204 protein-coding genes, 4 tRNA genes, 3 rRNA genes, 1 other RNA gene and 3 pseudogenes (2 of these 215 only partly in view) are annotated in these 229,589 nt (G+C 62.7%); 92 read left to right on the plus strand and 123 right to left on the minus strand.

What is annotated here, in order from left to right; translation table 11 throughout:
• The 3 genes from clpB to rluD all read right to left on the minus strand — a co-directional run.
• Positions 1 to 524: the beginning of an ATP-dependent chaperone ClpB gene (clpB, locus tag LOY33_RS21650; RefSeq protein ID WP_043860320.1), read on the minus strand. 2,041 nt of this gene lie to the left of the window's left edge; the window shows 524 of its 2,565 coding nt (coding positions 1-524); the start codon lies at positions 522 to 524; the stop codon falls past the left edge of the window.
• Positions 525 to 649: 125 nt separating this feature from the next.
• On the minus strand, positions 650 to 1,390 hold the full coding sequence (gene pgeF / locus LOY33_RS21655) for a peptidoglycan editing factor PgeF (RefSeq protein WP_258660041.1): 741 nt from the start codon (positions 1,388 to 1,390) through the stop codon (positions 650 to 652).
• Positions 1,387 to 2,349, minus strand: coding sequence for a 23S rRNA pseudouridine(1911/1915/1917) synthase RluD (rluD, locus tag LOY33_RS21660; protein ID WP_258660043.1), 963 nt, complete (start codon positions 2,347 to 2,349; stop codon positions 1,387 to 1,389). Before rluD ends, pgeF begins: the two co-directional genes overlap by 4 nt.
• Positions 2,350 to 2,499: 150 nt before the next feature.
• On the opposite strand from rluD, the gene LOY33_RS21665 reads away from it, so the two are divergent.
• Together LOY33_RS21665 and LOY33_RS21670 are read left to right on the plus strand one after the other, a co-directional pair.
• The gene (locus LOY33_RS21665) at positions 2,500 to 3,522 is read left to right on the plus strand and encodes an outer membrane protein assembly factor BamD (RefSeq protein ID WP_043860317.1); all 1,023 of its coding nucleotides are present in this window, start codon (positions 2,500 to 2,502) and stop codon (positions 3,520 to 3,522) included.
• A 98-nt stretch (positions 3,523 to 3,620) separates the two neighbouring features.
• Entirely contained in the window at positions 3,621 to 3,857 is a 237-nt protein-coding gene (locus tag LOY33_RS21670; protein ID WP_043860316.1) for a PP0621 family protein, read from the plus strand.
• Between the two features lie 40 nt (positions 3,858 to 3,897).
• Here the strand turns inward: LOY33_RS21670 and thiO are convergent, their stop codons facing one another.
• The 5 genes from thiO to LOY33_RS21695 are packed head-to-tail and all read right to left on the minus strand — an operon-like array spanning position 3,898 to position 7,004.
• Positions 3,898 to 4,995: a glycine oxidase ThiO gene (gene thiO / locus LOY33_RS21675; protein WP_258660046.1), complete on the minus strand. Its 1,098-nt coding sequence runs from the start codon at positions 4,993 to 4,995 to the stop codon at positions 3,898 to 3,900.
• Positions 4,996 to 5,024: 29 nt separating this feature from the next.
• On the minus strand, positions 5,025 to 5,435 hold the full coding sequence (locus LOY33_RS21680; RefSeq protein ID WP_054914914.1) for a type IV pilin protein: 411 nt from the start codon (positions 5,433 to 5,435) through the stop codon (positions 5,025 to 5,027).
• Positions 5,436 to 5,446: 11 nt separating this feature from the next.
• A complete protein-coding gene (locus LOY33_RS21685) occupies positions 5,447 to 5,959 on the minus strand; it encodes a PilX N-terminal domain-containing pilus assembly protein (RefSeq protein ID WP_258660048.1) in 513 nt (170 codons plus the stop codon).
• A complete protein-coding gene (locus LOY33_RS21690) occupies positions 5,956 to 6,660 on the minus strand; it encodes a PilW family protein (RefSeq protein WP_258660049.1) in 705 nt (234 codons plus the stop codon). Before LOY33_RS21690 ends, LOY33_RS21685 begins: the two co-directional genes overlap by 4 nt.
• Positions 6,657 to 7,004 (minus strand): prepilin-type N-terminal cleavage/methylation domain-containing protein, encoded by a 348-nt coding sequence (locus LOY33_RS21695; protein ID WP_088515584.1) that lies wholly within the window; start codon positions 7,002 to 7,004, stop codon positions 6,657 to 6,659. Before LOY33_RS21695 ends, LOY33_RS21690 begins: the two co-directional genes overlap by 4 nt.
• Before the next feature lie 107 nt (positions 7,005 to 7,111).
• On the opposite strand from LOY33_RS21695, the gene LOY33_RS21700 reads away from it, so the two are divergent.
• Positions 7,112 to 7,618: a GspH/FimT family pseudopilin gene (locus LOY33_RS21700; protein WP_196932535.1), complete on the plus strand. Its 507-nt coding sequence runs from the start codon at positions 7,112 to 7,114 to the stop codon at positions 7,616 to 7,618.
• Here LOY33_RS21700 and ispH read toward each other — a convergent pair.
• The 6 genes from ispH to murJ all read right to left on the minus strand — a co-directional run bounded on the left by ispH (position 7,607) and on the right by murJ (position 14,942).
• Positions 7,607 to 8,554, minus strand: coding sequence for a 4-hydroxy-3-methylbut-2-enyl diphosphate reductase (ispH, locus tag LOY33_RS21705; RefSeq protein ID WP_043860310.1), 948 nt, complete (start codon positions 8,552 to 8,554; stop codon positions 7,607 to 7,609). The genes LOY33_RS21700 and ispH overlap by 12 nt on opposite strands.
• Before the next feature lie 14 nt (positions 8,555 to 8,568).
• Entirely contained in the window at positions 8,569 to 9,006 is a 438-nt protein-coding gene (fkpB, locus tag LOY33_RS21710) for an FKBP-type peptidyl-prolyl cis-trans isomerase (protein WP_054914918.1), read from the minus strand.
• Positions 8,999 to 9,514, minus strand: coding sequence for a signal peptidase II (lspA, locus tag LOY33_RS21715; RefSeq protein WP_258660057.1), 516 nt, complete (start codon positions 9,512 to 9,514; stop codon positions 8,999 to 9,001). The genes fkpB and lspA overlap by 8 nt, the downstream gene beginning before the upstream one ends.
• Positions 9,507 to 12,338, minus strand: coding sequence for an isoleucine--tRNA ligase (gene ileS / locus LOY33_RS21720; protein WP_043860307.1), 2,832 nt, complete (start codon positions 12,336 to 12,338; stop codon positions 9,507 to 9,509). Before ileS ends, lspA begins: the two co-directional genes overlap by 8 nt.
• Positions 12,335 to 13,285: a bifunctional riboflavin kinase/FAD synthetase gene (gene ribF, locus LOY33_RS21725; protein WP_196932533.1), complete on the minus strand. Its 951-nt coding sequence runs from the start codon at positions 13,283 to 13,285 to the stop codon at positions 12,335 to 12,337. The genes ileS and ribF overlap by 4 nt, the downstream gene beginning before the upstream one ends.
• 118 nt (positions 13,286 to 13,403) lie before the next feature.
• A complete protein-coding gene (murJ, locus tag LOY33_RS21730; protein WP_043860305.1) occupies positions 13,404 to 14,942 on the minus strand; it encodes a murein biosynthesis integral membrane protein MurJ in 1,539 nt (512 codons plus the stop codon).
• A gap of 251 nt (positions 14,943 to 15,193) precedes the next feature.
• On the opposite strand from murJ, the gene rpsT reads away from it, so the two are divergent.
• Entirely contained in the window at positions 15,194 to 15,472 is a 279-nt protein-coding gene (gene rpsT / locus LOY33_RS21735) for a 30S ribosomal protein S20 (RefSeq protein ID WP_043860304.1), read from the plus strand.
• Between the two features lie 143 nt (positions 15,473 to 15,615).
• Here rpsT and LOY33_RS21740 read toward each other — a convergent pair whose 3' ends face one another.
• The 17 genes from LOY33_RS21740 to mrcB all read right to left on the minus strand — a co-directional run bounded on the left by LOY33_RS21740 (position 15,616) and on the right by mrcB (position 34,798).
• Positions 15,616 to 17,916 (minus strand): PqiB family protein, encoded by a 2,301-nt coding sequence (locus LOY33_RS21740; RefSeq protein WP_043860303.1) that lies wholly within the window; start codon positions 17,914 to 17,916, stop codon positions 15,616 to 15,618.
• Entirely contained in the window at positions 17,909 to 18,532 is a 624-nt protein-coding gene (locus LOY33_RS21745) for a paraquat-inducible protein A (RefSeq protein WP_043860302.1), read from the minus strand. Before LOY33_RS21745 ends, LOY33_RS21740 begins: the two co-directional genes overlap by 8 nt.
• On the minus strand, positions 18,519 to 19,178 hold the full coding sequence (locus LOY33_RS21750) for a paraquat-inducible protein A (RefSeq protein WP_043860301.1): 660 nt from the start codon (positions 19,176 to 19,178) through the stop codon (positions 18,519 to 18,521). The genes LOY33_RS21745 and LOY33_RS21750 overlap by 14 nt, the downstream gene beginning before the upstream one ends.
• Positions 19,179 to 19,329: 151 nt before the next feature.
• Positions 19,330 to 19,445: ribosomal RNA gene (gene rrf, locus LOY33_RS21755) — 5S ribosomal RNA — on the minus strand.
• Positions 19,446 to 19,583: 138 nt separating this feature from the next.
• Positions 19,584 to 22,474, minus strand: a 23S ribosomal RNA gene (locus LOY33_RS21760).
• Positions 22,475 to 22,698: 224 nt separating this feature from the next.
• Positions 22,699 to 22,774: transfer RNA gene (locus LOY33_RS21765), tRNA-Ala, on the minus strand.
• A 7-nt stretch (positions 22,775 to 22,781) separates the two neighbouring features.
• A tRNA-Ile gene (locus tag LOY33_RS21770) sits at positions 22,782 to 22,858 on the minus strand.
• 84 nt (positions 22,859 to 22,942) lie between these two features.
• Positions 22,943 to 24,479: ribosomal RNA gene (locus LOY33_RS21775) — 16S ribosomal RNA — on the minus strand.
• The 16S, 23S and 5S rRNA genes sit together here with 2 tRNA genes alongside, the layout of an rRNA operon.
• 482 nt (positions 24,480 to 24,961) lie before the next feature.
• Positions 24,962 to 25,588, minus strand: coding sequence for a protein-methionine-sulfoxide reductase heme-binding subunit MsrQ (msrQ, locus tag LOY33_RS21780; protein WP_078481312.1), 627 nt, complete (start codon positions 25,586 to 25,588; stop codon positions 24,962 to 24,964).
• On the minus strand, positions 25,588 to 26,601 hold the full coding sequence (gene msrP / locus LOY33_RS21785) for a protein-methionine-sulfoxide reductase catalytic subunit MsrP (protein WP_078481314.1): 1,014 nt from the start codon (positions 26,599 to 26,601) through the stop codon (positions 25,588 to 25,590). The genes msrQ and msrP overlap by 1 nt, the downstream gene beginning before the upstream one ends.
• Before the next feature lie 63 nt (positions 26,602 to 26,664).
• Positions 26,665 to 27,525: a CDP-diacylglycerol--serine O-phosphatidyltransferase gene (gene pssA / locus LOY33_RS21790; RefSeq protein ID WP_043863786.1), complete on the minus strand. Its 861-nt coding sequence runs from the start codon at positions 27,523 to 27,525 to the stop codon at positions 26,665 to 26,667.
• Positions 27,526 to 27,671: 146 nt separating this feature from the next.
• Complete coding sequence (gene ilvC / locus LOY33_RS21795; protein WP_043863787.1) at positions 27,672 to 28,688, minus strand: ketol-acid reductoisomerase; 1,017 nt, start codon at positions 28,686 to 28,688, stop codon at positions 27,672 to 27,674.
• Positions 28,689 to 28,741: 53 nt separating this feature from the next.
• Positions 28,742 to 29,233, minus strand: coding sequence for an acetolactate synthase small subunit (ilvN, locus tag LOY33_RS21800; RefSeq protein ID WP_043863788.1), 492 nt, complete (start codon positions 29,231 to 29,233; stop codon positions 28,742 to 28,744).
• 2 nt (positions 29,234 to 29,235) lie between these two features.
• Positions 29,236 to 30,960, minus strand: coding sequence for an acetolactate synthase 3 large subunit (locus LOY33_RS21805; protein WP_043863936.1), 1,725 nt, complete (start codon positions 30,958 to 30,960; stop codon positions 29,236 to 29,238).
• A gap of 422 nt (positions 30,961 to 31,382) precedes the next feature.
• Complete coding sequence (locus tag LOY33_RS21810; RefSeq protein ID WP_258660060.1) at positions 31,383 to 31,712, minus strand: YqcC family protein; 330 nt, start codon at positions 31,710 to 31,712, stop codon at positions 31,383 to 31,385.
• Positions 31,712 to 32,449 (minus strand): hypothetical protein, encoded by a 738-nt coding sequence (locus tag LOY33_RS21815; protein WP_258660062.1) that lies wholly within the window; start codon positions 32,447 to 32,449, stop codon positions 31,712 to 31,714. Before LOY33_RS21815 ends, LOY33_RS21810 begins: the two co-directional genes overlap by 1 nt.
• A 27-nt stretch (positions 32,450 to 32,476) precedes the next feature.
• Positions 32,477 to 34,798, minus strand: a complete 2,322-nt coding sequence (mrcB, locus tag LOY33_RS21820) for a penicillin-binding protein 1B (RefSeq protein ID WP_054916525.1) — start codon at positions 34,796 to 34,798, stop codon at positions 32,477 to 32,479.
• Positions 34,799 to 34,916: 118 nt separating this feature from the next.
• On the opposite strand from mrcB, the gene LOY33_RS21825 reads away from it, so the two are divergent.
• The 3 genes from LOY33_RS21825 to LOY33_RS21835 all read left to right on the plus strand — a co-directional run bounded on the left by LOY33_RS21825 (position 34,917) and on the right by LOY33_RS21835 (position 37,368).
• Positions 34,917 to 36,479, plus strand: a complete 1,563-nt coding sequence (locus tag LOY33_RS21825) for a bifunctional aminoglycoside phosphotransferase/ATP-binding protein (RefSeq protein ID WP_043863792.1) — start codon at positions 34,917 to 34,919, stop codon at positions 36,477 to 36,479.
• A gap of 104 nt (positions 36,480 to 36,583) precedes the next feature.
• On the plus strand, positions 36,584 to 36,928 hold the full coding sequence (locus tag LOY33_RS21830) for a pentapeptide repeat-containing protein (protein WP_043863793.1): 345 nt from the start codon (positions 36,584 to 36,586) through the stop codon (positions 36,926 to 36,928).
• 167 nt (positions 36,929 to 37,095) lie between these two features.
• The gene (locus LOY33_RS21835) at positions 37,096 to 37,368 is read left to right on the plus strand and encodes a TfoX/Sxy family protein (protein WP_043863794.1); all 273 of its coding nucleotides are present in this window, start codon (positions 37,096 to 37,098) and stop codon (positions 37,366 to 37,368) included.
• 247 nt (positions 37,369 to 37,615) lie between these two features.
• Here the strand turns inward: LOY33_RS21835 and LOY33_RS21840 are convergent, their stop codons facing one another.
• The 4 genes from LOY33_RS21840 to LOY33_RS21855 are packed head-to-tail and all read right to left on the minus strand — an operon-like array spanning position 37,616 to position 41,208.
• Entirely contained in the window at positions 37,616 to 38,515 is a 900-nt protein-coding gene (locus LOY33_RS21840; protein WP_258660063.1) for a ChaN family lipoprotein, read from the minus strand.
• Between the two features lie 10 nt (positions 38,516 to 38,525).
• Positions 38,526 to 39,293: a heme ABC transporter ATP-binding protein gene (locus LOY33_RS21845; RefSeq protein WP_258660064.1), complete on the minus strand. Its 768-nt coding sequence runs from the start codon at positions 39,291 to 39,293 to the stop codon at positions 38,526 to 38,528.
• Positions 39,293 to 40,276, minus strand: a complete 984-nt coding sequence (locus LOY33_RS21850) for an iron ABC transporter permease (RefSeq protein WP_178075056.1) — start codon at positions 40,274 to 40,276, stop codon at positions 39,293 to 39,295. The genes LOY33_RS21845 and LOY33_RS21850 overlap by 1 nt, the downstream gene beginning before the upstream one ends.
• A 50-nt stretch (positions 40,277 to 40,326) precedes the next feature.
• Complete coding sequence (locus tag LOY33_RS21855; protein WP_054916529.1) at positions 40,327 to 41,208, minus strand: hemin ABC transporter substrate-binding protein; 882 nt, start codon at positions 41,206 to 41,208, stop codon at positions 40,327 to 40,329.
• A 166-nt stretch (positions 41,209 to 41,374) separates the two neighbouring features.
• Here LOY33_RS21855 and LOY33_RS21860 point away from each other — a divergent pair, with 166 nt between their 5' ends.
• On the plus strand, positions 41,375 to 41,695 hold the full coding sequence (locus LOY33_RS21860) for a Rieske (2Fe-2S) protein (RefSeq protein WP_088514005.1): 321 nt from the start codon (positions 41,375 to 41,377) through the stop codon (positions 41,693 to 41,695).
• On the opposite strand, the gene sfsA is transcribed toward LOY33_RS21860, so the two are convergent.
• Positions 41,685 to 42,398, minus strand: coding sequence for a DNA/RNA nuclease SfsA (gene sfsA / locus LOY33_RS21865; protein WP_054916531.1), 714 nt, complete (start codon positions 42,396 to 42,398; stop codon positions 41,685 to 41,687). The genes LOY33_RS21860 and sfsA overlap by 11 nt on opposite strands.
• A complete protein-coding gene (locus tag LOY33_RS21870; protein WP_078481321.1) occupies positions 42,398 to 43,570 on the minus strand; it encodes a pyridoxal phosphate-dependent aminotransferase in 1,173 nt (390 codons plus the stop codon). The genes sfsA and LOY33_RS21870 overlap by 1 nt, the downstream gene beginning before the upstream one ends.
• A 210-nt stretch (positions 43,571 to 43,780) precedes the next feature.
• On the opposite strand from LOY33_RS21870, the gene dksA reads away from it, so the two are divergent.
• The 14 genes from dksA (at position 43,781) to LOY33_RS21940 (ending at position 63,335) form a co-directional block, all read left to right on the plus strand.
• Positions 43,781 to 44,227 carry an RNA polymerase-binding protein DksA gene (dksA, locus tag LOY33_RS21875; RefSeq protein WP_043863802.1) on the plus strand — a complete coding sequence of 149 codons (447 nt, stop codon included), beginning with the start codon at positions 43,781 to 43,783 and terminating at the stop codon, positions 44,225 to 44,227.
• Between the two features lie 66 nt (positions 44,228 to 44,293).
• The gene (gene gluQRS / locus LOY33_RS21880; protein ID WP_043863803.1) at positions 44,294 to 45,181 is read left to right on the plus strand and encodes a tRNA glutamyl-Q(34) synthetase GluQRS; all 888 of its coding nucleotides are present in this window, start codon (positions 44,294 to 44,296) and stop codon (positions 45,179 to 45,181) included.
• Between the two features lie 257 nt (positions 45,182 to 45,438).
• Positions 45,439 to 45,615 (plus strand): hypothetical protein, encoded by a 177-nt coding sequence (locus tag LOY33_RS21885; RefSeq protein ID WP_003250005.1) that lies wholly within the window; start codon positions 45,439 to 45,441, stop codon positions 45,613 to 45,615.
• Complete coding sequence (locus tag LOY33_RS21890) at positions 45,599 to 48,553, plus strand: sensor histidine kinase (RefSeq protein ID WP_162484883.1); 2,955 nt, start codon at positions 45,599 to 45,601, stop codon at positions 48,551 to 48,553. Before LOY33_RS21885 ends, LOY33_RS21890 begins: the two co-directional genes overlap by 17 nt.
• Before the next feature lie 22 nt (positions 48,554 to 48,575).
• A complete protein-coding gene (locus LOY33_RS21895; protein ID WP_043863805.1) occupies positions 48,576 to 50,012 on the plus strand; it encodes a sigma-54 dependent transcriptional regulator in 1,437 nt (478 codons plus the stop codon).
• A 697-nt stretch (positions 50,013 to 50,709) separates the two neighbouring features.
• A complete protein-coding gene (locus LOY33_RS21900; RefSeq protein ID WP_043863806.1) occupies positions 50,710 to 52,095 on the plus strand; it encodes a polynucleotide adenylyltransferase PcnB in 1,386 nt (461 codons plus the stop codon).
• A 6-nt stretch (positions 52,096 to 52,101) separates the two neighbouring features.
• Positions 52,102 to 52,578: a 2-amino-4-hydroxy-6-hydroxymethyldihydropteridine diphosphokinase gene (gene folK, locus LOY33_RS21905; protein WP_258660067.1), complete on the plus strand. Its 477-nt coding sequence runs from the start codon at positions 52,102 to 52,104 to the stop codon at positions 52,576 to 52,578.
• A 250-nt stretch (positions 52,579 to 52,828) separates the two neighbouring features.
• Positions 52,829 to 53,629: a 3-methyl-2-oxobutanoate hydroxymethyltransferase gene (gene panB, locus LOY33_RS21910; RefSeq protein WP_043863808.1), complete on the plus strand. Its 801-nt coding sequence runs from the start codon at positions 52,829 to 52,831 to the stop codon at positions 53,627 to 53,629.
• Entirely contained in the window at positions 53,626 to 54,483 is an 858-nt protein-coding gene (panC, locus tag LOY33_RS21915; protein ID WP_054916534.1) for a pantoate--beta-alanine ligase, read from the plus strand. The genes panB and panC overlap by 4 nt, the downstream gene beginning before the upstream one ends.
• Positions 54,484 to 54,586: 103 nt before the next feature.
• Positions 54,587 to 56,251, plus strand: coding sequence for a glucose-6-phosphate isomerase (gene pgi / locus LOY33_RS21920; RefSeq protein ID WP_088514000.1), 1,665 nt, complete (start codon positions 54,587 to 54,589; stop codon positions 56,249 to 56,251).
• 132 nt (positions 56,252 to 56,383) lie between these two features.
• Positions 56,384 to 58,318, plus strand: coding sequence for an acetate--CoA ligase (gene acs / locus LOY33_RS21925; RefSeq protein ID WP_255001675.1), 1,935 nt, complete (start codon positions 56,384 to 56,386; stop codon positions 58,316 to 58,318).
• 33 nt (positions 58,319 to 58,351) lie between these two features.
• Complete coding sequence (locus LOY33_RS21930) at positions 58,352 to 59,221, plus strand: oxygenase MpaB family protein (RefSeq protein WP_058540550.1); 870 nt, start codon at positions 58,352 to 58,354, stop codon at positions 59,219 to 59,221.
• A 59-nt stretch (positions 59,222 to 59,280) separates the two neighbouring features.
• On the plus strand, positions 59,281 to 60,297 hold the full coding sequence (locus LOY33_RS21935) for a class I SAM-dependent rRNA methyltransferase (RefSeq protein ID WP_258660075.1): 1,017 nt from the start codon (positions 59,281 to 59,283) through the stop codon (positions 60,295 to 60,297).
• A gap of 101 nt (positions 60,298 to 60,398) precedes the next feature.
• Positions 60,399 to 63,335, plus strand: coding sequence for a DUF748 domain-containing protein (locus LOY33_RS21940; RefSeq protein WP_213606326.1), 2,937 nt, complete (start codon positions 60,399 to 60,401; stop codon positions 63,333 to 63,335).
• A gap of 137 nt (positions 63,336 to 63,472) precedes the next feature.
• On the opposite strand, the gene LOY33_RS21945 is transcribed toward LOY33_RS21940, so the two are convergent.
• Entirely contained in the window at positions 63,473 to 63,823 is a 351-nt protein-coding gene (locus LOY33_RS21945) for a BON domain-containing protein (RefSeq protein ID WP_258660078.1), read from the minus strand.
• A gap of 326 nt (positions 63,824 to 64,149) precedes the next feature.
• On the opposite strand from LOY33_RS21945, the gene LOY33_RS21950 reads away from it, so the two are divergent.
• Positions 64,150 to 69,222, plus strand: coding sequence for a hypothetical protein (locus tag LOY33_RS21950; RefSeq protein WP_258660079.1), 5,073 nt, complete (start codon positions 64,150 to 64,152; stop codon positions 69,220 to 69,222).
• A 75-nt stretch (positions 69,223 to 69,297) separates the two neighbouring features.
• On the opposite strand, the gene pnp is transcribed toward LOY33_RS21950, so the two are convergent.
• The 15 genes from pnp to rlmE form a co-directional block, all read right to left on the minus strand.
• On the minus strand, positions 69,298 to 71,403 hold the full coding sequence (gene pnp, locus LOY33_RS21955; RefSeq protein ID WP_043863817.1) for a polyribonucleotide nucleotidyltransferase: 2,106 nt from the start codon (positions 71,401 to 71,403) through the stop codon (positions 69,298 to 69,300).
• A 250-nt stretch (positions 71,404 to 71,653) separates the two neighbouring features.
• Positions 71,654 to 71,923 carry a 30S ribosomal protein S15 gene (gene rpsO / locus LOY33_RS21960; protein WP_010222985.1) on the minus strand — a complete coding sequence of 90 codons (270 nt, stop codon included), beginning with the start codon at positions 71,921 to 71,923 and terminating at the stop codon, positions 71,654 to 71,656.
• A 153-nt stretch (positions 71,924 to 72,076) separates the two neighbouring features.
• A complete protein-coding gene (gene truB / locus LOY33_RS21965) occupies positions 72,077 to 72,994 on the minus strand; it encodes a tRNA pseudouridine(55) synthase TruB (protein WP_043863818.1) in 918 nt (305 codons plus the stop codon).
• 3 nt (positions 72,995 to 72,997) lie between these two features.
• Positions 72,998 to 73,399, minus strand: a complete 402-nt coding sequence (gene rbfA / locus LOY33_RS21970; RefSeq protein ID WP_043863819.1) for a 30S ribosome-binding factor RbfA — start codon at positions 73,397 to 73,399, stop codon at positions 72,998 to 73,000.
• 122 nt (positions 73,400 to 73,521) lie between these two features.
• Positions 73,522 to 76,026: a translation initiation factor IF-2 gene (infB, locus tag LOY33_RS21975; protein ID WP_054916541.1), complete on the minus strand. Its 2,505-nt coding sequence runs from the start codon at positions 76,024 to 76,026 to the stop codon at positions 73,522 to 73,524.
• A gap of 26 nt (positions 76,027 to 76,052) precedes the next feature.
• Entirely contained in the window at positions 76,053 to 77,534 is a 1,482-nt protein-coding gene (gene nusA / locus LOY33_RS21980; RefSeq protein ID WP_043863821.1) for a transcription termination factor NusA, read from the minus strand.
• A gap of 59 nt (positions 77,535 to 77,593) precedes the next feature.
• Complete coding sequence (gene rimP / locus LOY33_RS21985; RefSeq protein ID WP_043863937.1) at positions 77,594 to 78,052, minus strand: ribosome maturation factor RimP; 459 nt, start codon at positions 78,050 to 78,052, stop codon at positions 77,594 to 77,596.
• A gap of 130 nt (positions 78,053 to 78,182) precedes the next feature.
• Positions 78,183 to 78,259, minus strand: a tRNA-Met gene (locus LOY33_RS21990).
• Between the two features lie 98 nt (positions 78,260 to 78,357).
• A tRNA-Leu gene (locus LOY33_RS21995) sits at positions 78,358 to 78,443 on the minus strand.
• A 19-nt stretch (positions 78,444 to 78,462) separates the two neighbouring features.
• A complete protein-coding gene (gene secG, locus LOY33_RS22000; RefSeq protein WP_078481335.1) occupies positions 78,463 to 78,849 on the minus strand; it encodes a preprotein translocase subunit SecG in 387 nt (128 codons plus the stop codon).
• Positions 78,850 to 78,852: 3 nt separating this feature from the next.
• A complete protein-coding gene (gene tpiA, locus LOY33_RS22005) occupies positions 78,853 to 79,608 on the minus strand; it encodes a triose-phosphate isomerase (RefSeq protein WP_058540554.1) in 756 nt (251 codons plus the stop codon).
• Positions 79,609 to 79,674: 66 nt separating this feature from the next.
• The gene (glmM, locus tag LOY33_RS22010; RefSeq protein WP_054916542.1) at positions 79,675 to 81,015 is read right to left on the minus strand and encodes a phosphoglucosamine mutase; all 1,341 of its coding nucleotides are present in this window, start codon (positions 81,013 to 81,015) and stop codon (positions 79,675 to 79,677) included.
• Between the two features lie 20 nt (positions 81,016 to 81,035).
• On the minus strand, positions 81,036 to 81,887 hold the full coding sequence (gene folP / locus LOY33_RS22015) for a dihydropteroate synthase (RefSeq protein WP_258660083.1): 852 nt from the start codon (positions 81,885 to 81,887) through the stop codon (positions 81,036 to 81,038).
• 8 nt (positions 81,888 to 81,895) lie between these two features.
• A complete protein-coding gene (ftsH, locus tag LOY33_RS22020) occupies positions 81,896 to 83,803 on the minus strand; it encodes an ATP-dependent zinc metalloprotease FtsH (protein WP_043863825.1) in 1,908 nt (635 codons plus the stop codon).
• A 212-nt stretch (positions 83,804 to 84,015) separates the two neighbouring features.
• Positions 84,016 to 84,639, minus strand: a complete 624-nt coding sequence (gene rlmE / locus LOY33_RS22025; RefSeq protein ID WP_043863826.1) for a 23S rRNA (uridine(2552)-2'-O)-methyltransferase RlmE — start codon at positions 84,637 to 84,639, stop codon at positions 84,016 to 84,018.
• A 101-nt stretch (positions 84,640 to 84,740) separates the two neighbouring features.
• Between rlmE and yhbY the strand changes: the two genes are divergently transcribed.
• Positions 84,741 to 85,049: a ribosome assembly RNA-binding protein YhbY gene (gene yhbY, locus LOY33_RS22030; protein WP_038606752.1), complete on the plus strand. Its 309-nt coding sequence runs from the start codon at positions 84,741 to 84,743 to the stop codon at positions 85,047 to 85,049.
• 12 nt (positions 85,050 to 85,061) lie between these two features.
• Here the strand turns inward: yhbY and LOY33_RS22035 are convergent, their stop codons facing one another.
• From LOY33_RS22035 to grpE, 8 genes are all read right to left on the minus strand, one after another.
• A complete protein-coding gene (locus LOY33_RS22035) occupies positions 85,062 to 85,457 on the minus strand; it encodes a hypothetical protein (RefSeq protein ID WP_043863827.1) in 396 nt (131 codons plus the stop codon).
• 28 nt (positions 85,458 to 85,485) lie between these two features.
• On the minus strand, positions 85,486 to 85,968 hold the full coding sequence (greA, locus tag LOY33_RS22040; RefSeq protein ID WP_185061966.1) for a transcription elongation factor GreA: 483 nt from the start codon (positions 85,966 to 85,968) through the stop codon (positions 85,486 to 85,488).
• A complete protein-coding gene (carB, locus tag LOY33_RS22045; protein ID WP_043863828.1) occupies positions 85,965 to 89,186 on the minus strand; it encodes a carbamoyl-phosphate synthase large subunit in 3,222 nt (1,073 codons plus the stop codon). Before carB ends, greA begins: the two co-directional genes overlap by 4 nt.
• 107 nt (positions 89,187 to 89,293) lie before the next feature.
• Positions 89,294 to 90,430 carry a glutamine-hydrolyzing carbamoyl-phosphate synthase small subunit gene (carA, locus tag LOY33_RS22050; RefSeq protein WP_043863829.1) on the minus strand — a complete coding sequence of 379 codons (1,137 nt, stop codon included), beginning with the start codon at positions 90,428 to 90,430 and terminating at the stop codon, positions 89,294 to 89,296.
• Between the two features lie 267 nt (positions 90,431 to 90,697).
• Positions 90,698 to 91,501 (minus strand): 4-hydroxy-tetrahydrodipicolinate reductase, encoded by an 804-nt coding sequence (gene dapB, locus LOY33_RS22055; protein WP_043863830.1) that lies wholly within the window; start codon positions 91,499 to 91,501, stop codon positions 90,698 to 90,700.
• Between the two features lie 13 nt (positions 91,502 to 91,514).
• Positions 91,515 to 92,639, minus strand: a complete 1,125-nt coding sequence (gene dnaJ, locus LOY33_RS22060; protein WP_043863831.1) for a molecular chaperone DnaJ — start codon at positions 92,637 to 92,639, stop codon at positions 91,515 to 91,517.
• A gap of 192 nt (positions 92,640 to 92,831) precedes the next feature.
• Positions 92,832 to 94,748: a molecular chaperone DnaK gene (gene dnaK, locus LOY33_RS22065; RefSeq protein WP_043863832.1), complete on the minus strand. Its 1,917-nt coding sequence runs from the start codon at positions 94,746 to 94,748 to the stop codon at positions 92,832 to 92,834.
• Between the two features lie 102 nt (positions 94,749 to 94,850).
• Positions 94,851 to 95,405, minus strand: coding sequence for a nucleotide exchange factor GrpE (gene grpE / locus LOY33_RS22070; protein ID WP_043863833.1), 555 nt, complete (start codon positions 95,403 to 95,405; stop codon positions 94,851 to 94,853).
• A 229-nt stretch (positions 95,406 to 95,634) separates the two neighbouring features.
• Between grpE and recN the strand changes: the two genes are divergently transcribed.
• Positions 95,635 to 97,308 (plus strand): DNA repair protein RecN, encoded by a 1,674-nt coding sequence (recN, locus tag LOY33_RS22075; protein WP_258660090.1) that lies wholly within the window; start codon positions 95,635 to 95,637, stop codon positions 97,306 to 97,308.
• A 108-nt stretch (positions 97,309 to 97,416) separates the two neighbouring features.
• Here the strand turns inward: recN and fur are convergent, their stop codons facing one another.
• Positions 97,417 to 97,821: a ferric iron uptake transcriptional regulator gene (gene fur, locus LOY33_RS22080; protein WP_043863835.1), complete on the minus strand. Its 405-nt coding sequence runs from the start codon at positions 97,819 to 97,821 to the stop codon at positions 97,417 to 97,419.
• Between the two features lie 97 nt (positions 97,822 to 97,918).
• Here fur and LOY33_RS22085 point away from each other — a divergent pair, with 97 nt between their 5' ends.
• Positions 97,919 to 98,443: an outer membrane protein assembly factor BamE gene (locus LOY33_RS22085; protein ID WP_043863836.1), complete on the plus strand. Its 525-nt coding sequence runs from the start codon at positions 97,919 to 97,921 to the stop codon at positions 98,441 to 98,443.
• A gap of 57 nt (positions 98,444 to 98,500) precedes the next feature.
• On the opposite strand, the gene LOY33_RS22090 is transcribed toward LOY33_RS22085, so the two are convergent.
• Both LOY33_RS22090 and LOY33_RS22095 read right to left on the minus strand, forming a co-directional pair.
• Positions 98,501 to 98,812: an RnfH family protein gene (locus LOY33_RS22090; protein WP_100634066.1), complete on the minus strand. Its 312-nt coding sequence runs from the start codon at positions 98,810 to 98,812 to the stop codon at positions 98,501 to 98,503.
• On the minus strand, positions 98,805 to 99,239 hold the full coding sequence (locus LOY33_RS22095; protein WP_043863838.1) for a type II toxin-antitoxin system RatA family toxin: 435 nt from the start codon (positions 99,237 to 99,239) through the stop codon (positions 98,805 to 98,807). The genes LOY33_RS22090 and LOY33_RS22095 overlap by 8 nt, the downstream gene beginning before the upstream one ends.
• 170 nt (positions 99,240 to 99,409) lie before the next feature.
• On the opposite strand from LOY33_RS22095, the gene smpB reads away from it, so the two are divergent.
• On the plus strand, positions 99,410 to 99,892 hold the full coding sequence (gene smpB / locus LOY33_RS22100) for an SsrA-binding protein SmpB (RefSeq protein WP_043863839.1): 483 nt from the start codon (positions 99,410 to 99,412) through the stop codon (positions 99,890 to 99,892).
• Positions 99,893 to 99,991: 99 nt separating this feature from the next.
• On the opposite strand, the gene LOY33_RS22105 is transcribed toward smpB, so the two are convergent.
• Complete coding sequence (locus LOY33_RS22105) at positions 99,992 to 100,759, minus strand: GntR family transcriptional regulator (protein ID WP_043863840.1); 768 nt, start codon at positions 100,757 to 100,759, stop codon at positions 99,992 to 99,994.
• Between the two features lie 253 nt (positions 100,760 to 101,012).
• Between LOY33_RS22105 and LOY33_RS22110 the strand changes: the two genes are divergently transcribed.
• The 9 genes from LOY33_RS22110 (at position 101,013) to LOY33_RS22150 (ending at position 109,860) form a co-directional block, all read left to right on the plus strand.
• A complete protein-coding gene (locus LOY33_RS22110) occupies positions 101,013 to 102,680 on the plus strand; it encodes a lactate permease LctP family transporter (protein ID WP_043863841.1) in 1,668 nt (555 codons plus the stop codon).
• 68 nt (positions 102,681 to 102,748) lie between these two features.
• Positions 102,749 to 103,894, plus strand: a complete 1,146-nt coding sequence (lldD, locus tag LOY33_RS22115; RefSeq protein ID WP_258660096.1) for an FMN-dependent L-lactate dehydrogenase LldD — start codon at positions 102,749 to 102,751, stop codon at positions 103,892 to 103,894.
• 74 nt (positions 103,895 to 103,968) lie between these two features.
• Positions 103,969 to 106,779, plus strand: coding sequence for an FAD-binding and (Fe-S)-binding domain-containing protein (locus tag LOY33_RS22120; protein WP_258660097.1), 2,811 nt, complete (start codon positions 103,969 to 103,971; stop codon positions 106,777 to 106,779).
• Between the two features lie 147 nt (positions 106,780 to 106,926).
• The gene (locus tag LOY33_RS22125) at positions 106,927 to 107,208 is read left to right on the plus strand and encodes a hypothetical protein (RefSeq protein ID WP_043863844.1); all 282 of its coding nucleotides are present in this window, start codon (positions 106,927 to 106,929) and stop codon (positions 107,206 to 107,208) included.
• Between the two features lie 101 nt (positions 107,209 to 107,309).
• Positions 107,310 to 107,700: a transfer-messenger RNA gene (gene ssrA / locus LOY33_RS22130) on the plus strand.
• A gap of 35 nt (positions 107,701 to 107,735) precedes the next feature.
• Positions 107,736 to 108,215, plus strand: a complete 480-nt coding sequence (locus LOY33_RS22135; RefSeq protein WP_258660098.1) for a YfjI family protein — start codon at positions 107,736 to 107,738, stop codon at positions 108,213 to 108,215.
• Positions 108,199 to 108,558: a hypothetical protein gene (locus LOY33_RS22140; protein ID WP_258660099.1), complete on the plus strand. Its 360-nt coding sequence runs from the start codon at positions 108,199 to 108,201 to the stop codon at positions 108,556 to 108,558. The genes LOY33_RS22135 and LOY33_RS22140 overlap by 17 nt, the downstream gene beginning before the upstream one ends.
• Positions 108,536 to 109,516 (plus strand): integrase domain-containing protein, encoded by a 981-nt coding sequence (locus LOY33_RS22145; protein ID WP_258660100.1) that lies wholly within the window; start codon positions 108,536 to 108,538, stop codon positions 109,514 to 109,516. The genes LOY33_RS22140 and LOY33_RS22145 overlap by 23 nt, the downstream gene beginning before the upstream one ends.
• Positions 109,513 to 109,860, plus strand: coding sequence for a hypothetical protein (locus LOY33_RS22150; RefSeq protein WP_258660101.1), 348 nt, complete (start codon positions 109,513 to 109,515; stop codon positions 109,858 to 109,860). Before LOY33_RS22145 ends, LOY33_RS22150 begins: the two co-directional genes overlap by 4 nt.
• A gap of 818 nt (positions 109,861 to 110,678) precedes the next feature.
• On the opposite strand, the gene LOY33_RS22155 is transcribed toward LOY33_RS22150, so the two are convergent.
• The 11 genes from LOY33_RS22155 to LOY33_RS22205 form a co-directional block, all read right to left on the minus strand.
• Positions 110,679 to 113,801, minus strand: a complete 3,123-nt coding sequence (locus tag LOY33_RS22155; protein ID WP_258660102.1) for a type I restriction endonuclease subunit R — start codon at positions 113,799 to 113,801, stop codon at positions 110,679 to 110,681.
• 181 nt (positions 113,802 to 113,982) lie between these two features.
• The gene (locus LOY33_RS22160) at positions 113,983 to 114,921 is read right to left on the minus strand and encodes a COG2958 family protein (protein ID WP_258660104.1); all 939 of its coding nucleotides are present in this window, start codon (positions 114,919 to 114,921) and stop codon (positions 113,983 to 113,985) included.
• Between the two features lies 1 nt (position 114,922).
• Positions 114,923 to 116,170 carry a restriction endonuclease subunit S gene (locus tag LOY33_RS22165; protein WP_258660106.1) on the minus strand — a complete coding sequence of 416 codons (1,248 nt, stop codon included), beginning with the start codon at positions 116,168 to 116,170 and terminating at the stop codon, positions 114,923 to 114,925.
• Positions 116,160 to 117,893, minus strand: coding sequence for a class I SAM-dependent DNA methyltransferase (locus LOY33_RS22170; protein ID WP_258660108.1), 1,734 nt, complete (start codon positions 117,891 to 117,893; stop codon positions 116,160 to 116,162). Before LOY33_RS22170 ends, LOY33_RS22165 begins: the two co-directional genes overlap by 11 nt.
• 400 nt (positions 117,894 to 118,293) lie before the next feature.
• Complete coding sequence (zorD, locus tag LOY33_RS22175; RefSeq protein ID WP_258660109.1) at positions 118,294 to 121,542, minus strand: type I Zorya anti-phage system protein ZorD; 3,249 nt, start codon at positions 121,540 to 121,542, stop codon at positions 118,294 to 118,296.
• Complete coding sequence (gene zorC, locus LOY33_RS22180) at positions 121,542 to 123,167, minus strand: type I Zorya anti-phage system protein ZorC (protein WP_258660110.1); 1,626 nt, start codon at positions 123,165 to 123,167, stop codon at positions 121,542 to 121,544. Before zorC ends, zorD begins: the two co-directional genes overlap by 1 nt.
• A complete protein-coding gene (zorB1, locus tag LOY33_RS22185; protein ID WP_258660111.1) occupies positions 123,164 to 123,907 on the minus strand; it encodes a type I Zorya anti-phage system protein ZorB1 in 744 nt (247 codons plus the stop codon). Before zorB1 ends, zorC begins: the two co-directional genes overlap by 4 nt.
• 13 nt (positions 123,908 to 123,920) lie before the next feature.
• Entirely contained in the window at positions 123,921 to 126,113 is a 2,193-nt protein-coding gene (gene zorA1, locus LOY33_RS22190; RefSeq protein ID WP_258660112.1) for a type I Zorya anti-phage system protein ZorA1, read from the minus strand.
• Positions 126,114 to 126,523: 410 nt separating this feature from the next.
• The gene (locus tag LOY33_RS22195; RefSeq protein WP_258660114.1) at positions 126,524 to 126,916 is read right to left on the minus strand and encodes an HNH endonuclease family protein; all 393 of its coding nucleotides are present in this window, start codon (positions 126,914 to 126,916) and stop codon (positions 126,524 to 126,526) included.
• Positions 126,917 to 127,222: 306 nt separating this feature from the next.
• The gene (locus LOY33_RS22200; protein ID WP_258660115.1) at positions 127,223 to 127,777 is read right to left on the minus strand and encodes a DUF262 domain-containing protein; all 555 of its coding nucleotides are present in this window, start codon (positions 127,775 to 127,777) and stop codon (positions 127,223 to 127,225) included.
• 88 nt (positions 127,778 to 127,865) lie between these two features.
• Positions 127,866 to 128,492, minus strand: a complete 627-nt coding sequence (locus tag LOY33_RS22205) for a hypothetical protein (protein ID WP_258660118.1) — start codon at positions 128,490 to 128,492, stop codon at positions 127,866 to 127,868.
• Positions 128,493 to 129,082: 590 nt separating this feature from the next.
• On the opposite strand from LOY33_RS22205, the gene LOY33_RS22210 reads away from it, so the two are divergent.
• From LOY33_RS22210 to LOY33_RS22235, 7 genes are read left to right on the plus strand one after another with little or no spacing between them, the layout of a single operon-like run.
• The gene (locus LOY33_RS22210) at positions 129,083 to 129,952 is read left to right on the plus strand and encodes a GTPase (RefSeq protein WP_258660119.1); all 870 of its coding nucleotides are present in this window, start codon (positions 129,083 to 129,085) and stop codon (positions 129,950 to 129,952) included.
• An 11-nt stretch (positions 129,953 to 129,963) separates the two neighbouring features.
• Positions 129,964 to 130,557, plus strand: coding sequence for a hypothetical protein (locus tag LOY33_RS22215; protein WP_258660121.1), 594 nt, complete (start codon positions 129,964 to 129,966; stop codon positions 130,555 to 130,557).
• Between the two features lie 7 nt (positions 130,558 to 130,564).
• The gene (locus LOY33_RS22220) at positions 130,565 to 132,328 is read left to right on the plus strand and encodes a dynamin family protein (protein WP_258660124.1); all 1,764 of its coding nucleotides are present in this window, start codon (positions 130,565 to 130,567) and stop codon (positions 132,326 to 132,328) included.
• On the plus strand, positions 132,325 to 133,959 hold the full coding sequence (locus LOY33_RS22225; RefSeq protein ID WP_258660126.1) for a dynamin family protein: 1,635 nt from the start codon (positions 132,325 to 132,327) through the stop codon (positions 133,957 to 133,959). The genes LOY33_RS22220 and LOY33_RS22225 overlap by 4 nt, the downstream gene beginning before the upstream one ends.
• A complete protein-coding gene (locus tag LOY33_RS26150; RefSeq protein WP_339560065.1) occupies positions 133,952 to 134,281 on the plus strand; it encodes a YkgJ family cysteine cluster protein in 330 nt (109 codons plus the stop codon). Before LOY33_RS22225 ends, LOY33_RS26150 begins: the two co-directional genes overlap by 8 nt.
• Positions 134,282 to 134,291: 10 nt before the next feature.
• Positions 134,292 to 135,032, plus strand: coding sequence for a DUF3944 domain-containing protein (locus LOY33_RS22230; RefSeq protein ID WP_258660127.1), 741 nt, complete (start codon positions 134,292 to 134,294; stop codon positions 135,030 to 135,032).
• The gene (locus LOY33_RS22235; RefSeq protein WP_258660128.1) at positions 135,032 to 135,928 is read left to right on the plus strand and encodes a hypothetical protein; all 897 of its coding nucleotides are present in this window, start codon (positions 135,032 to 135,034) and stop codon (positions 135,926 to 135,928) included. The genes LOY33_RS22230 and LOY33_RS22235 overlap by 1 nt, the downstream gene beginning before the upstream one ends.
• A gap of 105 nt (positions 135,929 to 136,033) precedes the next feature.
• Here the strand turns inward: LOY33_RS22235 and LOY33_RS22240 are convergent, their stop codons facing one another.
• From LOY33_RS22240 to LOY33_RS22255, 4 genes and pseudogenes are all read right to left on the minus strand, one after another.
• Positions 136,034 to 136,513, minus strand: coding sequence for a hypothetical protein (locus LOY33_RS22240; RefSeq protein ID WP_258660129.1), 480 nt, complete (start codon positions 136,511 to 136,513; stop codon positions 136,034 to 136,036).
• Positions 136,514 to 136,641: 128 nt separating this feature from the next.
• Entirely contained in the window at positions 136,642 to 136,767 is a 126-nt protein-coding gene (locus LOY33_RS22245; protein WP_256678437.1) for a hypothetical protein, read from the minus strand.
• 287 nt (positions 136,768 to 137,054) lie between these two features.
• Positions 137,055 to 138,038 (minus strand): annotated as a pseudogene (locus LOY33_RS22250) (ADP-ribosylglycohydrolase family protein).
• A 76-nt stretch (positions 138,039 to 138,114) separates the two neighbouring features.
• Positions 138,115 to 138,375, minus strand: a complete 261-nt coding sequence (locus tag LOY33_RS22255; protein WP_258660132.1) for a hypothetical protein — start codon at positions 138,373 to 138,375, stop codon at positions 138,115 to 138,117.
• A 119-nt stretch (positions 138,376 to 138,494) separates the two neighbouring features.
• Here LOY33_RS22255 and LOY33_RS22260 point away from each other — a divergent pair, with 119 nt between their 5' ends.
• Both LOY33_RS22260 and LOY33_RS22265 read left to right on the plus strand, forming a co-directional pair.
• The gene (locus tag LOY33_RS22260) at positions 138,495 to 139,370 is read left to right on the plus strand and encodes a WYL domain-containing protein (protein ID WP_258660135.1); all 876 of its coding nucleotides are present in this window, start codon (positions 138,495 to 138,497) and stop codon (positions 139,368 to 139,370) included.
• Between the two features lie 553 nt (positions 139,371 to 139,923).
• Positions 139,924 to 140,961 carry an ABC transporter substrate-binding protein gene (locus tag LOY33_RS22265; protein WP_043863846.1) on the plus strand — a complete coding sequence of 346 codons (1,038 nt, stop codon included), beginning with the start codon at positions 139,924 to 139,926 and terminating at the stop codon, positions 140,959 to 140,961.
• 63 nt (positions 140,962 to 141,024) lie between these two features.
• On the opposite strand, the gene LOY33_RS22270 is transcribed toward LOY33_RS22265, so the two are convergent.
• Complete coding sequence (locus tag LOY33_RS22270; protein ID WP_258660136.1) at positions 141,025 to 141,639, minus strand: helix-turn-helix domain-containing protein; 615 nt, start codon at positions 141,637 to 141,639, stop codon at positions 141,025 to 141,027.
• A gap of 180 nt (positions 141,640 to 141,819) precedes the next feature.
• Between LOY33_RS22270 and LOY33_RS22275 the strand changes: the two genes are divergently transcribed.
• The 5 genes from LOY33_RS22275 (at position 141,820) to LOY33_RS22295 (ending at position 147,997) form a co-directional block, all read left to right on the plus strand.
• A complete protein-coding gene (locus tag LOY33_RS22275) occupies positions 141,820 to 142,956 on the plus strand; it encodes an FAD-binding oxidoreductase (protein ID WP_043863848.1) in 1,137 nt (378 codons plus the stop codon).
• 28 nt (positions 142,957 to 142,984) lie between these two features.
• Complete coding sequence (locus LOY33_RS22280; RefSeq protein WP_058540570.1) at positions 142,985 to 143,365, plus strand: RidA family protein; 381 nt, start codon at positions 142,985 to 142,987, stop codon at positions 143,363 to 143,365.
• A gap of 96 nt (positions 143,366 to 143,461) precedes the next feature.
• Positions 143,462 to 144,517 carry a membrane protein gene (locus tag LOY33_RS22285; RefSeq protein WP_043863850.1) on the plus strand — a complete coding sequence of 352 codons (1,056 nt, stop codon included), beginning with the start codon at positions 143,462 to 143,464 and terminating at the stop codon, positions 144,515 to 144,517.
• A 118-nt stretch (positions 144,518 to 144,635) separates the two neighbouring features.
• The gene (locus tag LOY33_RS22290; protein WP_043863851.1) at positions 144,636 to 145,415 is read left to right on the plus strand and encodes a class I SAM-dependent methyltransferase; all 780 of its coding nucleotides are present in this window, start codon (positions 144,636 to 144,638) and stop codon (positions 145,413 to 145,415) included.
• Between the two features lie 290 nt (positions 145,416 to 145,705).
• A complete protein-coding gene (locus tag LOY33_RS22295; RefSeq protein WP_258660137.1) occupies positions 145,706 to 147,997 on the plus strand; it encodes an autotransporter domain-containing protein in 2,292 nt (763 codons plus the stop codon).
• A gap of 82 nt (positions 147,998 to 148,079) precedes the next feature.
• Here the strand turns inward: LOY33_RS22295 and LOY33_RS22300 are convergent, their stop codons facing one another.
• The 3 genes and pseudogenes from LOY33_RS22300 to LOY33_RS22310 form a co-directional block, all read right to left on the minus strand.
• On the minus strand, positions 148,080 to 148,406 hold the full coding sequence (locus LOY33_RS22300; RefSeq protein ID WP_258662922.1) for a type II toxin-antitoxin system HicB family antitoxin: 327 nt from the start codon (positions 148,404 to 148,406) through the stop codon (positions 148,080 to 148,082).
• Between the two features lie 15 nt (positions 148,407 to 148,421).
• Positions 148,422 to 148,568 (minus strand): annotated as a pseudogene (locus tag LOY33_RS22305) (type II toxin-antitoxin system HicA family toxin); the annotation flags it as partial.
• A gap of 171 nt (positions 148,569 to 148,739) precedes the next feature.
• Positions 148,740 to 149,750, minus strand: coding sequence for an NAD(P)-dependent alcohol dehydrogenase (locus tag LOY33_RS22310; RefSeq protein WP_043863855.1), 1,011 nt, complete (start codon positions 149,748 to 149,750; stop codon positions 148,740 to 148,742).
• Positions 149,751 to 149,891: 141 nt separating this feature from the next.
• Between LOY33_RS22310 and LOY33_RS22315 the strand changes: the two genes are divergently transcribed.
• The 3 genes from LOY33_RS22315 to LOY33_RS22325 all read left to right on the plus strand — a co-directional run bounded on the left by LOY33_RS22315 (position 149,892) and on the right by LOY33_RS22325 (position 153,918).
• Positions 149,892 to 150,392, plus strand: a complete 501-nt coding sequence (locus tag LOY33_RS22315) for a sigma-70 family RNA polymerase sigma factor (RefSeq protein WP_043863856.1) — start codon at positions 149,892 to 149,894, stop codon at positions 150,390 to 150,392.
• Position 150,393: 1 nt separating this feature from the next.
• Positions 150,394 to 151,341 carry a FecR domain-containing protein gene (locus tag LOY33_RS22320; RefSeq protein ID WP_100634092.1) on the plus strand — a complete coding sequence of 316 codons (948 nt, stop codon included), beginning with the start codon at positions 150,394 to 150,396 and terminating at the stop codon, positions 151,339 to 151,341.
• A gap of 105 nt (positions 151,342 to 151,446) precedes the next feature.
• Positions 151,447 to 153,918, plus strand: a complete 2,472-nt coding sequence (locus LOY33_RS22325; RefSeq protein WP_258660140.1) for a TonB-dependent receptor — start codon at positions 151,447 to 151,449, stop codon at positions 153,916 to 153,918.
• 66 nt (positions 153,919 to 153,984) lie between these two features.
• Here LOY33_RS22325 and LOY33_RS22330 read toward each other — a convergent pair whose 3' ends face one another.
• The 4 genes from LOY33_RS22330 to LOY33_RS22345 form a co-directional block, all read right to left on the minus strand.
• A complete protein-coding gene (locus LOY33_RS22330; protein ID WP_054916361.1) occupies positions 153,985 to 154,575 on the minus strand; it encodes an HAD family hydrolase in 591 nt (196 codons plus the stop codon).
• On the minus strand, positions 154,572 to 155,441 hold the full coding sequence (gene tesB, locus LOY33_RS22335) for an acyl-CoA thioesterase II (protein ID WP_043863859.1): 870 nt from the start codon (positions 155,439 to 155,441) through the stop codon (positions 154,572 to 154,574). Before tesB ends, LOY33_RS22330 begins: the two co-directional genes overlap by 4 nt.
• A 75-nt stretch (positions 155,442 to 155,516) precedes the next feature.
• Positions 155,517 to 156,086 (minus strand): GNAT family N-acetyltransferase, encoded by a 570-nt coding sequence (locus LOY33_RS22340; RefSeq protein WP_043863860.1) that lies wholly within the window; start codon positions 156,084 to 156,086, stop codon positions 155,517 to 155,519.
• 14 nt (positions 156,087 to 156,100) lie between these two features.
• Positions 156,101 to 156,418, minus strand: coding sequence for a TonB-dependent receptor (locus tag LOY33_RS22345; RefSeq protein ID WP_258660142.1), 318 nt, complete (start codon positions 156,416 to 156,418; stop codon positions 156,101 to 156,103).
• A gap of 106 nt (positions 156,419 to 156,524) precedes the next feature.
• On the opposite strand from LOY33_RS22345, the gene LOY33_RS22350 reads away from it, so the two are divergent.
• Positions 156,525 to 157,217, plus strand: coding sequence for a histidine phosphatase family protein (locus LOY33_RS22350; RefSeq protein ID WP_081315119.1), 693 nt, complete (start codon positions 156,525 to 156,527; stop codon positions 157,215 to 157,217).
• 2 nt (positions 157,218 to 157,219) lie between these two features.
• Positions 157,220 to 158,053, plus strand: coding sequence for a phosphatase PAP2 family protein (locus LOY33_RS22355; RefSeq protein ID WP_258660143.1), 834 nt, complete (start codon positions 157,220 to 157,222; stop codon positions 158,051 to 158,053).
• Here the strand turns inward: LOY33_RS22355 and LOY33_RS22360 are convergent.
• Positions 158,019 to 158,444, minus strand: a complete 426-nt coding sequence (locus LOY33_RS22360) for an EamA family transporter (RefSeq protein ID WP_043863863.1) — start codon at positions 158,442 to 158,444, stop codon at positions 158,019 to 158,021. The genes LOY33_RS22355 and LOY33_RS22360 overlap by 35 nt on opposite strands.
• Before the next feature lie 98 nt (positions 158,445 to 158,542).
• On the opposite strand from LOY33_RS22360, the gene LOY33_RS22365 reads away from it, so the two are divergent.
• The gene (locus LOY33_RS22365) at positions 158,543 to 159,457 is read left to right on the plus strand and encodes a histone deacetylase (RefSeq protein ID WP_054916358.1); all 915 of its coding nucleotides are present in this window, start codon (positions 158,543 to 158,545) and stop codon (positions 159,455 to 159,457) included.
• Positions 159,458 to 159,608: 151 nt separating this feature from the next.
• Complete coding sequence (locus LOY33_RS22370; RefSeq protein ID WP_258660144.1) at positions 159,609 to 160,844, plus strand: TIGR03862 family flavoprotein; 1,236 nt, start codon at positions 159,609 to 159,611, stop codon at positions 160,842 to 160,844.
• A gap of 81 nt (positions 160,845 to 160,925) precedes the next feature.
• Here the strand turns inward: LOY33_RS22370 and LOY33_RS22375 are convergent, their stop codons facing one another.
• From LOY33_RS22375 to yedA, 3 genes and pseudogenes are all read right to left on the minus strand, one after another.
• Positions 160,926 to 162,257 (minus strand): DEAD/DEAH box helicase, encoded by a 1,332-nt coding sequence (locus tag LOY33_RS22375; RefSeq protein WP_054916356.1) that lies wholly within the window; start codon positions 162,255 to 162,257, stop codon positions 160,926 to 160,928.
• Positions 162,258 to 162,323: 66 nt separating this feature from the next.
• The gene (locus tag LOY33_RS22380; RefSeq protein WP_258660145.1) at positions 162,324 to 163,178 is read right to left on the minus strand and encodes a hypothetical protein; all 855 of its coding nucleotides are present in this window, start codon (positions 163,176 to 163,178) and stop codon (positions 162,324 to 162,326) included.
• Positions 163,175 to 164,106: pseudogene (yedA, locus tag LOY33_RS22385) on the minus strand (drug/metabolite exporter YedA). The gene LOY33_RS22380 and the pseudogene yedA overlap by 4 nt, the downstream one beginning before the upstream one ends.
• Before the next feature lie 152 nt (positions 164,107 to 164,258).
• On the opposite strand from yedA, the gene LOY33_RS22390 reads away from it, so the two are divergent.
• A complete protein-coding gene (locus LOY33_RS22390) occupies positions 164,259 to 164,717 on the plus strand; it encodes an Lrp/AsnC family transcriptional regulator (RefSeq protein ID WP_043863869.1) in 459 nt (152 codons plus the stop codon).
• Here the strand turns inward: LOY33_RS22390 and LOY33_RS22395 are convergent.
• The 3 genes from LOY33_RS22395 to LOY33_RS22405 form a co-directional block, all read right to left on the minus strand.
• The gene (locus LOY33_RS22395) at positions 164,714 to 165,319 is read right to left on the minus strand and encodes a PolC-type DNA polymerase III (protein ID WP_253086433.1); all 606 of its coding nucleotides are present in this window, start codon (positions 165,317 to 165,319) and stop codon (positions 164,714 to 164,716) included. The genes LOY33_RS22390 and LOY33_RS22395 overlap by 4 nt on opposite strands.
• Before the next feature lie 18 nt (positions 165,320 to 165,337).
• Positions 165,338 to 165,817, minus strand: coding sequence for an NYN domain-containing protein (locus LOY33_RS22400; protein ID WP_258660146.1), 480 nt, complete (start codon positions 165,815 to 165,817; stop codon positions 165,338 to 165,340).
• Between the two features lie 96 nt (positions 165,818 to 165,913).
• Positions 165,914 to 166,669, minus strand: coding sequence for a DUF2076 domain-containing protein (locus tag LOY33_RS22405; protein ID WP_054916353.1), 756 nt, complete (start codon positions 166,667 to 166,669; stop codon positions 165,914 to 165,916).
• 152 nt (positions 166,670 to 166,821) lie between these two features.
• Between LOY33_RS22405 and LOY33_RS22410 the strand changes: the two genes are divergently transcribed.
• Positions 166,822 to 167,496 carry a hypothetical protein gene (locus LOY33_RS22410; RefSeq protein ID WP_043863873.1) on the plus strand — a complete coding sequence of 225 codons (675 nt, stop codon included), beginning with the start codon at positions 166,822 to 166,824 and terminating at the stop codon, positions 167,494 to 167,496.
• Between the two features lie 63 nt (positions 167,497 to 167,559).
• Positions 167,560 to 168,639, plus strand: coding sequence for an endonuclease/exonuclease/phosphatase family protein (locus tag LOY33_RS22415; protein WP_258660148.1), 1,080 nt, complete (start codon positions 167,560 to 167,562; stop codon positions 168,637 to 168,639).
• 3 nt (positions 168,640 to 168,642) lie between these two features.
• Here the strand turns inward: LOY33_RS22415 and hrpB are convergent, their stop codons facing one another.
• The gene (hrpB, locus tag LOY33_RS22420) at positions 168,643 to 171,168 is read right to left on the minus strand and encodes an ATP-dependent helicase HrpB (protein ID WP_258660149.1); all 2,526 of its coding nucleotides are present in this window, start codon (positions 171,166 to 171,168) and stop codon (positions 168,643 to 168,645) included.
• 118 nt (positions 171,169 to 171,286) lie between these two features.
• Between hrpB and LOY33_RS22425 the strand changes: the two genes are divergently transcribed.
• Together LOY33_RS22425 and LOY33_RS22430 are read left to right on the plus strand one after the other, a co-directional pair.
• Positions 171,287 to 171,706, plus strand: a complete 420-nt coding sequence (locus LOY33_RS22425) for a hypothetical protein (RefSeq protein WP_043863875.1) — start codon at positions 171,287 to 171,289, stop codon at positions 171,704 to 171,706.
• A 21-nt stretch (positions 171,707 to 171,727) separates the two neighbouring features.
• Positions 171,728 to 172,600 carry a cation diffusion facilitator family transporter gene (locus LOY33_RS22430; protein WP_054916351.1) on the plus strand — a complete coding sequence of 291 codons (873 nt, stop codon included), beginning with the start codon at positions 171,728 to 171,730 and terminating at the stop codon, positions 172,598 to 172,600.
• Positions 172,601 to 172,689: 89 nt separating this feature from the next.
• On the opposite strand, the gene LOY33_RS22435 is transcribed toward LOY33_RS22430, so the two are convergent.
• Positions 172,690 to 173,487, minus strand: a complete 798-nt coding sequence (locus tag LOY33_RS22435; RefSeq protein WP_078481375.1) for a DUF6515 family protein — start codon at positions 173,485 to 173,487, stop codon at positions 172,690 to 172,692.
• 400 nt (positions 173,488 to 173,887) lie between these two features.
• Here LOY33_RS22435 and LOY33_RS22440 point away from each other — a divergent pair, with 400 nt between their 5' ends.
• Both LOY33_RS22440 and LOY33_RS22445 read left to right on the plus strand, forming a co-directional pair.
• A complete protein-coding gene (locus tag LOY33_RS22440) occupies positions 173,888 to 174,364 on the plus strand; it encodes an Lrp/AsnC family transcriptional regulator (RefSeq protein WP_043863878.1) in 477 nt (158 codons plus the stop codon).
• 55 nt (positions 174,365 to 174,419) lie between these two features.
• Positions 174,420 to 174,623 (plus strand): DUF2788 domain-containing protein, encoded by a 204-nt coding sequence (locus LOY33_RS22445; RefSeq protein ID WP_043863879.1) that lies wholly within the window; start codon positions 174,420 to 174,422, stop codon positions 174,621 to 174,623.
• Here LOY33_RS22445 and LOY33_RS22450 read toward each other — a convergent pair.
• The 4 genes from LOY33_RS22450 to LOY33_RS22465 form a co-directional block, all read right to left on the minus strand.
• Positions 174,620 to 175,249 (minus strand): pseudouridine synthase, encoded by a 630-nt coding sequence (locus LOY33_RS22450; protein ID WP_043863880.1) that lies wholly within the window; start codon positions 175,247 to 175,249, stop codon positions 174,620 to 174,622. The genes LOY33_RS22445 and LOY33_RS22450 overlap by 4 nt on opposite strands.
• A 6-nt stretch (positions 175,250 to 175,255) precedes the next feature.
• A complete protein-coding gene (amn, locus tag LOY33_RS22455; RefSeq protein ID WP_043863881.1) occupies positions 175,256 to 176,728 on the minus strand; it encodes an AMP nucleosidase in 1,473 nt (490 codons plus the stop codon).
• 69 nt (positions 176,729 to 176,797) lie between these two features.
• Positions 176,798 to 178,450 carry an acyl-CoA dehydrogenase family protein gene (locus LOY33_RS22460; protein ID WP_043863882.1) on the minus strand — a complete coding sequence of 551 codons (1,653 nt, stop codon included), beginning with the start codon at positions 178,448 to 178,450 and terminating at the stop codon, positions 176,798 to 176,800.
• A 74-nt stretch (positions 178,451 to 178,524) separates the two neighbouring features.
• Positions 178,525 to 180,513, minus strand: coding sequence for a sensor histidine kinase (locus LOY33_RS22465; protein ID WP_116055243.1), 1,989 nt, complete (start codon positions 180,511 to 180,513; stop codon positions 178,525 to 178,527).
• A gap of 261 nt (positions 180,514 to 180,774) precedes the next feature.
• Between LOY33_RS22465 and LOY33_RS22470 the strand changes: the two genes are divergently transcribed.
• The 4 genes from LOY33_RS22470 to LOY33_RS22485 all read left to right on the plus strand — a co-directional run bounded on the left by LOY33_RS22470 (position 180,775) and on the right by LOY33_RS22485 (position 184,287).
• Positions 180,775 to 181,572, plus strand: a complete 798-nt coding sequence (locus tag LOY33_RS22470) for a hydroxymethylpyrimidine/phosphomethylpyrimidine kinase (protein ID WP_054916370.1) — start codon at positions 180,775 to 180,777, stop codon at positions 181,570 to 181,572.
• A 23-nt stretch (positions 181,573 to 181,595) separates the two neighbouring features.
• Positions 181,596 to 182,222 carry a thiamine phosphate synthase gene (thiE, locus tag LOY33_RS22475; RefSeq protein WP_058540588.1) on the plus strand — a complete coding sequence of 209 codons (627 nt, stop codon included), beginning with the start codon at positions 181,596 to 181,598 and terminating at the stop codon, positions 182,220 to 182,222.
• 11 nt (positions 182,223 to 182,233) lie between these two features.
• Positions 182,234 to 183,514, plus strand: a complete 1,281-nt coding sequence (gene hemL / locus LOY33_RS22480; protein WP_054916347.1) for a glutamate-1-semialdehyde 2,1-aminomutase — start codon at positions 182,234 to 182,236, stop codon at positions 183,512 to 183,514.
• A 224-nt stretch (positions 183,515 to 183,738) separates the two neighbouring features.
• Positions 183,739 to 184,287 (plus strand): tetratricopeptide repeat protein, encoded by a 549-nt coding sequence (locus tag LOY33_RS22485; RefSeq protein ID WP_058540589.1) that lies wholly within the window; start codon positions 183,739 to 183,741, stop codon positions 184,285 to 184,287.
• An 8-nt stretch (positions 184,288 to 184,295) separates the two neighbouring features.
• Here LOY33_RS22485 and LOY33_RS22490 read toward each other — a convergent pair whose 3' ends face one another.
• Positions 184,296 to 184,622 carry a DUF1820 family protein gene (locus LOY33_RS22490; RefSeq protein WP_043863886.1) on the minus strand — a complete coding sequence of 109 codons (327 nt, stop codon included), beginning with the start codon at positions 184,620 to 184,622 and terminating at the stop codon, positions 184,296 to 184,298.
• A gap of 129 nt (positions 184,623 to 184,751) precedes the next feature.
• Here LOY33_RS22490 and miaB point away from each other — a divergent pair, with 129 nt between their 5' ends.
• The 5 genes from miaB (at position 184,752) to lnt (ending at position 190,062) form a co-directional block, all read left to right on the plus strand.
• Positions 184,752 to 186,080, plus strand: a complete 1,329-nt coding sequence (gene miaB / locus LOY33_RS22495; protein ID WP_258660150.1) for a tRNA (N6-isopentenyl adenosine(37)-C2)-methylthiotransferase MiaB — start codon at positions 184,752 to 184,754, stop codon at positions 186,078 to 186,080.
• A gap of 122 nt (positions 186,081 to 186,202) precedes the next feature.
• Positions 186,203 to 187,204, plus strand: coding sequence for a PhoH family protein (locus LOY33_RS22500; protein ID WP_043863888.1), 1,002 nt, complete (start codon positions 186,203 to 186,205; stop codon positions 187,202 to 187,204).
• Positions 187,197 to 187,691 (plus strand): rRNA maturation RNase YbeY, encoded by a 495-nt coding sequence (gene ybeY / locus LOY33_RS22505; RefSeq protein WP_043863889.1) that lies wholly within the window; start codon positions 187,197 to 187,199, stop codon positions 187,689 to 187,691. Before LOY33_RS22500 ends, ybeY begins: the two co-directional genes overlap by 8 nt.
• Positions 187,692 to 187,696: 5 nt before the next feature.
• Positions 187,697 to 188,536 carry an HlyC/CorC family transporter gene (locus LOY33_RS22510; RefSeq protein WP_043863890.1) on the plus strand — a complete coding sequence of 280 codons (840 nt, stop codon included), beginning with the start codon at positions 187,697 to 187,699 and terminating at the stop codon, positions 188,534 to 188,536.
• A gap of 8 nt (positions 188,537 to 188,544) precedes the next feature.
• Positions 188,545 to 190,062: an apolipoprotein N-acyltransferase gene (gene lnt, locus LOY33_RS22515; protein ID WP_043863891.1), complete on the plus strand. Its 1,518-nt coding sequence runs from the start codon at positions 188,545 to 188,547 to the stop codon at positions 190,060 to 190,062.
• Here the strand turns inward: lnt and LOY33_RS22520 are convergent.
• Together LOY33_RS22520 and LOY33_RS22525 are read right to left on the minus strand one after the other, a co-directional pair.
• Complete coding sequence (locus LOY33_RS22520; protein WP_116052302.1) at positions 190,059 to 190,820, minus strand: YdcF family protein; 762 nt, start codon at positions 190,818 to 190,820, stop codon at positions 190,059 to 190,061. The two genes, lnt and LOY33_RS22520, sit on opposite strands and share 4 nt — an antisense overlap.
• A gap of 134 nt (positions 190,821 to 190,954) precedes the next feature.
• Positions 190,955 to 191,272, minus strand: a complete 318-nt coding sequence (locus LOY33_RS22525) for a hypothetical protein (protein WP_043863893.1) — start codon at positions 191,270 to 191,272, stop codon at positions 190,955 to 190,957.
• Positions 191,273 to 191,509: 237 nt separating this feature from the next.
• On the opposite strand from LOY33_RS22525, the gene leuS reads away from it, so the two are divergent.
• From leuS to LOY33_RS22550, 5 genes are all read left to right on the plus strand, one after another.
• The gene (gene leuS, locus LOY33_RS22530) at positions 191,510 to 194,116 is read left to right on the plus strand and encodes a leucine--tRNA ligase (RefSeq protein ID WP_258660153.1); all 2,607 of its coding nucleotides are present in this window, start codon (positions 191,510 to 191,512) and stop codon (positions 194,114 to 194,116) included.
• 58 nt (positions 194,117 to 194,174) lie between these two features.
• A complete protein-coding gene (gene lptE / locus LOY33_RS22535; protein WP_258660154.1) occupies positions 194,175 to 194,780 on the plus strand; it encodes an LPS assembly lipoprotein LptE in 606 nt (201 codons plus the stop codon).
• A gap of 39 nt (positions 194,781 to 194,819) precedes the next feature.
• Entirely contained in the window at positions 194,820 to 195,857 is a 1,038-nt protein-coding gene (gene holA, locus LOY33_RS22540) for a DNA polymerase III subunit delta (protein WP_058540594.1), read from the plus strand.
• 140 nt (positions 195,858 to 195,997) lie between these two features.
• Entirely contained in the window at positions 195,998 to 196,162 is a 165-nt protein-coding gene (arfA, locus tag LOY33_RS22545) for an alternative ribosome rescue factor ArfA (protein ID WP_054916343.1), read from the plus strand.
• A gap of 61 nt (positions 196,163 to 196,223) precedes the next feature.
• Positions 196,224 to 197,540, plus strand: coding sequence for a lytic murein transglycosylase (locus LOY33_RS22550; protein WP_043863897.1), 1,317 nt, complete (start codon positions 196,224 to 196,226; stop codon positions 197,538 to 197,540).
• A gap of 136 nt (positions 197,541 to 197,676) precedes the next feature.
• Here the strand turns inward: LOY33_RS22550 and lipA are convergent, their stop codons facing one another.
• The 12 genes from lipA to LOY33_RS22610 form a co-directional block, all read right to left on the minus strand.
• Positions 197,677 to 198,699 (minus strand): lipoyl synthase, encoded by a 1,023-nt coding sequence (gene lipA, locus LOY33_RS22555; RefSeq protein WP_043863898.1) that lies wholly within the window; start codon positions 198,697 to 198,699, stop codon positions 197,677 to 197,679.
• A 2-nt stretch (positions 198,700 to 198,701) separates the two neighbouring features.
• Positions 198,702 to 199,349: a lipoyl(octanoyl) transferase LipB gene (lipB, locus tag LOY33_RS22560; protein ID WP_043863899.1), complete on the minus strand. Its 648-nt coding sequence runs from the start codon at positions 199,347 to 199,349 to the stop codon at positions 198,702 to 198,704.
• Positions 199,349 to 199,624 carry a DUF493 domain-containing protein gene (locus tag LOY33_RS22565; RefSeq protein ID WP_043863900.1) on the minus strand — a complete coding sequence of 92 codons (276 nt, stop codon included), beginning with the start codon at positions 199,622 to 199,624 and terminating at the stop codon, positions 199,349 to 199,351. Before LOY33_RS22565 ends, lipB begins: the two co-directional genes overlap by 1 nt.
• Positions 199,625 to 199,700: 76 nt before the next feature.
• Complete coding sequence (locus LOY33_RS22570; RefSeq protein WP_043863901.1) at positions 199,701 to 200,861, minus strand: D-alanyl-D-alanine carboxypeptidase family protein; 1,161 nt, start codon at positions 200,859 to 200,861, stop codon at positions 199,701 to 199,703.
• Between the two features lie 135 nt (positions 200,862 to 200,996).
• Complete coding sequence (locus LOY33_RS22575; RefSeq protein ID WP_043863902.1) at positions 200,997 to 201,998, minus strand: septal ring lytic transglycosylase RlpA family protein; 1,002 nt, start codon at positions 201,996 to 201,998, stop codon at positions 200,997 to 200,999.
• Positions 201,998 to 203,008 (minus strand): lytic murein transglycosylase B, encoded by a 1,011-nt coding sequence (gene mltB, locus LOY33_RS22580; protein ID WP_043863903.1) that lies wholly within the window; start codon positions 203,006 to 203,008, stop codon positions 201,998 to 202,000. Before mltB ends, LOY33_RS22575 begins: the two co-directional genes overlap by 1 nt.
• 17 nt (positions 203,009 to 203,025) lie before the next feature.
• The gene (rodA, locus tag LOY33_RS22585) at positions 203,026 to 204,129 is read right to left on the minus strand and encodes a rod shape-determining protein RodA (protein WP_043863944.1); all 1,104 of its coding nucleotides are present in this window, start codon (positions 204,127 to 204,129) and stop codon (positions 203,026 to 203,028) included.
• A gap of 31 nt (positions 204,130 to 204,160) precedes the next feature.
• The gene (mrdA, locus tag LOY33_RS22590) at positions 204,161 to 206,113 is read right to left on the minus strand and encodes a penicillin-binding protein 2 (protein WP_258660164.1); all 1,953 of its coding nucleotides are present in this window, start codon (positions 206,111 to 206,113) and stop codon (positions 204,161 to 204,163) included.
• A gap of 15 nt (positions 206,114 to 206,128) precedes the next feature.
• Positions 206,129 to 206,596, minus strand: coding sequence for a 23S rRNA (pseudouridine(1915)-N(3))-methyltransferase RlmH (gene rlmH, locus LOY33_RS22595; protein WP_010222895.1), 468 nt, complete (start codon positions 206,594 to 206,596; stop codon positions 206,129 to 206,131).
• A 9-nt stretch (positions 206,597 to 206,605) separates the two neighbouring features.
• On the minus strand, positions 206,606 to 207,031 hold the full coding sequence (gene rsfS, locus LOY33_RS22600) for a ribosome silencing factor (protein ID WP_258660167.1): 426 nt from the start codon (positions 207,029 to 207,031) through the stop codon (positions 206,606 to 206,608).
• 44 nt (positions 207,032 to 207,075) lie between these two features.
• Positions 207,076 to 207,762, minus strand: coding sequence for a nicotinate-nucleotide adenylyltransferase (nadD, locus tag LOY33_RS22605; protein WP_043863906.1), 687 nt, complete (start codon positions 207,760 to 207,762; stop codon positions 207,076 to 207,078).
• A 2-nt stretch (positions 207,763 to 207,764) separates the two neighbouring features.
• Positions 207,765 to 209,036 (minus strand): glutamate-5-semialdehyde dehydrogenase, encoded by a 1,272-nt coding sequence (locus LOY33_RS22610; RefSeq protein WP_258660170.1) that lies wholly within the window; start codon positions 209,034 to 209,036, stop codon positions 207,765 to 207,767.
• A 190-nt stretch (positions 209,037 to 209,226) separates the two neighbouring features.
• Between LOY33_RS22610 and LOY33_RS22615 the strand changes: the two genes are divergently transcribed.
• Both LOY33_RS22615 and LOY33_RS22620 read left to right on the plus strand, forming a co-directional pair.
• Complete coding sequence (locus tag LOY33_RS22615; RefSeq protein ID WP_043863908.1) at positions 209,227 to 209,919, plus strand: DNA-3-methyladenine glycosylase; 693 nt, start codon at positions 209,227 to 209,229, stop codon at positions 209,917 to 209,919.
• A 4-nt stretch (positions 209,920 to 209,923) separates the two neighbouring features.
• Entirely contained in the window at positions 209,924 to 211,240 is a 1,317-nt protein-coding gene (locus tag LOY33_RS22620) for a bifunctional DedA family/phosphatase PAP2 family protein (protein WP_054916340.1), read from the plus strand.
• Between the two features lie 3 nt (positions 211,241 to 211,243).
• On the opposite strand, the gene LOY33_RS22625 is transcribed toward LOY33_RS22620, so the two are convergent.
• The 3 genes from LOY33_RS22625 to LOY33_RS22635 are packed head-to-tail and all read right to left on the minus strand — an operon-like array spanning position 211,244 to position 212,919.
• A complete protein-coding gene (locus LOY33_RS22625; RefSeq protein ID WP_043863910.1) occupies positions 211,244 to 211,834 on the minus strand; it encodes an LON peptidase substrate-binding domain-containing protein in 591 nt (196 codons plus the stop codon).
• A gap of 9 nt (positions 211,835 to 211,843) precedes the next feature.
• Entirely contained in the window at positions 211,844 to 212,554 is a 711-nt protein-coding gene (locus LOY33_RS22630) for an LrgB family protein (RefSeq protein ID WP_173925073.1), read from the minus strand.
• A 2-nt stretch (positions 212,555 to 212,556) separates the two neighbouring features.
• Positions 212,557 to 212,919 (minus strand): CidA/LrgA family protein, encoded by a 363-nt coding sequence (locus LOY33_RS22635; RefSeq protein ID WP_043863912.1) that lies wholly within the window; start codon positions 212,917 to 212,919, stop codon positions 212,557 to 212,559.
• 170 nt (positions 212,920 to 213,089) lie between these two features.
• Here LOY33_RS22635 and LOY33_RS22640 point away from each other — a divergent pair, with 170 nt between their 5' ends.
• The 3 genes from LOY33_RS22640 to LOY33_RS22650 all read left to right on the plus strand — a co-directional run bounded on the left by LOY33_RS22640 (position 213,090) and on the right by LOY33_RS22650 (position 216,022).
• Complete coding sequence (locus LOY33_RS22640; protein WP_043863913.1) at positions 213,090 to 213,545, plus strand: MaoC family dehydratase; 456 nt, start codon at positions 213,090 to 213,092, stop codon at positions 213,543 to 213,545.
• An 87-nt stretch (positions 213,546 to 213,632) separates the two neighbouring features.
• A complete protein-coding gene (locus tag LOY33_RS22645) occupies positions 213,633 to 215,354 on the plus strand; it encodes a C13 family peptidase (RefSeq protein ID WP_258660172.1) in 1,722 nt (573 codons plus the stop codon).
• Positions 215,355 to 215,380: 26 nt separating this feature from the next.
• Positions 215,381 to 216,022 (plus strand): oxidoreductase, encoded by a 642-nt coding sequence (locus tag LOY33_RS22650; protein ID WP_043863915.1) that lies wholly within the window; start codon positions 215,381 to 215,383, stop codon positions 216,020 to 216,022.
• 90 nt (positions 216,023 to 216,112) lie between these two features.
• On the opposite strand, the gene LOY33_RS22655 is transcribed toward LOY33_RS22650, so the two are convergent.
• From LOY33_RS22655 to LOY33_RS22670, 4 genes are all read right to left on the minus strand, one after another.
• On the minus strand, positions 216,113 to 216,403 hold the full coding sequence (locus LOY33_RS22655; RefSeq protein ID WP_088514348.1) for a YceK/YidQ family lipoprotein: 291 nt from the start codon (positions 216,401 to 216,403) through the stop codon (positions 216,113 to 216,115).
• Positions 216,400 to 217,029, minus strand: coding sequence for a flavin prenyltransferase UbiX (gene ubiX / locus LOY33_RS22660; protein WP_043863917.1), 630 nt, complete (start codon positions 217,027 to 217,029; stop codon positions 216,400 to 216,402). Before ubiX ends, LOY33_RS22655 begins: the two co-directional genes overlap by 4 nt.
• Complete coding sequence (gene mpl, locus LOY33_RS22665) at positions 217,026 to 218,375, minus strand: UDP-N-acetylmuramate:L-alanyl-gamma-D-glutamyl-meso-diaminopimelate ligase (protein ID WP_043863918.1); 1,350 nt, start codon at positions 218,373 to 218,375, stop codon at positions 217,026 to 217,028. Before mpl ends, ubiX begins: the two co-directional genes overlap by 4 nt.
• 65 nt (positions 218,376 to 218,440) lie before the next feature.
• Positions 218,441 to 220,360 (minus strand): sigma-54-dependent Fis family transcriptional regulator, encoded by a 1,920-nt coding sequence (locus LOY33_RS22670; RefSeq protein ID WP_258660173.1) that lies wholly within the window; start codon positions 220,358 to 220,360, stop codon positions 218,441 to 218,443.
• A gap of 265 nt (positions 220,361 to 220,625) precedes the next feature.
• Between LOY33_RS22670 and LOY33_RS22675 the strand changes: the two genes are divergently transcribed.
• The 9 genes from LOY33_RS22675 to LOY33_RS22715 all read left to right on the plus strand — a co-directional run.
• A complete protein-coding gene (locus LOY33_RS22675; protein ID WP_043863920.1) occupies positions 220,626 to 222,146 on the plus strand; it encodes an aldehyde dehydrogenase family protein in 1,521 nt (506 codons plus the stop codon).
• A gap of 182 nt (positions 222,147 to 222,328) precedes the next feature.
• Positions 222,329 to 223,771: an ethanolamine permease gene (gene eat, locus LOY33_RS22680; protein ID WP_123753497.1), complete on the plus strand. Its 1,443-nt coding sequence runs from the start codon at positions 222,329 to 222,331 to the stop codon at positions 223,769 to 223,771.
• A 46-nt stretch (positions 223,772 to 223,817) separates the two neighbouring features.
• The gene (locus LOY33_RS22685) at positions 223,818 to 225,212 is read left to right on the plus strand and encodes an ethanolamine ammonia-lyase subunit EutB (RefSeq protein ID WP_054916335.1); all 1,395 of its coding nucleotides are present in this window, start codon (positions 223,818 to 223,820) and stop codon (positions 225,210 to 225,212) included.
• Between the two features lie 7 nt (positions 225,213 to 225,219).
• The gene (gene eutC / locus LOY33_RS22690) at positions 225,220 to 226,047 is read left to right on the plus strand and encodes an ethanolamine ammonia-lyase subunit EutC (protein ID WP_054916334.1); all 828 of its coding nucleotides are present in this window, start codon (positions 225,220 to 225,222) and stop codon (positions 226,045 to 226,047) included.
• Between the two features lie 108 nt (positions 226,048 to 226,155).
• A complete protein-coding gene (locus tag LOY33_RS22695) occupies positions 226,156 to 226,614 on the plus strand; it encodes a GNAT family N-acetyltransferase (protein ID WP_043863924.1) in 459 nt (152 codons plus the stop codon).
• A gap of 274 nt (positions 226,615 to 226,888) precedes the next feature.
• Positions 226,889 to 227,539 (plus strand): DedA family protein, encoded by a 651-nt coding sequence (locus LOY33_RS22700; RefSeq protein WP_043863945.1) that lies wholly within the window; start codon positions 226,889 to 226,891, stop codon positions 227,537 to 227,539.
• A 9-nt stretch (positions 227,540 to 227,548) separates the two neighbouring features.
• Positions 227,549 to 228,364: a zinc-dependent peptidase gene (locus LOY33_RS22705; protein WP_043863925.1), complete on the plus strand. Its 816-nt coding sequence runs from the start codon at positions 227,549 to 227,551 to the stop codon at positions 228,362 to 228,364.
• A 91-nt stretch (positions 228,365 to 228,455) separates the two neighbouring features.
• Positions 228,456 to 228,983, plus strand: a complete 528-nt coding sequence (ppa, locus tag LOY33_RS22710; protein WP_043863926.1) for an inorganic diphosphatase — start codon at positions 228,456 to 228,458, stop codon at positions 228,981 to 228,983.
• Positions 228,984 to 229,174: 191 nt separating this feature from the next.
• On the plus strand, positions 229,175 to 229,589 hold the 5' portion of the coding sequence (locus LOY33_RS22715; RefSeq protein WP_054916333.1) for an XRE family transcriptional regulator. The gene runs 296 nt beyond the window's last position; the window shows 415 of its 711 coding nt (coding positions 1-415); the start codon lies at positions 229,175 to 229,177; its stop codon lies beyond the right edge, outside the window.

Consider the following 229,589-nt stretch of genomic DNA (forward strand, 5'->3'; position numbering starts at 1 on the left):
CCGTCTTCGGCACGCTTGGTCAGGTCGACGGTGTACTTGTCCAGGGCCTGGCGCGATTCCTCGGCGTTGGGGTCGTTCACCGCTTCGCCGCCGCGCAGGTTGCTGATGGCGTTTTCAAGCGCCTTCTTGCTCACGCCCTGGCCGAGCAGCAACTTGCCGAGCTTGCTGTTCTCGTCCATGGCCGCCAGCAGCACGAGCTCGCTGGAGATGAACTGGTCGCCCTTCTGCTGGGCCAGGCGGTCGGCCTGGTTGAGCAGGCGTGCCAGGTCCTGCGACATGTTGACGTCGCCGGTAGGGTTCTGGATTTTTGGCAACTGGTCGAGTTCTTTGCCCAGTTCCTTGCGCAGGCTGTTGACATCGAAGCCCACCTGCATCAACAGGGGCTTGATCGAACCACCCTGCTGGTCGATCAGCGCCTGCAACAGGTGCGCAGGCTCGATCGCGGGGTGATCCATGCCAACCGCCAGGGACTGGGAGTCGGATAACGCCAGTTGCAGCTTGCTGGTCAAACGGTCTATTCGCATAACTTACCTTCCTTTAATGGGCAGGCCGGAGCGATGGACACACCTGATGAAGAAAAACCTGCCTGAGATACCCCTATAGATAAGGGTGATTGTGGAAGATTCAAGCGTAGCGGGCTTGATCCAGGTCAGCGAGGCGCCAGCCAGATCAGCGAAGCGAAGCGCCCGGTAACGGGGCTGCGACGGTAGGAATAGAAGCGTGGGTCGCTCACGGTGCACAGGCCGCCGCCATACACGGCAGTGATGCCACGGGCCGCCAGGCGAATGCGCGCCAGTGCATAGATGTCGGCCATGAACTTGCCGGGCTGCGCCCCCGCCACGAAGGCGCTGGCACTTTCCGGATGAACGGTCATGAAGGCTTCGCGCACTTCGCCGCCCACCTCGAACGCCTGGGGCCCGATGGCCGGGCCCAGCCATACCAGCACCTCGCTGGCCGGGACGCCCAGCGCATCGAGCGTGGCCTCCAGCACACCGCCCACCAGCCCGCGCCAGCCGGCATGGGCAGCGCCCACGCGGGTGCCGGCGCGGTCGCAGAACAGTACCGGCAGGCAGTCGGCGGTCATGGACGTGCAGGCGACGCCGGGGGTGCTGGTGCAGCTGGCGTCGGCTTCGGCAACCCGCGCCGGGTCGGCCTCGACCACGTCGATGCCGTGCACCTGCTTGAGCCAGGCGGGCTGGATGCCGAACTGCGCGGTCAGCCGCCGACGGTTTTCGGCCACTGCGGCCTGGGCGTCACCGACGTGGTCGCCCAGGTTCAACGAATCGTAGGGCGCCAGGCTCACGCCGCCGCCCCGGGTGGTGACGCACGCCTTGACCCAGGCTGGCGCAGGCCAGTCGGGGGTCAGCAGGTGGTGCGTCAGCGGGCTCATCCGACGAAGGCCTCGCGGTCCTGCTTGAGCAGCGACAGCAGCCATACGAAGTCGTCCGGCAGGGACGACTCCCAGCCCATGCGCTCACCGGTCACCGGGTGATCCAGCTCCAGGAAGCGTGCGTGCAGGGCCTGGCGCGGGAAGGTCTTGAGCGCCTCGACCATGGTCACGCTGGCCGCCGGCGGGATGCGGAAGCGCCCGCCGTACACCGGGTCGCCGACCAACGGGAAGTTGACGTGGGCCATGTGCACGCGGATCTGGTGGGTACGCCCGGTTTCCAGCTTGACCCGTACGTGGGTGTGCGAGCGGAAGCGTTCGAGCACGCGGTAGTGGCTGACGGCCTGCTTGCCGCCCTCCATCACCGCCATGCGCTGGCGCTGCTGGCCGTGACGACCGATCGGGGCGTTGATCTTGCCGCCTGCGGTAACCACGCCGATCACGATGCATTCATAGATGCGGCTGACGCTGCGACTTTGCAACTGGGCTACCAGCTGGGCCTGCGCCTGAATGGTCTTGGCCACCACCATCAGACCGGTGGTGTCCTTGTCGAGGCGGTGCACGATGCCGGCGCGCGGCACGTTGATGATGTCCGGCACGTGGTGCAGCAGGGCATTGAGCAGGGTGCCGTCGGCATGACCGGCAGCCGGGTGCACCACAAGCCCGGCCGGCTTGTTGATGACCAGGATGTGCTCGTCTTCGTAGACGATGTCCAGTTCGATGTCCTGCGCCACCCACTCGCCCTGGGCTTCCTGCTCGGCGTCAAGCGCCAGCAGGGCGCCGCCATGGACGATGTCGCGCGGACGCACGACGTTGCCATCGACGGTCAGTAGGCCTTCTTTGATCCAGGCGGAAAGGCGCGAGCGCGAGTGCTCGGCAAACAGTTGGGCGGCGACTTGGTCGAGGCGTTGCCCGCCCAATTCGGACGGTACCTCTGCGCGAAGTTCAATTTTCTCGGACATGCTCGAATCAGGCGGAGGCACAGCCTTTGGTTTCAGCTGCACGCTTGTGGTTAAATACGGCGTCTTTTGCCCCGAGGGTTCCAACGGGGTGCTCATCATAACAGGACGGCCTCGCCCAAGACAGCAGCCGTCATAGGGACGCAAGCCGCCATGCAAGTGAAACACCTGCTGCTGATCGCCATCCTCGGACTCACCGCTGCTTGTTCTTCGAAGGAAGTCGTCGACGAAAACCTCAGCGAAACCGAGCTGTACCAGCAGGCGCAGGCCGACCTGGACAACCACAGCTATACCAGCGCCACCTCCAAGCTCAAGGCCCTGGAGTCGCGGTACCCGTTCGGCCGCTATGCCGACCAGGCGCAGCTGGAGCTGATCTACGCGAACTACAAGAACGCCGAGCCCGAGGCTGCCAAGTCGGCTGCCGAGCGCTTTATCCGCCTGCATCCGCAGCATCCGAACGTCGACTACGCCTATTACCTCAAGGGCCTGACCTCGTTCGACCAGGACCGCGGCCTGCTGGCGCGCTTCCTGCCGCTGGACATGACCAAGCGTGACCCGGGCGCAGCGCGTGACTCGTACAACGAGTTCGCCCAGCTCACCAGCCGCTTCCCCAACAGCCGCTACGCACCGGACGCCAAGCAGCGCATGATCTACCTGCGCAACCTGCTGGCCTCCTACGAGATCCACGTGGCCGACTACTACCTGACCCGTCAGGCGTATGTCGCCGCCGCCAACCGTGGCCGCTACGTGGTGGAAAACTTCCAGGAAACCCCATCGGTCGGTGACGGCCTGGCGGTGATGACCGAAGCCTACATGCGTCTGCACCTGGACGAACTGGCAGCCACCAGCCTGGAAACCCTGAAACTCAACTACCCCGATCACCCGAGCCTGAAAGACGGCCAGTTCGTGCCGCAGCAGGACGAGGCGGACAACCGCTCGTGGCTGTCCAAGGCCACCCTGGGCCTGATCTCCAGCGCGCCGCCGCTGCCGCCAGGCCAGACCCGCGCCAACCAGGACGTGCAGAAGCAGTACCAGGACGCCAAAGACGCGATCCCGCAGGAACTGCTGCCCAAGGACGAAAATGGCGACGTGATCGAAGAAGAAAACCACGAAGCCGAAGGCAACAACGAAGACCGCTCGTGGTTCAGCTACATGACCTTTGGCGTATTCGACTGACACGCCATACGGTGAATGAAAAAGGGAGGCCTGATGGCCTCCCTTTTTTGTTGCCAGGCCCTAAACTGGGGGCTCTTCATTCGACAAAGCTGGACACCATGGTTCGCCTAATTCTCTGGATTGCCCTGATTGCTGCTGCGTTCTGGTTGTGGCGCAAGTTCAAGGCCGGCACTGCTGCCGATACTCGCCCTACCCTCGATGACCCGCTGAAGATGGTGCGCTGTGCCCATTGCGGCGTGCACCTGCCCACCGACCGTGCCTTGCACCGGGGCCAGCTGTGGTATTGCAGCCCGGCGCATCTGGAGCAGGGGCCCAACGATACCCGCCAGGGCTGAGGGCCCTTCGCCGGCCAGGCCGGCTTCCACATGCCTGCTGTTACAGCAGGCGCGGCCCCGGCGCGTACGGCGCCGGGTCGATGATCGGCGCACGCCCCAGCAGCAGGTCGGCGAACAACCGGCAGGACGCCGGCGCCAGCACCAGCCCGTTGCGGTAATGCCCGCAGTTCAACCACAAGCCTTCATGCCCGGGCACCTGGCCGATGTACGGCACACCTTCCGGTGAGCCTGGCCGCAACCCCGCCCAATGCCCGACCGGCGTGGCATCGGCCAGCGCCGGCAGCAATTCGATGGCCGAGGCCTTCAGGCTCGCCAGCGCCGCTTCGGTGGGCGTCTTGTCATAGCCTGCATGCTCCAGTGTGCTGCCGACCAGAATGTGCCCGTCACGCCGTGGGATCGCGTAGCGTCCCTTGGCCAGCACCATGCTCGGCAGGAAATCCTCCGCGCACTTGAACAGGATCATCTGCCCTTTCACCGGCTCCACCGGCAGTTCCAGGCCCAGCGGGCGCAGCAGGTCGCCACTCCAGGCCCCCGCCGTAAGCACCACCTGGTCGGCGCGGATCGGGCCATCGACGGTTTCAACGCCGCAAATACGCTCGCCCTCGCGGCTGAACCCGGTGATTTCACAATGCTCGCGAAGGGTCACGTTCGGCAGGGCCTGCAACGCCGCCTTGAGCGACTTGACCAGGCGCGGGTTGCGCACGTTCGCCACACCCGCCATGTAGATGGCCCGGTCGAAACCCGGCCCCAGCACGGGCACCGCCGCATAGGCGCGGGCCACATCCACTGCACTCAACGGGCGCCCCTCGCGGGCCGCCCAGGCCAGCGCCTCGGCTTCATCGTCCAGGTCCAGCCAGTACAGGCCGGTGGTATGCACCTCGGGGTCTACACCGGTGCTGGCGAACAGACGCTCGCCCAGTTGCGGATAGAAGTCCTGCGACCAATGCGCCAGTGCGGTAACCGCCGGGCTGTAGCGCCACGGGTACAACGGCGACACGATCCCGCCCCCGGCCCAGGAAGACTCCTGGCCGAGCGCGCCCTTGTCGCACACCACCACCTGCTCGACATCGGCCGCCAGGTTGAACGCAGTCAGCAGGCCGATCACCCCACCGCCGACAATCACTACTTGCTTGGTCATCTATTGGTCCAGTACCCGTATGAAAGACGTCAGTTACCCCAGCAACCCCCGTCCGCCTCGTTGCTGGCACCGGGGTTGCCGCGCACCCCCTGGTGATCGAGCTCGAAGTCGCCACAGGCGTCGCCGGCCATCAGCCCGCCAGCGTGACGCCGGGCCAGCAGGCTGAAACCCTCGGCCTCGCGGCTGGCGTGCAGGCTGTAATGGCCTGTGCCGGGGGGCAACGGGGTGATCACGGCGTCGGTATCGGCATACTGGCCCGTGCGGGCGCGGTGGCGCTCCAGGTGCTGCGCACTGTCGAACAGCAGCCCCACGACCTCGCTGCGCGCGGCTCTTTTCACCGTGTCGCGGTAGCTGGGGTAGGCAATGCCCGCCAGAATGCCGACCACGGCGACGACAATCAACAGTTCGATCAGGCTCAGGCCCTGATGAGTTCGCGGCATGTTGTGCGCCCCTAGTGGATCTGCCGCCACAAGATACGTTGCGCCGGCCATTCAGCCGACACCACTGGCTGCGCCAGCACGCTCTCCAGCACCACCCGCGCCTGCTGCTGACGCCCCACGGCAGTCACCCGAAGCAGCTGCACCTCAAGGCCGTCGGGCAGCCGCGCGGGGCGCGAGCTGCGGCCCAGGTTCTGTACCAGGAAGAAGCCAGGCCCTTGCGCCTGCCAGCCCAGCCCGGAGCTTGGCCCCGCCCCGCCCTGCACACCGGCGGCGCGTACCCTGGGTGCCTCCGGCGGCGGCAGGCAGTACACGCACGGGCCCGGTGGCTCAAGCCTCGCCAGCACACGGGCCTCGGCGAGCCGCAACGTGGCTTCCGCCGCCTCGAACGCCTGCAATGCCATCACCAGGTTGCCGGCCATGCGTGCCTGCAAGGCGGCACTGTGCAGCACCGAAACACCCAGCAGGCCGCACAGCAGCATCAGCACCAGGCACACCAGCAGCGCCATGCCCCGTTGCAGCTTCATGGCAGGCGGTTACGTACGGCGGCGACCATCTGATAGGTTTGCGCGCGCACCCGTTCAGCGGGGTCGTCCAGGGTCAGGCGCAGGCGGATGCTGCGAATGCGCGAAGGGTCGGGCACCGCCGTCATCCAGGCCAGCTCACCGCCCTCGCCCGCCACGCCCAGGTCAATCTGCAGCCGGCTGACATGTTCTATCAGCACCGCGTGGCTGCCACCACTGGTGAGCAGCAGTTGCCCGTCCACCAGGCGGTACACCTGCTGACGAACCGGCAAGGCGAATTGTTGTGGCCCGGGCAAGCGCTCGCCTGCCTGCACCTGGGCGGTGCTCAGGCAGTCGGTGAGCAGCGTCCAGTTGGGCGGGCCACCGGCCTCCCCACCCTGCACGCCAACCAGGCTCAGGCTGCGCAGGGTGCCGTCAGGCTCGAGGCTGACACTGATCGGCAGGGCAAATGCCGCGGCAATGGCAGGGTCGGCAAAGCTGATCGCCTCGCGCCGCAGGCAGCCGAATGCACCGGCCATGCGGATGTCGCGGGCCATGCGCTGCAGGGCGAAGCGCGCATCCTCCTGCAACTGCGCAAGTGCGCCCTGCGCCTGCCAACCCTGCAGCGCACCGATGAACAGACGGCTGCCGGCCAGCACCAGCAGCACGCCCAGGCTCAACGCCAGCAGCGCCTCGACCAGGCCGAAACCGGTGTCGCGCCTCATGGCCCCACCTGCCCCTGCACAGCAAGGCCACCGCCCTGCCAGTGCAGGTCGAGTGCGAGCCCATTGCCCGCCTGGCGCACCTGTGCCTGCGCGGACGCGCCGGCCACCTTCACCAGCTCGCGTTGCAAGGCACTGGCCTCCCCCGCCCTCAGCCCGCCCGCAGCGCGCGCGCCTTCGAGCAGGGCCTGGGCCAGGTACAGCGCCTGGGTGGTACGCAGCGCGCCGTCGGTGCCGTGCAACGCCCGCCCTTGCAGCGCAGCCGCCGCCATTACTCCCAGTGACAGCACCAGCAGCGCCACCATCACTTCGATCAGGGTCATGCCCTGCTGCAGCCTCCTGGCCATGTTCGCCTCCTGCGAAATTTCCCCATGTGATTGCCTACCCGGCCGACTGAACGCCCAACCGAGCGGCACCGAATCTACAGAGAAGCACTTCCAGGGAGGGATGCACGATGGGGCAACAGGGCGTAACACTGATACAAATGATGTATGCGCTGGGGCTGATCGCGGCGCTGACGCAGTTAGGGCTGCCGGCCTACAGCGCCATGAGCGTGAGCCTACAGCGCGAGGCCAGCGCTCAGAACCTTGCCCAGGCCTTGCGCAGCGCCCGCAGCGAAGCCCTGCTGCGCAATCAGCGAGTCAGCCTGACGGCCCTGGAGGGCGACTGGAGCAAGGGATGGCGAATGAGCGCCGACGATGAAGGCTTGCTGCACGAGTACCGTGCCAGCGGGAAGGTTCGGGTGGTGGGCAATCAGCCGCTGGCGCGGCAGGTGCATTTCAGCGGGCTGGGGGTACCGCTGCAGGCGGGCGGTGCGTTCCAGGCCGGGACCCTGCACGTGTGCGAAAGTCCCGGAACCCGAAGCCTGCATCAAGTGGTGCTGTCACGCACCGGGCGGGTCAGCCTGCGCCAGCTCGCCACCGATCAGCCGCTGTGCGCGGCTGCCGGGTCAGATCAGTGAACGCACCCGCAGCTCCTTGGGCATCGAGAACGTTACATTCTCTTCGCGACCATCGAGCTCGTCGGCACCTGTGGCGCCCCACTCCTGCAACTGCGCGATCACGCCACGCACCAGCACTTCGGGGGCGGAGGCGCCGGCGGTGATGCCGATACGCTCGACACCGTCGAACCAGCTGCGCTGCATGTCTTCTGCACCGTCGATCAGGTAGGCCGGGGTGGCCATGCGCTCGGCCAGCTCACGCAGGCGGTTGGAGTTGGAGCTGTTCGGGCTGCCCACCACCAGTACCACGTCGCACTCGTCAGCCAGTTGCTTGACCGCATCCTGGCGGTTCTGGGTGGCGTAGCAGATGTCGTCCTTGCGCGGCCCGCCAATGCTGGGGAAGCGCGTGCGCAGCGCATCGATGACGCGGCTGGTGTCGTCCATCGACAGGGTGGTCTGGGTCACGAAGGCCAGGCGTTCGGGGTCACGAACCTGCAGGTTGGCGACATCCTCTTCATCTTCGACCAGGTAGATCGAACCGCCATTGCTGGCGTCGTACTGGCCCATGGTGCCTTCGACCTCGGGGTGCCCTTCGTGGCCGATCAGGATGCATTCCTTGCCATCGCGACTGTACTTGGCCACCTCGATGTGCACCTTGGTCACCAGCGGGCAGGTCGCGTCGAAGACCTTGAGGCCGCGCCCCGCCGCTTCCTGGCGCACGGCCTGGGAAACACCGTGGGCACTGAAGATGACGATGACGTCATTGGGCACCTGGTCGAGCTCTTCGACGAAGATTGCCCCGCGCGCGCGCAGGTCTTCGACCACGAACTTGTTGTGCACCACTTCGTGACGCACATAGATCGGCGGACCGAACACCTCGAGGGCGCGATTGACGATTTCGATCGCCCGGTCCACGCCGGCGCAGAAGCCGCGTGGGTTGGCGAGTTTGATCTGCATGGCTGACTCCTGGCTCAAAGGGCCTTGACTGCGAGGATTTCCACCTCGAAGTTCAGGGTCTTGCCGGCCAGCGGGTGGTTGAAGTCGATGGTCACCTGCGCGTCATCGAACGCCTTCACCACGCCGGGCAACTCGGCGTTGGCCGCGTCGTTGAAAATCACCAGCAGGCCTTCGGACAACTCCATGTCCTGGAACTGCGAGCGGGGAATGATCTGCACGTTCTGCGGGTTCGGCTGACCGAAGGCGTTCTCCGGTGCCACGCTGACGGTGCGCTTGTCGCCGGCCTTGAAGCCGAAGATCGCGGCTTCGAAGCCCGGCAGCAGGTTGCCGTCGCCGACCTTGAACACCGCCGGAGCTTTCTCGAAGGTGCTGTCGACAGTATCACCGTTTTCCAGGTGCAGCGCGAAGTGCAGGGTGACTTCGGTGTTCTGGCCGATACGGGTATCAGTCATGGACGGGTTCTCCGGACTTTTTGCTCTTGAACATATCCAGCGCCAGCATCACGGCGCCCACGCTGATGGCGCTGTCGGCCAGGTTGAAGGCCGGGAAGTACCAGCGGTTCTGCCAGTGCACGAGGATGAAGTCGACCACGTGGCCGAGCACGATGCGGTCGTACAGGTTGCCCAGCGCACCGCCCAGCACCAGAGCCAATGCAACGGCCAGCCAGGTGTCGTCGCGGCCCAGGCGCTTGAGCCACACCACCAGCACCGCACTGACCACCAGGGCGATCAGGGCGAACAGCCAGCGCTGCCAGCCGGAGCTGTCGGCCAGGAAGCTGAAGGCCGCACCGGTGTTGTAGGCCAAAGTCCAGCTGAAGTAGTCGGGGATGACCACGATCTGCTGGTACAGGCTCAGCGCACCTTCGAAGTAGTGCTTGCTGGCCTGGTCCAGGACCAGTACCAGCAGGCTCAGCCACAGCCAGGCGAGGCGCCCGAAGCGCCCCACGTTGAGGTTAGGCATAGTGACGCACCTCACCTTTGCCGCTGATGTTGTCGACGCAACGACCGCAGATTTCCGGATGCTCCGGGTTCACGCCCACGTCGGCGCGGAAGTGCCAGCAACGGCCGCACTTGGCGTGACCCGACTTGACCACCTTGAGCTTGAGGCCGGCCACTTCGGTAACCACGGCATCGGCCGGGGCTTCGACGAACGGCGCCACGCTGGCTGCCGAGGTGATCAGCACGAACCGCAGTTCGTTGCCCAGCTTGTTCAGGTCGGTGCTCAGGGCCTCGTCGGCGAACAGGGTGACTTCGGCTTGCAGGTTGCCGCCGATGGCCTTGGCCGCACGCTGGTTCTCCAGCTCCTTGTTGACCGCAGCCTTGACGGCCATCACGCGGTCCCAGTAGGCGCGGTCCAGCTCGATGCCTTCTGGCAGCTCGGTCAGGCCCTGGTACCAGGTGTTGAGCATGACCGACTCGTTGCGCTCGCCCGGCAGGTACTGCCACAGCTCGTCGGCGGTGAACGCCAGGATCGGTGCGATCCAGCGCACCAGCGCTTCGCTGATGTGGTACAGCGCGGTCTGGCACGAGCGGCGCGCGACACTGTTGGCGCCGGTGGTGTACTGGCGGTCCTTGATGATGTCGAGGTAGAAGCCGCCCAGCTCCTGCACGCAGAAGTTGTGGATCTTGGAGTAGACGTTCCAGAAACGGTACTCGCCGTAGTGCTCTTCCAGCTCGCGCTGCAGCAGCAGGGTGCGGTCGACCGCCCAGCGGTCCAGCGCCAGCATGTCGTCGGCCGGCAGCAGGTCGCGGGCCGGGTCGAAGCCGGACAGGTTGGAGAGCAGGAAGCGCGCGGTGTTGCGGATGCGCCGGTAGGCGTCGGCGCTGCGCTGCAGGATCTGGTCGGAAACCGCCATCTCGCCGGAGTAGTCGGTGGCCGATACCCACAGGCGCATGATGTCGGCACCCAGGGTGTCGTTGACCTTCTGCGGCTCGATGGTGTTGCCCAGCGACTTGGACATCTTGCGGCCGTTCTCGTCCACGGTGAAGCCGTGGGTCAGCAGCTCGCGGTACGGCGCATGGCCGTCGATGGCGCAGCCGGTGAGCAGCGAGGAGTGGAACCAGCCGCGGTGCTGGTCGGAACCTTCCAGGTACAGGTCGGCACGCGGGCCGCTTTCGTGGCCGATGTTGTGCGAGCCACGCAGCACGTGCCAGTGGGTGGTACCGGAGTCGAACCACACGTCCAGGGTGTCGGCGATCTTGTCGTACTGGCCGGCTTCGTCACCGAGCAGTTCGGCGGCGTCCATCTTGAACCAGGCTTCGATGCCCTCGAGCTCGACGCGCTGGGCCACCTGCTCCATCAGTTCGACGGTGCGCGGGTGCAGTTCGCCGGTCTGCTTGTGCAGGAAGAACGGGATCGGCACACCCCAGTTGCGCTGACGCGAGATGCACCAGTCCGGGCGGTTGGCGATCATCGAATGCAGGCGCGCCTGGCCCCAGGCCGGCACGAACTTGGTTTCTTCGATGGCGTTGAGGGCGCGCTTGCGCAGGGTTTCGCCGCTGTCAGGCTGCTTGTCCATGCCCACGAACCACTGCGCGGTGGCGCGGTAGATCAGCGGAGTCTTGTGGCGCCAGCAGTGCATGTAGCTGTGGCTGATGGTGTCGGTGAACATCAGCGCGCCGACTTCGGCGAGCTTGTCGACGATGTGCGGGTTGGCCTTCCAGATGAACTGGCCACCGAAGAATTCCAGCGAGTCGACGTACACGCCGTTGCTCTGCACCGGGGTGAGGATGTCGTCGTTGACCATGCCGTAGCGCTTGCAGGTCACGAAGTCGTCTTCACCGTAGGCCGGGGCCGAGTGGACCACGCCGGTACCGGCGCCCAGCTCGACGTACTCGGCCAGGTAGACCGGCGACAGGCGATCGTACAGAGGGTGACGGAAGTTGATCAGCTCCAGTGCAGAGCCCGGCGCGGTGGCGATCACCGAACCTTCCAGCGAGTAGCGCTTGAGGCAGGCTTCGACCAGCTCTTCGGCCAGCACCAGCAGCTTGTCGCCGACGTCCACCAGGGCATAGCTGAACTCGGGGTGCACGTTCAGCGCCTGGTTGGCGGGGATGGTCCACGGGGTGGTGGTCCAGATCACGATGGCGGCGGGCTTGGCCAGCGACGACAGGCCGAAGGCCTGGGCCAGCCGCGCTTCGTCGGCCACGTTGAAGGCCACGTCGATGGTCTGGGACTTCTTATCGGCGTATTCGACCTCGGCTTCGGCCAGGGCCGAACCGCAATCGAAGCACCAGTTCACGGGCTTGAGGCCCTTGAACACGAAACCGTGCTTGACCATTTCGGCCAGGGCGCGGATTTCGCCGGCTTCGTTGGCGAAGTCCATGGTCTTGTAGGGGTTGTCCCAGTCACCCAGCACGCCCAGGCGGATGAATTCCTTCTTCTGCCCTTCGATCTGCTCGGCCGCGTAGGCACGGCACAGCTCGCGGGTCTTGTCCGCGGTGAGGTGCTTGCCGTGGGTCACTTCGACCTTGTGCTCGATCGGCAGGCCATGGCAGTCCCAACCCGGCACGTACGGCGCATCGTAGCCGGCCAGGGTCTTGGACCGCGAGATCATGTCCTTGAGAATCTTGTTGAGCGCGTGACCGATGTGGATCTTGCCGTTGGCGTAGGGCGGGCCGTCGTGCAGCACGAACTTCGGACGATCCTTGCCAATTTCGCGCAGCTTCTGGTACAGGCCAATGCTGTCCCAGCGCTGCAGGATCTGCGGTTCGCGCTGTGGCAGGCCGGCCTTCATCGGGAAGGCGGTGTCCGGAAGGTTTAGCGTGGCTTTATAGTCGGTCATTTCAGGCTCTTCGTTAGCGGTTGACCGTGCCAATGGGCACGTGCGGCGGCGATATCCGCATCGATCGCCGACTTCAGCGCCTCCAGGGAGGCGAATCGCTGCTCATCGCGCAGCTTGTGGTGGAATTCCACCGTGAGACGCCGGCCATACAGATCGCCGGCAAAATCCAGGAGATGCACTTCCAGGTGGGCGCGGCCATCACCTGCAACGCTGGGGCGCACGCCGATGTTGGCGACACCCGGCCACACCTGGCCATCGAGTTCGACGCTGACCAGGTACACCCCGGTGAGCGGTACGCGATGACGCTTGAGTTGTATGTTGGCCGTGGGCCAACCCAGCTGGCGCGCCAGCTTCTGCCCATGCAGCACCCGGCCGCGGATGCGGAACGGGCGGCCCAGCAGACGCTCGGCCACGGCAAAGTCGGCACGCGCCAGTGCTTCGCGCACCTGCGTGCTGCTGACCCGCAGGCCCTCGAGCTCCACGGTTTGCGCCGCTTCCACGGTGAAGCCGTGGCGCAGGCCGGCCTGCTGCAGGAACGTGAAGTCACCCACCCGGTCGCAACCGAACCGGAAGTCGTCACCGACCTCCAGGTGCTGCACGCCCAGGCCGTCGACCAGGATGGTGTCGACGAATTCGGCGGCGCTGAGCTTGCACAGGCGCTGGTTGAACGCCAGGCACAGCACCCGGTCGATGCCTTCGGCGGCCAACAGGGCGACCTTGTCGTGCAGGCGGGCCAGGCGCGCGGGCGCGGTGTCCGGTGCAAAGTACTCACGCGGCTGTGGCTCGAAAATCACCACGCAGCTGGGTACGCCCAGCGCTACCGCGCGCTCACGCAAACGCGCCAGGATAGCCTGGTGACCGCGGTGAACACCGTCGAAGTTGCCGATAGTGGCAACACAGCCCCGATGCTCGGGGCGAAGGTTGTGAAGGCCTCGAACCAGCTGCATAACGCGCTTCTTGCTCATAAAGTGGTCGATTATAACCACACCCGGGCGCCGACGACAGGCAGCAGCGCGATGCCAGGGCGTCTAAAACACAAAACCGACGCCTGACCCGCGCCGGCCATCAGTGCAGCGCCTTGCGGGCGAAGTCCCGTGGACGAAAACCAAACAGGTAAAGGCAACCGAAATAGGTCACCACGCCTGCGCCAATCAGTACGCCCAGGCGCAAGAACCGCTCGAGCATGTGCCCCTGCTCCCAGGCAGGCATGTACCACATGCCGGCCACCAGCACACCGGCCATCAGCAGTACGGCCACCAGCAGCTTGAGCAGGTAGGCGGTCCAGCCCGGCTGCGGCTCGAACAGGTTCTGCTGGCGCAGCTTCCAGTACAGCAGGCCGGCATTGAGGCAGGCGCCGACACTGATCGCCAGGGCCAGCCCGGCATGCTGCAGGTAGCCGATGAACACCAGGTTGAGCAGTTGCGTGGCCACCAGGGTGAAGATGGCGATCTTTACCGGTGTACGGATGTTCTGCTGGGCATAGAAGCCAGGGGCGAGCACCTTGACCAGAATGATGCCGAGCAGGCCGACCGAGTAGGCGATCAGCGCGCGCTGGGTCATGGCGGCATCGAAGGCGGTGAACTTGCCGTACTGGAACAGGGCCACCGTCAGTGGCTCGGACAAAATTGCCAGGGCAAAGGTGCAAGGCAACACCAGCAAGAAGCACAGGCGCAGGCCCCAGTCGAGGATGCGCGAATACTCGTGGCGATCCTTGCTGGCGTAGGTCTTGGCCAGGGTCGGCAGCAGGATGGTGCCCAGCGCCACGCCCAGCACCCCGGAGGGCAGCTCCATCAGGCGGTCGGCGTAGTACATCCACGACACCGAGCCGGCCACCAGAAACGAGGCGAAGATGGTGTTGATGATCAGCGAGATCTGGCTTACCGACACCCCGAGGATGGCTGGCAGCATCTGCTTGAGCACGCGCCATACCCCGGTATCGCGCAGGTTCAGGCGGGGCAGCACGAGCATGCCGATCTTTTTGAGGTGCGGCAGCTGGTACAGCAGCTGCAACAGGCCGCCGGCCAGTACCGCCCAGCCCAGGGCCATCACCGGCGGATCGAAGTACGGGGTGAGGAACAGCGCGAAGAAGATCATCGCGACGTTGAGCAGGGTCGGCACGAAGGCCGGTACCGAGAAGCGGTTCCAGGTGTTGAGGATGGCGCCCGCCAGGGACGACAGCGAGATCAGCAATATATAAGGAAAGGTCACACGCAGCAGGTCGGTGGTCAGCTCGAACTTCTCGGCGCTGTCGACGAAGCCCGGCGCGGTGACCCACACCACCCAGGGCGCGGCCAGGATCCCCAGCGCCGTGACCACTGCCAGCACCAGGGTCAGCAGCCCGGCGACATAGGCCACGAAGGTGCGGGTCGCCTCCTCGCCCTGCTGGCTTTTGTATTCGGCCAGGATCGGCACAAACGCCTGGGAAAACGCCCCCTCGGCAAAGATTCGCCGCAATAGGTTGGGCAGCTTGAAGGCAATGAAAAAGGCGTCGGTGGCAACACCGGCGCCGAAGATGCGCGCCAGGATGGTATCGCGGACAAAGCCCAGCACGCGCGACACCATGGTGATGGAACTGACTGCAGCCAGGGACTTGAGGAGATTCATCGAAAGATTTTCATGCCATATGGATGAAGGAGAGGCCTAAACGGCATCCAAGTATGCGATACTCCGCCGCGCAAAGCAGACAGAGCAAAACTCCCGAGTTTACAGGTCATGCGCCAGAAGGGAATCATCCCCTCCAGCGAATCGACCGCTCAGCGGAACCTAACAAGCGCCCTTGACAACCGATCAACTCATCGGCATGATTCGCGGCCTATTTTGTTTGCTATTTACCAAGTCTTTCGAGGAGCTCGACGGTGGCCAACTCACCTTCCGCCAAAAAACGTGCAAAACAGGCTGAGAAGCGTCGCAGCCACAACGCCAGCCTGCGTTCCATGGTTCGCACCTACATCAAGAATGTAGTCAAGGCCATCGACGCAAAAGACGCCGAAAAAGCGCAAGCTGCTTACATCCTGGCTGTTCCAGTTATCGACCGCATGGCCGATAAAGGCATCATCCACAAGAACAAGGCTGCTCGCCATAAAGGCCGTCTGAATGGCCACATCAAGGCACTGAAGATTGCTGCAGCTGCCTAAGCGACGCTTGTTAAAAAACCGACCCTAGGGTCGGTTTTTTATTGCCTGCGATTTAATGATGCCGGGAAGACAGGGCCGCTCCCTTTGCCGACCAGGCTGACTCCTGCAGGAGACGGCCTGGTCGGCGAAGGGCTATACCTTGCCTACTTGCCGAGCGGGATCTTCGGCGCCCATTGCAGCCATTCGTCCTCGGCCTTGTCGAACAGGGCAAAGGTCTGCTGCGGCAACGCTGCGTTGCCCATCTTGTCGCCGTCTGGTGTGGCGAAGGCAATGCCACCCTCGATCAGGGTCTCCAGCGACTCGGTACGCACCGTAGCGCCCTTGAACAGGCCGATATCGAAGCCGAAGCCACTGCTGTTCCAGAAACGGCTGCCACCGCGCACGAGCGAGGCGTAGCGTGGCTCGATCAGGATATGGATCAGCACGCGATCCGCTGTCTGCCCCAGCTCGTACCCCGTGACCTTGCCCACCGGCACTTCACGGTAGGTGACCGGCACACCGACCTTGATCGACCCGCGTCGAGCAGCGCTGAGCACCACCGGCAGGCCAGCCTCGCGAGCGGTCAGGTCCGGTGGCTCGGGCAAGGCCACGAAGTTGCGCTGCGGGCCCTGATTCTTCGCCGCCGGTTGCACTTCAAGGTACTGACCGGTGACCAGCGTCTCCAGGTTGGCCGTCTTGACGATACCCAGCGCCGGCTTGACTACCCAGAACTGCGTGCCCACACGCGCAATACGCTCGGGCACCTCGGTGATCTGCGCCTTGAGCGTCACCGATTGCAGGTCCTCCGCCAGGTCCACCGCTTCGACCTTGCCGACATCCAGCCCCTTGAAGCGTATGGGGGTGCCGACCTTGAGGCCGTCCGCACGGTCCACCTTGATGGTGATGCTGGTGCCCTTGCGATCCGCCGCTTCCTGGTTGGCCAGCAGGCGGAAGGTGGGGATACGACGCTTGAGCGGTACATTCTGTTTCGGCGTATCGAAGGCGATGCCACCGGCCATCAGGCTCTGCAGCGACTCGCTCTTGATCTGGATGCCCGACAGGCCGCCAGTCAGGGTAATGCCGCTGGCGTTCCAGAAACGCGTCGAACCATTGACCAGGTTGGCGTACTCGGGCTCGATGTGCACGCCAATCAGCAGGCGTTGCTGCTTCCTGGAGAACTGGTAGCTTTGCACACTACCCACCTTTACCTGCCGATACAGGATCGGGCTGCCAACCTCGAGCGAGCCCAGGTTGTCGCTGAACAGCACAAGGTGCAGGCCGGGCGCCTTCAGATCGAGGGGCGGGGCCTTGGCCCGGGCTTCGAATTCACGCTGAGGCGAGGCGCCCTTGTCGCCGGGACGGATAGCAATGTAGTTGCCCTTTACCAACGCCTCCAGGCCGGTGATACCCGCCAGGGAGATCGACGGCTTGACCACCCAGAACTGGGTGCCTTCGACCAGGTAGTCCTCGGCCAGCGGGTCCAGGGTCAGCTCGGCCATGGCACTGGAGAGGTCGGCATCGACCTTCAGGGCTTTCAGCGAACCTACCTGTATACCTTTGTACATGACCGGCGTACGGCCCGCCTGCAGGCCCTCGAAGTCGCTCAGCTTGACCTTGACCCGGATACCCGCCTGGGCGGCGTCGAAGTCTTCGAAAAGACGGAACGGCAGGTTCGGGTCGGTGGGCGGGCTGTCCTTGCGGTGCTCGGGGGTAGCGAATGCGATACCGCCGGCAACGATGCTGGCCAGGGACTCGCTGCGCACCTTCACGCCCGACAGGTTGGCATCGATGCTCACGCCGCTGGCGTTCCAGAAACGCGTGTGCTTGCGCACCAGGTCGGCATAGCCCGGCTCGATGAACACCTTGATCTCGACCGTACCCTGGTCGTCGGAGAGCCTGTAGCTCTTCACCCGGCCAACCTGGATCTGCTTGTAGAACACGGGGCTGTCACGGTTGAGCGACCCCAGGCGATCGGCCTTGAGGGTCAGATGCAGGCCGGGCACGCTGTCGGACATCGGCGGTGCTTCGCTCAACGCATTGAAACGCTTGCTCGGCTCGCCATCGCCCGGGCTCACGGCAATGTAGTTGCCTGATACCAGCGTCTCCAGCCCGGTGATCCCGGCCAGGCTCACGTTTGGCTTGACCAGCCAGAAGCGAGTGTTCTTGCGCAGGTGCTCCTCGGCCACCTGGTTCATCTCGATGGTGGCGATGACACCTTTGTTGCGGCCTTTGTCGTCAAGTACCAGGCTCTTGACCTTACCCACCGACATGCCCTTGTAGACCACCTCGGTCTTGTTGGCGACGATACCCTCGCCGCTCTCGAAGCGAACCTCGATGTTCACCCCCGCTTCACGGTAGGCCTGCCAGCCGAGCCACCCACCGATCACCAATGCGATCAGGGGCAGAATCCAGATGGCCGACCAGTTCGAAGCTGGGCGGGTTTTAGCCGTAGGCAAATCACTCATGGTCGTCATCCGACTCCGTGTTATCCCAAATCAGTCGGGGATCGAAAGTTACTGCAGCAAGCATTGTCAGAATCACCACACTGGCAAAGGCGACCGCCCCCAGGTTGGCTTCGACACTGGCAATCCGGCCGAAATTCACCACCGCCACCAGGATCGCGATGACGAAGATATCCAGCATCGACCAGCGGCCGATGAATTCGATGAAGCGATACATCACGATGCGCTGGCGTGCCGACAGCGGCTGGTGGCGCTGCACCGAGTACAACAGCAGGGCGATGCCCACCAGCTTGAAGGTGGGTACCAGAATACTGGCGATGAACACCACGGCCGCGATCGGCAGCATGCCGTGCTGCATCAGGGTGATGACGCCGGACATGATGGTGTCGGGGCTGCCCTGCCCCAGGGTGCTGACCGTCATGATCGGCAGCACGTTGGCCGGTATGTACAGGATGGCCGCGGTAATCAGCAGCGCCCAGGTGCGGGCCAGGCTGTTGGGCCGGCGTGCATGCACCAGCGCCCCGCAGCGTGTGCAGGTCTGGCTGCTGGCGTCCGCCTCCTGGCGGTTGAGCTCATGACACTCGGTACAGATCAGTATTCCTGCGTCAATCGCCCGCATGCACATCTTCTCCCGACAAGGCTACCCAGATCTGGTGGGGGGACATCACCACTTCCAGCCAGACCTGAACCAGCAACAAACTGACAAAGCACAGCAAGCCAAGCCCTAGGCTGAGTTCGGCCATATCCACCAGCTTGACGATGGCGACCAGTACGCCCATGAGGTAGACCTCAAGCATGCCCCAGTCGCGCATGTGGTGATAAAAACGGTAAAGAAGAAGGCCGTAGCTGCGGCCCCTGTTCAAGCGGATGGTCAGCAACACCACCAGCTGACACAGCAGCTTGAGCAGTGGAATGGCCATGCTGCACAGGAACACCACCACCGCCACGCCACCCATGCCGCTGTTGTACAGGCCGATCACACCGCTCCACACCGTGTCATCGGAGTTCTGGCCCAACAGATGGAGTTGCATGATCGGCAGAAAGTTCGCCGGCACGTAGAGCAGCAAGGCCGCCAGTACCAGGGCCAGGCTGCGCTCGACCACATTGTGCCGATGGGCGTACAACTCATAGCCGCAGCGCGGGCATTGCGCTTTTTCATCCGTCTTGAGCTCGGGCTTGCGCAGCAGCAGGTCGCATTCGTGGCACGCCACCAATTGATCCAGCGGCAAGCCTGCGAGTGAATCGCGATCGTCAGGGTCGGGCATAGAAGGGTTCTGAGTAAAAACGTCGGGGCCTATTCTAGTGTCGTTGCCCCAATTGTGGGAGCACAACCGCGCAGGAGCCAGCCTTGGCGCAGAACAGGCCACAAAGACAAAACCCCTACCTGCAGATGCAGATAGGGGTTTCGGAATTTAATCTTGACGATGACCTACTCTCACATGGGGAAACCCCACACTACCATCGGCGATGCATCGTTTCACTACTGAGTTCGGGATGGGATCAGGTGGTTCCAATGCTCTATGGTCGTCAAGAAATTCTGTTGCCAGAAGGTCTTGTTCAGACACTCCAGCGAATCGGGTATGTGATGTTCGTGAGTTACAAATCTTCGGCTTACTGTGTCTTCACAACACCGCAATCTGGCCTTTCGACGCAAATTGCTTGGGTGTTATATGGTCAAGCCTCACGGGCAATTAGTATTGGTTAGCTCAACGCCTCACAGCGCTTACACACCCAACCTATCAACGTCGTAGTCTTCGACGGCCCTTCAGGGAGCTCAAGGCTCCAGTGAGATCTCATCTTGAGGCAAGTTTCCCGCTTAGATGCTTTCAGCGGTTATCTCTTCCGAACATAGCTACCCGGCAATGCCACTGGCGTGACAACCGGAACACCAGAGGTTCGTCCACTCCGGTCCTCTCGTACTAGGAGCAGCCCCTCTCAAATCTCAAACGTCCACGGCAGATAGGGACCGAACTGTCTCACGACGTTCTAAACCCAGCTCGCGTACCACTTTAAATGGCGAACAGCCATACCCTTGGGACCGGCTTCAGCCCCAGGATGTGATGAGCCGACATCGAGGTGCCAAACACCGCCGTCGATATGAACTCTTGGGCGGTATCAGCCTGTTATCCCCGGAGTACCTTTTATCCGTTGAGCGATGGCCCTTCCATACAGAACCACCGGATCACTAAGACCTACTTTCGTACCTGCTCGACGTGTCTGTCTCGCAGTCAAGCGCGCTTTTGCCTTTATACTCTACGACCGATTTCCGACCGGTCTGAGCGCACCTTCGTACTCCTCCGTTACTCTTTAGGAGGAGACCGCCCCAGTCAAACTACCCACCATACACTGTCCTCGATCCGGATAACGGACCTGAGTTAGAACCTCAAAGTTGCCAGGGTGGTATTTCAAGGATGGCTCCACGCAGACTGGCGTCCACGCTTCAAAGCCTCCCACCTATCCTACACAAGCAAATTCAAAGTCCAGTGCAAAGCTATAGTAAAGGTTCACGGGGTCTTTCCGTCTAGCCGCGGATACACTGCATCTTCACAGCGATTTCAATTTCACTGAGTCTCGGGTGGAGACAGCGCCGCCATCGTTACGCCATTCGTGCAGGTCGGAACTTACCCGACAAGGAATTTCGCTACCTTAGGACCGTTATAGTTACGGCCGCCGTTTACCGGGGCTTCGATCAAGAGCTTCGCGTTAGCTAACCCCATCAATTAACCTTCCGGCACCGGGCAGGCGTCACACCCTATACGTCCACTTTCGTGTTTGCAGAGTGCTGTGTTTTTAATAAACAGTCGCAGCGGCCTGGTATCTTCGACCGGCATGAGCTTACGGAGCAAGTCCTTCACCCTCACCGGCGCACCTTCTCCCGAAGTTACGGTGCCATTTTGCCTAGTTCCTTCACCCGAGTTCTCTCAAGCGCCTTGGTATTCTCTACCCAACCACCTGTGTCGGTTTGGGGTACGGTTCCTGGTTACCTGAAGCTTAGAAGCTTTTCTTGGAAGCATGGCATCAACCACTTCGTCGCCTAATGGCAACTCGTCATCAGCTCTCGGCCTTAAGATCCCGGATTTACCTAAGATCTCAGCCTACCACCTTAAACTTGGACAACCAACGCCAAGCTGGCCTAGCCTTCTCCGTCCCTCCATCGCAATAACCAGAAGTACAGGAATATTAACCTGTTTTCCATCGACTACGCTTTTCAGCCTCGCCTTAGGGACCGACTAACCCTGCGTCGATTAACGTTGCGCAGGAAACCTTGGTCTTTCGGCGTGGGAGTTTTTCACTCCCATTGTCGTTACTCATGTCAGCATTCGCACTTCTGATACCTCCAGCAAGCTTCTCAACTCACCTTCACAGGCTTACAGAACGCTCCTCTACCGCATCACCTAAGTGATACCCGTAGCTTCGGTGTATGGTTTGAGCCCCGTTACATCTTCCGCGCAGGCCGACTCGACTAGTGAGCTATTACGCTTTCTTTAAAGGGTGGCTGCTTCTAAGCCAACCTCCTAGCTGTCTAAGCCTTCCCACATCGTTTCCCACTTAACCATAACTTTGGGACCTTAGCTGACGGTCTGGGTTGTTTCCCTTTTCACGACGGACGTTAGCACCCGCCGTGTGTCTCCCATGCTCGGCACTTGTAGGTATTCGGAGTTTGCATCGGTTTGGTAAGTCGGGATGACCCCCTAGCCGAAACAGTGCTCTACCCCCTACAGTGATACATGAGGCGCTACCTAAATAGCTTTCGAGGAGAACCAGCTATCTCCGAGCTTGATTAGCCTTTCACTCCGATCCACAGGTCATCCGCTAACTTTTCAACGGTAGTCGGTTCGGTCCTCCAGTCAGTGTTACCTAACCTTCAACCTGCCCATGGATAGATCGCCCGGTTTCGGGTCTATACCCAGCGACTAAACGCCCTATTAAGACTCGCTTTCGCTACGCCTCCCCTATTCGGTTAAGCTCGCCACTGAATATAAGTCGCTGACCCATTATACAAAAGGTACGCAGTCACCTAACAAAGTAGGCTCCCACTGCTTGTACGCATACGGTTTCAGGATCTATTTCACTCCCCTCTCCGGGGTTCTTTTCGCCTTTCCCTCACGGTACTGGTTCACTATCGGTCAGTCAGTAGTATTTAGCCTTGGAGGATGGTCCCCCCATATTCAGACAAAGTTTCTCGTGCTCCGTCCTACTCGATTTCATGACTAAGAGATTTTCGCGTACAGGGCTATCACCCACTATGGCCGCACTTTCCAGAGCGTTCCGCTAATCTCAAAGCCACTTAAGGGCTAGTCCCCGTTCGCTCGCCACTACTAAGGGAATCTCGGTTGATTTCTTTTCCTCAGGGTACTTAGATGTTTCAGTTCCCCTGGTTCGCCTCTTGCACCTATGTATTCAGTACAAGATACCTGACTTATGCCAGGTGGGTTCCCCCATTCAGAGATCTCCGGATCAAAGTCTGTTTGCCGACTCCCCGAAGCTTATCGCAGGCTACCACGTCTTTCATCGCCTCTGACTGCCAAGGCATCCACCGTATGCGCTTCTTCACTTGACCATATAACCCCAAGCAATCTGGTTATACTGTGAAGACAACATTCGCCGAAAACTTGTAATTACTCACAAATTTTACCTTAGCCTGAACACACACCAGTGAAAGTGCTGTCCAGTCTATCTTTCTATCACATACCCAAATTTTTAAAGAACGATTCTGATAAAGTTCAGAAATCAATATTCGATGCGAATATTCATTTCTAAGCTTTGACAAACTAGCAAGCGGGGTGGTGGAGCCAAGCGGGATCGAACCGCTGACCTCCTGCGTGCAAGGCAGGCGCTCTCCCAGCTGAGCTATGGCCCCAGCAAATTGGTGGGTCTGGGCAGATTCGAACTGCCGACCTCACCCTTATCAGGGGTGCGCTCTAACCAACTGAGCTACAGACCCAATCGAAGGTTGCTAACCTAATCGTCTTCTTCAATGAATCAAGCAATTCGTGTGGGAGCTTATGAGACAGCTGATGTCGTCGATTAAGGAGGTGATCCAGCCGCAGGTTCCCCTACGGCTACCTTGTTACGACTTCACCCCAGTCATGAATCACACCGTGGTAACCGTCCTCCCGAAGGTTAGACTAGCTACTTCTGGTGCAACCCACTCCCATGGTGTGACGGGCGGTGTGTACAAGGCCCGGGAACGTATTCACCGCGACATTCTGATTCGCGATTACTAGCGATTCCGACTTCACGCAGTCGAGTTGCAGACTGCGATCCGGACTACGATCGGTTTTGTGAGATTAGCTCCACCTCGCGGCTTGGCGACCCTCTGTACCGACCATTGTAGCACGTGTGTAGCCCAGGCCGTAAGGGCCATGATGACTTGACGTCATCCCCACCTTCCTCCGGTTTGTCACCGGCAGTCTCCTTAGAGTGCCCACCATAACGTGCTGGTAACTAAGGACAAGGGTTGCGCTCGTTACGGGACTTAACCCAACATCTCACGACACGAGCTGACGACAGCCATGCAGCACCTGTCTCAATGTTCCCGAAGGCACCAATCCATCTCTGGAAAGTTCATTGGATGTCAAGGCCTGGTAAGGTTCTTCGCGTTGCTTCGAATTAAACCACATGCTCCACCGCTTGTGCGGGCCCCCGTCAATTCATTTGAGTTTTAACCTTGCGGCCGTACTCCCCAGGCGGTCAACTTAATGCGTTAGCTGCGCCACTAAAATCTCAAGGATTCCAACGGCTAGTTGACATCGTTTACGGCGTGGACTACCAGGGTATCTAATCCTGTTTGCTCCCCACGCTTTCGCACCTCAGTGTCAGTATGAGCCCAGGTGGTCGCCTTCGCCACTGGTGTTCCTTCCTATATCTACGCATTTCACCGCTACACAGGAAATTCCACCACCCTCTGCCCTACTCTAGCTCGCCAGTTTTGGATGCAGTTCCCAGGTTGAGCCCGGGGATTTCACATCCAACTTAACGAACCACCTACGCGCGCTTTACGCCCAGTAATTCCGATTAACGCTTGCACCCTCTGTATTACCGCGGCTGCTGGCACAGAGTTAGCCGGTGCTTATTCTGTCGGTAACGTCAAAACAGCAAGGTATTCGCTTACTGCCCTTCCTCCCAACTTAAAGTGCTTTACAATCCGAAGACCTTCTTCACACACGCGGCATGGCTGGATCAGGCTTTCGCCCATTGTCCAATATTCCCCACTGCTGCCTCCCGTAGGAGTCTGGACCGTGTCTCAGTTCCAGTGTGACTGATCATCCTCTCAGACCAGTTACGGATCGTAGCCTTGGTGAGCCATTACCTCACCAACTAGCTAATCCGACCTAGGCTCATCTGATAGCGCAAGGCCCGAAGGTCCCCTGCTTTCTCCCGTAGGACGTATGCGGTATTAGCGTTCCTTTCGAAACGTTGTCCCCCACTACCAGGCAGATTCCTAGGTATTACTCACCCGTCCGCCGCTGAATCGAAGAGCAAGCTCCTCTCATCCGCTCGACTTGCATGTGTTAGGCCTGCCGCCAGCGTTCAATCTGAGCCATGATCAAACTCTTCAGTTCAATACTGCTTGGGTTTTGAGAAAACCCTAAACTTGGCTCAGCATTCTCAAATGACTTACTTTCAAATCTTTCGATTTTCGTGCAGTCACTTGTGATGCTGATAATCTTTCTGACTATCAGTCTGAGCTCACAAGCACCCACACGAATTGCTTGATTCAATTGTTAAAGAGCGGTTGGTCAAGAACTTTTCGTCTCAACCGAGGCGCGCATTCTACGCTTTCCTCAGAGTCTGTCAAGCGTTTATTTTGAAGTTTTTCGTTTCACTTCAAACACTTGACTCGCCTCGATCTCTCGTAGCGGGATGCGAATTCTACAGCGTTACAACCTGCTGTCAACCACCTTTTTCACCGCTGCCGATCTTTCGATCGAAGCACCTCCAGCCTGACCTGAAACGTCCAACTCGTTGATATTCAAGGAGTTTTTCGTTCCGACTGCGTCGGAAGTGGGGCGAATTATAGAGAGATTAAATCGTGCGTCAAGGGCTAATTTGAAACTTTCGTCACCGATACACGCTTGCGCCCTCCCAGACGGGGAATGCGCTTCTCTATAGAAGGCACTCTCAGCAGCATCAACAACCCACCGATGACCGCGTACACCGTCCATTCCTTGAGGTCTGCCCGCACTATCCACAGAAAATGCAGCAGCCCCAGACCCAGGATCACGTAAACAAGCCGGTGCAGCTTCTTCCACCGCGCGCCCAAGCGGCGCTGGCTGTAGCGGTTGGAGGTCACCGCCAGTGCCAGCAGCCCGACAAGCGCCAAACTCCCAACAATGATGTAAGGGCGCTTGCGCAACTCGACGCCCAACTGCCCCCAGTCCAACCCGAGGATAAAGAACAGGTAGGCACACAAGTGCATCAGCACATAGGCAAAGCACCACAGGCCGAGCTGCCGGCGCACCACGATCCAGCCAGACCAGCCTGTCAGCTTCTGCAACGGCGTCATGCAAAGCGTTACCAGCAGCATGACCAGAGCACCCTGCCCCATCCTGTCCACCAGCACCTTGCCCGGATCGGGGCCCAGCGCATCGAGCACAGCCTGGGCCAGCCAGTACAGCGGCCAGACACAAGCCAACAGAAAGGCCGCGAAACGAAACAGTGGATAGCGCATCAGTAGTTCTTCCGCAGGTCCAGGCCGCTATATAAAGAAGCCACTTCGTCCGCATAGCCGTTGAACATCTGCGTATCGCGAACGTTGGGGCTGAACAGGCCGCTGGGCAGCCTGCGCTCACGGGCCTGGGTCCAGCGCGGGTGGTCCACCGTGGGGTTCACGTTGGCATAGAACCCGTACTCTTCAGGCGCGATGTTCTGCCAGGTGGTGCGCGGCTGCTGCTCGACCAGGCTGATACGCACGATGGACTTGATGCTCTTGAACCCATACTTCCACGGCACCACAAGGCGCAGCGGCGCACCGTTCTGGTTGGGCAGTTCGCGGCCATACATGCCCACCGCCAGGATGGCCAGCGGGTTCATCGCCTCATCCAGTCGCAGCCCTTCCACATAGGGCCAGTCGATCAAGGCGAAGCCCGAACGCTGCCCGGGCATGTGCTTTGGATCCTGCAGGGTTTCGAAGCGGATGTACCGGGCCTTGGAGGTCGGCTCCACCTGCTTGAGCAATGCCGAAATCGGAAACCCCAACCAGGGGATCACCATCGACCAAGCCTCCACACAACGCAGCCGGTAGATGCGCTCTTGCAACTGATAAGGCTTCATGAAGTCTTCGAGCGCATAGCGGCCCGGCTTACCGACCTCGCCATCCACCACCACCGTCCATGGCGAAGTCGGCAGCGCACCCGCATTGGCAGCAGGGTCGCCCTTGTCGGTTCCGAACTCGTAGAAGTTGTTGTAGTGCGTGGCATCCTTGAACGGCGTGATCGCTTCACCCTTGACCGTTACCGCCTGCCATTGGGTGCCCGGCAGTTTTTCGGCAAACCAGTTGGGGGCAGCACCGGCGTCGACGTCCGCATACTGCGAAACCTCGGCGGCAGCGGCCCAGCGCGGCAAGCTGCCGACCGCCAATGCAGCCGCAGTGCCACCCAGCAGAGCGCGTCGGGAGAGATAGAGGGACTCAGGCGTGATTTCCGATTCTTTGCAGTCGGAAGGCCGGGACAGCTTGATAAGCATAAAGACTCCGTAGAACCGGTGAGCTGATGCACCAGTAGACTACGGAGCCTTGGGGAAATTACATCACTGCTCGGTGGTTTTCTTGCGACGCGAACGCAACAGGTACTGGATAGGACCCGACGCGGCATACGCGAGGAAAATCAGCAGCAGAATGCGTGGCGGATCGCTGAACACCACCGCGAACACCAGCACCACCACAAGGATCGCCACAAACGGCACCCGCCCCTTGAGGTCCAGCTCCTTGAAGCTGTTGTACTTGATGTTGCTGACCATCAGCATGCCGGCAGCCGCCACCAGCAGCGCCACCAGGAACGAGAGCTTGGAACCCTGGATGCCATAGTCGCTGAACGCCCAGACCGTACCCGCAACCACGCCGGCTGCCGCCGGGCTGGCCAGGCCGATGAAGTAGCGCTTGTCGGCCTTGCCGACCTGGGTATTGAAGCGTGCCAGGCGCAATGCCGCACCCGCCACATAGATGAAGGCAACCATCCAGCCGACCTTGCCCATGTCACCCAGTGCCCAGCCGAAGGCCAGCAACGCCGGGGCCACGCCAAAGGCGACCATGTCGGACAACGAGTCGTACTCGGCGCCGAAGGCGCTCTGGGTGTTGGTCATGCGGGCAACACGCCCGTCCAGACCATCGAGCACCATGGCGACGAAGATCGCGATGGCGGCGAAAGCGAAGTACTTGCTCGCTTCGCGCGGATCACCGGCACTCAGGGCGCTCTGCGCACTCATGGAGTTGATGATCGAATAGAAACCGGCGAACAGGTTCGCAGTGGTGAACAGGTTGGGCAGCAGATAGATGCCGCGATGCCGTACCTTGCGTCCTTCGGCGTCATGCCCTTCTTCAACATGCTCATCGATCGGTAGCAGGCTTTCGGCGTCAGAGGCCTTGTTCGGCTCTTCGGGACGTTCGCTCATGGACATTACCTTGCAACGGTTTGGAAAGTTTCGACAGACGTCTGCGACGAGGGTTCGCCGGCAAACGATGAAGCTTTATACCAGAAGCTGACTGCCTAAACGAAAAAACGCGGCCGAAGCCGCGTTTTCATCGCATCAGATCAAGATCAGTTCTTGGCCTTGTCGACGATTTTGTTCGCTGCGATCCAAGGCATCATCGAACGCAGTTGCTCGCCGATGACTTCGATACCGTGGGCAGCGTTGTTGCGACGCTTGGCGGTCATCGAAGGATAGCCGGTAGCGCCTTCGCTGATGAACATCTTGGCGTATTCGCCGTCCTGAATGCGTTTCAGGGCATTGCGCATGGCCTGACGGGATTCGGCGTTGATGACTTCAGGGCCGGTCACGTACTCGCCATATTCGGCGTTGTTGGAGATCGAGTAGTTCATGTTGGCGATACCGCCTTCGTACATGAGGTCAACGATCAGCTTCAGTTCGTGCAGGCACTCGAAGTAGGCCATTTCTGGCGCGTAGCCCGCTTCAACCAGGGTTTCGAAGCCGGCCTTGACCAGCTCGACGGTACCGCCGCACAGAACGGCCTGCTCGCCGAACAGGTCGGTTTCGGTCTCGTCCTTGAAGGTGGTTTCGATGATGCCGGTACGGCCGCCACCAACGCCTGCGGCGTAGGACAGGGCAACGTTCTTGGCATTGCCGGAAGCGTCCTGGTAGATGGCGATCAGGTCAGGGATACCGCCGCCTTTCACGAACTCGGAACGTACGGTGTGACCAGGCGCTTTTGGCGCGATCATGATCACGTCCAGGTCAGCACGTGGAACGACCTGGTTGTAGTGGATAGCGAAACCGTGGGAGAAGGCCAGGGTGGCGCCCTTCTTGATGTTCGGCTCGACTTCGTTCTTGTACAGCTGCGACTGGAACTCGTCCGGGGTCAGGATCATGACCAGGTCGGCACCGGCAACAGCGCTTGCCACGTCAGCCACTTTCAGGCCGTGGGCTTCGGCTTTGGCAACGGTGGCCGAACCTTTACGCAGACCGACAGTGACATCCACACCGGAGTCTTTCAGGTTGCACGCTTGAGCGTGGCCCTGGGAACCGTAACCGATGATGGCAACTTTCTTGCCCTGGATGATCGAAAGGTCGCAGTCTTTGTCGTAGAAAACTTTCATGAAAATACCCCTGGTTATCTCGGCCCTTTCAGGCCATTCGCTAATTTTTTGAGTTAGATGCTGAGCACTTTGTCGCCACGGGCAATGCCGGTGACACCACTGCGTACTGTTTCGAGAATGGACGCGGTACCAATCGACTGGATGAAGCTGTCCAGCTTGTCGCTGGTGCCCGACAGCTGCACGGTATAGACCGTGCTGCTGACGTCGACGATCTGTCCACGATAGATATCGGTGGTGCGCTTGATCTCGGCACGCTGCGCACCCGTGGCCTTGATCTTGACCAGCATCAGTTCACGCTCGATGTGCGCGCTTTCCGACAGGTCGACCAGCTTGACCACTTCAACCAGCTTGTTCAGGTTCTTGGTGATCTGCTCGATCACCTCGTCATGACCAACCGTGGTCAACGTCAGGCGCGACAGGGTCGGGTCTTCGGTCGGGGCGACGGTCAGGCTTTCGATGTTGTAGTTGCGCTGCGAGAACAGGCCGACCACACGGGACAAGGCACCTGGTTCGTTTTCCAACAGCAGGGAAATAATGTGCCGCATGATTAGGTCCGCTCCGTCTTGCTCAGCCACATATCGCGCATCGAGCCGTCTTTGATCTGCATCGGGTAGACGTGCTCGCTGTTGTCGACCTGGATATCGATGAACACCAACCGGTCTTTCATGGCGAAGGCTTCCTCGAGCTTGGGCTTGAGGTCCTTCAGGTCGGTGATGCGGATACCCACGTGACCATAGGCTTCGGCCAGCTTGACGAAGTCAGGCAGCGATTCCATGTAGGAGTGCGAGTGACGGCTGTTGTAGGCCATGTCCTGCCATTGGCGAACCATGCCCAACACGCCATTGTTCAGGTTGACGATCTTTACCGGCAGGTCGTACTGCAGGCAGGTAGAGAGCTCCTGAATGTTCATCTGGATGCTGCCCTCGCCGGTGACACAGGCAACGTCCTGGTCCGGGAAGTTCAGCTTGACGCCCATGGCCGCCGGGAAACCGAAGCCCATGGTGCCCAGGCCACCGGAGTTGATCCAGCGGTTCGGCTTGTTGAAGCGGTAGTACTGCGCCGCGAACATCTGGTGCTGACCCACGTCGGAGGTGACGAACGCATCCCCCTTGGTGACTTCGCACAGGGTTTCGATCACGGTCTGCGGCTTGATGACGCTGCCATCGCCCTTGTTGTACGGGAACATGATGCCGTCGCCACGCCATTCGGCAATCTGCTTCCACCAGGCATCCATCGCCGCCTGATCAGGCTTCTCGCCGATTTCGCGCAAGGTGGCGAGCATTTCGCTCAACACGCTCTCGACCGGGCCGACGATAGGCACATCGGCCTTGATGGTCTTGGAGATCGATGCCGGGTCGATGTCGATGTGGATGACCTTGGCATTCGGGCAGAACCGCGCCGGGCCGTTGACCACACGGTCGTCGAAACGCGCACCGACGGCCAGGATCACGTCGGCATGGTGCATCGCCAGGTTGGCCGTGTAGCTGCCGTGCATGCCGAGCATGCCCAGGAACTGACGGTCGGTGCCCGGATAGCCACCCAGCCCCATGAGGGTATTGGTGACCGGCAGGTTGAGCAGTTGCGCGACCTCGGTCAACGCAGCCGAGCCACCACCGAGGATCACGCCACCGCCGGAGTAGACGATCGGACGCTTGGCGGCCAGCAGCATCTCGGCGGCCTTGCGGATCTGACCCGAGTGCCCGCGAACGGCCGGGCTGTAGGAGCGCAGCTTGACCTTTTTCGGGTAGACGTACTCGAACTTCTCGGCCGGGTTGGTCATGTCTTTCGGAATATCGACGACAACCGGGCCAGGACGACCGGATTCAGCCAGGTAGAAGGCTTTTTTCAGGATTTCAGGAATTTCCGAGGCATGTTTGATCATGAAGCTGTGCTTCACGATCGGCCGCGAGATACCGATCATGTCGGTTTCCTGGAAGGCATCGGTACCGACCATGGTGCTGGGCACCTGACCGGAGAGGATGACCATCGGGATGGAGTCCATGTACGCCGTGGCAATACCGGTGATGGCATTGGTGGCACCCGGACCGGAAGTCACCAGTACCACGCCGGCCTTGCCGGTGGCACGGGCATAGCCGTCGGCCATGTGGGTTGCCGCCTGCTCGTGGCGAACCAGGATGTGGCTTACTTCCGGTTCCTTGAACAGGGCATCGTATACATGCAGGAGAGCACCGCCAGGGTACCCGTAGATGTGCTTAACGCCTTCGTCACGCAAAAAGCGGACGACCATTTCAGCGCCAGATAAAAGCTCCACGTTGTTCACCTCTAAAACGCCAGAATACCGTCCAGGCAGGACGGGTCTTAATAGGTTTACTGCCAAGCAGAGCATGAGCGACGAAATCGCCGACTACGTCAGCACTGACTGAGCAAGTATTGGGAGCGCCCCAAAGTGTTGCGGGGTTTTCCCACCCAGCGCGAGGTAACGCGTTGCGGGGTGTAACAGGTCGGCGCGGGTGTGCGCCTCATGATCTGCTTAGCGGGTCTGCTTCTGGCAGTCCCTCTACAGCGGAAACTGGATTCTTCTGATTCTGCGCCTGCAAGTCAAGAAAAATTATTGCCAATTTTTCCAAATGACGATCCGCAGCCACCACGAATTACAAAGACAGCAGCAGAAAAACAAACTTCAGAAACAAAAAGAGCCACAATCTGCGGCTCTTAGGGTGAAAATAGGGAAATTCAGGCAGAAGCACTGATCAATTGGTCAAACTCTGCTAATAGACGACGCAACTCGCGACTTTCTTGCGGCCGATCCACGTACACCGTTTCAGCCATCACCAGGATGCCCGAGGCACTGGGCAGCGGCGCACCGCTTTCGAGTATCTGTTTCATCTTCGGCAGAAAGATCCACTGCAGCCACTGATCGAAGTTCATGGCGTCGACGGCGAACGGCGTGGTGCTGGCCAGGGCTTGCGCACTGGGCGCCTCGGCGGCCCACCAGCCCTGCCTGTGCAGCTCGTGCTCTATCAGCAGCAGGTGGTCTGCAATCGCCAGAATGCGCGCCTCCATTACAGGCTGACCTTGGCTTTCTGGCGAGCCAGCGCGGCGCCGGCGGCGTCACCCTGCTTGTCGCGCGCCTGGGCGATGATGTCCCACAGGCCGGCCTGCAGATCGGGGCGACCGTTGGCGTAGGTCAGGGCACGGCGCGCCAGCTGTTCGGACTGCGCCGCATCGCCCTGGGCCAGTCGCACCTGGGCCAGACGGTAGAGTACCTGCGGTTCACGCGGGGCAATGCGCTGGGCACGCTCAAGGCTGGACGAGGCGCCGTTGAGATCGCCGCCGGCCTGCTGCGTCTGCGCCGTGGTCAACAGCGCCAGCACCGGGCCATCGAGCTGTTCGTCAGCCGAGAGGCCGCCGCTGCCGGTGTTCGAACTGGGGATGCCGGTGGGTGCGCTCGGTGCGCTGTAGCCACCGCTGCTGGTGCTCGGGAACGGCGCCGAATTCTGCGGGCCTGGGGTAATCGGCCCGGTGTCGATCGACGCTGGCCCGGTAGGCGCCGCAAAGGTCTGGATCGGCTCGGAGCCGGCGCCCTGGGGCACCATCACCGTCACCCCGGAATCCTGCGGCATCGCCTGCGCCTGGCGAGTACCGGTGTTCACGGCAGCGCCGGCACGGTTGGCCGACACTCGCTCGCTGTTGGAAACCCGCGTCCCTGAATCCACTACGGGGATCGAGCCACGCTGCACGCTGGCGCAACCTGTAAGCAAAGCCAGTGCCGTCAAGGCAGGAAACAACCACTTGTTCACGTCACACCCTCTTTGCTGTGCTTTGGCTTAATTCATCCAGCCCTTGACCCAGTCCATCACGGACTCGGCAGGTGCCTGCTCGCCGCCACAGGCGGCGCCGGCCACTGGCTCACTGCCGCGAATATACGGCATCTGTACCGCGCCCGGGCAGCTGGCATCGGAACCTTGGCCGGTATGCGGATCGACCCAGGCCTGCACCACGTTGTCAGGCTGTGGCATGTCCAGCGGCAGCGGGTCGGCCTTGCGCATGAAGCTGGTCCAGACCTGCAACGCGCCGGTGGCGCCGGTGAACGGTGTCTTGCCGTTGTCATCGCGACCCAGCCACACCACTGCCAGCAGGTCCTGGCTGAACCCTGCGAACCAGCTGTCACGCGAATCGTTGCTGGTACCGGTCTTGCCGGCCAGGTTCAACGAACTGGGCAATACACTGTAAACCGAGCGCCCGGTACCTTCACGCATCACCCGCTGCATGGCGTTCTGCACCAGATAGATGGAGCCCGGGTCGAAGGTCTGCTGGATCTGGAACGGGTAGCGCTTGAGCGGCTCGCCCTCGGCGGTCAGCACGCTGCGGATGCCTCGCATCGGCGTGTTGAAGCCGCCATTGGCCAGGGTCTGGTACATGGTCGCAACCTGCACCGGCGACATGCCCCCGGCACCCAGCAGCATCGACGGGAAGGCCGGCCAGTCGACGTTGACACCCAGGCGGCCAATGGTCTTGAGCACGTTGGGCACGCCCACTTCCAGGCCAAGCTTGGCGGTCGACAGGTTGTAGGAATTGGCCAGCCCCTGGTACAGGAAGATCGTGCCATGGGCGCGCCGGTCGTAGTTCTGCGGCTTCCACACCTGGCCGTCGGCGCCCTTCACCGAGAAGGGTTCATCCTGCACCCAGCTGGTGAGGGTGAACTGGCTCGGTTTTTCCAGCGCGGTCAGGTACACCGCCGGCTTGACCAGCGAGCCGATGGGACGCACGGCGTCGATTGCACGGTTGAAACCGGCAAACCCGGCCTGGCGGCTGCCGATCAGTGCCTGCACCTCCCCGGTTTCCGGGTTGGTCACCACCATCGCCGCCTCGACTTCGTCCGCCCCCTTGCGCCCGCTGAGGCGCTTGAAGGTTTCGTTCATCGCCGCTTCGGACTTCATCTGCAGGATCGGGTCGAAGCTGGTGAAGATACGCAGCCCCTCCTCGGTCAAGTCTTCGTCACGGTAGTCCTGGCGCAACTGGCGCTTGACCAGGTCGAGGAAGCCGGGGAACGAGCTGTCCGCCAGGCTGCCGCGCTTGGTCACACCCAGTGGCATTTTCTTCGCAGCTTCGACCGCCTCGGGGGTCGCCACGCCCTGCTCGGCCAGCAGGTCGAGCACCAGGTTGCGACGCGTCAGCGCGCGTTCCGGGGAACGACGCGGATTGTAGTAGGACGGCCCCTTGACCATGCCCACCAGCAGCGCCACCTGGTGCAGCTTGAGCTCGGACAGCGGCTGGCTGAAGAAGAACTGGCTGGCCAGGCCGAAACCGTGCACCGCACGCTGGCCATCCTGGCCCACGAACACCTCGTTGAGGTACGCCTCGAGGATGTCGCGCTTGCTGTAGTGGGCTTCGAGCAGCAGCGCCATCATCGCTTCGTTGAGCTTGCGGCTGAGGCTGCGCTCGTTGGTCAGGTAGAAGTTCTTGACCAACTGCTGGGTCAGGGTACTGCCGCCCTGGCGCATGGCGCCGGACGAGGTGTTGACCCAGATGGCCCGCGCAATCGACTTGGGCGACACTCCGAAGTGGTGGTAGAAGTCACGGTCTTCCACCGCCACCAGGGTTTCGAGCAGATAGGGCGGCGCCTGATCGAGCTTGATCAGGATGCGGTCTTCAAGGTTCTTCGGGTAGATGCCGCCGATCAGCAGCGGCTCCAGGCGCACCACGTCGAGCTTCGAGCCATTGGTACCGCTCAGGCCGGCAACGTAGTCGCCAGAGAAGCGCACGCGCACGCCCTGGGCTTTTTCCATGCCTTCATAGAACTGGAAGCCGCGGGTATTGAGGTCGATGGTGTTGCCGTTGACCGAGGCCGCGCCCGGGCCGTTGGCCACGCTTTCGCGGCGATAGCCCAGGGCATCGAGCTCGATCAGGAAGTCGTTCTTGCTCAGCTTCTGCCCGACGAACAGCTCGAGCGGGCGCGCGTAGACCTTGGCCGGGATGGTCCAGCGTTTGCCGGAGAATTTCTCCTGGACCACGGCATCAAGGTAAACCGCAAAGCCGGCCAGCACCACAAGGCCGACCAGGCTGAGCTTGAGGGCCCAGCCCAACCAGGCGCGCGCGCGGCCAGAAGGGCGTTTTTTAGAGGTACGGGAAGATCGGGTACGAGTCATGGCGGCGGATTATACGCACTTTATGGCTTGTCGACAGACGCCCTCCGGCGGTTTGCAGCGGCCCCGCTTGCCGCCATAATGGTCGATTCGAATCTCCCACGACCCAGAAGGATCGACCGTGAGCCAAGCCTTGATCGCCGCCCTGCAAAACCCGGCCCTGTTTGCGCACCCTGTAAAGGAATTCCAGGTCATCGAGACGCACATTTCCTGGGTGCTGCTCACGGGCGAATACGCCTACAAGATCAAGAAACCGATGAACTTCGGCTTCCTGGACTTCACCGAGCTGTCGGGTCGCGCGCATTTCTGCGCCGAAGAACTGCGCCTCAACCAGCGCCTGACCGACGACCTGTACCTGGAAGTACTGCCCATCACCGGCAGCGTCGAGGCCCCGCAGCTGGGAGGTGACGGCGCGCCAATCGAGTACGCGCTGAAAATGCGCCAGTTCCCCCAGAACCAGATGCTCAGCACGCTGCAGGCCAATGGCGAACTGACCGCTGCGCATATCGACCAGATGGCCCGCCAGATCGCCCAGTTCCACCTGGCCGCACCGAAAGTGGCTGTCGAACACCCGCTGGGCACGCCCGACAGCGTGATGGCTCCGGTTGAACAGAACTTCGAACAGATTCGCCCGTTCCTCAGCGACAAGGCCGACCTGGTGCAGCTCGATGCGCTGCAGGCCTGGGCGCGCAGCAGCTTCGATCGACTGCACGGCCTGTTCGAAACGCGCAAGGCCGAAGGTTTCATACGCGAGTGCCATGGCGATATCCACCTGGGCAACGCCACACTGATCGACGGCAAGGTGGTGATTTTCGACTGCATCGAATTCAACGAACCCTTCCGCCTGACCGATGTGTACGCCGATACGGCGTTCCTGGCCATGGACCTGGAAGACCGCGGTCTCAAGTCGCTGGCGCGCCGCTTCATCAGCCAGTACCTGGAAATCACCGGCGATTACGCCGGCCTCGAACTGCTGAACTTCTACAAGGCCTACCGTGCGCTGGTGCGGGCCAAGGTCGCGCTGTTCAGCATGCCGGCCGACGCCGATGGCGTACAACGGGCCACCACCCTGCGTCAGTACCGCAACTACGCCAACCTGGCCGAGAGCTACAGCGCCATCCCGTCGCGCCTGCTGGCCATCACCCACGGTGTGTCGGCCGTTGGCAAAAGCCATGTCGCCATGCGCATGGTCGAAGCACTGGGTGCCATTCGCCTGCGCTCGGACGTTGAACGCAAGCGCCTGTTCGGCGAGCAGGCCGAGCAGGCCGCCGGTCAGCTGCAACAAGGCATCTACGCCGATGACGCCAGCCAGAAGACCTACCAGCACCTGCATCAGCTGGCCGGAACAATCCTGCGCGCGGGGTTCCCGGTGGTGATCGATGCCACCTACCTCAAGCAGGCACAGCGCCAGGCCGCCGCCGACGTTGCCAGCGAAACCGGCGTTCCCTTCCTGATCCTCGACTGCAATGCACCGGACGCCGTGATCGCCAGCTGGCTGGCACAGCGCCAGGCCGACCAGAACGACCCGTCCGACGCCACCCTGGAAGTGGTCGCCGCCCAGCAAGCCAGTCGCGACCCGCTGACAGGCGAAGAGCTGCTCAAGGCCAAGCGCGTGGAAACCAACGAAAGCGGCAGCCTGGATGAACTGGTCAAGCAGATTCGCCAGCGCCTGCCCGGCCTTTAAAACGGCGAGGGCGTGAAGCAGTCCACACTTCACGCCTCTATCTCGGGCGCCTCCGCACAGTGGCACTATAATGCCATCATCAGGCCACACAAGGAGGCGCCCTCATGAACCAGCCACGCCAGCTCGACAGCGCGCTATACGCTCTGGTGCACAAGGAACACATCGCGGAATTCAATCGTGAGAAACCCAGGAACGCCATTGTCGACTTCAAGGACGGTGACTTTCGAGGGCTGGACCTGCGCAAGCTGGACACCGAGGGCATCGATTTCAGTGGCGCCTACTTTCGCGCCTCCGACCTGCGTGGGCTGGACCTGCGCGAGAACTGCCTCGAAGGTGCCAGCCTGGCCCATGCGCAGATCTCCGGCACCTACTTCCCCGCAGAACTGAGTGCCGACGAGATTCTGATGTCGGTCAATTTCGGCACCCGCCTGCGTTACCGCACCCGCTGAAAGCATCTGCCGACAGCCACCGCCTGGTAATGCCGGCGGTGGCTGCAGGCCCCGCCGTGCACCGCCCATGGCAAAACGCCGCGTATTTTCCAACTGCCGCTACACTCCTTCTTGACCTGCCCACGAATCAATCTCCAGGACCCGTTCAGCCGTCGCAAGGAGGCTTGATGAACGATGAACTTCAGCATCTGAAAAATCTTGGCAAGACGTCGGCGCAGTGGCTGCATGCGGTGGGCATCCACAGTCTCTCGGACCTTCGTCGGCTGGGCGCGGTGAACGCCTACCACGCGGTACGCAGCCGCGGCTTTCGTGCCTCGAAGGTGCTGCTCTACGCGATAGAAGGCGCGCTGCTGGATGTGCACTGGAACGACATCCCCGTTGAACGCAAGGATGCACTGAACAAACAGCTGGATGCCAAGGCGCCCTGCAAAAATAATTGAAATAAGCAGAATGAAAGGATTGACTTCGAAATGAGAATCGTTATGATTATCACAACTGGTCGCGAGACTGGTTGGATATTCTGAAAGACCTTGGTTCGGACTCTCAGATTATCTCCTCATCAGGCTAATCACGGTTATTGACCCGGCACTTTGCCGGGTCTTTTTTTTGCCTGGGATTTGAGTTGCCTGTCATGGCCTATGCACTGGCAAGCCAGCGAAAAGGGCCACCACACATTCACAGCCTGTATCACCCGCCCTTGCGCAGGCTCGCGCAGTAATCCTGCTCGGCCACGCCAGCGGTAAACCACACGTAATCGGCCATGCCTGCGTCCACCTTTTCCCCCACCTGCGCCAGCATCAGCACGCTGGTGCCCTGCTCTACCCCCAGGTCCAGCAGATGCAAGGGCACGCCCAGGTCGTTGCGCACGTGATAGGCCCCCGCCAACAGCAGGGCCGGCGTCGGCGCCTGCATCAGGCGCTGGGCGATTCGCCGGTCACGCTGCTGCTGTACCGCCAGCATGGCCGGCATCTGCGATTCAGGCAGCAGCCCGCAATGCCCTTCACGTACCTGGTCGAGCAAGGCCTGGGTAACCGTAGCGGTCGTAGCGTGCTGCCCCTCCAACTTCGGTACCTGGCGGTAGATATCCCGCACCTCGGCGCGATCAAGGTTCGCCGCCAGCAACGGATAGGGCTGCCCCAGCGCATGGCGCACGATCGGGCCATACAGGGCCCAATCCCAACCTGATTGCCAGTGCAGCGCCGACACCAGGTCGACCGGTAGCGTGGGCTGCTGCTTGAGTGCATCCACCCGCGCCTGCTGCGCCGGCTCCAGCATCTCCAACAGCAGGCTGCCCTGCGGCCGTTGCTGCTCCAGCGCGCGTAACAACCACAACTGCAAGGCATGGTGATCGGGGTTGTCGTGCTGCTCCCCCACCAGCACCCGCGGTGCCGCAGCCAGGCGCCGGACCAGTTGCTCCGGTGTCAGTAACCGGCCTGTGCTCAACTCGCGGATCTGCCCCAGCTCGGCATGCTCGCGCCCCTGCGGGCCTTGCCACTGCGGCAGTGGCGCCAACGCTGCGCCGGACTGGCAAGCGCTCAGTCCCAACGCCAGCAGCAACAGGGTGCCAAACAGCAACGTGCGAGGCATGGGCGAGCTCCTAGCGGGCGATGATGAGCGGGTGCCCCCGCTCGGGGTGAGGTTGAACCAGTACTTCAAGGCCGAACACGGCGCGCAGCGCTTCGGGCCGAAGCACCTGTTCAGGGGTATCCAGCGCATGCGGGCAGCCACGTTCGAGCAGCAGGATGCGGTCACAATAGCGCGCCGCCAAGTTCAGGTCATGCAGGATCACCAGTACCGCCGCACCACGGTCGGCAAAGGCTCTGACCGCCTGCAACGTGGTGTGCTGATGCAGGGGGTCGAGCATGGACGTCGGCTCGTCGAGCAACAGCGTGCAGCCGTCGCCCCCTGGCCAGAGCTGCGCCAGCACCCGCGCCAGGTGCACTCGCTGACGCTCGCCCCCCGACAGCGCCAGGTAACTGCGCCCCACCAGGTGCCCGGCATCCGCCGCCTCCAGTGCCTCGACCACGATTGCCTGGTCGCGCACCTGACCGGTGCGGTGGGGCAGTCGCCCCATGGCCACCACCTCCTCGACACGAAACGCAAAGCCCAGGCTTGAAGTCTGCGGCAGTACCGCCAGGCGTTGTGCCCGCTCATGCCCGCTCCAGTCGCCCAACGCACGCTCATCCAGCAGCACACGGCCATGATGGGCAGGCAATTCGCCGCACAACGCTGCGAGCAAGGTGCTCTTGCCAGCACCATTGGGGCCCAGCACACCCAGCACCTGCCCCGGCTCGATGTCCAGGGTGATGCCATCAAGCACGCAGGTCTGCCCGCGCACCACCTGCAGGTTCTCCACCCGTAGCATCAGGCACGCCCCCGTAGCAGCAGAAAAAGGAAGAAGGGGGCGCCGATAAATGCAGTGACGATGCCAATCGGCAGTTCTGCCGGCGCCAGTGCCAGCCGCGCGATCAGGTCGGCGAACAGCAGCAGCGACGCTCCGGCCAGCAGCGACGCCGGCAGCAACACGCGATGGTCGGGGCCGGACAACAGTCGCACCATGTGCGGCACCACCAGCCCGACAAAACCGATCAACCCCGCCGCCGCTACCGCCGCCCCCACGCCCAGCGCGGTGCAGAACACCAGTTCGCGCTTGAGTGTTTCGACCTCGATACCCAGGTGGCGCGCCTCCGACTCACCCAGCAGCAGGGCATTGAGCGCCTCGGCCCGGCGTGGCAGCCACCAGGTCACCACCACCGCCACCAGCAACAACGGCCACAGGCGCGTGTAGCTTGCGCCATTGAGACTGCCCAGGTTCCAGAACGTCAGCGTACGCAGCGTGGCGTCATCGGCAAGATAAGTGAACAGCCCCACCACTGAGGCGGCCAGGGCGGTCAGGGCGATGCCCGCCAGCAGCATGGTGGCGACACTGGTCTGACCGTCACGCCGGCCCAACCGGTAGACCAGCGCCGTCACGCCCAGCCCGCCGAGAAAGGCGAAGATCGACAACAGATAGGGCGCGAACACCTCGGGCACGCCCCCCAGCCAGTTGCCGCCCACAATCGCCACCGCCGCCCCGAGTGCAGCACCGCTGGACACCCCGACCAGGCCGGGGTCGGCCAGCGGGTTGCGAAACAGGCCCTGCATCGCCACCCCGGAAATCGCCAGCACCGCGCCGACCACCAGCCCGAGCAAGGTGCGCGGCAGACGAATCTGGCCCAGGATCAGTTCGGCCTGCTCCAGCCCCTGGGCCTGAATCGGCACGCCTATCAGGCGCAGCCCGGCTCGCAGGGTGTCGAGCAACGGCAGGCTGACCGGCCCCAGTGCCAATGACAGCCACACCGCCAACAGGCACAGCAGGCTCAGGCCGATGAACAGAGCACGCGGTGGTACCAGTCGATTCATGGGGCCAGTTGCGCCTTGGCCGCCGGGTAGAAGGCTTGCGCCAGCGCTTGCAGGCTGGCCGGCTGACGCGGCCCGAGGCCGCCCACCAGCAAGGTCGGGTCAAGTTCGACCAGACGCTTGTCCCGTGCTGCGCGAGAGGCCGCCAGCGCCGGGTTTTCCTTGAGCAGGGCCTGCAGCGCCGCCTCGCCCGACAGGCTGCGATCGGCAAACACCAGCACCTGGGGGTTCAGCGCCGCCAGCGCCTCGACCGAGAAGTTCTTGTAGCCGTCATTGTCGGCCAGGTTGCGCCCGCCGGCCTGGCGAATCATCCAGTCGCCTGCGGTCCCCTTGCCCGCGATCATCGGCTTGGCACCGCCATGCCCCACCAGCAGAATCACGCCAGGGGCCGCCTGACTGCCCTGCACTGCCTTGATTCGTGCCGCCAGCCCGTCAAGCTGCTGCCGGTACTCGCCGAACAGGCGCTCTGCCTGCGCCTCGTCGCCCATCAGGCGGCCCAATTGCCGGAGGTTGCCATGTACGGCCTGCAGCTCGGGCGTGCTCGAAAACAACTCCACCTTAACCCCGGCCCCCCGGAGCTGCTTGAGCACCTCTGGCGGGCCCATTTCCTCGGTGCCCACCAGCAGGTCCGGGCGCAAGCTGAGCACCCCTTCGGCCGACAGCTGACGCTGATAGCCGATGCTGGGCAGCGCCTTGAGGCTCGCCGGGTGCTGGCTGGTGGTGTCGACGCCCACCAGCCGCGACTCGCCGCCCAGCGCCACCACCCACTCGCTCAGCGCACCGCCGGCACTGACCCAGCGGGCGGCCAGGGGTTCGGCCTGGGCCGCCGAGTTGAAAACAAGCCCGATACACAGGGCGATCAGGCTGGCACGTCGGCGCATAGCAAGGCTTCCTTAGATGAAGTCGGACCGTTGTCCAGGTGGATAACGGTTGGGCAGTGCCCGTACTCGCGGTATAAAGACGCCGGGCACGGCCATTGCGGGCAATTTGATAATTATTTGCATTTGGACGTCAAGCCGACTCTCGTTTCTTCAAGTGAACCTACCCATGCACCTTCTTTGCCGCCCGTCCGATCTGGGCGAGGGCCAGAGCCGTGGCTTCAAGGCCGCAGGCATCGACCTGTTCGGCGTACGTCGCCAGGGCCGCGTCTACCTGTACCGCAACCGCTGCCCGCATCGTGGCATCGGCCTGAACTGGGAGGCAGACCAATTCCTGGACCCCAGCGCCCAACTGATCGCCTGCGTTCATCACGGCGCACTGTTCGTGCCGGAGTCCGGCGAATGCGTGGCCGGCCCCTGTACCGGGGATGCATTACAGGCCCTGGACTGCCGTGAAGACAGCCAGGGCATCTGGCTCATTACGACGTGAGCATCACCGGCAATGCGCGGTCGATGCTGATCTGCTCGCCGTCCAGGTGCACGCCGTAGGCCAGCACCTCGACACCTTCGGCTGCCGCTGCACGCAAGGCCGCCGCATAGGCGCTGTCGATTTCCTCGGCCGGGCGCACCGCATCGATGCCGCTCAGGTTCACGCAATACAGTTGCACCGCCCGCACGCCCTGGCGGACCAGTGCCGACAGTTCGCGCAGGTGCTTGGCGCCACGTTGGGTCACCGCGTCGGGAAACGCCGCCACCCGCGAACCGTCGAAGCCCAGGGTCACGCTCTTGACCTCGACATAGGCCGGCCCTGTGGGGTACTCCAGGCGAAAATCGATGCGGCTGCGTTCCTCGCCATAGGCCACCTCCCGCCGGAGCGCCGTGAAGCCGGCCAGCTCGGTGATGCGCCCAGCGTGCAGCGCCTCTTCGACGATAGCATTGGCCCGCCCGGTGTTCACACAGGCCAGCCGGCCTTGCGGGGTCTCGGCGATTTCCCAGGTGCCCGGCAATTTGCGCTTGGGGTCGCTGGACCGACTGAACCAGACCTTGCCGCCCTCCAGCATGCAGTTGAGCATCGACCCGGTGTTGGGGCAGTGGATGGTCATCTGTTCGCCGTTGGCCAGTTCGATGTCGGCCAGAAAACGCTTGTAGCGCCGCAGCAGGCGCGCCTGCTCAAGTTCGGGGAAAAAACGCATCAGCCTTGCCAACTCCGCAAACCGCGGGCGATCCGCTCGACCGCCTGCTGCAGGCGCGGCAGGCTCTGGGTGTAGGCAAACCGCACATGGTGCCCGGCCTGGTGACGACCGAAGTCCAGGCCCGGGGTGAAGGCTACGTGCTCGGTTTCGAGGAAGTGCTGACAGAACGCGAAGGCATCACCGCCGAACGCGCTGATATCGGCGTACAGGTAGAACGCCCCTTGCGGTTCCACCGCGATACCGAAACCCAGCTCGCGCAGGGCCGGCAACAAGAAGTCGCGACGCCGCGCGAACTCGGCGCGACGCTCCTCGAAAATCGCCAGCGTGCGCGGTTCGAAACAGGCCAGCGCAGCATGTTGGGCCATGCTCGGCGCACTGATGTAGAGGTTTTGCGCCAGCTTCTCCAGGTCGGCGACCGCTGCAGGCGGCGCTACCAGCCAACCGAGGCGCCAGCCGGTCATGCCGAAATATTTTGAGAAACTATTCAGCACGAAGGCTTCGTCATCGACTTCCAGCACGCTGGGGGCGTCGATGCCGTAGGTCAGGCCGTGATAGATCTCGTCGACCACCAGGTGGCCATTGTGCGCACGGGTGGCCTGCGACAGGCTGGCCAGTTGCTCGCGGTCGAGCACCGTGCCGGTGGGGTTGGCAGGCGAGGCCACCAGTGCACCGACGGTCTCGTTGTCCCAGTAACGCTCGACCAGGTCGGCATTGAGCTGGTAGTTGGCCTCGGGGCCGACCGGCACCAGTTGCGCACCGCCCTCGACCAGGCGCAGAAAGTGCCGGTTGCACGGGTAGCCCGGGTCGGCCAGCAGCCAGTGCTTGCCTGGGTCGACCAGCAGGCTGGCCGCCAGCAGCAATGCGCCCGAGCCGCCCGGGGTGATCAGGATGCGTTGCGGGTCGATGTTCACCCCGTAACGCTGGGCATAGAACCCGGCAATCGCCTCGCGTAGCGCAGGCAGGCCGCGTGCCGCGGTGTAGCGCGTGTGGCCTGCGGCCAGGGCAGCCTGGCCGGCTTCGACGATGGGCGCGGCAGTGGTGAAGTCCGGCTCGCCGATCTCCAGGTGGATCACGTCATGCCCGGCTGCCTGCAGTTCGTTGGCCCGCGCCAGCAGCGCCATGACATGAAAGGGTTCGATGGCGCGACTGCGCGCACTGTAGGGCTGGGCCATGGCCTTCTCTCAAATGGGTCTAAAATGATGATTCTACCCATGCATGGGAACGAACGTGTGGGTAAAGCCGTGGTCAACCGGGGAGACAACCGGGAGTAGCGCGCCCCGATTCGATCTGGTAAGTTCGGCGGCTCGCAGTCGCAGGGCCGGCGGGCGCCGGAGATGGAGAAGCCTGCGCAATGGATTAGAAGAGTGAGAGGCGGTCTATTCATGTCCACCCAAGAAAAGAAACAAACCGTTCAAGCCGTTGGCGACTTCACCCCCTATGAAGCTGGTAAGGGTGAGGAGTACATGAGCGATGACATGCGGGCCCACTTTGTCTCCATCCTGAACAAGTGGAAGCAGGACCTGATGAAGGAAGTGGATCGGACTGTAGACCACATGAAGGAAGAGGCAGCCAACTTTGCCGACCCGGCAGACCGTGCCAGCCAGGAAGAAGAGTTTGCGCTGGAACTGCGCAATCGTGACCGCGAGCGCAAGTTGATCAAGAAGATCGACAAGACGCTGCAACTGATCCAGGACAAGGACTACGGCTGGTGCGAAGACTGCGGTGTTGAAATCGGTGTGCGCCGCCTGGAGGCCCGCCCTACCGCTGACAAGTGCTTCGACTGCAAGAACCTTGCGGAAATCAAGGAAAAACAGGTCGGCAAGGCCTGACCTGAACAGAACGGGGCGCTCAAGGCGCCCCGTTTCATTTATGGCTGTCGGATCTACCCGCCTGTGATGAACACCCCGCGCTACATCGGGCGCTTCGCCCCCACCCCCAGTGGTTTTCTGCATTTCGGCTCGCTGGTCGCCGCCCTCGCCTCGTGGCTGGACGCACGCGCGGTGGGCGGGCAATGGCTGCTGCGCATGGAAGACATCGACCCGCCGCGCGAAGCCCCCGGCGCCCAGGCCGCCATCCTGCACACCCTGGAAAACTACGGCCTGCACTGGGACGGCGCAGTGGTGTACCAGAGCCAGCGTCACGACGCCTATGCCGCTGTGGTGCAGCGCCTGTTCCAGCAGGGCCTGGCGTACGCCTGTACCTGTTCGCGCAAGCAGCTGGAAGGGTACAACGGCATCTATCCGGGCCTGTGTCGCAACCTGGGCCACGCCCAGGAGGACGCGGCCATTCGCCTGCGCGTGCCCGAGCTGAGCTATCACTTCACCGACCGTCTGCAGGGCCGCTTCGAGCAGCACCTGGGACGCGAGGTGGGCGACTTCGTGATCCGGCGCCGCGATGGCCTGTACGCTTACCAGCTGGCAGTGGTGCTGGACGATGCCTGGCAAGGCGTGACCGATATCGTGCGCGGCGCCGACCTGCTCGACAACACTCCGCGCCAGCTGTACCTGCAGGAGCTGCTGGGCCTGTCGCAGCCGCGCTACCTGCATGTGCCGCTGATCACCCAGCCCGACGGGCACAAACTGGGCAAGTCGTATCGCTCGGCACCGTTGCCGGCGGACCAGGCCACACCCTTGCTGTTGCGGGCCTTGCGTGCGCTCGGCCAACCGGTCGAGGCGGGCATGGCGCTGGGTACGCCGAGCGAGGTACTCGCGCACGCCGCCCAGCACTGGAATACCGACGCCCTGCCCCGGCGCCTGAGCGTGCCGGAAGCCGACCTTCATTGATCGTTGCTCACTGCTGACACAGGCGCTGAGCCCTTCGCTGGCAGGCCAGCGCCCATCGGTGCACCGTTGCCCTCGAGGCCAATGCACAACCTGGGCAGCGAAGAGGCCGGAACAGCTTGCACAAAGCCCAACAAATTCAATTCGTTGGGCATTCTGGCGAAGGTCGTTTGCAGGCACCGGCCCTTCCGTTACCATCGACGCCGATTTGCGCCAATAATAAGCCCAGGCACGCAGCGTCCACAGCCAACGAGGCCCGCATGTACATCTATCGCTTGGTCCTGCTTCTGGTAGTGGGGATCTACCTGTTCTCCCCGGCCATCATGGACTGGTGGATCGAACCCACCGGCGCCTGGTATCGCCCCTACCTGCTGTGGCTGATCCTGATCGTCGTGACCTTTATCCTGCAGAGCCAACGTGATGCCGATGAGCTTTAGCCTGACCCAGATGATCCTGATCAGCGCCGCCTACCTGCTGGTGCTGTTCGGCGTGGCCTGGATCAGCGAGCGCGGCATGATCCCGCGCTCGATCATCCGCCACCCACTGACCTACACCCTGTCGCTGGGCGTGTACGCCAGCGCATGGGCCTTCTACGGTACAGTCGGCCTGGCCTACCAGTACGGCTACGGTTTCCTGGCCTGCTACCTGGGAGTATCCGGTGCATTCCTGCTCGCCCCGGTGCTGCTCTATCCGATCCTGAAGATCACCCGCACCTACCAGCTCTCGTCGCTGGCCGACCTCATCGCGTTTCGCTTTCGCAGTACCTGGGCCGGCGCCCTCACCACGATCTTCATGCTGATCGGCGTGCTGCCGCTGCTGGCCCTGCAGATCCAGGCCGTGGCCGACTCCATCAGCATCCTCACCGGCGAGCCGGTCAAGAGTCGCGTGGCCCTAGCCTTCTGCGCCATGATCACGCTGTTCACCATCTTCTTTGGCTCACGCCATATCGCCACTCGCGAGAAACACGAGGGGTTGGTGTTCGCCATCGCCTTCGAGTCGGTGGTCAAGCTGCTGGCGTTGGGCGGCATCGGCCTGTATGCGCTGTACGGGGTGTTCGGCGGCCCGCACGAGCTGGAGGTGTGGCTGCTGCAGAACCAGACCGCACTCGCCGCGCTGCACACACCCTTGCAGGAAGGCCCGTGGCGCACCCTGCTGCTGGTGTTCTTCGCCTCGGCCATCGTGATGCCGCACATGTACCACATGGCCTTTACCGAGAACCTCAACCCGCGCTCGCTGGTCAGCGCCAGCTGGGGCCTGCCGCTGTTCCTGCTGCTGATGAGCCTGGCGGTACCGCTGATCCTGTGGGCCGGGCTCAAGCTGGGCGCCAGCACCAGCCCGGAATACTTCACCCTGGGCCTGGGCATCGCCGCCAACAATCAGGCCCTGGCGCTACTGGCCTACATCGGCGGGCTATCCGCCGCCAGCGGGCTGATCATCGTCACCACGCTGGCGCTGTCGGGCATGGCGCTGAACCACCTGGTGCTGCCGCTGTACCAGCCGCCGGCCGAAGGCAACATCTATCGCTGGCTGAAATGGACGCGCCGCGCGCTGATCGTGGCGATCATCGCCGCCGGTTTCGGCTTCTATCTGCTGCTCGGCGCCCAGCAGGACCTGGCCAACCTGGGCATCGTCGCCTTCGTTGCCACCCTGCAGTTCCTGCCCGGCGTGCTGTCGGTGCTGTACTGGCCCACCGCCAACCGGCGCGGCTTCATCGCCGGACTGCTGGCGGGGATCCTGGTGTGGATGGTGACCATGCTGCTGCCGCTGGTGGGCAACCTGCAGGGCTTCTACATTCCGCTGCTGAACATGATCTATGTGCTCGACGACACCAGCTGGCACATGGCGGCGATCGCCTCGCTGGCGGCCAACGTGCTGCTGTTCACCCTGATCTCGCTGTTCAGCAACGCCAGCGCCGAGGAAGTCGCCGCCGCCGAGGCCTGCGCCGTGGATAACGTGCGCCGTCCGCAACGGCGCGAACTGCACGCCGCCTCGCCGCAGGAATTCGCCACCCAGCTGGCCAAGCCGCTGGGCGCCAAGGCCGCGCAGAAAGAAGTCGAGCAAGCCCTGCGCGACCTGTACCTGCCCTTCGACGAACGCCGCCCGTACGCCCTGCGACGTCTGCGCGACCGCATCGAGGCCAACCTGTCGGGCCTGATGGGCCCCAGCGTGGCACAGGACATGGTCGAGACCTTCCTGCCGTACAAGTCGGGCAGCGAGAACTACGTGACCGAAGACATCCATTTCATCGAGAGCCGCCTGGAAGACTATCACTCGCGCCTCACCGGCCTGGCCGCCGAGCTCGATGCCCTGCGCCGCTACCACCGCCAGACCCTGCAGGAGCTGCCCATGGGCGTCTGCTCGCTGGCCAAGGATCAGGAGATCCTGATGTGGAACAGGGCCATGGAAGAGCTGACCGGCATCCCCGCCAAGCGTGTGGTCGGCTCGCGCCTGACCACCATCGGCGAACCCTGGCGCGGCCTGTTGCTGGGGTTCATCAACGTGCCCGACGAGCACCTGCACAAACAGCGCCTGGGCCTGGACGGGCAGACCCGCTGGCTCAACCTGCACAAGGCGGCCATCGACGAGCCCCTGGCACCGGGCAACAGCGGCCTGGTGCTGTTGGTGGAAGACCTCACCGAAACCCAGATGCTCGAAGACAAGCTGGTGCACTCCGAGCGCCTGGCCAGCATCGGCCGCCTGGCCGCCGGGGTCGCCCACGAAATCGGCAACCCGGTCACCGGCATCGCCTGCCTGGCGCAGAACCTGCGTGAAGAGCGCGAGGACGACGGCGAGATCACCGAGCTGAGCAGCCAGATCCTGGAGCAGACCAAACGCATCTCGCGCATTGTCCAGTCGCTGATGAGCTTCGCCCACGCCGGCAGCCACCAGCACAGTGACGAACCGGTGTGCCTGGCCGAAGTGGCGCAGGATGCCATCGGTCTGCTGGCCTTGAACCGGCGCAATTTCGAAGTACAGTTCTTCAACCTGTGCGACCCAGAGCACTGGGTCGACGGCGATCCGCAGCGCCTGGCGCAGGTACTCATCAACCTGCTGTCCAACGCCCGCGATGCATCGCCGGCCGGCACGGCGGTACGGGTCAAGAGCGAAGCCAGCGAGCACACCGTCGACCTGATCGTCGAGGACGAAGGCAGCGGCATTCCGAAGAGCATCATGGACCGGCTGTTCGAACCCTTCTTCACCACCAAGGATCCGGGCGAAGGCACCGGGCTGGGGCTCGCTCTGGTCTATTCCATCGTGGAAGAGCATTATGGACAAATCACCATCGACAGCCCGGCCGATACTCAAAGCCAGCGTGGCACCCGGATCCGTGTGACCCTGCCGCGTCATGTCGTAGCGACGTCCGCTGTGAACTGAGACCGTCGAGAGAATTGAATCAATGCCGCATATTCTGATCGTCGAAGACGAAACCATCATCCGCTCGGCCTTGCGTCGCCTGCTCGAACGCAACCAGTACCAGGTCAGCGAAGCCGGCTCGGTACAGGAGGCCCAGGAACGCTTCAGCATTCCGAGCTTCGACCTGATTGTCAGCGACCTGCGCCTGCCCGGCGCACCGGGTACCGAGCTGATCAAGCTGGGCGAAGGCAAGCCGGTGCTGATCATGACCAGCTACGCCAGCCTGCGCTCGGCCGTCGACTCGATGAAGATGGGCGCAGTGGACTACATCGCCAAGCCCTTCGATCACGACGAGATGCTCCAGGCCGTCGCCCGCATCCTGCGTGACCGCCAGAACGCCCCCGCCGCCCCTGCCGAGCGCAGCAGCGCCGGCGCCAAGGCGGCCCCGGCGGACAAGCCGGGCAATGCCAATGGCGAAATCGGCATCATCGGCTCGTGCCCGCCGATGCAGGACCTGTACGGCAAGATCCGCAAGGTCGCGCCCACCGACTCCAATGTACTGATCCAGGGTGAATCGGGTACCGGCAAGGAGCTGGTGGCGCGCGCGCTGCACAACCTGTCACGCCGGGCCAAGGCGCCGATGATTTCGGTCAACTGCGCGGCGATTCCCGAAAGCCTGATCGAGTCCGAGCTGTTCGGTCACGAAAAGGGCGCGTTCACCGGCGCCAGCGCCGGCCGTGCCGGCCTGGTCGAAGCGGCCGACGGGGGTACGCTGTTTCTCGACGAGATCGGCGAACTGCCGCTCGAAGCCCAGGCCCGCCTGCTGCGCGTACTGCAGGAAGGCGAGATCCGACGGGTGGGCTCGGTGCAATCGCAAAAGGTCGATGTGCGCCTGATTGCCGCCACCCACCGCGACCTGAAGAACCTGGCCAAGGTCGGCCAGTTCCGCGAAGACCTTTACTATCGCCTGCACGTGATCGCCCTCAAGCTGCCCGCCCTGCGCGAGCGTGGCGCCGACGTCAACGAGATCGCCAATGCGTTCCTCGCCCGCCAGAGCGCACGCATCGGGCGCAACGACCTGAAGTTCGCCCATGACGCCGAACAGGCCATTCGTCATTACTCCTGGCCGGGCAACGTGCGAGAGCTGGAAAACGCTGTGGAGCGCGCGGTGATCCTGTGCGAAAGCCCGGAAATCTCTGCTGACCTGCTGGGCATCGACATCGAGCTGGCCGACCTGGAAGACGATGACGTGTTCGCCGGCCTGCCGTCTGCCGGCGGCGCCGCCAGCAACACCAGCCACGAACCGACCGAAGACCTGTCACTGGAAGACTACTTCCAGCACTTTGTACTCGAACACCAGGACCACATGACCGAGACCGAGCTGGCCCGCAAGCTCGGTGTCAGCCGCAAATGCCTGTGGGAACGTCGTCAGCGCCTGGGTATCCCGCGGCGCAAGAGCGGGGCCACCAGCGAAAGCTGAGCCAGCACGCGCACCGGTGTTACCGGCAGGTAACACCAGGGCGTGTGAAAAAAATGTTACCTCACGCTGATCACGTAACAGAAACCGGGGCATACGGTAACGAATCCCCGGTTTTTTTATGCCCGCCAAACGCCCCCAAAACCGCCTAACCCCTTGTTTTACTGGGGTTTGCAAAAGTTGGCACGGCACCTGCTATATGTTCGGTACAAGAACAATAACAAGCACTGCAAAAGACAATAAAAATAAGACGAATCGGCTCACGCACAATAAGAACAAGACGGCGGAGGCGCAGCTAACTGATTCTTTTGGAGAGGAGTTGTATTTGGGGCTTGCCCCACAACCAGGCAGAGAACAACAAAAACTGCACTCAAGCAGGGCCTGAACTGGTTGGATCGCATGATCACTGCAACCTCAGCGACCAAAGCAATCCGTTTGCTCTTGACTCCCGGTTAGGGAGAACACCCACAAGCCTTGCGGTTTTGTGGGTAGGGCACTCAACAAAAACAAGAAGCCCGGCAAAAGAACAATAAGAGCATGCAACTACTTCTTGGGGAGCTTCGGCTCCCCTTGTAGTTTCCGGCTTTCAGCCCGCCCGATGCACCCGCCTACACCATCCTTCGAGTAAATGCTAGAATCCCCGCCCATCATGCGGCCATTCTTCGTTTTTGGCCGAACATTCCTTCAAACAGTGCATCCCATGCTGAAGAAGTTGTTCCAGTCATTCCGTCCTACCGTGCGTGGCCAGCACCACATTCGCACCACGCCCGAAGTGATCAATAGCGGCCAGCATTCACTGCAACGTGGCCAGTTCAGCCGCCACGCGGTGAACATCGTCGAGCGCCTGCAGAACGCAGGCTACCAGGCCTACCTGGTCGGCGGTTGCGTTCGCGATCAACTCCTGGGCATTACCCCCAAGGACTTCGACGTCGCCACCAGTGCCACCCCCGAACAGGTCCGTGCAGAGTTTCGCAACGCCCGGATCATCGGCCGGCGGTTCAAGCTGGTGCATATCCATTTCGGTCGCGAAATCATCGAAGTCGCCACCTTCCGCGCCAACCATCCCGAGGTCGAGGAAGAGAACAGCCACACCTCTTCACGCAACGAGAGCGGGCGCATCCTGCGTGACAATGTATACGGCACCCTGGAAGAAGACGCGCAGCGCCGCGACTTCACCATCAATGCCCTGTACTACGATCCGGTCAGCGAGCGCATTCTCGATTACGCCAACGGCGTACACGATATCCGCAACCGTCTGATCCGCCTGATCGGCGACCCTGTGCAGCGCTACCAGGAAGACCCGGTACGTATGCTGCGGGCCGTGCGCTTCGCGGCCAAGCTCAACTTCGGTATCGAAAAGCACACCGTGCAGCCGATCCGCGAGCTGGCCCCGATGCTGCGCGAAATCCCTGCCGCACGCCTGTTCGAAGAAACCCTGAAGCTGTTCCTGTCCGGCTATGCGGCCGACACCTTCGAGATGCTGGTCGACCTGCAACTGTTCGACCCGCTGTTCCCGGCCAGTGCCCAGGCGCTGGAAGACCAGCCGACCTACACCCACACCCTGATCAGCCAGGCGCTGATCAACACCGACCTGCGCATCAAGCAAGGCAAGCCGGTCACCCCGGCCTTCCTGTTCGCCGCCATGCTCTGGCCGGCGCTGCCAGGGCGTGCCCTGCGCCTGCAGAGCCGTGGCATGCCGCCGATCCCGGCCTTGCAGGAAGCCGCCCACGAGCTGATCGCCGAACAGTGCCAGCGCATTGCGATCCCCAAGCGCTTCACGATGCCGATCCGCGAGATCTGGGACATGCAGGAGCGCCTGCCACGGCGCAGCGGCAAACGTGCCGACCTGCTGCTGGACAACCCGCGCTTTCGCGCCGGCTACGACTTCCTGCTGCTGCGCGAAAGCGCGGGCGAGGAAACCGACGGCCTGGGCCAATGGTGGACCGACTACCAGGACTGCAACGACAGCGAGCGCCGCGACATGATCCGTGACCTGGGCAGCCGCGACGACGGCGCCGGCGCGGGCCCGCGCAAACGCAAGCGCAGCCCGAGCAAGCGCAAGCGCGCCGACGGCGCAGGCGAGTAACGCCGCATGGTGCGTGCCTACATCGGCCTGGGCAGCAACCTGGCCGACCCGCAACAGCAACTGCGCAGCGCCCTCGAGGCGCTGGGCCGGTTGCCGGGTTCGCAACTGGCCGGTGTGTCGTCGTTCTACGCCAGCGACTCGCTGTCGCCTGGCCAGCCGCGCTACACCAACGCGGTTGCGGCGCTCGATACTTCGCTGGCGCCGCTGGCGCTGCTCGATGCCCTGCAGGCCATCGAGGCCGACCAGGGCCGCGAACGCAAGGAACGCTGGGGGCCTCGCACCCTGGACCTGGATATCCTGCTGTATGCCGATCAGGTGCTCGACGAGCCGCGCCTGAAGGTTCCCCACTACCACATGCACGCACGCCCGTTCGTGCTGTACCCCCTGGCAGAGCTGGTGCCCGGCAACTTCTGCCTGCCCGACCAGCGCCCCCTCGCGCGATTGCTGGCAGAATGCCCGTTCGTTGGCCTCGAGCGCCTGTAACCGGGCGCTCCCCCACGCGGTAACGCCCGTAACAGCGCCTTCGTAACAATGCGGTAACAGGGTAATTGACTTCAGTCTTCGTGCTCACGACTATAGGCGTCCCGCAGCGCCCCGGCGCCGCATAAGGCGTATATAGGCCTGGAACAGGGTTGTACTCCAAACACCACAATCGATGATGTGCTGTTCCAGTAGATGAATACACGCGTTGTACGCAGTCGTTTTTCACAGCGCCTGAACGAGGATTCCTTTCATGCCAGAAGTAACCCTGACCACCCTGCAAGGCCTCAAGGCCAAGGGCGAGAAAATAACCATGCTGACCTGCTATGACGCGACCTTTGCCAAGGTGGCGAGTCAGGCCGGCGTGGAAATATTGCTGGTGGGTGACTCCCTGGGCATGGTCCTGCAGGGCCATGACAGCACCTTGCCGGTGACCAACGCCGAAATGGCCTACCACACCGCCTGCGTCAAGCGCGGCAACCAGGGTGCGCTGATTCTGGCCGACCTGCCCTTCATGGCCTGCGCCACCACCGAGCAGGCCTTCGCCAATGCCGGCGCACTGATGCAGGCCGGCGCGCACATGGTCAAGGTCGAGGGCGCCGCCTGGCTGGCCGAGACCATTCGCCTGCTGGCCGAACGCGGCGTGCCGGTGTGTGCGCACATGGGCCTCACACCACAGACCGTGAACATCCTGGGCGGCTACAAGGTCCAGGGCCGCCAGGAGAACCAGGCACGGCAGATGCGCGCCGACGCCATCGCCCTGGAGCAGGCCGGCGCAGCCATGCTGCTGCTCGAATGTGTGCCCAGCGAGCTGGCGGCGGAAATCACCCAGGCCGTGACCATCCCGGTCATCGGTATCGGTGCCGGCAGCGCCACCGATGGCCAGGTACTGGTGATGCACGACATGCTCGGCCTGTCGCTCAGCGGCCGCGTGCCCAAGTTCGTGAAGAACTTCATGCTCGGCCAGCCCGACATTGCCGGTGCTTTCGGTGCCTACGTGCAAGCCGTCAAGGGCGTGACCTTCCCCGGCACCGAACATGGGTTCAGCGCATGAATACCGTCAAGACCATCCTTGAACTGCGCGCTGCGGTCGCCCGCGCACGCAGCGAGGGCAAGCGCATCGGCTTCGTGCCCACCATGGGCAACCTGCACAGCGGGCATGCCGCGCTGGTGACCAAGGCCGCGCAGCGGGCCGATTTCGTGGTGGCGAGCATCTTCGTCAACCCGCTGCAGTTCGGCGCCAACGAAGACCTCGACAAGTACCCGCGCACCCTCGCCGCCGACCAGGAAAAACTCCTGCAGGCCGGCTGCCACCTGCTGTTCACCCCCAACGTCGAAGAAATGTACCCCGATGGCATGGCGGCCCAGACCCTGGTCAGCGTGCCGCACCTGTCCGAAGGGCTGTGTGGCGCCAGCCGTCCCGGGCACTTCGAGGGTGTTGCCACGGTGGTCAGCAAGCTGTTCAACATGGTCCAGCCCGACCTGGCCGTGTTCGGCCAGAAGGACTTCCAGCAACTGGCGGTGATCCGCGCGCTGGTGCGCGACCTCAACCTGCCCATCCAGATCATCGGCGAGCCGACCGTGCGCGCCGAGGACGGCCTGGCCCTGTCGTCGCGCAACGGTTACCTGACCGACGCACAACGTGCCACTGCGCCCACGATCTACCGCACCCTGAGCCGGATCGCCCAGGCAATCGGCCAGGGCCGCCGTGACTTCGAGGTGCTGATCGCCGAAGGTCGGCAACAACTGGTGGAGGCCGGCTTCAAGCCCGACTACCTGGAAATCCGTCAGGCGCTGAACCTGCGCCCGGCAGCGGCGCACGACCGCGACCTGGTGATTCTGGTGGCAGCGGTACTGGGCGCCACGCGCCTGATCGACAACCTGCACCTGAACCTCGACGAACAGTGACAACGCACCCGGCCGGGCTGCCGGGCAATTAACCTGCCACACTGGAAACGGGCCCGTCTTTCCAGTGTCAAAGGCAGTTCACGTACCAAGGAAACCTGCAGCGATGGCGTACTACCGCACCCCCCACGATGTCACTACGCTGCCCGCGTGGCAGGCGCTCCAGCAACACCGCAGCGCCATGCAGGGCTTCAGCATGCGCGATGCGTTCAACGCCAACCCGCAGCGCTTCGAGCAGTTCAGCCTGAGCAGCTGCGGGCTGTTTCTGGACTATTCGAAAAACCTCATCGACCACCAGACCCGCGACCTGCTGGTGGGGCTGGCCAACGAAGTGGGCCTGCAGGACGCGATCAAGTCGCTGTTCGCCGGCGAAATCGTCAACGCCTCCGAAGGCCGCCCGGCACTGCATACCGCGCTGCGGCGCCCGGTGGGCGACAAGCTGAGCGTCAATGGCGTGAACATCATGCCCGACGTGCACAAGGTGCTGAATCAGGTCACCGAGCTGGTGGGGCGCATCCACGACGGCCTGTGGCGCGGCTATAGCGAAAAGCCGATCACCGACGTGGTCAACATCGGCATCGGCGGCTCGTTCCTCGGCCCGGAGCTGGTCTCCGAGGCCCTGCTGCCCTACGCCCAGCGCGGCGTGCGCTGCCACTACCTGGCCAATATCGACGGCAGCGAATTCCACGAGCTGTCGGCCAAGCTGCGTGCCGAGACCACGCTGTTCATCGTGTCGTCCAAATCCTTCAATACCCTGGAAACCCTGAAGAACGCCCAGGCGGCTCGGGTCTGGTACCTGGCCCAGGGTGGTTCGGAAGCCGAGCTGTACAAGCACTTCATCGCCGTATCGAGCAACAAGGCCGCTGCGGTGGCCTTCGGTATCCGTGAAGAGAACATCTTCCCGATGTGGGACTGGGTAGGCGGACGCTATTCGCTGTGGTCGGCCATCGGCCTGCCGATCGCCCTGGCCATCGGCACCGCCAACTTCAAGGAGCTGCTGTCGGGTGCCCACACCATGGACCAGCACTTCCAGACCGCACCGTTCGAGCAGAACATGCCGGTGCTGCTGGCCTTGCTGGGCGTGTGGTATGGCAACTTCTGGGGCGCCCAGAGCCACGCGATCCTGCCGTACGACCATTACCTGCGCAACATCACCAAGCACCTGCAGCAACTGGACATGGAGTCCAACGGCAAGAGCGTGCGCCAGGACGGCACCCCGGTCGACCACGACACCGGGCCGGTGATCTGGGGCGGCGTGGGCTGCAACGGCCAGCATGCCTATCACCAGTTGCTGCACCAGGGCACCCAGCTGATCCCGGCCGACTTCATCGTGCCGGTGGTGAGCTTCAACCCGGTGGCCGACCACCACCAGTGGCTGTACGCCAACTGCCTGTCCCAGAGCCAGGCGTTGATGCTCGGCAAGACCCGCGCCGAGGCCGAGGCCGAGCTGCGCGACAAGGGCATGGCCGAAGCCGAGGTACAGCGCCTGGCGCCGCACAAGGTGATCCCGGGCAACCGTCCGAGCAACACCCTGGTGGTCGAGCGTATCAGCCCGCGGCGCCTGGGCGCGCTGGTGGCGATGTACGAGCACAAGGTGTTCGTGCAGAGCGTGGTGTGGGGCATCAATGCCTTCGACCAGTGGGGTGTGGAGCTGGGCAAGGAACTGGGCAAGGGCGTGTACCAGCGCCTGACCGGCGGTATCGAAGAGCCGGCCGAAGATGCCTCGACCCAGGGCCTGATCAACTACTTCCGCGGGCGTCACCGGGGCTAAGGGCTACACTGTCGGGATGTTGTTATCCCCATCGCGGGCCAAGCCCGCTCCCACAGGTACGATGTACACCTCGTGGGAGCGGGCTTGGCCCGCGATGGGAGCGACACCTATCCAACAGGAAAGGGCCCCCCAATGTTCGATATCAGCGACTACCCCGAAGCCGATGCCGTCAGCAAGGCGGCACAACTCTCCCAGGCCGACTACCAGCGCCTGTATCGCCAGTCCGTAGACGATCCCGACACCTTCTGGGCCGAACAAGCCAGGCGCCTGGACTGGATCAGCCCCTGGTCGGCTGTTCAGCAGAGCGATCTGCGCACGGGCCAGGCAACCTGGTTCAAGGATGCCAAGCTCAACGTCAGCTACAACTGCCTGGACCGCCACCTGGCTCAGCGCGGCGACCAGCCGGCGATCATCTGGGAAGGCGACGACCCGCAGCAGTCCACCACCCTCACCTACCGCCAGGTTCATCAGCAGGTGTGCCGCCTGGCCAACGTGCTCAAGCAGCGCGGGGTGAAAAAGGGCGACCGGGTGTGCATCTACATGCCGATGATTCCCGAAGCTGCCTTCGCCATGCTGGCCTGTACCCGCATCGGCGCGATTCACTCGGTGGTGTTCGGCGGCTTTTCCCCCGACGCCCTGCGCGACCGCATCCTCGACGCCGACTGCCGCACGGTGATTACCGCCGACGAAGGCGTGCGCGGCGCCAGGAGCATTGGCCTGAAGAACAACGTCGACAAGGCCCTGCAAAGCTGCCCGGACGTCAGCAGCGTGGTGGTGGTACGCCGCACCGGCGGCCCGGTGGACTGGAACGAAGCCCGCGACCTCTGGTACCACGAGGCAATCAGCCAGGTGGGCGACGACTGCCCGCCCGAGCCGATGGATGCGGAAGACCCGCTGTTCATCCTCTACACCTCCGGCAGCACCGGCAAGCCCAAGGGCGTGCTGCACACCACCGCCGGCTACCTGCTGCAGGCCGCCCTGACGTTCAAGGTGGTGTTCGACTACCGCGACGGCGAGGTGTTCTGGTGCACCGCCGATGTCGGCTGGGTAACCGGCCACAGCTACATCGTCTACGGCCCGCTCGCCAACGGCGCCACCACCCTGATGTTCGAAGGCGTGCCCAACTACCCCGATGCCTCGCGCTTCTGGCAGGTGGTCGACAAGCACCAGGTGAACATCTTCTATACCGCCCCCACCGCTCTGCGGGCACTGATGCGCGAAGGTTCGGCGCCGCTCGACGGTACCTCGCGCAAGAGCCTGCGCCTGCTGGGCAGCGTGGGCGAGCCGATCAACCCGGAAGCCTGGGAATGGTACTTCGAGAAGGTCGGTGAGAAGCGCTGCCCGATCGTCGACACCTGGTGGCAGACCGAGACCGGCGGCATCATGCTCAGCCCGCTGGTCAGCGCCCGCCACATCAAGCCCGGTTGTGCCACCCGTCCGCTGTTCGGCGTGCAGCCGGTGCTGCTGGACGACAAGGGCGCGCTGATCGAGGGCCCCGGCAGCGGGCTGCTGGCGATCAAGGCCAGTTGGCCGGGGCAGATCCGCAGCGTATACGGCGATCATCAGCGCATGATCGACACCTACTTCAAACCCCTGCCGGGCTACTACTTCACCGGCGACGGCGCGCGCCGCGATGCCGATGGCGACCTGTGGATAACCGGGCGCATCGACGACGTGATCAACGTGTCCGGGCACCGCATCGGCACTGCCGAGGTGGAAAGTGCCCTGGTGCTGCACGACAGCATCGCCGAAGCCGCCGTGGTCGGGTACCCTCACGACCTGAAGGGCCAGGGCATCTATGCCTTCGTCACGCCCATGAACGGCGTGACCCCGGACGACCACCTCAAGCAGGCACTGCTGGCGCTGGTCAGCAAGGAGATCGGCAGCTTTGCCAAACCCGAGCTGATCCAGTGGGCGCCAGCACTGCCCAAGACCCGCTCGGGCAAGATCATGCGCCGCATCCTGCGCAAGATCGCCTGCAACGAGCTGGACAACCTGGGCGACACCTCGACCCTGGCCGACCCGAGCGTGGTCCAAGGCCTGATCGACAAACGCCTGAATCAATGAACGGCACCGCGGCGACGGTGCCTCAAGGTACCCATGGAAGCGCTACGCCGCCGTATCGAAACACAGTTGCTGAGCCTCACGGGCCTGGCCCTGGGCCAACTCGACCTCGAACAGCCCAAGGGCGACCCCGGGCTGTTCGGTCCGCGCAGCATCAGCTGGCAGGTGCACGGGGATTTCCCCAGCATGCTCATCGGCGGTATCAGCGCCTTGCTGCTGCAGGTGCTGCACCCGCTGGCCCTGGCCGGGGTGTGGGACCACTCCAGCTTTCGCCAGGACATCATCGGCCGCCTGCGCCGCACCAGCCAGTTCATCTCCGGCACCACCTTCGGCTCCACCCGCGACGCCGAATGGCTGATCGACAAGGTACGCACCATTCACCTGCAGGTGGTGGGGACCGCGGCCGATGGCCGCCCGTATGCCGCCAGTGACCCGGACCTGCTGACCTGGGTGCACGTGGCCGAAGTCAGCAGCTTCATGGCCGCGCACCTGCGCTACCGCAACCCGCACCTCTCGCTGGCCGACCAGGACGCCTACTACGCCGAGATCGCCCTGGTGGCCGAACGCCTGGGGGCTCGCAACGTGCCGCGTTCGCGCCAGGCGGTGGCGCACTACCTGCAAGCCATGCGCCCGCAACTGGTATGCGACGAGCGCAGCCGCGAAGTGGTGCGTGTGTTGCTGGAGGCCCCGGCGCCGAGCCGCCTGGCCAAACCGGTGGCCAACCTGATGATGCAGGCGGGGATCAACCTGCTGCCCGATTGGGCCGGCGAACTGCTCGAGCGCACGCCGCACCCGCTCAAGCGGCGGCTGGTAGGCCTGGGCATCGACAGCACGGCGCCGGTGCTGCGCTGGGCCATGCGTGACAGTTCGCTGCACCGGGCCAGGCGGCGAGTGGGCTGCGCCTGAACAGGTGCAAGGCACCCGCCTGCTGTTAAACTGCACGCCCGCAAACCAAGGCTACGTGCATGTCCTCCTTGAATCAGGCGCTGCGCGCCGCCCTCGACGCCCGCCAGCAGCTTCTCAGTGAGCTGCACGCCCAGGGCACCGACTGTTACCGGTTGTTCCACGGCAGCCAGGAAGGCGCGGGCGGACTGACCGTCGACCGCTATGGCCCGCAGTTGCTGGTACAGAGCTTTCACCACACCCTCGAGCGCGATGCCCTGCTGGACCTGCATGCGCACATCGAGCGCGAACTGGGCCTGCCACTGCTGCTGGTGTACAACGACCGCTCCCAGGGCAACAGCCGCATCGACCGGCGCGACCCGGTCTACCAGCCCAGCGAGGCCGCGCTGGCCGACCTGGTCGGTCACGAGTGGGGCCTGAACTACCGCGTGCGCGGTCGCCATGCCGGCCAGGACCCGCTGTTGTTTCTGGACCTGCGCAATGCCCGTGGCTGGGTCAAGCAACACAGTGCCGGCAAACGCGTGCTCAACCTGTTCGCCTATACCTGCGGGGTAGGCCTGAGCGCTGCCGCCGGTGGTGCCAGCGCGGTGTGCAACCTGGATTTCGCCGAAGGCAACCTGGCCGTTGGCCGCGAGAACGGCGCACTCAACCCGCAACTGGCGCCCATGGAGTTCATCCAGTCCGACTATTTTCCGGCCATTCGCCAGCTGGCAGGCCTGCCGGTCAGCCAGCGTCGCGGGCACAAGCTGCCGGCCTACCCGCGCCTGGAGCCGCGCGAGTTCGACCTGGTACTGCTCGACCCGCCTGCCTGGGCCAAGAGCGCGTTCGGCACCGTCGACCTGCTGCGTGATTACCAGAGCCTGCTCAAGCCCGCCCTGCTGAGCACGGCCGAAGGCGGCGTGCTGATCTGCTGCAACAACCTGGCCAAGGTCGGCCTCAACGACTGGCGCGAGCAGGTGCTGCGTTGCGCACAGAAGATCGGCCGCCCGGTGCGGGAATGGCAGGTTCTCAAGCCGGCAGACGACTTCCCGTCACTGGACGGACAGCCGCCCCTGAAGTGCTTGATCCTGCAGCTGTAAGTGGAAAAAACCGCAGGTGGTCCGGTATTTCGGACTACCTTCGGAACCGAATTAACGTGCCATACTCCAAGCACTCCCGCTCTAGACAGACGACGCCGCACATGCCCAAAGGATTGAAACGCGCCCTCGGCGCCTTGTTGGCCGGCCTGGCCCTGTACAGCCTCCTCGGTTTCCTGATCCTGCCTGGCGTAGCCTTGCGCATCGCCAATCAGCAGTTGGCCAGTTACGCCACCGTGCCGGCGCACATCCAGCGTATCGAGCTCAATCCGTTCAGCCTCGAGCTGACGCTATGGGGCTTGCAGATCGGCGAGACCGGCAAGGAGCAGGTCGGCTTCGAACGCCTCTACGCCAACCTGCAGCTCGACAGCCTGTGGTCCGGTGCCCTGCACCTGGCAGCCGTCGAGCTGGACAAGCCGCGCACCGAGCTGCTGTTCGCCAAGGACGGCAGCCTGAACCTGACCCAGCTGTTCAAGCTGCCGCCCAGCGAGCCCAAGCCCGAGACGCCGGCAAGCGAACCGTTCCCGCTGCGCATCGGCAGCATCAAGCTGAGCGAGGGCTACCTGCACTTCCAGGACCTGCGCCCGAGCGAGCCGATCGAGTTCCTCTACGACTCGATGAACCTGGAGCTGAAGAACCTCAGCACCCTGCCCGACGACAATGCCGACATGACCCTGGTGGCCGCCGGGCCAGAGGGCGGGCGCATCGACTGGGCCGGCACCATCAGCCTGGTACCGATCGCCTCCGAAGGCACCCTCAAGGTCACCGACGGCAAGATGAAGGTGTGGTGGCCGTACGTGCGCGACGCCCTGCCGCTGGTGCTTGAAGACGGCGTGCTCAACCTGGACACCCATTACAAGCTCAACCTGTCGAAGGAAACCGAGCTGCTGCTGGACAACGCCTCGCTCAGCATCGCCCCCTTCGCGATCAAGGCCCCGGACGGTCGCCCGCTGGCCCGCCTGGCCCGACTGGACGTGAGTGAAACCACGGTCGACCTGGCCAAACAGCTGGTCACGGTCGGCAAGATCCGCAGTGAAAAGCTGGAAACCTGGGCTGCCCTGGAAGCCGACGGCCAGCTCGACTGGCAAAAACTCTTCGCCAGCCAGCCTGCCAAGGCCACCCCCAAGGAAAAGGCCGAGCCGGCCACTGCCGGGGCCGCGCCGCAGGAAGCCAGCGCCAAGGCCGCGCCCGGCAAGCCGTGGCAGGTGCTGCTGCGCGACGTGCAACTGCGCAACTACCAGGTTCATCTGGCCGATCGCTCGCAGAAAGAAGCGGTGGCGCTGGATGTCGGACCGCTCAACCTCGACCTGCAGAACTTCGACAGCCTCAACAAGAGCCCCTTCACCCTCAAGCTCGACAGCGGCGTCGGCCGCCAGGGCAAGCTGCAGGCATCGGGTGAGGTCAACCTGGCACCGGTCAGCGCCCGGCTCAAGGTCAGCACACAGGACATCGACCTGCGGGTCGCCCAGGCCTACATCAGCCCGTTCATTCGCCTGGAGCTGCGCAGCGGCATGCTCGGCAGCGACCTGAACGTGGACCTGAAGAACACCGCCCCGCTGGCGTTCAGCGTCACCGGCAAGGCGCAGGTCAATCAGTTGCATACCCTGGACACCATCAAGGGCCGTGACTTCGTCAAATGGCAGCAACTGAACGTGGACGGCCTGGACTATCGCCACGGCGATGCGTTGAGCATTGCCAAGGTGACCCTGCAGCAGCCCTATGCCCGCTTCATGATCAACGAAGACCGCACCACCAGCGTGGATGACCTGCTGATTCCGCAGCCGACCAACGGCGCCGCCAAGCCCCAGGGCAAGCCCCCGGCCAGCAATGAAAAGCCCTTGGGTATCCGTATCGGTGGCATCGACATCAACGATGGCTCGGCCAACTTCGCCGACTTCAGCCTGACGCCCAACTTCGCCACCGCCATCCAGCAGCTCAACGGCCAGATCGGCACCATCGACAACCGCCAGCCACACCCGGCCAAGGTCGATATCAAGGGCAAGGTGGACCGTTATGCGCCCGTCACCATCAAGGGCGCGCTCAACCCGTTCGACCCGATGGCCAGCCTGGACATCGCCACCAGCTTCAAGCGTGTCGAGCTGACGACCCTGACGCCGTACTCGGGCAAGTTCGCCGGCTACCGGATTCGCAAGGGCCGCCTGAACCTGGACCTGCACTACCTGATCACCAAGGGCCAGCTCAAGGCCGAGAACAAGGTGGTGGTCGAGCAGTTGCAACTGGGTGAGAAGGTCGACAGCCCCGACGCCGTCAACCTGCCGATTCGCCTGGCGATCGCGCTGCTCAAGGACACCGAGGGCAAGATCTCCATCGAGCTGCCGGTGTCGGGCGACCTCAACAACCCGCAGTTCAGCGTAATGCCGATCGTGTGGCAGACCCTGCGCAACCTGGTGCTGCGCGCCGCCCAGGCGCCGTTCAAGTTCATCGGCGGGCTGGTCAGTGGTGGCGGTTCCGAAGACCTGGGCACCGTGTCCTTCGCCCCCGGCTCAAGCGAGCTGAGCAGCGATGCCCAGGGCTCGCTGGACAAGCTGGCGGCAGCACTCAAGGAACGCCCTGCCCTGCGCCTGGAAATCGAAGGCACCAGCGCCCAGAGCAGCGACGGGCCACTGATTGCCGCACAGCGTCTGGATCGTGAGTACCAGAGCACCTACTACAAGATCCTTCAGCGTCGCGGCGACAAGGTGCCGGCACAGGCCTCGCAACTGCAGGTGCCCGATGGCGACAAGCCGGCCATGCTCGAGGGCATCTACCGTACCCGTCTCAAGCAGCAGCCACCGGCCGAGTGGGAGCAGCTGGACCGTGCACAGCGTACTGCCAAGCTGCAGGAAGCGGTGATCAAGTCGTGGGCCGAGAGCACCGTGCTGCTGCGTCAGCTCGGTCAGGCACGCGCCAGCAGCATCAAGGACTACCTGGTCGACAAGGGTCAGTTGCAAGACGACCGGGTGTACTTCATCGACGCCACGCTGGGCCAGGCCGAAGCGGATGGCCGGGTGATCTCGCCCCTGCACCTGGACGCCGAGTAGGGCTGGCGGGGAGCACTGGCGCCAGGCCGGTGTTCCAGCGCTCAAAGAAAAGCCCCGGCTGACTGCGCCGGGGCTTTAGGGTTGGCCACCTCCGTGTGGCCTTTCGCATGAACCGTCAGGATCAGCGAGCGAAACGCTTACTCAGCTTTCAGGCCATCAGCCGAAACGGCTTTCACGCCCTTGATTTTCTTGGCGATGTTCACCGCAGTGGTTTTCTGCGCTTCGGTGATCGCGGTGGTCGAGGACAGGGAAACCACACCTTTGTTGGTTTCGACCTTGATGTCGGTACCCGGAATGCCTTTCTCGGTGACCAGGTCGGCTTTGACCTTGGTGGTGATCCAGGTATCGGAAGTTTCTTCTTTGGCCTTGGTCATTTCACCAGCAGCCAGCATCATCGGTGCTTGCGATGCAGGTTGGGCTGCAAAGGCGGCGTTAGCCATGGTCAGGGTCAGCGCGGTGGCAGTAGCAGCAATAGCGAACTTCTTCATACGAGACACTCCTGTTTTTCGAAAGGTCTGCGCCGTCATTCCTGGCAGCAGGTAACAGGGATAGTGCAGAAGCTGTGCCAACCCGAATAAAAAATAAAACCTTTAAAAATCAACAGCTTAAAAATCACCAAAAAATAGCCCATCGTGCACATTGCATGCTTTGCGATGGATGCGCGTGCAAGTTGCATGTTCACAAAATACCGCCGCACCCATGCCCGGGAATCCAACGGGCGTTGCAATATGTACCACTGCCTGCAACAGGGCACCCTCTAACGTGGCAGGCGTCGTGAGCCGGATGAACCGGGTCCCCCGCTGCAGGAAACGCCATGATCGTGATGCCCTACTTTGAGCCCGGCACCTTGCGCGCAGGCTTCAACACCGCGCTGGAGACCGCACAGCGCGACCTGAGCCTGAGCATCATCGAAGCGCGGTGGCTGCGCCGCCTGGCCGATCAAACGTCCCTGCCGGCGAGCATGCGGGTGGAGGTGACAGGCAACCTGCAGCCACTGTCTGCCAATTGCCTGGTCATTCATCAGCGCGACCCACTGCTTGAGGCGACCTACCTGTACAGCCCATTGCATGGCGTACAAGGCTTCAACACGCTGCAACAACTTGAAAGTGCCCTGCAGGCCCAGCTGACTCACCTGGGCGTGCCGAGCGAACCGCTGCAGTTCGTGAACCTGAGCGATGCCGTGTTCACCCGGTGGTCACACCACCTGATGCAACAGCAAATCGATCTGCTGCGGGGGCAATCCAGCGGGCTGGCCAAACTGCCCACCCTGGCCGGTGTTCTCGACAGTTGCTTGAGCACAGCCTTCTCGACGCTGCTGGAGGGCGTCGACGACATCGCGCAGCAACGGGTCCAGGTCATTGCCAGTAACGCCAGCGTGGTGCGCACGCAGGCCCTGGCCGATGTTGCACTGGACGCGTTCAGCGGCCAGCCACTGGGCATCGACCTGAAGCGCCGCTTCGTACGCGATGGCACCGCAACGCACGACACGCCCGACCCGCTCGCCTGCGAGCAGGCCCTTGCCAGCACTGCCAAGGCCGTTCCGGGGGCCTTTGCACAGGCCCTGCAAAGCTATTGGAGCAGTGTCGACAACGACGTGGGCAGCGATAACCGCGAAGCCCTGGCTCTTGGCCTTGCCGACAACTACTGTCGTACGCTGTTGCGAGCGGCCAATGAACAACGCATCGACACCCCTCAGCTGCAATGGCTGCGTGAAGCGCTGATCCCCGACCTGGGCGCCTTGCGGGTGTGTAGCCTGGCGTTGGTGCCAGCGGCTCAGGACATGGGTAGGACGGTGCTGCTGGCCGACAGCCTGGCCCTGCAGCAACCGACCGATACCAGCAAGGGTGTGTTCCTGTTCAGCACACGAACCGGGTTTCAACACTTCGCCGATCAGGCCGCCCTTGAACGGCATTGCCAGGCCCTGCTCACACAACCTGCTTGCCCCGCCTCGATCAGCCGCGATGACTGGGAGCAGTTGCAAACCAGCGCGACGCCTGTGGTCAGGCTGGTCGAGGTCGGCCAACCGATGTTCCTCGCACTTGCTGATGCGCTGATCGCACTGGTCAACCGGCGTCTTGCCCACGCACTACGCTTCCCCGGTGCCCAGAGCAGCACGGCCATGGCCGGGGTCGAAGATGCACTGGACATGCGCGCGCTGGTGGACAGGCGCCTGACCCACCTCGGGGTCAACGGTCGATGGCTGCCCGATGCACAGCCAGCAGTCGCCATGAGGCTGCCCGTGCCACCCAGCCAGAGCGTTACGCTGGTGGAGCGCCTCACCCGTGCCAGGGCACTGCATCAGCTGTTTCAATCCCTGGCCACCGCCCAGCCGAAGGTGCAGTCCTGTGTTCTGGACATGCTTGCCCCCAGCCTCGACGCCATCAGCGACGGCCAGTTGCACCCCTTGGACATCCAGCTCAAATGGGCAGAAAAAACTGGCACGGTGGTCGACAGGTTTCTCGAACAGCTGGGCGAAACAGGCAACCAGCACGCGCCGCAGGATCAGGTGCAGGTGCAGGTGCAGGACCGGCAAGGCTTGCCACTGTCGTGGCCGTCGGCACCCGTGATCCGGCAACAGATCGACACCCTTAAAGCGGGCTTTGCCTCGACCTACCTTGAACAACTCGAGGCGTTCGACACGGGTCGGTTGCGCCTGAAGGACAGTGTGGTGTCCCCGCTCACGAGCATGCGCAGCTTGTACGAAGCGCTGCTGCGCATCGAACTGGAGCAAGCCCGCGAGAACGGCGTGATCGATGACGCGCTGCTCGACCTGCTGCAGCAAGCATTGGACCGGCCGGGGCACAGTGCCATTCGCCTGCACAGCCTGAGCTTGTCGGTACCCGGCAAGGCCGGGCTGCTGCCACTGGCCGATGCATTCGTGCTGCAGCGGGCAACGGCCGACAATGACAGCCTGTTGCTCTGGTCACCGCTGGAGCCACTGAGTCAATTCAGCAGCGAAGCAGCCTTGCGCTCTGAAATGACCGGCGCATTCGACGATCCGGAGAAGCTTCATCAGTGGCTGAGCCTGGTGAACGCCGAAGACCTGCGCAACTGGCACACCCTGGCGCAGCTTCCAGGTGCCAGTCAGCCCAGCGTACGCCTCATCGAACAAAGCGAGCTGTTCGCGTTTGTTGAACACAGTGCGGCACGCTTTCGTGCTGCAACCCGGCGTTACTACCTGGGTTATGCCCTGCGCAGCAGGCTCGGCACATCATTGCTGCAACGCTTCATCGATAACCAGGCCGCCAGGCACCCGTTCGAAGGGGCCTTGCAGCGGGTACGCGACAGTCTCGAGGGTCAGTATTTGCGCACCCTTCTACCGGCATGGCTATGCAACGCGACACCGCAGCAAATGAAAAACTACGCGCAACTGGTGCAGGCCTGCGCCCGTGTCAGCAACCCCAAGTTCAACTACCTGTTCTCGATCCCAACGCTCAACGACTTCGCCAATCAGCAGCTCAAGGCAGGGCTCGCCCAGGATTACCCGAGCGCACCGGACGATCCCGACCTGATTACCGTCACCTTCACGCACTTCACCCCCAACCCGGTAATGCCCGGCCAGACGCCCTCGCCGATTTCCTCGGACCTGGCCACCACCACCAAGACACTGAGCGAGTACGCCCTGACCCACAGCCGGTTGACCGGCACAGCGACAAGCATGAAGGTCAGCGTCACGCGACCAGGCATGGCACCTGAAGCGCTGGAAGCGGCCACCATCCGCAACATGATCGACCGGCTCGACGTGGCCAGTGCATACCGTGCCCTGCTCGAGAAGAAGTTCACCCCGCAGGATCCCGACTACCTCGAACGCCGTCATCGCTACACGCTGGTATCCACCGCCTACCTGATGGAAGAGGGGTATCAGCATTTTCTGGACAACAAACTATCGGCCAAGGCGCTTTACTACTTTTCCCATGTGCTGGCCAAGCCGGATGCCCTCGCCCGCGACCTGGTCGAGGGCAGGAAGATCACCCTGTGCCAATTGCAGCTACGGGCCGAGCAAGGGTTCGCCCCCGATACCGTGAGGGGCATGTATGTGATCGGACCGCAGGGCGAAAAGGACGGGCCCCTGGTGTTGTACTGCGCCTACCGGCCACACAAGATGTTGCTCGAGTTCAAGGACCAGGGCGCACTGCGCAGTGCCATCCTCTCGGACCCAGAGCTGCAACGAGATATTCTGAACCGGCTTCCCGACACGGTGCAGTCGCGATACGACCACAACGGCTTTCTTCACCCCCACCTGTTCTGGTCCTCATCGGACCTGTTCGATTTCTCGCCCACCCCCGGTGCGGTTCAACTGGTGCGCAGCGAGATCGAAGGCAATGCCCTTGACTACCTGTTCACCGAGAACGTGGCATTCCTGCGGGCACTGACCAAGGCACGCACGGTAACTACCGCCGAGGAATACTGGAATGTGCTGCGCTATGTAATGGGCCTTGCCATCGAGCAGAGTTCGTTTTTCCTGCCTGGAAAGCTGGCAGCCATGCTCAGCTCGCTACAGAGTGTCCAGTGGTTGCAGGCATCCGGTAACGCCGCTTTGCAGCACAACTGGGGCGAATCGCTTGCGGAGTTCGTCACCGCCCTGAGTGGCCTGGTCATGATGCGCCCAGGTGGCTCGAGCGTGAGCAGGAAGACCCCTGACGAGCCTTCACCCGTCACGCCTGCACTGGAACTGGACCCTGCCTGGAACGAGGTACTGCTCAACCCCCTGGTACCCAACCGGCTGAGTGACCTGCAGGCGCAGAACGTGCAACTCAAGGACATGGTCCGCAACACCACCCTGGGGCTTTATTTCGCCCCGGGTACCGAGCGTTTCTACTGCGTGATCGCGGGCCACGTCTATGAAGTGGCCAAGCCAGCACAGCAGTGGCAGATCATCAAGCAGGGCCGACTCGGGCCCACGCTGCAAAGAACGGGAAATCAGTGGCAGGTTGATCTGCAGGAAGGCTTGCGTGGCGGCGGTGCGGCCTACAGCAGTTTCGAAACGGCCCTGGCCGACGAAGACATATCCCTGCGCTACACCACGCTGGCTTCGGGAATGAAGAACATTGCCGCGCTCCAGCCGACCAAGTACCAGATGCTACTGCGTGCCCATGCCTTGAGCCGCCACTATCTGGACACCTGCCTGAAGAACCTCAACCTGTCTTCGCCCCAGGCGCCCCTGCCGCCCGAAACACTGAGCATCTTGCAAAACGTGTTCGACCACCCTCCCTCAGACCAGACAGTACGCCTGCTGCGTGACTATACCCAGCGGATACTGGACGAGCTGTTGTCGGCCTCGATGGACACGGTCACCTCCAAACGCCTCGTGGTGGGCATGAACATGCCCGATCAGCGCGATACCTACGGTTTCACCTACCACAACGACCCCGGCAAGCGGATCTTTCTCACCGAGCGCGTGTTCACCCTGCCATGGGACGTTTCGATTTACGCAACGCCACCGGCCATCGAGCTGCTCGCCCACCAGCAAGCAACGACGCTGATGCACGAGCTGTCACACCAGGTACTTCGAACCGTGGATATCGCCTACGTGGAAGCCGCGGCCCCCTTCCCGGACCAGATCAGCCAGCACACGCGGGGCGGGCGTATCGCCTATCAGACGATCCTTGGCTACAAACAGAACGGGCTCTCGATCAACACCCCCGCCCAGGCGCTGTTCAGAACCTTCGACACCTCGAGCCAGACCTGGAGAGATATCAGGAAAAAGGATGGACGAGCCCTGCCCGCGATCTTTCGGCTAAGCAAGACAAACACCCTGGCAGCTGCACGCACTGCGTTCTACAGCGATCCGCAGGTACGCACCGACCTGATCCTGGCCAACGCCGACTCGCTGAGCCTGATCATCACCAACCTGGGGCGCAGGCGCTTTGCCGGCGCTGCCGGCTGAAAGCAAAAAAAATGCCCCGTATCCTGCGATACGGGGCATTGGCACTACCGGGCAGTTACCTGCCCTGCTGCTGCATCAGACGCCCGACGCCTTGGCGGCGGCAACGTCCTTGATCGACAGCTTGATACGGCCGCGGTTGTCCACGTCCAGTACCAGTACTTCGACTTCCTGGCCTTCTTTCAGGATGTCGGTCACTTTCTCGACGCGAGCATCGCTCAGCATGGAGATGTGAACCAGACCGTCCTTGCCCGGCAGGATGTTGACGAATGCACCGAAGTCGACGATGCGCTCGACCTTGCCGACGTAGATCTTGCCGATCTCGGCTTCGGCAGTGATGCTCAGAACGCGCTGGCGCGCAGCTTCTGCAGCATCCTTGGTTTCGCCGAAGATCTTGATCGAACCGTCGTCTTCGATATCGATCGACGCCTTGGTTTCTTCGCAGATGGCACGGATGGTTGCGCCGCCCTTGCCGATGACGTCGCGAATCTTGTCGGTGTCGATCTTCATCGCGATCATGGTCGGTGCGTTTTCCGACAGCTCGGTACGCGACTGGCCAATGATCTGGTTCATCTGGCCGAGGATGTTCAGGCGCGCTTCCAGGGCCTGGCCCAGGGCGATTTCCATGATCTCTTCGGTGATGCCGTTGATCTTGATGTCCATCTGCAGCGCGGTCACACCCTTGGCGGTACCGGCTACCTTGAAGTCCATGTCGCCCAGGTGGTCTTCATCACCCAGGATGTCGGTCAGGATGGCGAACTTCTCGCCCTCTTTGACCAGACCCATGGCGATACCGGCTACCGGCGCCTTCATCGGTACACCAGCGTCCATCAGGGCCAGGGAAGCGCCACAGACCGAAGCCATCGAGCTCGAACCGTTGGATTCGGTGATCTCCGACACCACGCGGATGGTGTACGGGAACACGTCGGCGGCCGGCAGCATGGCCTGGACCGAACGACGGGCCAGACGGCCGTGACCGATTTCGCGACGACCAGCACCGCCCATGCGGCCACACTCGCCCACCGAGAACGGCGGGAAGTTGTAGTGCAGCATGAAGGGGTCTTTGCGCTCGCCTTCCAGGGTGTCCAGCAGCTGTGCGTCACGCGCAGTACCCAGGGTCGCAACGACCAGGGCCTGGGTTTCGCCACGGGTGAACAGGGCCGAACCGTGGGTTTTCGGCAGCACGCCGACTTCGATGTTCAGCGGGCGCACGGTCTTGGTGTCGCGACCATCGATACGTGGCTTGCCGTTGACGATGTTTTCGCGAACGGTGCGGTATTCGATTTCACCGAAGATCTCTTTGACTTCAGCGGCAGTCGGCTGGCCTTCTTCGCCGGAGAACTTGGCGATGACCTGCTCGCGCAGCTCGCCCAGGCGAGCGTAACGGTCGGCCTTGACGGTGATGGTGTAGGCATCGGACACCGCGGCACCGAATTCGCCACGAATGGCGCTCAGCAGCGGGGTGTTCTCGGCCTTGGCAGTCCAGTCCCAGGTAGGCTTGGCGGCTTCGGCAGCCAGCTCCTTGACAGCCTGGATCACGGCCTGGAATTCGTCGTGGGCGAACAGCACGGCGCCCAGCATCTGGTCTTCGGTCAGCTCCTTGGCTTCCGATTCGACCATCAGCACGGCGTCGGAGGTACCGGCAACGACCATGTCCAGGCTCGAGGCAGCCAGTTGCTCGTAGGTCGGGTTCAGCAGGTAGCCGGTGCTTTCGTGGAAAGCGACACGGGCGGCGCCGATAGGGCCTTCGAACGGAATGCCGGAGATGGCCAGCGCAGCCGAGGTACCGATCATGGCAGCGATGTCCGGATCGGTTTTCTTGCTGGTGGAAACGACGGTGCAGACAACCTGCACTTCGTTCATGAAGCCTTCAGGGAACAGCGGACGGATCGGACGGTCGATCAGACGCGAGGTCAGGGTCTCTTTCTCGGAAGGACGACCTTCACGCTTGAAGAAACCACCAGGGATCTTGCCGGCGGCGTAGGTCTTTTCCTGATAGTGAACGGACAGGGGGAAGAAGCCTTTGCCTGGATCGGCCTGTTTGGCACCGACCACGGTCACCAGCACGGTGACATCGTTGTCGACGGTGACCAATACGGCGCCGGACGCTTGACGAGCAATACGGCCCGTCTCGAGGGTAACGGTCGATTGACCGAACTGGAATTTCTTGATTACCGGGTTCACGGTTTCCTACCTTCTTCAGTGGCTCTGGGGGAACTGGTTCTTGCGAATTCTTGGGCAGCACAGGGAATCGGCCCTGTTGGCAGTCCAGATAAAACTAGAGGTTGGGAGCCTGCCCTGCCCTTGCGGTAAACCGCGCGGGCGAGGCAGACAGCCAACCTCATAGATACGCGCGGCGTGCTCACCCGCGCGGGGGCCGAAGCCCTCGGCGGATGACAGCAGCACGCCGTGCACACCACTGACCAGGCCGCTATTAGCGACGCAGGCCCAGACGACCGATCAGGGCGCTGTAACGAGTGGTGTCTTTACCTTTCAGGTAGTCCAGCAGCTTGCGACGCTGGTTTACCATGCGGATCAGACCACGACGGGAGTGGTGGTCTTTACCGTTGGCCTTGAAGTGGCCTTGCAGCTTGTTGATGTTGGCGGTCAGCAGGGCAACCTGCACTTCCGGGCTACCGGTGTCACCGGCTGCTTGCTGGTATTCGCCAACGATCTTTGCTTTTTCTTCAACGCTGAGTGCCATCTGGCTTCTCCAATATCAAGGGAAACCGTACGCACGGTTTCCAATAGGCCAGGGACAGATCCCTGTATTTAAAAGTGAGGCGTGACCGTGCCTATTGACAGCCATCCTCTTGCCCGCCAGTGCCGGGCCTGAACCCGACACTGAAGGTTTCGATCATTCCGACCGAATCAGTCGACGTGGCGCAATGCGCCCGTCTTCGCTCACTTCACCGATACCGATGAAACGACCGTTGTGATCCTGCACGCGGACCATGCCAAACTTCGGCGCATCCGGTGCACGTACCGGCTGACCATGCAGCCAGTAGAACGCGCTGTGCTCGGAGAAGTGCAGCAACGGCCAGTCCTGCAACCCGCTGTCCGATGGCATCAGGAAGCGGTCGACCGCTTCGTTGCCACCTTCGGCGTGCACCTGCTCGAGCTCTTCGAGGGTGACGGTCTGGGCCAGCTCGAAGGGGCCTGCATGCGTACGGCGCAGTTCTGCAACATAGGCGCCGCAGCCCAGCTGCTCACCGATGTCCTCTACCAGCGTACGGATGTAGGTGCCCTTGCTGCAGCCTACCGAGAGGCGTACCCGGGTGCCTTCGCACTCGAGCAGCTCCAAGCGGTTAATAGTAACAGAACGCGCTTCACGCTCCACTACTTCGCCTGCACGTGCCAGCTTGTACAGCGGCTGGCCATCGCGCTTGAGCGCCGAGTACATCGGCGGTATCTGGCTGATTGGACCACGAAACTGTGGCAGTACGGCTTCAACGTCGCTGCGACCAACGGTCACTTCGCGGGTTTGCAGAATTTCGCCTTCGGCGTCGCCCGTGTTGGTGGTCTGCCCCAGTTGCATCACCGTCTCGTAGCCCTTGTCGGACTCGAGCAGGTATTGCGAGAACTTGGTCGCCTCGCCGAAGCACAGCGGCAGCACGCCACTGGCCAGCGGGTCGAGGCTGCCGGTATGTCCGGCCTTCTCGGCGTTGAGCAGCCAGCGCACCTTCTGCAGGGCAGCATTGGAGGTGAACCCCAACGGCTTGTCGAGCAGGATGATGCCGCTGACGTTACGACGGATACGCTTGACCTGAGCCACCGCTTACTCCTTGGTGTCCAGGGGGGTATCGTCGGACTTGTGCTGGCTGTCCTCGGCGACCGCGCGCTCGATCAGTGCCGACAGATGGGCACCGCGGGTCACGCTCTCGTCGTAGTGGAAGTGCAGTTGCGGCACGCTGCGCAGCTTCATTTCCTTGCCCAGTTGCATGCGCAGGAAACCGGCGGCGCTGTTGAGCACCTTGAGGCTTTGCTTGATGTCTTCTGCGCTGTCCTCGCCCATCACGGTGATGAACACCTTGGCGTGGCCGACATCGCGGCTGACGTCGACGGCGGTGATGGTCACCAGGCCGACGCGCGGATCTTTGACTTCGCGACGGATCAGTTGCGCCAGTTCGCGCTGCATCTGATCGCCGATACGTTGGGTACGGCTGTATTCTTTTGCCATGTTTTGCTACCTGTAACTAAAGCGGCAAACGCCCGGCCAGGCTTGGGCCTGACCGGGCGTTGCGTTCAGAGCCGCCGACCTGCGCCTTGCGGCGGGCGGTCTGCGGCTCCCAAGCTCGCGGCTTAGAGCGTGCGAGCCACTTGGACTTTCTCGAAGACTTCGATCTTGTCGCCGACCTTGACGTCGTTGTAGCTCTTGACGCCAATACCGCACTCCATGCCGGCACGTACTTCGGACGCATCGTCCTTGAAGCGACGCAGCGACTCCAGTTCGCCTTCGAAGATCACCACGTCGTCGCGCAGTACGCGAATCGGACGGTTGCGGTAAACCACACCCTCGGTGACCATGCAGCCGGCGATGGCGCCGAACTTCGGCGAACGGAACACGTCACGCACTTCGGCGATACCCAGGATGTTCTCGCGAACATCGCTGCCGAGCATGCCGGTCAGGGCTTTCTTGACGTCTTCAATGATGTCGTAGATCACGTTGTAGTAACGCATATCCAGACCTTCCTGCTCGACGATCTTGCGCGCGCCGGCATCGGCACGCACGTTGAAGCCGAACAGTACTGCATTGGAAGCCAGGGCCAGGTTGGCGTCGCTCTCGGTGATACCACCGACACCGCCGCCGATCACGCGAACCTGTACTTCGTCGTTGCCAAGACCGCTGAGGGAGCCCTGCAGGGCCTCCAGAGAACCACGCACATCGGACTTGAGTACGATGTTGAGGGTTTTCTTCTCTTCCTGGCCCATGTTCTCGAAGATGTTCTCGAGCTTGCCAGCGTGGGCACGTGCCAGTTTGACTTCGCGGAACTTGCCTTGACGGAACAGAGCCACTTCACGGGCTTTCTTCTCGTCGGCAACCACGCTCAGTTCGTCACCGGCATCCGGGGTGCCATCCAGGCCAAGAATCTCGACCGGGATCGACGGGCCGGCTTCCTTAACAGGCTTGCCGTTCTCGTCGAGCATGGCCCGTACACGGCCGTAGTTCGAACCGCACAGCACCATGTCGCCCTGACGCAGGGTACCGTCCTGAACCAGCACGGTAGCCACCGGGCCACGGCCCTTGTCCAGGCGCGACTCGACCACGACACCACGGCCAGGGGCCGATGGGGTGGCCTTGAGCTCGAGGATCTCGGCTTGCAGCAGAACGGCTTCGAGCAGTTCGTCGACGCCGGTACCCATCTTGGCCGAAACCTTGACGAATGGCGTGTCGCCACCCCAGTCCTCGGAGGTCACGCCTTCGACGGCCAGTTCGTTGCGGATGCGGTCCAGGTCTGCACCTGGCTTGTCGATCTTGTTCACTGCAACGACCAGTGGAACACCTGCCGCCTTGGCGTGCTGTACCGCTTCACGGGTTTGCGGCATCACGCCGTCGTCCGCCGCGACCACCAGGATCACGATGTCGGTCGCCTTGGCACCACGGGCACGCATTGCGGTAAACGCGGCGTGACCCGGGGTGTCGAGGAAGGTGACCATGCCACGGTCGGTTTCCACGTGGTACGCACCGATGTGCTGGGTGATACCACCGGCTTCGCCGGCAGCTACCTTGGCACGACGGATGTAGTCGAGCAGGGAAGTCTTACCGTGGTCAACGTGGCCCATTACGGTCACGACCGGCGCACGGGAGAACGACTCGCCTTCGAACTTCAGGGACTCGGCCAGGGAATCTTCCAGCGCGTTGTCGCTGACCAGCGTGACCTTGTGGCCCAGCTCTTCGGCGATCAGCTGAGCAGTTTCCTGATCGAGCACCTGGTTGATGGTGACCGGAGTACCCATCTTGAACATGAACTTGACGACTTCAGCGGCCTTGACCGACATCTGCTGTGCCAGCTCGGAAACAGTGATGGTCTCGCCAATGGCCACGTCGCGGATAACCGGACCGGTCGGGCTCTGGAAGCCGTGGGCATTGCGCTTCTTCATCTTGCCCTTGCCACGGCCACCACGGCGGAAGCTGTCGCTTTCCTCTTCGGTGGTACGTGGGGCGGCACGTGGAGCTGGCGCCTTTTCCTTTTCCTTGACCTTGACCGATACGCGCGGGGCCTCGTTGCGGCGCTCGCCACCACGGCGGTCGTCGTCACGCGACTTGTCGTTGCGACGGGCGTCTTCGGCTTTCTTGCGCTCGACACCCGGGGCCGGAGCTGCAACCGGCTCGGCAGCTGCAGGCGCAGCTGTCACGGCCGGTGCTGCAGCGGCTGGCGCAGGTGCGCTGGCCGGCTGACGGCTGGCGGATTCTTCGGCACGTTTACGCGCTTCAGCTTCAGACTTTTCGCGTGCTGCGTTTTCGGCGGCACGACGTTCTTCCAGCTCGCGATTCTGCTCAGCCTGGATTTCTTCGGGGCTGCGCTGTACGAAAACTTTCTTCTTGCGTACTTCTACGCTGATGCTCTTGCTACCAGCAACACGCAGGGTGCTGGTGGTCTTGCGCTGCAAGGTAATCTTGCGCGGCTCTTCCACCTTCGCCTTGTGGCTGCTTTTCAAGTGGGTCAGCAGAGCCTGCTTCTCACTGTCGGTCACTACCTGACCGGCGTCGGTGTGCGGCAGACCTGCCTCACGCATCTGCTGCAGCAGGCGCTCTACCGGTGCAGCGACCTCTTGGGCCAATTCTTTCACCGTGACTTGCGTCATGCACTTCTCTCCTCAGGCCAGCCTACTTACTCGAACCAGTGGGCTCGGGCGGCCATGATCAACTTGCCGGCACGTTCTTCGTCGATGCCGTCGATGTCGAGCAGGTCATCAATCGACTGCTCGGCCAGGTCTTCGCGGGTAACCACGCCGCGCACCGCCAGTTCCGCCGCCAGATCCTTGTCCATACCCTCAAGCGAGAGCAGGTCTTCGGCCGGATGGGCGTCTGCCAGTTTTTCCTCAGTAGCGATGGCTTTGGTCAACAGGCGGTCCTTGGCACGCGCGCGGAGTTCGTTGACGATCTCCTCGTCGAAGCCATCGATGTTGAGCATTTCTTCCAGCGGTACGTAGGCAATTTCTTCCAGGCTGGTGAAACCTTCGTCAACGAGAACCTGCGCCAGCTCTTCGTCGACTTCCAGCTCTTCGATGAAGTTACGCAGAATGTCGCCGGTTTCAGCTTGTTGCTTGGCCTGGATGTCCGACTCGGTCATCACGTTCAGGGTCCAGCCGGTCAACTGGCTGGCCAGACGTACGTTCTGACCACCACGGCCAATGGCTTGCGCCAGGTTGTCCGCGGCTACAGCGATGTCCATCGCGTGGGCATCTTCATCAACGATGATCGCCGCGACTTCTGCCGGCGACATGGCGTTGATGACAAACTGGGCCGGGTTGTCGTCCCACAGGACGATATCCACTCGCTCGCCGCCCAACTCGCCAGACACTGCCTGTACGCGCGAACCGCGCATACCGATGCAGGCGCCTTGCGGGTCGATGCGCTTGTCCTTGGAGCGGACAGCGATCTTGGCGCGAGAACCCGGGTCACGGGAAGCCGCCATGACCTCGATAAGGCCCTCGGCGATTTCCGGCACTTCGATGCGGAACAGTTCGATCAGCATCTGGGGCGCGGTACGCGACAGGATCAGCTGCGGGCCGCGGTTTTCGGTGCGGATTTCCTTGAGCAGTGCACGTACACGCACACCGACACGGAAAGTCTCGCGGGAGATGATGTCTTCACGGGCCAGCAGCGCTTCGGCGTTGTTGCCCAGGTCGACGATCACGTTGTCACGGGTAACCTTCTTGACGGTACCCGAGATGATTTCGCCCAGACGCTCGCGATAGGCATCGACCACCTGTGCGCGCTCGGCTTCGCGGACCTTCTGCACGATGACCTGCTTGGCGGTCTGTGCAGCGATGCGGCCGAACTCGATGGACTCGATCTTCTCTTCGATGACATCGCCAACCTTGGCTTCAGGATGGGTTTCCTGAATCTTGCTTGGCCAGGTTTCGATCGCAGGATCGTCAAGATCCTCTTCCTCGACCACCGTCCAGCGACGGAAGGTCTCGTAGTTACCGGTGTGGCGGTTGATCTCCACACGCAGGTCGACTTCATCTTCGAAGCGCTTCTTGGTAGCAGTGGCCAGGGCCACTTCCAATGCTTCGAAAATCACGTCTGCCGGTACACCCTTTTCATTGGATACCGACTCAACAACCAGCAGTACTTCTTTGCTCATCGTACGCCTCGCCTTTCGCAAGCCATTGGGTCCGCACGAACTATCGGACCCGGCATGTCTCAGTCAAAACTGGGAATAATGTTGGCCTTGTCGATCATGTCGATCGGCAGAAGGAATTCGTGGTCATCTACCTGCACCACGACATCCTGCTCTTCCACACCGCGCAGAAGGCCCTGAAAATTACGTCGACCTTCGAAAGGCGAGCGCAGTTTAATCTTCACCTGCTCACCGACATACTTTGCAAACTGTTCCAGTGTGAACAGCGGGCGTTCCATGCCAGGAGAGGAAACTTCAAGGGTGTATTCAACGGAAATGGGATCTTCGACATCCAGAATGCCGCTGATCTGACGGCTGACGATGGCGCAGTCATCCACCAGCACACCGCCTTCTTTGTCGATATAAACGCGCAACATTGAGTGGCGGCCTTGAGCCGAAAACTCGATACCCCAGCATTCATAGCCTAGGGCCACGACCACCGGGGCCAACAAGGCCTGCAACTCTTCTAGCTTGCTCGACACCTGAACCCCCTTGTGCATGCTATGCAAATAAAAAATGGGCGAAGCGCCCATCCCTGATACGCCGGGTGAATACCGGCGCTGAGAACTGATCAGCTAACAAAAAGCCCCTGAAAAGGGGCTCTGCTGAAACTGGTTGCGGGGGCTGGATTTGAACCAACGACCTTCGGGTTATGAGCCCGACGAGCTACCAGACTGCTCCACCCCGCGTCAAAGCTGGGGCGAAAGTATACGACCGAACCCCGCGAGGGGTCAATCTAACCTCCACCTACAAGAAAGCCCGCTGTAGCGGGCTGTCTTGTTTCAATTGGTACCGAGAAGGGGACTCGAACCCCTACACCCTATGGGCACAACCACCTCAAGGTTGCGTGTCTACCAATTCCACCACCTCGGCAATACTACTTTGAAACCCGTTACTTCTGCTCTTGAGCTGGAGGTACATCGCCGGTGTTGCTGGCGGGTGCCTGTTGCTCCTGGAGCACCGGTACATCATCTGTTGCCGGTTTTTGCTGCTTCACTTCAAGTACCGCTGGATCTGGAAGCCCTACCTGAGTCAGCTGATGAGCTTTCTCTTTAGCAAAGTAACCTAACCCTAGGGCGGTTATGAAGAAACTGGCGGCAAGTATAGCAGTAAACTTACTAAGAAAGGTAGCAGAACCTTGGCTTCCGAACACAGTATTTGAAGCCCCTGCGCCGAAAGATGCACCTGCTTCCGCACCTTTACCCTGTTGCAGCAACACCAGCACTACCAAACCCAGTGCGCCCAACAGATGAAAAACTACTACGACTGTTTCCAGCATTTTTCAGTTTCCTGCGGCGCGACAAATTGCACCGAATTCGTCTGCGTTCAGGGAAGCTCCACCAATGAGCCCCCCATCGATATCCGGCATGCCGAACAGCTCAGCCGCATTGGCCGCCTTCACGCTGCCGCCGTATAGAAGCCGCACATTCATCGCGACCTCTGAATTCTTTGCCGCCAGTTGCTCGCGAATGGCCTTGTGCACATCCTGAGCCTGTTGCGGGCTGGCCGTGAGGCCGGTGCCGATGGCCCATACAGGCTCATAGGCAATGATTGCACTGGCGAAGGCCTCAACACCGAATGCTTCGATGATGCTGCTCAACTGACGCCCTACAACCTCAAGCGTCTTGCCAGCTTCGCGCTCCTCCAGGGTTTCCCCCACACAGAGCACAGGCTTCAATCCGCAAGCCTGAGCCGCAGCGAACTTGCGATTCAGTACTTCGTCGCTTTCGCCCAGTATCTGGCGACGCTCCGAGTGCCCGATCAGCACCAGCTCACATCCCGCATCGACCAGCTGACTCGGAGCAACCTCACCGGTCAGCGCGCCTTGCTGGGGCTCTACCGCAGAATCCTGAGCACCCACGGCTATCGACTTGCCCTGCAACCCTTCAATCGCTTGATTGATGTACAGGCAGGGCGGGAACACCGCGACTTCAACACCGCTCGGCAGGGCTAGATTGCTCAAGCCCTTGATCAGCTCAGCGACGCTGGCGCGGGTACCGTGCATCTTCCAGTTACCAGCTACCATAGGGCGACGCATGCTGTACCTCGTCGGTCAAAGTGGGCGCAGATGTTACCCAACCCGATCACCACTGGCAAGCGCTAATCAGGCGCAAACTTCAGTTACCAGCTTTGCCAGTTCCTCGGCATAGCCGCGCACCTGACTTTCGTCATCACCTTCGACCATCACACGCACCAGTGGCTCTGTGCCGGACTTGCGTAGCAGCACGCGACCACGACCCGCCATGGCCTCGGTGACCCGCTCGCAGGCCTGCTTGACCGCCGGGTGCTCGACAGGGTCTACCTTGCTCTCGCCAAAGCGAACATTGATCAGCACCTGCGGGCATTTGCGCAGCGCCTGACGGGCCTGAGCCAGGGTTTCACCGCGACGCTTGAGCGCCATCAGCACCTGCAGGGCAGCGATGATCGCATCCCCTGTGGTGGTATGACTGAAGCACACCACGTGCCCGGAGTTCTCGCCGCCGATGTTCCAGTCGCGCTCCAGCAGTTCGGCCATCACATAGCGGTCACCCACCTTGGCACGCACAAACGGTATCGAGAGCTCCTGCAAGGCCAGTTCGAGGCCCAGGTTGCTCATCAGCGTACCCACAACGCCACCATTGAGCTTGCCACGCTCCTGGAGGTCACGGGCAATGATGAACAGCAATTCGTCACCATCGACGATCGCGCCGGTATGGTCGACCATCAGCACCCGGTCACCGTCACCGTCGAACGCGATCCCCAGGTCGGCATGCCCTACCAGCACCGCCGCCTGAAGCGACTCGATATGGGTCGAACCGCAGTTCTCGTTGATGTTGAGGCCATCCGGCTGCGCAGCCAGCACCGTGACATCGGCGCCGAGCTCGCGAAACACGCTGGGGGCCACCTTGTACGTGGCGCCGTGGGCGCAGTCGACCACCAGCTTGAGGCCGGCGAAATCGGTACTGGTCGGCACGCTGCTTTTGCAGAATTCGATGTAGCGGCCGGCCGCGTCGTTGATGCGCGACACCTTGCCCAGCTTGCTCGACTCGACCACGGTCATGGGCTTGTCGAGCAACTCCTCGATCATCTGCTCTACATCGTCGGGCAGCTTGGTGCCCTGACCGGAGAAGAACTTGATGCCGTTGTCGTCATGCGGATTGTGCGACGCACTGATGACGATCCCGGCTTCGGCATGGAAGGTGCGGGTCAGGTAGGCGATGGCCGGCGTCGGCATCGGGCCGAGCAGCAGCACATCTGCGCCCGCCGCCGACAGACCGGCCTCAAGGGCCGACTCGAACATGTAGCCGGAGATACGCGTGTCCTTGCCTACGAGCACCCGGCAGGCGCCGAGCTTGCGAAAGGCCATGCCAGCGGCCCAACCGAGCTTGAGCATGAAATCCGGCGTGATCGGGTATTCGCCGACACGGCCACGAATGCCGTCGGTACCAAAATATTTTCTGCTCATCGTGAAATGCTCCGTCACTCTTATTCGGCGGCTTCAACCGCTGCAATCATCCGTACCACGTCGACGGTCTCGGCAACATCATGAACCCGCAGGATGCTCGCACCCCGGGTCATCGCCAGCGCAGCAAGCGCCAGGCTGCCATAAAGCCGCTCACCGACCGGACGCTCCAGCGCCAGGCCGATCATGCTCTTGCGCGAAACGCCCACCAGGAGGGGACGGCCCAGGCGATAAAGGTCCTGCATATGCTTGAACAGGCTGAGGTTGTGCGCAAGCGTCTTGGCAAAACCAAAGCCCGGATCGAGCACAATCTTTTCGGCGCCGATACCCACCGAAGCACAGGCTGCCATGCGCTGCTCGAGAAACATCGCCACCTCGACGGTTACATCGTCGTAGTGCGGGTTGTTCTGCATGTCGCCGGGCTCGCCGCGCATGTGCATAAGGCAGACCGGCAAACCGGTGGCTGCAGCGGCATCCAGGGCGCCATCGCGGGTCAGCGAGCGCACATCGTTGATCAGCCCCGCGCCCAGGCGGGCAGTCTCGCGGATCACCGACGGCGTCGAGGTATCGACCGAGATGATGACATCCAGCTCGCGACTGATCGCTTCGACAATGGGTGCAACCCGCTCGAGCTCTTCGAGAGCAGTGACCACGCGTGCACCTGGCCGGGTGGACTCCCCGCCGACATCGACAAGCGTAGCACCGGCCGCCACCATCGCTTCGGCATGGCGCAAGGCCGCATCACGCTGGGTGAAACGACCGCCGTCCGAGAAGGAATCAGGGGTTATGTTGAGGATACCCATCACATGGGTACGGGAAAGGTCGAGAACCCGGTTGCCGCAAGGCAACCGGGTTGGGTACTGCTTTGAAGTCATGTCAACCCTTAGAGCTGCGCCGCCGGACCACCGATCGGGGACTCGGGGCGATCACCTTGCGTGGCAGAGGTGCCCGAAGTGCCCGAACCACCTTCCCAGTCACGTGGCTCACGCGGCTCGCGACCGGCCATGATGTCGTCGATCTGGTCGGCATCGATGGTCTCGTACTTCATCAGCGCATCGGCCATGGCATCGAGCTTGTCACGGTTTTCGGTGAGAATCTGCTTGGCAGTGGCATAGCACTGGTCGATGATGCTGCGCACCTCGGAGTCGATCAACTTGGCCGTCTCGCCCGAAACGCTGGCGTGCTGGGAACCGGCACTGCGGCCCAGGAACACCTCGCCTTCTTCTTCGGCGTACATCAGCGGACCGAGTTTTTCCGACAAGCCCCACTTGGTGACCATGTTGCGAGCGATCTGGCTGGCTCGCATGATGTCGTTGGAGGCACCCGTGGTAACGCCATCGAAGCCAAGGGTCATTTCCTCAGCGATACGACCACCGTACAACGAGCAGATCTGACTGATCAGCGCACGCTTGGACAGGCTGTAGCGGTCCTCTTCCGGCAGGAACATCGTGACGCCCAAGGCGCGACCGCGCGGAATGATCGAGACCTTGTACACCGGGTCGTGCTCGGGCACCACGCGACCGACGATGGCATGACCCGCCTCGTGGTAAGCGGTGTTCTGCTTCTCTTTCTCGGACATGACCATCGACTTGCGCTCGGCGCCCATCATGATCTTGTCCTTGGCCAGCTCGAACTCCTTCATCTCGACCACACGCTTGCCGCCGCGCGCAGCGAACAGCGACGCCTCGTTGACCAGGTTGGCCAGGTCGGCACCGGAGAAGCCGGGCGTACCACGGGCGATCACGGCAGGGTTCACGTTGTCGCCGATCGGCGTCTTGCGCATGTGCACCTTGAGAATCTGCTCGCGACCACGGATGTCGGGCAGGCCCACGACCACTTGGCGGTCGAAACGGCCTGGACGCAGCAACGCAGGGTCAAGCACGTCCGGACGGTTGGTAGCGGCGATCACGATGATGCCGTCGTTCATTTCGAAGCCATCCATCTCCACCAGCAACTGGTTGAGGGTCTGCTCGCGCTCGTCATGACCACCGCCCATGCCGGCGCCACGGTGGCGACCGACGGCGTCGATTTCGTCGATGAAGATGATGCACGGTGCGTGCTTCTTGGCCTGCTCGAACATGTCACGTACACGGCTGGCACCGACACCCACGAACATTTCAACGAAGTCGGAACCGGAAATGGTGAAGAACGGCACCTTGGCCTCACCCGCAATGGCCTTGGCCAGCAGGGTCTTACCGGTACCGGGCGGGCCGACCATCAGCACGCCGCGCGGAATACGACCGCCCAGGCGCTGGAACTTGCCTGGATCACGCAGGAACTCGACCAGCTCGCCAACCTCTTCCTTGGCTTCATCGCAACCTGCGACGTCGGCCAGGGTGGTCTTGACCTGGTCTTCGGAGAGCAGGCGCGCCTTGCTCTTGCCGAAACTCATCGGCCCACCCTTGCCACCGGCACCGCCCTGCATCTGGCGCATGAAGAACATGAACACGGCGATGATGACCAGGATCGGGAAGCTGGCGACCAGCAACTGGGTCCAGATGCTTTGTTGTTCAGGCTGCTTGCCTTCGACCACGACGTGGTTGTCGACCAGGTCGCCGATCAGGCCGTTGTCGGCGATCGCGGGACGCACGGTCTTGAAGCTGTCGCCGTCGGTACGCTTACCAATGATGACTGCACCGTCGACCGTCACACGCTCGACCTTGCCATCCTTGACCTGCTGAATGAAGTCGGAATAGTTGAGGGTCTGCGGCTCGTTCGGGCTGGAGAAGTTGTTCATCACGGTCACCAGGACCGCGGCGATGATCAACCACAGGATCAGATTCTTTGCCATGTCGTTCAATTAGCTACCCTCTGAGGCAGGCCTTAGGCGCAGCCGTGCCTCGCATGATAATCACCGGCTTAACTTACTACATTACCTACATGTCTGCAGGCGCCGTCTGTAACCCTTTGTGAAACCTAGACTACACGATGTTCATCCAGGTCAGGCAGGACATCCGATTGGAAATAGCTATCGGATACCCTGGAAGCTGCCGGCCTGAAGCCCTACTCGCCCTTGTAGCCACGCCCCAGCATGTATTGCTCGCGGGAGCGATCGCGTGAAGAATCGGGCTTGAGCATCTGCACCTTGTCGAATTTCTTGCGGGCGTCCTTGAGGTAGACGTCAAACCCCTCGCCCTGAAAGATCTTGATCAGAAAATCGCCACCCGGCTTGAGTACCCGGGTCGCCAGATCAAGGGCCAGCTCGCACAGGAACATGGCCTTGGGCATATCCACAGCGGGCGTACCACTCATATTGGGGGCCATATCGGAAATCACAAGGTCTACGTGCGAATTACCGACCGCCTCGAGAATCTGCGCCAGCACTTCATCCTGGGTAAAGTCGCCCTGGATGAAGGTAACGTCGGGAATACTGTCCATTTCGAGGATGTCGGAGGCGATCAGACGCCCCTGACCGCCAATCAGACGACTGGTCACCTGCGACCAGCCACCGGGCGCCGCGCCCAGATCGATCACGCTCATGCCCGGGCGGATCAAACGGTACTTTTCCTGGATTTCGAGCAATTTGTAGCTCGCGCGCGAGCGATATCCGTCCTTTTGCGCCTTTTTGACGTAAGGATCGTTGAAGTGTTCTTTCAGCCAGCCAAGGCTTGTCTTGGAACGCGCCACTGGGCACCTCGATGATAAGGGTCGTGATTAACTGGGCGGATCCACGGGCCCTCGGGTAAAATGGCCGCCATTTTTACAAAATCTAGACAAAGGGTCAGATTATGCCGCTCAATAACGAGCAGAAGAAACAGTACAAATCCATTGGCCACGATCTGAAACCAGTTCTGATTGTGGCAGGCAACGGCCTGACTGAAGGGGTTATCGCCGAACTCGAGCGCGCCCTGGCCGATCACGAACTGATCAAGGTAGAGATCCGCTCGGAAGACCGCGAAGAACGTGCCGCCGCCATTGCCGCACTGTGCAAGGCCGGTCGCGCCGAACTGGTGCAGACCATCGGCAAGAAGGCACTGATCTATCGCCGCAACCCGCAGCCCAACAAGCAACTGTCGAACATCCACCGCTACAAGTGATGTTCGCGCCGTTCAGTGGCGCGCCTTGCGCGCCCTGCCCGGCGGCGGCTGCAGCACCAGCAGCAAACCGCTGAGGCCCAGCACCAGGTAGCAGAACAGCTGCCAACGCAACTGCCCCGCCCCGCCAACCCGCAAGACGAAATACATCACGCACGCCGCCACTGCCATCAGCAGCAGTTGCCCACGCATGTCTCGCCACAGGCTGGCCATCCCTTCGGCCTGAATCAGCACCAGCACCTGCACGCCGCAGCCCACCGCCGCAAAGGCGACCAGCAGCGACGCGGCCAGCACGCCAAAATCTTCGATCAATAGCGGCGCCAGGCCAATCTGGCCCAGCACCGGCAGTACCGCAAAATGCAGCATCCACACGCCGCCGACCCAGAGCACCTGGGCCAGCTGCCAGATCACTGCCGACGCGGCAAAGCCGCGCGGGCGATCAAATGTGACGGACTTCGACAATCTCGTACTCGACTGTGCCGCTCGGCGTCTTGATCACCACAGTGTCACCCTCTTCCTTGCCGATGATGGCGCGGGCGATCGGAGCACCGACCGAGAGCTTGCCGTTCTTGACGTCAGCTTCATCCTCACCAACGATCTGATAGGTCACCTGATCGCCGGTTTCGGTGTTTTCAAGGTCCACGGTGGTGCCGAAGATCACCTTGCCCGTGTGGGCAATGGTGGTAACGTCGATCACTACCGCGTTCTGCAGGCGGCCTTCGATATCGCGGATACGCGCCTCGACCATGCCCTGCTCTTCACGGGCAGCGTGGTACTCGGCGTTTTCCTTGAGATCGCCCAGCTCGCGGGCTTCGCCAATCGCCTGGCTCAGGCGCGGGCGCTCGGTCTTGCTCAAAAAGAGATGCTCTTCCTCCAGGGCGCGAGCGCCCTGAACGGTCATCGGGTATTTGGTAATACTCATGCTTTGAGTCCTGCATGCAGATCCTGCAAGCGACGTACGGTTTTTTCCGGACCGAACTTCAGCGCTTCGCAGATGGCTTCACCGGCCGCAATAGTCGTGGTGCAGTAGATCTTGTGCTGCAACGCATTGCGACGAATCGAGTAGGAGTCGGCAATCGACTGGCGACCTTCGGTGGTGTTGATGATCAGCGACACTTCGTCGTTCTTGATCATGTCGACCACGTGCGGACGACCTTCGGTCACCTTGTTCACGCGACGCACTTTCAGGCCTGCCGCCTCGATGATCTTGGCGGTACCGGCCGTGGCAACCACTTCGAAGCCCAGGTTGATCAGGTCGCGGGCAACGCCAGCCACCTGCGGCTTGTCGTCGTCACGCACGCTGATGAACGCGGTGCCGCCGGTCGGCAGCACTTCGCTGGCGCCCATCTGGGCCTTGGCGAAGGCTTCGCCGAAGGTGTCGCCGACACCCATGACTTCACCGGTGGACTTCATTTCAGGGCCGAGGATCGGATCGACGCCCGGGAACTTAGCGAACGGGAACACCGCTTCCTTCACGCTGTAGAAGTTCGGAATGATTTCCTGGGTGAAACCGATCTCTTTCAGGGTCTTGCCGGCCATGACGCGAGCCGCAATCATCGCCAGCGAGGTGCCGATGCACTTGGACACGAACGGCACGGTACGCGAAGCACGCGGGTTGACCTCGATCACGTAGATCTTGTCGCCCTGCAGCGCCAGCTGCACGTTCATCAGGCCGACAACGCCCAGCTCCAGTGCCATCTTCTTGACCTGGTCGCGCACTTCGTCCTGCACGTGGGCAGGCAGCGAGTACGGCGGCAGCGAGCATGCCGAGTCACCGGAGTGAACACCGGCCTGCTCGATGTGCTGCATGATCGCGCCGATCACAACGTCGGTGCCGTCGCAGACCGCATCCACGTCCATCTCGATGGCGCAGTTGAGGAAGTGGTCCAGCAGCACAGGGCTGTCGTTGGACACTTGCACCGCTTCACGCAGGTAGCGCTTGAGTTCGTCCAGTTCGTAGACAATCTCCATCGCACGGCCGCCCAGTACGTAGGACGGGCGCACCACCAGCGGGTAACCAATGACGCCGGCAGCACGAATCGCTTCGTCTTCGCTGCGCACGGTGGCGTTTGGCGGCTGCAGCAGGTTCAGGCGCTGAACCATCTGCTGGAAGCGCTCACGGTCTTCGGCGCGGTCGATGGAGTCCGGGCTGGTACCGATGATCGGTACGCCGGCTTCTTCCAGGGCACGGGCCAGTTTCAGCGGAGTCTGGCCGCCGTAGTGCACGATGACGCCCTTCGGCTTCTCGACACGCACCACTTCCAGCACGTCTTCCAGGGTCAGCGGCTCGAAGTACAGGCGGTCGGAGGTATCGTAGTCGGTGGAGACGGTCTCCGGGTTGCAGTTGACCATGATGGTCTCGTAGCCGTCTTCACGCAGGGCCAGTGCCGCATGGACGCAGCAGTAGTCGAACTCGATGCCCTGGCCGATACGGTTGGGGCCGCCACCCAGGATCATGATCTTGTCGCGGGTCGACGGGTTGGCCTCGCACTCTTCCTCGTAGGTGGAGTACAGATAGGCGGTGTCGGTGGCGAACTCGGCTGCGCAGGTATCGACGCGCTTGTAGACCGGGAAGATCTCGAGCTTGTGGCGGTGACGACGCAGGTTCTTGTCGGTGATGCCCAGCAGCTTGGCCAGGCGCTGGTCAGAGAAGCCCTTGCGCTTGAGGCGCAGCATCAGTGCCTTGTCGATATCGGCCAGGCCCAGGGTCTTGACCTTCTCTTCTTCCTTGATCAGGTCTTCCATCTGCACCAGGAACCAGCGGTCGATCATGGTCAGGGCGAAGATTTCATCCACGCTCATGCCCGAACGCATGGCGTCGGCCACGTACCAGATACGCTCGGCGCCCGGCACGGTCAGCTCGCGCTTGAGGATGCTGGCAGCTTCCGGGCTGGCCAGGTCGACTTTCGGGTCCAGGCCGCATACGCCGACTTCCAGGCCGCGCAGGGCTTTCTGCAGCGACTCCTGGAAGGTGCGGCCGATGGCCATGACTTCACCCACGGATTTCATCTGGGTGGTCAGGCGGGCATCGGCTTTCGGGAATTTTTCGAAGGCAAAGCGTGGCAGCTTGGTGACGACGTAGTCGATCGACGGCTCGAACGAGGCCGGCGTACGACCACCGGTGATGTCGTTCTGCAGTTCATCGAGGGTGTAGCCAACAGCCAGCTTGGCGGCGATCTTGGCGATCGGGAAGCCGGTGGCTTTCGAGGCCAGGGCCGAGGAACGCGAAACCCGCGGGTTCATCTCGATCACGACCATGCGGCCAGTGTCCGGGCAGATACCGAACTGCACGTTGGAGCCGCCGGTTTCGACACCGATTTCACGCAGCACCGCCAGCGAGGCGTTGCGCATGATCTGGTATTCCTTGTCGGTCAGGGTCTGTGCCGGTGCGACGGTGATCGAGTCACCGGTGTGCACGCCCATCGGGTCGAAGTTCTCGATGGAGCAGACGATGATGCAGTTGTCCTTTTTGTCGCGGACCACTTCCATCTCGTACTCTTTCCAGCCGATCAGCGATTCGTCGATCAGCAGTTCCTTGGTTGGCGACAGGTCCAAACCACGGGCGCAGATTTCTTCGAATTCTTCACGGTTGTAGGCGATGCCGCCACCGGTGCCGCCCATGGTGAAGGACGGACGGATGATGCACGGGAAGCCCAGCTTCTCGAGCACCGCATTGGCCTCTTCCATGCTGTGGGCGATACCCGAGCGCGGGCATTCCAGGCCGATGGCCTTCATGGCCTTGTCGAAACGCGAGCGGTCTTCGGCCTTGTCGATGGTGTCGGCGTTGGCACCGATCATTTCCACGCCGAATTTTTCCAGGACGCCTTCGCGCTCCAGGTCCAGCGCGCAGTTCAGCGCGGTCTGGCCGCCCATGGTCGGCAGCAGCGCGTCAGGGCGCTCCTTCTCGATGATCTTGGCCACCGACTGCCACTTGATCGGCTCGATGTAGGTGGCGTCGGCCATGGCCGGGTCGGTCATGATGGTGGCCGGGTTGGAGTTCACCAGGATGACGCGAAAACCCTCCTCGCGCAGGGCCTTGCAGGCCTGGGCGCCGGAGTAGTCGAATTCGCAGGCCTGGCCGATCACGATCGGGCCGGCGCCGAGAATCAGGATGCTTTTGATGTCTGTACGTTTTGGCATGGGTTGTCACTCAAATCCGCGGGTCAGTGGGCAAGCTGTGTCGAACAATCCACTCGAGGAGCGCCTGAACGCGGCCTGTGCCGGTTCAGGGCTGCCTCCGGGGGTGCTCAGCGGCGCTTGGCCATGGCATCGATGAAACGATCAAAGAGTGGCGCGACGTCGGTCGGGCCCGGGCTCGCCTCAGGGTGACCCTGGAAGCTGAAGGCGCTCTTGTCGGTGCGCTCGATGCCCTGCAGGGTACCGTCGAACAGCGACTTGTGGATGGCGCGCACGTTACCTGGCAGGGTCGCTTCATCTACCGCGAAACCGTGGTTCTGGCTGGTGATCATCACCACGCCGGTGTCCAGGTCCTGGACCGGGTGGTTGGCACCGTGGTGACCATGACCCATCTTGACGGTCTTGGCACCGGAGGCCAGGGCCAGCAGCTGGTGGCCCAGGCAGATACCGAACACCGGCACTTCGGTTTCGAGGATTTCGCGGATCGCCTGGATCGCGTAGTCGCAAGGCTCGGGGTCGCCCGGGCCGTTGGACAGGAACACGCCATCGGGGTTGAGCGCGAGCACTTCGCTGGCCGGGGTTTGCGCCGGCACCACGGTGACGCGGCAGCCGCGCTCTACCAGCATGCGCAGGATGTTCAGCTTGACGCCATAGTCGTAGGCCACGACGTGGTACGGCAGCTCGGCGGCGTCGATGGTCGGGTGGCTGTCGGTCTTCAGGTTCCACACGCTGGAGCGCCACTCGTAGCGGCTCTTGGTGCTGACGACCTTGGCCAGGTCCATGCCCTTCAGGCCTGGGAAGCCGCGCGCGGCTGCGATGGCCGCCTCTTCAGAAATGTTGTCGCCAGCCAGGATGCAGCCGTTCTGCGCGCCCTTCTCACGCAGGATGCGGGTCAGGCGACGGGTGTCGATACCGGCAATGGCCACCACATTGTTGGCCTTGAGGTAATCGGACAGCGACATCGTGTTGCGCCAGTTGCTGGCGATCAGCGGCAGGTCACGGATGACCAGGCCGGCCGACCAGACCCGATCGGACTCGGCGTCTTCCGGCGTGGTGCCGGTGTTGCCGATGTGCGGGTAGGTCAGGGTAACGATCTGCTGCGAGTAAGAAGGGTCAGTCAGGATTTCCTGATAGCCGGTCATTGCGGTGTTGAACACCACCTCACCAACGGTCTGACCGTCGGCTCCAATGGCCTCACCGCGAAAAATGCTGCCATCGGCAAGGGCGAGTATGGCTGGCTTAGTCAAGAAGACCTCCCAAAAATAAAGCCTGAAGGGGCGATCGCAGGTTGCAAAAAAGCGGAATGACGTATAGACACGTCACCCCGCTTTCTTCGTCGAATTATCTGCGCGCTTTTAGTGGACACACTAAAGCTGTAGCTTACAGAAAAAGGCTTTTTCGGTCTACCACTGATGTGCCTGAAAGGCATGGGAATGCGACAGAAAGTCGCTTGTTTCAAACGCTCGGCCAGGGAGGCCGGCGAAGGGGCCGCATGGCAGCCCCTGATGCAGCGATCAACGCAGGTCGAGCACGTCCTGCATGTCGTACAGGCCCGGCGCACGCCCATCCAGCCACAGCGCGGCACGTACCGCACCCTTGGCGAAGGTCATGCGGCTGGATGCCTTGTGGGTGATCTCCAGGCGCTCGCCGTCAGCGGCGAACAGCACGGTATGGTCACCCACCACGTCGCCGGCACGCACGGTGGCAAAGCCGATGGTCTTGCGGTCCCGCGCGCCGGTCTGGCCTTCCCGGCCATACACGGCCACTTCCTGCAGGTCACGACCAAGTGCATTGGCCACCACCTCGCCCATGCGCAGCGCGGTACCCGACGGCGCATCCACCTTGTGACGGTGATGGGCCTCGATGATCTCGATGTCCACATCGTCGCCCAGCACGCGCGCCGCCATGTCCAGCAGCTTCAGGCTGAGGTTGACGCCAACGCTGAAGTTGGCGGCAAACACGATAGGGATGTCCTTGCCCGCCTCGGCCAGCAGTTGCTTCTCTTCAACACTGAAACCGGTGGTGCCGATGACCATCGCCTTGCCCGCCTTGCGGCAGAACGCCAGGTTCTTCAAAGTCACCGAAGGATGGGTGAAGTCGATCAGCACATCGAACTCGTCGACCACCCGATCCAGATCACCCGACAGCGGCACACCAATACGCCCCAGCGCCGCCAGCTCGCCGGCGTCAGCCCCGACCAGCGTGCTGTCCGGACGATCCACGGCGGCGGTCAGGCCCGCCCCCGGCGTCTGCTGCACCGCCTCGATCAGGGTCTTGCCCATCCGCCCTGCCGCGCCCATTACCGCTATACGTCGCATGCCCTGTTCCTTCTTACAGATCGCCGAAGAAGCGCTTCACGCCTTCGAACCAGCCATTGGCCTTGGGAGAATGGCAGCTGTCGCCATCCAGCGAAACACGCAACTCTTCGAGCAGCTCACGCTGACGACGGCTCAGGTTGACCGGCGTTTCTACCGCCACCCGGCACATCAGGTCGCCCGCACCACCGCCACGCACCGGCGCAACGCCCTTGCCGCGCAGACGGAACTGCTTGCCGGTCTGGGTCCCCTCGGGGATCTTCAGCTTGACCCGGCCATCGAGGGTCGGCACTTCCAACTCGCCACCCAGCGCCGCATCGGTGTAGCTGATCGGCACTTCGCAGTACAGGTGCTTGCCGTCGCGCTGGAAGATCGGGTGCTCGCGCACATTGATCACCACGTACAGGTCGCCGGTCGGGCCACCCTGGGAACCTGCCTCGCCTTCGCCCGACAGGCGAATGCGGTCACCGGTATCGACGCCGGCCGGCACCTTGACCGAGAGGGTCTTGTACTCTTCGACACGGCCTTCGCCATGGCACGAATCGCACGGGTCGGTGATGATCTTGCCCTGGCCGTGACAGCGCGGGCAGGTCTGCTGCACCGAGAAGAAGCCCTGCTGCATGCGCACCTGGCCAATACCGCCGCAGGTCGGGCAGGTCGAAGGCGACGAGCCCTTCTTGGCACCCGAGCCATCGCACGGCGCACAGTTGACCAGCGTCGGCACACGGATGTTGACCGTGGTGCCGCGCACGGCCTCCTCCAGGTTCAGCTCGAGGGTGTAGCGCAGGTCGCTGCCACGCTGAGCGCCACCGCGACCACCGCCCCGGCCACCGCCGAAGAAGTCGCTGAACACATCACCGAAGATGTCGGAGAAGTTGGCGCCACCGAAACCGGCACCGCCGCCACCCATGCTCGGATCGACACCGGCATGACCATACTGATCATACGCAGCACGCTTGCTGGCATCGGAGAGCACTTCGTAAGCCTCGTTGGCTTCCTTGAACAGCTCTTCCGAGGCCTTGTCATCAGGATTACGGTCTGGGTGGTGCTTCATCGCCAGGCGACGATAGGCCTTCTTCAGGTCGGCCTCGCTCGAGCCGCGCTCGACTCCCAGAACCTCGTAATAGTCACGCTTTGCCATAATTCTTTGCACTCTTGAGGACGTTCGGCATACCTCGGCGCATACCGCGCTGTGCCGCCAGCATTCGAGCACGCTCGAATGCTGTAAAAATTCGGGTATTCCAGACACGCCAACGCGGGAGCAAGCCCCCGCGCGGCGACATCCTACCAGTCACTGCCGAACAGCAGTCAACCGGGCGACAACCTGTAGCTATTACTTGTTGTCTTTTACTTCTTCGAACTCAGCGTCGACCACGTCGTCGTGCTTGGGCTCTTCAGCTTCTGGCTGAGCACCGCCCTGAGGCTGTTCGGCCTGCTCGGCGTACATCTTCTGAGCCACTGGCGCGGAGACCTTCGACAGCTCTTCGACCTTGGCTTCGATGGCAGCCTTGTCGTCGCCTTTGACAGCGGCTTCCAGGGCGACAACGGCAGCTTCGATAGCAGCCTTCTCGTCCGCGGTTACCTTGTCACCGGCGTCGGCGACCATCTTGCGGGTCGAGTGAACCAGCGCGTCACCCTGGTTGCGGGCAGCGGCCAGCTCTTCGAACTTGCGGTCTTCCTCGGCGTTGACTTCAGCGTCACGCACCATCTGCTGAATTTCTTCCTCGGACAGACCCGAGTTGGCCTTGATCACGATCGACTGCTGCTTGCCGGTCGCCTTGTCCTTGGCACCTACGTGCAGGATGCCGTTGGCGTCGATATCGAAGGTCACTTCGATTTGCGGTACGCCACGTGGTGCTGGCGGAATCTCGGCCAGGTCGAATTTACCCAGCGACTTGTTCTGCGCGGCTTGCTTGCGCTCGCCCTGCAGCACGTGAATGGTCACGGCGCCCTGGTTGTCGTCGGCCGTCGAGAACACCTGCGACTTCTTGGTCGGGATGGTGGTGTTCTTCTCGATCAGCGCAGTCATCACGCCACCCATGGTTTCGATACCCAGGGTCAGCGGGCTGACGTCCAGCAGCAGCACGTCTTTCACGTCACCAGCCAGTACGGCGCCCTGAATGGCAGCACCCATGGCGACAGCTTCGTCAGGGTTCACGTCCTTACGTGCTTCCTTGCCGAAGAAGTCGGTCACCAGCTTCTGCACCAGTGGCATGCGGGTCTGACCGCCGACCAGGATCACGTCGTTGATCTTGCTCACGTCGATACCGGCGTCTTTCAGCGCGATGCGGCATGGCTCGATGGTGCGCTGAACCAGGTCTTCGACCAGCGATTCCAGCTTGGCGCGGGAAATCTTCACGTTCAGGTGCTTAGGACCGGTGGCGTCTGCAGTGATGTACGGCAGGTTCACGTCGGTCTGCTGGCTCGAGGACAGCTCGATCTTGGCTTTTTCGGCAGCTTCTTTCAGGCGCTGCATGGCCAGCGGGTCACCCTTGAGGTTCATGCCGCTTTCTTTCTTGAATTCGTCGACGAGGTAGTCGATCAGACGAATGTCGAAGTCTTCACCACCCAGGAAGGTGTCGCCGTTGGTAGCCAGTACTTCGAACTGGTGCTCGCCGTCGACTTCAGCGATCTCGATCACCGACACGTCGAAGGTACCGCCACCCAGGTCGTAGACGATCACGGTGTGATCACCCTTGGCCTTGTCCATACCGTAGGCCAGTGCGGCTGCGGTCGGTTCGTTGATGATGCGCTTGACGTCCAGACCGGCAATGCGACCGGCGTCCTTGGTAGCCTGACGCTGGCTGTCGTTGAAGTAGGCAGGTACGGTGATGACCGCTTCGGTCACTGCCTCGCCGAGATAGTCTTCGGCGGTTTTCTTCATCTTTTTCAGAATTTCAGCCGAGATCTGAGGCGGAGCCATCTTCTGGCCGTTCACTTCCACCCAGGCGTCGTTGTTGTCAGCCTTGACGATCTTGTAAGGGACCATCTGAATGTCTTTCTGAACGACTTCTTCGTCAAAACGACGGCCGATCAGACGCTTTACCGCGTACAGGGTGTTGTGCGGGTTGGTCACCGCCTGACGCTTGGCCGACTGGCCGACCAGGATCTCGCCGTCATTGGCGTAGGCAATGATCGAAGGGGTGGTACGAGCGCCTTCGGCGTTCTCGATGACCTTGACGTTGCCGTTTTCCAGAATGGAGACACAGGAGTTGGTGGTCCCCAGGTCGATACCGATAATTTTGCCCATGTTAACTCTCCCGAAACTTTGGATTTGGTTGCCGCAGCGGTGGTTGCCAACTGCGGTAGCACTTAAACGCTTGACACTTAAATGGGGGCCGCCAGGCTAATTTCAAGCCTTCTCGTCAATCGAGGGCGAAACCGGAGCCGGAGCCTTGCTGACCACGACCATGGCCGGGCGCAGCAGACGCCCATTGAGCTGGTAGCCCTTCTGGAACACCTTGAGCACGCTGTTGGGCTCGACGTCCGCACTCTCCTGCATGGCCATGGCCTGGTGCAGTTCGGCGTTGAACGGTTCGCCGTGCGGGTCGATCGCCTCGAGGTTGTAGCGCTTGAGGGTGTCGTGGAACATCTTCAGGGTCAGCTCGATGCCTTCACGCATCGGGCGGATGCTCTCGTCTTCGGCGCTGGACAGCTCCAGGCCGCGCTCAAGGCTGTCGATCACCGGCAACAGGTCACCAGCGAACTTCTCAAGGGCGAACTTGTGCGCCTTCTCGACATCCTGCTCGGCGCGACGGCGCACGTTCTGAAGGTCTGCGGCGGTGCGCAGGGATTGATCCTGGGCCGCCGCCAGTTGCTCTTCGAGCACCTGCACGCGCGTGCTCAGCTCATCGCCGGCCGCCTCGGCGTTCAGATTCTGTTCATCCAGCGTCTGTTCGTCAGCCATAAAATCTCTCCTTTGCAATTTCGTCAGCGAACTTACTCGCACGTCTGCCGGCTATATGGGGTCTGAAAATGCAGCTTCAAGGGCTGATGAACAGTCAGCAGCATTACCCTCATAACCCCTTGCGATCAAAACCCTCACCGAGCAACCGAATCAAACTAAGCACAAGCATTGTCAGGCGATTTCAAAACACTGTATAAATAACCAGACCTTACGCCTGGGAGCCGCCCCAATGCTGGTGCATCTTTCCGTACACAACTACGCCATCGTCGAACACCTGGACCTCGAACTCGCCCGCGGGATGAGCGTCATCACCGGTGAAACCGGGGCCGGCAAATCGATCATGCTCGACGCCCTCGGCCTCACCCTGGGTGATCGCGCCGACAGCGGCGTGGTGCGCCCCGGGGCAGACAAGGCCGACATCCTGGCCACCTTCGACCTGGGCGACATTCCCGAGGCCCGCACCTGGCTGGCCGAGCGCGACCTGGACACCGACGGCCCGTGCATACTGCGCCGGGTGATCACCGCCGAAGGCCGCAGCCGCGGCTATATAAACGGCACGCCTTGCCCGCTGGGCGACCTCAAGGCCCTGGGCGAGCTGCTGATCGACATCCACAGCCAGCACGAACACCAGTCGCTGCTGAAGACCGACACCCATCGCCGCCTGCTCGACGAATACGCCGGCGCCACCGACCTTGCACGCCAGGTGCAGCTGGCGGCGCAGCGCTGGCGGCAGACCCGCCAGGAGCTCGAGCGGCTGAGCAACTCCGGGGACGAACAGCGCGCGCAGCACCAGTTGCTCAGCTATCAGCTCGAAGAGCTGGAAAACCTCAACCTGGGCGAAAACGAACTTGAGCTACTGGAACAGGAACACAAGAACCTGACCAATGCAGAGGCCCTGTTCGGTATCTGCCGCCAGGTCATCGACCATTGCAGCGAGAGCGACTCGGGCAATGTGCTCAGTGCGCTGACCGTCAGCCTCAATCGCCTGACCGCCGTACAGAATGCCCCCAAGGCGCTGGCCGAGGCGGCCAACATGATCGCCAGTGCGCAGATTCAGGTGGAAGAAGCAGTGGGCGAGCTCAACCGCTTTCTCGACCATTTCGACGCCGACCCCGCGCGGCTGCAGCAGCTGGAAGAACGTCTCGACGCCCTGTACACCCTGGCGCGCAAACACCGCGTGCACCCCAGCGAGCTGGCCGACCTGCAGCAACGACTGATGGAGGAGCTCGAAGGCCTCAACGCCAACGACGAGTCCATTGCCCGACTGGGTGACGAACTTGTCGCCTATGCCCGCCACTACCAGGAAAAGGCCTCGGAGCTGAGCCGCCTGCGCCAGCAGGCCGCGACCCAGCTGGCTGGCGCGGTGGAGCTTGAGATTCAGCGCCTGGGCATGCCTGGCGGACGCTTCAGCATCGAACTTCGCCCCAACAGTGGCGAAGACTTGTTGCCCCAGGGCCTGGAGCAGGTCGAACTGCTGGTCAGCGCCAACCCCGGCCAGCCGCTCAAGGCACTGGCCAAGGTGGCTTCCGGGGGTGAATTGTCACGGATCAGCCTGGCGATCCAGGTCATTACCGCTCAGACCTCGCGCATTCCGACCCTGGTGTTCGACGAAGTCGACGTGGGTATCGGCGGCCCGACTGCTGAAATCGTGGGGCAGCTGTTGCGTCGCCTGGGCGAGCGTGGGCAGGTATTGACGGTCACCCACCTGCCGCAGGTAGCCGCGCAGGGCCACCATCACCTGTTCGTGCACAAGGTGCGCAATAGCGATGCGACCCATACGGCGGTGGCGAGCCTGGGCAAACGCGAGCGGGTCGAAGAGGTGGCGCGCATGCTGGGCGGCATCGACCTGACCAAGGAATCGCTGGCGCATGCCAGAAAGATGGTCGTCACCAGCAAAGCCTGACTGCCCCCGCAGGAGCCGGCTTTGCCGGCGTACAACATTACAGCCCCCACAAAGCACGAAGGCGACCCCAGGGTCGCCTTCAATGCCGTGCAATTCAAAGCAAAGTGCTTACTTTTTCTTGCGCACGTACAGCACGAGATTGTGGTCTACCAACTCGTAGCCGTGCTCCAGCACGATTTCCTTCTGGCGCTTTTCAATTTCGGCATCGAAGAACTCGATGACTTCGCCAGACTCCACGTTGACCATATGGTCGTGGTGGCCGCCGTCGGCCAGTTCAAACACTGCATGACCGCCGTCGAAGTTGTGACGAACGACAAGACCTGCCGCCTCGAACTGGGTCAGAACACGGTAAACCGTGGCCAGACCGACGTCCTCGCCTGCCTCCATCAACGCCTTGTAGACGTCTTCAGCACTCATGTGGCGCTGCTCGGTGGAGTCGAGCATCTGTAGAATCTTGACTCGAGGCAGGGTCACCTTGAGACCGGCTTTGCGTAATTCGCTATTTTCAACCATGGTCAGCTTTCTCGCCGATGCTGCTTCGCAGCTTCTCTGAATACGGGTATGATCGGGGTTTACGTTGTCCAGCCAAGATAGTGGAAGTCGCCCACCGATGCAAAACACCAAGCTCTTGCTAACCAGCCTCACCTTTGTGGGACTGCTCGCACTCGCCGGTTGCTCGTTCCCCGGGGTTTACAAAATCGACATCCAGCAGGGCAATGTCGTCACGCAGGACATGATAGACCAATTGCGGCCGGGAATGACCCGCCGGCAAGTACGGTTTATCATGGGCAACCCTCTGATCCAGGACACCTTCCACACCAACCGTTGGGACTACCTGTACAGTCTGCAACCAGGTGGGGGCGAGCGCCAGCAGGAACGGATGAGCGTGTTCTTCAACGAGAACGACCAGCTCGCCAGCCTGTCGGGTGACTTCATGCCGGGTGTGAGCCGCGATCAGGAAATCCTTGGCGGCGCAGCGGGCACCACTGTCAGCCCTGCCGAAGGCGAGACACCTGCCAAGCAGGAAGCGCCCGCCAAGCCTGGCTCGCTGGAAGACACGATCCAGCGCGACGTCGATACCATCGAAGTCATCCCGGTTCCAGTGCCGGAACCGCTGGACACCTCGCCGCAGTAAGCAAGGCGCAGGTAATAAAAAGCCCGGATCATTCCGGGCTTTTTCATGCGCGGCGTTTCACCGCTTGGCCTTCTTGAACACCCTGGCCACCTTGGCCGCGCGCTGTTTGCGCACCTCCTTGGGGTCGATCAGCAGCGGCCGATACAGCTCGATCCGATCACCCGCCTCGACCGGATGCTGCGACGCAACCACCTTGCCAAAGATACCCATCGGGCAATCCCCGACCGACACGCCCGGCAACTGCCCGGCGATGCCCGACAAGCGAACTGCCTCGCTCACCGACGTACCCGCCGGCACCTCCAGCGCCAGCAACAGCTGCTGCTCGGCGGTGGCGTAGACCACTTCGATGGGCAGCATCGGCTCAGCCATTGAGTTGCTTGGCCCGCTGGCAGAACGCATCCACCAGGGTGTTGGCCGCCTGGTTGAAGATCGGCCCCAGGGTGGCGCGCACCAGCGGCCCGGCGTAATCGAACGACAGGTCCAGGCTGATCTTGCAGGCCTTGTCGCCGAGTGCCTTGAACGTCCAGAGCCCGTGCAGCTGATTGAACGGCCCCTCCTCAAGGTTCATCTCGATGGACTGCCCTGGCACCAACTCATTTCGCGTTACAAAACTCTGGCTCATGCCGCCCTTGGCCGCCTCGACTCGCGCACGCATCAGGGTCTCGCTCTGCTCCAGCACCGTGCTGGAGGAACACCACGGCAGAAATTCCGAATAGCGGGCGACGTCATTCACCAGGTCATACAGCGCCTGAGCGGGGTACGGCAACAGTGCCGAACGTTGAATATGGGTAGTCATCCAGGCGTCACTTCCAAAGCTGAGCGGTAAACACGATGCGAATGCCGAGGGGCGCCACATAGCGCATCAAGAGGAAAAACAGCGCGTATTGTCCGGGATTCACTCCAACGGCTCAAGCGTACCGCTACCCCGTAGCCGACAGCGCGACGACTGCCTATAATGCCGCCCCTATGGCTAAACAAAAGAAGCATCCGACAGGGACCATCGCGCAGAATAAAAAGGCGCGTCACGATTACTTCATCGAGCACAAGTTCGAGGCCGGATTGGTCCTGTCCGGTTGGGAAGTAAAAAGTCTGCGTGCCGGCAAGGCGCATCTTGTGGACAGCTACGTGCTGCTCAAGGACGGTGAAGCATGGCTGATGGGCTGCCATATCACCCCCCTGACCGCGGCCAGCACCCACGTGATCGCCGACCCGACCCGTACCCGTAAACTGCTGCTCAATCGCCGCGAGCTGGAGCGCCTGTTCGTGGGCGTACAGCAGAAGGGCTATACCTGCGTGGCCTTGTCGATGTACTGGAGCAAGCACTTGATCAAGTGCGAGATTGCCCTGGGCAAGGGCAAGAAGGAATACGACAAGCGCGATACCCAGCGCGAGCGTGATTCCGATCGCGAGTTGCAGCGCGCCGTGCGCAGCAAGGGCCGCGACGAGTAGGCACGCCTGCTCTAGCCACTTTGCCAGCAAGGCCGGCTCCTACAGGCCAAGCGAAACCCTGTAGGAGCCGGCCTTGCCGGCGAAAGCCGCAACGCTTGTCTAGCGCCCGTTGCGCCGCTCTGCCCGCGCGACCCGCTGCACTTCCTGACGCACCTCTTCGAGCACCTCCTGCACATACAGAATGTGCTGGCTCGACACCTCCCGTGCATCCTGCGCACGCCCTTCGACAATCGCCAGGTACAGGTCCCGGTGCTGCGCAATCAGCATGTCGCGGGTCTCGCTGCGCTGCTTGTACATACCGCCGATGTTGGTCACCACGTTGCGCTTGAGCAGGTCGAACAACCCGCGAATGGTATGCAGCAGCACCGCGTTATGGCTGGCCTCGGCAATCGCCAGGTGGAACGACGCATCCGCCGCCCCTTCCTCGGCTCGGCTCACCTCATCGGCACGCGCATAACAGTCCTGCAGCGCATCGAACGCCACCTTCAACCGCTCGCGATCCACCGCGGTGGCACGCAATGCGGCGTAATAGGCACACGACGCCTCCAGCGTATGACGAAACTCCAGCAGGTCGCGTTCGACCTCCGGATTGTTCTCCAGCAATTGCAACAAGGGGTCGCTGAACGTCGAACCCATCGACTGGGCAACATAATTGCCGCCGCCCTGTCGGCTCACCAGCATGCCCTTGGCTACCAGCTTCTGGATCGCCTCGCGCAACGACGGGCGTGACACCCCGAACTGCTCGGCCAGTTGCCGCTCGGCCGGCAACCGCTCACCGGCGGTCAAGGTGCCTTCAAGAATCATCCCCTCAAGCCGCTCGACGATATCGTCGGACAAACGGCGTTGGCGGACCTGGTTGAAAACCATCACATGCTCTCCACAATCCCGAGTTCGTTCGGGGCCGCCTATTTTGGCCTATCGGTGCCCACGCCACACCCACCAGTTGGCGAATTTCGAAGCCGCTCAGCCGACCTTTTTTCAACCGTCCGACGAAAGTTTTAGCGGGGCAAATTGACACACCCACCACAGGGCTCTTAACCTAGCGGCTCGACATTGTAAATTGGTATGACCAATTAGCCAATGCCACTGCATGACCAACAACAATTAGGGGCCACCCCATATGCAAACCTGGCAACAACTCTATAGTCCGCTTGGTAGTCTCGGCCTGTCCGCCCTGGCGGCAGTCATCCCTATCGTGTTCTTCTTCCTGGCGCTGGCCGTGTTCCGCCTCAAGGGTCATGTGGCAGGCAGCATCACGCTGGCGCTGTCGATCCTGGTCGCCATCTTCGCCTTCCAGATGCCCGCCGACATGGCACTGGCTGCTGCCGGGTACGGTTTTGCCTATGGCCTGTGGCCCATCGCCTGGATCATCGTCGCGGCGGTGTTCCTGTACAAACTGACGGTCAAGAGTGGCCAGTTCGAAGTGATCCGCAGCTCGGTGCTGTCGATCACCGACGACCAGCGCCTGCAGGTTCTGCTGATCGGCTTCTGCTTCGGCGCCTTCCTGGAAGGCGCGGCAGGCTTCGGCGCACCCGTGGCCATTACCGCTGCACTGCTGGTGGGCCTGGGTTTCAACCCGCTGTACGCCGCCGGCCTGTGCCTGATCGCCAACACCGCCCCGGTGGCCTTCGGCGCCCTGGGTATCCCGATCATCGTGGCCGGCCAGGTCACCGGTATCGACGCCTTCAAGATCGGCGCCATGACCGGTCGTCAATTGCCGTTGCTGTCGCTGTTCGTGCCGTTCTGGCTGGTGTTCATGATGGACGGCCTGCGCGGCGTCAAGGAGACCTGGCCTGCAGCCCTGGTGGCCGGCCTGAGCTTCGCCGTCACCCAGTACTTCACCTCCAACTTCATCGGCCCGGAACTGCCGGACATCACCTCGGCACTGGCCAGCCTGATCTCCCTGACCCTGTTCCTCAAGGTCTGGCAGCCCAAGCGCTCGATGACCACCGCCACCGGCAGCGTTGGTGCAGCCGTGGTCAACGGTGGCGGCAGCCAGCCTTCGCCATACAGCTTCGGCGAGATCTTCAAGGCCTGGTCGCCGTTCCTGATCCTCACCGTGCTGGTCACCATCTGGACCCTCAAGCCATTCAAAGCGGCCTTTGCCGCCGGTGGTTCGATGTACAGCTGGGTGTTCAACTTCGCCATCCCGCACCTTGACCAGCTGGTGATCAAGACCGCGCCGATCGTCGCCGCCCCGACCGCCATGCCGGCGGTGTTCAAGCTCGACCCGATCTCGGCCACCGGTACCGCGATCTTCTTCTCCGCGCTGCTGTCGATGCTGGTGCTGAAGATCAACTTCAAGACCGGCCTGACCACGCTGAAGGAAACCTTCTTCGAACTGCGTTGGCCGATCCTGTCGATCGGCATGGTGCTGGCCTTTGCCTTCGTCACCAACTACTCGGGCATGTCGTCGACCATGGCCCTGGTTCTGGCCGGCACCGGCGCAGCGTTCCCGTTCTTCTCGCCGTTCCTTGGCTGGCTGGGCGTGTTCCTGACCGGTTCGGACACTTCGTCCAACGCTCTGTTCAGCTCGCTGCAAGCCACCACCGCGCACCAGATCGGGGTCAACGACACCCTGCTGGTGGCCGCCAACACCAGCGGCGGCGTTACCGGCAAGATGATCTCGCCACAGTCCATCGCCGTGGCATGCGCGGCCACCGGGCTGGTTGGCAAAGAGTCGGACCTGTTCCGCTTCACCCTCAAGCACAGCTTGTTCTTCGCCACCATCGTCGGCCTGATCACCTTGATCCAGGCGTACTGGCTGACCGGCATGCTGGTTCACTAAAGTGAAAGAGGCCGGGCGCCCCAAGGGCGCCCGGCAGCTGCCCCTTTCAACCGACGCTGCGAGACACCATGATCATTTCAGCCTCTACCGACTACCGCGCCGCAGCCCAACGCAAGCTGCCGCCCTTCCTGTTCCACTACGCCGACGGCGGCGCCTACGCCGAGTACACCCTGCGCCACAACGTCGAAGACCTGGCCAACATCGCCCTGCGCCAGCGCGTTCTGAAGAACATGTCCGAGCTCAGCCTCGAGACCCGCCTGTTCGATGAAACCCTGAGCATGCCCGTGGCCCTGGCACCGGTCGGCCTGACCGGCATGTACGCCCGGCGCGGCGAGGTGCAGGCGGCACGTGCCGCGGCGGCCAAGGGCATCCCCTTCACCCTGTCGACCGTATCCGTGTGCCCGATCGAGGAAGTGGCCCCGGCCATCGACCGGCCCATGTGGTTCCAGCTCTATGTGCTCAAGGACCGCGGCTTCATGCGCAATGCCCTGGAGCGTGCCAAGGCCGCCGGCGTGACCACCCTGGTGTTCACCGTGGACATGCCCGTACCCGGCGCACGCTACCGTGACGCCCACTCCGGCATGAGCGGCCCTAACGCACCGCTGCGGCGCATGTGGCAGGCCATGACCCACCCCCAGTGGGCGCTGGATGTAGGCCTGCTGGGCAAGCCCCACGACCTGGGCAACATCTCCAAATACCGCGGCAGCCCCACCGGCCTGGCCGACTACATCGGCTGGCTGGGCGCCAACTTCGACCCGTCGATTTCCTGGAAGGACCTGGAATGGATCCGCGAGTTCTGGGATGGCCCGATGGTGATCAAGGGTATTCTCGACCCGGACGACGCGCGCGACGCCGTGAAGTTCGGTGCCGACGGCATCGTGGTGTCCAACCACGGCGGTCGCCAGCTCGACGGCGTGCTGTCCAGCGCCCGTGCCCTGCCGGCCATCGCCGATGCGGTCAAGGGCGACCTGAAGATCCTCGCCGATTCCGGTATCCGCAGCGGCCTGGACGTGGTGCGCATGATCGCCCTGGGCGCAGACACCGTACTGATCGGCCGTGCCTTCCTCTATGCCCTCGCCACCGCAGGCGAAGCCGGCGTGAAGAACCTGCTCGACCTGTTCGAAAAGGAAATGCGCGTGGCCATGGTGCTGACCGGCGCCAAGTCCATCAGCGAGATCACTCGCGATTCGCTGGTACGCGAATTCGGCGCCTGACCGCCTGCCCCATCACCGCCTGATTGTCCGGGGCACGCGGCGCGATAGACGCCGTGGCCCCGCGAGGAGTTTGCATGAGCCTGCCCACCGCGTTTCTCGACTCGGTTGAACGCCTGATCCCCCGTGAGCGCCGCTTCGACGACCCCACGTCTACCCTGGCCTTCGGTACCGACGCCAGCTTCTACCGGCTGATCCCCAAGCTGGTGGTGCGCGTGGAAAGCGAAGACGAAGTGGTGGGCCTGCTCCAGCTGGCCCAGCGCGACCGCGTGCCGGTGACCTTCCGCGCCGCCGGCACCAGCCTGTCGGGCCAGGCCATCAGCGACTCGGTGCTGATCGTGCTGGGCGACAACTGGAACGGTCGCGAGATTCGCGAGCAAGGCCGGCAGATCCGCCTGCAACCCGGCGTGATCGGCGCCCAGGCCAACGCCTGGCTGGCTCCGTTCGGACGCAAGATCGGCCCCGACCCGGCGTCCATCAACGCCTGCAAGATCGGCGGCATCGTTGCCAACAACGCCAGTGGCATGTGCTGCGGCACCGCCCAGAACACCTACCACACCCTGGCCGGCCTGCGCCTGGTGCTGGCCGACGGCACCCGCCTGGACAGCGAAGACCCGGCCAGCGTCGCGGCCTTCCAGAGCAGCCATGCCGACCTGCTCGAATCGCTCGCGCGCCTGGGCCGCGAGACCCGCGCCAACACCGAACTGGCTGCGAAAATCCGCCACAAGTACCGGCTCAAGAACACCACCGGCCTGTCGCTCAACGCGCTGGTCGACTACGACCAGCCATTGGACATCCTCAACCACCTGCTGGTGGGCTCCGAGGGCACCCTGGGCTTCATCAGCGCGGTTACCTACGACACCGTGATCGATCACCCGCACAAGGCGTCGGCGCTGATCGTGTTCCCGGACGTGGAAACCTGCTGCACCGCCGTCACCGTGCTGAAAAGCCAGCCGGTATCGGCCGTGGAACTGCTCGACCGGCGCAGCCTGCGCTCGGTGCAGGACAAGCCCGGCATGCCGGCCTTCGTGCAGCAGCTGTCCGAGGGTGCGTGCGCCCTGCTGATCGAGTCCCGCGCTGCCACCCAGACACTGCTGCACGAGCAGCTGGGCCTGATCATGGCCTCGCTGGCGCAATTTCCGGTCGAGAAACAGGTCGACTTCACCGAAGACGCCAAGGAAAACGCCAAGCTCTGGGCCATCCGCAAGGACACCTTCCCGGCCGTCGGCGCCGTGCGCAAGACCGGCACCACGGTCATCATCGAAGACGTGACCTTCCCGGTCGAGCAACTGGCCATCGGCGTCAACCGCCTGATCGAGCTGTTCGAGCGGCACCACTATGACGAAGCCATCCTGTTCGGCCATGCGCTGGAGGGCAACCTGCACTTCGTGTTCACCCAGGGTTTCAACAGTGCCGAAGAGGTCGCCCGCTACCAGGCGTTCATGGACGACGTGGCGGACCTGGTGGCGGTCGAATTCGGCGGTTCGCTCAAGGCCGAGCATGGCACCGGGCGCAACATGGCGCCGTTCGTCGAACTGGAATGGGGACACGATGCCTACCAGCTGATGTGGACACTCAAGCGCCTGCTCGACCCCAACGGTATCCTCAACCCGGATGTGGTACTCAGCAACGACCCGCAGATCCACCTTAAGAACCTCAAGCCGTTGCCGGCCGCCGACGAGATCGTCGACAAGTGCATCGAGTGCGGCTTCTGCGAACCGGTGTGCCCGTCCAAGGGGCTGACCCTGAGCCCGCGCCAGCGCATCGTGATGTGGCGCGACATCCAGGCCAAGAAGCGCGCCGGGGTCGATACCACCGCGCTTGAACGCGACTACCAGTACCAGGGCATCGACACCTGCGCCGCCACCGGCTTGTGCGCCCAGCGCTGCCCGGTAGGCATCAACACCGGCGAACTGGTGAAGAAACTGCGCGCCCAGGCTGCCAGCCACGTGAAGACAGCCGACTGGCTGGCGGAGCATTTCCACACCGCGCTAAGCGGCGCCCGCCTCACCCTGCGCGCAGCCAACGGTGCCCGCCGCCTGTTGGGCGCGCCACGGCTGGCCCGCATCAGCCAGTCGTTGAGCAAAGCCAGCAACAGCCGCCTGCCGCTCTGGACGCCGGCCATGCCGCAGCCCCTGCAGCCCATCCAGTTCAGCCCCGCGAGCAACGATGCGCGGCCCCGCGTGGTGTACCTGGCGGCCTGCGTATCGCGCGTCATGGGCCCCGCCGCTGGCGATCGCGAACAGACCTCGCTGCTGGACAAGACCCGCGGCCTGCTGGAAAAGGCCGGCTACCAGGTGGTGTTCCCCGAGAACCAGGACAGCCTGTGCTGCGGTCAGCCGTTCGCCTCCAAGGGCTATGCCGAACAGGCCGAGCACAAGCGCCAGGAACTGATTGGCGCGCTGCTGCATGCCAGCCGCGGCGGGCTCGACCCGATCTACTGCGACACCAGCCCGTGCACCTTGCGCCTGGTGCAGGACCTCAAGGACTCGCGCCTGGACCTGTATGACCCGGTGCGCTTCATCCGCACCCACCTGGTGGACAAGCTGGAATTCACCCCGCAGGACGCACCGATTGCCGTGCACGTGACCTGCAGTACCCAGCACCTGGGCGAGAGCCAGGCCCTGATCGACCTGGCGCGGCGTTGCAGCAAAGAGGTGGTGATACCCGAGGGCATCCACTGCTGCGGGTTCGCCGGCGACAAAGGCTTCACCACCCCCGAACTGAACGCACATTCACTGCGCAGCCTAAAGGACGCCGTGCAGTACTGCAGCGAAGGCATCTCCACCAGCCGCACCTGTGAAATCGGCTTGAGCGAGCATGGCGGCATCGACTATCACGGCCTGGTGTACCTGGTGGACCGGGTGACCAGAGCCAGGGCGCTGTGAGCCAAGGCGGCTCCTGCACACCGGCAGGAGCTGGCCTTGCCGGCGAACAGGCCATCTGCCACAACATCCGTCTGAACCCCTGGCATCGGCCGCAGTCCATGCAAATAGGCCCCTTATCCTGAGGCCTTCCCAGCCAAGGAGATTCACATGAAGCGTACTGCGATTACCGGACTGTTCCTCAGCGCCGCACTGCTAGCCTCGCCTGTGTTCGCGGCGGATAAAGACCTGTGTACCAGCAACCTGCAGAAGATCGACGACCAGATGGCAACCATGGGCGCGACCTCCGAAGGGCTGGACGATGCGCTGAAGCAGCACGTGGCTGACGCCAAGGCCGCGCAGGCGGCGGGCAACGACAAGGATTGCATCACCATTAGCGCCAAGGTGCTGTCGCGCCTCGAGAAGACCGACAAGGGCGGCAACGGTCAGTAACCTCGGTGGGCGACCGGACCGGTAGTCGACGTCGCCCGACCGATGGCGTATACTCCATCACATGCACCCGAAACGGTGCTAGCGCTAGAGCAGTAAAAAATGGGGCCGATTAGGATTCGACGCCGGTGATGAAACTCTAGGTGCATGCCGAGTTGGTAACAGAACTCGTAAATCCACTGTTGCAACTTTCTATAGTTGCCAATGACGAAAACTACGAGGGTTACGCTCTCGCTGCGTAAGCAGCCGAGCCCGCTCTCCTGGTAGCTTCGGCTCCAGCAATCACTAGGGGATGCCTGTAAACCCGAAGTGATTGTCATACAGAACAGGATCGTCGTGTAGCACGTTGGGGGCAAAGCGACTAAAACTTACCCAACTCGTCCAAAGCACCCTGCCCGTCGGGCGGCTGCGGATTAACTCAATAGACACGGCTAAGCATGTAGTACCGACAGCGGAGTACTGGCGGACGGGGGTTCAAATCCCCCGGCTCCACCACTTCAACATCTAAAGACGTCCACGGACGTCTTTTTTTGTGCCTGAAATCCATTGAAATCAAGGGCTTCCAGCGCTTCCGAGGTTCACAATGGACCATTGAATTCGAGTCAGGGGAGTTCGGCGAGCTGGTCAACGTGCAAGCTGCTGCGAGTAAAGCCGCCGCGAACGTTCTACGCATGGCTGGTGTGATGGCGGTGGTTGAGGAATCGACTGCCTTGGAAGAAGTGCACATTCAGCGCGCCTCTACGCTGATGGATTACTACCTGGCCGAGAACCAGCGCCTGACCGAACAGGAGCCACTGAATAAGCTTCGCGCGGAGGCGGATTGCCTTCTGCGCTGGTTGATTAAGAAGAACTGGCCACCGTTTCGCCTCCGCGATCTCACGCGCAACGGCCCTCGCTTTGCCCGTAAAAGCACACGGTACACCTTCGAGTTGTTGCTGCAGCTGGTTACCCATAACTGGCTGAACAATGCCGGGGACATATTCGAGATGCGCCATGTTCCGCCTCAATGACGCCGTGCGCCGCTACCAGGCGCAACATCGCTCGCCGACCGAGTTGCGGTGTGTCGCCGCCACCGTCACCACTTTGTCACCACGTGCCAAGCCAGATGTAGCGCGGGCTGTCGCCAGTGTCGCCGCTGTCGCCAGTATCACCCCTGAACCCATCGACCTCGCTCAGCTCATCGAGAAGTTGCAAGAAGAAGGGGCTCTGCTGCAACACAGCGAAAATGCCCTTTCCATTCGTCCAACACACTGGGAGCAGCTGGACAGCATTAGCCCCCATTGGAAAGCCCTGCTGCTGCACCTACTGACCAACGATCAAGGTGAAGACAATGGCGCTGGTCGGTCGGCGTGACGGTCGCAACTTTGGATACGGCCGCCAACTCAGCTACGCCGGTCGGCAGGCTTTGGAAGATCTGTTTGCCGGCGGCCACTTCGCTACCGTCAAGGCGCATGGCGATCGCTGGCAAGCCTTCGTACGCTTGTGCCGGTCAGAGGACGGGCCCGGGTACAACGATGCGCGCCAGATTGATCGACAAACGCTGGAGTACTACGTCACATATCTGCGTCAGCAGATCCAGCAAGGCGAACTGTGCATCGCCACCGCGCAAAACCGTCTGAGCAGCGTTAACCGCACCCTCGCTGCGCTGCGCGGTGATCAGGACGTGAGAGTCATCAGCCCGAGCCTGGCGTTGGGTCTGCAGCGCTCCACAGTCCGCACGCGTGCGCCGGATGGCAGAGATATCCAAGATGTGCTGAGAGTGGTTAAAGCGCTTGGAGAACAACAACACGACCGGGTCGCCGCGATTGTCATCTTGGCCCGGACTACCGGTATGCGCCTACGCGAAGCGATCCTAGCTGACCTGCCACGCTTGCACCGAGAAGCCAAACACTTGGGCCGGATCAATATCCAGGGCGGTACCAAAGGCGGCCGATCAGGGGCATCAGCGCCACGTTGGATTATCGTCACTGAACAAGTTAACGCGGCGCTCCAATTTGCGCGTGATGCGTCGCCGCCCCGAAGCCGCAACTTGCTGGCCGGCGACGAAAGCTACGCCGCATTCCTGCAACAGACCGTGCTCCCAGCCCGCGAAACTCTGCATGAACACGGGCTGAAAGGATTCCATGAACTGCGCGCTGCTTACGCCTGCGATCGCTATGAGCAACTCACAGGCCACGCCGCACCAGTCAATGGTGGTCACTGCTATCGCATTGACAGCGGCCTTGATCAACAGGCGCGCCAACAGATCAGCCTTGAGCTCGGACATAACCGGATTGATGTGGTCTCGACCTACATTGGAGGTCGAACGTGACCAAGCCCTTCAATATGGCGCTGTTCCTGAGCGGCGCATTAATTGGCTCGAAGGCCACTCAGCAACGCCACCTAAGGCAAGCACGAGTCATGCAAGTGGCCATCCAACAGCGATGGCAACGAGACAACCCCTGGACTTGGCAGCTCAAGCACGTGCATTGGTTTCTAGTCCATCATTTAGCTATACACTCGCCCGCTTCGAAGTACTACTACCGGCTGACCGTGCTCTTGATTTTAAAGAAAATGGGGAGGGACTGGTCTTCAATTGCACTTGGGCAAGCAAAATCGAAAGACATCGTTTTAAACGTCGCCAAATCAATCGTTAAGCTCGAACAGAAATCCTGATCATTAAAGACCGTCAAGCATTATGCATGAAGACCGCATCTCCCTCTTATCCGCCAGCATACTGAATACCTAATGAGCCCTGCGTTAAACCCACAAGTTCTCCAGAATATTTCTGGTATACGCCGAACGTTGACGAGAGTTTCATCGGATGCACAGCCCTACGAAAAAGATGCTACAGCCAGTCACAACAGCGATGCTAATTCATCGGCCAGGCCAAAAATTTGATTAACCTGCCGAACTCTCGCTAAAGTTTTAAATAGCGTTACACTTTAGAATTCAATAGCTGCCTTGCCGATCAATTGGAAATCCGTCTCCATTACCTTCTTCCGCCCTAGCTTTTGGGTGCTTGCAACACAAGTTGAGTACGTCTTTACGAGCAAGTGGCGTACCGCTATCATTCGCACTGCGAAGCTCAACTTATTTGGAAAAGGAAAACCTATGACTGTAACGAGACCAGGCAAGACTCTTCGATGTGCCGGCTGCGGCAAAACTGGGGCTGAAAAGCAAGGAGCAAATAATTGGAAAATGTGTGATGAATGCTATACGCCTTACTGCACTCAGTGTTTCCAATCAGTTCGTAGGAGCTCAACTCATTGCACGGACCATAGCCCTTGGGGTAAGTGGCTAACCGGTAGCGGAACTTTTGCGACGATGACTTTCAAATAAGTCGAGACAGGGCAGGGCTCGATCCAATCGAGTCCTGCCCTGTCAATATTTAGAACGCTTTAGGCACAGCTTTTATATCTTTGCCAAAACTGGAACGTAAGCTACTGCAGAATTGCGCAAAAAATCTTCACTGAAGCCCACCGAGCTAAAGTTTACAACCATGCCTCGCAAAGCGTTTCCGCCTGGTTGAGGATCAGCTGGGCAGCTTCCTCGGCCTGATCCGGCGGGTACTTGTACTTGCGCAAAATCCGCCGCACCAGGATGCGCAGTTTGGCCCTTACGCTTTCACGACTGTTCCAATCGACACTGACATTAGCCCGCAGACTGGCAGTCAACTCGTGGGCGATTTTGGCCAAGATCTCATCGCCCAGCTCGCGCACCGATGCCTCATTGTTGGCCAAGGCATCGTAGAACGCCAGTTCGTCATCGTTGAGCCCCAAGGCATCGCCACGCTGACTAGCAGCGGCGAACTTCTTGGCCATTTCGATTAGTTCTTCAATGACCTGAGCGGTTTCGATTGAGCGGTTCTGGTAGCGCTTGATCACATTGGCCAGTAACTCAGAGAATTTCTTCTCCTGGGCCAGGTTGGTGCTGTAACGGCTTTTGATCTCACCTTCGAGCAAGCGCTCCAATAGCTCAACCGCAAGGTTCTTCTCCGGCAGGTTGCGCACCTCGGCGAGAAACGCATCATCGAGCAGGCCGATATTAGGCTTGTCCAAGCCTACAGCGTCAAAGATGTCCACCACCTCACCGGAGACCACTGCATTGCCGATGATCTGGCGGATGGCCAACTCCCGTTCTTCGTCAGTCTTTTTCTGCTGACTGACTTCACGCTTGATCAGGATCACCTTGATTGCCTGGAAGAACGCCACTTCCTCGCGGACGGCCTTGGCTTCATCCAGGGTGCAGCACAGGGTAAAAGCCTTGCTCATGGCCAGTGCGTTGTCGGCAAAACGCTTCTTGCCATCTTCGAGGCCCAACACATGGTTGGCGGCGCCAGCCAGCAGCTTGTGCCCGCCGGTGAGGAAATCGCTGTAGTCGAAGCCATGCAGCAGGCTACGCAGGACGTCCATCTTTTCTTCCAGCACCGAGTAGGCCTCATGGGCATCCACGGTAGGTCGGCCCTTACCCTTGCTACCGGTGTACTCCTTGAGTGCAGCTTTCAGTTCATTGGCGATGCCGATGTAATCCACCACCAAGCCGCCTTGCTTGTCCTTGAATACCCGGTTTACCCGGGCTATAGCCTGCATCAGGTTGTGACCCTTCATCGGTTTGTCCACGTAAAGGGTGTGAACGCACGGCGCATCGAAGCCGGTCAGCCACATGTCACGAACGATCACCAACTTGAGCGGGTCGAGTGGATCCTTGAAGCGTTTTTCCAAGCGCTTTTTGACCTGGCCGGAATAGATGTGCGGCCGTAGCAAAGCCTTATCCGAGGCGCTGCCGGTCATAATGATTTTGATCGCACCTTTCTCAGGATCTTCGTCGTGCCAGTCCGGACGCAAGGCGACAATCTCGTTGTACAGGTGCACACAGATATCGCGGCTCATGGCAACCACCATGGCTTTGCCGGGCATCTGCCCCACACTCACCATGCCATGGTTACGTTCCTCGAAATGGTTGACCAGGTCAGCGGCCACGCTATGAACACGTGGTTCTGCACCAACCACTCGCTCAAGGGCGGCCCAACGGCTTCTCAGCCTGGCCTGCTGGTCGTCCTCCTCATCTTCGGCCAGTTCATCGACCTGCTCGTCAATCGCTGGCAGCTCACTCTCTTTCAAGGACAGCTTGGCCAGACGCGACTCGTAATAGATGGCAACGGTCGCACCGTCTTCAGTGGCCTGCTGCATGTCGTAGACGTGGATGTATTCACCGAAAACCGAGCGGGTGTCGCGGTCTTCGCTGGATACCGGGGTTCCAGTAAAGGCCACGAAAGTGGCGTTCGGCAGCGCATCGCGCAGGTGCTGGGCATAGCCCACTTGGTAACGGGTTCGGCTTTCGGCGGCCTGCAGTACCTCCGAGGTTTTCAGCTCGGCGCCAAATCCGTACTGGGTGCGGTGTGCTTCGTCGGCAATGACCACGATATTCGGGCGATCGGACAGCACCGGGAAGGTGTCTTCATCCGCACCTGGCATGAATTTCTGGATGGTGGCGAAGACAATGCCGCCGCTCGGCCTATTGTTCAGTTTGCGGCGCAAGTCACCGCGTGACTCCACTTGGACGGGCTGTTCACGCAGCAGATCCTGGGACAGCGAGAACACTCCGAACAACTGGCCGTCCAGGTCGTTCCGGTCGGTAATCACCACAATGGTCGGGTTTTCCATTGCCGCTTCCTGCATCACCCGGGCGGCGAAGCAGGTCATTGTGATGCTCTTACCTGAACCCTGGGTGTGCCAGACCACCCCGCCCTTGTGGCTGCCGCCGGGGCGCGAGGCACTGACCACTTGCCCAATGGCGGCGCGCACCGCATGGAACTGGTGGTAGCCGGCAATCTTCTTCACCAGCCGGCCGTCATCCTCGAACAGCACGAAGTAGCGCAGGTAATCGAGCAGCATCGGCGGGGCCAAAGCACCGCGCACTAGGGTCTCCAGTTCGTTGAACTGACCCAACGGATCAAGAGTCTGGCCGTCGATGGTGCGCCAGTTCATGAAACGCTCGACATCGGCGGACAGCGAGCCCATCCGCGCTTCGCTACCGTCAGAAATCACCAGGATTTCGTTGTACTGGAACAGATCCGGGATCTGCTCTTTGTAGGTCTGGATCTGATCGAAGGCTTTGCCCAGGTCGGCCTTCACATCCGCCGGATTCTTAAGTTCCAGCAGCACCAATGGCAGGCCGTTGACGAACAGGATGATGTCCGGACGCCGGGTATGTTTCGGCCCCTGGATGCTGAACTGGTTGACGGCCAACCAATCGTTGGCCTTCACCTCGACCCAGTCGATCAGGCGCACGAAGTCGCCACGGGTTTCACCGTCTTTCTGATACTGCACCGGCACGCCACTGACCAACAGGCGGTGGAACAAGCGGTTGGCCGACAGCTGAACCGGCAGGCCCAACTCCTGCACCTGCTTGAGGGCATCCTCCCGTGCGGCCAGCGGGACCGTGGGGTTGAGCCTGGCAATCGCGCTGCGCAAGCGCTCGATCAGGAGCACCTGGCGGTAGTTGTCACGTTCCGGGTTCTCGCCGTCATAGGCGATAGTTGGGCCGTACACGTGGCGGTAGCCCACCTCTGCCAGCCAGCCGAGTGTTTCCTGTTCCAATTGATCTTCGGTCATTCCACTTCACTTCCTGTGTCCGCTCCCCGGCCACCTCCGCCCCGATCTCGACAATGTTCGGCAGGTTGCGGCCCAAAGGTGCGGGCAAAACGTGTAAGAGTTGGTATTTGGCGGCACCGACGGGTTTGTCGATACCAGATAACGCGTATTCGGCCACCACCCTTCTAGTAATAACGCGGCGTCACTCGTTAGCCCCCCACTCCCTGGTCGCTATTTCGCCAGTCTGATGGAAACGCCTTACCCGCCCTAGAAACTCGGCGAAGTCAGCATTTTCTGCCGTCAGACGGTTGCACATGTCCCAGTCGACTTCACTGCGTTCGCGGGCCGGGATCAGAATCTGGCTTTCAGTAGGACTCTGAACGTCAAGCTGAATTACCCCAATGCCATGCGCAGCGGCGAGCATGCGCAACTCTTTGAGTGTCCCGTCGCCTTCGACCGTGGCGGCTACCAGATAGCCAAAATGCGCCCAGGATGAGTTGGACACGGCCTGGAAGAAACTCTTGCGCGCATTGGAACGGTTGAGCAGCAGCTTGACTTCGAATGACCACAATCGAGCACGGCGATCGCCCAACACACGGACGCAGTCACGTAAATCTGGCGTCCAGTCCGCCGTCAGGTCCTCCAGACCGACCAGATCCGGATGCAACCATTCATTGCCCCCGATACCCGCACGGTTGGACGAACGTTTTTCGTTGATCCGCATGGCGTACACACGCTGCTCGTCGGTCAGCAGGTACTCCGCCAGAAGCGGATAGAGCGCATGCTCACGCAACGGCGTGGGTTCAGGCTGGTCGGATGCGACGACTGCGACTCCTTCCGCCGCCGCCACCTCAGCGTTGGCATCCATGTCCGACCAATAGTAATGACGGGGGCGTCCCTCGGTCGTTTTCAGCTGAGGGAACTTGTTCTGCCAGAGTGGACGGGAACTCGAAATCTCCGCTACTAGTTGCTGTACCAGATCTTTGTCAGTCTGGATGTAGCTGGCACTGCTGGCTTTCTTGGCCGCACATTCAGCTGGAAACTGCTCGAAAATCCATTGCGCCAGTTCGCGTGCGGTCTGCTGGGTATTCGGCAAGCTTTGCAGTCGTTCGATGACCCGTTGACGCAAATTCAGCGCCATATCAGACAGCTTCCGACAACACGGCTTTGACTGAAGCTTCCACTTCCGGTAGACGCAGTTGACCGGAGATCAGGCGAGGGAGCAGGGTATCGCGGAGCTGGGTGAGGGTTTTAGCTTTTTGCTCATTACCAAAGATCATCTGATGAATCTTTTCAACTAAACTATTGAACTGCTCAATCACCATCCCCGGTGGATTAACAACACAGAGCCGTTTAAGGTCGGCGACCGTTACATGACCGAGCCCTGTTGTCTGTTTGTTTCGCGCTAGCTCAGCGAATACTGGCTTTAAATTCCTGAGTGCTTGAAGAACAAATGATCGCTCAGATTGAACATGTGGCAAAACACGAAAAATGTGCTGATTAAGTAAGGCCGGATCATGCCCCCACACGAAAGTGTCGATAGATGTATCTGGATTCCCAGACCATGAGAAAAGTATATCACCTGTCCTTATTAGATACTTCTCCGGCATGGTAACGTCCGAAAAGGCCGTTTGCAGGGTAACTCCGGCCTTAAGCTCCGCAATCTTGATTATTGGAAGCCCGCGACGCTCCGCATTTGGCTCAAATGTTTTGTAAGCTGCTCCATTTATGTAAGACGCCATATCGTAGATAGGTCGTGTAGCCCACCCCCTCGGTATCAATCCCAGCTCGGAGTCTACAAAACTGTCGGGAAAAAGCGCGGCGGTGGCGGCATCCATACCATCTGGGTCAAGCCCTTCCGACTTGGCGCGAACCGGATCGAAGTCCACAAACCAGGATTTGAAAAGCGCCCGGGCTATGGCCTCCAGGGTGGCATTGGTTTCGCGGAGCAGGATAATACGGTCGTCGAGGGCTCCCAGCAAACCTGCGATTTCTTTTTGCTCACAAACACCTGGAATATGTACTGCAGCCTCATGTAGGTGATTTCGGTTAACCCCCGGAACAGCCGCCTTATCTGAATAGGCAAAAAAATCCACAGACCTCAAAAAATAATGGATGAACTTCGGGTCGTTTCCCTTGAAGTCACGTACATAGAGGGTAGTGTTGAGAGGCCAAAAATCATCCTCTACATAAAAAACCTTGCCAATCGTTCCATATCGTCCGGTCACTACCCCTGGCCCTTTGACCATCGCAGTGTTGTGAAAATCGCTCACGCCAGAAGACGACACGAGCGGCACACTTCCCTTCGTTCGCTGCGCTTGAGGCAGGTCGTATCCACGCTTTAGCTCTACGACGTCTCCTAACTTCCCGCGATACCACTCAGAACTCATAGCCCAGCCCCCCCAGTTTCTGGCGGATCAACTGATCGAGCTCGGCGCCTTTAGCCAGTTGCTCGCCCAACAGGGCGGTGAGGTGCTGCATCTTGTCGGCAAAGGCTTCCTCGTCATCCTCAACGGCCTCGGCTCCGACATAACGGCCCGGGGTCAATACATGGCCATGCTCGGCGATTTCCGCGAGGGGAACGCTGCGGCAAAAACCAGCCACATCAACGTAATCGCCAATCTCACTCCCCTCATCCAACGGCACACCGCGCCAGTTCGCCACGGTCTGGGCGATGCGCTCGATGTCGCTGTCGAGCAACTCGATCTGCACTCGGCTGATATTGGTGCCAAGCTTGCGCGCGTCGATAAACAACACCTCGCCAGGGCGTTTTGTTTTTTGCTTGGCCAAAAACCACAGGCAAGCCGGGATCTGCGTGTTGAAGAACAGTTGGCCCGGTAGCGCGACCATGACTTCGACCACATCGGCCTCGATCATGTCCCGGCGGATGTCACCCTCAGTGTTCTGGCTGGAGCTCATCGAGCCGTTGGCCAGGACGATGCCGGCTCGACCGCTAGGCTTGAGATGGAACAGCATGTGCTGTAACCAGGCGAAGTTGGCGTTACCTTGCGGTGGTGTGCCGTAGATCCAGCGCGGATCGCCATCGAGGCTGCCGTGCCACCAGTCGCTGACGTTGAACGGCGGGTTGGCCAGGACGAAATCGGCGCGCAGGTCGCTGTGCTGGTTGCGCACAAAGCTGTCGCCTGGCTCCTTGCCGAGGTTGAAGTCGATGCTGCGGATGGCCAGGTTCATGGCCGCCAGGCGCCATGTGGTCGGGTTGGACTCCTGGCCGTAGATCGACACGTCGCCCAGCTTGCCACCGTGGGCCTCGATAAATTTTTCCGATTGCACAAACATACCGCCGGAGCCACAGCACGGGTCGTAGACCTTACCATGGTGCGGGTTGAGCACAGCGACCAGGGTCTTGACGATGCTCGCCGGAGTGTAGAACTGGCCGCCTTTTTTGCCTTCGGCACTGGCGAACTGGCCAAGGAAGTATTCGTAGACCTGGCCGAGCAGGTCGCGGGCGACACTGGCATCTCCGCCGAAACCAATGGTCGAGATCAGGTCGACCAACTCGCCGAGCTTGCCATCCGGCAGCTGGACGCGGGCATAGCGCTTGTCGAGGATGTTCTTCAGCGACGGGTTTTCCGCTTCGATGGCGGCCAGCGCCTCGTCGATGCGCTTGCCGATGTCGACCTGCTTGGCGGCAGCCCGCAGCGATTCCCAGCGGGCCGCCTCCGGCACCCAGAACACGTTGACTTCCTTGTAGTAGTCGCGCTCTTCCAGTTCCTCAGCCAAGTATTCGGGATCGTCGCTGTTCAGGTAGTATTCATTCGTGGCGTCGGCAAAGCGGCGCTCCAGCTCGGCACGGCGACCGGCGAAGCTGTCGGAGATGTACTTGAGGAAGATCAGACCGAGGACGATGTGCTTGTACTCGGCGGCGTCCATATTGGCACGCAGCTTATCGGCGGTGGCCCACAGGGTCTTTTCCAGATCCTGCAGCGTGCTGCTGGTGGCGCTGACAGCGGCCTTGCGCCCGCGCTTCTTCTTCGCCGGCTCCGATTCTGGCTCGGCCCCGGCTGCGCTCGGCGCCAAGCGGATGCGGGCCTGCTTGAGTGCCTTTTCAGCGAGACTGCTGGCGGCCTGTTCGGTACTCTTTTGATCCGACATGGACTGTTCCCTACATTCGACGCAGATGAATTGCGCAGTAAAAAATGAAATTCCGACCACAGAGGCCCTGATGAAAATAGCGGCATGATACCGGGGCAGAGAGTTTCCAGTTCAACTTCCTCGGCATCAACATCATCGCTGCTTCAGCATGCGCGACCGACTATGCCAATTTCCGCGCACAATAGGCCGTTAAGCTGTTAGCGCCAAGACTGGACGTGCCCACAGGTAAACAATCCAAGCAGACTCCGCTGGCGACACTGCGCTAGACGTGTCTCAGCTGGCTGAACCGCCCCCATTTGCAAATGCTGCCAGGATCAACCTGTACACATAATTGACATGTCGCTGAGCATAAACCCCGCCGACCTAGAAACCCTGAATTAATGCACTTTCGATTGCAGCCTCACTGTGCCCCTAGTAAGGTCTCAAAATCCGAAGCCTGAAGCTCCGAAGCCCCGCTCAACATATCTCGCGCCAACGCCCGCCGCTTACTCAGCAGCTCATCCAGCGTCGCCTCAAACGTAGGCATAGCCACATCTCGAACCGTCGGGTAGTACACATACACATCCTTCTGCTGGCCAATCCGATAGGCCCGATCGGTCGCCTGATCTTCCTTGGCTGGGTTCCAGCAACGCGTGAAGTGAATGACGTGGTTGGCGGCCTGCACGTTCACTCCGAATCCGACGGCGATGGTGGACAGAATGATGACGGCGAAACCTGGCAGCTCCTGGAATTGATCGATCAGCCTCTGCCGGCTATTGGCGCTCTTACTGCTGGTACTGGTATCGCCATTGATGACCGTCGCCCGAAACCCGAAATGCTGCTGAATTGCATGCTGCAACTCCCGCTGAATATCACGCAACTCGGTAAAAACGATGACCTTGTCGCCGTTGCCAGCCCTTTTGATCGACTCGAGCGTCTGCATCAACCACTGCAGTTTCGGCGAGTTGTCACGCAACCGCGTGTCTGGCTGAACGCTGTAAGGATGGGCACAAATCAGCTTGAGCTTGTGCAGCAACCCCAGCATGCCGGAGGTCTTCTGATCGAGCTGTTCTTCTATCTGCTGCCTCTGGCTGTATGCAGATATTTCGGACAGATACAGGTTACGCTGCAGCGTATGCATGCCAAGTGAACGGCATGCTGCGTCTTCGATTTTGGCCGGTAGGTCCTTGGCGATGTCTTGCTTGGTCCGCCGCAAAGTCTGCGGTTCTATAAGCCCACGCAGGCGCTCCAGCGCATCCGTATCACGTTCCAGTGCGGCTTCAATTGGGCGCTGATAGTCGCGACCAAACTGGTTCAAACCGCCCAAAAATCCTGGCTGAATGAAGTCGAACAGGCACCAGAGATCGATCAGGGTGTTCTCTACCGGCGTACCGGTACACGCCACTCGAAACCGTGCCGGAATGGCTTTGATCGCCTGAGTCACCAGTGCCGCCGGGTTCTTCAGTTTCTGAGCTTCGTCACACACAACGATGGACCATTGCTGGCGCGCCAGGGAAAACTCCTGATCGCGCAATGTCTCGTACGTCGTCAAGACGATACGGGCATCGCCCATCCAACCTGGGCGCAGCAGGTTCTTGATGCCTTTGGCTTTCAAGTCCGCTGGGATTTCATCTTTCTTGAACTTCACTGCACTCAAGGCTGAGCCATACAGCTTCAATACAGGCAGCGCGTCAGCAAATAAGAAACGGTGAAGCTCTCGCTCCCAGTTATCGAGCAACGAAACCGGAGCGACGATCAGTGTTGGCTGATCTTTTGGGTACTGTTCCAGGTACCAGACCAGGAAGGTGAGCAACTGGATCGTTTTCCCAAGTCCCATGTCATCAGCGAGCAAGCACCCCGATACGTCCGTGGGGGACAAGCGGAACAAATGCTGTAACCACGCCACGCCTTGAAGCTGATGGTCGCGCAGGACGACTTCAGGCTTGAGCAGGCCAGGCAACTCTGGCGTTGCATCCAAAGCGGCGCGTAACGCTGCTTGACGCACCTGAACGTAAGTCGGCTCGTCAATGTTGTGGCCGATTTGCAGTACGGCGCGACCAACTTTGTCCCGTTGCTCAACCGGGTCTGTCTCTACAGGCGCAATCTTCTTCGACCAGGCATCAAACAGTTGCTCGGCAGCGGCAATGGACAGTGGTGTTTCACACTCTGGCAAACACACCGTGTCATCGCCGGCAGCACGCGCTTCATCCAACCGCTGCCCAAACGCTTCAAATTGAGCGCGATCGGAAGGGTCCCACCGACCGAGGATTCCTGCGTCGATGCCCAGCGCTGCCACATCCTTCGGCAACCAGTTCTCGGTCGCCTCTTTGACCAGGAAAGGCGAAGTAATTCTTTCCGCTTCCCCAATGCCCGTCACACGGTCGCCGTAGAGGGAAAGGTCCAGGACCGAGTCAAACTCGATACCGGCCGCCTCGTTTTGCCAACGTTTAAGCAGGTCATTGATGCCTGCCAACTGGCGCAAATCAAAATCGCTGAGCTCCAGCTCATAGCCCTGCCAGAAGCCCGCAGGCATGCCGGCGGCCAATTTCAGCTGCAGTTCATGCACGAGCGGCGCGAATTCATGGGCCGCTTTAAACTCAATTTCGATGGGCGCTTGCGGGGTTGGAGAAATCGGTTCGAGCGTCAGTGTTACCTGCTCGATACGCTGGCCCGCTTCATCCAGTTTGGGTTCCAGATGGAAGCGATGAAAGAAAATGCCGGCCTCGGCGAGCTCGTCTTCATAGGCTTCGGCATCCAGCACGTGTGCGGCACTTTCGCCAAGTGTGCTGTAAGGGTTACGGACGAATGAAAGGGCATCGTCACCAGCAACCCGACGCCCGGGCAACGAACGTACGTAGTCCAGTACCGATTTGACTTCAGGCTCAATCAGAACATGAGTCAGCGAGCCATCGTCACCCGTCACCCGATATCGATCCTGAACCTGCTTGGCACCGTCAAAGCTCTCAAGCCAGTTGGCCGGTTGGCCTTCGAAGCTCGGTTGCAACTCGATGACCGGCGTGTCGCCTAGCGTCGACTTTCGTGGGTTGAGCCGCAGTTTCTCAGGCTTGATAACGACGGTCTTGTCCAGGAAGCCATCCATACCAGCGCCAGCCTTGCGCGCCAGCTTTCTGATGCTGGCCCAGCCGATCTGGTTGGTTACTTCACCGGGCTCATTCTGTTGTGCCAGATAAAGCTGTCGTACAGCACCGATCAGTTTCCAAGACGCCTCAGGCAGAATTTCTGTGGCTCCCTGATATTGAACGATGGCCCCCGTTCGCTGCACCTGCACATTGGCATTGGACTGCGGGTCACGCCAGCCACTGATAGAGACTTTGAAATCGTCGGAGGCAAGGCTGCCCTGACTGCTCAATTGAGGGACGAGGGCTGTCTGCGGCGGTAACCCCAATAGCGGTAGGCTTGTTATGTGCTCGGGCTCATCCAGCAGCCGGTAGAGCTCATCCCACGTCAGCAGCCAGCGATCGCTCAGCTGGGAGACGTACTCCTCTTCTTCCAGCTGATCAAGGTAACTTGCAAGTGACCAGGACTCAGTATTCTCCGCCAAGCTCAGGGAATAACAGATACCCTGCTCCTCAATGGAAAAAACTGGCCCAGTATTTTCTACTGCCGAGTTTGGCTGCAGGCCAATGCCTTTGAGGAAGCGCTTGAGCATCACTCTCTCCAGAACCTTAGTGGCTTATTGTTCTCGGGCTTAAAGCCCAATCGCCGGAGGGCGATGGTTGCAGCCTGATCGTTTTCTTCTAGTTGAATATGGATTGCACCGCCCTGCGCACGTCGATCATGGAGCGTGTGTTTTACTGACCTCATGGACTCACGAAGCTGATAGTCAAACGACAGCAGCCTTGACGTGACAGGCTCACCCCCCTGGCTTTGAATACGAATGCCCAGTCTCTCTAGGGTGTCATCGAACTTAACCAGCCATCCCTCAACGCGATCTGAGCGGCTAGGTGCCGGGAAGTGACGCATCCACTCCACCACACGATGGCGCTGCTTAATTTCGGTAGCGAGCTCAAGCTGGGGCTTTTCTGGATCAAACGGAGATTTGTCTGCCTGATACACATAGCAGGCGCCCATTCCCGAGAACTCCACGAAAAAGTAGTTCCCGATCTGCATGACGACAGCATTGTTATGACCAGTTGCGCCGATCAGCCGGCCAAGACGCCCTTTGTTCTTCTCGCGGAAATGAGCAAAGTCTCGACCTTCGTTACTCCATGCATCCGAGCCCATGATGATTCTGGTGTAGCTCATCTGGTTGGCAAACCGCAGCCAGTAGAAAAGGCGTGACTGGTCTACATCATCATCGCCCTTCAGCAGGTTGAAGAAGTGCTCCAGATCTTCCTTTGCAAACCACGCCACAACCATCGCACAGACATCATTATCGACATACTGCAGCCAGCTGTTTTGTCTGGAGCGGATCTGCGGACTGCCCCAATTGTCGAGCGCGAGCTGTTTGAGCAGCGACGATGGCTTCTCCCGATAAGCTGCCAAGTGGTAACGCGACAGGCATGCACTCAGAATGTCGTTCATGTACCGCGGGTGCTGTCGGCCGATGTCGACCAGATCGGCCAAGCGCTGAGAAAATTCGGCGTCATCCAACATGAAAATGCGAGAAATCAGTACGGTAAAAATCCTGCGCCACAGCCAGCTGTTATCCGGGATCTGCGCAATCGTCTGCAATGCCGAAAGGTCGCTGATCTCGCCCTTGAACATCTGGTCACCCAGCGTGGCACCTGCCTGCTCGGAAAAGAGCTCCTGATGTTGCTGAACGATCTGCACCCATTCCTTCACACGTTTCTGCTGGTCTCTGACGCATTCGAAACCGAGCTGAACATCTTCGCGCAACATGCACCAATTGGCGTTCTGCGCGGGCGTAGCGGCGTCGTAGCCAAAGTAGCTGAAGCACAGCGCCAACCAATCCCGGCGGCTCAGACTTCGCTTTTCGATACGCTGATGCACTTCATCGTGCACCCGGGCGTAAAGCTGGTCATCGTCCAGTATCGGCCCGACGCGCTCACTCTTGTCTGAAAGGCCAGCGAACACCAAGCGCCATTCCGAGGCGTTGAGAGGCAGTACATTGCGAAACTTGCTTATCGCAGCACGGCGCTTTTCTTCGGGAGGCGGCAAGGCCTTTTCAGCGCGCTCGAATCGCTCGTAAAGATCGACTCCCGCAGCAGCCAGACGAGGGAAACGCTCCAAGGGTTCTGGGGCCTGCACCGTTCGATGAGCTGACAGACTTTGGTTAATGGCAGCGGAAAGCCTCGCGATCGAGCTGGTCATCGGTTCATCGCCAACTGACATTTTTCCACGTCAGTGTTAGTGAACACCGGCACATCAGGCTTGAGACTGCTCTCCTTCTCCTTCAAGCCAAAGAACTGCATGCGCAACTCGACTCGCCGGCTTTCTTCCTTGGTGTCCTTTGCATTGTTGAACGACACACCACCCGCCAGAAACATCGATCTAATCTGCTGTTGATGCTCCGGCGACAATCCGACCTGAAGCGGGCTGCGACTATCGAGCAGGCTGCACATCACCCACTCCGAGCGCTGCAATGACAGGTGCAAGTTATAGAGGTAAGAACCGTCAGTGTCGGTCGATCCCTCGATCACGACCTGTTTGAACCACTTGCGCCCCTCTTCACTGTTGGCCGCGTCCAGAATCATCGGCACGACCTCCTGAAGTGCCGATTGGCCGTCGTTGCTCAGTGCATACTGGTTATGCCCAAAACGGCCAGCATCGCCGAAGCTGATCCGGTTGTCCTTGCAGTCCACGACGATGGTCTTGCTAGCAGTCTTTGCCTTGAGGCTCAGGTGCTCGCAAATCTGACTGATGTCCTTGCTACGCTGCTTCTCTCCCTGTTCCGCCTGGTTGATCCGCTGCGTCACAGAACTCAAAGCCGCCACCATGACCACGAGAAACAGAATCATCATCGCGGTCATCAAATCAGCAAAGGAAATCCAGAACGGTTTTTCTCCCTCGTCCTTTGAACGGACAGCCGAAGGCATTTGCTTACCAAACATCGACTAGCCTCCGTTACCGCCTGATGCGTTCCATGATGTCGCCGAAGTCTTCGAGACTTTCCTTAACCCCTTCCACACCGCCAGCAAGGCTCTTAACGGCTTTATCGAGCTCGGTGTCGAGGCTACCCAGGGTTTGTCTCAAAGCCCGGTCCATGCCTTCACCGAACTCCTTGAAGCCGTTACCCAGCACACCACTGATGTTTTCGAGGTATTCATATACTTCACGGTTGAGCGCCTGCATCCGTTCGCTCTGAACTTTCAAGTCCTGGAGATACTGACTGCGACCGCTGGCTTCCCCTTGAGCACTGGCAACTACCCCTTCGATGACAGCGAGGGTTTTCGCGAGCGCTTCACGATTGTTCCGGTAGTCCGCGACAACGGTATTCAACTCACGCGACGCCTGTGCAAGCTCGGACCCTGCGCCCTGGACTGTACCCATCAGCCCCGCCGTCGACTCACTGGCTCGCGCAACGCTTTGTCCGGCAGCTTCAAATCGCTCAGCCGCCGCCCGCATCTTGTCCGCACCTACCTGCATGCTGTGCAGATGCTGCTCTGTCTGGGCGCTCAATGCATTGACAGTGTCCTGAGCTGATTTTTGTTGCTCGGAAACCGTCTGCAGCAATGCCTTGACCTGCTCATCGAGGCCGCCCACCAGGTCGCGGGTACCTTGATGCAGGTCAGCCTGGGCGGCGCGGGTGGATTGATCCATCTGCTGCTGGCCATGTTCAAGTTGCTTGAAGACTGCCGAGAGCTGCTCACCCAGTACCTCTACGGAGCCCGCAATCTTGGCCATGGTTTCCTGTTGGCCTTGGCCGATGCTCTGCTTGATCGACTCGACAAAAGCCTGGAGATTCTCAGCCATCGCCTGTTGGCGAGCCTCGCTTTGAGCAAACAGCTTCTCCAGTTGCTCGGCCATTCGAGCCCCTGCCCCCTCCCCTTCGTTGCCGATACGGGCAACCGAAGCCTGAAGATTGGCGAGCATCTCGTTCATCCCCGCTTGCATGGCGTTTTGTCCGGCCTGCATATCGGCCAGTAGCTGGGCAATCATGCTCGAACTGCTTTGATTCGAAGACTCGCTAGCCGAACGCATATCCTGGAGCAGCGTCGAGAAGCCCTGTTGCATCGACTGCATGGCAGCAACTGACTGGCCCATCAACTCGTGCAGGCCATTGAACTGCTGGCCAAACGTACCTTCCAGCTTGTTCATGAAGGCAACCATAACATCCTGAAGCAGGTTCTGTACCTGCCCGGACTGATCGCCACTGGCGGCCTGCACTGCACCCGCGATGGCTTCAAGCGGCGACTTGAGGCTATTTTCAATTGCGCCGCTCACCTGGTCGGCCAACAGCTGCCCTGAGTCACGGTACGTAGTCGACAAGGTGTCTGCCAATTTGAGGCTTTCACGGACCTGGGTATCAACAAGGTTCTGTAACATTTCCCTCAGATCAGTAACCAGGCTGTCCTTCAGCTGACGGGTTTGCACCGAGCTTTCAGCACTGGAGCGCACCAGCTCAGCCAGGTATTCCTCACCAACACCGCTGTCAAAAAGCCCGTCGATTGTTTCGTTGAGTGCCTCAAGCAGTTTGTAGCATTGCCCCAGGCGCCACTTTTCAGTGAGCGTGACGGCGATGGAGGCCATGATTGAAATGAAGGAGCCGATGAAAGCGAACAGCACGTCTTTCAACAGCTTATCAACGCTGGCGTTAACCTGTTCAGGCGTGCTCGGGTCAAAGTGCTGAAGACCTAACATCAGGCCGAAGAAGGTTCCGACGATCCCGATACCGGTCAAGATACCCGGTAGGTGCTTATAAAACTCGGTCCCCAGCGGGGTATCAACCACACTTTGCGGTGAGAAGAAGTGTGCAGCACCGGCAGTGGCTCGCGATCGGACAAGAACCTGTTCGCCCTCCTTGAGCTCGAACTGATCGTGCAGAGTTTCAGCATACTCGCGCCAGGAATGCTCCAATCTGCCGCCACTGAACAGACGTTCAAGCTCAGAACGCCGGAGGGGTGGATCGAGAGTTTTCACATTCTGCAAGCTAACAGTCAAACGTTTCAGCTGGGCGCTAAGCTTGAATGACCTACAGAAGTAACGGACGAAGTACCAAGCGCAAAGAATGAAAACGAGACCAACAACCATTTTGGGTGCGATCAGCTGCTCAGAGCTTGCTGCACCCCATAGGTGCAACAACGTCGAAAAATCCATACCTTCCGCCTTCAATTAAGCATTTTTTGATATTCAGCAAAGACCGCATCACCCACACGGATGCGCCAATCGCCTGTCCCGCTGGGGACAGCGACAGCACCTTGCCAAGCACGTTTTGGGGCACTACAAGCTCGGAGTGGCATGGGCGCATCAATGCGCCCCCGAACCTTCCTTGGAAAAAATGCCGGAGAATAATATCCTTATGCCATCACCTTAGCCTGAGCGGTAACCGTCGTAAAGCCGGGAACCACTAATGGCCCCCTGACTTGGGAGACCGAAAAAGCTTGTCGAGGGCGCTCCATGCTTTAACAAGCAGGCGGCTGAATGAAGGCATGGGATTCGCTGAAATCCCAAGCCTTCGCTACCCGCTAGTCTTTGCAGAAATCCCTTTGGTAATGGCGTCGCATTGCCTACCGAATTGCAGTTTGATGCGCTTCTGCCTTCGCATCACCCCATTCGCTATTCGAATATATCAAGTCCATTTTCAAAGAGTCTGGCCGCTTCTCAAGAACTCGCTTGTTGAGGAATCGCTGGCGCTTTTCGTTGTATGGCAGATTACTGTACTCGGAGTTGATGCTGCGCGAGACCAGCGCCAAATTGCCAAAGCGGTTCAGCCAGGCGCTGGTGACCTTATTGGTACCGGTCGCCTGTGGATTCTGCGGCGAAATATGTTCCACCGAGTTCTTGGCCGTGAAGCGAAAGTTGCCCCATGCGTCATGTTCACGATGCTGCTCATGCCAGAGCACCCGGGTAAATCGCTGTGGCTCGAAACGTACTTGAAGACTTGCCAGGAAGGTCGCCATGAGTATTTATTCCCGTCTCCATAGGCAGGCTTGCAGGATTTTGCCCGACTCGCAGCTGGCTACCCTGCAGCACATAATCAACATCTCCCGCCAGCGTCATGCAGGACACTAGCCGATTGTGCCGGGTCGCATAGAGCGGCACGCTGTCAATACGGCTACGGCTGTCGGCGGCATGGGGCCAAGTGTCGCGCTGGAACTCTGCCAGGAGCGGTTCGTGCTTCCCCGCCGGCGTGTGCGATCCGCACCAACGCCGTGCACGCCAGAGAAAACGATTGAATAAGTTAGGGGCGAAGTCCTGACCTGGGCTTAGCACCGCAGGGTGGCGTTGCAAGCTCTCCCAACGCTCTGCACAGTGTCGCTGAAGTGCTGCCTTGAGTTCGGTCTTCCCTTGCGCATAGTCGATCGCACGCAGTGATAGGCCTTGAGCAGGTCAGTGGCCTCCAAGCGCACCCCGCGGTTGTTCTGGGTGTCGAAGAAGGTGAAAGCGAGGTCAGTGCTGTCCACTTCGATCACTGTCAGTCGCAGCCTTTGGATGATCTGCGGCGCAATCGCCTCCATTTGCTTCAATGCCTGCAACCCTTCAGCAATATGTCGCGCGAATTGTCCCGAATAGCTGAGTGCCTGCCCCACTGGCAGCTTGCCAGTAGAGCGGTGGTACAGCAGCGAAAGCGCGGTGATGCGCTGCTGACCATCGATGATGAACCGCTTCGACTGGCTTGCGTCGCGATGCAGTAGTACACCACCCATGTAGTAAGGCAGGGTGGTATCCGCCTGTGCTGCATATGTTGCTAGGTCATTGACCAGTTGCGTCAGCTTGTCTGGCCCCCAGACGAAACCACGCTGATAGCTGTCCAATGCCAACGGCAATCGCTTGCATTGAGTAATTCTGCGAAAAACAGAGTACTGACCCGTACAAGCGAACTCGGCTTGACGGGTAGAATTTCCCGGATCAATTTTCGTCCCAACGGTTACGCAGCGTCCTGACCAGCGCGTTTCCTCGCAAGGCGCGGCCGTCTGGGCCACAGAGTGCGACAGAACCTTCCGGCAACCCGAATACTTCTTCGATCCTTGCCCGGATTGTGCTCACTTTCGCATCCGAGCGCGCGGCCCGATAGCGAGCCGCCTTCCGGTTTCCGATAACGACCGTCGAGTCTTCTTCCTGGTCATCCGAAGCCTCCAGGTCCTCGGTATCCCAGGCCTCTTCCGCTTCCTCCTCCTCGATCAGCTCGCCATCGTCGTCGGCCTCTTCAGCCTCGTCGACTTCAGCGGTCAGGTCAGCCAGCGCCTGGGCATAGGAGTACCATGTGCTGGCATCCTCTTGTTCCCACACTAAGCCATCCTGGACATGGAAGGTGCGCAGGGCTGCGGAAGACGGAACGTAATCACTGAATCGCGACTTCACGGCCGGCAGATGTTCAAAGCCAGCCCCCAAGGCACGCAGCACTTTCTCTGGGCCTGCGACCAGCAAAAACTCAGACCAGCACGGCTCGCGGAAATTGACGCTGACAGTACCGTACATATAGAGAGTCGCCCGCAGTGAGGCGTCCTGCTCAGCCAATTGGGTGAGTACCTGCATAACCGTGCGGTAGATGCTGAAACCTGCGTCCTCGATGGACTACGAATCGACCTCGACTGTGGGTAAGGGCGATTTACTGTTGACGAACGCGAGCTCCGTCACCGATTTCTTGATCATTGCCTTCATTCCTTGAGCGGGACTTTGGGTGGGTGTAACGAGCTGGTTTGCCACGATTGCAAACGTTGGAGATGAGCTCACAGTGCAACCACAGCCTTCCCCTGCAAAAACCGCATGATTGAGAGGGCATAATGCCACCATGACATGTTAAAACTCTACCATCCCTCCTCGAACCCGGTGTCATGGGGTCGCCACCTGGTACAGCAGCGTCATGCCAGAACAACTGGGTGACAGCGCCAACCTACTAGGCAAGCGGATCCTGGTCATTAATCCGATGATGCTGGATAGCCCGAACCCATTGTGAGCTTGCCCAAGGCTTAACATCTCAAGGCCTGCCAATGTCTACTGATCGCACTCGGCAATAAAGTCAAAATGCATATTTAATAGCCGTATGACATCATACTCAGCACCCTGAGCCTGGCAGTGGGCTGATGCACTGCAAACAACAGTGACGCGACAGGAGACGCTGACTGATGGACCGAACCAAACGACTTGAGGCGCTGGAGGCGGAGTACCAGCTGTTTGTTAGCCAGCGCGACAATGCCTCCCCGACCAAGCCCCGCATTGCGGCCTGGGGCCTGGTCAAGGCAGGGAAAAGCTCCTTGCTCAATATGCTCAGCGGCCATGCCAGCGACGAGCATTTCCAAACCGGCGATGTGCGTACCACCCGTACCAACCAAGTGCTGGAACTCGATAACTACGTACTGGTGGACACCCCAGGTCTGGGCTATGACCAGAATGACACTCAACAAGCGAACCAGGGCCTCGATGCTGCTGATGTTGTGCTGTTTGTTCATGCCCCGCCTGGTGAACTGGACCAGGAAGAAGTGGCCCTACTCGACCAGCTACGCAGCGCTTTTGGCCAGGATGTTGGCGAGCGGGTGGTGCTAGTGATCAGCCAGCTGGACAAGCTGCAGGACGCCGACCTCGCCGCAGTCAACGACACCATCCAACGCCAGGCCTTGATTCATCTGGGTACGGCGCCTGAATGCTTCGTCATCTCCAACACGCGCTTCAAAAGCGGTGTAGAGAAGAACAAGCAAGGGCTCTGCGAGAAAAGCGGCATTCCACAGTTGGCGCAGCATCTGCAAACACTTTCGAAAAGCCTCACACAGTCTCTGACAGAGGCCCGGCATAAGCGCCTGGCACGGCGTGCTTTGGAGCTGGGCGAGCGGATCGACGCTGAGATCGAACGGGACCTCAAGCTGATCGAGCAGATCACCGAGCCGTATGTGGTCAAGGCCAAAGCCTTCGTAGAGCACATCGACGGCGCTCGGCGCGCCTTCAAAGCTCATACGTCCGAAATGCAAAAAGCACGCACCAAACTCGACAGCCTCAAGTAAGGAGACTTGCAATGCCTCTACCCTGGTTGATCGGCGTTGCGGCAGTCGCTGCAGCCGCCGCCATTGCCAAAGCGGTCAGTGACGACAGTCCGTCATCTTCGAGCAGCACCACGCACCACGACGATAGCGAACGACGTCAGCAGGAGCAGGAAGCCAAGCGCCAGCGAGAACGCGAAAACCTGAAAGCCCGAGTGCAGTCACTTGCAGGCGACCGACGGGAACAACTCAAGGCCCAGCTCAGGGGAGCGGCATCTACGCTGGCCGCCTCGTCAGACAAACACAATCCGGTCACTGAAAGTGTCAACAAGATGACCCGTTTGACGCTCGAAGGGGTGCCAGGGGATCAGCTCGAACAACGCATCCGTAGCACCGCATCGTCGACATCGAGTTACGGCAAAACGGTCAAAGCCATTCTTCAGGCATCGCCCGCCATCGAAGGCGGCCACATCGTTCATTTCATGCAAGGCGTGAATCTGCTCGAGTCCGTGACCGCGCCTGCCGAGGCATCTGCCTCCGACCAGGCAGCGCTCGCCCAGGCGCAAGCGACCCTGGCACGTATCGAGCGGCTGCAGCAGCTGAAACGTCAACTTCTCCTTCAGGCGTAATTGATCCATGAGCACTGTTACTCGCGATGAGTTGATGCAGGTATTTCAACAACTGCAGGGTCAGTTTTCCAGTAAGAAGCAAAACTTAGCGCAGGCCCAACAACGCTTCGATACGCTGCGCACGGGCTTTGTCACGCTGTTGCGACAGCAAACCGAAACCATGGCTAGCGCGGTCAGCGACAAAAACCCGCTCAAGGAAGGCGCGTCCCAGATGGCGCGACGCCTGAGGGATCAGTTCAGTGTTTGGGAAGAACGCGCCGAGATACGTGCGAGAGGCGCGGAGTTTCGTGAAAACTACAACGATTCCCTATTGGTGTTCGTGTACGGCAAGGTCAAGTCGGGCAAGAGCTCACTAGGCAACTACGTGGCCTGGGGGCACAGTGAGCCAACCGCGCAACTCAAAGACCACGCCACTCTGAAACCCACGTATTTCTCCCATGACCGAACCGACGTCGCCAGCGGCGACAAAGAAGGCGAGGCGTACAGTTCCAAGCAATTCAGGGTCGGCGCCACCGAGGCCACCAGTTCGATTCAAGGCTTCAAGCTGCCCGGGTTCACCTGGGTCGACTCTCCAGGGTTGCATTCGACCAATTCGGCCAATGGCGACTTGGCGCGCAAGTATGTCGACCAGGCGGACCTGATTCTCTACACCATGAACTCGCAAGCTCCGGGCCGCCAATCCGACATGAGCGAGGTCAGCAGCCTGCTCGATGGTAAGCGCACGTTGATGATTCTACTGACCGGCAGCGACATCACCGATGAAGACGAGGACGACGATGGGCAACTCGTCACCGAAGTATTGATGAAGTCAAAGGAAACCCAGCAGCGGCAAATCCTGGAGGTCACCGGCAACTTGGTGGAGATGCAACATGACGCTGCCAACCATGTCACCATCCTGCCTATCTCGACCCGTTTTGCCGAGCGCCACCCCTCGAACCTGCAAGAAAGTGGCCTGGGTACCCTGTACCAAACTCTCAAGGCATTGGCGCAAGGCCCCGGTGTCGATCTCAAGCTGACTACCCCTCTGAACAACCTGCGCAAGGCTATAGCTGATACCTGCGACGACCTGAGCCTAATCAAGGAGCTGACCGAGACGTTCGACCAGCAGATCCAAAAGCAGGATCAGGCGGTAGTGCGCGAGCTGCGAACTCTGAGCCAGAAGGGCGTCACCGAAATGCGCAGTTTCGTCAACCAGCTGTTCAACGGGCCCCGCACCGACGACGCGCAGCTACAGCTGCGCGAGCGCCTGGCCACGGTGCTAGGCAAGCTGACTGGCGAGGCCATAAAAGGCATCGGTGAAAGCCAGCAAAATACGCTGCAGCGTGCGTTCGACACCAGCCGTCTCGGCGCCATCCCTGCTTACCGGGAAGTTACGATCGAGAAGGAATACACCAGCGGCACCCGCAGCAGCACCAAAACTGCCTGGGGCGCTGGCGGGGCGGTCCTCGGTGGCGTCATTGGCTTCTTCGTTGGCGGCCCCGCGGGCGCAGCTGCGGGGGCCTCGCTGGGGAGTGCCGCGAGTATGATCGGCCGCGGCGCCGAGGCCATCCGCGCCAAACACAACGTGGTCGTCGGCGATAACCTGGAAGAACAACGTCAGATGGCCATCGAGCAGTACGCCAATGCCCTACCAGACTATCTGACCGAGCAGGTACGGGGCATCTACGAGCCGCTGAGGGACTCAATGCTCGAGTACTGCCAAACCCTGACCATCGAAATGGAGCGCCTGCGTCAGGCACTCATTACCCTCGAAACGAGCACTGCACAATGACCCAACCAGGCCCGATGACCCAACTGCTGGCCCTCTACGAGGAAGTGGATGGACTGTGTGAAACCTACAACCCGCAGGCTGTCGCCAGCATTCGCGAACTGAGCCGCGCGAAGAAGGCCCAGGCCGGCGCGAGCATCATGGTGTATGGCGTCTATAACGCCGGTAAAAGCACACTGATCAACGCCCTGCTGGGCCAAGAGTTGGCCGCGGTAGCCGATGTGCCGGAAACCGCCCGTGTGCAAGGCTATCGCTGGGGCGATTTCGAAGTGCTCGATACGCCCGGCATCGACGCGCCGCTCGAGCATGAGGCCATCACCCGAGAGCAGCTGGTGCAGTCGGATGTGGTGATCTTCGTGGTCAACCCGCTGGGCGTGGTCGAGGAAGAGAAAACCCTCGATGTGCTGCTTGAGCTGGTACTTGCCGGCAAGATGATCTTCCTGGTACTCAACTGCAAGAGCCGTTTCGACCCGATCGACCTGGCCCACATCAAAGACGAACTCAGCGAACGCATTCAGCAGAAGGCCGGTAACCAGAAAGTGCTTGGGCATATCCCGATCGTCGAGGTCAACGCCCGCTCCGCGCTCAAGGCGAAACTGGAGAACAAGCAGAACCTGCTGAACAGCTCGGGCTTTCCGAAGTTCGAAAGCGATCTGGCCGGGTTCTTTGCATCCGTAGAGCAGAAGGCCATCGTCGCACGTGTCGCCACCGAACTGCGCAGCTTCCTCGATGCGACGGTTGCCGAGCTGGACAAACACCAGGACCAAGCCTCGATCAAACGCCTGGACGCTTTCTATGGCGAAATCGCGCGTCGCGAGATCGATATTCGCCACGGTTTGAAATCGTTGATCGAAGCCAAGGCCGCCTACGTTGGCAAGAGCACGATCACTGCACTGAACCAGAACATCGATTGCGCTCAGGGCAAGATCGAGCAGCTTATCGGGCAGGCCAACGAACAGATCTGCAACGAGCTTGAAGACGCACTCACTCGCCTGGGCCTAGACGCTTCCGAGATGCTCGACGAAGTCATTCGAGAGGTGCAGGTACAGCCACAGGCCTACAATTCCCAGGCTGCACCTGACTTCGATACGCCTGAAGCTCCCGCCGACCAGGCGCTCGCATCGCAAGGCATCGACCTGAGCCTGCTCGAATCCGGCGTCCGCCAGGCCAGCAGCATGCTCAAGGCCGAGCATGTCGTCAGCGTGCTGAAAGTTGGCAAGCAGTGGCTGCCGACACTGTTCAAAGGCATCGGCCCGGTCACCATGGGCAAGGTTGCCGAGCAGATCGTCGGCAAGGTCATCCCGGTCATAGGTATTGCTTTCCAAGTAGGCAGCACGCTGTACTCCGCCTTCGCTGACGACCCTGACCAGCAGCGCCTGGAGCAACAGGCCAAACGCGAGGCCCAGGAGCGCGAGCGTCGCGACCAGGCGATCCAGGCATTCGCCGATGAGACTGCCTGGGAATTCTCGCGGTCGCTGAATACCATGGTCGATACCCACCTGAAGACCAACTTCGCCGAGATCAAGGACAAACTGCAGAGCCTGCGTGGCAGCCTCGGCCAGGACCAGCGTCGCCTCAGCGAGGACCGCGAACGCCTTGTCCAGTGCCAGGCCGCAATGGGTGAGTATGCCTGACACTCGCCTGCCCTTTGCCTGCAGCCGCTGCATGGAATGCTGTCGACGCGTGCATCTGCTTGCTGATACCGCCGCGATGGACCGCGGCGACGGTGTCTGCCGGCACCTGGATGAAAACGACGCCGGTTGCCGCATCTATGACCAGCGGCCAGACGCCTGCCGCGTCGATCGGCAGTACGAATTGCATTATCGCCAGGCAATGAGTTGGGAAACGTTCGTCAGAATGAATGAAGCCGGATGCAGACAATTGCAATCTCTCGGAGCTAGCGAGGCTACCCGAACAATCCCGGCGTCTACAGACAACCACTACACACAACCATAGGGACTTCAGAATGGGTATTAGCTACCGCGCGGATGATGATCTGGCCTTTCTGCAATATTGCCGGGAAGACGATATCCGCAACCTGGCGGCCTATCTCATGTTCGACAAGGACGGAGAAAAGCGCAGGGCAAGCGAAATCGCTGATGATCCACAATTCAAGCAGCTGCAGGGCCAGCCAGATCAATGGCGGCGCTGCTGGCAACTGGTTGCTGGTGAGCTACAACATTTCGCTGGTGACTCAATCGTTAACCTGTTCCGCCGTCAGGGTGTGCTTTACAAGGAAATGCTCTGCGACGTCTGCGACAATACCGATGTGAAATACGACAGCAAAGCCAGCGCCTACGCTATCGAAAACCAGCTTATCGAGAAGTTGGTGACAAAGAGCTGGGAACAAATGTCGCCAGACCAGCGGCGTAGCACAGTCGAAGAAATGAACCTGAACGGCTCGCTCGGGGCGGTGCCTCTGGTCGCGATCCTCAATGCAATTCGTGCAGGTGGCCTGGGCTCATTGCAGTGGTCATCCTGGCTTGCCAGGGGCGCCACTGCTTCATTCAGTAATGCAGTCGGGGTAACCCTGGGTGGCGCTGCGGCTCTGGTAGGTGGGCGCGCGGTAGCGGCCATAGCCGGGCCCTTGGCAGCGATCGCCGTCACCGTTCCTCTACTCAGCGGTACGGCGTACCGGGTCACTATCCCAGCTGTCATTCAAATCGCGTTCATGCGGCGACAGTATGAAAAAGAGGATCACTTCTAATGCAGGCAGCAGCAGAACTTCTGGAAAAAATCTGGGTGCTCGACGAGGAGGCTTTTTCGAAAGCCCTTATCGATGCGCTGGCAGCAGGCAAGGCAGTCATTCATGACGGCGTGGCTTATTACGCGGCGGGCAGTGGTAAGACGGGGGTCATCCAGCATCTACCGTTCAAGGAGACCGTGTTCAAGTCCGCCGAAGAAGCACTCAAGGCCGCGCAGATGACCACCGTGATGGCGACCGCCGCGTCCACCTGCGTGATTCTCGGTGCGCTGATTATCCAGACCAAATACCTGGCGGCAAAACTCGACAGGATCCAGAACACCGTCGACGAAATCGCCAAAGAGTTGCATACCCAAAACATCCTCTATTACATGGACAAGGTCACCGACTACATCGGTAGTATCGAAGTAGCCCGCACCTTGTTAAAGGACCGCAGCCTGGCTAGCGAAATCAAGGAGATAGCCCTCCCCTTGCTGGCATCAGCCGCAGCGAAGCGCAATCATGCAATGTCGTTCATCGACAACATTCTGGCGTTGGCGCAGAACAGCAACGATTTGAGCAGCAAGCACTACGAGCTGGTAGTGAACTTCGCGCACATGATGCTGGAGATCATGCCGCTCGGCATCCATACGGAATATTTGCTGGCGGCCCGGGTAGGCAAACCGATGCTCGCCCAACTAATACTGGAAGATGGCGCAGAGCGTTATCAGGGCGCAATGCAACAATACAAGGCATTCCTCAATGCCCAACATCGTGAACTGGTACGGGGTAACATGGGTGACAAAACCGTGGTCCTGCAGCGCATCGAAGACAAGGCTCGCCACCTGATTCGATCGCAAGAGAATCAGCTACTGCTCACGTTGCCCTACGGCCGTATGGCAATGCTCGAGGCTGCATAGGCTCACTAGCCAGCACAGTCGAAAATGAGCCCCAACTCGGCTGGATCAGACGAGGCTCGCTCGCCAGCCAGCCGCAGGTGTTTTCTCAGCATGAACAGCTTACGTTCACTTGCGCAGTAGATGATGCCGGAAGCGCGCCTCCAGCGACGGTATTTCCAACAGTACATCTTCATCCTCATAGACATCGTAGGAACGCTCCAACTCGATTTCTCCCGCCATGAATGCCTCATCAAATGGCGCGTCTTCGTCGATCTCTTCGTGCAGCGCGGATGTGTAACCCTTGATCCACAGCTTGCGCTTGTCCGCGCTGACAACATAACCCGAGGTGTATTCAGTGCCCGCCAGACGATCTGGTTCGGCAGTACCCTTACGTGCCCACCCAGTGATTGCAATCACCAGATGCGCCAATTCATCCATATCCGGGCAAACGAACTCGTGAAAGGCCGGCCAAAACGCCATGTCCGCCTCCGAAGCGCGCCACCCCTTGGTGTCACTGACCTCACTCAGATCTTCGTAGGGGTGCGAATGGAACGTACCAATCAGCTCAAGCTGCGGCCAGTATTCGCCGAAGAAATCCCGCTTCATCGCGATGGACTCGAAATCAGGCCGCACCCAGTCGGTGTGCCTCAGTGCCGAAGTCTCGACAGTGGCGACCACCGCAACTAGGCGCGCCGGCCCTCGGACAGGTCGTCAATGCCACAACTCGGCGCGCGTCAAACCGAACCGGCAGCCGCCTCCCGCGCCGCTTTCTCACGCTTCATCTCGCTGTATTCGCGGTACAGCTCATAACCCTTGGTAGCGATCACGATAAAACCGACAACGGCAAAGATATTCTTCATGGCTGAATGCTCCTGATTGATCGACTTGTCCGCCTGTACCCTAAAACCGCCGCCGCGCCAGCAACTCCGCCACCGCCCAGGCAAGCCACCCGGCAGTACGCACCTTCAACGCCTTGCCCCCACACTTAGGACACTGATCAATCCATTCCCCCGGCGCCAACGCATCACTGCGCGGCGCCACTATTTTCGTCCAACCACAACCTTCACATTCAAAAGTGAAGGGTCTGGGTTTTACCGGCATTTTCAATCTCCTTGGTCGCTACGCAAATTTACTGTCTTCAATGGGTTCAACTCGCGGGATAAGCCAGTTCAATCTGCTCATCAAACTCACCGCCAACCCCGCAATACTCCCGCGGAACACGCTCGATATCTTCAGCGACCTGCGCAATCACCTGCCGCAGTTCCAGGCGCTCAAGCCACCGTTCAGGAATAGCGGCAACACCATAATGCGCCCCCAGTAAGTGCCCGACGACCAGCCCTGTACTGCTGCTGTCGCCACTGTGATTAACCGCCGCAATCACCCCCTCTTCAAACGAACGCGCAGTCAACGCACACCACAGCCCAATCGCCAGTACCTGTTCAGCGCTCCAACCACCGGCAAAATCGTCCATCCGTTGAGGGCTAGGTGTGTACCCCTCGTAAAAGAAGAACATCACGCGCTCGACAAGGCTGCGCGTTTCCTCGATACCAGGTACTTGCCCATACCTGGCCAAACTCTGCGTCACAGCGTGCTCCAAGCTATCTTGTCGACCGACAACACACTGCAGAATGTCGGCGAACAGCCCAGCCGCCAGGTAACCTGTCGGGTGCCCGTGCGTCAGGCGCCCGGACTGCGAGGCGTAGTCAAATGCATGGGCGAAGAATGCACAGGGTGCAACACGTACCAAGGCACCGCAGCCCTTGCTGTTGTTTTCGGCAACCATACCCAACCGTCCACTGACCTTGAGCGCATTCATGCAGGTTACGTCTGGCGCACGACGCGACCAGTGCTACATTTGCCTGATCAGCCAGCAATCTGTGGCGACCGGTATCACCGAAGGGTAATCCTGGGTCGTCAGCCAACGTAGCAGCGCATGATGAATAATGCTGGGCACATCACATGCCTGCCGCGAACTCCCTAGCACATAAGCCCGCAGCAAGCCTTCTGCGGTAAATAGCATCATCTGAATAGCGTCGCTGATCGCACCGGTGATGCCAAACGCCGGGGCAAAATCAATGGTGCCCTGCGGCCCGAACCTGGCCTCGATCACAGGCCACTCAAGCAACTCCACGGGAGAGCCCAGCGCATCTCCAACAGCCCCCCCAGCAGGCGGCCGCTGATCCGTTCAATTCTGTCCATATCGTCCCTTAACACCCTTCTCCAGTAGCCAGATCCTGCAAAATCACCAGCTTGCGCTGCAGCTGCGCAACATGCTCCCGCTCTGCGCGCAACGCCGACCGCAGCTCGCGGTTTTCCATTTCCCAAATCTGTAGCCAGCGCAGGTCCCTCTGGCAGTGTTCGACCTTTTTCCCAAGCTCGCCGATCTTCAAAGCCTGCTGAATCAGCACCAAGAGGATGATCCCCATCGCCACCAAGGCCCCTGTCGCAACCATTTCCGGCATAGTCATGCTCATGTCCTTTGCTGCCCACGATGTATTCCGAAGACAAAGCGAAGATATGTAATGCAAAGCTACACGTCTAGAATGTAGACTTATACAGGTAAAGTAATCGCGCACATGGAGAGGGTATGAAACGCAAGCAATCCATCGAGCAGGTACGCTGGGACCTGGCACTTCGCTATCGCCTGATTGAAACTGTTGCCTGGTGGGAGGGCCGGCTAACCACGGGCCACCTGATGCAGAGCTTTGGCATTAGCCGTCAGCAGGCGTCGAAGGACATCAATACCTACATAACCGACCATGCGCCTGAAAACTTGACGTATGACAAGCAGATCAAGGGCTATGTACCAAGCGAGCAGTTCGAGCCGCTGTTCATCGACAACAGCGCCAGCGCCTATTTGCACTTGCTTTACCAGAACAATGAACGCGCCCCGCACATCGACGGTCTGGCACTGGCTTATGCGCACACCAAGGTGCTGGAAGTGCCTGATCGGCCCATTCGGCCCGAGGTACTACGTCCGCTGCTCAAGGCCTGCCGTGAAGGCCTGCGCCTGGAAACCGAATACGTCTCCTTCAACACCCCCAACGTCGAGGTGCGCCTGATCGCGCCGCACACGCTGGTCTACACCGGAATGCGCTGGCACGTGCGGGCCTACTGCGAAAAGAACGGTCAGTACCGGGACTTTGTCCTAAGCCGCCTGCGCGGGCAGCCAGACTTGCTCGACGCGTCGCCAAACACCCGCGAGGAGGACGAAGACTGGAATATAGAGGTGCCAATCATCTTTGAGCCTGATTGGCGGTTGAACGCGGCGCAGAAGGCAATTATAGAAACCGACTTCGGCATGACGCAGGGACAGCTGGTGGTCTCCAGCCGTCGGGCACTGGTGAAGTATGTGCTGCAGCGGTATCAGATCGACCACCGCAACATGGCAATACTGCCTGAGGCCCAGCAATTGGTGGTGAGCAACCTCCAGGACCTGCAGCCGTGGTTGATGAAGTACTAAAACTTAGCTCTTCGCAGCGTCAACCGAGATAAACTGCGAGACTGCCTCAACCCGCTCGGCACGTTCAGTGCCTCAGCTCATTGGCTGTGCTTGGAACAGGGGTCGCCCGACAGCTGGCGACCGATCTGGCCATCGATAGGCCAAGAATACCTTTCGCAGTATTCCAATCGATATTCCAGCTCAAAATACAAATCAGAATTCCCACCACTAATCAATATGCTAACAACCTAATTCAAATTACCCCGGCCCACCAAACTCAGAAAGACGTTCTCGGACTTCTTCTCTGACCCCCCTCATCCATTCATTGTTTAGTAAACCCCAATCCAAGAATCGAAAAAGTCAGCTGTTACCCTCCTTACCCCCATGAAACCTTAGGGCACCACAAAACCACCTTAGGAGAACACTGCGCTGCGTGGCGAGCCTTGCTGTTGGCTGTGCGGTTTGCCCTGCAGCGCATGGAACGAGAACCGGATGTCTCTCGTCTGGGAGGACCGATTGATCCCGGTGTCTCGAGTGATGTGCAATCACCCTTGAACAGTAGGAGATAACAATAATGATCAAAGCTCTGAAATTCGCAGCACTCGCAACGGGGATAGTCACTGCCAGTCACGGCCTCGCGGCCGACCTCACCATCGTCTCCTTCGGTGGCGCCAACAAGGAGGCCCAGGTAAAGGCCTTCTACAAGCCCTGGCAACAAGCCCGGGGCAGCAAGATCATTTCCGGCGAGTACAACGGCGAAATGGCCAAGGTCAAGGCCATGGTCGATACCCGCAGCGTGTCCTGGGATGCCGTGGAGGTGGAGTCCGCCGAGCTTGCCCGGGGCTGTGAAGAGGGCATGTTCGAGACGCTGGACCCAGCTCAGATCGGCCTCGATACCAAGCATTTCGTTCCCGGCGCCATCCAGCCCTGCGGCATAGGGTTCCTGGTGTACTCGACGGTGCTGGCCTACAACACCAGCAAGCTGAAGCAAGCCCCCACCGGCTGGAAGGATTTCTGGGATGTGGAGAAATTCCCGGGCAAGCGCGGCTTGCGCAAGCTGGCCAAGTCGACTCTGGAGTTCGCCCTGATCGCCGACGGGGTAGCGCACGCTGACGTCTACACGCTGCTGGCCACCAAGGCAGGCCAGGACCGCGCCTTCGCCAAGCTGGATGAGATCAAGCCGCATATCCAGTGGTGGGAAGCCGGTGCCCAGCCACCTCAGTATCTCGCCGCGGGGGATGTGGTGATGAGCTCGGTGTACAACGGCCGCCTCTCGGCCAAGCAGAAGAAAAAGTACGACCTGGACATCGTCTGGTCCGGCGGCCTCTACGAGTTCGATTCCTGGGCTATCCCGCGGGGCGCTTCACGCCAGGAGAAAACCCGCGAGTTCATTGCCTTCACACTCGACCCCGCGCAACAGAAAAGCTTCGCCGAACATATCGACTACGGCGCCGCCAACCTGCAGGCCATGCAACTGCTCGACAAGGACCGCATCGCCGAACTGCCCACCGCGCCAGCGAACCTTTCCCAGCAGGTGCCGGTAGACCCCTTGTTCTGGGCCGACCATGGCGAACAACTGGAGCAACGCTTCAACGCCTGGGCGTCGCGCTGACCCCCTGAACGGCCAGCCATGGGGCACTCACCCCATGGCTTTCGGAATCTGCCGAGCACAAGGTCAGACCTCCGTCATCACCACCATCACCTCGGCGTCACTCCCCGCATCGCCCTCAGCCAGGTAGATGTGCCCGATCGCGCTGTTGAAATACACCGTCTCCCGGCAACCAACGCTGACGGATTCACCCGTTTCGAACTGAATGCGCACGCGGCCCGAAAGCACCACGGCAAACTCCTGCCCGGGGTGGCGAATGTAGTCTTCGAACTGGCTCATCTCACGCGCGCAGATGCGGGCATACATCGGCGTCATGTTGCGCCCGGGAAAATCCCCCGCCATCGGGTGGTACTCGTAGTTACCCGTGCTGTAACCCGCCGCCGTATCGATGGCCGTGCTCACCACCGTGGGCTGTACCGCCCCCACGCTCACCTTGGCCGGGCTGAACAGCTGGGCGATGTCCACACCCAATGCCCGCGCTGCCGCCGCCAGCTTCTCGTAACTCACCGATACCTGCGCCAGCTCCATCTTCGACAGGGTCGACAACGCCACGCCTGAACGCTCGGACAATTGCTTGAGCGTGAGCTTCTGGTTCTTGCGTATGACACGAAGACGGGCACCCACCTGGGCGCGATCTATCAAGGGGTGGGCCTGGGAACGCGAGACTGGATCGGAGCTCATGCAAACTTCTCTGCCATACGGAAACGATGCCTGGGCCAAGCCGGGCAAGGGCCAAAAATAATACCTCAAGGTAATAGGTTGACTGGAAAATTCTCATATCTTACATTTCTCGTATCTGAGAATTACAAGAACAGCGGCGAAGACATTGCTTCTCCCACTCGGAACAGGAGGCACCTCGGTATGCACGACAGCGAATGTTTCGATTTCGCCATCATTGGCGGCGGTATTGCGGGGGCCTCTCTGGCCTATCGCCTGGCTGGGCAAGCCAGGGTCGTGGTGCTCGAGCGCGAGAGCCAGCCGGGCTATCACGCCACCGGCCGCTCCGCAGCCATGTTCATGGAAAGTTACGGAACACCGCAGATCCAGGCCTTGACCCGCGCCAGCCGCACTTTCTATGAGCAACCGCCCGCTGATTTCACCGAGCATGCGCTGCTGGAGCCTCGCGGTTGCCTGTATGTCGCAGGCCAGGGGCAACAGGCTCTGCTGGAACAGACCTTCGCTGTCGGTGCAGCACAGGCTGGCAATGTGTCGTTGATCGATACCGAGCATGCGCTCGCGTTGGTGCCGTGCCTGAACCCGGAAGCAATGGTTGGCGCGATGCTCGAAACCGACGCCCGCGATCTGGACGTGCATGCACTGCACCAGGGCTTCTTGCGCGCCATGCGCCGTGCCGGTGGTGTGCTGCAATGCGATGCGCAACTGAGCGTCGCCACGCGCGAAGGCGGTCACTGGCACCTGACCCTGGCCGACGGTCGCCAGTTGCGCGCGCGCACGCTGGTGAATGCCGCAGGCGCCTGGGCTGATGAGGTTGCGCAGCAGTGCGGCGTGAAGCCCATCGGCTTGCAGCCGTGCCGACGCACAGCCTTTACCTTCGACGGCCCCCAGGGCATGGATTTCTCGCGCTGGCCCACGGTGATCGGCATCGACGAAAGCTTCTACTTCAAGCCCGATGCCGGCCAGTTGCTGGGCTCCCCGGCCAACGCCGACCCCGTGCCGCCCCATGACGTGATGCCCGAAGAGCTGGACATCGCCACCGGCATCTACCACATCGAGGCCGCCACCTCCCTGACCATCCGCCGCCCGCGTCACAGTTGGGCCGGCCTGCGCTCGTTCGTCGCCGATGGCGACCTGGTGGTCGGCTGGGACAATCACCGCGAAGGCTTCTTCTGGCTCGCGGCACAGGGCGGCTATGGCATCCAGTCTGCGGCCGGCGTGTCGCAACTGGCCTGCGCCCAGTTGCTCGATCAGCCGCTGCCCCAAACACTGCTTCATCAAGGTGTCGAGCCACAGCGCCTGGCACCTGCCCGCTTGCGTTAATCATTCATCACCCACGAGGTTCAATGCCATGTCCGAACAACTGCAGCGTTACCCCAGCCATCTGCCCTACCCGTTCTCCAAGGCCATCCGTGTCGGCGATTTCCTGTTTCTCTCGGGGCAGGTACCAATGGACCCACAGGGCAACGTGGTGCTCGGGGATATCCGCGAGCAAACCGAGGCGGTCATGAGCCGTATCGGCGAAACCCTGACCGAGTGCGGTGTGGGGTTCGATCAGGTGGTCAAGGCCACGGTCTGGCTGACCGACATGCAACATTTCGCCGGTTTCAACGAGGTGTACAAGCGCTACTTCGACAATGGTTTTCCGGTGCGCTCCACGGTCGGCGGCAGCCAGCTGGCACTGGGGGTCGACGTAGAGATCGAAGTCCAGGCCTGGGTCGGCGCCCGCTAGCACACCCTTGCCGCCTGCCACTGCGATGCCCCGGCATGGCCACGGAAAGTGGCCCGCCCCATAAGCCCTAACAACAATAATTCGAGGGAAATCGTCATGAAAGAGAGCCTGAAAATAGCCGGCGCGTTCGTCGGTGTGATTGTCGGCGCCGGGTTCGCTTCCGGTCGGGAACTGCTGCTGATGTTCGTCGATTTCGGCGTATGGGGATTGCTCGGGGCAGTGGTCAGCGCCTCACTGTTCATCTTTCTCGGCATGGCATTGGCAGGCATGGGCAGCCGCCTGCGGGCCAGCTCCCATAAAGACGTCGTGAACGCCCTGTGCGGGCGCTACCTGGGCGCCTTCGTCGACCTGATGATCACCTTTTTCATGTTTGCGGTGACCGTGGTCATGCTGGCCGGTGGCGGTGCCCTGCTGGAGCAGCAGTTCGGCATCCCTGCCCTGTTCGGCAGCCTGGCGGTGACCGTGATCGTGGTCGCCATCGTGTGCCTGGATGTGCAGAAGGTGATTGGCATGATCGGCGCCGCCACCCCGCTGTTGATTCTCACGGCAGTAGCGGTGGCCCTGTATGGCGTGGCCACCCGAGGCCTGAGTTTCGGCGAGCTCGATCAACTGGCCAGCCAGCAGGACGCCGGCGCCAGCCATTGGCTGCTGGGGGCGCTGTTGTACGTGTCCTACAACATCGTGGCCGGGGTGCCCTTTCTGTCGATCATGGGCGGCACCGCAAAGACCGAGAAGCACGCCATCTGGGGTGGCATCTTCGGCGGCGCGTTGCTGGGGGTGCTGATGCTGGTGATGAGCCTGGGGCTGTTGTCGCGCCTGGACAGCGTGGCCGACCTGCCCATGCCCATGCTGTCCATCGCCACCGAGATTTCACCGGTGCTTGGCCTGGTGATGGCCGTGGTCATTTTCCTGATGATCCTCAACACCGCCGTTGGCACCCTGTACTCCTTTTCGGCGCGATTGCTGCCAGCGGGCACCCGCACGTTCCGCATCGGCTCGGCGGCCGCTGGCGCCCTTGCGTTCGTTGGCAGCCTGGTCGGGTTCGTCAGCCTGGTGGGGCAGGTCTACCCGCTGTTCGGCTACCTCGGCTTCCTGCTGATTGGCGCGGTCGTGCTTGGCTGGCTACGCGTCGGCCGCCTGGCCCAGGCTTGAGCAATGCACAGTGACGTGCTGATCGGGCGCGTCACAAATTGCATCGAACCGGCCCTCTCGAAATCGATTGCCAGGCCGATATGCTTGGCAACCGAACTAGCAGCAGAGCAGGTCACCGATGAAAGTCTGCACAACCTACCGTGAAACCTTCTATCACGTACTCAACGCGGTGTTTACCGCCTATGGCAAGCAGCCGGTGGTAGCGGAACTGGGAGTGCTGCGCGGCGAAAACGCGATGAAGCTCTACCAGGCCCTGACCCCGGAAAAGATGGTGCTGATCGACAGCTGGAGCCCTGCCTCCAATGACGACTACAGCCCATTCGACCAGTTGCCGCCATGGGTCGAGCCGCCAGAGAAATACGCCTACTACTACGGCGGCCCGATGCATGAGCAGGCCACCTTCGACAACCTCTACCAGCAATGCCTGGACCGCTTCGCCGACAAGGACAACGTCACCGTCATCCGCGCCGACACCATCAGCGCCATCGATGCGATCCAGCCGCGTACCGGCATCGAGACCTTCGACGTGGTGTACATCGATGCCAGCCACCAGTACGAATTCATCCTGCGCGACCTGATGTACTACCAGGAACTGGTCGGCCCGGATGGCTTCATCCTGCTCAACGACTGCTGCCACAGCCCCAACGGCACCAAGCAGAACCTGGGCGTGCTCGAAGCCTTGAGCAGCTTCATGAAGCGCTCCGACTTCATCCCGCTGGCCATGACCAACACCGACTGGTCGGACGTGATCCTGGTGCGCAAGAACTCGATCATGGTGCAACTGGTGGACATCGCCCTGACCAACTCCGACATTCCGTTCGTGGAGATCCCGCATCAACTGATCTCTGCCGCCAAAGTCGTTTACGGCCAGCAGCGCATCAACATCAGCTTCGCCTGATTGCGGTTGCAAGACGTCCTGGCCTTCGCCAGGACGACACCGGTCGACCCCACACGACCCATTAAATTCCCGCCAATCTGCCTGTTTTCCCTACAGATGCAGGCTGATTCACATTTTTTCCGTGAAAAGCAGCCTGACCGGCTTTTGCTGCTGAATTGTCCTACAACCATCCTGTACAGTACCCAGCGCTTGATTCAGCACTCACTGACAAGCCGGCAGGGATGGCCGATACAGACGCAGCATGCGCTGGTTGTCCCGCGTCGGTTTCCGACCCTGGAAGGGACACCCTCTTGAATACTGCATCGCTGCGCCGCTCACTGCTGGCGCTTTCCATTGCCGCTGCTACAGCCACGGCCAATGCCTCGCCCGCTATCGACTTGAATCACGACCTCAGCTCCGGTGCCTACAGCAATACCGGCGATACCTTCAGCAGCGCTACCTTCAGCGGCACATCGCAGAACGCCGGCGTCGAGCTGATCGATGTCACTGTGCTGGGCAACCTGACCAACAGCGGCGCGATCAACCTCAGCGCGGCGAGTGCCACCGATATTCCCTCGGCCATTTCCCTCACCCTCGATTCCAGCATCGGCGGCAACCTGGTCAACCAGGGCAGCATCAACGTGACCGGCGAAGGCGCCATGGGCCTGGACCTGTACCTGGCCAATATTGCCGGTGATGTGATCAACAGCGGCAGCATTGCCGTGACGGGCCAGAACGCCAACGGCATGATGATCACCTCCACCCAGTCGAGCATCATCAACAGCGGCACCATCACCGCGCGTGGCGCCGACTCGGCCGGTATCGAAGTCGAGAATGCCGTCTTCAGCGGGTCCATCACCCCGCCCTACAAAAGCAACATCAACAACAGCGGCACCATTTCGGCAGATGGCATCGGCATCCATCTGGTCAACCTGAGCGGCAGCAATCTGTTTTCGATCACCCAGACCGCCGGCCTGCTCGAAGGCGGCACTGCGGCGATTCTGGCCGAAGACAGCAACGCGCAGTCGTACTTCTACTGGTCCGGCGGCCAGGTAAAAGGTGATCTGCTGGGGCTGAGTGGCGTGCTGGTCAAAGGCGACGTGGCTTTCGACGGTTCGACCATCCGTGCCGGCTACGTGGACATCGACGGTGGCACCCTCACCCTGCTGGCGCCGCACACCACGCTGGACGGCGATCTCGACCTCGACAGCGACACCGCACGCCTGCGTCTGCTGCTGGACAACACGACCCTGCCCGATTCACCGATCCTCAAGGTGACCGGCAACACCTACTTCTCCGCAGGTAGCCAGATCGAGCTGCAAGCCCGCTCCGACGACTTCCGCACCCCGGCCCAGGGCACCCGCTACACCCTGCTGAACTCCGGCACCTGGGAAGAAGCGCAGAACCTGTCGGTGGTCTCGTCCTCGGCGCTGCTCGAAGTGAAAAACTTCGGCATCGAGGGCCAGGATGTGAAGGCGCTGGTCGCAACCCGCAGCGATGAAGCGATCGAGCAGAACCTGCTCGGCGCCCGTGCTTCGCGCAATGCAGTCAATGCAATACAACCGTTCAAGAACGCCGTGATGGGCCAGCTCAGCGAAAGCGATCCGGTATTCCAGGCCTTCGCCAACGCCAGCAGCGATGCGCAGCTGGCCAGTCTCGCCGAAACCCTGACCCCGGATGTCAGCCGCGGCGTGATCAATGCCGCCACCAGCAGCCAGACCCTGGTGGGCAACGCCGTCACCCGCCGCTCCAGCAATGCCCGCAACGGCCTGTCGTCCGGTGAAGGCCTGTCGGGCACTGGCGTATGGGTGCAGGCACTGTCCAGCGATGCCGATCAGGATCGTCGCCACGGTATCGACGGTTACGATGCCAACACCAACGGCATCGCCGTGGGCGCCGACGGCAAGCTCGACCCCGACACCACCGTGGGCCTGGCGTACAGCTACCTGACCAGCGACGTCAAATCCGACCGGGGCAACAAGACCGATGTCAGCGGCCATGCCCTGACCCTGTACGGCAACTGGACCCTCGACAACTACTTCGTCGACGCTTCGGTGATGTACGGCTGGAACGACAACGAGTCCAAACGCTACATCGCCGGCAGCCGCGCCAAGGCCGACTACGACAGCGAGATCTTCGGCGTCAACGCGCTGGCCGGCTACACCTTCCAGCTCGACCGCCAGGTAGTGCTCGAGCCGCAGATCGGCGCGCGCTACGCCAATGTCTCGATCGACTCGTACCGTGAAAAAGGCAGCTCGGCGGCGCTCAACGTCGGCAGCCAGCGTTACGAAATCGGCGAGATGGGCCTGGGCGCACGCCTGGCAGCCGCCTTCGACCTGGGCGTGGGCAGCCTGGAGCCGGAAGCCAAGCTGATGGCCTGGCATGACTTCATCGGCGACAAGGCCGGCACCACCTCCACCTTCGTGCTGGGTGGCACGCCATTCACCACCCGCGGCGCCACCCCGGCGCGCGACAGCTACGAGCTGGGCCTGGGCGCAACCTACCGCGTCGGTGCCTGGAGCGTGGGTGGGTCGTACAACTACCTGACCAGCAGCGGCTTCGATGCCGACACCTTTACCGCCAACGTGCGCTACGACTTCTGACCTCAACCGCCAGACACGACAAAGCCCGCCAGAAGCGGGCTTTGTCGTGGCGCGTATTCAGGCGCGCTGCAAGCGTATCGTACTACTCATGGTGACTCAGGTAGGCGGTCAATGCCCGGCGCGTCAGGTCGTTGAGCGAAATACTCTGCCGGTTGGCAACCACACTGGCGGCCAAATGCAGGTCATGGCCAACCCTCACATTGAATGAGCCTTTACATGGGGTTTCGGGAGCCTGATGCAAGGTTGCACATGTGTGTAGATAGTCATCCACGGCCTCGCGAAATGCCGCGTCCAACTGTGCCACAGTCTCTCCTTCATAGCTCACCAGAGCCCGGATGAACTGCACCTTGCCGTATAGACAGTTGTCTTCTGGGCTGGCTTCAATGGAGCCGTGATACCCCCCTGTAATGCAACAGTATGCCCATCAAATCAACCCTCCGGCTTTCAAGTGTTCAATAACCTGGCATCTGATGTAAGCCTTCAGCTCGTTGCCGGGATGTGGCTTATGCAAGTTGATCATCGCCAGCGGATTCCCGTTATCGAACTTCACTCGGCTTCCGTTACCGTTGATCACTCAGGCGCGCCAGGAAACCCCAGATGAACCGCTGTGAACAGCAGCCCCACAGTGGTCAAGACACCTCTCATCCCAATTGAGGAAACTGCCTACCCGCCTTACCTGATTTCCTCGTATCAGACACGACAAAGCCCGCCAGAAGCGGGCTTTGTCGTGTCGGGGCGTGCCTCAGATATCCAGCACGATCTTGCCGAAATGCTGGTTGGTTTCCTGATAGCGGAACGCATCGGCGATCTGCTCCAGGCCAAAGTGCTTGTCGATCACCGGGCGAAGGCCGTTGGCGTCGATGGCACGCACCATGGCCTGCTGCTGGGCACGGCTACCTACCAGTACCCCCTGCAGGCGCAACTGGCGCACCAGCGCCTGCACCAGCGGCAACTGCCCCGCTACGCCGGTGAGGATACCGATCAACGAGATGTGCCCGCCAATGCGCGCGGCAATCATCGATTGCTCCAGCGTGGCCGGGCCGCCCACCTCGATCACATGGTCCACACCACGATTGTGGGTCAGGCTGCGCACCTGCTCGCCCCAGGCCGGGGTGGTGCGGTAGTTGATCAGGTGGTCGGCGCCCAGGGCCTTGAGGCGTTCGAGCTTGGCGTCGCTGGAGGAGGTGGCGATCACCGTGGCGCCCGCCAGCTTGGCGAACTGCAAGGCGAAGATCGACACCCCGCCGGTGCCCTGCACCAGCACCGTGTCGCCTGGCTTGAGTGCGTCGTCGGCCATCAGCGCACGCCAGGCGGTCAAGCCCGCAGTGGTCAGCGTGGCCGCTTCGGCATGGCTCCAACCTTTGGGCGCATGGGTAAACGAAGTGGCACGGGCCGTCACCTGCTCGCGGGCATAGCCGTCGATGCCATCGCCCGGCACCGTGGCAAAGCCTTCGATCAGCGGCGCGCCATCCAGCCAGTCGGGGAAGAAGGTGCTGACCACCGCATCACCGACAGCGAACTCGCTCACCCCGGCGCCCACGGCCACCACTTCACCGGCACCATCGGCCATCGGAATGCGCGGCTCGGCAGGCCCCCACATGCCGCTGACCACGGCAAAGTCGTGGTAGTTGAGCGAGTTGGCACGCAGGCGCACGGTGATCTCGCCCGCCTGCGGCGCCGGCGCTTCGCACGTGCCCACCTGCACCTTGTCATATCCGCCGCCGGGTTGAACGTAAATGGCCTTGTGGCTCATGGGAAGCGCCTCGCTCGTGTCTGTAAAGGGTCAACCAGTCTTCGCCCGTGCCTGACGCAGGTCAAGCACCAGCACTTGCACAATCCGCCGGCAAACCACAATAATGCGACTAATTATCAATTACTCAGTATCCTCCGCGCCATGCCCGCACCCGATCACGCTGCCCTGCACGCGCTCTACAGCGAACACAACGGTTGGTTGAAAAGCTGGCTGCGCGCGCGCCTGGGCAACGCCAGCGATGCCGCAGACCTTGCCCAGGACACCTTCATCCGGGTGCTGACCGCACGCAATGCCCAGACCATTCGTGAACCGCGCAGCTACCTGGGCGCCATCGCCCATGCGCTGATGGTCGACAAGTTTCGCCGCAAGGCCCTGGAACAGGCCTACCTCGCCGAACTGGCCACCCGCCCGGAGCGCGTCGTCGAGTCGCCCGAAACGCGCCTGCTGATTCTCGAAACCCTGGTGGCCGTCGATACCCTGCTCGACGGCATGGGCGAACGCACCCGGCAGATCTTCCTGGCGGTGCAGCTCGAGGGCCTGAGCTACGTGGCCACCGCCGAGCGCATGGGCGTGTCGGTGACCACGGTGAAAAAACACATGATCCGCGCCATGACCCACTGCCTGCTGCTGACGGACGACTGACATGGCCCAGCCCCTGGACTATTCAACCCTGGAGGCGGCGGCCAGCTGGTACGTCAAGCTCAATGCCGCGCCGCCCAGCGAGGCCCAGGTGCAGGCCTGGCGGGACTGGCTGGGCAAGAGCCAGGCCCATGCCCAGGCCTGGGCGCGGGTGGAAAAACTGCAGCGCCAGCTTGGCCGCCTGCCCGCCGACGTGGCCCTGCCGACCCTGGCCGGCGTACGCGCGCGACGCCGCGCCGTGCTCAAGACCCTGGCCTTGCTGATGGGCGTGGGCATCACCGGCTGGGCCGTGCGCGAAAGCGACACGGGCCGCGAGCTGATGGCCGGGCTGCGTACCGGCAAGGGCCAGCGCCGCCACGTGACACTGGCCGATGGCAGTCAACTGGAACTCAACACCGACACCGCGCTGGATATCGAATTCGACGGCCAGCAGCGCCTGCTGCGCCTGTACAGCGGCGAAATCATGGTGCAAACCGCCGCCGACGCCGCTGGCCGGCCCTTCCTGGTGCAAACCCCGGAAGGCCGCATCCGCGCCCTGGGCACCCGTTTCAGCGTGCACAGCGAGGGCGGCCTGAGCCGGGTCAGCGTACTGGAGCACGCCGTGGAGATCCGCCCCGCCGATCAGCCCGGGCAAGTGCTGCGCCTGGACAGCGGGCAAAGCGTGAGCTTCGACGCGCATCAGCTCGGAGCGGTCGGTAGCGCTGCCCCCGGCACCGGTGCCTGGACCGACGGCATGCTGACCGTGATCGAGTGGCGCCTGGCCGACTTCATCAGCGAGCTGCGCCGCTACCGTCCCGGCCTGCTGCGCTGCGATGAGCGTATTGCCGACCTGCGCCTGTCCGGCGCCTTTCGCATTGACGATACCGACACCGTCCTGCAGAACCTGGGCACCTCGCTGCCGGTCAAGGTGCGCTACCTCACGCGGTACTGGGTGAGCGTCGAGCCGGTCTGAAAAAACATCGAAAACCGGGTTGCCGATTTTCATTCTCATTCGGCTACGCAGTTAAAGCGGAAAAAAAAGCCGCGACCCTGCCCAGCCAATCGAAGGAAAACCTGCATGTCCGCCCCTTGCCCGCGAGCGCCTCGCCCTCTGCTACGCGCCGTCCACCTGGCCCTGTTCAGCCTGCCGCTGGCACCGTTGCCGTTGCTGGCGGTGCTGCCGTCAAACGCCCTGGCACAAAGCGCAAGCACCCACTTCCAGATCGCCGCAGGCCCGCTGGGCACCGCGCTGAGCCTGTTCGCCACCCGCGCCAGCATCACCCTGTCGTTCGATGCGCGGCAAACCCAGGGCCTGCAATCGGCGGGCCTGCAGGGCAGCTACAGCATCGATGAAGGCCTGGCGCGACTGCTGGCGGGCAGCGGCCTGCAGGCCCAGCGCCAGTCCAATGGCGGCTACGTGCTGGTGCCAGCCGGCAACGGCGGCGCCGTCGAGCTGGGGGCCACCAGCATCGAAAGCAATAACCTTGGCGAGACCACCGAAAACACCGGCGCCTACACCACCGCCGCCACCCGCACCGCCACCAAGCTGCCGCTGTCGATCCGCGAAACCCCGCAATCGGTCACCGTGGTCACCCGCCAGCAGATGGATGACCAGGGCGCGCAGAGCATCACCGACGTGCTGCGCAACACCCCCGGCGTCTCCGCCCAGGCCTACGACAGCGACCGTACCGAATTCTCCAGCCGTGGCCTGGCCATCACCAACTTCCAGTACGACGGCGTCAACACCATCTACGACGGCGTGTACGATGAAGGCACCGCGCATGTCGACATGGCGATCTACGACCACGTCGAAGTGCTCAAGGGGGCCACCGGCCTGATGACCGGCTCCGGCGACCCTTCGGCCACCGTCAACCTGATCCGCAAGAAACCCACCGCGCAGTTCCAGGCCTCGCTGTCGGGCAGCGCCGGCAGCTGGGACGACTATCGTGGCGAAGGCGATGTTTCCGGCCCGTTGAACGACAGCGGCAGCGTGCGCGGGCGCTTCGTCGGCGCGCAGCAGGACAGGAAGGGCTACCAGGACCACTACCAGCAGAAGAAAGAGGTGTACTACGGCATCCTCGAAGTCGACGTCACCCCCGGCACCCTGCTGACCGTGGGTATCGACCAGCAGACCACCACCCCGCGCGGCACCTCCTGGACCGGCAACCCGGTGTACTTCGCCGATGGCGGACGCACCGACTTTTCGCGCCGGTTCAACCCGGGGGCCGACTGGAGCCGTCGCGACTTCCAGAACCGTACCTACTTCGCCTCGCTGGAGCAGGCGCTGGCCAACGACTGGAGCCTGAAGCTCAGCGTCAACCAGCTGCAGAGCGACCACGACACGCGCCTGGCCTCGGCCAGCGGCGGCAATCCCGACCGTGCCACGGGCGAAGGCATGTTCATGTTCTGGGGCCGCTGGGAAGGTCACCGGGTGCAGAACACGGCCGACATCAACCTGTCCGGCCCCTTCACCCTGCTGGGCCGCCAGCACGACCTGGTGATGGGTTTCAACGCGGCCAACTCGCGCCAGACCGGTGCCACCTGGGACACCAGCCTGGGCGGCACACCGGGCAACATCTACGAATGGAACGGCAAGATCGGCGTGCCGGACTTCCCGAAAAACGGCAAGTACGAGCAGACCAAGCGCCAGAACGGCGCGTACATCGCTACCCGCCTGCGCCCCACCGACGACCTGTCGCTGATCCTCGGCACCCGCGTCAGCACCTTCAAGTACAACGACAACTACGATTACGACGGCCTCAACCCGGTGTACTTCAGCGACAACCAGGCCGGCTACAAGCAGCATGGCGTGGTGACCCCGTATGCCGGCGTGGTGTATGACCTGGACGACACCTACTCGGTGTATGCCAGCTACACCTCGATCTACCAGCCACAGACCTACAAGGACGCAAACCGCACCCCGCTGGATCCGGTGGAGGGCGACAGCTACGAGACAGGGCTGAAGGCGGCCTACTTCGAGGGGCGGCTCAATGCCAGCCTGGCGCTGTTCCGCATCGAGCAGGACAACGTGGCGGTGCAGACCGGCACCACCAACACCAACGAGGGGATCTACAAGGCTACCCGCGGCGCAACCACCGAGGGCGTGGAGCTGGAGATTGCCGGCGAACTGCAGGAGGGCTGGAACCTGTCGGCCGGCTATACCTATGCGCGCTCTCGCGACAAGGACCACCAGCGCATCTTCGGCTCGCCGATGAGCACCACCAAGCCTGAGCAACTGCTGCGGCTGTTCACCACCTACCGCCTGCAGGGAGCGCTGGACAAGGTCACGGTGGGTGGCGGGGTGAACTGGCAGAGCGCGTTCTACGGCCAGATCTACAGCCCTACGGTGAAGGATTACACCTTCATCAAGCAGGGTGGCTACACCCTGGTCGACCTGATGGGCCGCTACCAGTACAACGACCACCTGAGCTTCACGCTCAACGCCAACAACGTGTTCGACAAACGCTACCTGGCCGGGCTGGGCAACTTCGACACCACCTACTATGGCGAAGCGCGCAACCTGATGCTGACTACGCGCTGGGCGTTCTGATCGAAGGCCTGGGTCGATGATCCGGGCCTCTTCGCCGGCAAGGCCGGCGAAGAGGCCCGCACGGACCTACTCCAGCATCCCGTGCAACACCCCACAATCAGCCGCATGCCAATCCACCAGCTGCGGCCACGGGTTCTGCGGCACATTCACCAGCACCGTGCGCGCACCCGCCGCCCGCCCGCAGTCCAGATCGAAGCGATAGTCACCGACCATCACCATCTGCGCCGGTGCCACGTCCCACGCCTGGGCCAGTTGCAGCAGCCCGCCCGGGTGCGGCTTGGGCGGAGCCTCGTCGCGGCCGATGATGTCCTGCACCGGGAAGCAGTCGGCCAGGCCGATCGCCTCCAGCGTCACATGCGCCAGCTCGCGCGCATTACGCGTCAGGATCCCCAGCCGGCAGCCCCGCGCCGCCAGCTCGCGCACCAGCGCCACCGCCCCCGGCGCCGCCTGCGAGGCCACTGCCAGTTCGCGCTCGTGCTCCAGCAGCCAGGCATGCTTGGCCGCCGCCTCTGCCGCAGGCAGGGCCGCCAGATGGGTAAGAATGTCGTCCTGCGCTGGGATGTCCAGCGCCACGCGAATGGCCGCAAAGTCATGCACGGCAACGGTCAGGGTGCCGTCCATGTCGAACACCCAGTGACGAATCGAGCGCAGGCTCATGCCCAGTCCTTGCGATGGCGAATCAGGCCTTCCTGGCACGACGAGGCCACCAACTGCCCGGCGCGATTGAAGATGCTGCCACGGGCAAAGCCGCGCGCATTGCCCGCCCACGGGCTGTCCATGGCATACAGCAGCCAGTCATCGGCGCGCAGGTTGCCGTGAAACCACAGCGCATGGTCGAGGCTGGCCAGCTGCATGTCGCGGTGCCACACCGACTTGCCATGGGGCATCAGCGAAGTGGTCAGCAGGCCGAAGTCCGAGGCGTATGCCAGCATGTACTTGTGCAGCGCCTGGGAGTCGGGCAGGTTGCCGTCGGCACGAAACCACGCGTACTTCACCGGGTCGCCGGGCTTGGGGTTGAAGGGGTCCTTCTCGGTCACCGGGCGCACTTCGATGGGCTTGGCGCACAGCAGCTTGTCGCGAATATGCTCGGGCAACTGATCGGCCATGCGCTCGGCCAGTTCCACTTCCGACGGCAGGTTCTCGGGGCCGACCACCTGGGGCATCTGGCCCTGGTGCTCGAAGCCTTCCTCGTCGTACTGGAACGAGGCGCTGCAGGTGAAGATCGGCTGGCCCTTCTGGATCGCCGTCACCCGGCGGGTGCTGAAGCTGCCGCCGTCACGCACGCGGTCCACCGAATACACCACCGGCATCGACGCATCGCCCGGACGCAGAAAATAGCCGTGCAACGAATGCACGTGGCGCGCCTCTTCGACCGTCTGGCTGGCCGCCGACAGCGACTGGCCCAGTACCTGGCCCCCGTACAGCTGACGAAAGCCCAGGTCCTGGCTGCGTCCGCGGAACAGGTTTTCCTCGATCGCCTCCAGACTCAACAGGTCGACCAGATCGTCCAACACGTGGCTCATTCGAGATTCTCCAAAGCAAGGCCCAGGGCGCAAATAATACAGGGTTTGTCATTGGCGGCCTGTATGTTCTGCGATTCAGCCATGCAAGGTGGCCTGCCACTGGGCGCGGTTGATCCGGTACAGCACGTGGGGGCGCAAGGGGTGGCCGGGCTCGAGGCGCGGGTGCTCGAAGTCGCCCAGCGGATCGGGCTGCATGCCGATGGCCTGCATCACCTTCTGCGACGGCAGATTGCCCTGGGTAGTGAACGACACCACTTCGTCCAGGCCCAGCTGGGCGAACGCACAGCGCAGGCAGGTCCAGGCCGCCTCGCTGGCGAAGCCCTGGCCCCAGTGGCGCCGCGCCAGGCGCCAGCCGATCTCCACCGCCGGGGTGAACGGCGCATCGAAGCTCACATTGAGCAAGCCGGTCATGCCGATGAACGCCCCGCTGTCCTGGCGCTCCAGGGCCCACAGGCCGAACCCGTACTCGGCGAAATGGCCGCGGATGCGGCCAATCAGTGCGGCGCTTTCGACCCGGCTCAGCGGCGCCGGGAAGTACTGCATCACCAGTGGGTCGGCACACAGGGCGGCGAACTCGGCGAGGTCGTCGTCCTGCCACTGGCGCAGCCGCAGCCGCGCGCTCTCCAGTTCAAGTATCGGGGTCATTGCCTGCTCCGTGATCACTGCCTTGCAGTGTACAGCGTAGGCAGGCCCATGTAGTTGGCGCCAGCCCCGACTGCCCCTGCGTGCATCGATGTCGTAGGAGGTCCACAGGCTGAAGCTGTCGGGCGCGATGAACGTGGGCTGGTGCCGTCGTTGACGCCGTTGCCACCGGCCTTCACCACTTCGGCATCCAGGTAGGTGTAGCCGGCCCACACCGCCCAGGCATCGGTGATGCGCCCGGTGGCGCCCAGCTCCAGGCCGCTGACACGCCGATCGCCGTCCAGTGCCACCAGGCCCGAGATTGGGCTTGTTACTTCATGGAATTGAAACTGCAACGTGCTGTTGGCCCCTTGCCCCACAAGGCTTTCACATCGCCTTCACCGATTCACCACAGGCCGTTGCTTACCGTGCAGACATTCTCGCGGTAGCCGGAGCGGCCCCATGTTGCACGATGCAGTACTCGACCAGACCTTGATCCCAGCCCGTCCGGGGCGACGACGACGCCTGCCTTCGGCGACGTTCCTGCTGGGCCTGTGCACCTTGCTTGCACTGGCCGTTTCAAGCCTGTGGCTGGTCAGAGGGTTGGCGATCGTGGACCTGGGTAGCGAAAGACAGATGCGCAACAGCGGTGTGTATGCCGACTGGGCCAAAGGTGAAGTCATCGTGCTGGTGCGGCATGCCGAGCGTTGCGACCGCTCGCGCAACCCGTGCCTGGATGATCCGCAAGGTATCACCCAGGCGGGCAGCCAGGCTGCGGCGCAGGTGGGCGAAGGGCTGCAGCGCCTGGGCCTGGAGCATGCCGACATACTGGCCAGCCCCCTGACCCGCACCCAGCAAACCGCACACTTCATGTTCGGCAAGCTGGCAGCCAGTGAGGACTGGCTGCAGCAATGCAACAAGGGGTTCGCCGACAACGCCCTGGCGCGCAAGGCCGCCGAGCGCAACCTGGTGCTGGTGACCCACAGCGGCTGCATCGACCAGCTCGAACGCCAGTTGAACGTGCCCGGTGGCGAACGCTCCAGCGCCTACGCCGAAGCCGTATTCGTCTCGGTGGGCGCCAGCGGCAAACCGAGAATCCTCGGCCGCATGAACGCCCCCGAATGGCGCAAGCTGCTGGCCAGGGCGGAGCAATGAGCATGTCGCCACGCCAGTCGTTCTACCTCACCCACCTGGGCCTGCCCCTGCTGCTGGCACTGGTCGTGTTCGTGGCCTTCGACCTCACCGGCCTCGACCGCTGGTTCAGCCAGTTGTTCATCGACCCGGCCAGCGGCCAGTTCACCCTGCTGCACGACGCCTGGTTCGAGAAAGTGACCCACAAGTGGCCCCGCGTCCTGCCCAACTGGACAGGCGAAGCCGCACTGATCGGCGCCCTGTTGTCCTTCGTGTGGCCGCTTTTCGCCCGCCATCCGCAGGCCGCCGCCACCCGGCTGCTGCAACGCAGCCGTATTGCCGGCGTGCTGCGCTTCACCACCCGGCACCGGCGCGACCTGCTGTTCGTGGTGGTGGCATTCGCACTGTGCACCGCCATCATTCACTACCTCAAGAGCCACACCGGGGTGTACTGCCCGGTAGAGACCACATTCTACGGCGGTACCCATCCGCGCCTGGAGTGGTACCAACAGTTCGACCTGCTGCACAAGGCCGGTGACGGGCGCTGCTGGCCCGGCGGGCATGCCTCCAGCGGCTTCACCCTGATGGCGCTGTACTTCGTGGCCCGCCGCTGGCGCTGGGTGCACGCACGCAAGCTGCTGGGGTTCATCGTGCTGCTGGGCATGGTGTACGGCACCACCCGCGTGATGCAGGGCTGGCACTACATGTCGCACACCTTCTGGGCGGGGATCTTCGTCTGGCTGACCTGCCTGCCGACCGCGCTGTGCTTCTATGGCCGCACCGCGCTGCAGGCACCGCTGGAGTTACCGGCAACACCTCTGCGCGCTAACGCCATGCCAGCATCACTACGCCCAGAGTGATCAGGCTGATGCCGCCCCACTGGCGCAGGTCGAGCCGCTCGCCCAGCAGGGTAACGCCGAGCACCGCCACCAGCACCACGCTGAGTTTGTCCACAGGCGCTACCTGCGAGGCTTGCCCCAGCTGCAGGGCGCGGAAGTAGCAGATCCACGAGGCGCCGGTGGCCAGCCCCGACAGCAGCAGGAACAGGTAGCTGCGCGGCGAGATCGACCCCAGTGACTGGTACTGGCCGGTGGCGAACAGAATCAGCGCCAGGCTCACCAGCACCACCACCGTGCGCAGCAGGGTGGCGAAGTCCGAATTGATGCCGGTCACGCCAACCTTGGCAAATATGGCGGTCAAGGCGGCGAATATCGCCGACAGAATCGCCCAGAACGTCCAGGAAGCCAGCATGGGTGCACCCCTGTCGAGAACCTGCGCGCAGTGTAGATCGCTGGCGCTGGCTGTACAGCAACTGGCAAGATCGAGGCCTGCCCCGGTTAGAAGCTGCCATGCCCCTGCCCCTGATCTACCACGACGACTACAGCCCGGAGTTTCCTGCCGGGCACCGCTTCCCGATGGACAAGTTCCGCCTGTTGCGCGACCACCTGGTCGACAGCGGCCTGACCACCGATGCGGCCTTGCTGCGCCCCGAGCTCTGCCCCAGCGACATCCTCGCCCTGGCCCACGAGCGGGGCTACATCGAGCGCTACATGAATGGCGACCTGAGCCGCGAAGACCAGCGTCGCCTGGGCCTGCCCTGGAGCGAAGCGCTGGCACGGCGCACCGTGCGCGCGGTCGGCGGCTCGCTGCTGGCCGCCGAACAGGCCCTGCAGCATGGCATCGCCTGCCACCTGGCCGGCGGCACGCACCACGCCCACTACGATCACCCGGCCGGCTTCTGCATCTTCAACGACCTGGCGGTGATCAGCCGCTACCTGCTCGAAGCCGGGCGCGTGCACCGGGTGCTGATCTTCGACTGCGACGTGCACCAGGGCGATGGCACCGCGCGCATCCTGCACGACACCCCGGACGCGATCACCGTGTCGCTGCACTGCGAACAGAACTTTCCGGCACGCAAGGCCCAGAGCGACTGGGACATCCCGTTGCCGCGCGGCATGGGCGACGCCGACTACCTGAAGGTGGTGCACGACGCGCTGAACTACCTGTTGCCGCTGTACCAGCCCGACCTGGTGCTGTACGACGCCGGCGTGGACGTGCACAAGGACGATGCGCTGGGCTACCTGCAACTGACCGACGCAGGCGTCGCTGCCCGCGACGAAGCCGTGCTGCGCCACTGCCTGGGGCGCGATATCCCGGTGGTTGGCCTGATCGGCGGCGGCTACAGCAAGGACCGCCACGCCCTGGCCCGACGCCACGGCATCCTGCACCACAGCGCACAACGGGTACTCGATTACCCACAATGACTGTGGAGCTGCCTGTGGATAACCTGAGCGCAAGCCCATCCGGCCCTTGTGGCACGGGGCCTGCACCGTACTGATCGTTTTTTGTACAGTGCCTGGGCGGGGCCGTGTCGGGTAGAATGCCCGCTCTTTTATCCCCAGCCTGCAGCCGCCCATGACCGATACTCCCCCAACCACCGCCCCCCACGTTGCCATTATCGGAGGCGGGCCGGCCGGGCTGATGGCCGCCGAGGTCCTCAGCCAGGCCGGTGTGCGGGTAGACCTGTACGACGCCATGCCCTCGGTGGGGCGCAAGTTCCTGCTGGCGGGCGTGGGCGGCATGAACATCACCCATTCCGAAGCCTACCCCGCGTTCATCTCACGCTATGCAGAACGCGAACACGACATCGCGCGCCTGCTCGACGGCTTCGATGCCGACGCACTGCGGGCATGGATACACGGCCTGGGCATCGACACTTTCGTCGGGACATCCGGCCGGGTGTTTCCGCGCGACATGAAGGCCGCCCCGCTGCTGCGCGCCTGGCTCAAGCGCCTGCGCGATGCCGGGGTAGTTATCCACACCCGGCATCGCTGGCACGGCTGGGATGCCGACGGCGCCCTGCGGATCACTTGTCCACAGGGCGAGGTGAGCGTGCAGGCCGATGCCGTGGTGCTGGCGCTGGGCGGCGGCAGCTGGGCGCGGCTAGGCTCGGACGCTGCCTGGCTGCCCTGGCTGCAGGCGCGGGGTGTGGAAATCTCGCCGCTGCAGGCAGCCAACAGCGGCTTCGAGGTAACGGGTTGGAGCGACGTGCTCAAGGGCAGGTTCGCCGGTGCACCGCTGAAGAACATCGCCCTGAGCCTGGCCGGCCAGGCGCCGCGCCTGGGCGAGTTCGTGCTGACCGAGGGCGGCGTCGAGGGCAGCCTGGTGTATGCCTGGTCGGCGCAGATTCGTGAAGCGATCAACCGCGAAGGTAGCGCGACGGTGCTGCTCGACCTGCTGCCGAACCGGCCTGTGGACAAGATCGAGGCGGCGCTGCGCAAACCCCGTGGTTCGCGCTCGATGGCCAGGCACCTGCACGGTCAGCTGGGCCTGGACGGGGTGAAGGCGGCGCTGCTGCGCGAGCTGACCGGGCCCGGGGTGTTTGCCGACCCGGCGCGCCTGGCGGCAGCGCTCAAGGCGTTGCCGATCACGCTGGTACGACCGCGCCCGCTGGACGAGGCGATCAGCAGCGCCGGCGGCGTGAAGTTCGAGGCGATGGATCGGCACCTGATGCTGACCCGGTTGCCGGGGGTGTTCTGTGCGGGCGAGATGCTCGACTGGGAGGCACCGACCGGCGGCTACCTGCTGACGGCGTGCTTTGCCAGTGGGCGAAGGGCGGGGTTGGGGGTGCTGGAGTGGCTGCGCCGGTGAGGCCGGCGCCTATAGGGTACGCACAGCCCTTGTAGGAGCCGGCCTTGCCGGCGAAAGGGCTGCAGCGCAGCCCGTGCCCAATCAAGGCTTGCGCTTGCGCGGCCCGGTATTGAACGTCGGCACCTTGCGCACCGGCTTGACCTGCGGCGCGGCTGCGGGGGTATCCCCGCTGTCGGTCCAGCGCCCCAGGCTGCCCTTGCCGCTGCCCTGCTTGGGCTTCTTCGGTTTCTTCGGCTTCTTCACCACCTGCCCGCTGGCGTCGGTTTCCGGCACCCGGTGCTCCGGCACGAAATCCGGCTCTTCATGGCGCGGCAAGGTCTTGCGCGTGAGCATCTCGATGGCCGACAGCATGTTCACCTCGTCGGCACACACCAGCGAAATGGCTTCGCCGGTATTGCCCGCACGCCCGGTACGCCCGATACGGTGAATGTAGTCCTCGGCCACGATCGGCAAATCGAAGTTGACCACCAGCGGCAAGTCGTCGATATCCAGCCCGCGCGCCGCCACATCGGTGGCCACCAGGATCTGGATCTCGCGCGCCTTGAAGCTGTCCAGCGCACGCTGGCGCGTGGCCTGGGGGCGATCGCCATGGATGCCGTCGGCGTTCACGCCCTGCGCCTGCAGGCGCTCCACCAGCGCATCCACACCGTTGCGGGTCTTGGCGAACACCAGCACCTGCTTCCAGCGCTGCTTGCGCAGCAGGTGCATGAACAGCTCGGGCTTGCGCTTCTTGTCCACAGGCACGACCCACTGCTTGACGCTGCTGGCCGCCACGTTGCGCGGGCTGACCTCGACGCTGAGCGGGTCATCGAGCATCTGCCCGGCCATCAGGCGGATCTCGTCGGAGAAGGTTGCGGAAAACAGCAGCGTCTGACGCTTGACCGGCAACGCCGCGTAGATCGAGCGCAGCTCTTCGGCAAAGCCCAGGTCGAGCATGCGGTCGGCCTCGTCGAGCACCAGCGCCTGCAACTGGTTGAACTTGACCGCGTTCTGGCGGAACAGGTCGAGCAGGCGCCCGGGCGTGGCCACCAGCAGGTCGATGCCCTTGCGCAGTTTCATCATCTGCGGGTTGATGCTCACCCCGCCGTACACCGCGTAGGTGCGCAGCGGCAGGTGTTCGGCGTACTCGACGATATTGGCGTGCACCTGTTCGGCCAGCTCGCGGGTCGGCACCAGCACCAGCGCTCGTACCGAGTTGCTGGCGACCTTCTCGCCTTCCATCACCAGGCGCTGCAGCAGTGGCAGGGCGAAGCCGGCAGTCTTGCCGGTGCCGGTCTGCGCCGCCGCCATCAGGTCGCGGCCGGCCAGCACGGCCGGGATGGCCGCCGCCTGCACCGGTGTCGGGGTGGTGTACTTGAGGTGCTCGAGCGCGCGCAGCAAGGGTTCAATCAGGCCAAGTTTGGCGAATGTCATGGCAATACCGTCTGGGGAATTCAGCAATGGCGCAAGTTTACCCTGTTCGCGCGGGTTCACCGAGCTTCAATCCACAGGCGGCAGGTACACGTACGTCAGGCGATCCAGGCCATTGCCGACAAACAGCGACAGCGGCCTGCCCAGCTGGCTGGCGCGCGAACGGCACAGGCCGTAGATCTCGTTCAGGCTCGAATCGCGCGCCGACATCGGCGTCCAGCTGTGCATGCCCAGCGACCCCAGTTCGAAGATCATGTGGTCGCGGTCCTTCTCGCGGCTGAAGCTGACGGCTACCTGGCCGCGCGCTACCTGACTACGCAACCCGCCATCAGCGAATTCCAGGCGAACCGGCGTGCGCCTGAGCTTCTGGTCCGGGGTGCGCAGCGTCATCACGCCCTGACTGTAGTCGAGCACCTCGAAGGGCAGGTTGGCCCTGAGCCTCACCGGGACCCGGCAATCGACCTCGCCGCGCGCCGTGTTCTCGATCAGCGAGCGCATCGCTTCGCTGAGCGTAGGATGGCTCTTGATCGCGACATCGTTGGGGAAGGCCAACCGCAACGCGATCGGCTGGTCAGGTTGATCCGCGAGGGTCAGGGTGACGTTGCCGGTGACTGCCTGGCGCGCAGCCAGCACGGCGTCGACCGTTGCCTGCAGAGCCTCACGCCGCGCCGGGGTCAATACGTCGCCTGGCATGCGCAGGTTCACCACCCAATGGGTCTCGTCGTCGGCCCACATTTCCACTCGGGCCAGGTCGATCTGCTGTTCGGCCAGCAGGTTACGGACCGCTTCGGCGTAATACCGGTCTGCATGGCCGTGGGCGTAATTGTCGATAACCGATACCTGAAACTCCAGGCCGACTTCCTGTTCATCACAACCGGACAGCATCCCAACCAACAAGCCTGCCATGGCAATACGACGCTTCACTTGGACAACTCACCCCTCAAGGCGTCAGCCGGGGTGGCCACGCTGGCCGGCACCTTGCGCCATTGCGGAACGCCGATCAACACCACCGCGCCGATGATCACCGCCATCGCCACGCACTCCTCCACGCCGATCTGCTCGCCAGCGAACAGGATGCCCAGCAGCACCGCCACCGCCGGGTTGACGTAGGCATAGCTGGTGGCCGCCGCCGGGCGCACATGCTTGAGCAGGTACATGTAGGCACTGAAGGCCAGGATCGAACCGAAGAACACCAGATAGAGTAACGCCCCCAGCCGGCAGCGGTCGGCATCTGGGTCATGCGTTCACCGCTGAGCACGCTGCCCAGCAGCAGCGCCGCGCCGCCCACCAGCATTTCGGCGGCACTGGCCATCGGCCCGGCCGGCAGCGGCAGGCTCTTGCTCCACACCGAACCGAAGGCCCAGGACGCTGCAGCAAACAGGATCAGCGCCGCGCCCAGCGGGCTGGCCTGCAGGTTGGAGCCCAGGTTGAGCAGGCCGATGCCGGCCAGGCCAAGGCCGATACCGGCCCATTCCAGACGCGTGTTGCGGTGCCCAAAAAATCGCCCGAACACCAGGGTGAACAGCGGCACGGTCGCCACCGCCAGGGCTGCGACCCCGGACGCCACGCCCGCATGTTCGGCCAGGGTCACGCCGCCGTTGCCGCAGCTGAGCAGCAATATGCCGATGGCCCCGGCGGCCTTCCATTGCGCCCAGCTGGGCGCCGGCACCCCGCGCCAGCGCAGAAAGCCATACAGCAGGCTGCCGGCAATCAGAAAGCGCACCCCGGCCATCAGCAGCGGTGGCCACGACTCGATACCGATACGGATCACCAGATAGGTCGACCCCCACACCAGGTACAAGGCCAGGAAGGCACCGATCAGCACCAGCGGAAAGCGACGGGAGGCAGGCATGGGAGGCTCGAAATCAGGGTTTTGGAGCTGTAGTTTAGAAAGCCAAACGGGTAATTTTAAGTTACAAACCCTGTTTATACGGCCACCATACTTTCGAAAAAACGGATGTTTGCCCGTTTCGCCATCGTTTCAACACCTGGTACCCACGCCCCATGGACAAGTACGATCGCATGCTCCTCGCCGCCTTGCTCGACAACGGCCGCGCCTCCTTCGCCGAACTGGCGCGCAAGGTCAACCTGTCGGCCCCGGCGGTGGCCGAACGGGTGGCCAAGCTCGAGGCCAGCGGGGTCATCACCGGCTACCAGGCCAAGGTCGACATGAGCCGGATCGGCTTGCCGATCCAGTGCGTGATCGAGCTGCGCCTGGCCAGCCACGGCAACCAGCAGACCTATGAGGACCTGGCGCGTATCCCGCAGATCACCGAGTGCCACCGGGTCACCGGCGATCCGTGCGTGATCATGCAGGCGGCGGTCGGCTCGATGCCGGAACTCGAAGAGCTGATCAACCACGTGGCGCAGTTCGGGTTCAGCAAGACCTCGATCATCCTGTCCAGCGCGGTAGAGCGACGGGTGCCGCTCGGCCAGCTCGACAGCAACGGCAAGAAAGCCTAGCGGTAGCGCTTGAGGGTTTCGGCAACCTTGGCTGCCGGGACCTTCTGCAGGCTGCAGAACAGCGGGTGCGACACCTCGCTGATACCGTGGCGCTGGCGCAGTTCGCCGGCCAGGTGCTGGGCCAGGTTGGCGGCCATCTCGGCATCGGCCATGGCCCGGTGAGCGGTGCCGGTGTCGGGCAGCCCGGCCCAGCGCGTCAGGGTGCCGAGCTTGTGGTTCGGCGCAGCCGGCAGCAGGCGCCGCGAGAGCAGCATCGAACAAGCGAACGACTGCACCCGCGAGCGTCCGATCAGGCTCAGTTCGTAGTCCCAGAACTTCTGGTCGAACGAGGCGTTGTGCGCCAGCAAGGGCGTGCTGCCGACGAACTCGGCCACCTCGTTCATCACCTGCGCATTGGCCGGCGCACCGCGCAGCATGGCGGTAGTGATGCCGGTCAGCCCGGCGACAAAGGCCGGTACCGGCACGCCGGCATTCATCAGGCTCTGGTAGCGATCGACGATGCGCCCGCGTTCGAGCATCACCACCGCCACTTCGGTGGCGCGGCAGTAGGCACCCGGCGAGATGCCGGTGGTTTCAAAGTCGATGACCGCAATACGTTCCACAAAAACCTCGGGTAGCTCTCAGTGCTTGAGCAGGAGTGCGCCTTCGATGGGCACATAGCGGGTGGCGGCGCGAATCAGCGAGTTGGCGGTGAGCCCCGGTACGCCATAGGCCACCGCTTCGGCGCCATGACGGTTGATCACCCGTTCCAGCAGCAGGTCGAAATCGCCATCGCCGGAGGCCAGCACCACTTCGTCGACCCGCGAGGCGGCGTCGATCACGTCCAGGGTGATGCCCACGTCCCAGTCGCCCTTGGCCGAGCCGTCGCTGCGCTGGATATAGGGTTTGAGTTTGACCGTGAAACCGAGGTTGCGCAGGATCTGCTGAAACTGCTGCTGCTTGCTGTCGCCGCGGTCGATGGCATAGGCCACCGCCTCGACGATCTCGCCGTCCTGGCTGACGCGCGCCCAGAAGGCGGCGTAGTTGAAATGACAACCATAGGCCTGGCGCACGGTGTAGTAGAGGTTCTGGACATCGGCGAACACCGCAATCTTCTTCACCGCACTTCCTCGTCACGCCAGGGGCCGGCCCCGCATACCGGGGCCGTTTCGGCGCCCAGTATGCCAGCCTGACGGCAGTACGGGTATGTGCGCGGCTCAGACGAAGGAATCGTCGTCCGAAAAAAAGCCGCCGCCATCGTCACCGTAGTCGGTGTCCATGAAGCCGCCCTGATCATTGCCGTAGCCACCGTTGTCGGCGGTCAGGCGCTGCTCGTCGTTGCCGCCCCAGCCGCTGTCGCTGGCCGGTGCCGGGGCTTCGTTGATGATCTCGGTGACTTCCTGGGGCTGCGACGAATGATGGCCGAACAGGCTGCTGATGCCCTGCGCCAGCATCACCCCGCCTGCCACGCCGGCGGCGGTCTGCAGTGCACCGCCCAGAAAGCTGCTGGCGCCGCCGCGGGCCGGTGCGGCCTGGGGCGCGGCGTTGAAACCCTGCTGCTGAGGGGCCACGCCGGGCCCGCCAAAGCCGCTGGCCGGTTCACGCCAGCCGCCACCACTGGTGGCAGGTGCCGGGGCCGGCTGGGCCGCGCGCTGCGGCTGCGGCTCGGGTTGCCGTGCCCCCCCGCCGAAGATGCTCGACAGGAAGCCGCCGCTGCTCGGCGCAGTGGCCGCCACCTGTGCGCGGGCCTGGTTCAGATCGGCCTGCAATTGCCTGTTCTGTTCATCGAGGCGCTTGAGCGCGGCCTCCTGCACCAGAATCGCCTGGGCCATGTAGTAAGGGGCCGACGGCTGTTGCTGCAGGTGCTCGGCAATGCGCGCCTGGGCCTGGGCATCACGCGGTGCGCCTTCGCTCTCGGCTTGCTTGAGGCGGCCGAACAGGCCGTCGATCAAGGTTTGTTCTTCGTGGTTCATGGGGCGACCTCACTGGATAGCCGGGGGATTACAGGTGAGCACTAGATGGGGTTCCAGCATGGGCGATTCAATCGGCCCGCGGCATGAAACTTTGTTCAGGTTCGACCGCTGGGCTAAAGTAGCGGCCTGCTCTGTCACTGCGATATCGACTGATGAATCCGCTTAGCGTTCTGCAAGACTCCTTGTATTTCTTCCGCCGCCACCTGCTGAGCATCGCCAAGCTGTGCCTGCCGCTGATCGTCATCGAAACGCTGCTGGCCCAGGCGATCTATGCACAGTTCGGCAGCCAGACCCGTACCCTGGCCTACGGCATGCTGCTGGGCCTGGTGTTCTACCCGCTCTACAGCGGCGCACTGATCCTCTACCTGGACGCCCGCAGCCAGGGTGAAGAGCCGCGCAAGCGCGACCTGCTGGCCATGTCGCTGCGCCTGTGGCCCTCGTTCGCGCTGCTGATGATCGTCTGCCTGCTGCTGATCGTGGCCGGCTGCGCGCTGTTCATCCTTCCGGGCATCTGGGTGATGGTCAACCTGGTGTTCGCCGAGTACCTGCTTGTGCTGCGCGGCCTGCAACCGCTGCCGGCCATGCGTCAGAGCTTCGAGCTGTGCAAGGGCCACTTCTGGCAGATCCTGGTGTGCATGATCGTGGCCATGATCCCGTTATGGCTGATCGATGCGCTGACCCGCAGCCTGATCGGCGAAGAGCCCGAGCTGTGGCTGGAACTGCTGGTGGGCAGCTTCAACGGCTTCCTCACCCTGTTCAGCACCCTGGTGAGCTTTCGCATGTTCATGCTGGTCACCGAGCCGCCGCTGGCCCGCGACCCGAGCTGAACCAAGCAGGCGACGAACGGCTCGGGTATGCTGCGGGTTCACCTGCGACGCCAAGCCGAGCCGATGATCCGACTACTGCGCAATGCCCTGCTGACCCTGCTGCTGATACTTGCCCTGCTGTGGCTGCTGGCCAGTCACCTGAGCTGGCAACCCGAGCCGCGCGAGGCCCTGCCGGTGGCCTGCCGTGGCACGGCCACGCCGCTGGTGCCGGGCCAGATGCTCAAGGTCATGAGCTGGAACATCCAGTACCTGGCCGGCAAGGGCTACGTGTTCTGGTATGACGAAGGCCGGGGCAGTGACACCCTCCCTACCGAACAGGACCTGGCGTTCAACCTCGACGAGGTGGCGCGGGTGATCCGCGCCGACAACCCCGACATCGTGCTGTTGCAGGAACTGGACACCAACGCCAAGGCCAGCGCCTACCAGGACCAGCTGGCCCTGCTGCGCGAGCGCCTGGCCGACCTCTACCCCTGTGCGGTGCAGGCCTACGACTGGAAGGCGGACTTCGTGCCCGACCGGCATGTGTTCGGCAGCGTCGGCCGCGGCCTGGCGACCCTGAGCCGCTACCCCATCCAGCAGGCCGAACGCCTGGCCCTGCCCTCGGCCCCCGACAACGCCCTGAGCCGCCTGCTGCAGCCGCAACAGGCGGTGCTGGCCAGCTACCTGCCGCTGCGTGATGGCGGCTCGCTGGCGGTGCTCAACACGCACCTGGCGCCCTTCGTTCCCGGCAGCGATATCCAGCGCCAGCAGGTGCGCCAGCTCGGCGCGCTGCTCGACAAGCTGGAAAGCCAGGGCACGCCGTGGCTTATCGGTGGCGACTTCAACCTGCTGCCGCTGGGCCAGTACCGCCGGCTCACCCCCGAGCAGCGCCAGCACTATGGCGCCGACAGCGACCTGCACTTGCTGTGGGACAAGTATCCGATGATCCCCAGCAACGCCGAAGCCGGTGGTGCCGAGCGCAGCGCCTGGCTGACCCACTACCCCAACGACCCGCGCCTGAACGGCCCGGACCGCACCCTGGACTACCTGTTCCACAGCCCCAAGCTGCAGCGCCTGAGCGCCCGGGTGCTGCAGCAGGACACCCTGCAGATTTCCGATCACCTGCCGCTGAGCGCGCGCCTGCTGTTGCCGACGCCGCCCTAGCGGCTACTTGCGCGGTTTGGCCCGCGCGGTGGCTTCGGCCACCAGCGGGTCGTCCGGCCAGTAGTGCTTGGGGTAGCGGCCCTTGAGGTCCTTCTTCACTTCGGCGTAGGTGCTGCGCCAGAAATTGGCCAGGTCCTGGGTCACCTGCACCGGGCGCCGTGCCGGTGACAGCAGGTGCAGCAACACCTGCTGGCGGCCCTGGGCGATGCGCGGGGTTTCGGCCAGGCCGAACAGTTCCTGCAAGCGCACCGCCAGAATCGGCGGCGTCTCGCTGTAGTCCAGGCGGATGTTGGAACCCGAGGGCACGCCGATGTGCACCGGCGCCCATTCGTCCAGGCGCTGCGGCAGCGGCCAGGGCAGCAGGTTGCGCAGGATGGACGACAGGTCGAGCTGGGCAAAATGACTGAGCCGGGTGACCTTGCCCAGGTAGGGTTGCAGCCAGTGCTCAAGGCTGGCCAGCAAGGCCGCGTCGCTCAGGTCAGGCCATTCGCTCTGGTCTGCCGCCGCAACATCCAGCCCGCGCAACAGTGCCACCCGCGCCTGCCACTGGCGCAGTTCCGGGGTCCAGGGCAGCAGCTCCAGGCCCTTGCGTCGCACCAGGTCAAGCAGCGCCCGCGCACGCGCATCCTCGCCCAGCCCGGTCAGCGGCTCGCGGCTGAGCACCAGTTCGCCGACCTTGCGCTGGCGCTCGGCACGCAGCACGTTCTCACGCTCGTCCCAATCCAGTTGATCCACGTGGCGCACCTGCTCGGCGAGCACGTCGTCGAACAGCGCCGGGTCAAATTCGGCCGCCAGGTAGATGCGCTCTTCGCGCTGCCCCTGGCGGCTGCCGAGGTCGGCGATCACCAGCCAGGGTTGCTTCATCAGCGCGTCGGCCTCACCGAACAGCGCCGCACGCCCGTTGGCCAACCGGTACTCGGCGCCGCCGGCACGGCGCTGCTGAGCGACCCGGTCGGGATAGGCCAGCGCCAGCAGGGCACCGAGCCAGCGGGAATGTTCGGGGTCGGCCACGGCCGCGCCGGCCTTGCCGCGCAGGTAGCTGCGGTACTGACGGGACAGTTGTCGCGCCCGCTGCACCCCGCCCTGCCCTCCTCGGGCTGCACGGGTTTCGCCACTGAGCAGGGCCAGTCGGCTGTGCAGGTCGGCACCCGCCCCGCGCAGAATGTCGCGCTCGCCCAGCAGTGCCGCCACATCGCAGGCCATCTGTGCCAGGCCAAGGTCCTGGCCGCGCAAAAGCAGGTGTGCGATGCGCGGATGTGCCGGCAACTCGGCCATGGCCTGACCATGCTCGGTCAGCGCCAGCAACTGCCCCGGCCTGAGCGCCCCCAGGCGCATTAGCAGGTCCTGGGCCTGGGCATAGGCCGCCGCCGGTGGCAGGTCGAGCCAGCACAGCTGCGCCGGGGCCACGCCCCAGCGGGTCAATTGCAGGGCCAGCCCGGCAAGGTCGGCCTGCAGGATCTCGGCGCTGCCGTAGGCAGCCAGTTGGTCATGCTGGGCCTCGGACCACAGCCGATAGCACACGCCCGGTTCCAGGCGTCCGGCGCGCCCGGCCCGCTGGGTGGCGCTGGCGCGCGAGATGCGCTGGGTATCGAGGCGGGTCATGCCGCTGCCGGGGTCAAAACGCGGCACCCGCGCCAGCCCGGCGTCGATCACCACCCGCACGCCGTCGATGGTCAGGCTGGTTTCGGCGATGTTGGTCGCCAGCACTACCTTGCGCAGGCCCGCGGCCGGCGCCTCGATGGCGGCGCGCTGGGCCGCGAGATCGAGTTCACCGTGCAGCGGGCACAGCAGGATCTCGCGTCGCTCACCCAGGGCCTCCTGCAAGGCCTGGTGCACACGGCGGATCTCGGCCTGGCCAGGCAGGAACACCAGCAGGCTGCCCGGCTCGTCGGCCAGCGCCTGCAACACCGTGTCGACCACCCGCGGCTCGACGAACTCGCCGGGCTGGAACGGCCGCCCCCAGCGCATCTGCACCGGGTACATGCGCCCTTCGCTGCTGATTACCGGGGCGTCGTCGAGCAACGCAGACAGGCGCTGCCCTTCCAGCGTGGCGGACATCAGCAGGATCTTCAGCGGCGGCTCGTCACGCAGCAGCTCGCGGCCGTTGAGGCTCAGGGCCAGGGCCAGGTCGGCATCCAGGCTGCGCTCGTGAAATTCGTCGAAGATCAACAGGCCCACCCCGTCCAGCGCCGGGTCGTCCTGCAGGCGCCGGGTGAGGATGCCTTCGGTGACCACTTCGATGCGGGTGCGCGGGCCGACCTTGCTGTCCAGGCGAATGCGGTAACCGACGGTTTCGCCCACCGCCTCGCCCAGTTCGCTGGCCAGCCGCTCGGCTGCCGCGCGGGCAGCCAGCCGGCGCGGTTCGAGCATCAGGATGCGCTGGCCGGCCAGCCACGGCTCATCGAGCAGGGCCAGTGGCACGCGGGTGGTCTTGCCGGCGCCCGGCGGTGCCTCGAGCACGGCTTCGTGGCGCTGCTGCAAGGCGGTGCGCAAGGCCGGCAGCACGGCATCGATCGGTAATGAATTCATGGTAGCCCTCGAACAATCGGCCGAGTATAACGGCGAACCGAGCCTGCCTTATCATGGTCTTAGCTGCACCCTCCGGCATTTCGCCGGTAGCGGTGCGGCCTACTTTGCGGAGATTCACATGCGTATTCCTTCACGCCTTATCGGCGGTGCCGTGGTTGCTGCCCTGCTGACCCAGCTGACGGCTTGCGGCACCCTGTTCTTTCCCGACCGTCGCGGCCAGATCGAAGGCAAGGTCGACCCGGTGATCGTGGCACTGGATGCCATCGGTATCCTGTTCTACGTGATCCCCGGGCTGATCGCCTTCGGCGTCGACTTTGCCACCGGCGCCATCTACCTGCCCGGCGGCAAGACCGCCCAGGTCGACCCGCACACGCTGAACAAGGCCATCGCTGCCGATGGCAAGGTCGATAAGGTGCGCCTGCAGGCCATCCTGGAGAGCGAGCTGGGCCAGCGCCTGCCGCTGAACGACCCGCGCCTGATCCAGCACAAGGGCAGCGTTGAACAACTGGCGATGTACGGCCTCAAGCCCGCCGCCTGACCGCCCGCACAAGGACGACCGATGAACACCAGCGCCGAACACGCCCGCCTGCTGCGCCTGGCGACCAATGCCTCGCTCGGGGTCGCCAGCATCCTGATCGTGAGCAAGGCGGTGGCCTGGTGGCTCAGCGGCTCGGTCAGCCTGCTGGCCGGCCTGACCGACTCGATGCTCGACGGCGTGGCCTCGTTCCTCAACCTGCTCGCGGTGCGCTATGCCCTGCGCCCGGCCGATGACGATCATCGCTACGGGCACGGCAAGGCCGAGGCACTGGCCGGCATGGCCCAGGCGCTGTTCATCGGGGTGAGTGCGGTACTGATCGGCGTACAGGCAGTCGAACGCCTGAAAAACCCCACGCCGCTGGGTGATGCCACGGTGGGCATTGTCGTGATGCTGCTGTCGCTGGGGCTGACCGTCGCCTTGCTGATGGTGCAGGCCAGGGTGGTGCGCCTCACCGGCTCGACCGCCGTGCGCGCCGACTCGCTGCACTACCGCTCCGACCTGCTGCTCAATGCCAGCATCCTGGTCGCGCTGGTGCTGGCGCGGTTCGGCTGGCCACAGGTGGATGCGTACTTTGGCCTGGGCATCGCGCTGTACATTCTATGGAGTGCCTTGCAGATCGCCCGTGAAAGCTCGGCCATCCTGATGGACAAGGAGCTGCCCGGCGAGGTGAGCGAGCAGATGATGACACTGGTGTGCGCGGTGCCTGGCGTGCAGGGCGCGCATGACCTGCGCACCCGGGTGTCGGGCAACCGCTGGTTCGTGCAGGTGGACCTGGAGCTGCCGGGCACCTTGACGCTGACCGAGGCCCACGTGCTGTGCGATGCGGCAGCGGCGGCGATCCGCCGGGAGTACCCCAAGGCCGAAGTGCTGGTGCATGCCGACCCGGTGGAGTGACACAGCAGCCCCTTCGCCGGCAAGGCCGGCGCCTACGGGATTCACGCTGTACGTGTAGGAGCCGGCCTTGCCGGCGAAGCTGTTGCGCTTCAGTTGACGCTGTAACCGCGCCCGCTCAAACACGCCCCCAGCGCCCGTCGATAGGTGTCCGTCACCTGCGCCGCAGGCGCGTAGGTCGCCGATGCCGGGTCGAACCCGGTCTGCTGCACCGCCCAGCGGTGACACTGGTAGCGGTCCTGATCGACCTGCTGTGGCGACTGCCCGTTGGCCGGGTAGGCAATCACGTCATAGCCATTGCCCGGTTGCGCCGGCGCCGCAGCCACCGGCGGGCTTACCACCACATAGTCGCGGCTGTCGTCCAGGTACTGGTAATAGGTGCCTGCAGCCAGAAAGAACAGCGCACTGCCCACCCACACCTGCCGCGCATAGTCGGGCAGGTAGTTCACCCGTACCCCGTAAGGCGGCGCCACCACCACGTAATGCGGCCCCTGCGGGCGATACCAGTAGCCACCGGAATAGTAATAGTCACTGCCACGATACGGCACGCGCCGGTACGGTTCCGGGAAGCGGTCTATGGTGTGCCCCGGCCGATACTGAGGCCCGGGGCCCCAGCCATTGCCGTGCCCTTCGCCAGGGCGCTGCCCCGGCCCGCCGGCCTGCCAGTGCTGATTGGCGTCATTGCGCCGCGGCACGTCCTGATAGTACCCCTGGCGTGGCGGCTGGGTCTGGCGAACCTCGTCCGGGCGCGCGTTGAGCGGCGAGGACGCAGGCGGGCGCTCGCCGCCATTGGGGTCCTGCTGTGGTCCGCGACGCTCGTCCTGGGCCTGTACGCCCAGGCTCAGGCAAAGCAGACCAACACCTGCCAACTGCCAGATGCGCGACTTCATGCTGTTTCTCTCCCGCTGGCATTCATGGCCTACTCTATCAGGCCGCCTGCCACGCGCCAGCAGGCGCCAGATGAAATTGCGGACATTAAAAAAGGGTGACCCTGAGGCCACCCTTCGAGATTTTCGTCCGTGCTCGGCGCTTGTGACGCCGGCTCACCTCACGCTGTCTTGTGAACAGTGTGCAGCCCGGGGGCCGAGCACAACCCGGTGGGGTTGCTGGCCGCAGCGCCCCTGATTGGGGCCGCCGCTGTGGACATGTGTCCGGGCAGTGATTCTGTTGACCATCATAGGCAAGCGCTGCGACAGAGGATTGCTAAAATTGCTCAACAAAACATTACTTGCGCAATTTTTAACTAAGGATTAATAATCCGCAGCAATCGAAACAGAAAAGGCTTCATTCATGAGCAAGCTCGACCGATACGACCTGAGCATTCTTGCCGAACTGCAGCGCGATGCGCGCATCTCCAACCAGGAACTGGCCGAACGGATCGGCCTGTCGCCCTCGCCCTGCTCGCGGCGGGTCAAGCAACTGGAGGACGATGGCTACATCTCGCGCCAGGTCGCCCTGCTCGACCGCAAGAAGCTGGGCCTGAGCCTCACCGCCTACGTGCTGATCGGCATGGACCGACACACCCCCGAGCGCTTCGAAACCTTCGAGGCCGCCATCCGCAGCCTGCCCCAGGTGCTGGAGTGCAGCCTGGTCACCGGCATGGATGCCGACTACCAGCTCAAGGTAGTGGTGCCAGACATGGACCACTACCAGAAGCTGCTGCTCGGCCACCTGACCCGCATCGAAGGCGTCACCAGCGTGCGTTCAAGCTTCGTGCTCAACCAGGTGCTGGCCAGCACCGAGCTGCCCCTTACGCACCTGCGTTAGTCAGCGCTGCGGGCCGGGCGTATAATCGCGCGCTTCAACCTGGCGGAGAAGATCGATGGATCCTGCGTTGTTCGAAGAATGGATGATGACCATCCTGGTCACCATCCTGATTGGTTTCATGGGCTTCATCGTCTGGGACCTGGCGAAAAAATCCAAGGCTGGCAAGTTCGGCACCTTCATCCTGTTTTTCGTGCTGGGCCTGGGCATTCTCGCCTTCGTCATCAAGAGCGTGGTCATCGGCTTCATCGAAGGCGTCTAGCGCCGCGCCGGCACCTCGCGCCAGCAGCCCTGGTCCAGCCCATCCAGGCTCCAGTCGCCGATCCGCACGCGCACCAGGCGCAGGGTCGGCAAGCCTACCGCCGCGGTCATGCGTCGCACCTGGCGGTTGCGCCCTTCCTTGATCACCAACTCCAGCCAGGCGGTCGGCACGCTCTTGCGAAAGCGTACCGGCGGGTTGCGCGGCCACAGTTGCGGCTCTTCCAGATGACGCGCCTGGGCCGGCAAGGTCATGCCGTCATTCAGTTGCACACCCTCGCGCAAGCGCTGCAGCTGCTCCTCGGTCGGCTCGCCCTCCACCTGTACCCAGTACGTCTTGGGCAACTTGTGCCTGGGGTCGGCAATGCGCGCCTGCAACTGGCCGTCATTGGTCAGCAGCAACAACCCTTCGCTGTCGCGATCCAGACGCCCGGCCGGGTATACGCCCGGTACATCGATGAAGTCCTTGAGGGTGGCGCGGCCCTCCCCGTCGCTGAACTGGGTCAGCACGTCGAAGGGCTTGTTGAACAGGAGCAGACGCGGCGCGGCCGGCGGCGCCTTGGCCTGGCGACGCGGGCCGGCGGGTTTGGCCGCGGCGGGCCGCGGCTTGGAACGGGGGGGTAACGGCATGGGGCCTCAGCGGAACGGCGGCTCGTCGAAACTGCGCAGTTTACGCGAGTGCAGCGAGTTCAGTTCGGTACGCAGCAGGTCGAGCGCCGCAATACCTATCTTCAGGTGCTGGCTGACCGCCCGGTTGTAGAAGGCGTTGGCCGCCCCCGGCAGCTTGATCTCGCTGTGCAGCGGCTTGTCGGACACGCACAGCAAGGTGCCGTAGGGCACGCGCAGGCGGTAGCCCTGGGCGGCGATGGTGCCGCTTTCCATGTCCACTGCCACGGCCCGCGACAGGTTGATCAACGGGCGCTCCTGGGCCCAGCGCAGCTCCCAGTTGCGGTCGTCGTAGGTCAGCACGGTGCCGGTGCGCAGGCGCTTTTTCAGCTCGTCGCCACGTTCGCCGGTCACCTGCGCCGCCGCTTCCTGCAACGCCAACTGCACCTCGGCCAGGGCCGGGATCGGGATATTGGGCGGCAGCACACGGTCAAGGATGCCGTCGCGGCGCATGTAGGCGTGGGCCAGCACGTAGTCGCCGATGGTCTGGGATTGGCGCAGGCCGCCGCAGTGGCCGATCATCAGCCAGCAGTGCGGGCGCAGCACCGCCAGATGGTCGGTGATGTTCTTGGCGTTGGACGGGCCCACGCCGATATTGACCAGGGTGATGCCATGGCCGTCGGCAGCAATCAGGTGATACGCCGGCATCTGGTAGCGGTGCCACACCACCCCGGCCACCAGCGCCTGTGCCTCGCCATTGTCCATGGCCTTTTCGATCACCACGTTGCCCGGCAGCACCATGCGCACGAAGCGCGGGTCTTGGCGCAGTTGCTCCAGGCCGTGGGTGATGAACTGGTCGACATAGCGGTGGTAGTTGGTGAGCAGGATCCATGGCTGCACATGCCGCCAGTCGCTGCCGGTGTAATGCACCAGCCGGCGCAGCGAGAAATCGACCCGCGCCGCGTCGAACAGCGCCAGCGGCAGCGGGTCGACGTTGGCCCAGTCGTACAGCCCGTCGGCGATGCCGTCGGTGGCCGCCGACAGGTCGGTGCTGGGGAACACCCGCGCCAGCGCCGCAGCGGTGATGCCGGTGCCGGCCAGTTCATCGCCCTGCTCGACCACATAGGGGTAGGGAATGTTCTGCTCGCTCAGGCCCACTTCGACCGTCACGGTAAAGTCGCGCATCAAGGGCCCGAGCTGCTCCAGCAGGTAGCCGCGAAACGCCGCCGGCTGAGTCACGGTGATGCTGTAGGTGCCCGGCAACTGAACCTTGGCGTAGGCCCGGGTGATCACCGGTACGTCACCCTGATACTGGTAGGTCAGGCGCAGTTCGGGGTAGCGAAACTGCGCGCGCTCGGCCGCATTGGGCTCGGTGCGGTCCTTGAGGTAGCGCTTGAGCGCCTGGCTCAGTGCGGCGGTGGCGGATTCGTGCAAGGCGGCCAACTGGTCGACGGCTTGCTCGGCGGTTTCCACGACAACGAAGGTTTCATCGGTACGGCTCACAATGTACTTCCTGTCTGTCTGACATGCATGGGCCCATCTTGCCTATATCCGCCGGCAAAGGCACGCACGTTAGAGCGGCCAGTTCGGTGTGGCCCGCTGCACCAGCGCCGCCACGTCCGCCCCGCGCGGCAACGTGCCGTAGACCCGGCCGCTGCCGGACAGCCGGCTGCCGATGAAGGCGTCACTGACCGCCGCGTTGCCGGCCTCCAGCAACAGCTTGGCCTGCACCGCCAGGGCGATGTCCTCGGTGAGCTGGCGGGCGCGGTACTGGATGTCGCCGGTATCGGCGAAGGCCGCCTTGAGGTTGCCGATGTGTGCGGCCAGACGCGGATCGCCATGGCCATCGCCCAGCTCCGCAAACAGCGTGTCCAGTACACCGGGCTCCTTGGACAGGGCACGCAACACGTCCAGGCACTGCACGTTGCCCGAGCCTTCCCAGGTCGAGTTGACTGGGGCCTCGCGGTACAGCCGGGGCAGGATGCTCTCTTCCACATAACCGGCGCCGCCCATGCATTCGGCGGCCTCGTTGATCATGGCCGGCGCGCGCTTGCAGATCCAGTACTTGCCCACCGCCGTCATCAGCCGCGCAAAGCGCGCCTGGTGCGGGTCATCGGGCTGGTCCAGCGCATGCCCCATGCGCAGGCTCAGGGCCAGCGCCGCCTCGCTTTCCAGGGCCAGGTCGGCGAGCACGTTCTGCATCAATGGCTGCTCGGCCAGCACCCGGCCCCCGACCGTGCGGTGGGCGCAGTGGTGCGCGGCCTGGGTCAGGGCCTGGCGCATCAGCGCGCTGGAGCCGACCATGCAGTCGAATCGGGTCATGGCCACCATCTCGATGATGGTTGGCACGCCACGGCCTTCCTCGCCGATCATCCAGGCCAGGGCGCCGCGAAACTCCACCTCGCTGGACGCGTTCGAACAGTTGCCCAGCTTGTTCTTCAGGCGCTGGATATAGAACTGGTTGCGCGTGTCGTCCGGGCGATGGCGCGGCAGCAAAAAGCAGCTCAGGCCCTTGTCGGTCTGCGCCAGGGTCAGGAACGCGTCGCACATCGGTGCCGAACAGAACCACTTGTGGCCCACCAGCTCGTAGGCCTGGCCCGGCCCCGGCGCGCCCACCGGGTAGGCCCGGGTGGTATTGGCACGCACATCGGTACCGCCCTGCTTCTCGGTCATGGCCATGCCCAGCGTAACCCCCACCTTGTGCCGGTCGCCGACATTGCGCGGGTCGTAGGCGGTGGCCAGCACCTTGGGTACCCAGTACTCGGCCAGGTCCGGTTGCAGCCTGAGCGCCGGCACCGCGGCAAAGGTCATGGTCAGCGGGCAGCCGCTACCGGCTTCGGCCTGGCTGTGCAGGTAGGTCATCGAGGCACGGGCGACATGCGCGCCGGCACGCGGCTCGGCCCAAGGCAGCGAGGGCAGGCCATGCTCGATGGCAGTCCGCATCAGCTCATGGTAGGCCGGGTGAAACTCCACCAGATCGATCCGATGCCCATAACGGTCATGGCTGCTGAACTGCGGCTTGTTCTGATTGGCCAGAAAGCCTGCGGCCATCAGCGGCCCACCGGCCAGCGCGCCGTAGGCATCGATGCGCGACTCGGCCCAGCCCGCGCCGTAATGGCGCGACCATTGCTGCAGCGGCAGGTCGAGGCGATACAGATTGGCGCCGTCGAGGCTGGGCGGCTGGTTGGTGACTTCGTGGGTTTCGGCGTACTGGTGCAGGTTCATCGGGGGCTCCTGGCAGATCCGGACGTGACCCCAGTGAATCACGCCCCGCCCCCGGCTCAAAGTGACAAAAACGCCTAATCAGCCGCGATTTGCCCCGATCTGGGCGCCCCGGAAAACCCGCTGGGCACCCGGGCCGTCAGGGTCAGTTCGAAGCAACTGCCCTCGCCCGGGCTCGACTGATGGCTCAGCTGTGCATCGATCAACAGCGCCAGCTTGCGGCAGATCGACAGGCCAATGCCGAGGCCGCCGTACTCGCGGGTCATCGACCCATCAACCTGGAAGAAACGCTGGTAGGGCGCTGCCTCGTCCAGGCAGTGAAAGCCGATACCGCTGTCGCGCACACTGAAGGTCAGGCTCGCCTGATCGACGCCCATGGGCGTGGCCCGCACCTTGAGCAGCACGCCGCCGCGATGGGTGAACTTGAGCCCGTTGTCGAGCAGGTAGCTCAGGCACATGGCCAGCTTGCGCCGGTCGCCGTGGATCACGTCCGGCAGATCCATGCCCGGGTCCAGGTTGAAGAACAGGCCCTTTTCCTGGGCCTTGGGCAGAAAGCGCACACGCAGTTCGTGAAGCAACCCATGCACGCTGAACAGCTCGGTCTGCACCTGCAGGCGACCGGCCTTGAGCTCGGTGAGAATCAGGATGTCGTCGACCATGCGCATCATGTTCTGCGCGGCAGCGTTGGCGGTGTGCTGGTAGGGGGTACGCTCCTGCTCGCTGGTGGCCATCTGCATCAGTTCCAGCGAGCCGATCACACCGTTCATGGGGGTGCGCAGCTCATGGGTGACGGTGGCCAGGAACTCGTCCTTGAGGCGATTGCTGCGCGCCAGCTGCAGGTTGGCCTGCTCCAGTGTCAGCCCGGCCTCGCGCAGCGTGCGCGCCTGTTCTTCGCGCATGCTGTTGATGCGGTCGGCCAGGGCCAGCGACAACAGCCCCACCTCCAGCGCCGAACCGATCTGGCTGGCGTACATGGTCAGGAACACATTGGGCAGGTAGCCTAGCACCATCAGGGTGTTGACCAGCCCGCCGAGCAAAAAGGCCGACCAGGCGATGATGAAATAGCGTGCCACGCGCATGCCGCGCCACCAGGCAAACAGCCCGGCGGCGAAGATGCTCACCGTGAACAGCAGCGCCAGCGCGGTAGCCAGGCGAAGGGCGATCCCGTAGTCCTGCGCCAGCGACATCACCATCACCAGCACCGAACAGGCCATCAGCCCCTGCAGGAAGCGGTCGAAGGCGCGGCTGTGGCTGGCCATCTGCAGGAAACTGCGCGCGAACTGGCAACCGAACAGGCCCGCGGCGCCGATGAACAACGGGGTGGCGGCGTTGGCCCACCACGGGTGGTCCGGCCAGAAGTACGCCACCCCGGCGCCATTGACCGAGACCTGGTACAGGCCGAACGAGGCGATGTAGAGGATGTAGTAGAGGTAGCTCCTGTCGCGCACACTGATGAAGATGAACAGGTTGTACACCAGCATCCCCAGCAGCACGCCGTAGATCAGCCCCAGCACATACAGCCGCGTGGGCTGCGCCTCCAGGTACGCATCGCTCGACCACAACGTCAGCGGCGCCTGTACCGAACCCTCGCTGTGCAGGCGCAGGTACATAGTGGTCGCCTGGCCGGGGGCGAACGGCAGATTGAACAGGTAGTTGTTCTGGCGGATCTGGCGGCTGGCGTAGGGCAAGGCATCCCCGGTGCGCTGCGCCAGGTAATAGTGCCCGGCGGCATCGGGCAGGTAGAGCTCCAGGTAATCGAGTGGCGGGTAGGCCAGTTCCAGCAGCCAGTGACGTGGCGCGGCCTGGGCCGTGGCGGTGTAGCGCAGGTCGAGCCTGATCCAGAAGACCGAGGTCGAATAGCCGGCGTTGAGCACGTCGGCCTGGTGCGGCTCGAACCGGCTGGCGAAATCCGGCGAGCTCACCTGGGCGATGCTGGCGCTGCCATCGGGGTCTTCATACACCTGCATCAGGCGGCCCAACGGCAACTGCCGGGTGGTGTCGTCGAAATCGGCAGCGCTGGCCAACAGTGGCAAACAGCACAGCAAGAAAGTCAGCAAATTACGCATACAGCCCCGGCGTGGCATGTGCAGTCGCGTCGCGTTGGCCTCCTGTCCGTTTGAGGCGACGAAATCCGACAGTACCTGTTATCGATTGGCGAGCACTCTAGCATAGGTTCCCGGCGCTTCCAGCGGTGTTGTTTCAATTCAATTCAGAGGCTCTATCTCGCGGCTTTCAGCCTATATCAGAGAAGCAATCTGACCTGTCGATCAAAAACACCGCCTGCCTGGAAGACCCGCCAAAAGCGTTTGGTGGTAAGCTCGCGCACCATGAATACCTACAGCTCCCGCCCCGTTGTCCTCTGTCTCTCCGGCCACGACCCCAGTGGCGGCGCCGGCTTGCAGGCAGATATCGAAGCCCTGATCGCTCAAGGTTGTCACGCCGCCCCGGCCGTCACCGCCCTGACCGTGCAGAATACCGTCAATGTCAGTGACTTCCGCGTGCTCGACCGCGAGTGGGTGCTGGCCCAGGCCAATGCCGTGCTGACCGACTCGACCGTCGCGGCGGTGAAGCTTGGCATGCTTGGCTCGCTGGCCATGGTCGACACCATCGTCGAACTGCTCAGCGCCCACCCGCACCTGCCGCTGGTGTGCGACCCGGTGCTGCGCGCCGGTGGCGGTGGTCGCCTGGGCAAGGACGAGGTCGGCTACGCCATGCGCGAACGCCTGCTGCCGCTGGCCACCATTGCCACGCCCAACCTGCCCGAGGCCCGCATCCTGGCCGAACTGCCCGAAGGCAGTGCCGATGAATGCGCCGAAAAACTGCTGCCATTCGTCAAGCACCTGCTGATCACCGGCGGCCACGGCGACGAACACGAAATTCACAACCGCCTGTACAGCCGCGACGGCGAGCACCACACCTGGACCTGCCAGCGCCTGCCGGGCGACTACCATGGCTCGGGCTGCACCCTGGCCAGCGCCCTGGCCGGACGCCTGGCCCTGGGCGAGCAGTTGCACAGCGCGGTACGCTCGGCGCTGGACTACACCTGGCGCACCCTGCGTGACGCCGAAAAACTCGGCCAGGGCCAGTACGTGCCACGCCGCCTGCCCCTGGATTTCTGTTCCTGACCGACCGCCCCGAGGCCTGCACGATGAAGTTACGTGGTTTGTATGCCATCACCGACAGCCAACTGTTGGCTGGCCGCTTTCTTGCCTACGTCGAAGCGGCCCTCGAAGGTGGCGTGACCCTGCTGCAATACCGCGACAAGAGCCAGGACCACGCACGTCGCCTGGGCGAGGCCGAAGCGCTCAAGGCCCTGTGCGAGCGCTACAACACCCGCCTGATCATCAATGACGATGCCGAGCTGGCCGCGCGCCTGGACGTCGGCGTGCACCTGGGCCAGACCGACGGCCCGCTGACCCCGGCGCGCACCCTGCTGGGGCGCAGCGCGATCATCGGCGCCACCTGTCACGCCCAGCTCGACCTGGCCGAGCAGGCGGCCCGCGAAGGCGCCGACTATGTCGCCTTCGGCCGCTTCTTCAACTCGGTCACCAAACCCGGCGCCCCGGCCTGCAACGTGCAACTGCTGGACGACGCCCGTGGCCGCATCAAATTGCCGATTGCCGTGATCGGCGGCATCACCCTGGACAACGCCGCACCGCTGGTCGCCCATGGCGCCGACCTGCTGGCGGTGATTCACGGCCTGTTCGGCGCCGACAGCACGGCCGAGGTCACTCGCCGCGCCCGCGCCTTCAACGCCCTGTTCGCATCTGCCTGAGAGAGCCCGACATGTCTCGTTCCGAAACCCTGTTTGCCAATGCCCAGAAGCACATCCCCGGTGGCGTGAACTCGCCCGTGCGTGCGTTCAAGAGCGTGGGCGGCACGCCGCTGTTCTTCAAGCACGCCGAAGGCGCCTATGTCACTGACGAAGACGACAAGCGCTATGTCGACTACGTCGGCTCGTGGGGCCCGATGATCCTCGGCCACAGCCACCCGGACGTGCTGGAGTCGGTGCGCAAGCAACTGGCCCACGGCCTGTCCTATGGCGCCCCGACCGCGATGGAAACCGAGATGGCCGACCTGGTCTGCTCGATCGTGCCGTCGATGGAAATGGTGCGCATGGTCAGCTCCGGCACCGAAGCGACCATGAGCGCAATCCGCCTGGCCCGTGGCTTCACCGGTCGCGACAGCATCATCAAGTTCGAAGGCTGCTACCACGGCCACTCCGACAGCCTGCTGGTCAAGGCCGGCTCCGGCCTGCTGACCCAGGGTGTGCCAAGCTCGGCCGGCGTGCCGGCGGCGTTCGCCAAGCACACCCTGACCCTGCCGTTCAACGATATCGACGCGGTAGCGAAGATGCTCGGTGAAGTCGGCCAGGACGTGGCGTGCATCATCGTCGAGCCGGTGGCCGGCAACATGAACTGCGTGCCACCGGCGCCGGGCTTCCTTGAAGGCCTGCGCAGCCTGTGCGACCAGCACGGCGTGGTGCTGATCTTCGACGAAGTGATGACCGGTTTCCGCGTGGCCCTGGGCGGCGCCCAGGCGCACTACGGGGTGACCCCGGACCTGTCGACCTTCGGCAAGATCGTCGGTGGCGGCATGCCGGTGGGCTGCTTCGGCGGCAAGCGCCACATCATGGAGCAGATCGCGCCGCTGGGCCCGGTGTACCAGGCCGGCACCCTGTCGGGCAACCCGCTGGCCATGGCCGCGGGCCTGACCACCCTCAAGCTGATCAGCCGTCCGGGCTTCCATGACGAGCTGAGCGCCTTCACCAGCCGCCTGCTCGATGGCCTGCAGCAGCGCGCCGATGCAGCCAGCGTGCCGTTCGTCACCACCCAGGCCGGTGGCATGTTCGGCCTGTACTTCAGCGGCGCCGACGACATCGTCACCTTCGACGACGTGATGGCCAGCGATGCCGAGCGCTTCAAGCGCTTCTTCCACCTGATGCTCGAAGGCGGCGTGTATCTGGCACCGAGCGCATTCGAAGCCGGCTTCACCTCCATCGCCCATGGCGAGACCGAGCTGAAGATCACCCTGGATGCTGCCGAGCGGGCCTTCGCCAAGCTGTGAAACCGCTTCGCCGGCCAGGCCGGCCCCTGCAGGTTGCATGCAATCTCATGCAAACTGCAGGGGCTGGCCTGGCCGGCAAAGACGCCAGAACAGCCACCGCAAGCCTCCCCGCCTTCCTCCCTCGGCAGAAAATCGAGTAAAGACTTTGTAAGGTGGGCGCTGCTTATCCCATAATGTGCCACCAGACACATTGGCCGCAGCTTTGCAGAGGTAAGTCGATCACCATGAACCGCGCCGGCCGCGCCCTCGCACTGGGCTGCCTGTTGCTACTTCAGCCCCTGCTGGCCACCGCAGGCGGTAACTCGTTGCTGATCCCGGCAGCAGGCCGCTGCACCCTCAATACGCCTGCCGAAGAACTGCAACAGGCCCTGGCCAGCTGCCAGCAGGCCGCGCAGTCCGGCGACGCACAGGCGCAGTACGAGCTGGGCGAGTTCTATTACGACGGCAAGAACGCCCCGCAAGACCTGAACAAGGCACTCAACTATTTCGAGCAGGCCTCGCTGCAAGGCCACGCCGAAGCGCAATATCGCCTGGGCAGCATGTTCTTTCGCGGCGAAGGCGTCGCTGCCAACAACGTGCAGGCCTATATCGTGCTGAAGATGGCCGCGGTGAACGGCGCTGAAGACGCGCTGGACATGGCCGACGAAGTGTCGGCAAAAATGCAGCGCGACGAACTGGAAATGGCCACCCAGGTGCTCGGCCAGATCTTTCGCAAGTACCTGCTGGAGCTGCAGACCGTCGACGGTCGCACGCCCTTCGCACCCCTTCCGTAACGCAGCCGTTACTTCTCGGGCATCGGCATCGGGAACGGCATCACGTTGCTGACGCCACGGGCTTCACTGACCTTCGGCGTGCCCAGGCGCTCGACCTCGTCGATGCGCACGATCGAATGCATGGGCACGAAGCTGCGCACCACACCCTCGAACTGAGCCTTGAGCTTCTCCTCGCTCGGGTCGACCACGACCTGAGTGCGCTCGCCGAACACGAATTCCTCGATCTCCAGAAAACCCCACAGGTCACTCTGGTAGATCTGTTTGGCGTACATCTCGAACACCTGGCCCTGGTTGAGAAAGATGACTTTGTAGATGGGAGCTTCGCGTTTGGTCATTGGGGGCTGGAACAGTCACAGGGGGAAATAAGCCGCAAACTATAACATAGCCGCCCGAACGACAGCGCTAGGAACCCTCGACCACGCGCCCTATAATGCGCGGTTCTTTGAATCACCTGATGATCACGCATGGCCAAGAAGCTCTATATCGAAACCCATGGCTGCCAGATGAACGAGTATGACAGCTCGCGCATGGTCGACCTGCTGGGTGAACATCAAGCGCTGGAGGTGACCGAGCGGGCCGAAGACGCCGACGTCATCCTGCTCAACACCTGCTCGATCCGCGAACGGGCCCAGGACCGCGTCTACTCCCAGCTCGGCCGCTGGCGCGAGCTCAAGGACGCCAAGCCCGACATGGTGATCGCCGTGGGCGGTTGCGTGGCCAGCCAGGAAGGTGATTCGATCCGCAAGCGCGCGCCCTATGTCGACGTGGTGTTCGGCCCGCAGACCCTGCACCGCCTGCCCGAGATGATCGACGCGGCGCGCACCACGCGCCTGCCGCAAGTCGACGTGTCGTTCCCCGAGATCGAGAAGTTCGACCACCTGCCCGAACCGCGTATCGACGGCCCCACCGCCTACGTGTCGGTGATGGAAGGCTGCAGCAAGTACTGCACCTTCTGCGTGGTGCCCTATACCCGCGGCGAAGAGGTCAGCCGCCCGTTCGACGACGTACTGGCCGAGATCATCCACCTGGCCGAGAACGGCGTGCGTGAAGTCACCCTGCTGGGCCAGAACGTCAACGGCTACCGGGGCCAGACCCACGACGGTCGCTTGGCCGATCTCGCCGAGCTGATCCGGGTGGTGGCAGCCGTCGACGGCATCGACCGCATCCGCTACACCACCTCGCACCCGCTGGAGTTCTCCGACAGCCTGATCCAGGCACACGCCGAGGTGCCGGAGCTGGTCAAGCACCTGCACCTGCCGGTGCAGTCGGGCTCGGACCGCGTGCTGGCGGCGATGAAGCGCGGGCACACGGTGCTGGAGTACAAGTCCAAGCTGCGCAAGCTCAAGGCGGCGGTACCGGGCATCTGCATCAGTTCCGACTTCATCATCGGCTTCCCCGGCGAAACCGAGAAAGACTTCGAGAACACCATGAAGCTGGTGGCCGAGGTCGGCTTCGACTTCTCCTACTCGTTCATCTACAGCCCGCGTCCGGGCACCCCGGCCTCCGACCTGCCGGACGACACCCCCGAGGCGCTGAAGAAGGAACGCCTGGCTGCACTGCAGCACCGCCTGGACCACCAGGGCTTCGAGATCAGCCGACAGATGGTCGGCACCCTGCAGCGCATCCTGGTAACCGACTATTCGCGACGCGATCCGGGGCAGTTGCAGGGGCGCACGGAGAATAACCGTATCGTCAACTTCCGCTGCGACAACCCCACGCTGATCGGCCAGTTCGTCGACATCCTTATCGACGATGCACGACCACATTCGCTGTTCGGTTCGCTGGTGCAATAAGGGCATGCGCCGGGCCCGACGAGCGGCCCGGCGACCCTTGATCGTTTCAGCGCTTTCACCGTAGCGCGGGTGGGGTTATCCTTGAATTCATCCAAATTGCCGTAGGGCGGCTAAAAACGACCTTGAACGCACCCATAGAACCTCATCGCTTCATCCTCGAGCCCTTCGAGGCTCATCGCTTCGCCAACCTGTGCGGGCAGTTCGACGAGCACCTGCGCCTGATCGAACAGCGCCTGGCCATCGAGATCCGCAACCGCGGCAATCAGTTCGAACTGATCGGCGAACCCAAACTGACCTCCTCTGCCGAGCAGCTGCTGCGCCGTCTCTACCGCGAGACCAAGGCCACCGAGCTGTCCCCGGAAATGGTCCACCTGTTCCTGCAGGAATCGGCCGTTGAAGCGCTGGAGAACCCGGCAGTCAACGAAGTCAGCGTTTCGCTGCGCACGCGCAAGGGCATGATTCGCCCACGCGGGCTCAACCAGCAGCGCTACGTGAAGGAAATCCTCGGCAACGACATCAACTTCGGTATCGGCCCTGCCGGTACCGGCAAGACCTACCTGGCCGTGGCCTGCGCGGTCGACGCGCTGGAGCGTGAACAGGTGCGTCGCATCCTGCTGGTACGCCCGGCAGTCGAGGCCGGCGAGAAGCTCGGCTTCCTGCCCGGCGACCTGGCCCAGAAGATCGACCCGTACCTGCGCCCGCTGTACGACGCCCTGTACGAGATGCTCGGCTTCGAACACGTGGCCAAGCTGATCGAACGCCAGGTGATCGAGATCGCCCCGCTGGCCTACATGCGCGGCCGCACCCTGAACAACAGCTTCATCATCCTCGACGAGAGCCAGAACACCACCGTCGAGCAGATGAAGATGTTCCTCACCCGTATCGGCTTCGGTTCCACTGCCGTGATCACCGGTGACATCACCCAGGTCGACCTGCCGCGCGGCACCAAGTCGGGCCTGGCCCACGTCATCAGCGTGCTCAAGGACGTGCCGGGCATCAGCTTCACCCATTTCCAGCCCAAGGACGTCGTGCGCCACCCGTTGGTCCAGCGCATCGTCGAAGCCTACGAGCGCTTCGAGAATGCACAGGCGGGCCCGACCGAAGGCAAACCGCACGATGCTTGAGCTCGATCTGCAACTGGCCACCCAGGCAAGCGCCCCGAGTGAAGAACAGTTCCGCCAATGGTGCGCCCTGGCCCTGCGCCAGCGCAGTGCCGATTCTGAACTGACCATCCGCCTGGTCGACGAAGCCGAAGGTCGCGAGCTGAACCACACCTGGCGGCACAAGGACTACGCCACCAACGTGCTGTCCTTCCCGGCCGATGTGCCCGACGACCTGCTCGACATCCCGCTGCTGGGCGACCTGGTGATCTGCGTGGCGGTGGTGGAGCGCGAGGCCGCCGAGCAGGGCAAGGCCCTCGAAGCCCACTGGGCCCACCTGGTCATCCACGGTTGCCTGCACCTGCTGGGCTACGACCACATCGACGACGATGAGGCCGAGGAAATGGAAGCACTGGAACGAACGTTGCTTGCCGAACTGGGTCACCCCGACCCGTACGCCGACGACGAACACGACGCACCCCACACTGATATCTGCAAGGATCACGAGTAACCGCCATGAGCGAAGATCGATCGAGCAACGGGCAAAAGTCCTGGCTGGGCAAACTGACCCAGGCTTTTGCCCATGAGCCGAAAAACCGCCAGGAGCTCCTCGAGCTGCTGCGCGAAGCGCACCAGAACAAGCTGCTCGACAGCGAGGCCCTGACCATCGTCGAAGGTGCGATCCAGGTCGCCGACCTGCAGGTGCGCGACATCATGGTGCCGCGCTCGCAGATGATCAGCATCAAGGCGTCGCAGACCCCGCGCGAGTTCCTGCCGGCAGTGATCGACGCCGCGCATTCGCGCTACCCGGTGGTCGGCGAGAGCCACGACGACGTGCTTGGCGTATTGCTGGCCAAGGACCTGTTGCCATTGATCCTCAAGGAGAACGGCGACAGCTTCAACATCAAGGACCTGCTGCGCCCGGCCACCTTCGTGCCCGAGTCCAAGCGCCTGAACGTGCTGCTGCGCGAGTTTCGCGCCAACCACAACCACATGGCCATCGTCATCGACGAATACGGCGGCGTGGCGGGCCTGGTGACCATCGAGGACGTGCTGGAGCAGATCGTCGGCGACATCGAGGACGAGCATGACGTCGAGGAAGACAGTTACATCAAGCCGCTGCCCAGCGGCGACTTCCTGATCAAGGCCCTGACGCCGATCGAGAACTTCAATGCATTCTTCGACAGCGAGTTCTCCGACGACGAGTTCGACACCGTCGGCGGCCTGGTCATGAGCGCCTTCGGCCACCTGCCCAAGCGCAACGAAACCACCGAGATCGGCCCGTACCGCTTTCGCATCCTCAATGCCGACAGCCGCCGGATTCACCTGCTGCGCCTGACCCCCATCACCCGTTAAGGACAACCATGCGCTGGATCACCCGCCCCGGCTGGCCCGGTAACCTGCTGGCCGTGGCGGCCGGCGCCCTCACCCCGCTGAGCCTGGCCCCATTCGACATCTGGTCGCTATCGCTGCTGTCGCTGGCGCTGTTCTACCTGGGCCTGCGCGAGCTGAGCCCGCGCCAGGCGCTGTGGCGCGGCTGGTGCTACGGCTTCGGCCTGTTCGGTGCTGGCACCTGGTGGATCTACGTCAGCATCCACGACTACGGCGGCGCCTCGGCGCTGCTGGCCGGCGGCCTGATGCTGCTGTTCTTCGCCGCCATCGCGTGGTTTTTCGCCCTGCCGGCCTGGCTGTGGGCGCGCTGGCTGCGCCGCCCTGAAGCACCGCTGGCCGACGCGCTGTGCTTTGCCGCCCTGTGGGTGGGCCAGGAGGCGTTCCGCGGCTGGTTTCTCACCGGTTTCCCGTGGCTCTATGCCGGCTACAGTCAGCTGGACGGTCCGCTGGCGGGCCTGGCCCCGCTGGGCGGCATGTGGCTGGTGTCCTTCACCCTGGCCCTGACCGCCGCCCTGCTGTGCAACCTGCACCGCCTGCGCGAGCGCAAGGGCTTCATGGCCATCGGCGCGCTACTGCTGTTCGCCCCGTGGATCATCGGCCTGGCACTCAAGGGCCATGCCTGGACCGTGCCTTCGGGCGAGCCGCTGAAGGTCGCGGCAATCCAGGGCAACATCGAGCAGGAACTGAAGTGGGACCCCGAGCAGCTCAACCGGCAACTGGCGCTGTACCGCGACATGAGCTTCAGTTCCCGGCCCGTGGACCTGATCGTGTGGCCCGAAACCGCAGTGCCGGTGCTCAAGGAGCAGGCCCAGGGCTACCTGGACATGATGGGCAGCTTCGCCACTGACCGGCATTCGGCGCTGATCACGGGTGTGCCGGTACGTGAGGTGGTGCACCAGCAGCGGCGCTACTACAACGGCATCACCGTGGTCGGCGAGGGTGACGGCACCTACCTCAAGCAGAAGCTGGTGCCCTTTGGCGAGTACGTGCCCCTGCAGGACATGCTGCGTGGCCTGATCGCCTTCTTCGACCTGCCGATGTCGGACTTCGCCCGCGGCCCCGAAGACCAGGCCATGCTGCAGGCCAAGGGTTACCACCTGGCGCCGATGATCTGCTACGAAGTGGTCTACCCGGAACTGGCCGCCAGCCTTGCCGCCAAGAGCGACATCCTGCTGACCATCAGCAACGACACCTGGTTCGGCAAGTCGATCGGCCCCATCCAGCACCTGCAGATGGCGCAGATGCGCGCCCTGGAAGCCGGGCGCTGGATGATCCGCGCCACCAACAACGGTGTCACCGGCCTGATCGACCCGTTCGGCAAGATCACCGCGCAGATTCCGCAGTTCGAACGCGGCATCCTCTACGGTGAAGTGGTGCCGATGCAGAAGCTCACGCCCTACCTGCACTGGCGCTCCTGGCCGCTGACCCTCCTGTGCCTGGGCCTGTTCGGCTGGGCGCTGCTGGCCAGCCGCATTGCCAAGACGGTCTAGTAGAACAGGCGATAACCCAGCAGGCCGACTGCTTCGTTGAGCAGTTGGCCGCTCTGCCACATGGCGCGGCTCTCGGGCATCCAGCCGCCGAACGGGCGTGCATAGGCATGCCCCAGATAGCCAACCGGCGCCGCCACCACGTCGAACCCCGCCTGTTCGAAACTCCACACCGCACGCGGCATGTGCCAGGCCTGGGTGACCACCACCACACGCTTCACGCCCTGCGGCAACAGCAGCGCGGCGCTCATCTGGGCGTTCTCCCAAGTGGTACGGCTCTGCTCTTCGAGCCAGCGTACCGGCACGTCGAAATCGCGCTGCAACGAATCGGCCATCAATCGCGCCTCGCTCGGCGGCGTACCGTAGTGCAGCCCACCGCTGGTCAACAGCGGCAGGCCGCTGGCCTTGGCCAGTTGCGCCGCGTAGCGCATGCGCTCCAGTGCCACGCCGGTGGGCTGGTCGGCGCCACCCCAGGCCGGATCACCGCGCTCGCGCCCGGCGCCCAACACCACGATCGCGTCGGCCTGGCCGGCCAGCGCCTGCCAATGCTGCGGCGCAAGCGGCGGCACACGCTCCAGCTGGCGCGCCGTGAACTCCACCACCACCGGCAGGCTCATCAGCCACAGCCCGCCCAGGCCGGCGATGAAACACAACAGCGAGGTACGCGGCCAGGACCGGCGCAGCCACCACGCTGCCAGCAGCAGCAACAGCAGCACGCCGGGCGGCAGAATCAGTTGTTTGATGAAATAGCGAAATGGCATCAGGCACCTCCATGGATGCCCAAGGCTACAGACAAACGGCGCCTGGCAACAATGCCGCCAGGCGCCGATCAATGGGAATCATGGTGCCAGTGGCGCACTCCGCCTGCGCCTGATTGTGCCCGGCAACTGCCTATCTATTTGCAGTGCAGCTTTCCGGGCTTTGCCGTGTGGGTGGAACGCGCCGCCTGCTTGAGCCAGACGACCTTGGCCCTGGACGGCGGCTGCGCTTGCTGCATCGCTTCGGCACGACCCGGCGCACCCTCCGGCAACGACGCCAGATAGGCCCTGATCACGTCGAATTCGGCGCGGCTCAGGCCACGCAGTTCCAGTTCGGCAGGCATTTCATCACGCAATCGAGCGGCCGTACGGGCGACATCCAGGGCAAGCCCCAGGCGATCGAGCAACCGCTCGTAAATCTCCGGCTTCAGTGGTTCCAGCTGCGACTCTCCCATCCGTTCACCTCATTGAAGATAAGATTCATCTCCCCCCACACGTCAGCTTAGCGGCACTCCCAAAACCAGCCCGTTGCCGCGACCAACGGAACGCCGGCCGATCCGGTGCAATCAGGGTTTCCCACGATGGACGGGGGTCATGTATGCTACGGCGTTCACTCTTGACACCGGATTGCCGGGCACAACGGTTTTGAACCAGCCTGGATAAGGTCTCCCATTTCTCAGCGCAAAGTAGCCATGCACGAACTCTATCAGCCCCGCGAAATCGAAGCCGCCGCCCAGTCTTACTGGAACGAGCACCACTCTTTTGACGTCAGTGAACAGCCAGGCAAGGACACCTACTACTGCCTGTCGATGTTCCCTTACCCAAGCGGCAAGCTACACATGGGGCACGTGCGCAACTACACCATCGGCGACGTGATCGCGCGCTACCAGCGCATGCTCGGCAAGAACGTCCTGCAGCCAATGGGCTGGGACGCCTTCGGCATGCCGGCGGAAAACGCCGCGATGAAGAACAACGTGGCACCGGCCAAGTGGACCTACGAAAACATCGATTACATGAAGACCCAGCTCAAGAGCCTGGGCCTGGCGATCGACTGGACCCGCGAGATCACCACCTGCAAGCCGGACTACTACCGCTGGGAGCAGTGGCTGTTCACCCGCCTGTTCGAAAAGGGCGTGATCTACCGCAAGAACGGCACCGTGAACTGGGACCCGGCCGACCAGACCGTACTGGCCAACGAGCAGGTCATCGACGGGCGTGGCTGGCGTTCGGGCGCGCTGATCGAAAAGCGCGAAATCCCGATGTACTACTTCAAGATCACCGCCTACGCCGACGAGCTGCTGGAAAGCCTCGACGAGCTGCCGGGCTGGCCTGAACAGGTCAAGACCATGCAGCGCAACTGGATCGGCAAGTCGCGCGGCATGGAAGTGCAGTTCCCCTACGACCAGGCCAGCATCGGCGAAGCGGGCACGCTGAAAGTCTTCACCACCCGCCCCGACACCCTGATGGGCGCCACCTACGTGGCAGTGGCCGCAGAGCACCCGCTGGCGACCCTCGCAGCCAAGGGCAACCCTGAACTGCAGGCGTTCATCGACGAGTGCAAGAGCGGCAGCGTTGCCGAAGCCGACGTCGCCACCCAGGAGAAGAAGGGCCTGGCCACTTCGCTGCTGGTCGAGCACCCGCTGACCGGCGAGAAGCTCCCGGTGTGGGTCGCCAACTACGTGCTGATGCACTACGGCGACGGCGCAGTCATGGCCGTACCGGCCCACGACGAACGCGACTTCGAGTTCGCCACCAAGTACAAGCTGCCGATCAAGACCGTGGTGCGCACCAGTGCCGGCGATCAAGTGGGCAGCGAATGGCAGGCCGCCTACAACGAGCACGGCCAGCTGATCAACTCCGGCGCGTTCGACGGCCTGGACTTCCCCGGCGCCTTCGATGCCATCGAAGCCGCCCTGATCACCAAGGGCCTGGGCCAATCGCGCACCCAGTTCCGCCTGCGCGACTGGGGCATCAGCCGCCAGCGCTACTGGGGCTGCCCGATCCCGATCATCCATTGCGACGCCTGTGGCGACGTACCGGTGCCGGAAGACCAACTGCCGGTCATCCTGCCGGAGAACGTGGTTCCGGACGGCGCCGGTTCGCCGCTGGCGCGCCTGCCTGAATTCTACGAATGCAGCTGCCCGAAATGCGGCCAGCCGGCCAAGCGCGAAACCGACACCATGGACACCTTCGTCGAGTCGTCCTGGTACTTCGCCCGTTATGCCTCGCCCAACTACGACCAGGGCCTGGTCGACCCTAAAGCGGCCAACCACTGGCTGCCGGTCGATCAATACATCGGCGGTATCGAGCACGCGATCCTGCACCTGCTGTATGCACGCTTCTTCCACAAGCTGATGCGCGACGAAGGGCTGGTCACCTCCAACGAGCCGTTCAAGAACCTGCTGACCCAGGGCATGGTCGTGGCCGATACCTACTACCGTGTCGCCAGCAACGGCGGCCAGGACTGGTTCAACCCGGCCGACGTCGAAGTCGAGCTGGATGCCAAGGGCAAGGCCATCAGTGCACGTCTGAAGACCGACGGCCTGCCGGTGATCATCGGCGGCACCGAGAAGATGTCCAAGTCCAAGAACAACGGCGTCGACCCGCAATCGATGATCGAAGCCTACGGTGCCGACACCTGCCGTCTGTTCATGATGTTCGCTTCGCCGCCCGACATGAGCCTGGAATGGTCCGACTCCGGCGTCGAGGGTGCCAACCGCTTCCTGCGCCGCGTCTGGCGCCTGGCCCAGGCCCACGTCGGCCAGGGCCTGCCGGGCAAGCTGGAGCTGGGCAACCTGAACGACGCACAGAAGCTGGTACGCCGTGCCACCCATTCGGCGATCCGCCAGGCCAGCATCGACGTGGGCCAGCACAACAAGTTCAACACCGCCATCGCCCAGGTGATGACCCTGATGAACGTGCTGGAAAAGGCCTCGCAAGCCACCGACCTGGACCGTGCACTGATCCAGGAAGGCCTGGAGACCGTGGCCCTGATACTGGCGCCGATCACCCCGCACATCAGCCACGAGCTGTGGCAGCTTCTGGGCCACACCCAGGCCATCATCGATGCCGGCTGGCCGGCGGTCGACGAAAGCGCGCTGGTGCAGGACACCCTCGAACTGGTCATCCAGGTCAACGGCAAGCTGCGCGGGCACATCGAAATGCCGGCCGGTGCCAGCCGTGAAGAAATCGAGGCCGCCGCGCGCAGCAACGAGAACGTGCTGCGTTTCACCGAAGGCCTGAGCATCCGCAAGGTCATCGTGGTACCTGGCAAGCTGGTCAATATCGTCGCCAACTGAGAGCAACGGGCGCCTTGATGGCGCCCGCACCGCCTACAAGGTTCAAGGGAGCAACAAGATGATCAAACGCAATCTGCTGGTGATGGGCCTGGCGGTCCTGCTCAGCGCCTGCGGTTTCCAGCTGCGCGGCACCGGTGTCACCGAGCTGAGCCTCAAGGAACTCGACCTGAGCGCGCGCAACGCCTATGGCGAAACCGTGACCCAGCTGCGCCAGGTACTGCAAACCAGCGGCGTCAACGTGCACACAGGTGCGCCGTACAAGCTGATCCTGACTAACGAACAGGAAAACCAGCGCGCAGCCAGCTATGCCGGCGCCGGCCGTTCGGTGGAGTACGAGCTGACCACCGAGCTTAGCTACGAAATCAAGGGCCTGGACAACCTGAGCCTGCTGAACGACAAGATCGAAGTGCAGAAGGTCTACGTGCACGACAGCAACAACCTGACCGGTTCCGATCAGGAAGCGGGCCAGATCCGTGACGAGATTCGTCGCGAGCTGGTACAGCGCATGGTGCTGCGCCTGCAGCAACTGACCCCCGAGCAGCTCGATAGCATGCAACAGCAGGCCGATGAGCGGGCCAAGGCCGAAGCCCAGGCGCTTGAAGCTGCACGCCGTGCCCAGGATGCAACCCCCCAGCAATCGCCGCTGGAACTGCCGGCCAACTGAGCCTGAACGGGGCGCTTCGGCGCCCCGTCTATCTGTCCTATGAAGCTCACACCTGCCCAACTGCCCAAACACCTGCAAGGCAACCTCGCACCGGTCTACGTGATCAGTGGCGACGACCCGTTGCTGTGCCAGGAAGCCGCCGATGCGGTGCGCCTGGCGGCTCGCCAGCAAGGGTTCGACGAACGCCAGGTGTTCAGCGCCGACGCCAACTTCGACTGGGGCACCCTGCTGCAGGCCGGTGCCAGCCTGTCGCTGTTCGCGCAAAAGCGTGTGCTGGAGCTGCGCCTGCCATCGGGCAAGCCCGGCGACAAGGGCGCGGCGGCACTGATCGAATACTGTGCGCGCCCGGCGGACGACACCCTGCTGCTGGTCAGCCTGCCCAAGCTTGATGGCAGCGCGCAGAAGACCAAGTGGGGCAAGGCCCTGATCGAAGGCCAGCAGGTGCAGTTCGTGCAGATCTGGCCGGTCGACACCCAACAGCTGCCGCAATGGATCAACCAGCGCCTGGCCCAGGCCGGGCTCTCGGCCCAGCGTGATGCGGTGGAGCTGATCGCCGCACGGGTCGAAGGCAACCTGCTGGCCGCAGCGCAGGAGATCGAAAAGCTCAAGCTGCTGGCCGACGGCAACACGATCACCGTGGAAACCGTGCAGGCAGCAGTGGCCGACAGTGCACGTTTCGACGTGTTTGGCCTGGTCGATGCGATCCTCAACGGCGAGGCCGCGCATGCACTGCGCATGCTCGAGGGGCTGCGCGGCGAAGGGGTCGAGCCACCGGTGATCCTCTGGGCACTGGCGCGCGAGCTGCGTGTACTGGCCGGCCTGGCCCAGCAGTTCGCCCAGGGCGTGCCGCTGGACAAGGCGTTCAGCCAGGCTCGCCCGCCAGTGTGGGACAAGCGCAAGCCGTTGATGAGCAAAGCCCTGCAGCGTTACTCGGCGCAACGCTGGGCGCAGCTGCTGCAGGATGCCCAGCGCATCGATGCGCAAATAAAGGGCCAGGCCCAGGGCTCGCCCTGGGTGAGCCTGTCGCGGCTGTCGCTGTTGATGGCGGGGCAGCGGCTGGCATTGCCTGCCGAGTAACCCCCAACTGACGGTCAGCACCGCCGAAGCTTCTGGGGGGGCGCTGCGCAGCCCATCGCCGGCAATGCCGGCTCTGCCCTTGCCTGCGAGGGGTTCAGCGCCTATATTGCGCCCACACCCATCTGAGCAGGACCTCTGCCATGAGCAAAAAGCCCGCAAAGCACCGGCCCAACAAGGCCAAATCGATCATCGCCCAGCCCTTGTTCCGCAGCCGTCAGGAACCCGCCGGCAAAGGCAAAGGCAGCTACCGCCGCGAAGCCTTCCAATCGAGAGATTGGGAGGCTTCTCACTTTTTGGCCGCATGAAAGCAAGAAACCCACAGGCATGATATGGTCGTCACCTGACCTGAAATACCTGGACCCATGCATGCCCTTATGCCCCTCCCGTCGCCGGCAACTTCGCCAGCTGACCGCAGCTTCCAGCCTTATCCTGCTCGTCGCCTGTGCCGAGCAACCTACCGTCGCCGACACCCTGCCCCTGGCTCCCGCGCAACCTGCCCCGGTGGTCACCCTGCCCACCCCGAACACCGACGCCAGCCCGGAAATCCAGCCCCTGCAGACCTTTGCCCAATGGCAAGCCGGCTTTCGTCAGCAGGCCCTGCAGGCCGGCATCACCCCGGCCACCTTCGACCGCGCGTTCATCGGCATCACCCCCGACATGGACGTGATCAAGGCCGACCGCAGCCAACCCGAATTCACCCGGCCGGTGTGGGAATACCTCGAGGGCGCGCTGTCGCCCCTGCGCGTTCGCAACGGCAAGAAGCTGCTCGACCAGCATGCCGTTCTGCTCAGCCAGCTGGAGCAACGCTATGGCGTGGACCGCAGCGTACTGGTGTCGGTATGGGGCATGGAGAGCAACTTCGGCCAGTTCCAGGGCAGCAAGTCGGTGATCCGCTCCCTGGCCACCCTGGCCTATGAAGGACGCCGCCCGGCATTTGCCCAGGCGCAGCTGATCGCGGCCCTGCAGATCCTGCAGAACGGCGATATCCAGCCCGAGGCCATGCTGGGCTCGTGGGCCGGCGCAATGGGCCAGACCCAGTTCATCCCGACCACCTACAACACCCACGCCGTGGACTTCGACGGCGATGGTCGCCGCGACATCTGGAAGAGCTCGGCCGATGCGCTGGCCTCCACCGCGCACTACCTGCAAAGCTCCGGCTGGAAACGTGGCGAGCCCTGGGGCTTCGAAGTCCAGGTGCCAGGCAGCTTCGACTACTGGCTGGCCGATGGCAGCCTGCGCAAGAGCGTGGCCGAGTGGCAGCAACTGGGTGTGACCCTGCCAGCCGGTGCCCGCGCCCCGGCCGGTACCGAACAGCTCTCGGCCGCCCTGCTGCTGCCGGCGGGCGCCCGTGGCCCGGCATTCCTGGTGCTGGACAACTTCCGCGCGATCCTCAAGTACAACAACTCGTCGTCCTATGCGCTGGCCGTAAGCCTGCTGGCGGAACGCTTCGACAACTCGGGCTTCATTCGCGGGTCGTGGCCCAAGGATGACCTGCCGCTGAGCCGCAGCGAGCGGATCGAGCTGCAGCAACTGCTCAGCGCCAACAATTATGACGCGGGCACCGCAGACGGGATCATCGGCGCCAACACGCGCAAGGCCATCCGCAGTGCGCAGCAGGCGCAGGGCTGGCCGGCCGATGGCTACCCGACGCACAAGCTGCTGGAAAGCCTGCGCAAGCGCTGACAGCGCGACGGCAGGGCCGGCTCCCACAGCCTGTAGGAGCCGGCCTTGCCGGCGAAGAAGCCAGTGAAGCCATCAACAAAAAGGCCCCCGTACCATCGCTGGTACGGGGGCCTTTTTTCAGCCAGTCACACGCCGGTCACAGCTTGATCTTGGCCTCGTGCGCCTGTTGGTCGGCATGGTACGACGAACGCACCAGCGGGCCCGAGGCGACGTTCTTGAAGCCCATCTTGTAGCCTTCCTCGGCGAACCAGGCGAAGGTGTCCGGGTGCACGAAGCGCTGCACCGGCAAGTGGCTGCGCGATGGCTGCAGGTACTGGCCAAGGGTCAGCATGTCGATGTTGTGCTCGCGCATGCGATGCATCACCTCGATCACTTCCTCGTCGGTCTCGCCCAGGCCCAGCATCAGGCCGGACTTGGTCGGTACGTGCGGCACCAGCTCCTTGAACTTCTGCAGCAAGGTCAGCGACCACTGGTAGTCCGAACCTGGACGCGCGGCCTTGTACAGGCGCGGCACGGTTTCCAGGTTGTGGTTGAACACATCCGGCGGCTCTTGGGCCGTGATCGCCAGTGCCACGTCCATGCGTCCGCGGTAATCCGGCACCAGGGTTTCCAGCTGCACGCCCGGCGACAGCTTGCGGATCTCGCGCAGGCAGTCGGCAAAGTGCTGGGCACCGCCGTCACGCAGGTCGTCGCGGTCCACCGAGGTGATCACCACGTACTTCAGGCGCAGGTCGGCGATGGCCACGGCCAGGTTCATCGGCTCGTCGACATCCAGCGCTTTGGGCCGGCCGTGGCCGACGTCGCAGAACGGGCAGCGACGGGTGCAGATGTCACCCATGATCATGAAGGTGGCGGTGCCACCCGAGAAGCACTCGCCCAGGTTCGGGCAGGAAGCCTCTTCGCACACGCTGTGCAGCTTGTGCTTGCGCAGCAGCTGCTTGATGCGGTCGACTTCCGGCGACACCGGGATGCGCACGCGGATCCAGTCAGGTTTTTTCGGCAGTTCCTCGGTCGGGATGATCTTGACCGGGATACGTGCAACCTTTTCGGCGCCACGCAGCTTGACGCCAGCTTCGACCTTGGGCCGTGGGGCCGGGCGCGCGCTGACGTCCTGAGTGGGAATAAGGGTTTGCTGCGGTTCTTGCACAACAGTATTCATATTCAGTCGATTCCGCCCGCAAGGGTCGTCTGCTCAGCATAGTCGAGGTGCTTGACCAGCTGCCCGCGCAGCCTTGCCCTTACCTCGGTGAGTTCGATCGGGCCTGCCTGATCGCGCAGCTGGGTCATGGCCAGCCCCGCATACCCGCAGGGGTTAATCCGGCGGAATGGCGCAAGGTCCATGTCCACGTTCAAGGCAAGGCCATGGAAAGAACAGCCATTGCGAATGCGCAAGCCGAGGGAGGCGATCTTCGCCCCGTCGACGTAGACGCCAGGCGCGTCGGGCTTGGCCGCCGCCTCGACGCCATAACTGCCCAGCAGCTCGATCAGGCAGCGCTCCATGCGGCTGACCAGGTCACGCACGCCAAAGCCCAGGCGGCGTACATCGAGCAACAGGTAGGCCACCAGCTGACCCGGTCCATGGTAGGTCACCTGGCCACCGCGGTCGGTCTGCACCACCGGGATATCTCCCGGCAGCAGCAGGTGCTCGGCCTTGCCGGCCTGGCCCTGGGTGAACACCGGCGGGTGTTCAACCAGCCACACTTCATCGGCCGTGCCCGGGCCACGCTGGTCGGTGAACCGACGCATGGCCTCGAGCACGGCCGTGTAAGGTAGCAGGCCGAGGTCGCGAAAGCCGAGGCTGGCCGACATCAGAGCACCATTTTCACGATTCCGGTCGCGCGCAGGGCACTGTTGATGTTCTGCAACTGGTCTTCACTGGTGGCAATGATGTGCAGCTGCACCGTGGTGTACTTGCCTTCCTTGCTCTGGCGCTCGGCCAGGGTCTTGAGGTCGACCTCGGCGTATTTCTTGAGAATCTCGATCACCGTGTCCCTGAAATGGACCACGGTGTCGCCGATTATCTTGATCGGGTAATCGGCGCAGGGGAATTCGATCTTGTGCGACTTGACGTCTGGTTCGGTCATGGCAGTAACGGCCTCGTAAGCCGTGGCAACAACAATGCCCCCGCGTGAGTGTGCGGGGGCATGGCAGGTCACGATATCAGTTGAACAGCCCGTAGAAGAATAGCCGAATGCTATCCCACGCACGACGCAGGAAACCACCTTCCTCCACGTCGTCCAGCGCGATCAGGTCGGCGCTGTGTACCACATTGTCATCCAGTTTGACTTCCACTTTACCGATCACGTCACCTTTGGCGATGGGCGCGGTCAGCTGCGGGTTCATGGTCATGCTTGCAGCCAGCTTCTTCAATTGGCCTTTAGGCAAAGTCATGCTCAGGTCTTCGGCAAGACCTGCCTTGACCTGGGCTGTCTTGCCCTTCCACACCGGCGCCTGGGCCAGTTCGGTGCCCTTCTGGTAGAAGGTCTGGGTCTCGAAGAAGCGGAAACCGTAGGTCAGCAGCTTCTGGGTTTCGGCAGCACGCGATTGCTCGCTGTTGGTACCGAACACCACGGCGATCAGGCGCATGCCGTCACGTACTGCCGAGGACACCATGCAGTAGCCCGCCTCGTCGGTGTGGCCGGTCTTCAGGCCATCGACGGTCTTGTCGCGCCACAGCAGCAGGTTGCGGTTGGGCTGCTTGATGTTGTTCCAGAAGAATTCCTTCTGCGAGTAGATCGCGTAGTGCGCCGGATCCTCGTGGATGATCGCCCGTGCCAGCACCGCCATGTCGTGCGCCGAGGAGTAGTGCTCGGGGTTCGGCAGGCCGGTGGGGTTCATGAAGTGGCTGTTGCTCATGCCCAGGTCGGTGGCAGTCTTGTTCATCATGTCGGCGAAGGCGTCTTCACTGCCGGCAATGTGCTCGGCCAGGGCGACGCTGGCGTCGTTGCCGGACTGGATGATGATGCCGTGCAGCAGGTCGCTGACGCTGACCTGGGTGCCGACCTTGATGAACATGCGCGAACCGCCGGTACGCCAGGCGTTTTCGCTGACGGTGACCGGATCGTTCTCGCCGATCTGCCCGCGACGGATGTCCAGGGTGGCGATGTAGGCGGTCATCAGCTTGGTCAGGCTCGCCGGAGGCAGGCGCTGGTCGCCATTGTTCTCGACCAGGATGTTGCCGCTGGAGGCTTCCATGAGCACGTAGGACTTGGCTGCCAGTTGCGGCGGCGACGGCATCATCTGCTCTGCCGCGAAAGCGGCAGGAGCGATCATCAGCGGTACAAGCAGGCAAAGGCGTTTGGCAAAGCTGGTTATGTTCATCCGTCTCTCGAAATGGCTATTGGGCTCATGCCCTCGCGGGCAAAACGTATTCCAGGCGCTGGGCCTGGCGAGCAAAACGGCCATTGTACATGGCTGCTCTGCCCGACTGCATGACAAACCGATCAGTCCCCCCGATCAGTCTGCCGTGACGACTTTGGGTTGCCCCAGGTTGGCCAGGCGCACGCTGTCCTGCATCTGCTGGGCCTCGCCCTGGCTGTTGATCGGCCCCAGGCGCACGCGGTGCAGGGTCTGCTGGTTGCGCACGATGGAACTGATGAACACCGGCGCGCTGACCATGCCGCTGAGCTTGGAGCGCAGCAGTTCGGCCGCATCCGGGTTGGCGAACGCGCCGACCTGCAAGTAAAGACCATTGCTGGCCGGCCCGCTGCCGTTGTTGGCAACCTGCACCGGCACCACGGCCGCCGCGTGCTGCTGCGGCGGCGGGGTCCATTGCTCGACGGTGCCGGTACTGGCCGGCAGCGGCTGGGTCTGGGCCACCTGGGGCTGGTTGAGCACCATCGGCGCCTGCTGACCACGCTGGGCCCACCATTGCTGCGGGTCGATGCCCTCGACGCGCACCCGGGCGGTACCGGTTTCGGCGTAGCCGAGCTTCTTGGCCGCGGCGTAGGACAGGTCGATGATGCGGTCCGAATAGAACGGACCACGGTCGTTGACCCGCAGGATCACGCTGCGCTGGTTGTCCAGGTTGGTCACCTTGACGTAGGCCGGCAGTGGCAGGGTCTTGTGCGCCGCACTCATGCCGTACAGGTCGTACACCTCGCCATTGGCGGTGTTCTGCCCATGGAACTTGGTGCCGTACCACGACGCCGTGCCCTCGGCGCGGTAGTTGCGCGAGTCCTGGATCGGGAAGTAGGTCTTGCCCAGCACCGTGTAGGGGTTGGCCTTGTAGTTGCCGGTGTGCACCGTTGGGGTGGCGTCGGGGATCTTCGAGACATCCACGTCCCACCACGGCGCGCCGTCCTTGTGGGCCCGGTTGATGTCCAGGCCCGGCTTGGCGCGAACCACGTTGCTGCCACCTTGCGGCGTCGGGCGGCTGGAGGAGCAGCTGACCAGCAACAGACCCAGGGCCGCGCAACCGATCAGTTTGAGAGATGTGTCAGTAAACAGTACGCGCATTACCTGGCGCCCCTTGCCTGGACCAGCTGATCCGAGAGTTGATGTACCGCCATGGCGTACATCACGCTGCGGTTGTAGCGAGTGATCGCGTAGAAATTCTTCAGGCCCAGCCAGTATTCCGGGCCGTTGTCGCCTTCGAGCCGGAAGGCGGTGACCGGCAGATCATCGCGCAGCGCATCATGACTCGACCAGCCCAGTGCCCGCAACTGCGCGACGGTCTTGACCGCCTCGATACCCGGGCTCAGGCCCTCGTCGACACGTTCGCCACGCACCTGGGCGCGGCTGACCACGCCCTCGCCGGCCACCCAGCCATGGCGCTTGAAGTAGCTGGCCACGCTGCCGATGGCATCGTCCGGGTTGGTCCAGATATTGATGTGGCCGTCGCCGTCGAAGTCCACGGCATAGGCGCGAAAGCTGCTGGGCATGAACTGCGGCAGGCCCATGGCGCCGGCGTACGAGCCCTTGAGGGTCAGCGGGTCGACCTGCTCTTCGCGGGCCAGCAGCAGGAACTCGCGCAGCTCCTTGCGGAAGAACTCGGCCCGCGGCGGGTAATCGAAGCCCAGGGTCGACAGCGCGTCGATCACCCGGTAATTGCCGGTGTTGCGGCCAAAGAAGGTCTCCACGCCGATGATCGCCACGATCACCTGGGCAGGCACGCCGTATTCCTTTTCGGCGCGCGCCAGGGTGGCCTCGTGCTGGCGCCAGAAGTCCACACCGCGGGCGATACGCGCGTCGGTGATGAACATCGGCCGGTATTCCTTCCACGGCTTGACCCGCTCGGCCGGGCGCGAGATCGCATCCAGGATCGACTGCTTGCGCTGCGCCTCGCGAAACACCGCCATCAGTTGCTCGCCGGCAAAGCCGTAGTCGCGGGTCATCTCGCCGACGAACTCGGCCACCTGGGGCGAGCCGTCATAATCGGCGGCACTCGCCTGCTGACCTGGGGCCAGCAGCCCCAACAGCCCGACCCAGGGGGCACAGCGAGCCACCCAGCCACGCATTGCTTGCATTGAATTGTTCACCTTATTCAAACTTGCGCGATCCATTTGCGGTGCGTATGAATCGACATCAAAACCCCAAACGCTGACAGCAGCGTCACGAGCGAAGTTCCGCCATAGCTGATGAAGGGCAGCGGCACGCCCACCACGGGCAACAGGCCGCTCACCATACCGATATTGACGAACACGTATACGAAGAAGGTCATGGTCAGGCTGCCGGCCAGCAGCTTGCCGTACAGCGTCTGCGCCTGGGCCGTGATCACCAGGCCGCGACCGATCAGCAGCAGGTAGATCAGCAGCAACGCGCAGATGCCCACCAGGCCGAATTCCTCGCCGAGCACGGCGATGATGAAGTCGGTGTGGCTCTCGGGCAGAAAGTCCAGGTGCGACTGGGTGCCGAGCAGCCAACCCTTGCCGAATACCCCGCCCGAGCCGATCGCCGCCTTGGACTGGATGATGTTCCAGCCGGTGCCCAACGGGTCGCTTTCCGGGTCGAGGAAGGTCAGCACGCGCTGCTTCTGGTAGTCGTGCATGACGAAGAACCACATCGCCACCGCCACCGGCACTGCCGCCGCCAGCACGCTGAGGATCCAGCGCCAGCGCAGCCCGCCCATGAACAGCACGAACGCGCCCGAGGCCAGGATCAGCAACGCGGTGCCCAGGTCAGGCTGGCGCACGATGAGAATGAACGGCACACCGATCAGGATCAGGCTGATCATCACGTGCTTGAGGTGCGGCGGCAGGGTGCGCTTGGCCAGGTACCAGGCGATGGTCGCCGGCATGATGATCTTCATGAACTCCGACGGCTGGAAGCGGATCACCCCGGGGATGTTGATCCAGCGCGTGGCGCCCATGGCGTTGTGGCCCATCACGTCCACCACCACCAGCAGGATCACCCCGCCGACGTACGCCAGTGGCACCCAGCGCGCCATGAAGCGTGGCTCCAGCTGGGCGATGACGAACATCGACACCAGGCCCAGGCCGAACGAGGACGCCTGCTTGAGCAGCATGTCCCAGTTCTTGCCGCTGGCCGAATACAGCACGAACAGGCTGCCGGCGGCCAGGGTCAGCAGCAGCACCAGCAGCGGGCCGTCGACGTGGATGCGCTGCAGGAAGCTGGCGCGGCGGCGCATCACGTCCTCGCTGGAGAGCATGCGATCGAAATTACTCTTCACTGGCCGTTTCCTGCGCGGTTGTAGGGTTGGCTGGCGGGGCGGCCGGGGTGGTCACCGACACATTGGTCGGGGCGCCCGCGGGGTTGGCGTATTCAGGCTTGAGGCGACCGTTCTGGTCGAGCAGCCAGGCGTCCATCACCTGGCGCACCACGGGGGCGGCCACGCCGGAGCCGGACTCGCCGTTCTCGACCATCACCGACACCACGATCTTCGGGTTTTCGGCCGGGGCGAAGGACACGAACAGGGCGTGGTCGCGGTGACGCTCCTGCACCTTGTTGCGGTCATACTTCTCGCCCTGCTTGATCGCGACCACCTGCGCAGTACCACTCTTGCCGGCGATGCGGTACTGCGCGCCGATGGCGGCCTTGCGCGCGGTACCACGGGCACCGTGCATCACCATCTCCATGCCGTGGGTGACCCTGTTCCAGTCGGCCTTGTCACGCAGCACGATGTCTTCCATCGGGTTCTCGTCCACCGGGCGCACGCCCTCGACGGTCTTGGCTAGGTGCGGGCGGTTCCACTTGCCCTTGCTGGCGATCAGCGCGGTGGCCTGGGCCAGTTGCAGCGGCGTGGCCTGCATGTAGCCCTGGCCGATGCCGAGGATCAGTGTCTCGCCGGGGAACCAGGCCTGGCGCCGGGTCGCGCGCTTCCAGTCACGCGACGGCATCAGCCCGGAGGATTCCTCGAACATGTCCAGCGCGACCTTCTGGCCGATGCCGAAGCGGTTCATGTAGGCCGAAAGCCGGTCGATGCCGACCTTGTGCGCCAGGTCGTAGAAATAGGTGTCGTTGGAACGCATGATCGCCGTGTCGAGGTCGACCCAGCCATCGCCGGTGCGGTTCCAGTTGCGGTACTTGTGGTCATAGTTGGGCAGTTGGTAGTAGCCCGGGTCGAACACTCGCGAGGTGGCCGTGACCGCGCCGGTGTCCAGGCCGACGATGGCCACTGCTGGCTTGATCGTCGACCCCGGCGGATACAGGCCGCGCAGTACGCGGTTGAACAGCGGGCGGTCGATCGAGTCGCGCAGCTCGGCATAGGCCTTGAAGCTGATGCCGGTGACGAAGGGGTTGGGGTCGAAGCTCGGCTGACTGACCATCGCCAGCACTTCACCTGTGTTCGGGTCGAGCGCCACGATCGCGCCACGACGACCGCCCAGCGCCGCTTCGGCGGCTTCCTGCAGCTTGATGTCCAGACTCAGGACGATGTCCTTGCCGGGGATCGGATCGGTACGCTTGAGCACCCGCAGCACCCGGCCACGGGCGTTGGTCTCGACCTCTTCGTAGCCGACCTGGCCATGCAGCTCGGCTTCGTAGAAGCGCTCGATACCGGTCTTGCCGATATGGTGGGTGCCACTGTAGTTGACCGGGTCGAGGGACTTGAGCTCTTTTTCGTTGATGCGCCCCACATAGCCGACCGAATGCGCAAAGTGCGCACCCTGCGGGTAATGGCGTACCAGCTGCGCCGCCACCTCCACACCCGGCAGACGGAACTGGTTCACCGCTATCCGGGCGATCTGCTCTTCGGTCAGCTCGAACAGGATCGGTACCGGCTCGAAGGGCCGACGCCCCTGGCGCATGCGTTTTTCGAACAGTGCCCGGTCGTCCTCGGTCAGCTCCAGCACCTCGACGATGGAGTCGAGCACCTGCTGCCAGTCACCGGAACGCTCGCGGGTCATGGTGAGGCTGAAACTTGGCCGGTTGTCGGCGACGATCACCCCGTTGCGGTCGAAGATCAGCCCGCGTGTCGGCGGGATCGGCTGCACATGCACCCGGTTGTTCTCCGACAGCGTGGAGTGGTAGTCGTACTGAATGACCTGCAGGTAGTACAGCCGGGCGATCAACACGCAAATCAGCAGCACGATCGCGACTGCGCCGACCACGACGCGGCTACGCACCAGGCGGGCGTCTTTCTCGTGGTCCTTGAGGCGAATCGGCTGCGACATTGAAAAGGCTTACGACTATTTGTGGTAAGGGTGCCCGGACAACACGGTCCAGGCGCGGTACAGCTGCTCGCCGATCAGTATCCTTACCAACGGGTGCGGCAAGGTCAGCGGCGACAGCGACCAGCGCTGCTCGGCCCGCGCACAGACTTCCGGCGCCAGCCCTTCGGGGCCGCCGACCATGAAGTTGACGGTACGCGAGTCGAGGCGCCAGCGGTCCAGTTCGACCGCCAGCTGTTCGGTGCTCCACGGCTTGCCGTGCACCTCGAGGGTGACGATACGCTCGCCCGGCTGGACCTTGGCCAGCATGGCCTCGCCCTCCTGACGGATCAGGCGGGCAACGTCGGCATTCTTGCCGCGCGTGTTGAGCGGTATCTCCACCAGCTCCAGGGACAGCTCCGACGGCAGGCGCTTGGCATATTCATGCCAGCCGTCCTCGACCCATTTGGGCATGCGCGAGCCGACCGCGATCAGACGCAGACGCACGGGGCTACCTTATTCCTGGTCTTTGTTGAGCTTGGCGAAGTGCTCGTGGGTGTGCTCCGGGCTGTGGTGCTTGCCATCGGCGGCACGGCTCTGCTCGGCACCTTTCCACAGGCGCTCCAGGTCGTAGAACTGACGGGCCGAGGCGGTCATCATGTGCACGATGACGTCGTCCAGGTCCAGCAGCACCCAGTCGCTGTCGCCCTTGCCTTCTTCGCCCAGCGGACGAACGCCCTTCTCCTTGACCATCTGGCGGACCTTGTCCAGCATCGCGCTGATCTGGCGGTTGGAGGTACCGGTGGCGATGATCATGTAGTCGGTGATGCTCTGCTTGTCGCGAACGTCGATGACCAGGACGTCCTGGGCCTTGACGTCTTCAAGGGCAGCTACCGCGACCTTGACCAGCTCTTCGCCTTTAACCATTTCTTGCTTGCTCATATAAAACTCATTCAACTCGTAGGTATGAGGCGCCGTTGGCGCACTCAGTTCGGCACACGGTACAGGCCGTGCGCATCGATATAGGCCAGTACTGCGTCCGGCACCAGAAACCGCACCGACTTGCCGCTGGCCAGCAGCTGTCGGATCTGCGTGGCCGACACCGACAAGGGTGTCTGCCAGACGAATGCTATGTGCCCGGCCGGCCCCTGCAGGGCTTGCGGGTCACTCACCGAACGTGCGGCCAGCAGGTTGCGCAGGGCATCCGGCGACTCGACGTCGGCATCCGGGCGCTGAAGCACCAGGATATGACAGTGTTGCAACAACTCTTCCCAGCGATGCCAGCTCGGCAGGCCGCAGAATGCGTCCCAGCCCAGCAGCAGGAACAACTGGTCGTCAGCGGCCATTTCGGCGCGCATCAGCTCCAGCGTATCGATGGTGTAGGACGGCTTGTCCCGGGCCAGCTCACGCGCATCGACGCTCAGCAGGGGCACGCCCTCGACCGCGCGTTCGACCATGGCCAGGCGATCCTGCGCCGACACCTGCGGCATGTCGCGGTGCGGCGGGCGCGCATTGGGCATCAGGCGCAGTTCGTCCAGCGTCAGCACTTCGGCCACCTCCAGCGCACTGCGCAGGTGACCGATGTGCACCGGATCGAACGTGCCGCCGAGCACGCCGATGCGCCGGGCGGGCGACGGCGTGGCAGCAACGGCGAGCGGGCTGTGCTCGGCCAAGGTCAGAACGACTCCTGACCGCGCAGCTGGCCGTCACCGATCACCACGTACTTCTCGCAGGTCAGCCCTTCCAGGCCGACCGGGCCGCGTGCATGCAGCTTGTCGGTGGAGATGCCGATCTCGGCCCCCAGGCCGTACTCGAAGCCGTCGGCAAAGCAGGTCGGGGTGTTGATCATCACCGACGAGGAGTCGACCTCGGCGGTAAAGCGCCGGGCCTGACCCTGGTGTTCGGTGACGATCGAATCGGTATGGTGCGAACCATAGTGGTTGATGTGCTCGATGGCCGCATCCAGGCCATCGACCACGCGAATCGACAGAATCGCCGCCAGGTACTCGGTGCTCCAGTCGTCTTCGCTGGCCGGCAGCGCCTCGATGATCTGCCGGGTGGGCTCGCAGCCCCGCAGCTCCACGCCCTTGTCGCGAAACTGGCTGGCCATCGCCGGCAGGAACGCCGCGGCGACCGACTGGTCGACCAGCAGGGTTTCCATGGCGCCGCAGATGCCGTAGCGATAGGTCTTGGCGTTGAAGGCGATGCGTTGGGCCTTGTCCAGCTCGGCGTGCTCGGCCACGTACACGTGGCAGATGCCGTCCAGGTGCTTGATCACCGGCACCCGTGCGTCGCGGCTGACCCGTTCGATCAGGCCCTTGCCGCCACGGGGCACGATCACGTCGACGTACTCGGGCATGCTGATCAGCGCGCCCACCGCCTCGCGGTCGGTGACCTCGACCACCTGCACCACCGCCGCGGGCAGGTCGGCCTCGGCCAGGCCGCGCTGGATGCAGGCGGCAATGGCACGGTTGGAATGAATGGCTTCGGAGCCGCCACGCAGGATGGTGGCGTTGCCCGACTTCAGGCACAGGCTGGCAGCGTCGATGGTCACGTTGGGGCGCGACTCGTAGATGATGCCGATGACGCCCAGCGGTACGCGCATCTTGCCGACCTGGATGCCGGAGGGGCGATAGCTCATGTCGCGGATGGCACCGACCGGGTCCGGCAGGCTGGCCACCTGGCGCAGGCCGACGATCATGCCGTCGATGCGGGCCGGGGTCAGCGCCAGGCGCTCGAGCATGGCCGGCTCCAGACCATTGGCGCGACCGGCAGCCAGGTCCAGTTCGTTGGCGGCACCCAGCTCGGCGCGGGCGGCGTCCAGGGCATTGGCGGCAGCGTGCAGGGCGCGGTTCTTCTGCGCGGTGCTGGCGCGGGCAATCACGCGCGCGGCCTCACGGGCGGCGCGACCCAGGCGGGTCATGTAGTCAAGAACGGACTCAGTCATGGGCTCAGTGTCTTGGCGGAGGGGAAAATCGGCTGATTATAACTGTCATGCAGGTATACGCCCAGCGGTGTCAGGCGGATGGTCGAAAACAGTGTATGAAGATGTACCGTAGCGCGTCCCTTCGCCGGCAAGGCCGGCTCCAGCAAAGCCCCGCCGCCGACCCGGACCATAAATTGCTATTATCGCGCCCATGACCGAATTCGCCCCCTGCCCGCCCCGGGCCCTCCCCGACAGCTTCTTCGACCGCGACGCCCAGACCCTGGCCAAGGCCCTGCTCGGCAAGGTAATCCGCCATCGTCAGGGCGAGCTGTGGCTGTCGGCGCGCATCATCGAGACCGAAGCCTATTACGTCACCGACAAGGGCAGCCACGCCTCGCTGGGCTACACCGAAAAACGCAAGGCCCTGTTCCTCGATGGCGGCCACATCTACATGTACTACGCCCGTGGCGGCGATTCGCTCAACTTCAGCGCCCACGGCCCCGGCAACGCGGTGCTGATCAAGTCGGCCTACCCCTGGGTGGATGCCGTCAGCGACCACAACAGCCTGGCGCAGATGCAGCTGAACAACCCCGACGCCAGCGGCCAGCCGCGCGCCGATCAGCGCCTGTGTGCCGGCCAGACCCTGCTGTGCAAGGCCCTGGGGCTGAAAGTCCCGCACTGGGACGCCCAGCGTTTCGACCCCGAGCGGCTGTTCGTCGAAGACTGCGGCATAACCGTGAAACACATTATTCAGACCACACGCCTGGGCATTCCCCAAGGGCGCGACGAACATCTGCCCTACCGTTTCGTCGACGCCGACTTCGCCGCGCACTGCACCCGGAACCCACTGCGCCGTGGGCAAGTCGAAGGCCGCGACTATTTCTTACTGACACAAGGAAACTGACACCATGGGCCCATGGCTCGACAGCCTGACCGGCTGGCTGACCGCGAACCCGCAATGGCTCGGCCTGGCAATCTTCATCGTGGCCTGCGTCGAATGCCTGGCCATCGCCGGGCTCATCGTGCCCGGCACCATCCTGCTGTTCGCCGTGGCGGTTCTCGCCGGCAGCGGCGCACTGGGCCTGAGCGAAACCCTGCTGCTGGGCTTTCTGGGCGGGCTGCTGGGCGATGCGATTTCCTACACCCTGGGCCGGCGCTTCCACCAGAACATCCGGCGCCTGCCGCTGCTGCGCCACCACCCCGAATGGATCGGCAGCGCCGAGAGCTACTTCCAGCGCTATGGCATCGCCAGCCTGCTGGTGGGGCGCTTCATCGGCCCGCTGCGGCCGATGCTGCCGATGGTGGCGGGCATGTTCGACATGCCCTTGCCACGCTTCATCGCCGTCAGCCTGTTGGCAGGTGCCGGCTGGGCGGTGGCCTACCTGCTGCCCGGCTGGGCCACCGGCGCGGCCATGCGCCTGCCGCTGCCCGAAGGGTTCTGGACCGAAGCAGGCATCATCGCCGCCGGCCTCGCACTATTGATCGGCCTGAGCATCAGCACCAGCCTGCGCAGCAAGCGCTACGGCACACGGCTGATCGCCGGCCTGAGCCTGGTAATGCTGGCTGCGGTGTTCATCGGCTGGCCGTACCTGAACGATTTCGACCAGGGCCTGATGACCCTGGTGCAGGAACACCGCCGCGCCACGCTGGACGGCACCATCGTACTGATCACCCGCCTGGGCGACTTCCGCACGCAGTTCGTGGTGGGCGGCGTGCTCACCGGCCTGCTGCTGCTGAGCCGGCAGTGGCGCCCGGCGATCTTCGCCGCCTGCACGCTGATGGGCACGGCGCTGGCCAACGGCACACTCAAGTGGCTGTTCGCCCGCGCGCGCCCCGAAGTGCTCAGCGACCCGCTGACCTCCTACAGCATGCCCAGTGGCCACAGTTCGGCGTCATTCGCGTTCTTTCTGACGCTGGCGGTGCTGGCCGGTCGTGGCCAGCCGCCACGCATGCGCCTGACCTGGATTCTGCTGGGGTGCCTGCCGGCGATGTCGATTGCCCTGTCCAGGGTCTACCTGGGTGCACACTGGCCCACCGACATCCTCGCCGGCTCGCTGCTGGCCTGCTGCGTGTGCGCCGCCAGCCTGAGCCTGGTGCAGCACCGCGAGCCGCTCGGCGCCATGCCGCTCAAGGTGTGGTGGCTGATCCTGCCGGCCTGCGCCGGCACTCTTGCGTTCTTCGCCCTGCATGCCTTGCCCCATGCCCTTCTGCGCTACCAGTACTGAGACCTAGGCGAACAACTCGCCCTGCAGCCGCTCGAGCAGCGCCTGGATCGCGTCCAGGCGCTGGCGGGGCGAATCGATGGCCAGCAGGTCGAGCTTGTCTTCATCCTCGAAGGGCAGCAGGTAGGCCAGCTGGTTGGCCAGTGCCTGCTGGCCGATGACCTCGACCGGCATGTCCAGTGCCGCCACCATCGGGTGCTCGCCTAGCGCGCCGAGCAAGGCCAGCAGGTCGTGATCGTCCTCCTCCAGGGGGGCGTCGGGCTGTTCGCTGCGCCAGTTCACGTCGGCCAGCAGCAGTTGGTCCTTCTGCACCTCGTAGGGGCCGACATCGAAGCGCCGCACACCTTCGACGCGAATGCCCAGCAGGCCGTTGTCCTGCTGCTGGAAGTCGCGTATCAACGCCTCGCAGCCGATTGTCGCGAACCCCGACGGGGCATTGCCCACCTGCTCGCCTTCGAGGATGCACACCACGCCGAACCCGCCGCCCTGCTTCATGCAGCGGCCGATCATGTCCAGGTAGCGCGCCTCGAAGATCTGCAGGTCGAGCTTGCAACCGGGGAACAGCACGGTATTGAGTGGAAACAGGGGCAATGTCATCGAATATCCTCAGGCAACCAGGCTGACCGCCAACGGCAGGAACACCGCCGTGACCACTCCCATCAGGCTCATGCCCAGGGCCGCGAAGGCCCCGGTTTCCTCGCTTTCTTCCAACGCCACCGCCGTGCCCACCGCGTGCGCACTGATGCCCAGTGCCATGCCGCGAGCTTCCGGGCTGCTCACCCCGCAGGCCGACAGCAGGGCCGGGCCGAAGATCGCCCCGATCACCCCGGTGATCAGCACGAACACTGCCGCCAGCGCCGCCACCCCGCCGATCTGCTCGGCCACCAGCATCGCAATCGGCGAAGTCACCGACTTGGGCGCCATGGTCATCAGGATCATGTGTTCGGCACCGAACCACCAGCCCAGCAACAGGCAGGCACAGGTCGCGACCAGGCCGCCGATTACCAGCGTAGTCAAGGTCGGCCACAACAGCTGGCGAATACGCCGCAGGTTCAGGTAGAGCGGGACCGCCAGGGCCACGGTGGCCGGGCCCAGCAGGATGTTCATGATTTCGGTGCTCTTGCGGTACTCGGCATAGGACACGCCGCACGTCACCAGTACACCGATCACCACCAGCATCGATACCAGTACCGGCTGCAGGAAGATCCAGCGGGTCTTGTCGTAGGCCGCCAGCACCAACTGATAGGCCCCCAGGGTGATACCGATGCCGAACAGCGGGTGGTGGATGACCGCATCGAGGGCGCCGTGCCAGTCCAGGCTCATGGCTTTTCCTCACGACGGGCCTGACGGGCAATCATCTTCTGCATGAGCACGCCACAGAACGCCAGGGCGATCAGCACCGACAGCACCAGCGAACCGACGATGGCCCAGAAGTCGGCAGCAATGTCGGCGGCGTACACCATCACCCCCACCGCCGGCGGCACCAGCAGCAACGGCAGGTAGCGCAGCAGGCTGCTGGCCGCCTCGCTCAACGGCGCACTGACCTCGCCGCGCAGCATCAGGTACGCCAGCAACAGCACCAGCCCGATGATCGGCCCCGGCAGCATCGACAGAAACAGGTGATTGATCGCCGTCCCCAGCAACTGGAACAGCACGAGCCACGTCAAACCACGCAACAACATTGCACTTCTCCCTCAGGCCTGGCGGCCATTATAAGCACGCTAACGACTGGTCTATACCCCGATATTCGCTGAAACAACGGTCACTTGACCGCATCCGGTCGGCGTGCTGATCTTAAGCAGTCGAACCTGTAGCAGTCACAACAAAATCAAAGACAACCAGGAGAGTCGCAATGCCCTATGTACCCGTTGCAGAGCTGGCGCAGTACGTTGGAAAGGAACTGGGACGTTCCGAGTGGCTGACCATCGACCAGGAGCGCATCAACCTGTTCGCCGAGGCTACCGGCGACTTCCAGTTCATTCATGTGGACCCGGTGAAGGCGGCAAAAACGCCATTTGGCAGCACCATTGCCCACGGTTTTCTCACCCTTTCGCTGATTCCCAAGCTGATGGAAGACATCCTCGTGCTGCCCGAGGGGCTGAAGATGGTCGTCAACTATGGCCTGGACAGCGTGCGCTTCATCCAGCCGGTGAAGGTCGGTTCGCGGGTTCGTCTCAAGGTCGACCTGAGCGAGGCCATCGAGAAGAAACCGGGCCAGTGGCTGCTCAAGGCCACCACCACCCTGGAAATCGAAGGCCAGGACAAACCCGCCTATATCGCCGAGCCGCTGTCGCTCTGCTTCGTCTGACCCGCCCAAGGTGAAACAGCTGCCAGCGGCTGTTTCACCCGCGACAAACTGCGGCATACTCGGGGCCTGACTTGCCCGGACCCCGCCATGCGCCCATTCGTACCCCTTGCCCTGACCCTGCTGCTCGCCGCCTGTGGCGACGGTGAACCGCTGTCACCGCCCGACGCCCGCCTGCCCGATGGCGGCCGCTACCGTGGCGACGTGGTCAATGGCCTGCTGCAGGGCCCGGGGCGCATCGACTACCCCAACGGCAGCTGGTATGCCGGCAACTTCCAGCAGGGCCAGTGGCAGGGCCGCGGCGAATGGCACGGCAGCAATGGCGAGGTGTACCGCGGCGAGTTCCAGCAGGGTCTGTTTCACGGCCAGGGCGAGCTGACCACCCCGGGCAGCCACTACAGCGGCGGCTTCAAGCTTGGCCGGCGTGACGGCGAAGGCACCCTCAGGGAAGGCCAGGTGCAGTATCGCGGGCAGTTCAAGGACGACCAGTACAACGGCGCCGGCGAACTGACCCTGGCCGACGGCAGCCAGTACCAGGGCCTGTTCGCCAAGGGCAAACCCCACGGCGAAGGCATCCGCAGCGATGCCAGTGGCAACCAGTTCAGCGGGCGCTTCGTCGACGGCCAGTTGCAGGGCAGCGGCACCTTCAACAGCGCCGAAGGCGACCAGTACATCGGCGAATTCAAGGACAACCACCTGCAAGGTCGCGGCCGTTACGAAAACGCCGATGGCGACGTTTGGATCGGCCAGTTCCGCGACGGCTCGCTGACCGGCAAGGGCGAGCTGTTCGGCAGCGACGGCAGCCACTACAAGGGCGAGTTTCGCGACTGGCGCTTCGCCGGCCAGGGCCGTCTGCAATTGCCCGACGGCAGCCTGTACGTCGGCGGTTTCGAAAACGACACCTACCAGGGCAAAGGCCGGCTGACGCAGGTCGACGGCAGCGTCGAAAGCGGCCACTGGGTCAACGGCCTGCGCGTGCGCGACGAACACGGGCGCCTGTTGCCCGACCCCCTGGAGCTGGCCCTGCTCAAGCAGGGCACCCTGCTCGACAAGGCGCTGGCCCAGGTACCGGCCTCCACCCCGGCCATCGAACTGTACAGCCTGGCCCTGGCCGGCGATGGCAACCAGAGCGTGTTCATGCGCGAGGCCGACTACGTCAGCGACATGCTCAAGACCCGTTTCGGTGCCACTGGCCAGGTCGCCCTGGTCAACCACCGCGACCACATGGCCGACCGCCCCCTGGCCACCCGCGAGAACCTGGCGCGGGCCGCACGCACCCTGGCCGAGCGCAGCGGCCCCGAAGACCTGGTGTTCATCTACCTGACCAGCCACGGCAGCCACGAACATGAACTGGTGCTGGATCTGCCGCGCCTGCAACTGGCCGACCTGCCCGCCGATGAACTCTCGGCCGCGCTTGCCCCACTAAAGGAACGTGACAAGATAATCGTGATCTCTGCGTGCTACTCGGGGGGTTACATCGATTCACTCAAGGACGACAAGACCTTGATCATGACCGCATCGCGTGCCGACCGGGTGTCATTCGGCTGCTCCGAAGAGGCCGACTTCACCTATTTCGGCGAAGCACTGTTCGCCCGGGCACTGAACCAGACCGACGACCTGCAGCAGGCCTTCGAACTGGCCAAGACCACGGTGCAGCAGCGCGAGCAGGCCGATGGCTTCGAGGCTTCCGAACCTCAGCTGTGGGCGCCGCAACGGGTGCTGCAGCACTGGCAGAAACTGCGCCAGCAACAGGCACGAAAAGCACTGCAAAGTGCCGGTGCGGTACAAGCAGAAAATACAAGCAGCCACTAAGCTGACTGTATCAAGGGAGAGACATCATGTACCTGACGCCTCAGCACATCCTGATTGCCGGAGCCACCGGGCTGACTGGTGAGCATTTGCTGGATCGGCTGCTCAACGAGCCAACCGTGAGCCGTGTGCTGGCCCCCACGCGCCGGCCGCTGGCCGAACACCCGCACCTGGAGAACCCGGTCGGCGACCCGGCGGTGTTCCTGCCGCAGTTGAGCGGCCGCGTGGACATCGCCTTCTGCTGCCTGGGCACCACCATCAAACAGGCAGGTTCGGAAACGGCGTTTCGCGCCGTCGACCTGGACATGGTGGTGGCGTTCAGCAAGCGAGCGCGGGAAATGGGTGCACGGCACCTGCTGGTGGTCAGCGCGATTGGCGCCGACCCCAAGTCGTCGGTGTTCTACAACCGGGTCAAGGGCGAGATGGAACAGGCACTCATGGCGCAGGACTGGCCGCAATTGACCATCGCGCGGCCGTCGGTGCTGCTGGGCGAGCGTATCGAGCCTCGGCTCGGTGAACAGTTTGCCGGGCCGCTGTCGCGCCTGCTGCCGGGCAAGTACCGCGGCATCGAAGCCTGCCAACTGGCGCGGGCGCTGTGGCGCCTGGCGCTGGAAGAGCAGGACGGGGTCCGGACCGTGGAGTCCGATGAACTGCGTAGATTGGGTAAGTAATTCAAAGGCCTCATCGCGGGTCGAGCCCGCTCCCACAAGGACAGCTCAGCCCCTTGTGGGAGCGGGCTCGACCCGCGATGAGGCCGCTGGCTACAACCCGCCGGTAGCCTGAAACCCCACCCCCAGCACCGTCAGCACCGACAACGGCAGCAACACCGTATCGAGCAGTGCACTGCCCGGCAGGTCCAGCCCCGGGTACGCCGGTGCCGGCGCGCCAAAACGGTCTTCAGGGCAGCAACCGCCCCGCAGCGCATACAGATCCAGCCGCGTACCCGAATACACCACCGGTGCCCCCGGCTTGGCCGCATCCAGCGTGCGCACCGTGGCGCAGCCGCTGCTCAGTGCCAGCACCGCCAGGCCTGCCACCAGCAGCGCCTTCACTCCTCGCCGCCAACATGGTGCTCGCCCCAGCGCGGCAGCATGTCCTGCGGAACATCCAGCAGGTTGAGAATCCGCGCCACCACAAAGTCCACCAGGTCGTCGATGGTCTGCGGTTGGTGATAGAAGCCCGGCGAGGCCGGCAATATCACCGCGCCCATCTGCGACAGCTTGAGCATGTTCTCCAGGTGGATGGTCGAGAAAGGCGCCTCGCGCGGCACCAGAATCAACTGCCGACGCTCCTTCAAGGTCACGTCCGCGGCCCGCTCGATCAGGTTGTTGCAGGCCCCGGTGGCGATTGCCGACAGCGTGCCGGTGGAACAGGGCACCACCACCATCGCTGCCGGCGCCCCGGAGCCCGAGGCCACCGGCGACATCCAGTCCTCGCGCCCGTATACCCGGATCTGCCCGGCCGCAGCGCCGGTGTACTCGGTCAGGAACGCCTGGATCGACTGCGGCTTGGCCGGCAACACCACGTCGGTCTCGGTCGACATCACCAGTTGCGCAGCCTTGGAGATCAGAAAATGCACCTCGCGGTCTTCACGCACCAGGCAATCGAGCAGGCGCAACCCGTACTGCGCCCCGGAAGCACCGGTCATGGCCAGCGTGATGCGCTCCGGGCCGCTCATCGCAGTGCCTCGGCCAGCTTGCCGTGCAGCCCGCCAAAGCCGCCGTTGCTCATGATCACCACCTGGGTGCCCGGCGCGGCCTGGCTTTTGACCCGCTCGATGATCGCCTCGAGACTGTCGGCGACAATCGACGGCACCGTGCACTCGGCGGCGGTGGCGGCCAGGTCCCAGCCCAGATTGGGCGGTGCATACCAGATCACCTGGTCGGCATCGCACACGCTCTGGGGCAGGCCATCACGGTGGGCGCCCAGCTTCATGGAGTTGGAGCGCGGCTCGATCACCGCGATCAACGGGGCGTCGCCGATGCGCTTGCGCAGCCCGTCGAGGGTGGTGGCAATGGCGGTCGGATGGTGGGCAAAGTCATCATAGATGGTCACACCCTGGACTTCAGCGACCTTTTCCATGCGCCGCTTGACGCTCTTGAACGCGCTCAAGGCGGCAATCCCGATGGCCGGCACCACGCCCACATGGCGGGCAGCGGCCAGGGTGGCCAGGGCGTTGGCCACGTTGTGCTGGCCGGTCAGCTCCCACTCCACTACGCCCTGGGCTTGGCCTTCAAAACTGACTTCGAAGCGCGAACCGTCGGCGCTGAGCAGTTTCACCTGCCACTGGCCACCGGCGCCGGTAGTCTGCACCGGGGTCCAGCAGCCCATCTCGATCACCTTCTGCAGGGCCGGCTCGGTGGTGGGGTGAATGACCAGGCCTTCGCTCGGAATGGTGCGCACCAGATGGTGGAACTGGCGCTCGATGGCAGCCAGATCAGGGAAAATGTCTGCGTGATCGAACTCGAGGTTGTTCAAAATGGCGGTGCGCGGACGGTAGTGCACGAACTTGGAACGCTTGTCGAAGAACGCGCTGTCGTACTCGTCGGCCTCGACCACGAAGAACGGCGTGGCGCCCAGGCGCGCCGACACCGAGAAGTTCTGCGGCACACCGCCGATCAGAAAGCCGGGGCTCATCCCCGCATGCTCCAGCACCCAGGCCAGCATGCTGCTGGTGGTGGTCTTGCCGTGGGTGCCGGCCACGGCCAGTACCCAGCGACCCTGCAGCACGTGGTCAGCCAGCCACTGCGGGCCCGACACGTAGGGCAGGCCCTTGTTCAGCACGTACTCCACCGCCGGGTTGCCCCGCGACAGTGCGTTGCCGATCACCACCAGATCGGGGGCCGGCTCCAGCTGGGCGGCGTCATAGCCTTGATGCAGCTCGATGCCCTGGGCCTGGAGCTGGGTGCTCATGGGGGGATAGACGTTGGCGTCGGAGCCGGTGACGCGGTGGCCAAGCTCCTTGGCCAGCACCGCCAGCGAGCCCATGAAAGTACCGCAGATACCGAGAATATGAATGTGCATGGTCGACCTCACGAAACGTGGAGGCAGGGTAGCTTAGGGTGGGAAAAATCGCATCCTGAGTTTGCCTAGGCGCCCCGTGCAATCCCGTGCTTGCGCAGCTTGCGGTACAGCGTATTGCGGCTGACCCCCAGTTGCGCCGCCACCTGGGTCATGTGCCAGCGCTTGTGCTCCAGCGCCTGCAGCAGCGCGGCCCGCTCGGCGTCGTCCAGCGGGTGTTCGGCCTGCGGCCTGGCAACCCTGGGCTCGAGCGCTGCCGGGGGCTGGCGCACTACCGGCGGCAGGTCGTCGAATGCGATGCGGCCATCCTCGCACAGGGCCACCAGGGTACGCAGCACATTGCGCAACTGGCGCACGTTGCCGGGCCAGGCAAATTCCAGCAGCGCCCGGCGTGCCGACGGCTCGAGCCGCACAGGTTGGCCCGCGGCTTCCTCGGCCAGGACAAAGTCGAGCAACTGCGCCTTGTCGCTGCGCTCACGCAATGCCGGCAGGGCGACCTCCAGGCCATTGAGGCGGTAATACAGGTCTTCGCGAAAGCTGCCGGCCTCGACCCGGCCCAGCAGGTCACGGTGGGTGGCACTGATGATGCGCACATCCACCGCCTGCGGCTCGCCGCCGATCGGTACCACCTGGCGCTCCTCGAGCACCCGCAGCAAGCGCGTCTGCAGGGCCAGCGGCATGTCGCCGATCTCGTCCAGCAGCAAGGTGCCGCCGTCGGCCTGTTGCAGCTTGCCGCGCATGCCCTCCTTGCGCGCCCCGGTAAAGCTGCCGCCGCGATAGCCGAACAGCTCGCTCTCGATCAGGCTCTCCGGGATCGACGCACAGTTGAGCGCGACGAACGGTTTGCCCGCGCGCTGGCTGGCCTGGTGCACGGCCTTGGCGAAGGCCTCCTTGCCGCACCCGGTTTCGCCGTTGAGCAGCAGCGGCACGTCGCGCTCGAACACCCGTAGCGCACGCCGAAAATCCTGTTGCAGTGCCGGGTCGACCAGGCAGATGCGTTGTGCCGGCATTGGCGTGCTGGTGGCCGACGGTGCAAGCGGTGGCGCCACCGCACGGGCCTGGCCGCGCAGGCTGGCGAACAGCACACGGCCATCGCGGGTACGCAGCGGCCAGCTGGTGCTGGCGGCCGCCGTGGCACGCCCGAGCAGTTCATCCAGCGCGCAGTCGAAAAACGCCTCCACTGGCTGGCCGAGCAGCCCACCGCGTGCCGTTGCCAGCAGGTTCAGCGCACTCTGGTTGACCGCACAGATACGCCCCTCGCCATCGAACGCCAGCAGCCCCTCGCTGAACAGCCCGACCGATTCGGCATGCAGGTGAAAGCGCAACAGCCAGTGGTTTTCGAAATGGCGCAGGAAGTAGCAGCTCTCGATCATCTTGGCCGAGAGGTTGACCAGCGCCATGGTGTGGAACTGGCTCTGGCGCGACATGTCGGGGCGCGCCGACGACACGTCGAGCACTGCCAGCAGCTCGCCCTGCGGATCGAACACCGGGCTGGCTGAGCACGTCAGCCCGGTATGGCGCCCGCGAAAGTGTTCATCCTGGTGAATGGTCAGGGCCTGGCGCTCGACCAGACAGGTGCCAATACCGTTGGTGCCTTCGCAGGTCTCGCTCCAGTCGGCGCCCAGCCAGAGCCCGGCGCGCTCGAAGATGCGCCGCTCGGTGGGTGCGGTGACGCAGTTGAGGATCACCCCGCGTGCATCGGTCAGCAGAACCGCGTGCCCGGCGCCGCAGAGTTGCTGATGCAGGCTGTTCATCTCGTTGCCGGCGATCTGCAGCACCTGCTGCAGGCGCTCACGGCTCTCCAGCAGCCGCCCGTGCTCGAGCACGGTGGGCGCAACGCTCTGGGCCGGGTCGAGGTGGTAGTCCTCCAGGCAGCGCAGCCAGGAACGGGCGATCGACGGGTCGCTGCCCGGCCCCTGCAACAGCGCCTTGCCCTGGGTGACGGTGAGCACTTGCCGGGCGTGCCGGCTCAGATGATTGCTCTGCACTTTTTATTGTTCTCCGCACACGAGATGAACCCAGCATCCTCCTGCCGCCAGTGCATTGCAATGGTGGCGGGACCGTCGGGTCACGTTGTGTGCCACAACGGGTACAGAGTGTCACCCAGGCTGTGCCGGGGCTGGCACACAGCGCCTGCGGGGCGCCCTCCGCGCCGCGCCAAGCCCTTGATTTCACTAGGCCACCGGGCAGTGGCCCGTGCCTTGCACTACGCTTTACATCCTCCCTACAAGCACAATAGCCAGGAGACACACCATGCGTTACGCACATCCCGGTACCGACGGCGCGATCGTTTCCTTCAAGAGCCGCTACGGCAACTACATCAACGGCGAGTTCGTGCCACCGGTCAAAGGCGAGTACTTCACCAACACCTCGCCGGTCAACGGCCAGCCGATTGCCGAGTTCCCACGCTCCAGTGCCGAAGACATCGACAAGGCGCTGGACGCCGCCCATGCGGCCGCCGATGCCTGGGGCACCACCTCGGTGCAGGCGCGCTCGCTGATCCTGCTGAAAATCGCCGACCGCATCGAGCAGAACCTCGAACTGCTGGCCATCACCGAAACCTGGGACAACGGCAAGGCGGTACGCGAAACCCTCAACGCCGACATCCCGCTGGCCGCCGATCACTTTCGCTACTTCGCCGGCTGTCTGCGCGCCCAGGAAGGCAGCGCCGCTGAAATCGACGGCAACACCGTGGCCTATCACATCCACGAACCGCTGGGCGTGGTCGGGCAGATCATCCCGTGGAACTTCCCGATCCTGATGGCCGCCTGGAAGCTCGCCCCGGCCCTGGCCGCCGGCAACTGCGTGGTGCTCAAGCCGGCCGAACAGACCCCGCTGGGCATCAGCGTGCTGCTCGAAGTGATCGGCGACCTGCTGCCACCGGGCGTGCTCAACGTGGTGCAGGGCTATGGCCGTGAAGCCGGCGAAGCGCTGGCCACCAGCAAGCGCATCGCCAAGATCGCCTTCACCGGCTCCACCCCGGTGGGTTCGCACATCATGAAATGCGCTGCCGAGAACATCATCCCCAGCACAGTGGAGCTGGGCGGCAAGTCGCCGAACATCTTCTTCGAAGACATCATGCAGGCCGAGCAGAGCTTCATCGAGAAGGCCGCCGAAGGCCTGGTGCTGGCGTTCTTCAACCAGGGCGAGGTGTGCACCTGCCCGTCGCGCGCACTGGTGCAGGAATCGATCTACCCGGCGTTCATGCAGGAGGTGATGAAGAAGATCAAGCAGATCAAGCGTGGCGACCCGCTGGACACCGACACCATGGTCGGCGCCCAGGCCTCCGAGCAGCAGTTCGACAAGATTCTCTCGTACCTGGAAATCGCCGAGAAGGAAGGCGCCGAACTGCTCACGGGCGGCAAGGTGGAAAAACTCGAGGGCAACCTGTCGACCGGTTACTACATCCAGCCGACCCTGCTCAAGGGCACCAACAAGATGCGCGTGTTCCAGGAAGAGATCTTCGGCCCGGTGGTCAGCATCACCACCTTCAAGGACGAAGCCGAGGCCCTGGCCATTGCCAACGACACCGAATTCGGCCTGGGCGCCGGTGTATGGACCCGCGACATCAACCGCGCCTATCGCATGGGCCGCGGCATCAAGGCTGGCCGCGTATGGACCAACTGCTACCACCTGTACCCGGCGCACGCCGCGTTCGGCGGGTACAAGAAGTCCGGCGTGGGTCGTGAAACCCACAAGATGATGCTCGACCACTACCAGCAGACCAAGAACCTGCTGGTGAGCTACGACATCAATCCGCTGGGCTTCTTCTAGGAAGCCCGGTTGCAAGCGGCAAGCTTCAAGCAGCAAGAAAAAGCAGACCCCATGCGATTTGCCTTCTCTTGCGGCTTGCAGCTTGAAGCTTGCAGCTTGCAGCTGTTCTGGCCCCTTTCGTGCAAGACCATCACCACAGGCCGGCACCCGCCGGTGACTAAAAAAAGAACAGGTGAATCCCCATGCCAAGCGATCATTCCGGCAACGCGCCGGCTTCCGTCGATTTCGAAAAGGTCGGTTCCGAGTATTTCCAGCAACGTGAACTGAAAAAAGGTGCCGCAGGCTGGGTCCTGCTGGTGGGTCTGGGCGTCGCCTACGTGATCTCCGGCGACTACGCCGGGTGGAACTTTGGCCTGGCCCAGGGTGGCTGGGGCGGCATGTTCCTGGCCACGCTGCTGATGGCCACGATGTACCTGTGCATGTGCTTTTCGCTGGCCGAACTGTCCTCGATGATCCCCACCGCCGGCGGTGGCTACGGCTTCGCCCGCAGCGCCTTCGGGCCCTGGGGCGGGTTTCTGACCGGCACCGCGATCCTCATCGAATACGCCATCGCCCCCGCCGCCATCGCGGTGTTCATCGGCGCGTACTGCGAATCGCTGTTCGGCATCGGCGGCTGGGTGATCTACCTGGCGTTCTACATCATCTTCATCGGCATCCACATTTTCGGCGTGGGCGAAGCGCTCAAGCTGATGTTCATCATCACCGCCGTGGCCGCGATTGCCCTGGCGGTGTTCCTGATCGCGATGGTGCCGCACTTCGATTCGAACAACCTGTTCGACATCGCCAAGACCGACGCAGCCGGCGCCAGCAGCTTCCTGCCGTTCGGCTACGTCGGCGTGTGGGCGGCAATCCCCTATGCCATCTGGTTCTTCCTGGCGGTCGAAGGCGTGCCGCTGGCCGCCGAAGAAACCAAGAACCCCAAGCGCGACCTGCCCCGCGGCCTGATCGGTGCGATGCTGGTGCTGCTCAGCTTCGCGCTGCTGATCCTGGTGATCGGCCCGGGCGGCGCCGGCGCCGAAGCGCTGAAAAGCTCGGGCAACCCACTGGTGGAGGCGCTGGCCAAGGCCTACGGCGGCTCGACCTGGATGGGCGGCTTCGTCAACCTGGTGGGCCTGGCTGGCCTGATCGCCAGCTTCTTCTCGATCATCTACGCCTATTCGCGGCAGATCTTCGCCCTGTCGCGCGCCGGCTACCTGCCGCGCAAGCTGTCGCAGACCAACCGTAGCAAGGCCCCGGTACTGGCGCTGATCATCCCCGGCATCATCGGCTTTGCGCTGTCGCTGACCGGCCAGGGCGACCTGCTGATTCTGGTGGCGGTATTCGGCGCTACGCTGTCCTATGTACTGATGATGGCCGCGCACATCACCCTGCGCATAAAACGCCCCAAAATGGAGCGTCCGTACCGGACCCCGGGCGGCATCTTCACCTCGGGCGTGGCGCTGGTGCTGGCCTGCCTGGCGGTGGTCGCAGGTTTCCTGGTCGACCCGCGGGTGGTGATTGGCGCTGCGGTCATCTATGGCGTGCTGATTGCGTACTTTGCCTTCTATAGCCGACACCACCTGGTGGCCGGCACGCCGGAGGAAGAGTTTGCCGCGATCCAGAAGGCCGAAGAGGCCTTGCACTGACCGCCCCGCGCCGCAGGCCTGGCCTGCGGCGCCATGGAGATTGCGTATGAGCAGTTTTGTACACACGGTGGGCACCCAGACCTACCGCTTCGACAGCCTCAAGGACGTCATGGCCAAGGCCAGCCCGGCCCGCTCCGGCGACTTTCTCGCCGGGGTGGCGGCCGGCAACGACGCCGAACGGGTGGCCGCGCAGATGGCGCTGGCCGATATCCCGCTCAGTCACTTCCTCAGCGAGGCGCTGATCCCTTACGAAGACGACGAAGTCACCCGCCTGATCATCGACACCCACGACAAACAGGCCTTTGCCGCCGTCAGCCACCTGACCGTGGGCGGGCTGCGCGACTGGCTGCTGAGCGAGCAGGCCGACGAAGACAGCCTGCGTGCCCTGGCCCCGGGGCTGACCCCGGAAATGGCCGCTGCGGTCTCGAAGATCATGCGCGTGCAGGACCTGGTGCTGGTGGCGCAGAAGATCCGCGTGGTCACGCGCTTTCGCGGCACCCTGGGCCTGCGCGGGCGCCTGTCCACCCGCCTGCAGCCCAACCACCCCACGGATGAGCCGGCCGGCATCGCCGCGAGCATTCTCGACGGCCTGCTGTACGGCAACGGCGACGCCATGATCGGCATCAACCCGGCCACCGACAGTATCGCCTCGATCTGTGCCCTGCTGGAGATGCTCGACGCGATCATCCAGCGCTACGACATCCCCACCCAGGCCTGTGTGCTGACCCACGTCACCACCTCGATCGAGGCCGTCAACCGCGGCGTACCGCTGGACCTGGTGTTCCAGTCCATTGCCGGCACCGAGGCGGCCAATGCCAGTTTCGGCATCAACCTCAACCTGTTGCAGGAAGGCTACGACGCCGGCCTGAGCCTGAACCGCGGTACCCTCGGGCAGAACCTGATGTACTTCGAGACCGGCCAGGGCAGCGCGCTGTCGGCCAACGCGCACCATGGCGTCGACCAGCAGACCTGCGAAACCCGGGCCTATGCCGTGGCACGGCATTTCAAGCCGTTTCTGGTCAACACCGTGGTCGGCTTCATCGGCCCGGAGTACCTGTACAACGGCAAGCAGATCATCCGCGCCGGCCTGGAAGACCACTTCTGCGGCAAACTGCTGGGCGTGCCGATGGGCTGCGATATCTGCTACACCAACCATGCCGAGGCCGACCAGGACGACATGGACACGCTGCTGACGCTGCTGGGGGTGGCCGGGATCAACTTCATCATGGGCATCCCCGGCTCCGACGACATCATGCTCAACTACCAGACCACCTCGTTCCATGACGCGCTGTACGCACGCCAGACCCTGGGCCTGAAACCGGCCCCGGAGTTCGAGGCGTGGCTGGCGCGCATGGGCATCTTCACCCAGGCCGATGGCCGGGTGCGGTTTGGCGACAACCTGCCACCGGCCTTCCGCCAGGCGCTGGCGCAACTGGGATAAGCGAGCCATGGACAAGCAACCCACGCAGCACGACAACAGCGACAACCCCTGGCTCGACCTGCGCCGCCTGACCCCGGCGCGCATCGCCCTGGGGCGCACCGGTACCAGCCTGCCGACCCGCGCACAGCTGGACTTCCAGTGCGCCCACGCCCAGGCCCGCGATGCCGTGCACCTGGCATTCGACCATGCGGGCCTGCGCGAACAGCTGAGCGAACGCGGGCGCGACAGCATTCTCTTGCACAGTGCCGCCAGCGACCGCCACAGCTACCTGCAACGCCCGGACCTGGGGCGGCGCCTGCATGAGGAATCGGCCCGGCAACTTCGCGAGCACGCCCAGGCCAACCCGGGCGGGGTCGACCTGGCGATCATCGTGGCCGACGGCCTCTCGGCCCTGGCGGTGCACCGGCACACGCTGCCGTTTCTCAACCGTCTGCAGGAGCACATCGATGCCGAGGGATGGTCCACCGCCCCGGTGGTGCTGGTGGAGCAGGGCCGGGTGGCGGTGGCCGATGAAGTCGGCGAACTGCTGGGCGCGAAAATGACCGTGATCCTGATCGGCGAACGTCCGGGCCTGAGCTCCCCCGACAGCCTGGGCCTGTATTTCACCTACAGCCCCAGGGTCGGCCTCACCGACGCCTACCGCAACTGCATTTCCAACGTACGCCTGGAGGGGCTGAGCTACGGCATGGCCGCCCACCGCCTGCTGTACCTGATGCGCGAGGCCTGCCGTCGGCAGCTCTCGGGGGTCAACCTGAAGGATGAAGCCCAGGTCCAGACCCTGGAATCAGACGCCGACACCCCTAAAAATGGAAACTTCTTACTCGGCAATGATTGAGAACTGACCACTTTTTAGCGGATTGCGCTTTTTTCGCGCTTTAGGCAGCATCTGGGGTGACGGCTGCCCGAGGTTCGCCGCCACTCCCCATGGACCCGAGGCCTGCTTATGCGAATTATCAAAGCAACTCTTGAGCATCTGGATCTGCTCGCCCCTCTGTTCGTCAAATACCGCGAGTTCTATGGGCAATTGCCCTATCCGGACTCTTCGCGCTCGTTTCTGGAAAAACGCCTGGAGCGCGACGAGTCGATCATCTACCTGGCGCTGCCGGACGACGATGACAACAAGCTGATGGGTTTCTGCCAGCTGTATCCGAGCTTTTCGTCGCTGTCGCTCAAGCGCGTATGGATACTCAATGACATCTATGTGGCCGAAGACTCGCGGCGCATGCTGGTGGCCGACAACCTGATGCGCGAGGCGAAGAAACTGGCCAAGGACACCAACGCCGTGCGCCTGCGTGCCTCGACCAGCAGCGACAACGAGGTGGCAATGAAGACCTACGAGTCGATGGGGTTCAAGGCAGATACCGAGTTCAAGAGCTATATCCTCCCGATCCATTCCGACTGACGGGCATCCTTCGTCAGCAAAGCCGGCTTCCACAGGTCTGCGCACTGGCCATGTAGGCGCCAGCCTTGCTGGCGATGGGCTGCATAGCAGCCCCGCTGTGCTGGGGCCCAGAAATCCGCCGCTACAAACTGCTCCGCCATAATCACGCCATGCCCGTATAATGCGGCCTTTCAATTTGTGTGAAATTTTACCCTTACCCCGGGTAACGGCTACACACTTCGCACTGCCAGTCCTCGCATGCCCGTAGAGCCGGGTCTTGAACAAGGTGCCGTACATGGATTTCAACCCGCTGGACCTCATTCTGCATCTCGATACCTACCTCGATTTGCTGGTCAACAATTACGGTCCGTGGATCTACGCCATCCTGTTCCTGGTGATCTTCTGCGAGACCGGCCTGGTCGTCATGCCGTTCCTGCCGGGCGATTCGCTGCTGTTCATCGCCGGTGCCGTGGCCGCCGGCGGCGGCATGGACCCGGTACTGCTGTGCGGCCTGCTGATGGCGGCAGCCATCCTGGGCGACAGCACCAACTACGTGATCGGGCGAACGGCCGGGGAACGCCTGTTCCGCAACCCCGACTCGAAGATCTTCCGCCGCGACTACCTGCAGCAGACCCACGACTTCTACGAACGCCATGGCGGCAAGACCGTCACCCTGGCGCGCTTCCTGCCGATCCTGCGCACCTTCGCGCCTTTCGTCGCGGGCCTGGCAAAAATGGTCTATCCTCGTTTTCTGATGTTCAGCGTCGCCGGCACCATCCTGTGGGTGTGTGGCCTGGTGACGCTGGGCTACTTCTTCGGCAACGTGCCGTTCATCAAGTCCAACCTGTCGCTGATGATCGTGGCGATCATCCTGCTGTCGCTGGTGCCGATGATCATCGGCCTGGTGCGCAGCCGCATGGGCCGTGGCCAGGCCAAGGCCCAGTAACCCGCGCACATGTGGAGCCTGAGCGCCTGGCGGCGCCGTCGTACCCTGGCCCGCTACCCGATCGAGCCGCAGCAGTGGCAGCGGGTACGCGAGGGCCTGCCGATGCTCGACGGCATCAGCGACGAAGAAGATCACTGGCTGCGTGAAGCCTGCATCCTGTTCCTGCAGCAAAAGCACCTCACCACCCTGCCCGGCGTCGACGCCGATGCCGAGCAGCGCCTGCACCTGGCGGCCCAGGCGCAACTGCCGCTGCTGCACCTGGGCGATCTGAACTGGTACCAGGGCTTCCATGAAATCGTGCTGTACCCCGATGACTTCGTCAGCCCCCAGCGCCACCGTGATGCCAGCGGTGTGGAGCATGAATGGGATGGCGAACACAGTGGCGAGGCCTGGCAGCAGGGCCCGGTGATCCTGGCCTGGCCCGGGGTGCTGGCCAGCGGTGGCTGGGAAGGCTACAACCTGGTGATTCACGAACTGGCGCACAAGCTCGACATGCTCAACGGCGATGCCAATGGCCTGCCGCCGCTGCATGACAGCATGCGCGTGGCGGACTGGGCGCAGGCCATGCAGCAGGCCTACGACGATCTCAACCGCCAGCTTGACCGCAACCCCGATGCCGAAACGGCCATCGACCCCTACGCCGCGGAAAACCCGGCCGAATTCTTCGCCGTGACCAGCGAATACTTCTTCAGTGCCCCGGACCTGCTGATGCAGGCCTACCCCGCGGTTTACGCGCAACTGAGCGCGTTCTACCGCCAGGATCCGCTGGCCCGCCTGCAACAGCTGCAACGTAGCCATCCGCACTACCAGCACACGACTAATTGACCAGGCCGGGCATCTGGCCGGGCGTGGCAAGCGTTACGGAATGTGCCTATAATCGCGACCAATTTTTGGCCAAACATGGGGGCAATGCCCAATGAGCTACAGCAAGATTCCGGCTGGCAAAGACCTGCCGAACGACATCTACGTCGCCATCGAGATTCCAGCCAACCACGCACCGATCAAGTACGAGATCGACAAGGACAGCGATTGCCTGTTCGTGGACCGCTTCATGGCCACCCCGATGTTCTACCCGGCCAACTACGGCTTCATCCCCAACACCCTGGCTGACGACGGTGATCCGCTGGACGTGCTGGTGGTGACCCCGTACCCGGTAGCCCCAGGTTCGGTGATCCGTGCTCGCCCGGTCGGCATCCTGCACATGACCGACGACGGCGGCGGCGACGCCAAGGTCATCGCCGTACCGCACGACAAGCTGTCGCAACTGTACGTCGACGTCAAAGAGTACACCGACCTGCCGGCACTGCTGCTGGAGCAGATCAAGCACTTCTTCGAGAACTACAAGGATCTGGAGAAAGGCAAGTGGGTCAAGATCGACGGCTGGGGTGACGCAGAAGCGGCCCGTGCCGAGATCACCAAGTCGGTGGCAGCCTACAAGGGCTAAGCACTGCGCTTGAGGAAAAGCCCCGCGATTGCGGGGCTTTTTGCATCTGCGGCTCGCTGCTTGAAACAACAGCGTCCGACTCTTCCTACAACACCAACAGAACCCCCTGTAATACCCCCGCTTTTGCCCCCGAAACACTTCAACCCAATGTTTATATAAACCCTTCTTTTCCCTCACTAAACTCAATCACCATGAATACATCTGGTGATCGTTTGAAAGCGCTCCTGCGCGAGTGCAACCTGACCGCTTCCGACTTTGCCGCTCAGCGCGGGGTGACGCCGCAGCATGTGAACAACTGGTTCCAGCGCGGCGTGCCCATGGCGCGTCTGGACGAGATTGCCGAGCTGCTGTGCGTACGCCCTCGCTGGCTGCGCACCGGCGAGGGCCCCAAGCACCACAACCCGCTGCCGCGGGTCAGCCGCAACCGTGGCGAGCAGGAGCTGCAGGCCCCGGACCACAGCCTGTTCGCTGCGCATGGCGAGCAGGACGTGCTGCTGCCCTTCTACCATGCGCAGCCCCGGCAGTTTGCCGAAATCCCTGGCCGCCACCTGCGTTTGCCGCGCTGTGCGCTGGACAACCTCGGGGTCGATGCTGCGCAGGCGCTTT

The organism is Pseudomonas sp. B21-036 (assembly GCF_024748925.1).
Classification (GTDB): domain Bacteria; phylum Pseudomonadota; class Gammaproteobacteria; order Pseudomonadales; family Pseudomonadaceae; genus Aquipseudomonas; species Aquipseudomonas palmensis.

Bases quoted from the DNA above. Each gene is read 5' to 3' on its own strand.
- pgeF (WP_258660041.1), bottom strand. From the start codon at position 1,390: ATGAGCCCGCTGACGCACCACCTGCTGACCCCCGACTGGCCTGCGCCA.
- rluD (WP_258660043.1), bottom strand. From the start codon at position 2,349: ATGTCCGAGAAAATTGAACTTCGCGCAGAGGTACCGTCCGAATTGGGC.
- LOY33_RS21665 (WP_043860317.1), top strand. From the start codon at position 2,500: ATGCAAGTGAAACACCTGCTGCTGATCGCCATCCTCGGACTCACCGCT.
- LOY33_RS21670 (WP_043860316.1), top strand. From the start codon at position 3,621: ATGGTTCGCCTAATTCTCTGGATTGCCCTGATTGCTGCTGCGTTCTGG.
- thiO (WP_258660046.1), bottom strand. From the start codon at position 4,995: ATGACCAAGCAAGTAGTGATTGTCGGCGGTGGGGTGATCGGCCTGCTG.
- LOY33_RS21680 (WP_054914914.1), bottom strand. From the start codon at position 5,435: ATGCCGCGAACTCATCAGGGCCTGAGCCTGATCGAACTGTTGATTGTC.
- LOY33_RS21685 (WP_258660048.1), bottom strand. From the start codon at position 5,959: ATGAAGCTGCAACGGGGCATGGCGCTGCTGGTGTGCCTGGTGCTGATG.
- LOY33_RS21690 (WP_258660049.1), bottom strand. From the start codon at position 6,660: ATGAGGCGCGACACCGGTTTCGGCCTGGTCGAGGCGCTGCTGGCGTTG.
- LOY33_RS21695 (WP_088515584.1), bottom strand. From the start codon at position 7,004: ATGGCCAGGAGGCTGCAGCAGGGCATGACCCTGATCGAAGTGATGGTG.
- LOY33_RS21700 (WP_196932535.1), top strand. From the start codon at position 7,112: ATGGGGCAACAGGGCGTAACACTGATACAAATGATGTATGCGCTGGGG.
- ispH (WP_043860310.1), bottom strand. From the start codon at position 8,554: ATGCAGATCAAACTCGCCAACCCACGCGGCTTCTGCGCCGGCGTGGAC.
- fkpB (WP_054914918.1), bottom strand. From the start codon at position 9,006: ATGACTGATACCCGTATCGGCCAGAACACCGAAGTCACCCTGCACTTC.
- lspA (WP_258660057.1), bottom strand. From the start codon at position 9,514: ATGCCTAACCTCAACGTGGGGCGCTTCGGGCGCCTCGCCTGGCTGTGG.
- ileS (WP_043860307.1), bottom strand. From the start codon at position 12,338: ATGACCGACTATAAAGCCACGCTAAACCTTCCGGACACCGCCTTCCCG.
- ribF (WP_196932533.1), bottom strand. From the start codon at position 13,285: ATGCAGCTGGTTCGAGGCCTTCACAACCTTCGCCCCGAGCATCGGGGC.
- murJ (WP_043860305.1), bottom strand. From the start codon at position 14,942: ATGAATCTCCTCAAGTCCCTGGCTGCAGTCAGTTCCATCACCATGGTG.
- LOY33_RS21740 (WP_043860303.1), bottom strand. From the start codon at position 17,916: ATGAGTGATTTGCCTACGGCTAAAACCCGCCCAGCTTCGAACTGGTCG.
- LOY33_RS21745 (WP_043860302.1), bottom strand. From the start codon at position 18,532: ATGCGGGCGATTGACGCAGGAATACTGATCTGTACCGAGTGTCATGAG.
- LOY33_RS21750 (WP_043860301.1), bottom strand. From the start codon at position 19,178: ATGCCCGACCCTGACGATCGCGATTCACTCGCAGGCTTGCCGCTGGAT.
- msrQ (WP_078481312.1), bottom strand. From the start codon at position 25,588: ATGCGCTATCCACTGTTTCGTTTCGCGGCCTTTCTGTTGGCTTGTGTC.
- msrP (WP_078481314.1), bottom strand. From the start codon at position 26,601: ATGCTTATCAAGCTGTCCCGGCCTTCCGACTGCAAAGAATCGGAAATC.
- pssA (WP_043863786.1), bottom strand. From the start codon at position 27,525: ATGAGCGAACGTCCCGAAGAGCCGAACAAGGCCTCTGACGCCGAAAGC.
- ilvC (WP_043863787.1), bottom strand. From the start codon at position 28,688: ATGAAAGTTTTCTACGACAAAGACTGCGACCTTTCGATCATCCAGGGC.
- ilvN (WP_043863788.1), bottom strand. From the start codon at position 29,233: ATGCGGCACATTATTTCCCTGCTGTTGGAAAACGAACCAGGTGCCTTG.
- LOY33_RS21810 (WP_258660060.1), bottom strand. From the start codon at position 31,712: ATGGAGGCGCGCATTCTGGCGATTGCAGACCACCTGCTGCTGATAGAG.
- mrcB (WP_054916525.1), bottom strand. From the start codon at position 34,798: ATGACTCGTACCCGATCTTCCCGTACCTCTAAAAAACGCCCTTCTGGC.
- LOY33_RS21830 (WP_043863793.1), top strand. From the start codon at position 36,584: ATGAACCAGCCACGCCAGCTCGACAGCGCGCTATACGCTCTGGTGCAC.
- LOY33_RS21835 (WP_043863794.1), top strand. From the start codon at position 37,096: ATGAACGATGAACTTCAGCATCTGAAAAATCTTGGCAAGACGTCGGCG.
- LOY33_RS21840 (WP_258660063.1), bottom strand. From the start codon at position 38,515: ATGCCTCGCACGTTGCTGTTTGGCACCCTGTTGCTGCTGGCGTTGGGA.
- LOY33_RS21845 (WP_258660064.1), bottom strand. From the start codon at position 39,293: ATGCTACGGGTGGAGAACCTGCAGGTGGTGCGCGGGCAGACCTGCGTG.
- LOY33_RS21855 (WP_054916529.1), bottom strand. From the start codon at position 41,208: ATGCGCCGACGTGCCAGCCTGATCGCCCTGTGTATCGGGCTTGTTTTC.
- LOY33_RS21860 (WP_088514005.1), top strand. From the start codon at position 41,375: ATGCACCTTCTTTGCCGCCCGTCCGATCTGGGCGAGGGCCAGAGCCGT.
- sfsA (WP_054916531.1), bottom strand. From the start codon at position 42,398: ATGCGTTTTTTCCCCGAACTTGAGCAGGCGCGCCTGCTGCGGCGCTAC.
- LOY33_RS21870 (WP_078481321.1), bottom strand. From the start codon at position 43,570: ATGGCCCAGCCCTACAGTGCGCGCAGTCGCGCCATCGAACCCTTTCAT.
- dksA (WP_043863802.1), top strand. From the start codon at position 43,781: ATGTCCACCCAAGAAAAGAAACAAACCGTTCAAGCCGTTGGCGACTTC.
- gluQRS (WP_043863803.1), top strand. From the start codon at position 44,294: ATGAACACCCCGCGCTACATCGGGCGCTTCGCCCCCACCCCCAGTGGT.
- LOY33_RS21885 (WP_003250005.1), top strand. From the start codon at position 45,439: ATGTACATCTATCGCTTGGTCCTGCTTCTGGTAGTGGGGATCTACCTG.
- LOY33_RS21890 (WP_162484883.1), top strand. From the start codon at position 45,599: ATGCCGATGAGCTTTAGCCTGACCCAGATGATCCTGATCAGCGCCGCC.
- LOY33_RS21895 (WP_043863805.1), top strand. From the start codon at position 48,576: ATGCCGCATATTCTGATCGTCGAAGACGAAACCATCATCCGCTCGGCC.
- LOY33_RS21900 (WP_043863806.1), top strand. From the start codon at position 50,710: ATGCTGAAGAAGTTGTTCCAGTCATTCCGTCCTACCGTGCGTGGCCAG.
- folK (WP_258660067.1), top strand. From the start codon at position 52,102: ATGGTGCGTGCCTACATCGGCCTGGGCAGCAACCTGGCCGACCCGCAA.
- panB (WP_043863808.1), top strand. From the start codon at position 52,829: ATGCCAGAAGTAACCCTGACCACCCTGCAAGGCCTCAAGGCCAAGGGC.
- panC (WP_054916534.1), top strand. From the start codon at position 53,626: ATGAATACCGTCAAGACCATCCTTGAACTGCGCGCTGCGGTCGCCCGC.
- pgi (WP_088514000.1), top strand. From the start codon at position 54,587: ATGGCGTACTACCGCACCCCCCACGATGTCACTACGCTGCCCGCGTGG.
- acs (WP_255001675.1), top strand. From the start codon at position 56,384: ATGTTCGATATCAGCGACTACCCCGAAGCCGATGCCGTCAGCAAGGCG.
- LOY33_RS21930 (WP_058540550.1), top strand. From the start codon at position 58,352: ATGGAAGCGCTACGCCGCCGTATCGAAACACAGTTGCTGAGCCTCACG.
- LOY33_RS21935 (WP_258660075.1), top strand. From the start codon at position 59,281: ATGTCCTCCTTGAATCAGGCGCTGCGCGCCGCCCTCGACGCCCGCCAG.
- LOY33_RS21940 (WP_213606326.1), top strand. From the start codon at position 60,399: ATGCCCAAAGGATTGAAACGCGCCCTCGGCGCCTTGTTGGCCGGCCTG.
- LOY33_RS21945 (WP_258660078.1), bottom strand. From the start codon at position 63,823: ATGAAGAAGTTCGCTATTGCTGCTACTGCCACCGCGCTGACCCTGACC.
- LOY33_RS21950 (WP_258660079.1), top strand. From the start codon at position 64,150: ATGATCGTGATGCCCTACTTTGAGCCCGGCACCTTGCGCGCAGGCTTC.
- rpsO (WP_010222985.1), bottom strand. From the start codon at position 71,923: ATGGCACTCAGCGTTGAAGAAAAAGCAAAGATCGTTGGCGAATACCAG.
- rbfA (WP_043863819.1), bottom strand. From the start codon at position 73,399: ATGGCAAAAGAATACAGCCGTACCCAACGTATCGGCGATCAGATGCAG.
- infB (WP_054916541.1), bottom strand. From the start codon at position 76,026: ATGACGCAAGTCACGGTGAAAGAATTGGCCCAAGAGGTCGCTGCACCG.
- nusA (WP_043863821.1), bottom strand. From the start codon at position 77,534: ATGAGCAAAGAAGTACTGCTGGTTGTTGAGTCGGTATCCAATGAAAAG.
- secG (WP_078481335.1), bottom strand. From the start codon at position 78,849: ATGCTGGAAACAGTCGTAGTAGTTTTTCATCTGTTGGGCGCACTGGGT.
- tpiA (WP_058540554.1), bottom strand. From the start codon at position 79,608: ATGCGTCGCCCTATGGTAGCTGGTAACTGGAAGATGCACGGTACCCGC.
- glmM (WP_054916542.1), bottom strand. From the start codon at position 81,015: ATGAGCAGAAAATATTTTGGTACCGACGGCATTCGTGGCCGTGTCGGC.
- folP (WP_258660083.1), bottom strand. From the start codon at position 81,887: ATGACTTCAAAGCAGTACCCAACCCGGTTGCCTTGCGGCAACCGGGTT.
- ftsH (WP_043863825.1), bottom strand. From the start codon at position 83,803: ATGGCAAAGAATCTGATCCTGTGGTTGATCATCGCCGCGGTCCTGGTG.
- yhbY (WP_038606752.1), top strand. From the start codon at position 84,741: ATGCCGCTCAATAACGAGCAGAAGAAACAGTACAAATCCATTGGCCAC.
- greA (WP_185061966.1), bottom strand. From the start codon at position 85,968: ATGAGTATTACCAAATACCCGATGACCGTTCAGGGCGCTCGCGCCCTG.
- carB (WP_043863828.1), bottom strand. From the start codon at position 89,186: ATGCCAAAACGTACAGACATCAAAAGCATCCTGATTCTCGGCGCCGGC.
- dapB (WP_043863830.1), bottom strand. From the start codon at position 91,501: ATGCGACGTATAGCGGTAATGGGCGCGGCAGGGCGGATGGGCAAGACC.
- dnaJ (WP_043863831.1), bottom strand. From the start codon at position 92,639: ATGGCAAAGCGTGACTATTACGAGGTTCTGGGAGTCGAGCGCGGCTCG.
- dnaK (WP_043863832.1), bottom strand. From the start codon at position 94,748: ATGGGCAAAATTATCGGTATCGACCTGGGGACCACCAACTCCTGTGTC.
- grpE (WP_043863833.1), bottom strand. From the start codon at position 95,405: ATGGCTGACGAACAGACGCTGGATGAACAGAATCTGAACGCCGAGGCG.
- recN (WP_258660090.1), top strand. From the start codon at position 95,635: ATGCTGGTGCATCTTTCCGTACACAACTACGCCATCGTCGAACACCTG.
- fur (WP_043863835.1), bottom strand. From the start codon at position 97,821: ATGGTTGAAAATAGCGAATTACGCAAAGCCGGTCTCAAGGTGACCCTG.
- LOY33_RS22085 (WP_043863836.1), top strand. From the start codon at position 97,919: ATGCAAAACACCAAGCTCTTGCTAACCAGCCTCACCTTTGTGGGACTG.
- LOY33_RS22090 (WP_100634066.1), bottom strand. From the start codon at position 98,812: ATGGCTGAGCCGATGCTGCCCATCGAAGTGGTCTACGCCACCGCCGAG.
- LOY33_RS22095 (WP_043863838.1), bottom strand. From the start codon at position 99,239: ATGACTACCCATATTCAACGTTCGGCACTGTTGCCGTACCCCGCTCAG.
- smpB (WP_043863839.1), top strand. From the start codon at position 99,410: ATGGCTAAACAAAAGAAGCATCCGACAGGGACCATCGCGCAGAATAAA.
- LOY33_RS22105 (WP_043863840.1), bottom strand. From the start codon at position 100,759: ATGGTTTTCAACCAGGTCCGCCAACGCCGTTTGTCCGACGATATCGTC.
- LOY33_RS22110 (WP_043863841.1), top strand. From the start codon at position 101,013: ATGCAAACCTGGCAACAACTCTATAGTCCGCTTGGTAGTCTCGGCCTG.
- lldD (WP_258660096.1), top strand. From the start codon at position 102,749: ATGATCATTTCAGCCTCTACCGACTACCGCGCCGCAGCCCAACGCAAG.
- LOY33_RS22120 (WP_258660097.1), top strand. From the start codon at position 103,969: ATGAGCCTGCCCACCGCGTTTCTCGACTCGGTTGAACGCCTGATCCCC.
- LOY33_RS22125 (WP_043863844.1), top strand. From the start codon at position 106,927: ATGAAGCGTACTGCGATTACCGGACTGTTCCTCAGCGCCGCACTGCTA.
- LOY33_RS22140 (WP_258660099.1), top strand. From the start codon at position 108,199: ATGTTCCGCCTCAATGACGCCGTGCGCCGCTACCAGGCGCAACATCGC.
- LOY33_RS22145 (WP_258660100.1), top strand. From the start codon at position 108,536: ATGGCGCTGGTCGGTCGGCGTGACGGTCGCAACTTTGGATACGGCCGC.
- LOY33_RS22155 (WP_258660102.1), bottom strand. From the start codon at position 113,801: ATGACCGAAGATCAATTGGAACAGGAAACACTCGGCTGGCTGGCAGAG.
- LOY33_RS22160 (WP_258660104.1), bottom strand. From the start codon at position 114,921: ATGGCGCTGAATTTGCGTCAACGGGTCATCGAACGACTGCAAAGCTTG.
- LOY33_RS22165 (WP_258660106.1), bottom strand. From the start codon at position 116,170: ATGAGTTCTGAGTGGTATCGCGGGAAGTTAGGAGACGTCGTAGAGCTA.
- LOY33_RS22170 (WP_258660108.1), bottom strand. From the start codon at position 117,893: ATGTCGGATCAAAAGAGTACCGAACAGGCCGCCAGCAGTCTCGCTGAA.
- zorD (WP_258660109.1), bottom strand. From the start codon at position 121,542: ATGCTCAAGCGCTTCCTCAAAGGCATTGGCCTGCAGCCAAACTCGGCA.
- zorC (WP_258660110.1), bottom strand. From the start codon at position 123,167: ATGACCAGCTCGATCGCGAGGCTTTCCGCTGCCATTAACCAAAGTCTG.
- zorB1 (WP_258660111.1), bottom strand. From the start codon at position 123,907: ATGTTTGGTAAGCAAATGCCTTCGGCTGTCCGTTCAAAGGACGAGGGA.
- zorA1 (WP_258660112.1), bottom strand. From the start codon at position 126,113: ATGGATTTTTCGACGTTGTTGCACCTATGGGGTGCAGCAAGCTCTGAG.
- LOY33_RS22195 (WP_258660114.1), bottom strand. From the start codon at position 126,916: ATGGCGACCTTCCTGGCAAGTCTTCAAGTACGTTTCGAGCCACAGCGA.
- LOY33_RS22205 (WP_258660118.1), bottom strand. From the start codon at position 128,492: ATGCAGGTACTCACCCAATTGGCTGAGCAGGACGCCTCACTGCGGGCG.
- LOY33_RS22210 (WP_258660119.1), top strand. From the start codon at position 129,083: ATGGACCGAACCAAACGACTTGAGGCGCTGGAGGCGGAGTACCAGCTG.
- LOY33_RS22215 (WP_258660121.1), top strand. From the start codon at position 129,964: ATGCCTCTACCCTGGTTGATCGGCGTTGCGGCAGTCGCTGCAGCCGCC.
- LOY33_RS22220 (WP_258660124.1), top strand. From the start codon at position 130,565: ATGAGCACTGTTACTCGCGATGAGTTGATGCAGGTATTTCAACAACTG.
- LOY33_RS22225 (WP_258660126.1), top strand. From the start codon at position 132,325: ATGACCCAACCAGGCCCGATGACCCAACTGCTGGCCCTCTACGAGGAA.
- LOY33_RS26150 (WP_339560065.1), top strand. From the start codon at position 133,952: ATGCCTGACACTCGCCTGCCCTTTGCCTGCAGCCGCTGCATGGAATGC.
- LOY33_RS22230 (WP_258660127.1), top strand. From the start codon at position 134,292: ATGGGTATTAGCTACCGCGCGGATGATGATCTGGCCTTTCTGCAATAT.
- LOY33_RS22235 (WP_258660128.1), top strand. From the start codon at position 135,032: ATGCAGGCAGCAGCAGAACTTCTGGAAAAAATCTGGGTGCTCGACGAG.
- LOY33_RS22240 (WP_258660129.1), bottom strand. From the start codon at position 136,513: ATGAAGCGGGATTTCTTCGGCGAATACTGGCCGCAGCTTGAGCTGATT.
- LOY33_RS22245 (WP_256678437.1), bottom strand. From the start codon at position 136,767: ATGAAGAATATCTTTGCCGTTGTCGGTTTTATCGTGATCGCTACCAAG.
- LOY33_RS22255 (WP_258660132.1), bottom strand. From the start codon at position 138,375: ATGACTATGCCGGAAATGGTTGCGACAGGGGCCTTGGTGGCGATGGGG.
- LOY33_RS22260 (WP_258660135.1), top strand. From the start codon at position 138,495: ATGAAACGCAAGCAATCCATCGAGCAGGTACGCTGGGACCTGGCACTT.
- LOY33_RS22265 (WP_043863846.1), top strand. From the start codon at position 139,924: ATGATCAAAGCTCTGAAATTCGCAGCACTCGCAACGGGGATAGTCACT.
- LOY33_RS22270 (WP_258660136.1), bottom strand. From the start codon at position 141,639: ATGAGCTCCGATCCAGTCTCGCGTTCCCAGGCCCACCCCTTGATAGAT.
- LOY33_RS22275 (WP_043863848.1), top strand. From the start codon at position 141,820: ATGCACGACAGCGAATGTTTCGATTTCGCCATCATTGGCGGCGGTATT.
- LOY33_RS22280 (WP_058540570.1), top strand. From the start codon at position 142,985: ATGTCCGAACAACTGCAGCGTTACCCCAGCCATCTGCCCTACCCGTTC.
- LOY33_RS22285 (WP_043863850.1), top strand. From the start codon at position 143,462: ATGAAAGAGAGCCTGAAAATAGCCGGCGCGTTCGTCGGTGTGATTGTC.
- LOY33_RS22290 (WP_043863851.1), top strand. From the start codon at position 144,636: ATGAAAGTCTGCACAACCTACCGTGAAACCTTCTATCACGTACTCAAC.
- LOY33_RS22310 (WP_043863855.1), bottom strand. From the start codon at position 149,750: ATGAGCCACAAGGCCATTTACGTTCAACCCGGCGGCGGATATGACAAG.
- LOY33_RS22315 (WP_043863856.1), top strand. From the start codon at position 149,892: ATGCCCGCACCCGATCACGCTGCCCTGCACGCGCTCTACAGCGAACAC.
- LOY33_RS22320 (WP_100634092.1), top strand. From the start codon at position 150,394: ATGGCCCAGCCCCTGGACTATTCAACCCTGGAGGCGGCGGCCAGCTGG.
- LOY33_RS22325 (WP_258660140.1), top strand. From the start codon at position 151,447: ATGTCCGCCCCTTGCCCGCGAGCGCCTCGCCCTCTGCTACGCGCCGTC.
- LOY33_RS22330 (WP_054916361.1), bottom strand. From the start codon at position 154,575: ATGAGCCTGCGCTCGATTCGTCACTGGGTGTTCGACATGGACGGCACC.
- tesB (WP_043863859.1), bottom strand. From the start codon at position 155,441: ATGAGCCACGTGTTGGACGATCTGGTCGACCTGTTGAGTCTGGAGGCG.
- LOY33_RS22340 (WP_043863860.1), bottom strand. From the start codon at position 156,086: ATGACCCCGATACTTGAACTGGAGAGCGCGCGGCTGCGGCTGCGCCAG.
- LOY33_RS22350 (WP_081315119.1), top strand. From the start codon at position 156,525: ATGTTGCACGATGCAGTACTCGACCAGACCTTGATCCCAGCCCGTCCG.
- LOY33_RS22355 (WP_258660143.1), top strand. From the start codon at position 157,220: ATGTCGCCACGCCAGTCGTTCTACCTCACCCACCTGGGCCTGCCCCTG.
- LOY33_RS22360 (WP_043863863.1), bottom strand. From the start codon at position 158,444: ATGCTGGCTTCCTGGACGTTCTGGGCGATTCTGTCGGCGATATTCGCC.
- LOY33_RS22365 (WP_054916358.1), top strand. From the start codon at position 158,543: ATGCCCCTGCCCCTGATCTACCACGACGACTACAGCCCGGAGTTTCCT.
- LOY33_RS22370 (WP_258660144.1), top strand. From the start codon at position 159,609: ATGACCGATACTCCCCCAACCACCGCCCCCCACGTTGCCATTATCGGA.
- LOY33_RS22375 (WP_054916356.1), bottom strand. From the start codon at position 162,257: ATGACATTCGCCAAACTTGGCCTGATTGAACCCTTGCTGCGCGCGCTC.
- LOY33_RS22390 (WP_043863869.1), top strand. From the start codon at position 164,259: ATGGACAAGTACGATCGCATGCTCCTCGCCGCCTTGCTCGACAACGGC.
- LOY33_RS22405 (WP_054916353.1), bottom strand. From the start codon at position 166,669: ATGAACCACGAAGAACAAACCTTGATCGACGGCCTGTTCGGCCGCCTC.
- LOY33_RS22410 (WP_043863873.1), top strand. From the start codon at position 166,822: ATGAATCCGCTTAGCGTTCTGCAAGACTCCTTGTATTTCTTCCGCCGC.
- LOY33_RS22415 (WP_258660148.1), top strand. From the start codon at position 167,560: ATGATCCGACTACTGCGCAATGCCCTGCTGACCCTGCTGCTGATACTT.
- hrpB (WP_258660149.1), bottom strand. From the start codon at position 171,168: ATGAATTCATTACCGATCGATGCCGTGCTGCCGGCCTTGCGCACCGCC.
- LOY33_RS22425 (WP_043863875.1), top strand. From the start codon at position 171,287: ATGCGTATTCCTTCACGCCTTATCGGCGGTGCCGTGGTTGCTGCCCTG.
- LOY33_RS22430 (WP_054916351.1), top strand. From the start codon at position 171,728: ATGAACACCAGCGCCGAACACGCCCGCCTGCTGCGCCTGGCGACCAAT.
- LOY33_RS22435 (WP_078481375.1), bottom strand. From the start codon at position 173,487: ATGAAGTCGCGCATCTGGCAGTTGGCAGGTGTTGGTCTGCTTTGCCTG.
- LOY33_RS22440 (WP_043863878.1), top strand. From the start codon at position 173,888: ATGAGCAAGCTCGACCGATACGACCTGAGCATTCTTGCCGAACTGCAG.
- LOY33_RS22445 (WP_043863879.1), top strand. From the start codon at position 174,420: ATGGATCCTGCGTTGTTCGAAGAATGGATGATGACCATCCTGGTCACC.
- LOY33_RS22450 (WP_043863880.1), bottom strand. From the start codon at position 175,249: ATGCCGTTACCCCCCCGTTCCAAGCCGCGGCCCGCCGCGGCCAAACCC.
- LOY33_RS22460 (WP_043863882.1), bottom strand. From the start codon at position 178,450: ATGAACCTGCACCAGTACGCCGAAACCCACGAAGTCACCAACCAGCCG.
- LOY33_RS22465 (WP_116055243.1), bottom strand. From the start codon at position 180,513: ATGCGTAATTTGCTGACTTTCTTGCTGTGCTGTTTGCCACTGTTGGCC.
- LOY33_RS22470 (WP_054916370.1), top strand. From the start codon at position 180,775: ATGAATACCTACAGCTCCCGCCCCGTTGTCCTCTGTCTCTCCGGCCAC.
- thiE (WP_058540588.1), top strand. From the start codon at position 181,596: ATGAAGTTACGTGGTTTGTATGCCATCACCGACAGCCAACTGTTGGCT.
- hemL (WP_054916347.1), top strand. From the start codon at position 182,234: ATGTCTCGTTCCGAAACCCTGTTTGCCAATGCCCAGAAGCACATCCCC.
- LOY33_RS22485 (WP_058540589.1), top strand. From the start codon at position 183,739: ATGAACCGCGCCGGCCGCGCCCTCGCACTGGGCTGCCTGTTGCTACTT.
- LOY33_RS22490 (WP_043863886.1), bottom strand. From the start codon at position 184,622: ATGACCAAACGCGAAGCTCCCATCTACAAAGTCATCTTTCTCAACCAG.
- miaB (WP_258660150.1), top strand. From the start codon at position 184,752: ATGGCCAAGAAGCTCTATATCGAAACCCATGGCTGCCAGATGAACGAG.
- ybeY (WP_043863889.1), top strand. From the start codon at position 187,197: ATGCTTGAGCTCGATCTGCAACTGGCCACCCAGGCAAGCGCCCCGAGT.
- LOY33_RS22510 (WP_043863890.1), top strand. From the start codon at position 187,697: ATGAGCGAAGATCGATCGAGCAACGGGCAAAAGTCCTGGCTGGGCAAA.
- lnt (WP_043863891.1), top strand. From the start codon at position 188,545: ATGCGCTGGATCACCCGCCCCGGCTGGCCCGGTAACCTGCTGGCCGTG.
- LOY33_RS22520 (WP_116052302.1), bottom strand. From the start codon at position 190,820: ATGCCATTTCGCTATTTCATCAAACAACTGATTCTGCCGCCCGGCGTG.
- LOY33_RS22525 (WP_043863893.1), bottom strand. From the start codon at position 191,272: ATGGGAGAGTCGCAGCTGGAACCACTGAAGCCGGAGATTTACGAGCGG.
- leuS (WP_258660153.1), top strand. From the start codon at position 191,510: ATGCACGAACTCTATCAGCCCCGCGAAATCGAAGCCGCCGCCCAGTCT.
- lptE (WP_258660154.1), top strand. From the start codon at position 194,175: ATGATCAAACGCAATCTGCTGGTGATGGGCCTGGCGGTCCTGCTCAGC.
- holA (WP_058540594.1), top strand. From the start codon at position 194,820: ATGAAGCTCACACCTGCCCAACTGCCCAAACACCTGCAAGGCAACCTC.
- arfA (WP_054916343.1), top strand. From the start codon at position 195,998: ATGAGCAAAAAGCCCGCAAAGCACCGGCCCAACAAGGCCAAATCGATC.
- LOY33_RS22550 (WP_043863897.1), top strand. From the start codon at position 196,224: ATGCCCTTATGCCCCTCCCGTCGCCGGCAACTTCGCCAGCTGACCGCA.
- lipA (WP_043863898.1), bottom strand. From the start codon at position 198,699: ATGAATACTGTTGTGCAAGAACCGCAGCAAACCCTTATTCCCACTCAG.
- lipB (WP_043863899.1), bottom strand. From the start codon at position 199,349: ATGTCGGCCAGCCTCGGCTTTCGCGACCTCGGCCTGCTACCTTACACG.
- LOY33_RS22565 (WP_043863900.1), bottom strand. From the start codon at position 199,624: ATGACCGAACCAGACGTCAAGTCGCACAAGATCGAATTCCCCTGCGCC.
- LOY33_RS22570 (WP_043863901.1), bottom strand. From the start codon at position 200,861: ATGAACATAACCAGCTTTGCCAAACGCCTTTGCCTGCTTGTACCGCTG.
- LOY33_RS22575 (WP_043863902.1), bottom strand. From the start codon at position 201,998: ATGCGCGTACTGTTTACTGACACATCTCTCAAACTGATCGGTTGCGCG.
- mltB (WP_043863903.1), bottom strand. From the start codon at position 203,008: ATGCAAGCAATGCGTGGCTGGGTGGCTCGCTGTGCCCCCTGGGTCGGG.
- rodA (WP_043863944.1), bottom strand. From the start codon at position 204,129: ATGCGCCGCCGCGCCAGCTTCCTGCAGCGCATCCACGTCGACGGCCCG.
- mrdA (WP_258660164.1), bottom strand. From the start codon at position 206,113: ATGTCGCAGCCGATTCGCCTCAAGGACCACGAGAAAGACGCCCGCCTG.
- rsfS (WP_258660167.1), bottom strand. From the start codon at position 207,031: ATGAGCAAGCAAGAAATGGTTAAAGGCGAAGAGCTGGTCAAGGTCGCG.
- LOY33_RS22610 (WP_258660170.1), bottom strand. From the start codon at position 209,036: ATGACTGAGTCCGTTCTTGACTACATGACCCGCCTGGGTCGCGCCGCC.
- LOY33_RS22615 (WP_043863908.1), top strand. From the start codon at position 209,227: ATGACCGAATTCGCCCCCTGCCCGCCCCGGGCCCTCCCCGACAGCTTC.
- LOY33_RS22620 (WP_054916340.1), top strand. From the start codon at position 209,924: ATGGGCCCATGGCTCGACAGCCTGACCGGCTGGCTGACCGCGAACCCG.
- LOY33_RS22625 (WP_043863910.1), bottom strand. From the start codon at position 211,834: ATGACATTGCCCCTGTTTCCACTCAATACCGTGCTGTTCCCCGGTTGC.
- LOY33_RS22635 (WP_043863912.1), bottom strand. From the start codon at position 212,919: ATGTTGTTGCGTGGTTTGACGTGGCTCGTGCTGTTCCAGTTGCTGGGG.
- LOY33_RS22640 (WP_043863913.1), top strand. From the start codon at position 213,090: ATGCCCTATGTACCCGTTGCAGAGCTGGCGCAGTACGTTGGAAAGGAA.
- LOY33_RS22645 (WP_258660172.1), top strand. From the start codon at position 213,633: ATGCGCCCATTCGTACCCCTTGCCCTGACCCTGCTGCTCGCCGCCTGT.
- LOY33_RS22650 (WP_043863915.1), top strand. From the start codon at position 215,381: ATGTACCTGACGCCTCAGCACATCCTGATTGCCGGAGCCACCGGGCTG.
- ubiX (WP_043863917.1), bottom strand. From the start codon at position 217,029: ATGAGCGGCCCGGAGCGCATCACGCTGGCCATGACCGGTGCTTCCGGG.
- mpl (WP_043863918.1), bottom strand. From the start codon at position 218,375: ATGCACATTCATATTCTCGGTATCTGCGGTACTTTCATGGGCTCGCTG.
- LOY33_RS22675 (WP_043863920.1), top strand. From the start codon at position 220,626: ATGCGTTACGCACATCCCGGTACCGACGGCGCGATCGTTTCCTTCAAG.
- eat (WP_123753497.1), top strand. From the start codon at position 222,329: ATGCCAAGCGATCATTCCGGCAACGCGCCGGCTTCCGTCGATTTCGAA.
- LOY33_RS22685 (WP_054916335.1), top strand. From the start codon at position 223,818: ATGAGCAGTTTTGTACACACGGTGGGCACCCAGACCTACCGCTTCGAC.
- eutC (WP_054916334.1), top strand. From the start codon at position 225,220: ATGGACAAGCAACCCACGCAGCACGACAACAGCGACAACCCCTGGCTC.
- LOY33_RS22695 (WP_043863924.1), top strand. From the start codon at position 226,156: ATGCGAATTATCAAAGCAACTCTTGAGCATCTGGATCTGCTCGCCCCT.
- LOY33_RS22700 (WP_043863945.1), top strand. From the start codon at position 226,889: ATGGATTTCAACCCGCTGGACCTCATTCTGCATCTCGATACCTACCTC.
- LOY33_RS22705 (WP_043863925.1), top strand. From the start codon at position 227,549: ATGTGGAGCCTGAGCGCCTGGCGGCGCCGTCGTACCCTGGCCCGCTAC.
- ppa (WP_043863926.1), top strand. From the start codon at position 228,456: ATGAGCTACAGCAAGATTCCGGCTGGCAAAGACCTGCCGAACGACATC.